The sequence below is a fragment of the Paenibacillus sp. KN14-4R genome, from assembly GCF_052180255.1.
GTDB lineage: Bacteria > Bacillota > Bacilli > Paenibacillales > NBRC-103111 > Paenibacillus_AM.
Window position 1 is genome coordinate 875,687 of sequence record NZ_CP197466.1, and the last position, 230,686, is coordinate 1,106,372.

Annotated in this window: 208 protein-coding genes, 18 tRNA genes, 2 rRNA genes, 1 pseudogene, 1 riboswitch and 1 other annotated feature (1 of these 231 only partly in view); of the genes and pseudogenes, 164 read left to right on the forward strand and 65 right to left on the reverse strand. The window is 42.5% G+C overall.

Annotation, left to right across the window (positions count from 1 at the left end; all coding sequences use genetic code 11):
* A protein-coding gene (locus ACSBOP_RS04205; RefSeq protein ID WP_442603218.1) for a glycosyltransferase crosses the window boundary here: on the reverse strand, window positions 1–713 show its 5' end (the start). The gene continues 1,921 nt to the left of window position 1, outside the view; the window shows 713 of its 2,634 coding nt (coding positions 1–713); it begins with the start codon at window positions 711–713; the stop codon falls past the left edge of the window.
* A gap of 207 nt (window positions 714–920) precedes the next feature.
* Between ACSBOP_RS04205 and ACSBOP_RS04210 the strand changes: the two genes are divergently transcribed.
* Window positions 921–1,403 (forward strand): hypothetical protein, encoded by a 483-nt coding sequence (locus tag ACSBOP_RS04210; RefSeq protein WP_442603219.1) that lies wholly within the window; start codon window positions 921–923, stop codon window positions 1,401–1,403.
* Window positions 1,404–1,423: 20 nt separating this feature from the next.
* Complete coding sequence (locus ACSBOP_RS04215; RefSeq protein WP_442603220.1) at window positions 1,424–1,633, forward strand: hypothetical protein; 210 nt, start codon at window positions 1,424–1,426, stop codon at window positions 1,631–1,633.
* 9 nt (window positions 1,634–1,642) lie between these two features.
* Here the strand turns inward: ACSBOP_RS04215 and ACSBOP_RS04220 are convergent, their stop codons facing one another.
* Complete coding sequence (locus tag ACSBOP_RS04220; RefSeq protein ID WP_442603221.1) at window positions 1,643–2,929, reverse strand: glycosyltransferase family 2 protein; 1,287 nt, start codon at window positions 2,927–2,929, stop codon at window positions 1,643–1,645.
* Window positions 2,930–2,963: 34 nt separating this feature from the next.
* On the opposite strand from ACSBOP_RS04220, the gene ACSBOP_RS04225 reads away from it, so the two are divergent.
* Entirely contained in the window at window positions 2,964–3,992 is a 1,029-nt protein-coding gene (locus ACSBOP_RS04225) for a glycosyltransferase (RefSeq protein ID WP_442603222.1), read from the forward strand.
* Here the strand turns inward: ACSBOP_RS04225 and ACSBOP_RS04230 are convergent.
* On the reverse strand, window positions 3,958–4,938 hold the full coding sequence (locus ACSBOP_RS04230) for a class I SAM-dependent methyltransferase (RefSeq protein ID WP_442603223.1): 981 nt from the start codon (window positions 4,936–4,938) through the stop codon (window positions 3,958–3,960). The genes ACSBOP_RS04225 and ACSBOP_RS04230 overlap by 35 nt on opposite strands.
* A gap of 225 nt (window positions 4,939–5,163) precedes the next feature.
* On the opposite strand from ACSBOP_RS04230, the gene deoC reads away from it, so the two are divergent.
* The 13 genes from deoC to ACSBOP_RS04295 all read left to right on the forward strand — a co-directional run bounded on the left by deoC (window position 5,164) and on the right by ACSBOP_RS04295 (window position 21,361).
* On the forward strand, window positions 5,164–5,841 hold the full coding sequence (deoC, locus tag ACSBOP_RS04235; RefSeq protein ID WP_442604369.1) for a deoxyribose-phosphate aldolase: 678 nt from the start codon (window positions 5,164–5,166) through the stop codon (window positions 5,839–5,841).
* Window positions 5,842–5,990: 149 nt separating this feature from the next.
* Entirely contained in the window at window positions 5,991–7,505 is a 1,515-nt protein-coding gene (locus ACSBOP_RS04240) for a spore germination protein (RefSeq protein WP_442603224.1), read from the forward strand.
* Between the two features lie 2 nt (window positions 7,506–7,507).
* Complete coding sequence (locus tag ACSBOP_RS04245; RefSeq protein WP_442603225.1) at window positions 7,508–8,599, forward strand: GerAB/ArcD/ProY family transporter; 1,092 nt, start codon at window positions 7,508–7,510, stop codon at window positions 8,597–8,599.
* On the forward strand, window positions 8,596–9,717 hold the full coding sequence (locus ACSBOP_RS04250; protein WP_442603226.1) for a Ger(x)C family spore germination protein: 1,122 nt from the start codon (window positions 8,596–8,598) through the stop codon (window positions 9,715–9,717). The genes ACSBOP_RS04245 and ACSBOP_RS04250 overlap by 4 nt, the downstream gene beginning before the upstream one ends.
* Before the next feature lie 137 nt (window positions 9,718–9,854).
* Window positions 9,855–11,234, forward strand: coding sequence for a Na+/H+ antiporter NhaC (nhaC, locus tag ACSBOP_RS04255; RefSeq protein WP_442603227.1), 1,380 nt, complete (start codon window positions 9,855–9,857; stop codon window positions 11,232–11,234).
* 77 nt (window positions 11,235–11,311) lie between these two features.
* Window positions 11,312–11,740, forward strand: a complete 429-nt coding sequence (locus ACSBOP_RS04260; protein ID WP_442603228.1) for a CBS domain-containing protein — start codon at window positions 11,312–11,314, stop codon at window positions 11,738–11,740.
* 3 nt (window positions 11,741–11,743) lie between these two features.
* Window positions 11,744–12,370 (forward strand): 3'-5' exonuclease, encoded by a 627-nt coding sequence (locus tag ACSBOP_RS04265; RefSeq protein WP_442604370.1) that lies wholly within the window; start codon window positions 11,744–11,746, stop codon window positions 12,368–12,370.
* Between the two features lie 160 nt (window positions 12,371–12,530).
* Complete coding sequence (locus ACSBOP_RS04270) at window positions 12,531–14,801, forward strand: bifunctional 2',3'-cyclic-nucleotide 2'-phosphodiesterase/3'-nucleotidase (RefSeq protein ID WP_442603229.1); 2,271 nt, start codon at window positions 12,531–12,533, stop codon at window positions 14,799–14,801.
* Between the two features lie 191 nt (window positions 14,802–14,992).
* On the forward strand, window positions 14,993–15,775 hold the full coding sequence (locus ACSBOP_RS04275) for an SDR family NAD(P)-dependent oxidoreductase (RefSeq protein ID WP_442603230.1): 783 nt from the start codon (window positions 14,993–14,995) through the stop codon (window positions 15,773–15,775).
* A 37-nt stretch (window positions 15,776–15,812) separates the two neighbouring features.
* Window positions 15,813–17,231 (forward strand): aminomethyl-transferring glycine dehydrogenase subunit GcvPA, encoded by a 1,419-nt coding sequence (gcvPA, locus tag ACSBOP_RS04280; protein WP_442603231.1) that lies wholly within the window; start codon window positions 15,813–15,815, stop codon window positions 17,229–17,231.
* The gene (gene gcvPB, locus ACSBOP_RS04285) at window positions 17,231–18,796 is read left to right on the forward strand and encodes an aminomethyl-transferring glycine dehydrogenase subunit GcvPB (protein WP_442603232.1); all 1,566 of its coding nucleotides are present in this window, start codon (window positions 17,231–17,233) and stop codon (window positions 18,794–18,796) included. Before gcvPA ends, gcvPB begins: the two co-directional genes overlap by 1 nt.
* 176 nt (window positions 18,797–18,972) lie before the next feature.
* Window positions 18,973–19,698, forward strand: coding sequence for an ABC transporter ATP-binding protein (locus tag ACSBOP_RS04290; protein ID WP_442603233.1), 726 nt, complete (start codon window positions 18,973–18,975; stop codon window positions 19,696–19,698).
* Window positions 19,691–21,361 (forward strand): putative ABC transporter permease subunit, encoded by a 1,671-nt coding sequence (locus tag ACSBOP_RS04295; RefSeq protein WP_442603234.1) that lies wholly within the window; start codon window positions 19,691–19,693, stop codon window positions 21,359–21,361. Before ACSBOP_RS04290 ends, ACSBOP_RS04295 begins: the two co-directional genes overlap by 8 nt.
* Window positions 21,362–21,435: 74 nt before the next feature.
* On the opposite strand, the gene ACSBOP_RS04300 is transcribed toward ACSBOP_RS04295, so the two are convergent.
* Window positions 21,436–22,110 carry a DNA alkylation repair protein gene (locus tag ACSBOP_RS04300; protein ID WP_442604371.1) on the reverse strand — a complete coding sequence of 225 codons (675 nt, stop codon included), beginning with the start codon at window positions 22,108–22,110 and terminating at the stop codon, window positions 21,436–21,438.
* A gap of 167 nt (window positions 22,111–22,277) precedes the next feature.
* On the opposite strand from ACSBOP_RS04300, the gene ACSBOP_RS04305 reads away from it, so the two are divergent.
* Genes ACSBOP_RS04305 through ACSBOP_RS04315 form a run of 3 tightly spaced genes read left to right on the forward strand, consistent with a single transcriptional unit; the run spans window position 22,278 to window position 25,509 of the window.
* Window positions 22,278–22,976, forward strand: coding sequence for a copper homeostasis protein CutC (locus ACSBOP_RS04305; protein ID WP_442603235.1), 699 nt, complete (start codon window positions 22,278–22,280; stop codon window positions 22,974–22,976).
* A gap of 27 nt (window positions 22,977–23,003) precedes the next feature.
* A complete protein-coding gene (locus ACSBOP_RS04310; protein ID WP_442603236.1) occupies window positions 23,004–24,824 on the forward strand; it encodes an ABC transporter ATP-binding protein in 1,821 nt (606 codons plus the stop codon).
* 22 nt (window positions 24,825–24,846) lie between these two features.
* Entirely contained in the window at window positions 24,847–25,509 is a 663-nt protein-coding gene (locus ACSBOP_RS04315) for an oxidoreductase (RefSeq protein ID WP_442603237.1), read from the forward strand.
* Window positions 25,510–25,516: 7 nt separating this feature from the next.
* Here ACSBOP_RS04315 and ACSBOP_RS04320 read toward each other — a convergent pair whose 3' ends face one another.
* Both ACSBOP_RS04320 and ACSBOP_RS04325 read right to left on the reverse strand, forming a co-directional pair.
* Window positions 25,517–26,248, reverse strand: coding sequence for a polysaccharide deacetylase family protein (locus ACSBOP_RS04320; RefSeq protein WP_442603238.1), 732 nt, complete (start codon window positions 26,246–26,248; stop codon window positions 25,517–25,519).
* Window positions 26,249–26,367: 119 nt separating this feature from the next.
* Window positions 26,368–26,682, reverse strand: a complete 315-nt coding sequence (locus ACSBOP_RS04325) for a dehydrogenase (RefSeq protein ID WP_442603239.1) — start codon at window positions 26,680–26,682, stop codon at window positions 26,368–26,370.
* Between the two features lie 162 nt (window positions 26,683–26,844).
* Here ACSBOP_RS04325 and ACSBOP_RS04330 point away from each other — a divergent pair, with 162 nt between their 5' ends.
* From ACSBOP_RS04330 to ACSBOP_RS04425, 20 genes are all read left to right on the forward strand, one after another.
* A complete protein-coding gene (locus ACSBOP_RS04330; RefSeq protein ID WP_442603240.1) occupies window positions 26,845–27,690 on the forward strand; it encodes a PRD domain-containing protein in 846 nt (281 codons plus the stop codon).
* A gap of 336 nt (window positions 27,691–28,026) precedes the next feature.
* On the forward strand, window positions 28,027–28,503 hold the full coding sequence (locus ACSBOP_RS04335; protein ID WP_442603241.1) for a PTS sugar transporter subunit IIA: 477 nt from the start codon (window positions 28,027–28,029) through the stop codon (window positions 28,501–28,503).
* A 65-nt stretch (window positions 28,504–28,568) separates the two neighbouring features.
* Window positions 28,569–30,017 carry an N-acetylglucosamine-specific PTS transporter subunit IIBC gene (nagE, locus tag ACSBOP_RS04340; protein ID WP_442603242.1) on the forward strand — a complete coding sequence of 483 codons (1,449 nt, stop codon included), beginning with the start codon at window positions 28,569–28,571 and terminating at the stop codon, window positions 30,015–30,017.
* A gap of 52 nt (window positions 30,018–30,069) precedes the next feature.
* Window positions 30,070–30,333 carry an HPr family phosphocarrier protein gene (locus ACSBOP_RS04345; protein ID WP_442603243.1) on the forward strand — a complete coding sequence of 88 codons (264 nt, stop codon included), beginning with the start codon at window positions 30,070–30,072 and terminating at the stop codon, window positions 30,331–30,333.
* A 22-nt stretch (window positions 30,334–30,355) separates the two neighbouring features.
* Window positions 30,356–32,095 (forward strand): phosphoenolpyruvate--protein phosphotransferase, encoded by a 1,740-nt coding sequence (gene ptsP / locus ACSBOP_RS04350; protein ID WP_442603244.1) that lies wholly within the window; start codon window positions 30,356–30,358, stop codon window positions 32,093–32,095.
* A 130-nt stretch (window positions 32,096–32,225) separates the two neighbouring features.
* Entirely contained in the window at window positions 32,226–32,825 is a 600-nt protein-coding gene (locus ACSBOP_RS04355; RefSeq protein ID WP_442603245.1) for a DedA family protein, read from the forward strand.
* A gap of 45 nt (window positions 32,826–32,870) precedes the next feature.
* Window positions 32,871–33,428 carry a thioredoxin family protein gene (locus ACSBOP_RS04360; RefSeq protein ID WP_442603246.1) on the forward strand — a complete coding sequence of 186 codons (558 nt, stop codon included), beginning with the start codon at window positions 32,871–32,873 and terminating at the stop codon, window positions 33,426–33,428.
* 21 nt (window positions 33,429–33,449) lie between these two features.
* Window positions 33,450–34,073 (forward strand): MBL fold metallo-hydrolase, encoded by a 624-nt coding sequence (locus ACSBOP_RS04365; protein ID WP_442603247.1) that lies wholly within the window; start codon window positions 33,450–33,452, stop codon window positions 34,071–34,073.
* Between the two features lie 195 nt (window positions 34,074–34,268).
* Complete coding sequence (locus tag ACSBOP_RS04370; RefSeq protein WP_442604563.1) at window positions 34,269–34,673, forward strand: hypothetical protein; 405 nt, start codon at window positions 34,269–34,271, stop codon at window positions 34,671–34,673.
* A 137-nt stretch (window positions 34,674–34,810) separates the two neighbouring features.
* Window positions 34,811–36,040, forward strand: a complete 1,230-nt coding sequence (locus ACSBOP_RS04375; protein ID WP_442604372.1) for a M24 family metallopeptidase — start codon at window positions 34,811–34,813, stop codon at window positions 36,038–36,040.
* A gap of 94 nt (window positions 36,041–36,134) precedes the next feature.
* On the forward strand, window positions 36,135–36,524 hold the full coding sequence (locus ACSBOP_RS04380; RefSeq protein WP_442603248.1) for an ATPase: 390 nt from the start codon (window positions 36,135–36,137) through the stop codon (window positions 36,522–36,524).
* A 172-nt stretch (window positions 36,525–36,696) separates the two neighbouring features.
* Entirely contained in the window at window positions 36,697–36,984 is a 288-nt protein-coding gene (gene gatC, locus ACSBOP_RS04385; protein ID WP_442603249.1) for an Asp-tRNA(Asn)/Glu-tRNA(Gln) amidotransferase subunit GatC, read from the forward strand.
* 30 nt (window positions 36,985–37,014) lie between these two features.
* Window positions 37,015–38,475 (forward strand): Asp-tRNA(Asn)/Glu-tRNA(Gln) amidotransferase subunit GatA, encoded by a 1,461-nt coding sequence (gatA, locus tag ACSBOP_RS04390; protein WP_442603250.1) that lies wholly within the window; start codon window positions 37,015–37,017, stop codon window positions 38,473–38,475.
* Between the two features lie 26 nt (window positions 38,476–38,501).
* On the forward strand, window positions 38,502–39,941 hold the full coding sequence (gene gatB / locus ACSBOP_RS04395) for an Asp-tRNA(Asn)/Glu-tRNA(Gln) amidotransferase subunit GatB (protein WP_442603251.1): 1,440 nt from the start codon (window positions 38,502–38,504) through the stop codon (window positions 39,939–39,941).
* A gap of 198 nt (window positions 39,942–40,139) precedes the next feature.
* A complete protein-coding gene (locus tag ACSBOP_RS04400) occupies window positions 40,140–40,745 on the forward strand; it encodes an RNA polymerase sigma factor (protein WP_442603252.1) in 606 nt (201 codons plus the stop codon).
* Window positions 40,693–41,025 (forward strand): hypothetical protein, encoded by a 333-nt coding sequence (locus tag ACSBOP_RS04405; protein ID WP_442603253.1) that lies wholly within the window; start codon window positions 40,693–40,695, stop codon window positions 41,023–41,025. Before ACSBOP_RS04400 ends, ACSBOP_RS04405 begins: the two co-directional genes overlap by 53 nt.
* A 26-nt stretch (window positions 41,026–41,051) precedes the next feature.
* On the forward strand, window positions 41,052–41,603 hold the full coding sequence (locus ACSBOP_RS04410; RefSeq protein ID WP_442603254.1) for a hypothetical protein: 552 nt from the start codon (window positions 41,052–41,054) through the stop codon (window positions 41,601–41,603).
* A gap of 15 nt (window positions 41,604–41,618) precedes the next feature.
* Entirely contained in the window at window positions 41,619–42,881 is a 1,263-nt protein-coding gene (locus tag ACSBOP_RS04415; RefSeq protein WP_442603255.1) for a DUF4097 family beta strand repeat-containing protein, read from the forward strand.
* A 91-nt stretch (window positions 42,882–42,972) separates the two neighbouring features.
* Window positions 42,973–43,416 (forward strand): peroxide-responsive transcriptional repressor PerR, encoded by a 444-nt coding sequence (gene perR / locus ACSBOP_RS04420; protein ID WP_442603256.1) that lies wholly within the window; start codon window positions 42,973–42,975, stop codon window positions 43,414–43,416.
* A gap of 137 nt (window positions 43,417–43,553) precedes the next feature.
* A complete protein-coding gene (locus ACSBOP_RS04425) occupies window positions 43,554–45,269 on the forward strand; it encodes a glycosyl hydrolase family 18 protein (protein ID WP_442604373.1) in 1,716 nt (571 codons plus the stop codon).
* An 89-nt stretch (window positions 45,270–45,358) separates the two neighbouring features.
* On the opposite strand, the gene ACSBOP_RS04430 is transcribed toward ACSBOP_RS04425, so the two are convergent.
* Window positions 45,359–45,727, reverse strand: a complete 369-nt coding sequence (locus ACSBOP_RS04430) for a DUF2614 family zinc ribbon-containing protein (protein ID WP_442603257.1) — start codon at window positions 45,725–45,727, stop codon at window positions 45,359–45,361.
* A 122-nt stretch (window positions 45,728–45,849) separates the two neighbouring features.
* Here ACSBOP_RS04430 and ACSBOP_RS04435 point away from each other — a divergent pair, with 122 nt between their 5' ends.
* The 20 genes from ACSBOP_RS04435 (at window position 45,850) to ACSBOP_RS04530 (ending at window position 53,588) form a co-directional block, all read left to right on the forward strand.
* Window positions 45,850–46,725, forward strand: a complete 876-nt coding sequence (locus tag ACSBOP_RS04435; RefSeq protein WP_442603258.1) for a nucleotidyltransferase-like protein — start codon at window positions 45,850–45,852, stop codon at window positions 46,723–46,725.
* A gap of 464 nt (window positions 46,726–47,189) precedes the next feature.
* Window positions 47,190–48,739 (forward strand): 16S ribosomal RNA (locus ACSBOP_RS04440).
* Window positions 48,740–48,991: 252 nt separating this feature from the next.
* Window positions 48,992–51,920, forward strand: a 23S ribosomal RNA gene (locus ACSBOP_RS04445).
* The 16S and 23S rRNA genes sit together here with 17 tRNA genes alongside, the layout of an rRNA operon.
* 67 nt (window positions 51,921–51,987) lie before the next feature.
* Window positions 51,988–52,063 (forward strand) — tRNA-Asn (locus tag ACSBOP_RS04450).
* A 3-nt stretch (window positions 52,064–52,066) separates the two neighbouring features.
* A tRNA-Ser gene (locus ACSBOP_RS04455) sits at window positions 52,067–52,158 on the forward strand.
* 24 nt (window positions 52,159–52,182) lie between these two features.
* Window positions 52,183–52,257: transfer RNA gene (locus ACSBOP_RS04460), tRNA-Glu, on the forward strand.
* Between the two features lie 7 nt (window positions 52,258–52,264).
* Window positions 52,265–52,340, forward strand: a tRNA-Val gene (locus ACSBOP_RS04465).
* 18 nt (window positions 52,341–52,358) lie between these two features.
* A tRNA-Met gene (locus ACSBOP_RS04470) sits at window positions 52,359–52,435 on the forward strand.
* 26 nt (window positions 52,436–52,461) lie between these two features.
* Window positions 52,462–52,538, forward strand: a tRNA-Asp gene (locus tag ACSBOP_RS04475).
* Between the two features lie 49 nt (window positions 52,539–52,587).
* Window positions 52,588–52,663 (forward strand) — tRNA-Phe (locus ACSBOP_RS04480).
* 13 nt (window positions 52,664–52,676) lie between these two features.
* Window positions 52,677–52,752 (forward strand) — tRNA-Thr (locus ACSBOP_RS04485).
* A 15-nt stretch (window positions 52,753–52,767) separates the two neighbouring features.
* Window positions 52,768–52,852, forward strand: a tRNA-Tyr gene (locus ACSBOP_RS04490).
* A 5-nt stretch (window positions 52,853–52,857) separates the two neighbouring features.
* Window positions 52,858–52,931, forward strand: a tRNA-Trp gene (locus ACSBOP_RS04495).
* Between the two features lie 23 nt (window positions 52,932–52,954).
* Window positions 52,955–53,030, forward strand: a tRNA-His gene (locus ACSBOP_RS04500).
* 17 nt (window positions 53,031–53,047) lie between these two features.
* Window positions 53,048–53,119 (forward strand) — tRNA-Gln (locus ACSBOP_RS04505).
* Window positions 53,120–53,128: 9 nt separating this feature from the next.
* Window positions 53,129–53,203 (forward strand) — tRNA-Gly (locus ACSBOP_RS04510).
* A 14-nt stretch (window positions 53,204–53,217) separates the two neighbouring features.
* Window positions 53,218–53,291, forward strand: a tRNA-Cys gene (locus ACSBOP_RS04515).
* A 16-nt stretch (window positions 53,292–53,307) separates the two neighbouring features.
* Window positions 53,308–53,396: transfer RNA gene (locus ACSBOP_RS04520), tRNA-Leu, on the forward strand.
* A 21-nt stretch (window positions 53,397–53,417) separates the two neighbouring features.
* Window positions 53,418–53,494: transfer RNA gene (locus tag ACSBOP_RS04525), tRNA-Arg, on the forward strand.
* A 14-nt stretch (window positions 53,495–53,508) separates the two neighbouring features.
* Window positions 53,509–53,588: transfer RNA gene (locus ACSBOP_RS04530), tRNA-Leu, on the forward strand.
* Between the two features lie 359 nt (window positions 53,589–53,947).
* Here ACSBOP_RS04530 and ACSBOP_RS04535 read toward each other — a convergent pair.
* The 3 genes from ACSBOP_RS04535 to ACSBOP_RS04545 all read right to left on the reverse strand — a co-directional run bounded on the left by ACSBOP_RS04535 (window position 53,948) and on the right by ACSBOP_RS04545 (window position 58,537).
* The gene (locus ACSBOP_RS04535; RefSeq protein ID WP_442603259.1) at window positions 53,948–55,426 is read right to left on the reverse strand and encodes an Lsa family ABC-F type ribosomal protection protein; all 1,479 of its coding nucleotides are present in this window, start codon (window positions 55,424–55,426) and stop codon (window positions 53,948–53,950) included.
* A gap of 463 nt (window positions 55,427–55,889) precedes the next feature.
* Window positions 55,890–57,974, reverse strand: a complete 2,085-nt coding sequence (locus ACSBOP_RS04540; protein WP_442603260.1) for a YhgE/Pip family protein — start codon at window positions 57,972–57,974, stop codon at window positions 55,890–55,892.
* A 110-nt stretch (window positions 57,975–58,084) separates the two neighbouring features.
* A complete protein-coding gene (locus ACSBOP_RS04545; RefSeq protein ID WP_442603261.1) occupies window positions 58,085–58,537 on the reverse strand; it encodes a DUF441 domain-containing protein in 453 nt (150 codons plus the stop codon).
* Between the two features lie 443 nt (window positions 58,538–58,980).
* Here ACSBOP_RS04545 and ACSBOP_RS04550 point away from each other — a divergent pair.
* From ACSBOP_RS04550 to ACSBOP_RS04570, 5 genes are all read left to right on the forward strand, one after another.
* Window positions 58,981–59,060 (forward strand) — tRNA-Leu (locus ACSBOP_RS04550).
* Between the two features lie 321 nt (window positions 59,061–59,381).
* A complete protein-coding gene (gene dcuS / locus ACSBOP_RS04555; protein WP_442603262.1) occupies window positions 59,382–60,986 on the forward strand; it encodes a DcuS/MalK family sensor histidine kinase in 1,605 nt (534 codons plus the stop codon).
* Between the two features lie 2 nt (window positions 60,987–60,988).
* Window positions 60,989–61,711, forward strand: coding sequence for a response regulator (locus ACSBOP_RS04560; protein ID WP_442603263.1), 723 nt, complete (start codon window positions 60,989–60,991; stop codon window positions 61,709–61,711).
* 183 nt (window positions 61,712–61,894) lie between these two features.
* Window positions 61,895–63,247, forward strand: coding sequence for a 2-hydroxycarboxylate transporter family protein (locus ACSBOP_RS04565; protein WP_442603264.1), 1,353 nt, complete (start codon window positions 61,895–61,897; stop codon window positions 63,245–63,247).
* Between the two features lie 345 nt (window positions 63,248–63,592).
* Window positions 63,593–64,744, forward strand: a complete 1,152-nt coding sequence (locus ACSBOP_RS04570) for an NAD(P)-dependent malic enzyme (RefSeq protein WP_442604374.1) — start codon at window positions 63,593–63,595, stop codon at window positions 64,742–64,744.
* Between the two features lie 105 nt (window positions 64,745–64,849).
* On the opposite strand, the gene ACSBOP_RS04575 is transcribed toward ACSBOP_RS04570, so the two are convergent.
* Window positions 64,850–65,644 (reverse strand): alpha/beta fold hydrolase, encoded by a 795-nt coding sequence (locus ACSBOP_RS04575; RefSeq protein ID WP_442603265.1) that lies wholly within the window; start codon window positions 65,642–65,644, stop codon window positions 64,850–64,852.
* A 177-nt stretch (window positions 65,645–65,821) separates the two neighbouring features.
* Between ACSBOP_RS04575 and ACSBOP_RS04580 the strand changes: the two genes are divergently transcribed.
* The gene (locus ACSBOP_RS04580) at window positions 65,822–67,183 is read left to right on the forward strand and encodes an MATE family efflux transporter (RefSeq protein ID WP_442604375.1); all 1,362 of its coding nucleotides are present in this window, start codon (window positions 65,822–65,824) and stop codon (window positions 67,181–67,183) included.
* Between the two features lie 74 nt (window positions 67,184–67,257).
* On the opposite strand, the gene ACSBOP_RS04585 is transcribed toward ACSBOP_RS04580, so the two are convergent.
* A complete protein-coding gene (locus ACSBOP_RS04585; protein WP_442603266.1) occupies window positions 67,258–68,022 on the reverse strand; it encodes a sulfite exporter TauE/SafE family protein in 765 nt (254 codons plus the stop codon).
* A 261-nt stretch (window positions 68,023–68,283) separates the two neighbouring features.
* On the opposite strand from ACSBOP_RS04585, the gene ACSBOP_RS04590 reads away from it, so the two are divergent.
* The 11 genes from ACSBOP_RS04590 (at window position 68,284) to ACSBOP_RS04640 (ending at window position 80,711) form a co-directional block, all read left to right on the forward strand.
* Window positions 68,284–70,689, forward strand: a complete 2,406-nt coding sequence (locus ACSBOP_RS04590; protein WP_442604376.1) for a heavy metal translocating P-type ATPase — start codon at window positions 68,284–68,286, stop codon at window positions 70,687–70,689.
* Between the two features lie 103 nt (window positions 70,690–70,792).
* Window positions 70,793–70,993 (forward strand): copper chaperone CopZ, encoded by a 201-nt coding sequence (gene copZ, locus ACSBOP_RS04595; protein ID WP_442603267.1) that lies wholly within the window; start codon window positions 70,793–70,795, stop codon window positions 70,991–70,993.
* Window positions 70,994–71,166: 173 nt separating this feature from the next.
* The gene (locus ACSBOP_RS04600; protein ID WP_442603268.1) at window positions 71,167–72,129 is read left to right on the forward strand and encodes an alpha/beta hydrolase; all 963 of its coding nucleotides are present in this window, start codon (window positions 71,167–71,169) and stop codon (window positions 72,127–72,129) included.
* 124 nt (window positions 72,130–72,253) lie between these two features.
* Window positions 72,254–73,258 (forward strand): GTP 3',8-cyclase MoaA, encoded by a 1,005-nt coding sequence (gene moaA / locus ACSBOP_RS04605; RefSeq protein WP_442603269.1) that lies wholly within the window; start codon window positions 72,254–72,256, stop codon window positions 73,256–73,258.
* A gap of 165 nt (window positions 73,259–73,423) precedes the next feature.
* The gene (gene liaF, locus ACSBOP_RS04610) at window positions 73,424–74,089 is read left to right on the forward strand and encodes a cell wall-active antibiotics response protein LiaF (RefSeq protein WP_442603270.1); all 666 of its coding nucleotides are present in this window, start codon (window positions 73,424–73,426) and stop codon (window positions 74,087–74,089) included.
* A 12-nt stretch (window positions 74,090–74,101) separates the two neighbouring features.
* A complete protein-coding gene (locus tag ACSBOP_RS04615; protein WP_442603271.1) occupies window positions 74,102–75,199 on the forward strand; it encodes a histidine kinase in 1,098 nt (365 codons plus the stop codon).
* Window positions 75,162–75,812 carry a response regulator gene (locus ACSBOP_RS04620; protein WP_442603272.1) on the forward strand — a complete coding sequence of 217 codons (651 nt, stop codon included), beginning with the start codon at window positions 75,162–75,164 and terminating at the stop codon, window positions 75,810–75,812. The genes ACSBOP_RS04615 and ACSBOP_RS04620 overlap by 38 nt, the downstream gene beginning before the upstream one ends.
* Before the next feature lie 181 nt (window positions 75,813–75,993).
* A complete protein-coding gene (gene zwf, locus ACSBOP_RS04625; protein ID WP_442603273.1) occupies window positions 75,994–77,481 on the forward strand; it encodes a glucose-6-phosphate dehydrogenase in 1,488 nt (495 codons plus the stop codon).
* Between the two features lie 27 nt (window positions 77,482–77,508).
* Window positions 77,509–78,135, forward strand: coding sequence for a cyclase family protein (locus ACSBOP_RS04630; protein WP_442603274.1), 627 nt, complete (start codon window positions 77,509–77,511; stop codon window positions 78,133–78,135).
* 17 nt (window positions 78,136–78,152) lie between these two features.
* Window positions 78,153–79,739, forward strand: a complete 1,587-nt coding sequence (locus ACSBOP_RS04635) for a peptide chain release factor 3 (protein WP_442603275.1) — start codon at window positions 78,153–78,155, stop codon at window positions 79,737–79,739.
* A 192-nt stretch (window positions 79,740–79,931) separates the two neighbouring features.
* Window positions 79,932–80,711, forward strand: coding sequence for a YheC/YheD family protein (locus tag ACSBOP_RS04640; protein ID WP_442603276.1), 780 nt, complete (start codon window positions 79,932–79,934; stop codon window positions 80,709–80,711).
* A gap of 71 nt (window positions 80,712–80,782) precedes the next feature.
* On the opposite strand, the gene sspI is transcribed toward ACSBOP_RS04640, so the two are convergent.
* Window positions 80,783–80,992: a small acid-soluble spore protein SspI gene (gene sspI / locus ACSBOP_RS04645; protein ID WP_442603277.1), complete on the reverse strand. Its 210-nt coding sequence runs from the start codon at window positions 80,990–80,992 to the stop codon at window positions 80,783–80,785.
* A gap of 188 nt (window positions 80,993–81,180) precedes the next feature.
* On the opposite strand from sspI, the gene ACSBOP_RS04650 reads away from it, so the two are divergent.
* From ACSBOP_RS04650 to ACSBOP_RS04665, 4 genes are all read left to right on the forward strand, one after another.
* A complete protein-coding gene (locus tag ACSBOP_RS04650; protein WP_442603278.1) occupies window positions 81,181–81,840 on the forward strand; it encodes a potassium channel family protein in 660 nt (219 codons plus the stop codon).
* Between the two features lie 2 nt (window positions 81,841–81,842).
* A complete protein-coding gene (locus ACSBOP_RS04655) occupies window positions 81,843–82,664 on the forward strand; it encodes a TrmH family RNA methyltransferase (RefSeq protein WP_442604377.1) in 822 nt (273 codons plus the stop codon).
* 320 nt (window positions 82,665–82,984) lie between these two features.
* A complete protein-coding gene (locus ACSBOP_RS04660; protein WP_442603279.1) occupies window positions 82,985–84,970 on the forward strand; it encodes a methyl-accepting chemotaxis protein in 1,986 nt (661 codons plus the stop codon).
* Between the two features lie 347 nt (window positions 84,971–85,317).
* Complete coding sequence (locus ACSBOP_RS04665; protein WP_442603280.1) at window positions 85,318–87,024, forward strand: copper amine oxidase N-terminal domain-containing protein; 1,707 nt, start codon at window positions 85,318–85,320, stop codon at window positions 87,022–87,024.
* Between the two features lie 256 nt (window positions 87,025–87,280).
* Here ACSBOP_RS04665 and ACSBOP_RS04670 read toward each other — a convergent pair whose 3' ends face one another.
* The gene (locus ACSBOP_RS04670; protein ID WP_442603281.1) at window positions 87,281–88,402 is read right to left on the reverse strand and encodes a hypothetical protein; all 1,122 of its coding nucleotides are present in this window, start codon (window positions 88,400–88,402) and stop codon (window positions 87,281–87,283) included.
* Window positions 88,403–88,730: 328 nt separating this feature from the next.
* Between ACSBOP_RS04670 and ACSBOP_RS04675 the strand changes: the two genes are divergently transcribed.
* Window positions 88,731–89,402, forward strand: coding sequence for a DUF899 domain-containing protein (locus tag ACSBOP_RS04675; protein ID WP_442603282.1), 672 nt, complete (start codon window positions 88,731–88,733; stop codon window positions 89,400–89,402).
* Between the two features lie 412 nt (window positions 89,403–89,814).
* Here ACSBOP_RS04675 and ACSBOP_RS04680 read toward each other — a convergent pair whose 3' ends face one another.
* The 5 genes from ACSBOP_RS04680 to ACSBOP_RS04700 all read right to left on the reverse strand — a co-directional run bounded on the left by ACSBOP_RS04680 (window position 89,815) and on the right by ACSBOP_RS04700 (window position 92,932).
* Window positions 89,815–90,351, reverse strand: coding sequence for an acyltransferase family protein (locus ACSBOP_RS04680; RefSeq protein ID WP_442603283.1), 537 nt, complete (start codon window positions 90,349–90,351; stop codon window positions 89,815–89,817).
* A 20-nt stretch (window positions 90,352–90,371) separates the two neighbouring features.
* On the reverse strand, window positions 90,372–90,737 hold the full coding sequence (locus ACSBOP_RS04685; RefSeq protein ID WP_442603284.1) for a GntR family transcriptional regulator: 366 nt from the start codon (window positions 90,735–90,737) through the stop codon (window positions 90,372–90,374).
* Entirely contained in the window at window positions 90,734–91,390 is a 657-nt protein-coding gene (locus ACSBOP_RS04690; protein ID WP_442603285.1) for an ABC-2 transporter permease, read from the reverse strand. Before ACSBOP_RS04690 ends, ACSBOP_RS04685 begins: the two co-directional genes overlap by 4 nt.
* On the reverse strand, window positions 91,383–92,237 hold the full coding sequence (locus ACSBOP_RS04695; RefSeq protein WP_442603286.1) for an ABC transporter ATP-binding protein: 855 nt from the start codon (window positions 92,235–92,237) through the stop codon (window positions 91,383–91,385). The genes ACSBOP_RS04690 and ACSBOP_RS04695 overlap by 8 nt, the downstream gene beginning before the upstream one ends.
* Before the next feature lie 218 nt (window positions 92,238–92,455).
* Entirely contained in the window at window positions 92,456–92,932 is a 477-nt protein-coding gene (locus ACSBOP_RS04700; protein ID WP_442603287.1) for a GNAT family N-acetyltransferase, read from the reverse strand.
* Between the two features lie 122 nt (window positions 92,933–93,054).
* Here ACSBOP_RS04700 and ACSBOP_RS04705 point away from each other — a divergent pair, with 122 nt between their 5' ends.
* The 7 genes from ACSBOP_RS04705 to ACSBOP_RS04735 all read left to right on the forward strand — a co-directional run bounded on the left by ACSBOP_RS04705 (window position 93,055) and on the right by ACSBOP_RS04735 (window position 100,779).
* On the forward strand, window positions 93,055–93,189 hold the full coding sequence (locus tag ACSBOP_RS04705) for a hypothetical protein (protein WP_442603288.1): 135 nt from the start codon (window positions 93,055–93,057) through the stop codon (window positions 93,187–93,189).
* Window positions 93,190–93,272: 83 nt separating this feature from the next.
* The gene (locus tag ACSBOP_RS04710; protein WP_442604378.1) at window positions 93,273–96,356 is read left to right on the forward strand and encodes a hybrid sensor histidine kinase/response regulator; all 3,084 of its coding nucleotides are present in this window, start codon (window positions 93,273–93,275) and stop codon (window positions 96,354–96,356) included.
* Between the two features lie 23 nt (window positions 96,357–96,379).
* Window positions 96,380–97,474: a response regulator gene (locus ACSBOP_RS04715; protein WP_442603289.1), complete on the forward strand. Its 1,095-nt coding sequence runs from the start codon at window positions 96,380–96,382 to the stop codon at window positions 97,472–97,474.
* Window positions 97,475–97,623: 149 nt separating this feature from the next.
* Window positions 97,624–98,517: an HD-GYP domain-containing protein gene (locus ACSBOP_RS04720; RefSeq protein WP_442603290.1), complete on the forward strand. Its 894-nt coding sequence runs from the start codon at window positions 97,624–97,626 to the stop codon at window positions 98,515–98,517.
* A 117-nt stretch (window positions 98,518–98,634) separates the two neighbouring features.
* Entirely contained in the window at window positions 98,635–99,411 is a 777-nt protein-coding gene (yunB, locus tag ACSBOP_RS04725; RefSeq protein WP_442603291.1) for a sporulation protein YunB, read from the forward strand.
* Window positions 99,412–99,510: 99 nt separating this feature from the next.
* On the forward strand, window positions 99,511–100,389 hold the full coding sequence (gene lipA, locus ACSBOP_RS04730; protein ID WP_442603292.1) for a lipoyl synthase: 879 nt from the start codon (window positions 99,511–99,513) through the stop codon (window positions 100,387–100,389).
* A 36-nt stretch (window positions 100,390–100,425) separates the two neighbouring features.
* A complete protein-coding gene (locus ACSBOP_RS04735; RefSeq protein ID WP_442603293.1) occupies window positions 100,426–100,779 on the forward strand; it encodes a YutD family protein in 354 nt (117 codons plus the stop codon).
* Between the two features lie 74 nt (window positions 100,780–100,853).
* Here the strand turns inward: ACSBOP_RS04735 and ACSBOP_RS04740 are convergent, their stop codons facing one another.
* Window positions 100,854–101,663 (reverse strand): NAD kinase, encoded by an 810-nt coding sequence (locus ACSBOP_RS04740; RefSeq protein WP_442603294.1) that lies wholly within the window; start codon window positions 101,661–101,663, stop codon window positions 100,854–100,856.
* 95 nt (window positions 101,664–101,758) lie between these two features.
* A complete protein-coding gene (gene ylbJ, locus ACSBOP_RS04745; RefSeq protein ID WP_442603295.1) occupies window positions 101,759–103,009 on the reverse strand; it encodes a sporulation integral membrane protein YlbJ in 1,251 nt (416 codons plus the stop codon).
* Between the two features lie 149 nt (window positions 103,010–103,158).
* On the opposite strand from ylbJ, the gene ACSBOP_RS04750 reads away from it, so the two are divergent.
* Both ACSBOP_RS04750 and ACSBOP_RS04755 read left to right on the forward strand, forming a co-directional pair.
* Window positions 103,159–103,545, forward strand: a complete 387-nt coding sequence (locus ACSBOP_RS04750) for a globin domain-containing protein (protein ID WP_442603296.1) — start codon at window positions 103,159–103,161, stop codon at window positions 103,543–103,545.
* A gap of 41 nt (window positions 103,546–103,586) precedes the next feature.
* Complete coding sequence (locus ACSBOP_RS04755; protein WP_442604379.1) at window positions 103,587–104,294, forward strand: DUF2225 domain-containing protein; 708 nt, start codon at window positions 103,587–103,589, stop codon at window positions 104,292–104,294.
* Window positions 104,295–104,375: 81 nt separating this feature from the next.
* On the opposite strand, the gene ACSBOP_RS04760 is transcribed toward ACSBOP_RS04755, so the two are convergent.
* Both ACSBOP_RS04760 and ACSBOP_RS04765 read right to left on the reverse strand, forming a co-directional pair.
* Complete coding sequence (locus ACSBOP_RS04760) at window positions 104,376–104,609, reverse strand: hypothetical protein (protein ID WP_442603297.1); 234 nt, start codon at window positions 104,607–104,609, stop codon at window positions 104,376–104,378.
* Entirely contained in the window at window positions 104,606–104,788 is a 183-nt protein-coding gene (locus ACSBOP_RS04765) for a YycC family protein (protein WP_442603298.1), read from the reverse strand. The genes ACSBOP_RS04760 and ACSBOP_RS04765 overlap by 4 nt, the downstream gene beginning before the upstream one ends.
* 153 nt (window positions 104,789–104,941) lie before the next feature.
* Here ACSBOP_RS04765 and ACSBOP_RS04770 point away from each other — a divergent pair, with 153 nt between their 5' ends.
* The gene (locus tag ACSBOP_RS04770) at window positions 104,942–106,732 is read left to right on the forward strand and encodes a M3 family oligoendopeptidase (RefSeq protein WP_442603299.1); all 1,791 of its coding nucleotides are present in this window, start codon (window positions 104,942–104,944) and stop codon (window positions 106,730–106,732) included.
* 81 nt (window positions 106,733–106,813) lie between these two features.
* Here ACSBOP_RS04770 and ACSBOP_RS04775 read toward each other — a convergent pair whose 3' ends face one another.
* Window positions 106,814–108,070 (reverse strand): methyl-accepting chemotaxis protein, encoded by a 1,257-nt coding sequence (locus ACSBOP_RS04775; protein WP_442603300.1) that lies wholly within the window; start codon window positions 108,068–108,070, stop codon window positions 106,814–106,816.
* 278 nt (window positions 108,071–108,348) lie between these two features.
* Between ACSBOP_RS04775 and ACSBOP_RS04780 the strand changes: the two genes are divergently transcribed.
* From ACSBOP_RS04780 to ilvD, 4 genes are all read left to right on the forward strand, one after another.
* Window positions 108,349–108,714 carry an O-methyltransferase gene (locus tag ACSBOP_RS04780; RefSeq protein ID WP_442603301.1) on the forward strand — a complete coding sequence of 122 codons (366 nt, stop codon included), beginning with the start codon at window positions 108,349–108,351 and terminating at the stop codon, window positions 108,712–108,714.
* Window positions 108,715–108,842: 128 nt separating this feature from the next.
* Complete coding sequence (locus ACSBOP_RS04785; protein ID WP_442603302.1) at window positions 108,843–109,337, forward strand: hypothetical protein; 495 nt, start codon at window positions 108,843–108,845, stop codon at window positions 109,335–109,337.
* 43 nt (window positions 109,338–109,380) lie between these two features.
* Window positions 109,381–110,016, forward strand: a complete 636-nt coding sequence (rnhA, locus tag ACSBOP_RS04790; RefSeq protein ID WP_442603303.1) for a ribonuclease H — start codon at window positions 109,381–109,383, stop codon at window positions 110,014–110,016.
* Between the two features lie 99 nt (window positions 110,017–110,115).
* Window positions 110,116–111,801, forward strand: coding sequence for a dihydroxy-acid dehydratase (ilvD, locus tag ACSBOP_RS04795; RefSeq protein ID WP_442603304.1), 1,686 nt, complete (start codon window positions 110,116–110,118; stop codon window positions 111,799–111,801).
* Between the two features lie 181 nt (window positions 111,802–111,982).
* On the opposite strand, the gene ACSBOP_RS04800 is transcribed toward ilvD, so the two are convergent.
* Window positions 111,983–112,933, reverse strand: a complete 951-nt coding sequence (locus ACSBOP_RS04800) for an aldose 1-epimerase (protein WP_442603305.1) — start codon at window positions 112,931–112,933, stop codon at window positions 111,983–111,985.
* Window positions 112,934–113,068: 135 nt separating this feature from the next.
* Window positions 113,069–113,317, forward strand: a binding site (T-box leader).
* Window positions 113,318–113,366: 49 nt separating this feature from the next.
* Here ACSBOP_RS04800 and trpS point away from each other — a divergent pair.
* Entirely contained in the window at window positions 113,367–114,347 is a 981-nt protein-coding gene (gene trpS / locus ACSBOP_RS04805) for a tryptophan--tRNA ligase (RefSeq protein WP_442603306.1), read from the forward strand.
* Here trpS and ACSBOP_RS04810 read toward each other — a convergent pair.
* A complete protein-coding gene (locus ACSBOP_RS04810; protein ID WP_442603307.1) occupies window positions 114,344–114,532 on the reverse strand; it encodes a DUF5325 family protein in 189 nt (62 codons plus the stop codon). The two genes, trpS and ACSBOP_RS04810, sit on opposite strands and share 4 nt — an antisense overlap.
* A 109-nt stretch (window positions 114,533–114,641) precedes the next feature.
* On the opposite strand from ACSBOP_RS04810, the gene ACSBOP_RS04815 reads away from it, so the two are divergent.
* On the forward strand, window positions 114,642–114,854 hold the full coding sequence (locus ACSBOP_RS04815; RefSeq protein WP_442603308.1) for a small, acid-soluble spore protein, alpha/beta type: 213 nt from the start codon (window positions 114,642–114,644) through the stop codon (window positions 114,852–114,854).
* Window positions 114,855–114,928: 74 nt separating this feature from the next.
* Here ACSBOP_RS04815 and ACSBOP_RS04820 read toward each other — a convergent pair whose 3' ends face one another.
* Window positions 114,929–115,912 (reverse strand): metal-dependent hydrolase, encoded by a 984-nt coding sequence (locus ACSBOP_RS04820; protein WP_442603309.1) that lies wholly within the window; start codon window positions 115,910–115,912, stop codon window positions 114,929–114,931.
* A 122-nt stretch (window positions 115,913–116,034) separates the two neighbouring features.
* Between ACSBOP_RS04820 and ACSBOP_RS04825 the strand changes: the two genes are divergently transcribed.
* The 3 genes from ACSBOP_RS04825 to ACSBOP_RS04835 all read left to right on the forward strand — a co-directional run bounded on the left by ACSBOP_RS04825 (window position 116,035) and on the right by ACSBOP_RS04835 (window position 118,010).
* Complete coding sequence (locus ACSBOP_RS04825) at window positions 116,035–116,328, forward strand: hypothetical protein (protein ID WP_442603310.1); 294 nt, start codon at window positions 116,035–116,037, stop codon at window positions 116,326–116,328.
* A 96-nt stretch (window positions 116,329–116,424) separates the two neighbouring features.
* Window positions 116,425–117,381 (forward strand): heme o synthase, encoded by a 957-nt coding sequence (cyoE, locus tag ACSBOP_RS04830; protein WP_442603311.1) that lies wholly within the window; start codon window positions 116,425–116,427, stop codon window positions 117,379–117,381.
* A 5-nt stretch (window positions 117,382–117,386) separates the two neighbouring features.
* Complete coding sequence (locus ACSBOP_RS04835) at window positions 117,387–118,010, forward strand: SCO family protein (protein WP_442603312.1); 624 nt, start codon at window positions 117,387–117,389, stop codon at window positions 118,008–118,010.
* Window positions 118,011–118,017: 7 nt separating this feature from the next.
* Here ACSBOP_RS04835 and ACSBOP_RS04840 read toward each other — a convergent pair whose 3' ends face one another.
* Both ACSBOP_RS04840 and ACSBOP_RS04845 read right to left on the reverse strand, forming a co-directional pair.
* On the reverse strand, window positions 118,018–118,365 hold the full coding sequence (locus ACSBOP_RS04840) for a toprim domain-containing protein (protein ID WP_442603313.1): 348 nt from the start codon (window positions 118,363–118,365) through the stop codon (window positions 118,018–118,020).
* A gap of 152 nt (window positions 118,366–118,517) precedes the next feature.
* On the reverse strand, window positions 118,518–119,657 hold the full coding sequence (locus tag ACSBOP_RS04845) for an MFS transporter (protein WP_442603314.1): 1,140 nt from the start codon (window positions 119,655–119,657) through the stop codon (window positions 118,518–118,520).
* Between the two features lie 93 nt (window positions 119,658–119,750).
* Between ACSBOP_RS04845 and ACSBOP_RS04850 the strand changes: the two genes are divergently transcribed.
* From ACSBOP_RS04850 to ACSBOP_RS04950, 21 genes are all read left to right on the forward strand, one after another.
* Window positions 119,751–119,915, forward strand: a complete 165-nt coding sequence (locus tag ACSBOP_RS04850; protein ID WP_442603315.1) for a hypothetical protein — start codon at window positions 119,751–119,753, stop codon at window positions 119,913–119,915.
* Window positions 119,916–119,955: 40 nt separating this feature from the next.
* Window positions 119,956–120,375 carry a hypothetical protein gene (locus ACSBOP_RS04855; RefSeq protein ID WP_442603316.1) on the forward strand — a complete coding sequence of 140 codons (420 nt, stop codon included), beginning with the start codon at window positions 119,956–119,958 and terminating at the stop codon, window positions 120,373–120,375.
* Between the two features lie 26 nt (window positions 120,376–120,401).
* Entirely contained in the window at window positions 120,402–121,529 is a 1,128-nt protein-coding gene (locus ACSBOP_RS04860; RefSeq protein WP_442603317.1) for a transglutaminase domain-containing protein, read from the forward strand.
* 111 nt (window positions 121,530–121,640) lie between these two features.
* On the forward strand, window positions 121,641–123,722 hold the full coding sequence (locus ACSBOP_RS04865; protein WP_442603318.1) for a peptidoglycan D,D-transpeptidase FtsI family protein: 2,082 nt from the start codon (window positions 121,641–121,643) through the stop codon (window positions 123,720–123,722).
* A gap of 301 nt (window positions 123,723–124,023) precedes the next feature.
* Window positions 124,024–125,898: an asparagine synthase (glutamine-hydrolyzing) gene (asnB, locus tag ACSBOP_RS04870; RefSeq protein ID WP_442603319.1), complete on the forward strand. Its 1,875-nt coding sequence runs from the start codon at window positions 124,024–124,026 to the stop codon at window positions 125,896–125,898.
* A gap of 22 nt (window positions 125,899–125,920) precedes the next feature.
* Entirely contained in the window at window positions 125,921–126,670 is a 750-nt protein-coding gene (locus ACSBOP_RS04875; protein ID WP_442603320.1) for a Cof-type HAD-IIB family hydrolase, read from the forward strand.
* 27 nt (window positions 126,671–126,697) lie between these two features.
* Window positions 126,698–127,174: a DUF456 domain-containing protein gene (locus tag ACSBOP_RS04880; RefSeq protein ID WP_442604380.1), complete on the forward strand. Its 477-nt coding sequence runs from the start codon at window positions 126,698–126,700 to the stop codon at window positions 127,172–127,174.
* Window positions 127,175–127,191: 17 nt separating this feature from the next.
* Window positions 127,192–128,886, forward strand: a complete 1,695-nt coding sequence (locus ACSBOP_RS04885) for a putative polysaccharide biosynthesis protein (protein WP_442603321.1) — start codon at window positions 127,192–127,194, stop codon at window positions 128,884–128,886.
* A gap of 159 nt (window positions 128,887–129,045) precedes the next feature.
* Complete coding sequence (locus ACSBOP_RS04890) at window positions 129,046–130,614, forward strand: copper amine oxidase N-terminal domain-containing protein (RefSeq protein ID WP_442603322.1); 1,569 nt, start codon at window positions 129,046–129,048, stop codon at window positions 130,612–130,614.
* Between the two features lie 33 nt (window positions 130,615–130,647).
* A complete protein-coding gene (locus ACSBOP_RS04895) occupies window positions 130,648–130,992 on the forward strand; it encodes a thioredoxin family protein (protein WP_442603323.1) in 345 nt (114 codons plus the stop codon).
* A gap of 168 nt (window positions 130,993–131,160) precedes the next feature.
* Complete coding sequence (locus ACSBOP_RS04900; RefSeq protein WP_442603324.1) at window positions 131,161–132,114, forward strand: COX15/CtaA family protein; 954 nt, start codon at window positions 131,161–131,163, stop codon at window positions 132,112–132,114.
* A 25-nt stretch (window positions 132,115–132,139) separates the two neighbouring features.
* Window positions 132,140–132,829, forward strand: coding sequence for a Cthe_2314 family HEPN domain-containing protein (locus ACSBOP_RS04905; protein WP_442603325.1), 690 nt, complete (start codon window positions 132,140–132,142; stop codon window positions 132,827–132,829).
* Between the two features lie 25 nt (window positions 132,830–132,854).
* Window positions 132,855–133,646 carry an SDR family oxidoreductase gene (locus tag ACSBOP_RS04910; RefSeq protein WP_442603326.1) on the forward strand — a complete coding sequence of 264 codons (792 nt, stop codon included), beginning with the start codon at window positions 132,855–132,857 and terminating at the stop codon, window positions 133,644–133,646.
* Window positions 133,647–133,668: 22 nt separating this feature from the next.
* Window positions 133,669–133,992: a YnfA family protein gene (locus ACSBOP_RS04915; protein ID WP_442603327.1), complete on the forward strand. Its 324-nt coding sequence runs from the start codon at window positions 133,669–133,671 to the stop codon at window positions 133,990–133,992.
* A gap of 30 nt (window positions 133,993–134,022) precedes the next feature.
* Entirely contained in the window at window positions 134,023–135,540 is a 1,518-nt protein-coding gene (locus ACSBOP_RS04920) for an FGGY-family carbohydrate kinase (RefSeq protein WP_442604381.1), read from the forward strand.
* A 210-nt stretch (window positions 135,541–135,750) separates the two neighbouring features.
* The gene (locus tag ACSBOP_RS04925; RefSeq protein WP_442603328.1) at window positions 135,751–136,620 is read left to right on the forward strand and encodes an FMN-binding protein; all 870 of its coding nucleotides are present in this window, start codon (window positions 135,751–135,753) and stop codon (window positions 136,618–136,620) included.
* Window positions 136,621–136,741: 121 nt separating this feature from the next.
* Window positions 136,742–138,589: an FAD-dependent oxidoreductase gene (locus ACSBOP_RS04930; protein ID WP_442603329.1), complete on the forward strand. Its 1,848-nt coding sequence runs from the start codon at window positions 136,742–136,744 to the stop codon at window positions 138,587–138,589.
* 97 nt (window positions 138,590–138,686) lie between these two features.
* Window positions 138,687–139,142 (forward strand): hypothetical protein, encoded by a 456-nt coding sequence (locus ACSBOP_RS04935; RefSeq protein ID WP_442603330.1) that lies wholly within the window; start codon window positions 138,687–138,689, stop codon window positions 139,140–139,142.
* Entirely contained in the window at window positions 139,129–140,109 is a 981-nt protein-coding gene (locus ACSBOP_RS04940; RefSeq protein WP_442603331.1) for a polyprenyl synthetase family protein, read from the forward strand. The genes ACSBOP_RS04935 and ACSBOP_RS04940 overlap by 14 nt, the downstream gene beginning before the upstream one ends.
* A 93-nt stretch (window positions 140,110–140,202) precedes the next feature.
* Complete coding sequence (locus ACSBOP_RS04945) at window positions 140,203–140,649, forward strand: hypothetical protein (RefSeq protein WP_442603332.1); 447 nt, start codon at window positions 140,203–140,205, stop codon at window positions 140,647–140,649.
* A 196-nt stretch (window positions 140,650–140,845) separates the two neighbouring features.
* On the forward strand, window positions 140,846–143,071 hold the full coding sequence (locus ACSBOP_RS04950) for a 5'-nucleotidase C-terminal domain-containing protein (RefSeq protein WP_442604382.1): 2,226 nt from the start codon (window positions 140,846–140,848) through the stop codon (window positions 143,069–143,071).
* Window positions 143,072–143,324: 253 nt separating this feature from the next.
* Here ACSBOP_RS04950 and ACSBOP_RS04955 read toward each other — a convergent pair whose 3' ends face one another.
* From ACSBOP_RS04955 to ACSBOP_RS04965, 3 genes are read right to left on the reverse strand one after another with little or no spacing between them, the layout of a single operon-like run.
* Complete coding sequence (locus ACSBOP_RS04955; protein ID WP_442603333.1) at window positions 143,325–144,278, reverse strand: NAD-dependent epimerase/dehydratase family protein; 954 nt, start codon at window positions 144,276–144,278, stop codon at window positions 143,325–143,327.
* 27 nt (window positions 144,279–144,305) lie between these two features.
* Entirely contained in the window at window positions 144,306–145,598 is a 1,293-nt protein-coding gene (locus tag ACSBOP_RS04960) for a UDP-glucose dehydrogenase family protein (protein WP_442603334.1), read from the reverse strand.
* Entirely contained in the window at window positions 145,595–146,578 is a 984-nt protein-coding gene (locus tag ACSBOP_RS04965; RefSeq protein WP_442603335.1) for a sugar phosphate nucleotidyltransferase, read from the reverse strand. The genes ACSBOP_RS04960 and ACSBOP_RS04965 overlap by 4 nt, the downstream gene beginning before the upstream one ends.
* Before the next feature lie 221 nt (window positions 146,579–146,799).
* Here ACSBOP_RS04965 and ACSBOP_RS04970 point away from each other — a divergent pair, with 221 nt between their 5' ends.
* Window positions 146,800–147,267 carry a hypothetical protein gene (locus tag ACSBOP_RS04970; protein ID WP_442603336.1) on the forward strand — a complete coding sequence of 156 codons (468 nt, stop codon included), beginning with the start codon at window positions 146,800–146,802 and terminating at the stop codon, window positions 147,265–147,267.
* Between the two features lie 93 nt (window positions 147,268–147,360).
* On the opposite strand, the gene ACSBOP_RS04975 is transcribed toward ACSBOP_RS04970, so the two are convergent.
* The 11 genes from ACSBOP_RS04975 to ACSBOP_RS05025 form a co-directional block, all read right to left on the reverse strand.
* Window positions 147,361–148,503: a glycosyltransferase family 4 protein gene (locus ACSBOP_RS04975; RefSeq protein ID WP_442603337.1), complete on the reverse strand. Its 1,143-nt coding sequence runs from the start codon at window positions 148,501–148,503 to the stop codon at window positions 147,361–147,363.
* A gap of 3 nt (window positions 148,504–148,506) precedes the next feature.
* A complete protein-coding gene (locus ACSBOP_RS04980) occupies window positions 148,507–150,234 on the reverse strand; it encodes a CotS family spore coat protein (protein ID WP_442603338.1) in 1,728 nt (575 codons plus the stop codon).
* 238 nt (window positions 150,235–150,472) lie between these two features.
* Window positions 150,473–151,348: a UbiA-like polyprenyltransferase gene (locus tag ACSBOP_RS04985; protein WP_442603339.1), complete on the reverse strand. Its 876-nt coding sequence runs from the start codon at window positions 151,346–151,348 to the stop codon at window positions 150,473–150,475.
* Window positions 151,335–152,738 (reverse strand): menaquinone biosynthesis decarboxylase, encoded by a 1,404-nt coding sequence (locus ACSBOP_RS04990; protein ID WP_442603340.1) that lies wholly within the window; start codon window positions 152,736–152,738, stop codon window positions 151,335–151,337. The genes ACSBOP_RS04985 and ACSBOP_RS04990 overlap by 14 nt, the downstream gene beginning before the upstream one ends.
* Window positions 152,728–153,999: an aspartate aminotransferase family protein gene (locus ACSBOP_RS04995; protein ID WP_442603341.1), complete on the reverse strand. Its 1,272-nt coding sequence runs from the start codon at window positions 153,997–153,999 to the stop codon at window positions 152,728–152,730. Before ACSBOP_RS04995 ends, ACSBOP_RS04990 begins: the two co-directional genes overlap by 11 nt.
* 16 nt (window positions 154,000–154,015) lie before the next feature.
* The gene (locus ACSBOP_RS05000; protein WP_442603342.1) at window positions 154,016–155,950 is read right to left on the reverse strand and encodes a peptidase U32 family protein; all 1,935 of its coding nucleotides are present in this window, start codon (window positions 155,948–155,950) and stop codon (window positions 154,016–154,018) included.
* Window positions 155,951–156,052: 102 nt separating this feature from the next.
* Window positions 156,053–156,844 carry an energy-coupling factor transporter transmembrane component T family protein gene (locus ACSBOP_RS05005; protein ID WP_442603343.1) on the reverse strand — a complete coding sequence of 264 codons (792 nt, stop codon included), beginning with the start codon at window positions 156,842–156,844 and terminating at the stop codon, window positions 156,053–156,055.
* On the reverse strand, window positions 156,829–157,713 hold the full coding sequence (locus tag ACSBOP_RS05010) for an ATP-binding cassette domain-containing protein (RefSeq protein WP_442603344.1): 885 nt from the start codon (window positions 157,711–157,713) through the stop codon (window positions 156,829–156,831). Before ACSBOP_RS05010 ends, ACSBOP_RS05005 begins: the two co-directional genes overlap by 16 nt.
* Complete coding sequence (locus ACSBOP_RS05015; RefSeq protein WP_442603345.1) at window positions 157,689–158,522, reverse strand: energy-coupling factor transporter ATPase; 834 nt, start codon at window positions 158,520–158,522, stop codon at window positions 157,689–157,691. Before ACSBOP_RS05015 ends, ACSBOP_RS05010 begins: the two co-directional genes overlap by 25 nt.
* 30 nt (window positions 158,523–158,552) lie before the next feature.
* Entirely contained in the window at window positions 158,553–159,101 is a 549-nt protein-coding gene (locus ACSBOP_RS05020; RefSeq protein ID WP_442603346.1) for a Gx transporter family protein, read from the reverse strand.
* Entirely contained in the window at window positions 159,085–159,480 is a 396-nt protein-coding gene (locus ACSBOP_RS05025; protein ID WP_442603347.1) for a NusG domain II-containing protein, read from the reverse strand. Before ACSBOP_RS05025 ends, ACSBOP_RS05020 begins: the two co-directional genes overlap by 17 nt.
* A 219-nt stretch (window positions 159,481–159,699) precedes the next feature.
* Here ACSBOP_RS05025 and ACSBOP_RS05030 point away from each other — a divergent pair, with 219 nt between their 5' ends.
* The gene (locus tag ACSBOP_RS05030; protein WP_442603348.1) at window positions 159,700–160,767 is read left to right on the forward strand and encodes an FAD:protein FMN transferase; all 1,068 of its coding nucleotides are present in this window, start codon (window positions 159,700–159,702) and stop codon (window positions 160,765–160,767) included.
* Window positions 160,768–160,823: 56 nt separating this feature from the next.
* Here the strand turns inward: ACSBOP_RS05030 and ACSBOP_RS05035 are convergent, their stop codons facing one another.
* A complete protein-coding gene (locus tag ACSBOP_RS05035) occupies window positions 160,824–161,072 on the reverse strand; it encodes a NifU family protein (protein WP_442603349.1) in 249 nt (82 codons plus the stop codon).
* 110 nt (window positions 161,073–161,182) lie between these two features.
* Here ACSBOP_RS05035 and ACSBOP_RS05040 point away from each other — a divergent pair, with 110 nt between their 5' ends.
* The gene (locus tag ACSBOP_RS05040; RefSeq protein ID WP_442603350.1) at window positions 161,183–161,434 is read left to right on the forward strand and encodes a YuzB family protein; all 252 of its coding nucleotides are present in this window, start codon (window positions 161,183–161,185) and stop codon (window positions 161,432–161,434) included.
* A gap of 12 nt (window positions 161,435–161,446) precedes the next feature.
* Here ACSBOP_RS05040 and ACSBOP_RS05045 read toward each other — a convergent pair whose 3' ends face one another.
* Together ACSBOP_RS05045 and mqnE are read right to left on the reverse strand one after the other, a co-directional pair.
* The gene (locus tag ACSBOP_RS05045; protein WP_442603351.1) at window positions 161,447–162,511 is read right to left on the reverse strand and encodes an NAD(P)/FAD-dependent oxidoreductase; all 1,065 of its coding nucleotides are present in this window, start codon (window positions 162,509–162,511) and stop codon (window positions 161,447–161,449) included.
* A 66-nt stretch (window positions 162,512–162,577) separates the two neighbouring features.
* Window positions 162,578–163,678: an aminofutalosine synthase MqnE gene (gene mqnE, locus ACSBOP_RS05050; RefSeq protein WP_442603352.1), complete on the reverse strand. Its 1,101-nt coding sequence runs from the start codon at window positions 163,676–163,678 to the stop codon at window positions 162,578–162,580.
* Between the two features lie 342 nt (window positions 163,679–164,020).
* On the opposite strand from mqnE, the gene ACSBOP_RS05055 reads away from it, so the two are divergent.
* From ACSBOP_RS05055 to sda, 3 genes are all read left to right on the forward strand, one after another.
* Window positions 164,021–164,140 (forward strand): aspartyl-phosphate phosphatase Spo0E family protein, encoded by a 120-nt coding sequence (locus ACSBOP_RS05055; protein ID WP_442604383.1) that lies wholly within the window; start codon window positions 164,021–164,023, stop codon window positions 164,138–164,140.
* 87 nt (window positions 164,141–164,227) lie between these two features.
* Entirely contained in the window at window positions 164,228–164,584 is a 357-nt protein-coding gene (locus ACSBOP_RS05060) for a HesB/IscA family protein (protein ID WP_442603353.1), read from the forward strand.
* 327 nt (window positions 164,585–164,911) lie between these two features.
* A complete protein-coding gene (sda, locus tag ACSBOP_RS05065; protein WP_442604384.1) occupies window positions 164,912–165,034 on the forward strand; it encodes a sporulation histidine kinase inhibitor Sda in 123 nt (40 codons plus the stop codon).
* On the opposite strand, the gene ACSBOP_RS05070 is transcribed toward sda, so the two are convergent.
* Window positions 165,008–165,259, reverse strand: a complete 252-nt coding sequence (locus ACSBOP_RS05070) for a hypothetical protein (RefSeq protein WP_442603354.1) — start codon at window positions 165,257–165,259, stop codon at window positions 165,008–165,010. The two genes, sda and ACSBOP_RS05070, sit on opposite strands and share 27 nt — an antisense overlap.
* Window positions 165,260–165,339: 80 nt before the next feature.
* The gene (locus ACSBOP_RS05075) at window positions 165,340–166,278 is read right to left on the reverse strand and encodes an NAD(P)/FAD-dependent oxidoreductase (protein WP_442604385.1); all 939 of its coding nucleotides are present in this window, start codon (window positions 166,276–166,278) and stop codon (window positions 165,340–165,342) included.
* A gap of 353 nt (window positions 166,279–166,631) precedes the next feature.
* On the opposite strand from ACSBOP_RS05075, the gene ACSBOP_RS05080 reads away from it, so the two are divergent.
* Window positions 166,632–167,825: an NAD(P)/FAD-dependent oxidoreductase gene (locus ACSBOP_RS05080; RefSeq protein WP_442603355.1), complete on the forward strand. Its 1,194-nt coding sequence runs from the start codon at window positions 166,632–166,634 to the stop codon at window positions 167,823–167,825.
* A gap of 2 nt (window positions 167,826–167,827) precedes the next feature.
* Window positions 167,828–168,103 carry a hypothetical protein gene (locus tag ACSBOP_RS05085; RefSeq protein ID WP_442603356.1) on the forward strand — a complete coding sequence of 92 codons (276 nt, stop codon included), beginning with the start codon at window positions 167,828–167,830 and terminating at the stop codon, window positions 168,101–168,103.
* Between the two features lie 79 nt (window positions 168,104–168,182).
* Here the strand turns inward: ACSBOP_RS05085 and hemQ are convergent, their stop codons facing one another.
* On the reverse strand, window positions 168,183–168,929 hold the full coding sequence (gene hemQ / locus ACSBOP_RS05090; protein ID WP_442603357.1) for a hydrogen peroxide-dependent heme synthase: 747 nt from the start codon (window positions 168,927–168,929) through the stop codon (window positions 168,183–168,185).
* Window positions 168,930–169,119: 190 nt separating this feature from the next.
* On the opposite strand from hemQ, the gene ACSBOP_RS05095 reads away from it, so the two are divergent.
* The 3 genes from ACSBOP_RS05095 to dnaI all read left to right on the forward strand — a co-directional run bounded on the left by ACSBOP_RS05095 (window position 169,120) and on the right by dnaI (window position 172,067).
* Window positions 169,120–169,398, forward strand: a complete 279-nt coding sequence (locus ACSBOP_RS05095; protein ID WP_442603358.1) for a YuiB family protein — start codon at window positions 169,120–169,122, stop codon at window positions 169,396–169,398.
* Window positions 169,399–169,547: 149 nt separating this feature from the next.
* A complete protein-coding gene (locus ACSBOP_RS05100; RefSeq protein ID WP_442603359.1) occupies window positions 169,548–171,089 on the forward strand; it encodes a helicase DnaB in 1,542 nt (513 codons plus the stop codon).
* A gap of 24 nt (window positions 171,090–171,113) precedes the next feature.
* Window positions 171,114–172,067, forward strand: coding sequence for a primosomal protein DnaI (dnaI, locus tag ACSBOP_RS05105; RefSeq protein WP_442603360.1), 954 nt, complete (start codon window positions 171,114–171,116; stop codon window positions 172,065–172,067).
* A gap of 60 nt (window positions 172,068–172,127) precedes the next feature.
* Here dnaI and ACSBOP_RS05110 read toward each other — a convergent pair whose 3' ends face one another.
* A complete protein-coding gene (locus tag ACSBOP_RS05110; protein WP_442603361.1) occupies window positions 172,128–172,274 on the reverse strand; it encodes a YqzM family protein in 147 nt (48 codons plus the stop codon).
* Window positions 172,275–172,514: 240 nt separating this feature from the next.
* On the opposite strand from ACSBOP_RS05110, the gene trxA reads away from it, so the two are divergent.
* The 5 genes from trxA (at window position 172,515) to ACSBOP_RS05135 (ending at window position 178,488) form a co-directional block, all read left to right on the forward strand.
* Window positions 172,515–172,826: a thioredoxin gene (gene trxA, locus ACSBOP_RS05115; RefSeq protein ID WP_442603362.1), complete on the forward strand. Its 312-nt coding sequence runs from the start codon at window positions 172,515–172,517 to the stop codon at window positions 172,824–172,826.
* Between the two features lie 156 nt (window positions 172,827–172,982).
* Window positions 172,983–174,827: an excinuclease ABC subunit UvrC gene (gene uvrC, locus ACSBOP_RS05120; RefSeq protein ID WP_442603363.1), complete on the forward strand. Its 1,845-nt coding sequence runs from the start codon at window positions 172,983–172,985 to the stop codon at window positions 174,825–174,827.
* Window positions 174,828–175,012: 185 nt separating this feature from the next.
* Window positions 175,013–175,158: riboswitch (cyclic di-AMP (ydaO/yuaA leader) on the forward strand.
* A 50-nt stretch (window positions 175,159–175,208) separates the two neighbouring features.
* A complete protein-coding gene (locus ACSBOP_RS05125) occupies window positions 175,209–176,564 on the forward strand; it encodes a TrkH family potassium uptake protein (RefSeq protein WP_442603364.1) in 1,356 nt (451 codons plus the stop codon).
* A gap of 38 nt (window positions 176,565–176,602) precedes the next feature.
* A complete protein-coding gene (locus ACSBOP_RS05130; RefSeq protein ID WP_442603365.1) occupies window positions 176,603–177,268 on the forward strand; it encodes a potassium channel family protein in 666 nt (221 codons plus the stop codon).
* Window positions 177,269–177,270: 2 nt separating this feature from the next.
* A complete protein-coding gene (locus tag ACSBOP_RS05135) occupies window positions 177,271–178,488 on the forward strand; it encodes a cation:proton antiporter (protein WP_442603366.1) in 1,218 nt (405 codons plus the stop codon).
* Between the two features lie 18 nt (window positions 178,489–178,506).
* Here ACSBOP_RS05135 and ACSBOP_RS05140 read toward each other — a convergent pair whose 3' ends face one another.
* Window positions 178,507–179,430: a LysR family transcriptional regulator gene (locus ACSBOP_RS05140; RefSeq protein WP_442603367.1), complete on the reverse strand. Its 924-nt coding sequence runs from the start codon at window positions 179,428–179,430 to the stop codon at window positions 178,507–178,509.
* 268 nt (window positions 179,431–179,698) lie between these two features.
* On the opposite strand from ACSBOP_RS05140, the gene ACSBOP_RS05145 reads away from it, so the two are divergent.
* The 3 genes from ACSBOP_RS05145 to sdhB are packed head-to-tail and all read left to right on the forward strand — an operon-like array spanning window position 179,699 to window position 182,893.
* Window positions 179,699–180,352 carry a succinate dehydrogenase cytochrome b558 subunit gene (locus ACSBOP_RS05145; protein WP_442603368.1) on the forward strand — a complete coding sequence of 218 codons (654 nt, stop codon included), beginning with the start codon at window positions 179,699–179,701 and terminating at the stop codon, window positions 180,350–180,352.
* A 16-nt stretch (window positions 180,353–180,368) separates the two neighbouring features.
* A complete protein-coding gene (sdhA, locus tag ACSBOP_RS05150; RefSeq protein ID WP_442603369.1) occupies window positions 180,369–182,129 on the forward strand; it encodes a succinate dehydrogenase flavoprotein subunit in 1,761 nt (586 codons plus the stop codon).
* Between the two features lie 2 nt (window positions 182,130–182,131).
* Complete coding sequence (gene sdhB, locus ACSBOP_RS05155; protein ID WP_442603370.1) at window positions 182,132–182,893, forward strand: succinate dehydrogenase iron-sulfur subunit; 762 nt, start codon at window positions 182,132–182,134, stop codon at window positions 182,891–182,893.
* Window positions 182,894–183,309: 416 nt separating this feature from the next.
* On the opposite strand, the gene ACSBOP_RS05160 is transcribed toward sdhB, so the two are convergent.
* Window positions 183,310–184,305, reverse strand: a complete 996-nt coding sequence (locus ACSBOP_RS05160) for a zinc-dependent alcohol dehydrogenase family protein (RefSeq protein ID WP_442604386.1) — start codon at window positions 184,303–184,305, stop codon at window positions 183,310–183,312.
* Window positions 184,306–184,436: 131 nt separating this feature from the next.
* On the opposite strand from ACSBOP_RS05160, the gene ACSBOP_RS05165 reads away from it, so the two are divergent.
* The 5 genes from ACSBOP_RS05165 (at window position 184,437) to ACSBOP_RS05185 (ending at window position 188,797) form a co-directional block, all read left to right on the forward strand.
* Window positions 184,437–185,975, forward strand: coding sequence for a hypothetical protein (locus ACSBOP_RS05165; RefSeq protein WP_442603371.1), 1,539 nt, complete (start codon window positions 184,437–184,439; stop codon window positions 185,973–185,975).
* A gap of 304 nt (window positions 185,976–186,279) precedes the next feature.
* Window positions 186,280–186,705: a DMT family transporter gene (locus tag ACSBOP_RS05170; RefSeq protein WP_442603372.1), complete on the forward strand. Its 426-nt coding sequence runs from the start codon at window positions 186,280–186,282 to the stop codon at window positions 186,703–186,705.
* A gap of 19 nt (window positions 186,706–186,724) precedes the next feature.
* The gene (locus ACSBOP_RS05175; RefSeq protein ID WP_442603373.1) at window positions 186,725–187,423 is read left to right on the forward strand and encodes a Crp/Fnr family transcriptional regulator; all 699 of its coding nucleotides are present in this window, start codon (window positions 186,725–186,727) and stop codon (window positions 187,421–187,423) included.
* A 43-nt stretch (window positions 187,424–187,466) separates the two neighbouring features.
* Complete coding sequence (locus tag ACSBOP_RS05180) at window positions 187,467–187,931, forward strand: DMT family transporter (RefSeq protein WP_442603374.1); 465 nt, start codon at window positions 187,467–187,469, stop codon at window positions 187,929–187,931.
* 104 nt (window positions 187,932–188,035) lie between these two features.
* Window positions 188,036–188,797, forward strand: coding sequence for a glycoside hydrolase family 25 protein (locus ACSBOP_RS05185; RefSeq protein WP_442603375.1), 762 nt, complete (start codon window positions 188,036–188,038; stop codon window positions 188,795–188,797).
* A 113-nt stretch (window positions 188,798–188,910) separates the two neighbouring features.
* Here the strand turns inward: ACSBOP_RS05185 and ACSBOP_RS05190 are convergent, their stop codons facing one another.
* From ACSBOP_RS05190 to ACSBOP_RS05205, 4 genes are all read right to left on the reverse strand, one after another.
* The gene (locus tag ACSBOP_RS05190; protein ID WP_442603376.1) at window positions 188,911–189,717 is read right to left on the reverse strand and encodes a histidinol-phosphatase; all 807 of its coding nucleotides are present in this window, start codon (window positions 189,715–189,717) and stop codon (window positions 188,911–188,913) included.
* Between the two features lie 44 nt (window positions 189,718–189,761).
* Window positions 189,762–190,670: a LysR family transcriptional regulator gene (locus ACSBOP_RS05195; protein WP_442603377.1), complete on the reverse strand. Its 909-nt coding sequence runs from the start codon at window positions 190,668–190,670 to the stop codon at window positions 189,762–189,764.
* A gap of 259 nt (window positions 190,671–190,929) precedes the next feature.
* Window positions 190,930–191,715, reverse strand: a complete 786-nt coding sequence (locus ACSBOP_RS05200) for a TIGR01457 family HAD-type hydrolase (protein WP_442603378.1) — start codon at window positions 191,713–191,715, stop codon at window positions 190,930–190,932.
* A 19-nt stretch (window positions 191,716–191,734) separates the two neighbouring features.
* Window positions 191,735–193,408, reverse strand: a complete 1,674-nt coding sequence (locus tag ACSBOP_RS05205; RefSeq protein WP_442603379.1) for a PAS domain-containing sensor histidine kinase — start codon at window positions 193,406–193,408, stop codon at window positions 191,735–191,737.
* A gap of 254 nt (window positions 193,409–193,662) precedes the next feature.
* Between ACSBOP_RS05205 and ACSBOP_RS05210 the strand changes: the two genes are divergently transcribed.
* From ACSBOP_RS05210 to ACSBOP_RS05230, 5 genes are all read left to right on the forward strand, one after another.
* Entirely contained in the window at window positions 193,663–194,121 is a 459-nt protein-coding gene (locus ACSBOP_RS05210; RefSeq protein WP_442603380.1) for a chemotaxis protein CheX, read from the forward strand.
* Between the two features lie 81 nt (window positions 194,122–194,202).
* Window positions 194,203–194,979 carry an SDR family NAD(P)-dependent oxidoreductase gene (locus tag ACSBOP_RS05215; RefSeq protein WP_442603381.1) on the forward strand — a complete coding sequence of 259 codons (777 nt, stop codon included), beginning with the start codon at window positions 194,203–194,205 and terminating at the stop codon, window positions 194,977–194,979.
* 61 nt (window positions 194,980–195,040) lie between these two features.
* Window positions 195,041–196,174 (forward strand): copper amine oxidase N-terminal domain-containing protein, encoded by a 1,134-nt coding sequence (locus tag ACSBOP_RS05220; protein ID WP_442603382.1) that lies wholly within the window; start codon window positions 195,041–195,043, stop codon window positions 196,172–196,174.
* A gap of 125 nt (window positions 196,175–196,299) precedes the next feature.
* Window positions 196,300–197,721, forward strand: a complete 1,422-nt coding sequence (locus ACSBOP_RS05225) for a DEAD/DEAH box helicase (protein WP_442603383.1) — start codon at window positions 196,300–196,302, stop codon at window positions 197,719–197,721.
* A 1-nt stretch (window position 197,722) separates the two neighbouring features.
* Entirely contained in the window at window positions 197,723–198,265 is a 543-nt protein-coding gene (locus tag ACSBOP_RS05230; protein ID WP_442603384.1) for a hypothetical protein, read from the forward strand.
* 63 nt (window positions 198,266–198,328) lie between these two features.
* Here the strand turns inward: ACSBOP_RS05230 and ACSBOP_RS05235 are convergent, their stop codons facing one another.
* Complete coding sequence (locus tag ACSBOP_RS05235) at window positions 198,329–201,238, reverse strand: MMPL family transporter (protein ID WP_442603385.1); 2,910 nt, start codon at window positions 201,236–201,238, stop codon at window positions 198,329–198,331.
* A 211-nt stretch (window positions 201,239–201,449) separates the two neighbouring features.
* Here ACSBOP_RS05235 and ACSBOP_RS05240 point away from each other — a divergent pair, with 211 nt between their 5' ends.
* Window positions 201,450–202,034 carry a TetR/AcrR family transcriptional regulator gene (locus ACSBOP_RS05240; protein WP_442603386.1) on the forward strand — a complete coding sequence of 195 codons (585 nt, stop codon included), beginning with the start codon at window positions 201,450–201,452 and terminating at the stop codon, window positions 202,032–202,034.
* A 103-nt stretch (window positions 202,035–202,137) separates the two neighbouring features.
* Here ACSBOP_RS05240 and ACSBOP_RS05245 read toward each other — a convergent pair whose 3' ends face one another.
* The 3 genes from ACSBOP_RS05245 to ACSBOP_RS05255 all read right to left on the reverse strand — a co-directional run bounded on the left by ACSBOP_RS05245 (window position 202,138) and on the right by ACSBOP_RS05255 (window position 206,211).
* A complete protein-coding gene (locus ACSBOP_RS05245; RefSeq protein WP_442603387.1) occupies window positions 202,138–203,943 on the reverse strand; it encodes an FAD-dependent oxidoreductase in 1,806 nt (601 codons plus the stop codon).
* Window positions 203,944–204,109: 166 nt separating this feature from the next.
* Complete coding sequence (locus tag ACSBOP_RS05250; RefSeq protein WP_442603388.1) at window positions 204,110–205,420, reverse strand: aminotransferase class I/II-fold pyridoxal phosphate-dependent enzyme; 1,311 nt, start codon at window positions 205,418–205,420, stop codon at window positions 204,110–204,112.
* 167 nt (window positions 205,421–205,587) lie between these two features.
* Window positions 205,588–206,211 (reverse strand): GNAT family N-acetyltransferase, encoded by a 624-nt coding sequence (locus ACSBOP_RS05255; RefSeq protein WP_442603389.1) that lies wholly within the window; start codon window positions 206,209–206,211, stop codon window positions 205,588–205,590.
* A gap of 163 nt (window positions 206,212–206,374) precedes the next feature.
* Here ACSBOP_RS05255 and pdxR point away from each other — a divergent pair, with 163 nt between their 5' ends.
* Entirely contained in the window at window positions 206,375–207,877 is a 1,503-nt protein-coding gene (gene pdxR / locus ACSBOP_RS05260; RefSeq protein WP_442603390.1) for a MocR-like pyridoxine biosynthesis transcription factor PdxR, read from the forward strand.
* 36 nt (window positions 207,878–207,913) lie between these two features.
* Window positions 207,914–208,396: a GAF domain-containing protein gene (locus ACSBOP_RS05265; protein ID WP_442603391.1), complete on the forward strand. Its 483-nt coding sequence runs from the start codon at window positions 207,914–207,916 to the stop codon at window positions 208,394–208,396.
* A gap of 95 nt (window positions 208,397–208,491) precedes the next feature.
* On the opposite strand, the gene ACSBOP_RS05270 is transcribed toward ACSBOP_RS05265, so the two are convergent.
* The gene (locus ACSBOP_RS05270) at window positions 208,492–209,751 is read right to left on the reverse strand and encodes an MFS transporter (RefSeq protein WP_442603392.1); all 1,260 of its coding nucleotides are present in this window, start codon (window positions 209,749–209,751) and stop codon (window positions 208,492–208,494) included.
* Window positions 209,752–209,777: 26 nt separating this feature from the next.
* A complete protein-coding gene (gene asd / locus ACSBOP_RS05275) occupies window positions 209,778–210,566 on the reverse strand; it encodes an archaetidylserine decarboxylase (protein WP_442603393.1) in 789 nt (262 codons plus the stop codon).
* Between the two features lie 121 nt (window positions 210,567–210,687).
* On the opposite strand from asd, the gene ACSBOP_RS05280 reads away from it, so the two are divergent.
* Both ACSBOP_RS05280 and ACSBOP_RS05285 read left to right on the forward strand, forming a co-directional pair.
* On the forward strand, window positions 210,688–210,984 hold the full coding sequence (locus ACSBOP_RS05280; RefSeq protein WP_442603394.1) for a transposase: 297 nt from the start codon (window positions 210,688–210,690) through the stop codon (window positions 210,982–210,984).
* 136 nt (window positions 210,985–211,120) lie between these two features.
* The gene (locus ACSBOP_RS05285) at window positions 211,121–218,176 is read left to right on the forward strand and encodes a WIAG-tail domain (RefSeq protein ID WP_442603395.1); all 7,056 of its coding nucleotides are present in this window, start codon (window positions 211,121–211,123) and stop codon (window positions 218,174–218,176) included.
* 139 nt (window positions 218,177–218,315) lie between these two features.
* Here ACSBOP_RS05285 and ACSBOP_RS05290 read toward each other — a convergent pair whose 3' ends face one another.
* Window positions 218,316–219,314, reverse strand: a complete 999-nt coding sequence (locus ACSBOP_RS05290) for a ketoacyl-ACP synthase III (protein WP_442603396.1) — start codon at window positions 219,312–219,314, stop codon at window positions 218,316–218,318.
* A 200-nt stretch (window positions 219,315–219,514) separates the two neighbouring features.
* Between ACSBOP_RS05290 and ACSBOP_RS05295 the strand changes: the two genes are divergently transcribed.
* The 9 genes and pseudogenes from ACSBOP_RS05295 to ACSBOP_RS05335 form a co-directional block, all read left to right on the forward strand.
* A complete protein-coding gene (locus tag ACSBOP_RS05295; RefSeq protein WP_442603397.1) occupies window positions 219,515–219,751 on the forward strand; it encodes a LuxR C-terminal-related transcriptional regulator in 237 nt (78 codons plus the stop codon).
* Between the two features lie 39 nt (window positions 219,752–219,790).
* Window positions 219,791–221,131 (forward strand): extracellular solute-binding protein, encoded by a 1,341-nt coding sequence (locus ACSBOP_RS05300; protein WP_442603398.1) that lies wholly within the window; start codon window positions 219,791–219,793, stop codon window positions 221,129–221,131.
* Window positions 221,132–221,228: 97 nt separating this feature from the next.
* The gene (locus tag ACSBOP_RS05305; RefSeq protein ID WP_442604387.1) at window positions 221,229–222,089 is read left to right on the forward strand and encodes a carbohydrate ABC transporter permease; all 861 of its coding nucleotides are present in this window, start codon (window positions 221,229–221,231) and stop codon (window positions 222,087–222,089) included.
* A gap of 47 nt (window positions 222,090–222,136) precedes the next feature.
* Window positions 222,137–223,000, forward strand: coding sequence for a carbohydrate ABC transporter permease (locus tag ACSBOP_RS05310; protein ID WP_442604388.1), 864 nt, complete (start codon window positions 222,137–222,139; stop codon window positions 222,998–223,000).
* A 53-nt stretch (window positions 223,001–223,053) separates the two neighbouring features.
* A complete protein-coding gene (locus ACSBOP_RS05315) occupies window positions 223,054–224,868 on the forward strand; it encodes a cache domain-containing sensor histidine kinase (RefSeq protein WP_442603399.1) in 1,815 nt (604 codons plus the stop codon).
* Window positions 224,865–226,028, forward strand: a complete 1,164-nt coding sequence (locus ACSBOP_RS05320) for a response regulator transcription factor (protein ID WP_442603400.1) — start codon at window positions 224,865–224,867, stop codon at window positions 226,026–226,028. The genes ACSBOP_RS05315 and ACSBOP_RS05320 overlap by 4 nt, the downstream gene beginning before the upstream one ends.
* A gap of 54 nt (window positions 226,029–226,082) precedes the next feature.
* A complete protein-coding gene (locus tag ACSBOP_RS05325; protein WP_442603401.1) occupies window positions 226,083–226,217 on the forward strand; it encodes a hypothetical protein in 135 nt (44 codons plus the stop codon).
* Window positions 226,214–227,752: a recombinase family protein gene (locus ACSBOP_RS05330; RefSeq protein ID WP_442603402.1), complete on the forward strand. Its 1,539-nt coding sequence runs from the start codon at window positions 226,214–226,216 to the stop codon at window positions 227,750–227,752. The genes ACSBOP_RS05325 and ACSBOP_RS05330 overlap by 4 nt, the downstream gene beginning before the upstream one ends.
* Window positions 227,753–227,762: 10 nt before the next feature.
* Window positions 227,763–227,855: pseudogene (locus tag ACSBOP_RS05335) on the forward strand (helix-turn-helix domain-containing protein); the annotation flags it as partial.
* 156 nt (window positions 227,856–228,011) lie between these two features.
* Here ACSBOP_RS05335 and ACSBOP_RS05340 read toward each other — a convergent pair.
* Entirely contained in the window at window positions 228,012–228,410 is a 399-nt protein-coding gene (locus ACSBOP_RS05340) for a DUF2871 domain-containing protein (protein ID WP_442603403.1), read from the reverse strand.
* Window positions 228,407–230,632 carry an MMPL family transporter gene (locus ACSBOP_RS05345; protein ID WP_442603404.1) on the reverse strand — a complete coding sequence of 742 codons (2,226 nt, stop codon included), beginning with the start codon at window positions 230,630–230,632 and terminating at the stop codon, window positions 228,407–228,409. The genes ACSBOP_RS05340 and ACSBOP_RS05345 overlap by 4 nt, the downstream gene beginning before the upstream one ends.
* Window positions 230,633–230,686: the final 54 nt, after the last annotated feature.

The window sequence follows — 230,686 nt, forward strand, 5'->3', positions numbered from 1 at the left end:
TCTGCGAGTGTATGGATTAAATCCATATCGAACCATTTTTCAATCGCTCCAAAATATCCAATGATCGGTTGCCCCTGCTCAATGAAGGACTGCAGCTCAGCAGGTGGAGTAGGCGAGTGCATACAAGTTTGGAAGTCTGGGACATGGACCCCATTTGGTAAATAGATCGCATCTGTACGCTTGGATACATAATCTCGTAAATGCTTAGCAGAGTAAGTCAAGATAGGGGCATGTTTAACCAATTCCTCATGTTTCAACCGCATTTGCTCGTCATAGAGAGAGAAGAACTCCAATTGATCTAACAAGTCATACCAAATGATTTTATGAGGCAATAAATCCGCCCAAGCGAGTTGGACCATCCAGCTAATCAACACAATGACAGACAGACTCCGTAGAGCAGGCAGTAAAAAAGCCTCCCCACCTTGGATGACGAACATATTATTTTCTATCTCACGAATAGAGAATGTTTCTTCAGCCGTATCACAAAAAAAACATAAGTATCCCCTTTGCGCTAATTCTTTTAAAAAATGCTGCGGTCGTTGTTGGGGCTCCCACCCGACAGCACCGGGATAGACGACAATGGCTTTATAGGATCGTTCCTTTAATAGCCGCAGGATGAATAAAGTTTCATTGTGCAATTTTCCATGGAACATCCGGCTGTAATATGTCTGACGAGCTGTATATTCTGATAAAAAGGTAGTGATTGACTCCAAGGTGTCTCCTCCTACATATCCGTCTGATGTATACAACATGTTTATGTATGAAGCGAATATTTGGTTGTATCCTTGCCCAACAGACTTGAGCCAATTTGTAATAGCGTTAGGCCGCTTCATCATCTTAAGTAAGACGAGTTACTCCTAGTTAAAGTCAGACATAATGTGTACTAGGTTATGCGAGGAAAGAAAGGGGGGAGAAGCTTGGTGGTAAAAGTAAAAATTAGAGCTTTTCACACGATTAGAAGTGTTCGTAAAAAGCCTTGTAAAAAAACCTGTAAAAAGCCAAATCGTGTACCGCTTGCAACGCAAATCAAACGACTGCGCTGTTTTGTAATGAAGACAACCAATACATTGTCCAAACGAATCAAAGCCCTATCCAAAACAGTAAGTTATTTGCTAGCTGCTACGGCTTCCTTGCAGAAAAAAGTGTATCAAATCGCCAAATCACAACTGGTTATGAAGAGGGAAATCGCACAAATTAACGGTCAGTTAAACACGTTATTAGCACCATCTAAAGCTGTACAATCCTTATTTGAAAGTCGGTACGGCACTTCGACGACTATTACAACGGGTGGAGGGACGGTATCAGGCACAGTAATTGCGACAGGAACCGATTTCGTACAAATACTGGAGCCAACCGGTGACATCGTCATTATTCCTTTTGCCAATATCACGTCGGTTATCTAATAACTTCGAACAGGAGGATTATGATGGACTTTGCTCAAATTTTATCTAGTTACAAGGGACATGTCGTTGAAGTATTTCAAACGAACACGTTTATGGAAGGTAAGCTCCTATCCGTAAACGAAGGGTATAGTGTTGTCCGAGTGTCGAATCCAAGTTATACGACACCCCCAGTGGATACAACTGTGCTGCATTCCAGTATTCAGTTTGTACGTGTGTTATCAGCAGTCTAGATTACGTCATTATTCTGACGAGCGATTTTTCTCGAGCTGTGTTCGCATCCAAGATGCCCAAGCAGGGTAATGTTCTTTATTGCGCTGACTGATACTTGTTCCTCTTAATCTACGATGGTACAACGACATATCGAGTGTGATGACGGGGTGGCTCATGGCAACCTTGATGAGCATTTGGATGTCTTCAAACAATCGCCCTTCAAAAGGGTCTGCACATGACCACCCGCCTAACTCTTTTATGACAGAGATTTGATACATGCGAGGGGCACGAGGCATAGCACGAATTAGTAAATCTTGAATAGTAAAAGGTGGATCAGGTTGAGACTCCTTAAGAATAAGCTGTCGATTACGCCTTTCATGCCAAAGTACATGATTTGCACAGATAACTCCAGCATGTGGGGTTTCTTGTGCTTGATTCGCAAGTTCCATTAGACAGTTGGGAGCAAGCCAATCATCTGCATCTAGCTCTAGCATCCATATGCCACGGGCCATGGAGAGGGCATAATTTAAACAGTATGCCTTTCCATGATTCGTTGAATTTCGGATAACATTTATGTGTGGATGAGATCGAACAGAAGCAAGTTTTTCCTCTGTATGGTCTGTTGAAGCATCATCGATAAGGAGTAATTCCCATCTTGTATAAGTCTGATTGAGCAGACTACGTATAGACCATAGAATGGTTGAGGCATCGTTATGCGTGCACATGACAACGGTAATAAGAGGTGTCAGCTGCGAGGATCTAGTCATGATCGGTTGATGAATAATGGGATTGATAAAGTTCCATTCTTCGATCGGCTTGCTCCAAGCTGGAAGAGGATGCAAGGCTTGTTCGCCATGTTCACTGCATACGATATGCCAGCTCCAATTGGGATCGATCTGATAAGCGGTATCAAGCAGCACGTATTGTTCGAATGGCAGCCAATCGAGGGAAGTAAACCCACAATGGATGCGATTGTCCATGAGAGCGGAGATTCGCCATAGGATTGGACCCCGAGGAATACCCTTTAAGGAATAATTCTTGACGACCACGCCTGCTGTATGAGGCGGTAGTAGGTTGATCCATAAGTGTATTTCATCTGCAAAATGGGCTGAGAGATTTTCGCCTTCTATCAGTGTTAAGCAAAAGTCGTCATTCTCGCTGATCTTCCGATAGGTATGAAGCGCTGTATTCATTTGCTCCGCAAAATTGGATTGGAGTTTAATAAGGATACAATCTGGCAGCCATTTACGAACTTGCAGTTCGGTTTGTGCGATTGAGGCAATTTGGTTTGGCATTTGCAGGATGAATACAAGCAAGATTCTTCCCTCCCAAAGGTCAGGTGATTGAAGCATGAGTATTATCATCTATCCGCCTACACTAGATTGGGCATGGATGAAACAGCGGCCTCAGCATTTAATGAGTGAGTTTGCTAGACAGGGTCACACGATCTATTACTGTAATTTAACGCAAAGCGAGCAAGAAATAGAAGAGATCGAGCCTCGACTCTATCTCGTCCATCATCATCAAAAATGGCTAGAAAAACATTTCCCTTTCATAATAAATAAATCCAATACAGATGTGGGCATATGGTGCACACTTCCGATGCAGGCTGCTTCCATTGAACGTCAATATCAATCAGACTGGGTCATTTATGATTGTGTGGATGAGGTACCACAGTGGCAACCTTTTGAACGGCAAATGGTCGCTATTTCTGCTGCAATCGTATGTACGTCCGAGCGGTTGTATCGGCGTCTTCGCCTTACCTACCCGGATAAAATAACCCATCTTATTCGGAATGCCTATGATTTGAAAATGAATGTACACCATCAAGCAGCTCCCCTGCCTCAAACCCCTTCTCTTCAGCAAATTGGATATGTAGGTGCATGGGCGCCTTGGCTTGATGAAGCTCTTATTAGAAAGCTTGCAGCGATCGATCAGGTTGAACTCGTCTTGATTGGTCCTGAGTTTGAGAGAAAATACATCGATTTACATCATCGAAGATCAAACATTCATTTTATGGGAATCAAGAGGCACGATGAATTAGCAAATCTCATGCGGCAATTCGCTGTCGGGATCATTCCTTTTCACTTAACGACCATTACCCTCGCTACAAATCCGGTAAAAGCCTATGAGTATTTAGCATCTGGGATGCCTGTCGTGACAACGAATTTACCAGAATGCAGATTGATGAAGCCGCATGTAGATGTGGCACAAAGTCATGAGGCATTTGTTCAGATGGTTAAGCATCGTTTGCAGCAGCCTGGTGATCGGGATGGAAGAAGGCAATTCGCACTTGAGAATACATGGCAGCAGCGAGGGGAGCAAGCTGCACAATTACTACGCGCTATCCGGTCAAAGCGTGAGCTTTTCTTACCGTGACGATAGCAAATCCACACCCTTGAAGAAGACTGTCAATAAAATGGTTCAACTTGGGGTTATGGGTTGGTGTGAGATTGGAAGTCGTTAAGATATTGCCGAATATTTCTCTTAAGTTATTGAGTAAGAATTGATTGATCCATCCAATGACCATATCAGCGGCAATTTGAGAGGAGAAGTTGTTGTGTTCCTCGAATGCCTCACAGAACGATTCTCCCCAAAATTTACTTTTTAGGATGTTGTCAATGTTGATCATCGGACGAATGGGCCAAGGATAGGCTTGTATAATTTCATAATAAGGTGTAAACCTCTCTAATATATCGTCCAGTGTCTCGACTCCGATATGTCCCTCCATATATACATATTTGCGCACAAGATCCTCCGGATTTTTTGGGTCACAATTCAAGTAGTCGATGTAGCCCATTTCAATGCCATGATATCCATGACCACCGGGCTTTGTAATTCGATTCATTTCATGAATGATTTGATCTTTATCTTTGAACTCAACATGTCCAAAAAAATCCATGGTATAAATAAAATCGAACAGGTTGTCATCATAAGGTAAGTTCGTCACAACATTATGGGCAAGCACATGGTCGTAACCATTTAATTTGGCAGTTTCAATGCAAGTGGCACTCATATCGACCCCATATAAGAGAATGTCAGGGAAAATGGACTTCAATCTAGCCCCAATTGTTCCTGACCCACAGCCTACTTCCAGTACTTTAACGGGCGCTTGAGGATTTACTTCTGCGATATAGGTCCGCAGGGCATCATGTAGGGAGGCAGACTTTTGATAAATGAGTGTATGCTGAACTGCCTTTGTCTCATTCGCGACAATTGCTCGAACGGGAATATAAGCAAATCGTTCCTCGTAATATTCCGAGGGGTTCAAATCAAAAAGTTCATAAGTCACATCTTTTTTAGAGATTGAAGAATCATGTTCCAATCAGCTCACCTCTTTGAATTTATATCCTCCAATGTATTCGCTATTTTTCATAAACGGAACTTGTCAATTTGTCATAGAAGTCGAAATGACAAATAAATTTTACATAATTTCAGTCGTCAGTTTACAAATGTTCATCTGATTGTTATAGTAGTTTTAGATGGTTGTGGAAATGCTTCAAATGAAGCTAATCTTGGTTATAAACTGTCCGAATTGGAGGAAAAGATGATGAATAAAGAACAAATTGCAAAGTTGATCGATCATACATTATTAAAAGCGGATGCTAGTAAATCTGCGATTGTTCAGTTAGCAGAAGAAGCAAAACAGTACCATTTTGCATCTGTGTGTGTGAATCCGGCTAATGTTGCAGCGGCTTACGAAGTATTGAAGGATACACCAGAAGTGAAGGTTTGTACGGTAATTGGTTTTCCGCTAGGGGCTTCTACTCCAGAAGCTAAAGCATTCGAGACGAAGGATGCGATTGAAAAAGGGGCAACTGAAGTGGATATGGTCATTAATATCGGTGCCTTAAAAGATAGACTGGACGAACTCGTTGAGCGAGACATTCGTGCGGTAGTCGATGCCGCTAAAGGCAAAGCGTTAACGAAAGTTATTATTGAAACTTGCTTATTAACAGATGAGGAGAAAGTTCGCGCATGTGAATTATCTGTAAAAGCTGGAGCTGATTTTGTAAAAACTTCAACAGGTTTCTCCACAGGAGGCGCTACAGCAGCTGACATTAAGTTGATGCGTCAAACTGTTGGACCGAATGTAGGTGTCAAAGCATCTGGAGGCGTTCGCAGCTTAGATGACGTGATGGCGATGGTTGAAGCGGGTGCAACGCGTATCGGAGCTAGTGCGGGTATTGCGATTGTGTCCGGTGGAGAGTCTAGCGCTTCGTACTAAACTTCAATTAATGATTTGCATATGAAGAGCTGTCCCTAGGTCGAACTTGACCTAAGGGCGGCTCTTTTTTGATTTCTAACCCTTTTATCGCATAATCAGGCAATTTCTGTCGAACAATAATAATCAATTATATGAAAAAAAGGGTGATTATGGTGTTACCTCCCACACAAGACAGCACATCAGGACAATCTGAATCGCTCTCTCCGCAACTGCAAAGCAACATTGATCATGTGAAAAGTATGTTCACTCTAATGCCGGATCTAATTGTGAAATATATTGGTGAGGGTGAGCACGCATATGCACTGGTCTACATTGATAGTTTGACGAATTTGAATGCACTCAATAATAACGTCATTCAGCCGCTGAATCAGGGATTAGAGAAAAAGAAAGAAAAAGATAATGAAAATGAGAAGCAATCTTTGCCTATAACCATTGGTGAGTCTCATCCTGTAACCAAGTGGTCTGAAATTGAAAATGCAATTCTTCTCGGAGACAGCATCCTCTTCGTGGCAGGAAGCAAACAAGCCTATGTACTCGGAACAAAAGGGTGGCCACAGCGGTCAATTGAGGATCCACAGCTTGAAGCTTCTTTAAAAGGGGCTCATCAAGGCTTTGTTGAGACAGCTAGTCAAAATATTGCACTGATCCGGCGCTATATCCCCGATCGACAATTGAAGATTCAAGAATTGACTGTTGGTGCAAGAAGTCAGACCAAGGTTTCCATTCTTTATTTGGAAGATGTAGCGAATCCTGAAATTTTGCAAGAAATTAAAGACAGAATTGAGAAAATTGAAATCGACGCAATTATTAACACGGGTGAACTTGCTGAATTTATTGAAGATAATTCTTTCTCACCATTTCCTCAATTGATACTGACGGAGCGTCCAGACAGTGCATCTTCTCACATTTTACAGGGTAGATATGTTGTGGTTGTAGATAAATCTCCGAGCGTGCTCGTGGGTCCTGTGTCATTCGTATCTTTTTTCCAAAGTGTAGACGATTATAGTATGCGTTGGTTAATTGCTTCATTTGTTCGTTTGCTGCGCTTTTTTGCATGTTTTGTGGGGCTGTTCCTACCCGCTTTGTATATCTCATTCATTAGTTATAATTTCGAGGTCATTCCCATCCAACTTATTTTATCGGTAGCTGAATCGAGAGAGCGGGTACCCTTTCACCCCTTCTTAGAGGCTTTTATCATGGAAATTACGCTGGAAATGTTGCGAGAAGCAGGCATACGTCTGCCTGCTCCGATTGGTCAAACAGTGGGGCTAGTTGGAGGCATTGTTATTGGGCAGACGGCTGTTCAGACGGGCATTGTTAGTAACATCATGGTCATAGTTGTTGCTTCTACAGCCATTGCTTCTTTTATTATCCCTAATTATGACATGGGGGCAGCGATTAGATTGCTGCGCTTTCCATTGATGATGCTCGCTTATATGTTCGGCATTGTAGGAATTGTGATAGGCGCCATGATTATCGTAGGTCATTTATGTACTTTAAAATCACTAGGTGCTTCTTACGGCAGTCCATTTGGACCCGTTCACTTCGGAGATTGGAAAGATACTCTATTACGATTACCACTGAAAATAATGCTGAAGCGTCCTAAAGGCACGCGGGCTATTCAGTTGATTCGACAGAAGAATAAGGAGTCGGAAGGAGAATAACTTTGAAAAAACTTCCAATTACGCACTTACAATTTATTTTTCTCATATATGGGATACAGATAGGTACGGGGATATTATCCCTTCCTCGCACGCTTGCTGAAATAGCTGGAACGTCTGGCTGGATATCCATTATTATCGGAGGGTTCATTAATATTGTTTTCAGTGTTGTAATCGTATTCGTGATGAAGAAATATCCAAATGACATACTTCCGGAAATATTCACTCGATTATTTGGAAAAGTAATGGGAAAAATACTCTTCATTCCGGTGATTGCACACTTCGCTTTTTTTAGTTGGACTATTCTGGTAGAAGCAGTTCTGTACATCAAAGTTTGGTTTTTACCCTCGACGGGAACTGCCTATGTGATGTTTCTTTTTGCAGTTCCTACTTATTTAATTGCTAGAAAAAATTTACAAGTACTCTCGAGATACACCCAAATTGTATTCTACTTGACCATATGGATGCCATTTATCCTACTTTTTCCATTGAAGGATAGCCATTTCATTAATTTGTTGCCGTTGCTTAAAGACGGTTGGACCCCCATTTTTAAAGCCGTTGAACCGACAGTGTACTCTTATATAGGATTTGAGATTACATATTTTGTGTATCCTCACTTGATACAAAAAGAAAAAGCCATACGTGGTGTCATTATTGGGAACACCTTGACTATGCTGACTTATTTATTTGTCACCGTTCTTTGTTTCGCATTTTTTAGTCCAGATGAAATAACAACTTATAACCAGCCCGTGCTGAATTTGCTGAAAGTGATTGAATTCCGGTTTTTAGAGCGCTTTGACATGATATTCCTATCCTTGTACTTATTTGTTGTATCAACGGCTTGGATTCCCTATACCTACCTTGTGAGTTTTGGAACGGCTCAACTATTCGGTAAGCGAGACCACAGCTTGTTTATTGGGCTCTTTTTAATCGCTGTAGTAATAATGGCAATGGTTACAAAGCCTTCTTGGATGCAAGAGGAAAAATGGAAAACTTTGGCTGGGTATAATGGGATTATAATTTGCTATTGCTTGCCCGTTTTTTTACTTATTTACATTACGGTGTATCAAAAAATTACCCGGAGGAACAGAAAATGAGAAAAGCGCTGTTTATACTTGTTATCATTTGCTTAACCTGTTTCGTTACAGGATGCAAGGATCAGAACATTATTGAGAATTTAACACTTTCTCTTGTGATCGGTATCGATCTTAATGAAAATAATGAACTTGTGTTTTCTCTATCCAGTCCTGTTTTTAATAAAGAAGCGAAAGACAAAGAAGAGCAGTATGAGGTTAAGACAACTAGCTTACGGAAGTCTAGGGAAAAGTTCGATATGCACGTTTTAGGAATAACAAATGGTGGGAAAGCTCAAGTTATTCTAATCGGCAAGCGGTTAGCACAACAACCGGAATGGTATACCCTTCTGGACGGATTTTTTCGAGATGCCAAAAATACGGTTACGTCCCGTTTGGTTTTGGTTGATGGTAGTGTAACAGATATTATGCATCTCGCACCGAAGGATAAGCCTCGATTGCCAATATATTTAACTAAAATGATTGATACCTCTATTTTAAGAAACGAGACCATAAAAACAACTCTTCAGGAGTTTCATCGCCAAACCTTAGATAAAGGAGTGACAGCGAGCATAACAGAGATCGGACTTAAAGAAAAAAGAATAGAAATTATTGGGGCTGCATTACTGGATGAGCAAAGTCATTATAAACTGGCCATTCAATCGGGTGACACGAAGCTGTTATACATGCTACAACACAAATTAAAGGGGAAGTTTCCTTTCACATTAGAATTACCTGACATCCCTTCCAAGGGCGAATTGATTCAGAAGAATGAGCTGAGCTTCGACACTCAGACTATTAGTGTAAAGACAGATGCTCGTTATGAAAATGATAAATTTCGCTTTGATGTTAACATCAAGATGGGAATTTCATTGACAGAACTTTATTTTCCACTCGATCTTAGAAAAAGTGGCTCGAAACTTGAAGCACAAATCGAAGAGGAACTGGACCGTCATTTTAAACGTTTCGTGCAAAAAATACAAAAAGCTCATATTGATCCAGTCGGATTCGGTACGTATGCAAGGGCTTATGCTAATCCGGAATGGTTGAAAGTTCAGGATCATTGGGGGGATGCATTCGCACGCGCTGAAGTACATGTAAAGACAAATGTCAAAATTCTAGGAATGGGTATTGTGAAGTAACATCCACAATTTGTGGTTTGACAGCCATAGACCTCTGTATTATATTTTGCTATTATACTTAACCGCACAAAAGCGTAGAAGCTTAAAAGTATAAAAGTGAAAATATGATTAGAAGAAGTTAAGGGGTCGAAAACATCATGTCTAAACAACCTAGTTTTAGTCAAAGTCTTTCTCTATTTATCGGTATGTTCCTGTTATTATTCGTTGCCATGTTCGTCATGAAATCGGAGCCGCATATTCCACTTCTTGCAGGTACAGCGATTGTTGCAACTTGTTTGCATCTATTTGGTTTTAGCTGGAACGAGCTAGAGGAAGCTATTTTAAAAGGAATTCGTACAGCCATCATGCCGATCATTATTCTCGGTTTAATTGGTGTATTGATCGCCGTATGGATGATGAGTGGGACCGTGCCTACGATTCTTTATGTGGGACTGGAATATATCAATCCGAATTACTTTGCGCTAAGTGCGCTTTTCATCACGATTATCGTCTCGATGTTTACAGGAAGTTCATTTACAACAGTGAGCACAGTTGGGGTTGCACTTATGGGGATGGCTTTAGCGATGGGCATTCATCCGTTCTTAGCTGCGGGTGCCATTGTATGTGGGGCATGTTTCGGTGATAAAATGTCGCCGCTATCCGATACGACGAACTTTGCCCCTGCGGTCGCGGGTGTACAGTTGTTTACCCATATTCAAAATTTGTTGTATACAACGATACCAGCTCTTACACTTACGATTGTTTTCTTTATTTTTGTACCGCAAATAAGCGGGACGTCGATGTCTTCAATTGTAGAGATGAAACAATCGCTTCAAGCTAGCTTCAATATTCACTGGCTGACGATCGCATCTCCTGCCGTAGTTCTTTACTGCTCGATTCGTCGGAAACCAATTATACCCACACTTGCGATTGGTATCGTAAGTGGGCTGCTCGTTGCCCTTTTTGTGCAAGGAGAAACTTCCGTCTCGACATGGTTCCAAGTGATGCAAAATGGGTACAAAGGTGAAGTTGCAAGCGATCTGGTCGCATCCATCGTGCATCGAGGTGGTTTACAATCGATGCTTTCTTCCATTTCTCTAATACTAATTGCTCTAGCACTTGGCGGGCTGCTGCAGCATTGCGGCGTTATTCGTGCTTTGTTCGACCGTATCGTTCAACCCTTACGTAATCCAAGCCATATCGTACTTGCAACAGGTACTTCATCCATTGCTGTTAATGCACTCACAGGTGAACAATACTTGTCGATTCTACTGCCTGGTCAAATGTTTAAAGACGAGTATACGCGACGCAATATCCCACTTCGCACTCTATCACGCACCCTGGAAGACTGCGGTACACTGATGAATCCGCTCATCCCCTGGGGAGTAAGCGGCGCCTTTTTTGCTGCAACATTAGGTGTGCCTGTCATCGACTATATTCCTTATGCGACATTTCTTTGGTTATCGCCTCTGATTACGTTCCTCTATGCGTATGTGCCGAAGTTAAAACGGCTTAGTCTGGGGGATGGGCAAATCTGATTTTCAGATTAGGAAATGTTATAATAGAAAAAGAGCATTTTAATTATTAGTTTGATGGATAGAGAGGTTCTTTTTCTATGAATATTGCATTCTTTTTATTACCTAAACTTGAAGTTGTCTGTATCACAATCCAATATACATTGCGTCAGACTTTAGAAAAAATGGAACATCACCGTTACACGGCAATCCCTGTGCTTGATGATACAGGGAAATATATAGGGACCATTACAGAGGGTGACCTATTATGGTTTTTCAAAAATCAGGAAGGCATGTCTCTTGAAAATGCACACCGACGCTCGATTAGTGAGGTTCCGATGCGACTTGATAATCGTGCTGTGCGGATTGATGCGAATATGGACGATTTGATTCGCCTTGCGAAAGTGCAGAACTTTGTTCCTGTTGTGGATGATTCAGATAATTTTATTGGAATTGTAAGAAGAAGTGACATTATTGATTACTGTGCAAGCAAAATCTTCGTGCTAGAGCATAGCTCGGAGGTTGGTTAATTGATGTTTACGAATTTGACGATTCTAGATTTTGAGACAACAGGACTTGATCCGCAAAAAGATAAAGTGATTGAGATTGCTGCTATCCGTGTGATGGACGGTAAAATTGTTAGCGAATTTAGTACCCTTGTGCAATACGAGGGTACGCTTTCTCCTAAGATTACGGAGATCACCGGCCTTACGGACGAAGATTTGCGGTACGGGATGGATGAAATGACAGCTTTTAAAATTTTGAACCGTTTTTTAGGCGATAATGTGATCGTAGCTCATAATGCTGCGTTCGATCTGAGTTTTCTTCATTTTACATTAAAAAGATTAGCAGGCCGCTCGTTTAACAATTCATTCCTCGATACATTAACCATTAGTCGGGATCGTACTTTTTACCCGTATACCCTTAGCGAAACTTGTAAAAGGTTTAGTATTCCACTTGAAGGTGCCCACCGCGCATTGAACGATGTACATGGATGCTGGAAGTTGCTAGAGACGTATTATAACGAAGGTCCAATTGATTCGTATCTGAATCAACTTGGGTATCTGCGTAAATATGGTCCACCGAAGTGGACGCCAGATTATGCGACAACTGTACCGCAGGAAAATGTATATGAAGATAGAAAAAAATCACAAGCTTAGCCTAAATTAGGTTTTATTCGGACAGGAATGTTGTCGTAATCACAAATATTTTTGTTTATTTGGTGACAATACGCAAGTTTCTGTCTATTCGTTGTTGACAGAACAGTATGATAGATTATAGTGAAGAGGTAAGAGTTTATATTCATTAGGAGGAATTACTTTGAAAAAGAAGTTTTCTTTAACGAAAGCGCTTGCCGCTACTGTATTATGTGCAACAATTGTACCAACAGCTGTTGTTGGAGCAGCAGATGCGAAAAACCCTGAACTTAAATTACGTATTATGGAAACGACAGATATTCATACGAACGTTTTGAACTATGACTACTACAAAGATAGCCTTACTGACGAGTTTGGTCTTGCTAAGACTGCATCTTTGATTAAGAAACACCGTGATGCTGCGAAGAACAGCTTGCTTTTTGATAACGGAGATCTTTTGCAAGGTAACCCACTTGGCGACGTAATGGCTAAGATTGATCCGCTTAAAGATGGTGAAGTTCACCCTGTATATAAAGCAATGAATTTGCTTAAATATGATGCAGGTAACGTTGGTAACCACGAGTTTAACTATGGTCTAGATTTCTTGAACCGCAGCTTGAAAGGTTCTAACTTCCCTTATGTGAATGCAAACGTATACATAGATGATAAAGACAACAACCCAGATAACGATAAGAACTATTTTAAGCCTTACCTAATTTTGGATCGTACATTTAAAGATGAGAATGGCCAAGATCAAAAGCTTAAAATTGGTGTAATCGGCTTCGTTCCTCCACAAATTACGAACTGGGATAAAGCTAGTCTGGATGGCAAAGTAATCGCAAAAGATATCATCGAGACAGCTAACAAATTTATTCCTAAGATGAAAGCTGAAGGCGCTGACTTGATCGTTGCGATCCCTCACTCCGGTTTCGGTTCTGTTGAAGCAACGGGTACTGACGAGAATGCAACTTATTTGTTAAGTAAAGTTCCTGGTATCGACACGATTCTATTCGGTCACTCCCACGTTGTATTCCCGGATGCTAAATTCGCTGGTCCTACAGGCGTAGACCTTGCTAAAGCTGGCGTTGATTTGAAAAAAGGTACAATCAATGGTATTCCTGCAGTTGAGCCAGGTTTCTGGGGCGATAACCTGGGTGTTATTGACTTAAACTTGCAAAAAGTAGACGGTAAATGGAAAGTGGTTGATTCCCAATCATCTGTAGTTCCAATTTACGACAAAGCGAACAAAAAAGCGTTAGTAGATGCAGATAAAGACATTGTTAACGCTGTAAAAGGCGAGCACGAAAAAACATTGAAGTATGTTCGTGGATCTGTAGGTAAATCGACTGCACCGATCAACAGCTACTTTGCACTTATTCAAGATGATCCATCTATTCAAATCGTAACGAATGCACAAAAATGGTATGTAGAGAAGAATATCAAAGGTACTGAGCTTGACGGCCTTCCAGTGCTTTCTGCTGGTGCGCCATTTAAAGCTGGCGGACGTAACGGCGTAAGCTACTACACAGATATTCCTAAAGGCGACCTAGCGGTTAAGAACATGGCTGATCTTTACGTATATCCAAATACACTTAATGCTGTTCTTGTAACAGGTGCTGACGTGAAGAACTGGTTGGAAAGATCTGCTGGTCAATTTAACCAAATCGATCCAAGCAAAACGGAAGAGCAACCATTGGTGAACGTAAACTTCCCAACTTACAACTTCGACGTACTTGATGGCGTAACATACAAATATGATCTAACTCAACCGTCCAAATATGATCTTAGCGGTAAAGTAGTTAACCCAGAAGCAAGCCGTGTTGTTGACTTGCAATTTAATGGTAAGGCAATTGATCCAGCACAAAAATTCATCATCGCTACGAACAACTACCGTGCAAGCGGTGGCGGTAACTTCCCAGGTGTAAACCAAGGTAAGTCGATTGTAATCAACTCACCAGATGAGAACCGTCAAATCGTAATTGATTACATCAGCGAAAATAAAACAATTGATCCAGCTGCAGATAACAACTGGGCACTTCTTCACAACTTTGGTAAAGCTAATGTAACTTTCGAAACTTCACCAAATGCGAAAGCTTTTGCTGACTCGTATAATTACATGAAATATGTAGATACAAACAAAGAATCCGGTTTTGCTAAATATGCAATTAAATTTGCTGATAACGTTGAACCAACAAAACCAGTTGAGCCTACAAAACCAGTTGAGCCGAAAACTCCAGAACCAACAAAACCGACAACACCAGAACCGACTACACCTACTCCATCAGAAAAGCCAGTACAAGCTGATGAAGTGTACGTTGTTAAAGCAGGAGATATTCTTTCCAGAATCGCAAAACAATATGGTCTTGACTGGCATGAACTTGCTGCTTATAACCAATTGAAGAACCCACATATGATCTACATCGGTCAAGAAATTAAAATTCCTGCTAAGAAATAATAGTTCTCTATTATTTCCTGTGTAATAAACGTGTAAGGACGTTGTTCCTTACACGTTTTTTTATTTTCATAAAACAAATTGACTATCAATTACGAACAAATTCACGTTATGAAACGCTTCCAAAATCGTTATAATGAGGGAAAATGGGATTATTGACTTTACACATAAGAGAAGGGAGCAACATACCAGACATGTCGAAGTATGATGCAATTTTACGTTTAGATGGAAAAGTAGCGATTGTTACAGGAGGAGCTTCAGGAATTGGATTCGCAACAGCGGAAATGTTAGCTGAGTTTGGCGCGAATGTGATGCTGATCGATATTAATCAAGAGCAGGGTGAAAAAGCAGCATTAGCCATTCGTGAACAAGGCGGACAAGCGCACTTTTACTCCTGCAACGTAACTTCCAATGACGATTGTAAAATGACGGTCAGCCGCATTGTTGAAGAACAAGGCCGTATCGATATTTTATTCAATAATGCAGGTGTTATCCGCAGAAAGACAGTTGTGGATCTCGAAGAGAAAGATTGGGATCTTGTCATGGATGTTTCACTGAAAGGTGCCTACCTTCTGTCCAAATATGCAATCCCACACATGGCAGAAGTGGGTGGTGGCAGTATCGTGAACACAGGATCGGGCTGGGGGCTTAAAGGCGGCGATCAAGCGGCAGCTTATTGTGCGGCTAAGGCAGGAATTGTGAACTTAACGAAGGCGATGGCAATTGACCATGGTGTGCAAAATATTCGTGTGAACTGTGTGTGCCCAGGAGATACAGATACACCGCTACTAAGAGATGAAGCAAAACAGCTTGGTAAAGAAGAAGGCTCTTTCTTAGTATCATCCGCAGTTGGTCGTCCACTTGAGCGTTTGGGTACGCCGAGAGACATCGCAAGCTCAGTATTATTCCTTGTAAGCGACATGTCGAGTTGGGTTACAGGCAGCGTGCTTGTCGTCGACGGCGGAGGCTTGGCTTAATATTTTTTTATAAAATGATTCGATTGAGGTGACTTGGATGGAAAAGAACAATAAATCGGCTGCGCATCCTTATATACCAAATACGATCCCAGAAGTGCAGCGCCAAATGCTAGATGAGATCGGTGTTGACCGAATTGAAGATTTGTTTGCTATTATTCCAGATGATATCAAGTTAAACCGGATGATGAATTTGCCTCCAGTATTAACGGAATATGAACTTCAGCGCGATGTGGAGAAATTGCTTAATAAAAATAAAAGTGCCAAGGAAAAGCTAAACTTCTTAGGTGCGGGCTGTTGGCAGCATTACGTACCTGCTGTTTGTGACGAGATCAACCAACGTTCGGAGTTCGTGACAGCCTATGCAGGTGAACCGTATGAAGATCATGGCCGTTTTCAAACCTTATTTGAATATCAAAGTCTAGTTGCTGAGCTTGTAGACATGGACGTTGTAAATGTTCCTACATTTGACTGGGCGCAAGCAGCTTCCACAGCGCTTCGAATGGCAGCAAGAATTACAGGACGCAAGAAAGTCTTGCTTCCAGCGACGATTGATCGGGATAAGTTGATGATTATCGCGAACTACATTACACCAGATTTATCTTATTCCCTCGTTGATTATAATAGCGAGACAGGGGAACTGGATGTAGAGGATTTGAAACAGAAGGTGGATGCAGAGACAGCAGCAGTTTATATCGAGAATCCTACGTTTCTTGGAATAATTGAATCACAGGGAGCGTTAATTGCCGATATCACTCATCTTGCAGGAGCACTCTTTGTGGTTGGTGTTGATCCGAGTTCTCTCGGTGTATTGAAACCACCTAGTCAGTACGGTGCAGATATCGTATGCGGCGATTTACAGCCACTAGGCATGCATATGAATTTCGGCGGTGGTCAAGCGGGTTTTATCGCAACGCATGACGAAGAGAGATTCGTTATGGAGTACCCGTCCCGTTTGTTTGGTATCGCACCAACTTCGGTTGAAGGGGAATACGGCTTTGGTGATGTAGCGTATGAACGAACTTCTTTTGCCCATCGTGAGACTGGAAAAGAGTCCGTAGGTACACAAACCGCATTGTGGGGTATTACGGCAGGAGTTTACTTAAGCCTAATGGGTCCGTACGGAATGCAAGAGCTTGGACAGACTATCATGCAGAAATCCCAATATGCAGCAGGCTTGCTTGGTCAAGTAGAAGGTGTGCAACTTAAATTCACTTCACCTTTCTTCAAAGAATTCATTGTTGATTTTACGAATACCGGCTTGAGCGTTGCAGCCATTCATGCAAAACTCTCCGAGCTAGGCATTCAAGGCGGCAAAGATTTATCGCAAGATTTCCCTGAGCTTGGACAATCTGCTTTGTATTGTGTAACCGAGATTCATACGCAAGAGGAATTAGATCAATTGGCCTCTACCATTAAAGGATGCTTAGCAGCATTGCAGGAAGGAGTGAGCGTGTAATGAAGCGGATACGTCGTGATCACAAAGTAAGAAACTTTCATCAAGCGAAGTGGGATGAACCGGTAATTTTTGAATTGCATAAAGCAGGTGAACGTGGGGTTCAGGTTCCACAAGCTGAGGCAGCCATCGCGACTGCAATTGGGGATGGTATATCTGCTATTCCAGATTCGATGAAACGCACTGTTCCACCTGCACTGCCGGAAATCGGTCAAGCAAAAGTACTTCGTCATTACTTGCGCTTATCTCAAGAGACATTAGGCTCAGACTTGAATGTAGAGATTGGCCAAGGAACCTGTACGATGAAATACATCCCTCGTATTAATGAGATGATGATTCGCACGCCGAAGCTGATGGAGCTGCACCCCTTGCAGAACGTACAAGATGTGCAAGGGATATTGGAAGTATTTTATCGTTTAGACCTTGCTATGCGTGAAATTTCGGGGATGGATCAATTTACGTTCCAACCGAGCAGCGGTACGCAGGCATTGCTTGCGATGGCATCCATCGTACGTGCTTATCACGATTCTAGAGGCGAAGGTGAGCAGCGTAATGAAATTATTACGACGATTTTCTCCCACCCTTCTCAGGCGGCTACGGCTGTTGTAAAAGGGTATAAGATCATTACCTTATATCCAGATAAAGATGGTTTCCCAGATGTTGAGGAGCTGAAGAAAGTTGTTTCCAATCGGACAGCTGGCTTCGTAGTTGCAAATCCTGAAGATACAGGCATTTATAACCCTAAAATTAAGCAATTCACCGACATCGTCCATGAAGCAGGTGGTATTTGCTATTATGATCAGGCGAATGCCAATGGTTTGCTTGGTGTTACACGTGCTAAAGAAGCAGGATTTGATATGTGTTTCTTCAATTTGCACAAGACATTCGCAGCACCTCATATGTGCGGTGGCCCTGCAACTGGGGCGCTGGGTGTCGTAAGTGATCTGATTCCGTTCATGCCAGGGCCGATTGTTGGCTTTGATGGGGAGAAGTATCATTTTACAAGTGAACATGCGCATGCTAACAACATTGGTAAAGTTCGCAGTTTCCATGGTGTAGCACAGACCGTACTTCGGGCGTATGCTTGGATTCGTGCACTTGGTGCTGAAGGTTTGCTGCAAGTTGCACAGACAGCCGTGCTGAACAACAATTATTTGTATCATAAAATAACACAGATCCGTGGCGCATCAGCACCGTATGTACAGGGCAATCGTCTAGAGCAGGTTCGCTACAGTTGGGAGCAGATGACGAAGGAGACAGGTGTTACGACAGAAGATGTGACGCGCAGAATGTGCGATTTTGGTCTTCATTACTGGACCAGTCATCATCCGTATGTCGTACCGCAGCCTTTTACATTGGAACCGACAGAATCTTATTCCAAAGAAGATTTGGATGAATATATTGCTGCATTGACGCAAATTTCGAAGGAAGCTTATGAGACGCCTGAAGTTGTGAAAAATGCGCCAACACGCAGTACCGTACACCGAATTGATGAGTCCAGCTTCGATCACCCCGATCAATGGTGTATTACATGGAGAGCCTATCTGAAAAAGACCACAGCAGAGTAGCTAAAACGGAGTCCCTTTATCTAACACTTAATGAGTTGGATAGGGGGCTCTTTTTCATGATTTGGATATGCCAAGCGTTTATTATAAATGAATATTATGAATAATTATTGTTTTCTTTGTATTATTGACACATTTGCTTGATTTTGCCATGATAATCTTAAAGGGAGATGAGAGAATTGATTGAACTTTCAAATGTATCAAAAACGTATGGTGGGATGGTTAAAGCTGTAGACAATCTCAACCTAAATATTTCTAAAGGGGAAATATTCGGCTTCTTAGGACCCAACGGCGCTGGTAAAACAACTACCATTAAGATGATTACTGGCATTGCCAGTCCTGATAGCGGCTCCATTACGATCAATGATGTCAATTTACAGCAAAATCCGCTGGAAGCGAAGAAACAGTTTGGCTATGTACCCGATAGCCCCGACGTATTCCTTCGTTTAAAAGGATTGGAATATTTAAATTTTATGGCAGATATGTACGATGTATCGAAGGAAGATCGTTCGCAGCGCATTAACATGCTGGCGAATCGTTTTGAGATGATGCATGCTTTATCCGACCCTATTCTCAGCTATTCGCATGGGATGCGACAAAAGATCGTGATTATGGGTGTACTTGTACATGATCCATCCGTTTGGATTTTGGATGAACCGTTAACGGGACTTGATCCGAAGTCATCTTATACGTTAAAAGAAATGATGCGTGAGCATGCAAACGCAGGTAAAACCGTATTTTTCTCAACACATGTGTTAGAAGTTGCCGAAAAGGTATGTGATCGCGTAGCGATTATTAATAAAGGGGTTATTCAATTCTGCGGAACGTTCAGAGAGATGCAAGATCATTTTAAATCGAATGAATCGCTTGAGAAAATATTCTTGGAGCTGACAGAAAATGAATAAAACCTTGCTTCTTGCCAAAATGCTGATGAAAAACGGGAATGGAAAATCCGGAAAATTGCGCAAAAGCAAAATGGGACTTTCTAAGAACGTTATCGTAACGATTTTAATGTGTCTTGCATTCTTACCTATCGTATTAGCGATTGGTGGCTTAGTTTCTGTCATCTATGAATCTTTAGCAGAGATTAATCAAGAAGGGGTAATTATTGGATTTGGGCTGTCAATTGTAAGTGCGGTTATATTTGTTTTCGGAATCTTCTATGTGATCAACGTCTTTTATTTCTCTCAAGATACAGATCACCTGCTTCCATTACCGTTAAAGCCGTCTCAAATTCTATCTGCCAAATTCATTGTTACTCTTATTTATGAATACTTAACGGAGCTTTTCTTGCTCATGCCTATTCTCGTTACCTTCGGGATAAAAAGCGGAGCGGGAGTTGCTTACTATCTTTATACCGTACTTATTTTTATTACCTTACCGATTCTGCCCCTCGTGTTAGCTTCCATTATCGCAATGGTTGTGATGCGTTTTAGCAGTATTGCGAAGAACAAAGACCGTTTCCGAATGATTGGCGGAATATTAGCTGTTTTCATAGGTTTTGGTGTCAATATATTTGTCCAGCGATATTCTCGTAATCATATGGACCCTGAGAAAATACAAGAGATGCTTGGGCAGAACAATTCACTGCTCAATACGATAACAAGTATTTTTCCAAGTGTGAAGTTAGGGACGAATGCATTACTTCATCATGGAGCATTAAGTGGTCTTGCCTATTTGGGCTTATCAGTGGGTCTCTCGGCTTTCGTCATCTTATTGTTTGTATGGCTGGGTGAGAAATTCTACTTCAAAGGTGTCATGGGGATATCTGAATCGACAGCGAAAAGACGTAAAGTCACCAATGAACAATTGGATAAAAGCACTGTACGTAATTCGGCTTTCAAGTCATTATTTTTAAAAGAAATCAGAACCTTGCTGCGTACACCGATTTTCTTTCTTAACTGCGTATTGATGTGCTTTCTATGGCCGTTATTTTTACTTATTCCGTTTCTAACTAACATGAATGGGATGTCAAATCTCGGTTCAGTAGGTGAGATGTTTAATAATGAGAATATGGGTGGAATCATTATGGCAGTTGGATTTGCTGCCTGCTTAGTCATATCGGCGGCTAACTCCATCACTTCGACATCCATCTCACGTGAGGGGACTAAGCTTTTCGTTATTCAGTATTTGCCAGTTCCTTATATGAAGTACATTATGGCTAAGGTATTTACAGGTGTGATGTTTACGATGGTTAGTGTCGTGCTCATCTTGATCATGGGAATTGCTTTGTTCCACATCCCATTACTCTCTGTACTTATGCTCCTGCTTCTGAGCATACCAAGTGTACTGTTTGGTAATATGGTGGGGATGTTAATCGATTTGAGATCTCCGAAACTCAATTGGGACAACGAACAGAAAGCCGTGAAACAAAATATGAACGCGATGCTTAGCATTCTTGCCAACCTTCTAGTCGCAGGAATAATTGTGGCCTGTGTTCTATTCCTAGATATTGAAATAGTTGCTACATGTATTGGACTTCTTGTATTATTCTCGATATTGAATTTCTTACTTTATCAATTGTTAAAGACGAAAGGCACGAAGTGGCTAGGTAAAGCTGGAAATTAAAAGTTATATTAAAAACCACCAAGCGATGTTTATGTATCGTTTGGTGGTTTTTGTAATTTTGATGTCAATGCAGGTTACTTCTTCTTCCGTGCATTTGTTTTATCCATATAACTTATAGCATCTGGTGTTTTACAAGCTGTATCCCCATGATCCACATGAACTTGTCCGATAGCACGTGCGACATCCTTGGCTTTTGTCTCTAGATGTTCATTACGTACACCGATCGCGATTAAGGCGATGTTCATCGCTTCGCGTGTGCGGTTTTTATGTTCATGGATGTGATTACGAATGATTTCAAGATACTGCTCGAATTGCGTATCGTCTATTTCTTGTTTGCTGAGCGCTAGACAGGCGAGTGTCTGCCAACCCGCACGACCGATCCACTCATCGTCGGATGCCGTCCACAGTTCCATTTTTGTTAGAGCAAAAGGGGTCTTGGCAACAACATGCTTAACGAATTCATCGATTAAACAGGAATACTGTGTATCTTGAATCCAGCTATCGACTTGCTCTGAAGTCATCAACTTCGGGTCTGCGATCATCGTGGCAAGTGTACGGGCATCTGTATTGCCTGTTGCCCATAGCTGCTCGGCAAGTGATTGATCAACTTTGATTGATTTTTTCAACTTATTTAAATTGGCAAAGCTGACGCCATACAAATTGTCTCCTGCCCCGTGTCGTTTAAATGTTTTACGATTTTGCTCTGTTCCAAGACTCTCTAAGGTGGATAATGCAGCTTGTAAGTCCAGAGTAAACACCTCCGCTATGGTCTTCAGACTTTTTGAACATGCTCTTATTGTAAATGATTGTAACGGAAAATGAAGGTTAACACAAAGCGTGACGTATCTTAGAAGGTTCACTATAATGTTTAGTAAGATGATGACAGAGTAAAAGACAGCTAAGGGTGTGGATAAATATGTTATTAGAAGTTATCGGGACGACGTTATCCGAGGTAAAAACCATTGCAGCAAATGGTGCGGATCGAATTGAATTAATTACAGGTATTGCAGAAGGTGGACTTACACCAAGCATTGGCTTGATTGAGGAAGCTGCACATGCAGTTTCGATTCCCATTCAGGTGATGGTACGACCACATAGTCGTTCTTTTTGCTACGATGCAGATGATCTAAGGGTGATGGAGAAGGATATTGCAGCCATTCGGAAACTTGGTCATATAGGAGTCGGCGTTGTAATAGGCACGTTAACAGCTGACGGAAATATTGATATCTACGCATTGGAACGACTATTAGACGCAGCTGGAGATATGGATGTAACTTTCCATCGTGCATTTGATAAAGTTATGGATCAAGAAGCGGCTTATGAGCAGTTATCCCAGTATCCACTAATCCATCGTATATTGACTTCAGGAGGTCAGGCGAATGTGCTGCATGCCGTACCTCGAATGAAACGTCTGGTCGATCTTAGCCGCGATTCTCATATTCAAATTTTGGCGGGTAGTGGTTTAAATATGGAATCGATTGAAGGGTTTGTTAAAGAAACAGGTGTTCAGCAAGTTCATTTTGGTTCAGGGGTGCGTGGAGCGAAAGGATCGCTTGATGAGATTTATGGTGAGAAAATACAGATTATCAAACGATGTTTAACAGATATACAATAAACCTGTTAGAGAGTATGAGGGAATCACATGAGGGATTTAGCAAGAGGAGGATTAAATGATCGTCTCGGTAATTCAAAGAAAGCAACGATAAAAGAAGTGTCCTTACGAAGAATTTGGTCATTATTTCAATCCTATAGCAGGATGTTGATCTTTATCTTGTTTCTGGCGTTAACCGCAGCTGTGATTGGGTTGCTCCCGCCGCTAGTGATGCAGCGCATTATAGATGAGGCGATACCAGATAAGAACATGACGGAGTTATTCTGGTGCGCGGTGCTTATGGTGACGATCCCAGTCATCAGTGGAATGCTCGGTGTATGGCAGAATCACCTGAATACGAAGGTAGCACAAGGTGTCATGAGGGATTTGCGCCAAGGCTTATTTCGTAATTTACAGCAGCAATCAATGAGCTTCTTTACAGGGGCTCGTTCAGGTGAAGTGGTTCAGCGAGTGACGGATGATGTGCAAGCCGTTCAGAACGTGATCACAAGTGTTGTTGTTTCTTCGATTACGCAGATTGTTATCGTCCTGACAACGATCGGCATCTTGTTCTGGATGGATTGGCGGCTCGCCGTTCTATCTATTATTGTGCTGCCGCTCTTTATGATTCCTGTACGTAAAGTCTCTTCAATGCGTAAAAAGCTTCGAAACGAAACTCAGAAAGTACGAGGAGACATGTCTTCGATGCTTGGAGAGATATTTGGTATATCTGGTGCTATGCTGACTCGTATTTTTGGTCGGGAAAAAAGTCAGGAGCTTGGCTTCGAGCAAATGAATACGAAGGTTATGGATATGGAGTTAAAACTGAATCTAATGGGACGCTGGTTCATGATGTTCCTTGGTGTGCTCGGTCCTCTTGGAACTGCAATAATCTACATTTATGGTGGTTATGCGGTGATTCATGGCACAATGTCCATCGGGGCGATTGTTGCTTTTACAGCTTACTTGACACGCTTATATCAACCATTTGGCACACTGCTAAATTTGCATGTGGAAGTAGCGACCTCATTAGGTGTATTTAAACGTATTTTCGAATATCTTGATATGAAACCTGAAGTAATAGAGAAGCCTCATGCGAAGGTGATTCCTTCTGTAGAGGGGCATATTACTTATGAGGATGTGAATTTTTCCTATCAACAGGGGACAGAGGTTCTACACCATATTTCGTTTACTGCAAAAGCAGGTGAGATGGTTGCCTTAGTGGGTCCTAGTGGAGCGGGGAAATCAACGTTAATTGGAATGATCGGCAGATTACATGATCCGACGCAAGGGACCATTTATGTAGATGGGTATCGGATCACCGATGTGACCCTGGATTCTCTGCGTCAGCAGATGGCTTATGTGACACAAGAGTCCTTCTTATTTCATGCTACACTTCGAGACAACATGTTATTCGCCAAAGAGGATGCAACCGAAGCTGAGATAGTAGATGCTTGTCGGAAAGCTTACATTCATGACTTTATTCAAGGGCTTCCTAGTGGCCTTGATACGATGGTTGGTGAGCGGGGGCATCGTTTATCGGGTGGGGAACGTCAACGAATTGCGATAGCAAGAGCGATATTGAAAAATCCCCGCATTTTAATTTTAGATGAAGCGACCTCACATTTGGATTCGGAATCCGAATCCTATGTTCAAGCTGCGCTGCAGGAATTAATGAAAGATCGAACAACCCTTGTCATCGCTCATCGCCTTTCAACGGTACTAGCAGCGGATCAAATTCTAGTCGTAGAAGATGGGCAAATTGTGGAGAGCGGCAGCCATCAAGATCTTTTGGAAGTTGATGGTTTATATGCAAGACTGTATCGTAAACAAGTATTTGGTGCTGCATCGGAGACGGATGCTTTTGCTTAATCAATGTTAATTGGGGGTAGTCATGGGGAAAACAGCATGGATCATCGGAGGTACAGGACTTGTTGGTCAGCAATTAGTGGATCAAGCATTAAGGCACGCACAATATGACCGTGTTGTTATGCTCGTTCGTAAACGCAAAGAGCTGGATCATCCGAAGCTGGAGCAGCAGGAGATTGATTTCGCAAAGCTTGCTGATTACGAATTCGCCATGCAAGGTGATGATGTATTCTGCTGTTTAGGCACAACTCAGAAAAAGGCAGGTTCACAACAAGCTTTTCGTTTAGTCGATCATGATTATCCCCTATATGTAGCACGGACTGCCAAGATGCAGGGGGCTCGAAGCTTTCTAATTATCACAGCAATGGGAGCTAGTGTACATTCATCTATTTTTTATTCAAGGGTAAAAGGTGAGTTGGAGCAGCATCTTAAAGAGCTAGGTTTAAATGCGCTTCATATTTTCCGTCCTTCCCTTCTAACTGGTAATCGAACGGAACATCGCAGCGGCGAAAAGTATGCGGCAAAGCTATTTCAAGTAATCAACTTTTTGCTAGTTGGCCCTCTGAGAAAATATCGGAGCATTGACGCTGCTGTTGTTGCAAGAGCTATGCTGCATACTGCCAATGAATCGGTAAGCGATGTATCGATTTACGGGTCTGATCAAATTGCAGAACTAGGGAAGGCATAAGGCTTGTCTAATTCCATGTATAAGTCATTAATTCTGATACTGTTACGATCTGATAGCCCCGGCTCTTAAGCTCGGGCAATATTTTCTTAAGTGCTTGAATCGTATTTGTTCCTCTTTTTTCTACATGGTCATGTAACAATACAATGTCACCATTGCGAGCATTGTTTAGCACCTTGTTCACGATATAATCAACACCAGGAGAACGCCAATCCAGTGTATCTTGATGCCAGGACCAAAGAACAATGTTATAACCATTTCTCCGGGCTGTATTCACGAGTGTTTCGTTATAATATCCACCAGGCGGACGGAATAAGGTTGGGCGAATATTCCCTATTTTCATAATGGCTTCTTGGGTTAGTAAGATTTCTTGCTCGATTTTGGTAGATGTCTGATTGCGGTTGAAATAAGGATGATAAAAAGTATGATTAGCGATTTCGTGACCCTCAGCTATTTCTCGTTTTAGGAGATCAGGGAACTTTTGCACCCGGTTACCAACAACAAAAAAAGTCGCCTTAGCTTCATATTCTTTTAGTAAATCAAGAATTTGTGGGGTCTGAAAAGGATCAGGTCCATCATCAAAGGTGAGTGCAATCACTTTGGAATTTGTACGTACTTCCCATAAGATATCCCCCCGCTTTTCATAATAAGCACGATCTTTGGGAGCATCCATGGCAAGAAGAGCAGGCATGGCAAACAACAACAAACAAGCAGCAAGTAATCGTATAAAATTTCGTTTCATCGGTAACTCCTTTACCCATTATGTATAGCGCTTAGTTTGCGTTCATTTCGGCTAAAATATTACAGGGAAGCTCGTATGTTCATAAGCCTTCCCCGTAGTTTCTACCTATTAGGATTGGATTAACCGCCAAAAGCGTCACGAAATTTTCGAGATAACAAGTTCACATCAACTTCCCAGATGGCCGCAATGTCATCTGCAAGGTGCTGATCCCACCAGTTTGCAAGTTCTCTGCGATTGGAGCCATGCTCCAGAATAAAAGGTAGATTTAACAAAACTTGCTTATAGTACAATTTCTCAGCTTCTTCTATCTTTTCTGGTGGAATATAACAATTGAGGCGTTTAACAGTACGATATAATTCTTTATTGCAAGCTCGGCGAATTTTTCGTAAATTAGGAGCTTGCGCCTTATGTTTTTCAGGATTTTTAGGTATCATTGCTCCTCGTCTCCCTTCTATCACATATTTATGCAGGCACGTGAAGATGAGCGACAGTTTAACAAAGAGCTAATAATATTTATAATTGACTCAGCTTAAACGAATATAATACAATAATTCTTCGTATGAGCAGATGACCTTTGGAAAAGGTGAGGTAGTCACATGAATGAATCGAGCGCTTACACAATTCAACGGGTAATAAGCAACAATGTCGTGCAAGTGCAAGGGGATCAACCTGGGCAAGAAATAATATTGACAGGAAAAGGACTTGGCTTTGGTGTGAAAACGGGTTTTGAGTTAGCCTCAAATGATCCGCGCATCGAAAAGAAGTACATGCTCGATGATCAGCAAGAAACGCATAAGTATCAAATGATGTTCGATCAGATCGATCAAGAAGTTTTAGATGTATCGCAAGACATCATTTCGATGATTGGCAAGGAGTTTAACAGTGATCTGAATGATCAAGTGTTTTTCGCACTCCCGAGTCATATTCAATTTGCACTTCATCGCTTAAAAAATGATATGGAAATTGCGAACCCATTTATTTTCGAAATTCAAGCTCTTCATCATAAAGAGTATGAGATTGCACAAAAAGCAGCTAATATGATCGCTCAGGCATTTGATATTGAAGTTCCTGAGTCAGAAGTTGGTTTCTTAGCCATGCATATTCAATCCGCGGTTTGCCATGTTTCCGTAGGTAATATCGTAAAGGATACACATTTAATTCTTGAATTGGTTGAAGCCATTGAACAAGCGAAAGGAATTCAGATTCCCCGAGACAGCATTGATTACATTCGACTCATCACCCATCTCAGGTTTACTATTGAGCGATTGAAGACAGGGAAGGTTTCCAAGAACCCTTTCATTGATCAATTAAAGGAGTCACTGCCAGAGGAATATGTACTTGCTAAAAAAGTATCCGTCATTCTAGGAGATCGATTGGAAACGCCTGTTCCTGAAGATGAAATCGGCTACATTGTCATGCATTTATACCGATTATTCCAGTAGTTTAATCATAAATCCAATTAATCCAGCGGGTCTCACTTTGTGCATAAAAATCAGTAAAAGGAATAAGTTAGTTCAAGGTGGTTAAGCTAACATCGACACATGTTATAGCCGCCAGGACAAACTAGTTCGTGTATCCCTAACGATACATAAATGCCAAAAGTGTTGACATGAGGGACTCGTTGGTTTATTATCAATTTGTATTATTTAGCGTGCAACTAGTTAAATCTAGGCATGAGCTAAGTGAGACAAGAGAGTCTTCTTACTTTCTTACTTCACAGCTCATGCCTTTTTTGTGTTCATTGGCATAGTAGCTGTACTACAAAGGAGCTGCTTACTATGTTTTTTAAGAAAAAGAAAGTCATCACAATTGCATCACCGGTAACAGGAACATCCGTACCCCTCACAGAAGTACCAGACCCAGCGTTTGCACAAGGGTTTATTGGTGATGGTGTTGCAGTAGAGCCTACTCAAGGCGTTCTTGTTTCTCCTTGTGACGGTGTTGTTGCGCATATGATTGATACGTATCATTCTGCGATCGTTGCGCACGAATCAGGGATAGAAGTATTAATGCACATCGGTGTAAACACAGTTAATCTAAAAGGGCAACACTTTAACCCATTAGTGAAAACAGGTGACACTGTTAAATTAGGACAACCATTAATCGAATTCGATATCAAAGCGATTAAACAAGCGGGTTACCCGGTTATTACACCTGTCATTATGGCAAATGCTGAAGTGGTAGACAAACTAACTTCTTCTACAGGAGCTGTAACAGCAGGTGAAGGGAAATTGCTTGAAATTCAAGTCAAATAAGATTTGATGATCTAGACAACATCTCAGATGACATCGCAGATAACAACTTGGAGGTTTTCTTAATTATGTTGGCGTTTTTACAAAAAATCGGTAAGTCCTTGATGCTACCTGTTGCCTCGCTTCCTGCTGCAGCGATCCTGCTTCGTTTTGGTAACATTGATTATGTCAAAGATTTTCATCTAGGCGCATTTGGCGAATGGATGAATCATTATATTGCACCTTTCCTAGATGCGGGTGGTTCCGCAATTTTCGATAACTTGCCGCTTATTTTTGCGATTGGGGTCGCAATCGGTTTAGCAGGCGATGCTGTTGCTGCACTTGCAGCAGTAATCGCACACTTAGTACTAATTAAGGTATTGTCCAAGCTTCCGGCGGTATTTAGCTATATTGGCGCTGACGTGAAACTGGACATGGGTGTACTTGGCGGTATTTTAGCGGGTGCGCTAGCTGCATTCCTTTACAACAAGTACCACAACATTAAAGTACCCGATTGGCTCGGATTCTTCGGTGGTAAGCGTTTTGTTCCAATCGTAACTTCGATTACCATGGTATTTGTAGCCCTTCTATTCGGTATGATTTGGGGACCGGTTCAAAATGGTCTTGATGTATTCGGGAGATGGGTTGTAGATTTAGGTGCAACGGGATCTGCAATTTTCGGAACAGCGAACCGTTTGCTTATTCCTTTCGGTTTACACCACGTAATCAACGCAATCGCTTGGTTCCAAATTGGTGATTTCACAGATACAGTGAAAAATGTAGTTGTTCATGGCGACTTGCATCGTTTCTTCGCTGGAGATAAAACAGCTGGCCTATTTATGACAGGATTCTTCCCGGTTATGATGTTCGGTCTTCCTGCTGCGGCGTTTGCCATTATTCATACTGCAAAGCCGGAAAAACGTAAAACAGTTGCATCCGCATTCATTGGTCTTGCGCTTGCTTCCTTCTTAACAGGTATTACAGAGCCAATTGAATTTGCATTCATGTTTGTGGCTCCAGTATTATTTTTTATTCATGCGATCTTAATGGGTATTTCTGGATTCATTATGACTAGCCTTGGTGTTAAACTTGGATTTGGTTTCTCAGCGGGTGCGATTGATTACCTGCTTAACTTCCCACTAGCAACTAAGCCATTGCTCTTAATTCCAGTTGGTCTCGTGTTTGCTGTGGTCTACTACTTCTTGTTCCGTTTCTTCATCGTGAAGCTTAACTTGAAGACGCCAGGTCGTGAAGACGATGAGGATGGTGAAGAGCAAGCAGGCGGTACAACAGGTAAATCTTCTTTACACGACAAAGCTGTCAAAGTGACTGAGCTTATTGGTGGTAAGGATAACATTGTTGGTTTAGATGCTTGTATTACTCGTCTACGTCTTGTACTTAAAGATGACAAGGTAGTAAACGAAGCTGAGCTGAAGAAATTGGGCGCAGCTGGCGTAATGAAACTTGGTTCTGGTGCAGTTCAGGTCATTTTCGGTACACAATCCGAAATGATTAAAGACGAAATGAAAAAACTGTAATTGGAACAACAACCCATTTATATATAAAATTTATTTGAGGAGTGGAAGAAACATGTTACAACAACAATTCACAATCCAAAACCCTACAGGAATTCACGCAAGACCAGCTGGTGCTATTTTGAAGAAAGCTAGCATCTACGCATGTAAAGTAGAATTAGAAAAAGCAGACGGTACTCGCGTAAGCGCAAAGAGCATGGTTGGTTTGCTTAAACTAGGTCTTAAACAAGGCGAGCAAGTTACAATAATCACAGATGGTGACGGCGAAGCAGAAGCACTTCAAGCTGTTGGTGAAGTTGTAGAGCACGTATTCGAATAGAATAAGCGGGGGAGATGAACTGATGAAATTACAAGGAATTGCAGCAGCTCCTGGTTTTTCAATCGGACCCGCATTTGTAATGCAGGATCAGAAGGTTGAAGTCGAACGTAAGAAATTGTTGCCTCACCAGACTCCAGCTGAAGTTCAGCGTTTTACACAAAAAGTAAATGAAGCCATTGAGCAATTGAAAGTCATTCAAGAGCAAACTCGTGAGAAAATAGGCGATGAGCAAGCTGAAATTTTTGAAACACACATTTTGGTGCTGCATGACGAAGAATTCGTAGGCCGTATTAAAGAAGTGATTGACCAAGAAACGATTAATGCAGAGGCGGCTCTTCATGATGTTACCATTGAGCTCGTGGAATTTTTTGAATCCATGGATAATGAGTATATGAAAGAACGCGCAGCTGACTTCCGTGACGTAAGCAAGCGTGTAATGGGTCTTCTCACTGGCGCAAAGCAAGCTTCGCTTAACGATTTTGAAGAGCCAGTTGTACTGATTGCTGATGACTTAACACCATCGGATACAGCGCAATTGGATCGTGATCGTGTAGCTGGTTTCGCAACGAACATTGGTGGTCGTACTTCTCACTCTGCGATCATGGCTCGTTCCATGGAAATTCCAGCTGTTGTTGGTCTTAAGAATGTGACATCCCAAGTGATATCCGGAGACTATGTGATCCTTGATGGTGTATCAGGAGAAGTATTCGTAAATCCAACGGAGGAGCAAATTGCTCTTTATCAAGAGAAGCAAGTGAAATTTGAAGAGCAAAAGGCGGAGTACAAGAAGTATTTGAACTCTGCCTCTAAAACTGCTGATGGACATCAAGTTGAGCTTGTAGCGAACATTGGTAACCCAGGTGATGCGCTTGGTGCACATCGTAATGGTGCTGAAGGTATCGGTTTATTCCGTACGGAATTCCTTTATATGGGTCGTTCAGACTTCCCTACCGAAGAAGAGCAGTTCAAAGCTTATAAAGAAGTGGCAGAAACTTTCGGTGGCGATCATCCAATTGTTATTCGTACGCTTGATATCGGCGGTGACAAGGAGCTTGATTACCTGGAGCTTCCAAAAGAAATGAACCCATTCTTAGGTTATAGAGCGATTCGCCTGTGTCTAGATGAAGTGGAAATGTTCAAGACACAGCTTCGTGCAATTGTACGTGCAAGTGCGTTTGGTAATGTGAAAATGATGTACCCGATGATTGCAACTATTCAAGAATTGCGTGCAGCGAATGCGATCTTAGCTGAAGTTCGTGCTGAATTTGATGAAAAAGGCATTGCGTACAACCCGAAAATGGAAGTCGGCATCATGATCGAAATTCCTGCAGCTGTACTTGTGTCCGATCAATTGGCGAAAGAAGTTGATTTTTTCAGTATCGGAACGAATGATCTTGTTCAATACACAATGGCAGCAGACCGTATGAATGAGAAAGTATCGCATCTGACACAACCGATGAATCCATCTGTACTTCGCCTTATCCGCATGGTGATTGACAATGCGCATAACGAAGGGAGATGGGTTGGTATGTGCGGCGAGATGGCTGGTAACTTAACGGCTATTCCAGTTCTACTTGGTCTTGGACTAGATGAGTTCTCCATGAGTGCAGGTTCTGTACTTCCTGCTCGCGTTCTGATGAGCAAGATTACACATGAACAATCGAAGCGAATTGCAGCTGAAGTTTTGAACATGGAAACGGCAGATGAAATTCAAGTCTATGTGCGTGAAACACTCCCTGTCATTGTTGAAATGAACGGATAATTGTTTTTAATATTATAAATCTAACTAAATGAATGGACGCCCGATGTTTTACAAAGGGCGTTCTTTTTGTTAGTTATGATGGAGTATGATAGAATAAATAGCATATTAAAGGTAGGAAAGTAGGAAAATCATGATCAGTGAAATCGTCTCGTCAATACTTTTGTTTTTGGAAGGGCTTGGATATTGGGGGGTAATGTTCGGTTTGATGATCGAGATTATCCCTAGTGAGATTATTCTTTCTTTTGCAGGATATTTGGTTTCAAATGGAAGCATCTCTTTTGTTGGTGCAGTCATTTTTGGAACGATTGGCGGGGTATTTGCGCAGTTGTTTATTTATTGGATTAGTCGTTATGGCGGAAGACCTATACTTGAAAAATACGGTAAATATATTTTTATTTCTAAGCATCATATCGATATGTCGGAGAAATGGTTCAACAAATATGGGACAGGTATGATCTTTACAGCTCGGTTTATCCCGATTGTGCGTCACGCTATCTCCATTCCAGCAGGGCTTGTTAAAATGCCACTTGCACGTTTTATTACACTTACGACGCTTGCTGTCATACCATGGACAATTCTTTTCGTCTATTTGGGCAAGACGCTCGGCAGCAATTGGGAGAACATTAATGAGATTGCTGCACCTTATGTTAAACCTATTCTCATTGCTGCAATTGGTTTAACTGCTTTATACTTCTTAGTTAAGATACTCATGCGTAAAAAGCGTGCGTGATGGTCGGCATCATATAAATCGAGTTCATTTTGGGAGGCAGGATCGATGAGTAATAATGTTTCAGCCAAAATTGGCAAGGGCATCTCGCCACAGCAATTTCAACAAAGCATGACGAAGAATCAAGCCCAATTTGCAGAGTGGTTCGATCGATTTGCATGGCAGACAGAAGAGGATAAGCAGTTTTTTGAGTCATTGAACAATCGTGACGACTTACGCTGCCTCATTATTGCTGCGGATTGGTGCGGTGATGTCGTACGTAATATTCCTGTCGTGTTCCAAGTGTTAGAAAACAGCGGAATGCCTGTTGAAGTGTTCATCAAAGAACAACATGAGGATCTGATGAAAGATTTTGAAGGCAAGGGGATTCCTGTTGTGATCTTTGCTGATACAGGTGGATTTGTACTTGGTAAATGGGGACCGCGTCCTGCTCATGTCCAAGCAATTATGACTGAGTTCAAGGCGAGTAACCCAGATCGTGAAGCGCCAGATTTTCAAGAGAAAATGGCAGCTGTCCGTTCCCAAATGGTTCAAGCTTATGGAGAAGATACCGGCTATCAATCAGTCGTCGTATCCGAATTAAGAGAGTTACTATCCTCTTTCTAAGAAATGAACAAGGAGAATTATATGATCAGAATCGATGCTTTTTCTCTCGGTCCATTAGGGACCAATGCGTATTTATTATCCACAGAAGACGGTAGTAGAGGGATTATTATTGATCCAGGAATGAACCCCAAGCCGCTTGTAAAGCGAATCAAAGACATGAAGATTGAAGCGATCTTGCTGACACATGCTCATTTTGATCACATCGGCGGGGTCGAAGAGATTCGTAAAGATAAAGGTTGTCCCGTGTATTTACATGCACTTGAGGCAGATTGGCTGATGAATCCACGTAAGAATGGATCTACCAGATGGCCTGAAGTAACGGGGCCAATTACGACAGAAGACGCGGAGTTCGATTTAGACGAAGGTCAAGTCCTGGATATGCTTGGTATTCAGCTTAAGGTTATGCATACCCCAGGTCATTCTCCTGGTAGTGTGTCCTTCTTATGGAATAACCACTTGTTTAGTGGAGATGTGTTGTTTAAGCTTTCAGTTGGAAGAGTGGATTTACCAGGAGGAGATGGTAATGATCTATTGGACTCCATTCACGGTAAATTATTCGAGCTTCCTGATGACGTGATCGTTTATCCAGGACACGGAGCGAAGACGACAATTGGATTTGAAAAAGTAAATAATCCGTATGTGTAACTTTCGGTGGAGAAGAAGTCAAGATTAAAAACCTTGACTTCTTTTTTTTGTCCAAGCTTTCAAATATGAGATATATGTCTAATTTCACCAAGGTAGGTGAATACCGTGTTCATGTGGGGGATGTTCCCATAGACTGTTGATGGAAGTACAGAGTTACCCCCTCATAATAACTACTTCAATAAGGAGGTGTTCGACATGGAAAAATACAACCCGATGCAAATGCCACATGTAACACAAATGCCAATGCCAATGCCGGCCGCACCAATGCCAATGCCAATGCCAATGCCAATGCCAGCCGCACCAATGCCAATGCCGATGCCAATGGCACCTAAGCCAGTTCATGTGACGGAAAAGAACTTTCTATTCATCGCTCCAACACAAGTGATGGAGAAACCAATGTGGGATGGCTGTCATCATAAGCCAGTTTATGTTAGTCCGGTAAATCAACAACCTCTAGTCCACCATTGTCACCACAAACCTATGCACATTCAATCTACTGGCTGCGGAAAGAAAGGTAAATGGTCGTCAACAGGTGAACTTCTTGTTTTATTCATTCTGCTCGTGATCATTGTTCGTGGATTTCATCATTGTTTTAAATAATAATGTAAAAATAAAAGCAGACATTCAAGCCTTCGTGGTTTGGATGTCTTTTTTTGTCTGATCAAATAAATGGATAATAAAAGTAATCCTATTGTATGATAAAAGTAGAGTATGTATTGAATAAAAAGGATGTGAATATGCAAGTGATCCAGCCTATTTATAAAGAACGTGAACAGCGTATGCAGGCTGTTATGAAGAGTAATGGTATTGATATATTTGTTGTCACGCAAAATATTGATTTGTATTATATGACGGGCTCTATGCAAAATGGATATTTGTTCGTCCCTGTCGAAGGAGACTCTATTTACATGGTACGCAGAAGCGTATTACGCGCACAGGAGGAATCCGCGACTGAAGTAGAAGCACTTGGATCCCTGCATACGCTGCAAGAGCGCCTTGCCGCTCGCTACCCGCAGGTGCGAGCGAAAGATATCGCCAGCGCTAATATCGCTGGCTCCCCGCTCGTGCTTGCCACGGAGCTGGATGTGCTTCCAGTTGCGACGTTCCGTCGTCTGGAAGCATCCATCCCTGGCGCGCAGTGGGTAGACGGCTCCCTGCTGATGCGGGAGCTGCGCATGATTAAATCGCCGGAGGAGATCGCGGCGATTCGAACTTCTGCCCGCGCCGTTGATGCGGCGCTGGAGGCGGCCCTGCGGCATGTCCGTCCCGGCATGCCGGAAGTGGAGCTGATGGCGTTTATCGAGCATCAGCTTCGGGTGAACGGGCATGCGGGTCTTATGCGCATGCGGGCGTACAATGCCGAGTTAGTCACCGGCATGGTAGCGGCAGGGTCGGCTGCTGCTGAGCCGACCTATTTTGACGGCCCCGGTGGGGGCCGTGGTCTGAGCGCTGCGTCGCCGCAAAGTTCTTCTCAACGGCCGATCGGTGCTGGAGAGCCAATTTTAATTGATTTGGGCTGCTGTATAGATGGTTATGTGATTGATCAAACACGGACTGCTGTTTTTGGTGAACTGGATGAAGATTTACAGCGTGCATACGAGGTTTCCGTAGCGATTCTTCATCAAGCTGAATCGAATCTCAAGCCCGGTATCAAATGTGAGCAGCTGTACTTAGATGCGCTGCAGCACGCTGCAGATGCAGGTCTTGCGGACCATTTTATGGGATATGGAGACAATCAGGTTAAGTTTTTGGGACATGGAATTGGACTTGAGATGGATGAACTACCTGTACTAGCTAAAGGGTTTTCTATTCCCTTAGAGCCCGGGATGGTTATCGCCATCGAACCGAAATTTACTTTCCCTGGTCGAGGCGTCGTCGGCATCGAAGACTCTTATTTAATCACGGAGGATGGATTTGAGAAACTATCAATTTCTCGAGATGGTGTGATGAAGCTACCCATTGATTAGAACAATTCTAGTAATGGAATAGACATGCCTTCTTATTTTTAGTACCATAGATAGATATTATAAACTGGTACTTAAGCATGGGGAGGGAACAATCATGCTGCAATTAGGAGAAAAAGTAGTTATTGTGGAGGACAGCATTGAGCAGAATTTGCCGATTGGTGAATATGCCTTTGTCATTGCCTATGACCGGAATCCGGATAATATATTTGACTATATGATTCGTATACCGAAGATAAATAAACATTTCTTTGTGCCTGCGAGCGATATCGAGCCAGAGGAAGTCTTGATACAGGAAGCTGTAGACCTCGTAGAACGAGAAGCACTCATTGACTATGCGCTTGCGACTCGGAATGAAGAACTCTTTTTCAAGCTTATGAATGGGGAAGAGGTTGATGAGGCTGAAGAAGTTGAGGTCGAGGAAAAGACAGAAACTCTAACTGCCGAAGATTTTATTAGACAAATTAATTTAAGAGCATGGATCTAATTATACAAGCAAGAGAGGGCTCGCTGCCGTAGGCAAGAGGTCCTCTTTTTCTATATAGCTAGAGGAATCTCACACATTGCGCATACATTGAGTTAGCGTAATTTCTAAGCTATAATATGAAAAGCTTTCAACAACATATTTGAAACGGTTGGCTGAAAAAGGGGTGTCTGTGATGAGTATTACATTAAAAGATGTTGAACATGTGGCCAAGCTGGCTCGTTTGGATTTAACGGATGAAGAGAAGGATCAATTTACCGAACAATTGAACGCGATTCTAAAATATGCGGAGCAATTAGGTCAATTAGATACGACGGGTGTTGTTCCAACCTCTCACGCAATGATTTTGAATAATGTAATGCGTGAAGATGAAGTTCGTCCATCTTTGCCAATTGAGAAAGTATTATTGAATGCGCCTGAGGAAGAAGAAGGGCAATTTAAAGTACCAGCGGTTCTTGAATAGAACTACATATGAGGAAGGAGGCGTATGACGATGTCATTATTTGAAAAGAAATTACAAGAGATTCATAATCTGCTGCACGCGCGTGAGTTAAGTACAACAGATTTGCTTAACCATGCCTATGATCGAATTGCGCAAGTAGAGCCTAAAGTGCAAGCTTTTATTAAATTAAATGAAGAAGATGCTCGTAAAACTGCGGCAAACCTCGATGAGCAACTAGCAAGTGGTATACAAGATCGTGGCTTGTTGTTTGGGTTACCCATCGGACTTAAAGATAATATTGTAACAGAAGGTTTAACTACAACTTGTGCGAGTCAATTTTTATCTAATTTTAATCCGGTTTATGATGCGACTGTCGTTCGTAAGTTGAAAGAAGCCGGCACTGTTACAGTAGGTAAACTAAATATGGATGAGTTTGCAATGGGGGGCTCCAATGAGAACTCTTCCTTCCATCCAACATATAATCCTTGGAATGTTGAGTATGTTCCTGGTGGTTCATCAGGCGGTTCGGCAGCATCCGTTGCTGCAGGAGAAGTCTATTTCTCATTAGGTTCTGATACGGGCGGCTCGATTCGTCAACCTGCTGCATATTGTGGGGTCGTTGGTCTAAAACCAACCTATGGTCTCGTTTCTCGTTTTGGGCTTGTTGCTTTCGCTTCATCACTGGATCAAATCGGACCTATTACGAAAAATGTTGAAGATTCGGCTTACTTACTTCAAGCGATTGCAGGACATGATCCAAGTGATTCGACTTCTGCAAAAGTGGATATTCCAGATTACATCGCTGCGCTTTCTGGGGATGTAAAAGGCTTGCGTATCGCAGTTCCTAAAGAGTACTTCGGAAGTGGGATTGATCCTCAAGTGAAAGAACGTGTGAAAGAAGCACTTCAAGTTCTTGAAGGTCTTGGTGCGATTTGTGAAGAGGTATCATTGCCTCACTCTGAGTATGCAGTTGCGACGTATTACTTGTTAGCTTCATCTGAAGCGTCATCTAACTTGGCTCGTTTTGATGGTGTTCGTTATGGTGTTCGTACAGATAATGCAGATAACCTGCTTGAGCTTTATCATAAGTCACGTAGTGAAGGCTTTGGCTCAGAAGTGAAGCGTCGGATTATGCTCGGAACGTATGCGCTATCTTCTGGCTACTATGATGCTTATTATTTGAAGGCACAGCAAGTTCGTACTTTAATTAAACAAGATTTTGAACAAGTGTTTGAAAAATATGATGTCATCATCGGACCTACTGCACCAACTACAGCGTTCCGTATCGGTGAACAAGTCAATAATCCATTAACGATGTATTTGAATGACATTCTTACAATTCCAGTTAACCTTGCGGGTGTTCCAGCGATCTCTGTACCTTGTGGATTAGCGGATGGTATGCCAGTTGGTTTGCAAATTATCGGAAAAGCATTGGATGAGTCCACTGTATTACGTGTTGCTCATGCCTTCGAACAACATACAGATCACCACAAGCAGCGTCCACAGCTGTAATTTTGTCAGGAAAGGAGCAATTATTAGTGACAACTAGCAAATATGAAACCGTTGTAGGTCTTGAAGTGCACGTCGAACTGCACACGCATTCCAAAATCTTTTGTGGCTGCTCGACTTCATTTGGAGCACCGCCTAATACTCATACATGTCCGATTTGCCTAGGTCATCCAGGTGTACTGCCTGTTTTGAATCATCAGGCATTAGAATTCGCGATGAAAGCGGCAATGGCGCTTAATTGTGAAATTGCGACAGAAACAAAGTTCGATCGTAAGAACTATTTTTACCCAGATTCACCTAAAGCCTATCAGATTTCCCAATACGATAAACCTGTCGGAGAAAATGGGTGGATCGATATTGAAGTTGATGGTAAAACAAAGCGGATTGGGATTACGAGATTACACTTGGAAGAAGACGCAGGTAAGCTTACGCACGTAGATGGTGGTTATGCTTCACTTGTTGACTTTAACCGTGTAGGTACACCACTTGTAGAGATCGTTTCTGAGCCAGACATTCGTACACCTGAAGAAGCTCGTGCTTACTTAGAGAAGCTTAAAGCGATCATGTTGTACTGCGAAGTTTCTGACGTGAAAATGGAAGAAGGATCTCTGCGTTGTGATGCGAACATCTCCATTCGTCCTTGGGGACAAGAAAAGTTCGGTACAAGAGCTGAACTGAAGAATATGAACTCCTTCCGCGGTGTGCAGCGTGGACTCGAATATGAAGAAATTCGTCAAGCAGATGTACTTGATAGTGGACAACAAGTTGTTCAAGAAACACGTCGCTGGGATGAAGCACAAGGAAAGACCATTTCCATGCGTTCGAAGGAAGAGTCCCACGATTATCGTTATTTCCCAGATCCGGACCTTGTGTCTATTCATATTGACGAAGCTTGGAAAGATCGTGTAAGAAATTCCATCCCTGAACTTCCAGATGCACGTAAGGTACGTTATAGTCAGGAGTTTGGTCTACCTGACTATGATGCCGAAGTTATTACGGCTTCCAAGAAAATGGCAGACTTCTTCGAAGAATCTCTCCAATATACAAAGGATGCAAAGCAAGTCTCCAATTGGATCATGGGAGATTTACTAGGTTACTTGAATGCAGGGAATTTGGAGCTTAAAGATGTCAGCATTACAGGTAAAGGCTTGGGCGAGATGATTAATCTCATCGACAGTGGAACCATTTCAACAAAGATTGCGAAGACTGTATTCAAGGAAATGCTTGAAACAGGTAAGGAACCAAAGCAAATTGTTGAGGAAAAGGGACTTGTTCAAATCAGCGATGAAGGTGCGATTAAAGAAATCGTGTTGGCTGTTATTGCAAACAACCCGAAATCAGTTGCTGATTATAAGTCGGGTAATGAACGAGCAGTTGGATTTATCGTTGGACAAGTGATGAAAGAAAGTAAAGGGAAAGCAAATCCAGGTATGGTGAATAAACTCATCGTTGAAGCCTTAAACAGCTAAAATAGTATGCTATCCAGAGAAAGAAGCGACATATCCTAGAATGTGTCGCTTTTTTATTTTGTATAGGGAGTTATTTGGGGGTGTTTTGGGATTACCGGCCAAAGTAAAATTGCTATTATTTTTTTTCGAATATTTGAAGGGGACGACGAATCATTTACGTCTAATAGGTATCAAACTAAATAAGAGGCGGGTGCTGCGATGCAAGAATTGACGGATGAACAGCTTATCCAATCAATCCGTCAAGGTCACATAGACGCGTATCGTGATTTGGTAGATCGGCACAAGGGACTGATTTTTAATTATATTTACCAAATGGTAGGCCAAAGAGAGACCGCGGAGGATTTGGCACAAGAAGTATTCATTAAAGTTTTTCGAAACCTAAGTCATTTTAGAGGCGATTCCAAATTCACGACATGGATTTTTCGACTGACAGTCAATGTGGTTACCGATTACAGAAGGTCTCAGAAGCGTAAGCCGTTACAAATTATGCTGGATAAAATCAAGGACTGGTGGCGCGATGACAGTCTTGGACCCGAAGGGATTATGATTAAACAAGAACAACAAGATGCTGTACACAGCTTGCTCGCTGAACTACCTGACAAATACCAGCACATTTTATTCTTGTATCACTTTAAGGAAATGTCCTATCAAGAAATAGCTGAAATAACGAATTTGCCAATCAAGACAGTAGAAACAAGGCTTTATCGTGGTAAGTCTCTTTTAAAGGAAAAATGGATGGAGGTGCATCCGCATGAACAACAAGCACACTTACGGCGACGAAATACTGCGTCAGAGTATAAATAAATACCTGGGTCCTCTAGATGTCATAGAGCCGTCCAGTGATTTTACAGATCAAGTAATGAAACAGGTGGTTATCGCCTCCTCGCAGCAGGAGAAAGGTTCTAACGAAGCACCCGGTGGTGTAATTCAATTGCGCAGAGAAATGATCCATGGCGCTATTGCGGCAGCAGCCACTTATATCTTCATCCAGACTGGTGTACTAAGTAAGCTGCTTGCACTTAATACAACTGTCCTTGAAGTTACACATTACATCGAGCGAATATCAGGTTATTTCACATTCTAATCTAACTAGAGGGGAGAATCATTCAAATGAATGAACATCCAAATTACAATGAACCGCCTTACCATCCAAATTATCATGGGTATCCACCCTATCCGTCATCTGTACCACGTAAGAAAAAATGGGCATCTGGGATGTTATCCTTCTTCATTCCAGGAACAGGTCACATGTATTTAGGCTTAATGCAGCGTGGCTTGATGTTTATGTTTTTTCTCGCATTTAGTATTTTTCTTGTCGTGACCTTAGCTTCATCGCATGATTCAAATCCAGGAATGATTTTTATCGCCTCTATACTAATTCCAATTACTTATTTCTACACCATATTCGATGCGCTTCAATATACAGATAAAGTAAATCATGCTACTGCTTTATATGGGGAACTTCCCAGTAACTTCGGTAAAGTGACTGGTAATAATACACTTGCATTTATCATCATTGCTGGAGGTTGTATGTTTTTCATGGCGAGCATGAAACCAACCTGGCTGTCGTCACTCGTACAAACATTGGGTACTTATGTAGGTGGGATTATTTTAATTGGTATCGGTGTGTTGATGGTTTTACTCAATATGCGCAAACGATAATTCTGGAGGAATTCGATGATAAAAGTTGGTCGTTATACTGCGGCATTTCTTCTTTTGGTGGTCGGCGGTTTATTGCTACTCGAGCAATTTACATCTATTTATACGCTGCCCATAATATTGGATTGGTGGCCAGTTCTTTTCATATTATTAGGTCTGGAATACATTTATTTTAGTTCAAAATATAAAAGCTCTGACCGTCAATTACGATTAGACTCGCTTGGGATATTGCTTTCTGTTTTGATATCCGTTGTGATTGTTGGCAGTGTACATGCATCATCTGCTATTGATTTTATTAAAGGTCTCAACATATCAACATTTTATGTAGATGACTCTGATGAGGAAGACGGAGTAAGCATACCCGTGATACAAGTTCAATCTAATGATAGTTCGAATATGAGCTCTAGTGCGAACGTGAATTCGAACTCGTTTGAACTTGAAAAAACGTATGTCCTTCTTTCTGCGGATACAAAAAATATCCAATTGAAGAATGTAAATGGCGGAGTGAATATTCACAGTGGCGATGTGCAGAGTATTGAAATCGTGACCCATGTAGTGGTTCCGCATGTAGGAGCAGCAGAAGCGAAAAGAATAGCAGAGGAATCACGTATTCACTATACGGCTGGAAAGGACATTCAAATTAGTGCAGAAGGTCAAACCTATTCGTCTTCGGGCATTAATAAGCAAAAAGCAATCATGAATCTTGAAGTTACTGTTCCAAAATCATTATCAAGTAATTATCAAATTGAGGTCATCAATGGCCAGGTTCGTGCAGAAGGTATTCCTGTTCAGCAAGTTCTGAGGACAACTGTTACGAATGGCTCAATCGAAATAACCAATATTGATGGAAGTGTAATTACACAGACGACCAATGGTGAAATCAAGCTGGACAATATCCGCGGTAATGCCCAAGCAATTACAACGACGGGTGTAGTAAAAGTCAGTAACATAAGCGGTGACCTTAAAGCAGAATCTACCGTTGGAGCAATAAATATTTCCGAGGCTGGCGGAGTTCTTCAGGCTCATACAACAACAGGGAAGATTTCGATTAAGTCTGGACAAATTAACGGTGCATGGGATATCGATAACTCGATAGGTTCCGTTAGTATTTCCTTGCCAGACAATGCCGATTTTAGAGTGGAGGGTAACATCACAGGCGGATTGAATTCTGATTTTCCTGACATACGTAAGAATGACGGACTTCAAGGGAAGAATGGCGCAGGTACACACGTGATCCGAATTAAAACAATTGGGCAAGTCTCAATAACAAAAAATATCTGAGTGTGCTAAGTTTCATTGACAACAATTCCTCTGCACCTTTACAATACAAGGTAAGATTTGATTCGAGTACGAGTCGCAGGGTGGTGAAAACATGTCTGAAAACCTGTCGGATGCATTAAGTAAACTGAAAAATAATGGAGTTCGGATGACGCCGCAACGGCATGCGATTTTATCGTTTTTGCTTCAGTCGATGAATCATCCAACTGCTGATGATATTTATAAAGCATTGGAAAAGAAATTTCCGAATATGAGTGTTGCTACTGTTTATAATAATTTGAAGGTGTTTATTGAAGCGGGGTTAGTTCGCGAATTGACGTATGGAGATAATTCATCTCGATTTGACGCGGATATGAGTGAACATTACCATGCAATGTGTGTCCAGTGTGGCAAAATTGTTGATTTCGAACATCCTCCATTATATAACGTTGAGCAAGCTGCAACTGAACAAACTAGCTTCCATGTAGAGGGACATCGTCTTGAAGTGTATGGAACTTGCAGTGAATGTGCCACAGCTTCCAAGCAATACTTGCATTAATTTATATTTATCCGCCATTTAATTCGTAACTGACCACAGGGTTCATTTTTAGTATAATAGACGTGTCTTCTTTCCGTATGAAATCGGAAGCGTAGATACGTCTTTTTTAATGATCTATAGGATGTAAAGGGTGTGTGATGATTATTAAGAAAAAAGGTTGTCTCTTTATACTGTTCCTCATTTTTTGTGTCATAGGCGCGATAGCGGCCGTATTCTTTTATTTCAACCGTGTTGTTCCAAATACGGAACATGTAGGGATTGAACATTATGGAAAAACGAAGCCCATCTTTTATAAAGGAGAGCTTTATGCAACGGATGCTACAGGCAACAAGGAAAGTTTGAAGCTCCCGCTTGATTTTATTCAAAAGCATATTGACCCATCGATCCTTTATGAAGATTCGAGTCAATCTGTGATTGTAACGACACAAGATAAAGTTGTTCGTTTACGCTCCAAAGGCTTAACTTCCACAATCAATGAGAAGCCGTATACATTGAAATTTCCAATTGATAAGCAAGGAAGTACAGTGAATGTACCAATTGATCCACTACAAGATTTGTATCATTTAGATATAAGAGAGAATGAAGAAACAGGAATTGTTGTTGTGAATCAAAGTGGGGATTCCCTTGCGTGGGGTTTAGTCATGTCGAAGGATAAAGAAATAACCACAGTACCTATGCGGACAGGCTCATCTGTCACTTATCCAATCATAGGCGATCTCGCGCTGCAAGAAGAAGTGATGATTTGGGGTGAAGAGAGCGGATGGTATAAGGTTCAACGTAAAAATGGGATGTTTGGATACATAGCGAAGGATTCGATTCAGTTTCAGCGGACTGAAGAAATCCCTAATAAAGTCCAGGTTAAACCATATATTCCCTGGAAACCGCTTGGCGGCAAAATTAACATGACATGGGAACACGTCACATCTAAAAATCCAGACACATCTAAATTACCAGCTATGCCAGGTTTAAATGTGATTTCGCCAACATGGTTTCATTTAGCTGATGTAAAAGGAAACTTAACGAATACAGCAGACGCTTCTTATGTGAAGTGGGCACATAGTAAAGGTTTGCAAGTTTGGGCATTATTCGATAATGGATTTGAACCGAAACAGACGACCCAGGCATTGTCGAGCTATGATACGCGTATGCACATGATTAAACAGCTGCTCTCCTTTGCACAGATGTATAAGCTGGAAGGAATTAATATTGATTTTGAGAATGTAGTTACAGCTGACAAGCAAAATCTTGTTCAATTTGTCCGCGAGTTTACACCTTTAGCCCATGAACAAGAACTCGTTGTATCGATTGATGTGACGCCAAAATCTCAATCTGAGATGTGGTCGCTTTTCTTAGATCGTAAAGCGTTAGCGCAAAGTGTGGATTATATGATGTTAATGGGATATGACGAGCATTGGGCGACAAGTCCTAAAGCGGGCTCTGTTGCTTCAATACCATGGGTGGAAAATGCAATAAAAAAACTCCTCGAAGAAGAGGAAGTTCCATCTGATAAACTTGTTCTTGGTGTACCTACCTACACTCGACTATGGACAGAAGAAACTGTGGATGGCAAGACAAAGGTATCTTCAAAAGCAATTTTTATGGAAAAAGCGCAAACTATTATCAAAGATAATAAGCTTACCCCAGTGTTCCAACCTGAAGTAGGTCAAAATTACGTGGAATATAAGGAAGGCGACAAACTGAATAAAATTTGGATCGAAGATGCGGAATCCATGAAACTGCGTACAGAGCTTGTGAAGAAATTCAATTTAGCAGGAATTGCTTCATGGAGACGCGGGTTTGAAACACAGGATATTTGGAAAGTTATTGAGGATAGTCTTACCAAGCGGCCTTAATTATTTCTTATTTGTTTATAAAATAGAACGAAGCATAAAAAGAAGGACTTTCGCTTAGGCGAAAGTCCTTCTTTTTAATACTACTAAAATTAGTTACTAGATGGTGTAGAAGTACCTGGGTCCAGATTAGGATCGAGTGTGAGGATCGTTTTACAAAACATACAACGATCTGTTTTACCTAGTAACTTGGTTTGCTTCCCGCATTCCGGACATTCAATGACCGTAGCTGATGTAGATAACATTCCTGCCCAGAAATAAACGCCCATACTGACCAACATACTGACCATACCGATAGCACCGAATATAATCGCAATGACTCGTCCAATTGTTCCCCAGTCAAATACAATCCCTGCAAGACCTACGATCATCATCATCATTCCACCCATAGTGAGTAGTAGTCCCCACAAGCGAAACTCATTAACTTTACTTGATTTCATTACTTTAGAAGTCTTTGCCATAACTCAAGATCACTACTTTCTCCACTTAATAATATTGTTAGCCGAATGAGCAGGAAACGAACACATGTATGTAGAATTACATCTTTTAAAAATGTGTTGCAACACTTATGGGGGCAATCATAATGCCGAAAAATTTCAATAATTGTTACGAGAAGTTCATACAGGACCAAAGCGTTCTTGGAGTAATTCGTGTTCCAGTAGAGGTGGAATATCCATCATCTACGAACAATATTGACCTGTTGTTGCTAATCTTAACATGCGATACTACGAAGCACAATTGTACTTTTTATTATATAAAAGGCAATATCCGTATACAAGAAAGATGGATTGAAACCGCATATATGAAGCAATGCACCATAGGTGGCAAGGATCCTAACCTTCTGCGGTGGGTACTAAGAGGAGAGATTGTGGTGGAACGAGATGCGCAGCTTGCAGGGCTACGTAACAATATTGTCAATTTTCCAGTGGAAATGAAGGATCGATTGTTACTCATTGAATTTGCTCAATTTTTAAGAAAATACCAGGAGAGCAGAGAATATGTGCTAGATGAGCAGGTGCTGGATGCTTACGCTTGTATTTTACAAGCCTTACACCATTGGGCAAGGATCGCTATTATTGAAGCGGGCTTTTATCCAGACAATATGATATGGCAGCAAATTCGAACGATTAATCCCGGTATATATAAACTTTTCGAAGAGCTGACAATGAGTAACGAGACATTAAAGCAGCGCGTTCAGCTCGTACTTCTTGCATGTGAATTTTCAGTTGTATCACGTATCTCTAACTGCTGTACATTGTTATTACGTATTTTAGATAGTCGCCCGGAACCATGGAGCTTAGAAGAATTGAAAATTTGCCTTGAGATTGAAGATATTCATTTGGAGCTTCCGATGTTATTGAACAAATTAATACGTAAATCATTAATTAAAGAAGTATTGGTTACGAACACGAGTGATATGAGTGAACTAACAATCATGTATACCATCGAATCAATGTGATTAGTGGGAACGATCTAGGAGCAGTCAGTCGACTGCTCTTTTATTATGGATTAGCCTTTTTTAAACACATCAATTTTCTGAAAATTACAATTCTAAAATAACTTTTGAATAGGTGTTGACTTACCAGCTTTGTCTATGTTAAATTAGATCTCGCCGCTAAAACGGCAGCATTCAAAACCTTATAACAAGTGAGGCCGAAACAGCCGAGTAAGAAATTGGAAATAAATAAACACTTGCAATAAACGGTGCGAATGTGGTATATTAAAGAAGTCGCCGCTAAAACGGCGCAAAGCTGAAAAGCGAGATTGTCCTTTGAAAACTGAACAACGAGTGAATGAATATAAAGAGATTGTAAAATCTCAAACAGTCGACGACAGTAGCGCTTTTAGCAAAGCGGTCGCGACAAAGCTAGTAAGTAAATTTTGAGCAATCAGCTCACCAGACATTTTCCTTTGGAAAAGTCTTTAATGGAGAGTTTGATCCTGGCTCAGGACGAACGCTGGCGGCGTGCCTAATACATGCAAGTCGAGCGGCTCAGCTTTCTTCGGAAAGCTCGGGTAGCGGCGGACGGGTGAGTAACACGTAGGCAACCTGCCTGTAAGATTGGGATAACTACCGGAAACGGTAGCTAAGACCAAATAAGTGGTCTTCTCGCATGAGAGGGTCAAGAAAAACGGGGTGACCTGTTGCTTACAGATGGGCCTGCGGCGCATTAGCTAGTTGGTGAGGTAATGGCTCACCAAGGCGACGATGCGTAGCCGACCTGAGAGGGTGAACGGCCACACTGGGACTGAGACACGGCCCAGACTCCTACGGGAGGCAGCAGTAGGGAATCTTCCGCAATGGACGAAAGTCTGACGGAGCAACGCCGCGTGAGTGATGAAGGTTTTCGGATCGTAAAGCTCTGTTGCCAGGGAAGAACGCTAAGGAGAGTAACTGCTCTTTAGGTGACGGTACCTGAGAAGAAAGCCCCGGCTAACTACGTGCCAGCAGCCGCGGTAATACGTAGGGGGCAAGCGTTGTCCGGAATTATTGGGCGTAAAGCGCGCGCAGGCGGTCTTTTAAGTCTGGTGTTTAAGGTTGGGGCTTAACCCCGATTCGCACTGGAAACTGGAAGACTTGAGTGTAGGAGAGGAAAGTGGAATTCCACGTGTAGCGGTGAAATGCGTAGAGATGTGGAGGAACACCAGTGGCGAAGGCGACTTTCTGGCCTATAACTGACGCTGAGGCGCGAAAGCGTGGGGAGCAAACAGGATTAGATACCCTGGTAGTCCACGCCGTAAACGATGAATGCTAGGTGTTAGGGGTTTCAATACCCTTGGTGCCGAAGTTAACACATTAAGCATTCCGCCTGGGGAGTACGGTCGCAAGACTGAAACTCAAAGGAATTGACGGGGACCCGCACAAGCAGTGGAGTATGTGGTTTAATTCGAAGCAACGCGAAGAACCTTACCAGGTCTTGACATCTGAATGCAAACTCTAGAGATAGAGTCCTTCTTCGGAACATTCAAGACAGGTGGTGCATGGTTGTCGTCAGCTCGTGTCGTGAGATGTTGGGTTAAGTCCCGCAACGAGCGCAACCCCTGATCTTAGTTGCCAGCATGTAATGGTGGGCACTCTAGGATGACTGCCGGTGACAAACCGGAGGAAGGTGGGGATGACGTCAAATCATCATGCCCCTTATGACCTGGGCTACACACGTACTACAATGGTCGGTACAACGGGAAGCGAAAGAGCGATCTGGAGCGAATCCTAAAAAGCCGATCTCAGTTCGGATTGCAGGCTGCAACTCGCCTGCATGAAGTCGGAATTGCTAGTAATCGCGGATCAGCATGCCGCGGTGAATACGTTCCCGGGTCTTGTACACACCGCCCGTCACACCACGAGAGTTTACAACACCCGAAGTCGGTGGGGTAACCCGCAAGGGAGCCAGCCGCCGAAGGTGGGGTAGATGATTGGGGTGAAGTCGTAACAAGGTAGCCGTATCGGAAGGTGCGGCTGGATCACCTCCTTTCTATGGAGAATCGTTTCCTGCAACGGAAACATTCAAATATATAATATTCATTCACTCGTGTTCAGTTTTGAAAGGCCAATAGCCTTTCGAAAACCTTGTTCCTTGAAAACTAGATAGCGAAACGAAGAAGTAAAGCATAGGACGATGTTATCCATGCAAATGGAAAATCATCGAACATCTAAAGCATTCTTATGTTTCATAAGAATTGCCTATTTAGTTGATCCGTAAGAAGACTTTGGTCTAATTACAATAAGATAAGCTAATAAGGGCGCACGGAGGATGCCTAGGCGCTAGGAGCCGAAGAAGGACGTGGCGAACGACGAAATGCCTCGGGGAGCCGTAAGCAGGCTTTGATCCGGGGATGTCCGAATGGGGGAACCCAGCTGTGGTAATGCACAGTTACCCTGCAGTGAATACATAGCTGCAGAGGAGGTATACCGAGGGAACTGAAACATCTAAGTACCTCGAGGAGAAGAAAACAAAAGTGATTCCGTCAGTAGCGGCGAGCGAACGCGGATTAGCCCAAACCAAAGAGCTTGCTCTTTGGGGTTGTAGGACGTCAACATGGAAATAGCTTGCTAGGCGAAGAGATCTGGAAAGGTCTGCGATAAAAGGTAACAGCCCTGTAGCCAAAAGTGAGCGAAATTCCTAGACGGATCCTGAGTACGGCGGGACACGTGAAACCCCGTCGGAATCTGGCAGGACCATCTGCCAAGGCTAAATACTCCCTAGCGACCGATAGTGAAGCAGTACCGTGAGGGAAAGGTGAAAAGCACCCCGGAAGGGGAGTGAAAAAGAACCTGAAACCGTGCGCTTACAAAAAGTCAGAGTCCGTTAAGGGATGATGGCGTGCCTTTTGTAGAATGAACCGGCGAGTTACGTTTGCATGCGAGGTTAAGGTGATAAGCCGGAGCCGCAGCGAAAGCGAGTCTGAATAGGGCGAATTTTAGTATGTAGACGTAGACCCGAAACCGTGTGATCTACCCCTGTCCAGGGTGAAGGTGCGGTAACACGCACTGGAGGCCCGAACCCACGCATGTTGAAAAATGCGGGGATGAGGTGGGGGTAGCGGAGAAATTCCAATCGAACTCGGAGATAGCTGGTTCTCCCCGAAATAGCTTTAGGGCTAGCCTTGGAAAGAGAGTAGTGGAGGTAAAGCACTGATTGGATGCGGGGCCCCCCAAGGGTTACCAAGTTCAGTCAAACTCTGAATGCCACATACTTATATCCAGGAGTCAGACAGTGAGTGCTAAGATCCATTGTCAAGAGGGAAACAGCCCAGATCATCAGCTAAGGTCCCCAAGTGTGTGTTAAGTGGGAAAGGATGTGGAGTTGCAAAGACAACCAGGATGTTGGCTTAGAAGCAGCCATCATTTAAAGAGTGCGTAATAGCTCACTGGTCGAGTGACTCTGCGCCGAAAATGTAACGGGGCTAAACACACCACCGAAGCTATGACAACAGATGAATTTCTGTTTGGGTAGGGGAGCGTTGTGTACAGCAGTGAAGGTTGATCGTGAGGACAGCTGGAGCGTACACAAGTGAGAATGCCGGTATGAGTAACGAAAAGACAAGTGAGAATCTTGTCCGCCGAAAACCTAAGGGTTCCTGAGGAAGGTTCGTCCGCTCAGGGTAAGTCGGGACCTAAGGCGAGGCCGAAAGGCGTAGTCGAATGGACAACAGGTTCAAATTCCTGTACCACCAAAAACCGTTATGAACGATGGAGTGACGCAGTAGGATAGTGACGTGAGCCGATGGATATGCTCGTCCAAGCAGTGAGGCTGATGTGTAGGCAAATCCGCACATCGATAAGGCTGGGCTGTGATGGGGAGGGAAACTTAAAGTACCGAAGGTCATGATTTCACACTGCCAAGAAAAGCTTCTAGTCAGGTCAAGGTGCCCGTACCGTAAACCGACACAGGTGGGTGAGAAGAGAATTCTAAGGCGCGCGGAAGAACTCTCGTTAAGGAACTCGGCAAAATGACCCCGTAACTTCGGGAGAAGGGGTACCCCGGTAGAGTGAATAGCTCGAGGGGGTCGCAGTGAAAAGGCCCAAGCGACTGTTTAGCAAAAACACAGGTCTATGCGAAGCCGTAAGGCGAAGTATATGGGCTGACGCCTGCCCGGTGCTGGAAGGTTAAGGGGAGTGGTTAGGGAGCAATCCCGAAGCTGTGAACCGAAGCCCCAGTAAACGGCGGCCGTAACTATAACGGTCCTAAGGTAGCGAAATTCCTTGTCAGGTAAATTCTGACCCGCACGAATGGCGTAACGACTTGGGCGCTGTCTCAACGAGAGATCCGGTGAAATTTTAATACCTGTGAAGATGCAGGTTACCCGCGACAAGACGGAAAGACCCCATGGAGCTTTACTGCAGCTTGATATTGAACTTTGGTACGATCTGTACAGGATAGGTGGGAGCCTTAGAAGCCTGAGCGCCAGCTTAGGTGGAGGCAACGTTGGGATACCACCCTGATCGTATCGGAGTTCTAACCTACTACCGTATAACCGGTAGAGGGACCGTGTCAGGTGGGCAGTTTGACTGGGGCGGTCGCCTCCTAAAGAGTAACGGAGGCGTCCCAAGGTTCCCTCAGAATGGTTGGAAATCATTCGAAGAGTGCAAAGGCATAAGGGAGCTTGACTGCGAGACCAACAAGTCGAGCAGGGACGAAAGTCGGGCTTAGTGATCCGGTGGTACCGCATGGAAGGGCCATCGCTCAACGGATAAAAGCTACCCTGGGGATAACAGGCTTATCTCCCCCAAGAGTCCACATCGACGGGGAGGTTTGGCACCTCGATGTCGGCTCATCGCATCCTGGGGCTGAAGTAGGTCCCAAGGGTTGGGCTGTTCGCCCATTAAAGCGGTACGCGAGCTGGGTTCAGAACGTCGTGAGACAGTTCGGTCCCTATCTGTCGTGGGCGTAGGAAATTTGAGAGGAGCTGTCCTTAGTACGAGAGGACCGGGATGGACGTACCGCTGGTGTACCAGTTGTTCCGCCAGGAGCACCGCTGGGTAGCTATGTACGGAGGGGATAAGCGCTGAAAGCATCTAAGCGCGAAGCCCCCCTCAAGATGAGATTTCCCAATTAGTAAGACCCCTTGTAGACGACGAGGTTGATAGGTTGGAGGTGGAAGCGCAGCAATGTGTGGAGCTGACCAATACTAATCGGTCGAGGGCTTATCTAAATACCATGATTTACCTTCGTTTTGCTACTAGTTTTCAGGGAATAAACCCTGTATAATAGTTAAGTATTCCCTGATAGCTCAGTTGGTAGAGCACACGACTGTTAATCGTGTTGTCACAGGTTCGAGCCCTGTTCGGGGAGCCATATGGAGAGGTGTCCGAGCTGGCCGAAGGAGCACGATTGGAAATCGTGTAGGCGTCACAAGCGTCTCGAGGGTTCGAATCCCTCTCTCTCCGCCAGATTATTTTCAATCAAGTTAGCAAGGCCCGTTGGTCAAGGGGTTAAGACACCTCCCTTTCACGGAGGTAACAGGGGTTCGAATCCCCTACGGGTCACCAACATTACGGAGGCTTAGCTCAGCTGGGAGAGCATCTGCCTTACAAGCAGAGGGTCAGCGGTTCGATCCCGTTAGCCTCCACCATTTATATTTCAATAATAACGCGGGGTGGAGCAGCTCGGTAGCTCGTCGGGCTCATAACCCGAAGGCCGCAGGTTCAAATCCTGCCCCCGCAACCAAATTCTCTTCATGAGAAACCTAATGTGGAGCTGTGGTGTAGAGGCCTAACATGCCTGCCTGTCACGCAGGAGACCGCGAGTTCGAATCTCGTCAGCTCCGCCATTTATCTTTCAAAATATGCATTAATTATGCATAATGGGCCTAAATGTGAGGCTCGGTAGCTCAGTCGGTAGAGCAGAGGACTGAAAATCCTCGTGTCGGCGGTTCGATTCCGTCCCGAGCCACCATTCTTAATAATATGCCGTTGTAGCTCAACTGGTAGAGCAACTGACTTGTAATCAGTAGGTTGGGGGTTCAAGTCCTCTCGACGGCACCATAGGTATTTTCTTCCGGAGGCTTAGTGAAGTGGCTAAACACGGCAGACTGTAAATCTGCTCTCTTCGAGTTCGGTGGTTCGAATCCATCAGCCTCCACCATTTATAGGGGCATAGTTTAAAGGTAGAACAAAGGTCTCCAAAACCTTTGGTGTGGGTTCAATTCCTGCTGCCCCTGCCAATTATTTTTCCTGAAATTTCGTGGCGGTCGTGGCGAAGTGGTTAACGCATCGGTTTGTGGATCCGACATTCGGGGGTTCAATTCCCCTCGTCCGCCCCATTTTTTCAAGACAATAGTGGGGATTAGCCAAGCGGTAAGGCAACGGACTTTGACTCCGTCATGCATAGGTTCAAATCCTATATCCCCAGTATATATATGCGGAAGTGGCTCAGGGGTAGAGCATCGCCTTGCCAAGGCGAGGGTCGCGGGTTCGAATCCCGTCTTCCGCTCCATTTCCAAAGATAGTGGCGCCATAGCCAAGTGGTAAGGCAGAGCTCTGCAAAAGCTTTACCCCCAGTTCGAGTCTGGGTGGCGCCTCCATAATCTTTATTAACTCGCCGGAGTGGCGGAATCGGCAGACGCACAGGACTTAAAATCCTGCGGTAGGTGACTACCGTACCAGTTCAAGTCTGGTCTTCGGCACCATTTATTAACAACACAGATTTTGCGCCCTTAGCTCAGCTGGATAGAGCGTTTGACTACGAATCAAAAGGCCGGGAGTTCGAATCTCTCAGGGCGCGCCATTATTTTTTGGCAAGCCGGTGTGGCGGAATTGGCAGACGCGCGCGACTCAAAATCGTGAGGGAAACCGTGGGGGTTCGAGTCCCTTCACCGGCATTACAGCAATAAGCCTTGATGATCATTTAATTCATGATCATCAAGGCTTATTTTTTTGTGTTAGATGGTAAGCTAGATGACCTATCCAATTGACTCAATTGAATGTAGAAGTTAATGAATGAGGTCGCTGCTTTTAAGCTTTTTTTAAACTTCGCTGTGAACTTATTAATACTTTTTTGAGTGCAACACCAAACAAAGTGCTTTACCAACATCATCGAAAATTGAAACCATCGTATACATAATAAGAGTGAATACCGTACTGTTAAATAATCCTTTATGGACGACATACGTGCCTAGAATGTAAATGTCACCTAAACATTTATTCCAACCTCCTGAGATAAAATAAGCATAAAATTACATTACAGATTCACAATTTTAGTGGCGATATTTTTACAAAATTCGCTGTCATGCTCAACAAAAATTATTGTCGGGGAATGTTCCAGCAATAATTCTTCGAGTTGGATACGGGAAATGACATCAATAAAGTTTAACGGTTCGTCCCATACATGGAGATGTGCTTTCTCGCATAAGCTCTTTGCGATTAATACCTTTTTCTTCTGTCCGCCGCTGAATGAAGACATATCTTTTTCAAATTGTATGCGCGAAATATCGAGTTTTCTTAAAATCGCTTTGAACAAACTCTCATCAATCTCGTTCTTGCTTGCAAAATCTGTTAAGTTACCTTGCAAATGAGAGGTGTCTTGTGAGACATATGAAATTTTTAGTTGACTACCTTTGCGAAACGTTCCTGTAAAAGGAATCTCCTCGCCAAGAATCAGCTTGAGAATACTTGATTTCCCTGAACCGTTTGGACCTGCAAGTATAATACGTTCTCCTTGTTCAATGGTAAAGGTTACGTCGTTGCATACTGTGTGTTCTACGTAATGAATTGAAACATTCTCTAATTCGACCATCAACTTTTTATTATAGGTAAGTTGAGTAATTTTCAAACTCTCCGCGCTTTCGATATTTTTCAAAAGTTTGGAACTTTCCTCAATTGAGGATTGCTGTCTCTGTTCAATCGATTTCGAGCGTTTCATCATTTTGGCGGCCTTGTGTCCGATATATCCTTTATCGACTTTTGAACCGGAGTTTCGAGTGCCGTTTTTTGTTTTTTCTACTTCGTGAGACCAGTTACTCGTTCTCTTTGAAGCTTCAGACAGCCGTTTAATATCTTTCCGTAGTTTGTCGTTTTCAGCTAACTCATAATTATCCTGTCTTTGTTTATTCTCCCACCAATCCGAGAAATTACCGTTTTGAACCTCAATATGAGTTTTGTTTATAGAAAGAATGTGATCTACACAGTTATCTAGAAATGCTCGATCGTGTGAAACCAAAATAAATCCTTTCTTTTTTTTGAGATAATCGCTAACCAGTTTCCGTGCGTGAATGTCCAAATGGTTAGTTGGCTCGTCGATAAGCAGAAAACTGTTTTCCTTCAAAAACAAGGTTGCTAATAATACTTTTGTTTGCTCCCCGTTTGACATGGTTTCAAACGGCCGATATAACACATCCTCTGACACCTTCAGCAAAGACAGTTCGCGTACGATCTGCCAATACTCGTAGTCAGGATAAATTTCGTCGATAACATCCAGGGTATTAAGTTCCTTGTGTTTAACTTGAAAAGGAAAGTATTCAAAACTGACATTTGCTGAGATGGTTCCACTGTAATCATATTTACCAAGTAGCAGATTCAGAAAGGTTGTTTTTCCTCGACCGTTTCTTCCAGTAAAACCTAATTTCCAATCTGTATCAATTTGAAAGCTAACGTTTTCGAAGATGTTGTCGTAACTACCCTCATAAGCAAAGGTTAGGTCAGACACATTGATTAAAGACATGGCAATTTCCTCCATCCAAAAAATAAAAAGCTACAAGAAAGTTACCTTTCTTGTAGCTCAAATAAACAATGTTAAAAGCTAACCCAAATAATGGGGTAGATAAAATGTTATTTTATTTGAGTGAAAAGAATAAGTAACTTTCTTGCTCTACAAAGAATAAAACAATTTTTTGTTTTACCTTTCGTAATTTAAGCAAGAAATTTTACATTATTCTCCTCAACTCCCGTTTCATATTTGACAGTATTCTAGCATATTTAATTTAACATTTCAACTTTTCAGTAAGAACTTCAGTTGGCACGAGCATTTACGGGGCTTGCGCAAAAAAACTTGATTTAACAAGGCTTTTCGCAGTTATTAGATTCCTCTTCTTGAACTTATCTTCTGCTATCTTCCGAATAGTATGCGCGACTCAAAATCGTGAGGGCAAAATAACCAATCCATTTAACTCAATTGAATGTAGAAGTTAATGTATGAGGTCGCTGCTTTTAAGCCTTTTTTTAAACTTCGCGGTGAACTTATTAATACTTTTCTTGAGTGCAACACCAAGCAAAATCATTAAACTACCATAGATGATAAGAATGATACAATTCTTTGCAACAACATCCCACAATATGCCTGCAGCTGCTTCGCGCATGATGTTAATAGCGTGAGTAAATGGCAAGAAGGGATAGATTGCTTGGAAAAATGGCGGCGTCACTTGAATGGGGAATGTTCCACCTGAACCGGAAATTTGCAATACCAACAAGACGATACAAAGTGCTTTACCTACATCACCGAAAATTGAAACCATCGTATAAATGATAAGTGTGAATACTGTACTGTTAAAAAGTGCAAATAAAATAAAGAATCCTTTATGGACGACATACGTTTCTAGAATATAAATGTCACCTAGCGTTACTACAAGGGCTTGTAATAGAGCAATCATTAGGAAAGTAAGGAACCGCCCAAAGAATATTTGATAGCTCTTATAATTAGCACTTGGTTGATGTACATCTACAGATAAAAGAGAAATGAGTAATAATGCACCGACCCATAACGAAAGGGTTGTAAAAAAAGGAGACATGCTGGAGCCATAGTTGGGCATTGGGAATATTTTATTTTCCTTTAAAAGGACAGGTTCGGCAAAAAAGTCACTTTGCTTCTTAATATCGTGCTTGAGCAGATCAATAATTTCTTTTATGTCTGCACTGTTTTCGAACTCACGAATTTTATTAGCAAGTTGATGTATTTTACGCTCGATATCAGGTAAGTCTTTTTGAACTTTTGCTAACTCATCTTTCCCTAAATCAATTCCTTTAGCGGCATCAGAAAGTAAGCTAGTGACATCTGGCAGACTCTTTTGTGCTTGTGCTAGGATATCTCCTACATCTTTAGCAATGGATTTGGATTTGTCGATTGCATTTTGAATGGCAGGCATGATTGTAGTATCAAAACCATCAATAACCCCACCTAAATCTTGTTTTAATTGCTTGGAAAGTTGGTTGACGTTGTTTATTAAGGCTTCTGTTGGCTTTTTACCTTGCTCAATTAATGAAATAATCTTTTGGATATTATTTTGTTGTTCATTAAATTTATTTTTAACACCGTTTAGTGAGTCTATCGCGCTTGCTAGTTTATTATTGCCTCCCATTGTTTGCAGACGATTTAAGAAGCCTACAATACCATCTACGGCTTTACCTGCGAGGCCGAGTCTTTCACTTATAGATTTTGCAGTAGGAATAGCTTTTTCCGGTTTAATATCACTGTTCATCAGTAATGAAGTGATGTCTTCCGTTGAAGATGCAATTTCCTGGAGCATGGTTAAATCTTGTTTGATACCAGGACCGGCTTTGACCAGTGCATCTTCGGCCTTATTTGAAAAGTTTAAGAAGTCAGATGACATCTCTTGCCCGTTTTTGGATAACCGTTCGATCGTAGGTAAATTATCTTGAATATTACTGACAAGACGTTGGGCTTTACCCGCATCTGTTAAGGCAAGGTTGATGATTTCTTTAATTTGTGGGAACTCACTTTCAAGCTTAAAAACGATTTGCTTTACTTTTTCAATGCTAGGGAGGTTTTGCTGAATATCGGCACCTAATTCATTAAATAGGGTGAAGATCGTAGTAGTTGCTGTTTTAACAAAATTTTTACTGATCTGTTCGGCAATGCCGGAAGCTCCTGTAGCCGTAATTTTAGGAGCAACCGCGTTGATTTTTTCATTTACACTATAGATGAGTTCAGGCTTAACGGGGTCATTAGTTAGGATAGTAGCTATTTTTTCGGAGAAATCAGGGGTAATGTCAATGCTTGCGTAATATTTGCCATGCTCGACACCTGACTGCGCCTCTGCTCGGTCTACGAACCTCCAACCCAGCAGATTATTTTCTTTTAAGGAATTAACAATTTCATTACCGATATTCACGTCTTTCCCTTGAATGGTTGTCCCTTTATCGTCGTTGACAATCGCAACAAGCAGCCCACTTGTACTTCCATAAGGGTCCCAAGAAGCTGCGATATTGAACCAAGCATATAAGGGAGCTAAAATAACGAGCCCGGAAATGATCACGAGTACGACCCAATTTTTCATTATACCATTAAGGTCATTTGTATAGATTTGGAGGATGGATCTCATATGTAAGCACCTTTTTAAAATTATGACTTACAGGTAGTATGAGTTTATTGCTTACCAATTATTAAGGACAGGATACCTGCCGCAATTAGAGGACCAACAGGAACACCACGGAAGAGTGCGACACCTAGTACTGTACCAATCAGCAATCCCGCGACAACGGTTGGCTGATTGCCCATGAGCAGTACGCCACGACCTCCTAAATAGGAGACAAGTACACCGATAATAATGGCAAGAATGGATTTCCAGTGGAAAAAAGATTGTATGATGGTTTGTAGAGATATTTTTCCACTTGCTAAAGGTGTCATGACGCCAATGGTTAAGATGATGATCCCGATCGTAATGCCATGTTTTTCGAGCCAAGGAAAAGCTTGCTGTAGATTGGTAATTCGAAGCAGAAGTAAAACGAGCATGGCAATAGTAACCGTAGCGTTGCTACTTATAATGCCAAGTCCGGCAAAGGCTAATAATATCAGTGCAGGCATGTCTATAGTTGTCATAAATAAAAACGCTCCTTCGGTTTGTCTTAGATATCAGTATGCACCAGAATAAAGTAGTTCCAACCCTTTCCTTCCTCATGATGCATAGGGATTAATGCTAATACAAAATTGAGGAAATATCAATGAAAGTGTAATTTCACCAAATTTGCGACATTTGCATGAAAAAGGGTAGATTTCCCTCTTTTTTGGGATTATATAGGGTGACAGTGGACTTAGTCTGTTCTATGATGAGAGAAGTTAAGGAATATGGTAAGAAAGAGGTGTATGGCAGATGGGGATGGTCTATTTTATTTCTTTCCTTTGTGTGGTTATAGTGGTGGGTATTACGTTCTATGTGACGAAAAAAGCTTACTCACGAAAGTGGGACCAAGAAGAGTAGAAATTTAATGCAATAAAATACTTGCTTTTTTATTGCGTACAAGGTATAATAATTTTTGTTGAAAGCCGGTGTGGCGGAATTGGCAGACGCGCGCGACTCAAAATCGTGAGGGAAACCGTGGGGGTTCGAGTCCCTTCACCGGCATAATTAGTAGAGAATGCGGCAATTTAAAGGGATTTGCTTTCAAGTTAGTTAGATGACTTGATAGCAGATCCCTTTTGCATTTTGAGTCAAAATGTTTTTCTTTTTCTGTATAGATATACAAAAGATCATTTTGATGGTATTTTGGAGTTCCGGCAGAATCAACGAAAGCGCTATATTTATGATGAACTTCATGTGAACTAATTCACATAAATATAATTAAATCTATAAGAGTGACCTAATCTTTACAGGGGTTTAGATTCATGCAATATGCTTATTCTATAACTGTCAGTTGTGTAAAAAAGAGTTTTGGGGTGAGGGAGTATGAAAATAGGGAGATTGACATTGAAACTGCGGACGACCATTACGTTGATGATCTGTGTCGTTGTTGTAATGGTGTTGTTAGTTGTTTATGTATTGTTCGGTATGAAAGTGACAGAAATGACGAAGGATGCTTTGCAAAACAAAGCTCTCTCAATCGCTCGTACTGTTTCACAAACATCATCTGTAATTGAAGAACTGGAGGGCCGGGGAGATCCAAATGCTGTTCAGCAATTTGCAAAGGATATTCTTACTATCAACGATGTACAGTTCGTGGTGGTGATTGATATGAACGGTATTCGTCATACCCATCCTGATCCGGCAAAGATCGGTCAACAGTTTATTGGCGGCGATGAAATCGTAGCTCTACACGGAAGTGAAAACGTATCCACAGCCAAAGGTTCACTAGGTGATTCAGTAAGAGCATTTTCACCGATTTATGGTGTAAACGGAGAACAGATTGGAGCTGTAGCGGTAGGCATTTCACTTGACAGCGTCCATACTGCGGTTAAACAGAATGAGTGGATTATTTATTTGGGAATTATACTTGGTGGTGTAATGGGGATAGCGGGAGCGGTTTTGCTAGCGAATAAAATTAAAAAAATGATGTTCGGTATGGAGCCTGAAGCCATTTCGAAACTGCTGGAAGAACGGAGTGCCATGCTCCAATACGCACGTGAAGGTATACTGGCCGTGGATAAAAATTTGAAAATTACACTGGTGAATACTGAAGCCAGGCGATTGATGGATCTTATTGGTGTAGATGCTGATCCTGTAAATCAGATGGTGGGTAATATTTTGCCGCAGCTGCGAATGGATAAGGTTTTGGAAACAGGTAAACCGCTGCAGGATATCGAGGTTGAGCAGAGTGGAGTCACGTTGTTGGCCAATGTAGTTCCAGTTAGAGTGGGCGAGAAAGTAGAAGGCGTAATCGCAAGCTTTCGTGACAAGACTGAAATATCTGTTCTTGTAGAAAGACTGAACGGTATTTCCATGTACGCCGATATACTGCGATCACAGACCCACGAATTTATGAATAAACTTCATGTCATTATAGGATTGACCCATATGCAACAATACGAACGATTGGAACAATATCTGGCAGGTACCATGCTTCATATTCACAATGAAGCTGATGCTGTAATCCAGTTAGTGAAAGATCCCGTTATGGCTGGATTTTTACTAGGTAAGCAAAGCCGTGGGCGTGAGGTGGGTGTTAAGATTGAACTGCTAGAGGAGGGTATACTACCTGAAGCCGCTGATCCGGACAATTCACGTGAACTAGTAACCATCGTTGGAAATCTGTTAGAAAACGCGCTGGAGGCCTCTCTAGGCAGCGCAAACAAAGTGATTGGCATTGGCTTCCTATACGAAGACCAAAAGCTGAGAATACGAGTCGTAGACAATGGAATAGGGTTACCTGAAATTAGAGCGGAGCAGTTGTATGAGCAGGGTTATTCTACAAAGGGTAAAGACCGTGGAATTGGTCTGTATTTGGTTAAGAAAAGCCTGGACAAACTGAGGGGATCTATTTACTTGGAGAGCCGCCCAGGACAAGGTACTGCATTTACTGTTCACTTACCATATGAAGCGAAGAGTGAGGAATAATAATGAATACATCTATAATTTCTGTACTTATCGTCGAAGATGATCCGATGGTTTCGGAAATGAATAAATTTTATTTAGAGCAGGTAGAGGGTTTCAAAGCCGAAGGTTGGGCTTCTTCCCCGGACGAAGCATTGAGTATGTTAGAGCAGGGAGTCTATGAACTGATTCTACTTGATATTTATATGAAAGAAAGCAATGGATTGGAGCTGCTATCCGAAATACGCCACAGAGGGATTAAGGTAGATGTCATTGTCATTTCGGCTGCAAGCGACAAAAAGAGTATTCAGGTGGCGTTGCAGAACGGGGCTGTGGATTATTTGATTAAACCTTTCGAATTCAGTCGGTTCCAAGCGGCATTAAGTAGATACAGAGAGCAAAATCGGCTGTTTCGTTATCAAGAATGCCTTAATCAATCTGAGCTCGATACGATTACACGTTTTCGTCAGGAACAGAGAGCGTCACAGGAATTGCCCAAAGGTTTCACAAGGCAGACGCTTCAAACGATCTGGAAAGTAATTGAGTCTGATGGGGCGGGATGGTTCTCGGCCGAGGACATATCTATGTTGTCCGGAATCTCACGAGTATCGGTTAGCAAATATTGTGCCGGTCTAGTGGAGATGGGCGTGCTCGAGATGGACTTGGCGTATGGAACAGTAGGGAGACCCGTTCAGAAATACCAGATTGCAGCTAATGGGAGGATGACGATATCCAAATATTTTGTATAAATCTGAATGTAGATTGCTGCTGCCATGATGGCAGCATTTTTTTATTTGAATAGAAAATTGAAGAAAAGAAGATAGCGCTTACTTTAAAAATTTACAAAATGTATTCAATATTTACGTAAAAACAAAAGCGCTTTCAAACCGTTTATAATGGGGGTGTAAACGATTTAAGGAGGTTAATAAGACATGGAAAATGTAATAAAGCCGTCAGTCGAATTAGGGGGAGAAGGGCAGCTGCCTAAAGAGAAACAAGGATTGTGGCAGCGACTCATGCAGCTTAAGGTAGGTGTCATTCCGTTACCGGTATACGTCGTATTAGCACTTATTATTTTTGCCGCCGCTGCTCTTGGTAAAGTACCAAACGATATGATCGGTGGGTTTGCTGTTATTATCATCATGGGTGTATTGCTCAGCGATTTAGGTTTCAAACTCCCGATTTTGAAAAACATTGGTGGCCCAGCTATTCTGTCGTTAATGATTCCTTCACTTCTGGTGTTCTGGAATGTGCTGAACCCTTCAGTTACTGATTCCGTTCACACATTAATGAAAACGTCTAACTTTCTATATCTCTATATTTCTATTCTAGTGGCGGGTAGCATCACTGGAATGAATCGCACCACTCTGATCAACGGTTTCATCCGTATTTTCATTCCGATGCTGCTTGGAACGTTAGCTGCTGTTGCAGTTGGCCTTGGAGTTGGGATGATGCTCGGCTACAGCGCACATCGTGTCTTGTTTTACATCATTGTGCCAATTATCTGTGGTGGTGTTGGTGAAGGCATTCTGCCGCTATCCATTGCATTCTCACAAATCCTTGGGGGCGAATCAGGTTATTATGTAGCACAAATGATTCCAGCTGCGGTGATTGGAAATGTATTTGCCATTATTGGCGCGGGGCTTCTTAAGAAAATGGCTGAGAAAAATCCATCCATTACTGGTAATGGCGTACTGGTTAAATCCAAAGATGGCACGAAGCTTGGCGGAAGTACCTATGATGCTGAAAAACCTGACTTTTTGCTCATGGGAGCGGGATTGTTGTTTGCCTGCGGATTATTTATCACTGGTCATCTATTGTCGCCTTATGTAGGTATTCCAGGACCGATTTTGATGATTTTTGCAGCAGCGTTACTTAAAGTGTTCAAGGTGTTGCCAGCGAAAATCGAGCAGGGTGCCTACCAATTGTACAAATTAGTTTCTGGTACATTGACTTGGCCGCTGATGGTTGGTCTAGGTATATTGTATATTCCACTGCAAGATGTAGCAGCTCTGATCTCTATTCCTTATATTCTGGTTTGTGCAAGCGTAATCGTAGCTATGATTGTTACAGGTTATTTTGTTGGCAAATGGGTCAGTATGTATCCTGTAGAAGCGGCGATTGTAACAGGGTGCCGCGGCGGTCTTGGCGGTACGGGCGACGTAGCCATTCTGTCAGCTTCCGGTCGGATGGAATTGATGCCTTTCGCTCAGATTTCTACACGGATTGGCGGTGCTCTCACAGTAGTCGCGGCTACACTGCTAATTGCAGTATGGGGTGGCTGATTGTTGGACAAGCGTTTAACAGAAACGGAAGCATGACAGCCAGTTCTATTCGTATAAGAATATTAAATGTTCACTAAGGAGGTTAGTGTTTTGAATAGTACAAGCGAACAATATGTCTTTACACTACGGATTCAGTATCGTCGTGACAGTGATTATATGGCAAATGTAGTGAATATCGTTGAAACCTACAAAGGAAAGACACATGTTGATATTAAGAACGAGGATTCCGAGATGTGCAGCGCGGATGTACAGATTATGCTAGATCAATCGGAAGATCGAAAGTGGATTGAAAAAGGTGTTAGCCAATTATCAGGAGGTGATATTGTGGAACTGTTAGAAGAAATTATGAATTTGCATAAAGGCGGCAAACTGGAAACAACATTAAAGAATCCGATTCTTTCCAAAGAGGATTTATCCAAAGTCTATACGCCAGGCGTGGCTAAAGTGTGCCAAGCAATTGCCCGGGATCAGAACCAGGCGTATGAGCTGACGACGAAAAAAAATACAGTGGCAGTCATTTCGGACGGGACTGCTGTATTGGGACTCGGCGACATTGGTCCCAAAGCAGCGATGCCGGTCATGGAAGGTAAGGCTGCACTATTCAAACAGTTCGCTGACGTGGATGCTGTACCGATCTGTCTCGATACGAAAGATACAGAGGAAATCATTTCAGTCGTCAAGGCACTTGCGCCGACCTTTGGTGGAATCAATCTGGAAGATATCTCTTCACCACGTTGCTTCGAGATTGAGAAAAGACTAAGAGATGAACTAGACATTCCAGTTTTCCATGATGATCAGCACGGAACTGCCATTGTCGTGTTAGCCGGTTTGCTGAACGCATTGAAGGTATGCGACAAAAATATAAAAGACGTCAAAATCGTCATAAACGGTTGTGGCGCTGCGGGTATCTCGATTTCCAAAATGCTTCTGCGAGCAGGGGCTGTTAATCTGATTGGGGTTGATCGTCAGGGTGCGATTAGCCGAAACATACAGTACGATCGGTCACACTGGAGTGATTTTGCTCAAATCACCAATCCAAATATGGAAAATGGAAAACTGCCAGATGTCATCAAAGGAGCAGATGTATTTATTGGTGTATCCGCGCCGAATATGCTGAAAGTAGAGGATCTTCAAAATATGGCGAAGGACCCGATTGTATTTGCTATGGCTAATCCAACGCCAGAAATTGATCCAACCATTGCGGCTCCGTATGTGAAAGTGATGGCGACTGGTCGTTCTGACTTCCCGAATCAAATTAATAATGTTTTATGTTTTCCTGGGATTTTCAGGGGTGCGCTGGATAGTGAGGCAACAGACATTAACGATGAGATGAAGCTTGCAGCGGCGGAAGCCATTTCTTCCGTTATTGATCCAGCAGATTTGAATGAAAAATACATTATTCCAGATGCTTTTGACACACGTGTGGTAGAACGAATCCGTAAAGCGGTTGCTGAGGCTGCTTATAAGAGCGGTGTAGCTCGCAAAAATTTGTTGTAGAGCATTAACTAGGACTCTTTTTTTCATAAAACGCTTTTAGTTCTTCTAAGGACGAGCTTACAGCCTGTAGGATCAATTGATCTTACAGGCTTTTTTAATGTATTTTTAAACGTGTGCTTTTCCAAGAAAATCAGATAATAGATTGTTAAAAGCATCGGGTTTTTCGACAGGGGTTAAGTGAGCTGTTTCTGCGATGAGGCGGTATTTAGCATTAGGGATTGAGTTAGCAAGCTGTTTGATCAGTTGTGGAGGAATGATTTTATCATGCTCACCGCCTATGACAATGGTAGGCACACGAATGGAAGCTAGCATACTGGTGCTATCTGGACGAAATGCCATTGCAAGCTGCGCATGCACTAGACCAAGCGGATCCATCTCTGTCATCCAATTTCCTACTTCATCAGCAAGGTGGGGTTGATCATGGAGGGTTGTGTCAGATAGCAATTTGCTAAGCATCGCCTGACGTGCTGCAATTGATCCATGTTCAAGAAGGTTTCGTGCAGCTTCCAAGCGACTTCGTTGACCATCTTTCGTATCTGCATCTGCTCGGGTATTAACTAATGCGATGGCTGAGATACGAGAAGGTGCTTTGCGTAGTAAGGCAAATAGGACATAACCACCCATTGAGAAGCCAGCGACTGTGACGCGATTGATACCAAGTTCATCAAGTAGAGTAATGATATCATCCGCATAATGATCGATCGTGATATTAGACGGGGTACCTTCGGATTGCCCCATTCCTCGTAAGTCAGGAACGATGACTCGGTGTGTGTGCCTGAAATATTCAATCTGTGCATCCCACATACGATGATCGAGCGGGTAGCCGTGAAGTAGAAGTAATGCAGGTCCTTGTCCTTTATCCGTAACATCAAGGGTTAACTTGTTTATTCTCACTTGCATGGTCTTCACTCCATTCGTTTGGTAATGTGAATAAAGCATGATCATAGGTTCATATCTAATCATATTCGCTAGGTGTCCAGATTTTCCTATGTCAACATGATTTTTAAGTACCCCTTAATTTGAAATTTATGATACAATAAACCATTGTGCCCAAATCCTATTGTAGAGGATGAGATGATGAAGCAAACTTACACATATAGTCAAAAGATACGTCAGTTTATTATGATATTATTTCCTATATTAATTACGCAAATATCATTATTTTTAATGTTATTCTTCGATACGGTGATGTCTGGTCAAGCAAGTCCAAGTGATTTAGCGGGTGTGGCAATTGGTTCTAGTATTTGGACACCAGTGAATACGGGTCTAACTGGTATTCTGATTGCGATTACACCGATTGTTGCCCAGCTCATTGGAGCTAAACGTCAAGATAAAGTGGCATTTGTAGTCTTTCAAGGGATGTATGTAGGACTCGTTATTGCAATCGTTGTTCTGATCTGTGGATGCTTTGTACTTGATCCTATACTCAATGTGATGCAGCTAGAAAGCAATGTTCGACAAATTGCACATGATTTTCTTATTGCACTTTCCATTGGTATCATACCACTGTTTATTTACACGGTATTGCGCAGTTTTATTGATGCACTTGGTCGTACTCGTGTGACGATGGTGATTACATTGACTTCATTACCGATTAACGTCGTTCTTAATTATATGTTGATCTATGGTAAAGGTGGCTTTCCGAAGCTTGGTGGCGTTGGAGCTGGTTATGCTTCTGCTGCTACACACTGGCTGATTCTGATTATTTTCTTATTCGTTGTAAGTCGGAATAAATCGTTTAAGCCATTCAACATTTTCGGGAAATGGCATAAAATTCATTGGGAAACATGGAAAGAGCAGCTTAAGCTTGGGATTCCGATCGGATTTTCGATCTTTTTTGAAACGAGTGTATTTGCCGGTGTTACAATCTTAATGAGTCAATTTAATACAAATACAATTGCTGCCCATCAAGCGGCGTTGAATTTCGCGTCATTGCTGTATATGGTGCCTTTGAGTATTGCAATGGCACTTACGATTACAATTGGTTTTGAGGCGGGAGCCCTTCGGAAAAAAGATGCCGCCCAGTACAGCATTATTGGTATTGTGTCAGCTGTCATGATGTCTGTCTTGTGTGGGGTACTGTTATTCTTCTTAAATGGAGGAATTGCAGGATTGTACAGCCAAGATCAAACGGTGATTGAGCTGACAAAAGTTTTCTTGTATTATGCGTTATTCTTCCAATTATTCGATGCGATTGCAGCACCCATTCAAGGAGCTCTTCGCGGCTACAAGGATGTAAACACGACTCTAATCGCTACGTTAGTTGCTTATTGGATTGTGGGGCTTCCTTTAGGTTATGTTCTTGCGAACTATACTTCTCTTGAGGCATATGGGTATTGGATTGGACTCATCTCGGGGATTGGAACAGGTGCCATTATTCTATCGATTCGTCTGATCAAAAAGCAGCGTCGTGTCATTTCAGATACAATAGCGATGTAATGAATAAAAAAAGTCATTTTCGCCGGAGCCTTCGCTCTTGTGAAAATGACTTTTTCAATTTTAATGGTACATTTTTAATGGAATACATCCCATAACTGCTTACCAATAAGTAATGCAGTCACTCCAATAAATAGCGGCTTCACATAAGCAGCTCCTTTACGAATCGCAAATCGGGATCCGACTAGAGCACCAACAATCATCGAAAGCCCGAGCGGTATGCCATAATAAAAATTAACAGAACCCATTAGGATAAATGTTATCAAGCTGCCAAGGTTACTTCCCAAATTCAGAACCTTGGAATTAGCGGAAGCCCCAATGAAATCAAAACCATACCAGAGAAATACGAACAGCAAGAAGGAACCTGTCCCTGGTCCAAAGAAACCATCGTAAAAACCAATGACGGAAGCAATGATGATAAGTAGGATTGCTTTACCGATTGTCATAGCTTTATAGGTCGTTTGGGCTCCCCAGTTCTTTTTAAATAAGGTATAAATGGTTACGATCACAAGCAGTGTAATGACAAGCGGCTTCAAGAAGCCCGATGGTATAAGGTGAATGACATAAGCTCCTCCAACTGAGCCTAAAAAGGATAGTGGAAAAAGCCATGCAACAAGCCGTATGTTTATTTTACCGGAAGATAAGAAAGACGCTGAACTTGTTAAGGAGGAAAGGGTGCCACCGAGCTTATTCGTCCCAAGGACCATATTAGGAGATAAACCTGTAAATAGTAAGGCTGGAACGGTTATTAATCCACCACCACCAACAACTGAATCTACAAATGCTGCTAAAAATCCAATTACAATTAAAAATAAGATCATATCTAGGCCGGGTATTTCCAAAGATGAAACCTCCTTATAAACCTAAGCTAGGTAACGCATAATAGCAATATGATACAGTTGTTTAGAATTGCTGGCAATATGACGGTTCTGATTAATAATAATATTTAAAATTTAGAGTTAATATTTAGGAAAAATAAATCTTGCATAGGGGTGGGGGGTATAGTATATTAAATAGAAGGTGATCTTTTTTTTGAAATTATATATACCCTATGGGGGTATGTTGAAGGGGAGATAAATGTGGCAAACCACTCACGGGCTCAAATGCAAACCACCCTACAAATTGCAGGTATGACTTGCGCTGCTTGTGCGAATCGGATAGAGAAGGGGTTAAACAAGATTGAAGGTGTATCTGGAGCAGCTGTCAATTTTGCCCTAGAGCAAGCTTCCGTAACGTTCGATCCTACCCTAACAAGTCGTACAGACCTGGAGCAGAAAATTAATTCACTCGGTTATGACACGGTAAAAGAGACAATTGATTTTCAAATCACAGGTATGACTTGTGCGGCATGTGCGACTCGCATTGAAAAAGGACTAAATAAGCTACCAGGTGTTGCGAAGGCTACTGTGAATCTTGCACTTGAAACGGCCCATGTAGAATATTTGCCGGGGGATGTAACTGTTAGCGATATGGTGAAGCAAGTTGATAAGCTGGGCTATAAGGCAGCTCCTAAGCAAGAGGTACAAGAAAGTGGAGATCGTAAAGCGAAAGAAATTAAAAAGCAAAAAATGAAGCTGCTCCTATCAGCTATTCTATCGTTTCCACTCCTATGGGCGATGGTGAGTCATTTTTCTTTTACTTCATTCATTTGGTTACCGGATTTGTTTATGAACCCCTGGTTCCAATTTGCATTAGCAACACCAGTGCAATTCATTATTGGTAGACAATTCTATGTGGGTGCATATAAGGCTTTACGTAACGGTAGTGCAAATATGGACGTACTCGTTGCACTAGGTACTTCTGCTGCATATTTCTACAGCCTTTACCTAACGATCCAATCCATAGCTCAAACCGGTCATCATATGGTTGAGCTGTATTATGAAACAAGTGCGGTTCTGATTACACTGATCCTGCTTGGTAAATTATTTGAATCTCTAGCAAAAGGTAGATCTTCTGAAGCAATCAAAACTTTAATGGGTCTGCAAGCAAAGACTGCACTTGTTATCCGTAAGGGTCAAGAAATAAGTGTTCCTGTTGAAGAAGTTGTTAAAGGTGATGTGATCATTGTAAAACCCGGTGAAAAAATTCCTGTCGACGGTATCGTAGTAGAAGGGGTATCTTCTGTTGATGAATCGATGTTAACTGGAGAAAGTCTCCCGGTAGAAAAGCATGCAGGAGATGCAGCAATTGGTGCAACGATTAACAAAAACGGTATTTTGAAAATAGAAGCCACTAAGGTGGGGAAAGAAACAGCATTAGCACAAATCATTAAGGTCGTTGAAGAAGCGCAAGGTTCAAAAGCACCCATTCAACGTGTAGTAGATAAAATTTCTGGTATTTTCGTTCCAATTGTTGTGGGTATTGCAGTCGTTACATTTTTAGTATGGTACTTCATTGTTGATGCAGGTAACTTCGCAAACAGCTTGGAAAAAGCAATTGCCGTTCTCGTTATCGCTTGTCCTTGTGCGCTTGGTCTTGCAACCCCAACTTCCATTATGGCTGGTTCAGGTCGTGCGGCAGAACTAGGGATCTTGTTTAAAGGTGGCGAGCATTTAGAAGCAACACATAAAATCGATGCGATTATTTTAGACAAAACAGGCACAGTTACAAAAGGTAAACCCGAGCTTACAGATGTTATTTTGAAAGGCAGCAACAATGAAAATGACTTCTTAAAATGGGTTGGAGCTGCTGAGCGTAATTCCGAGCATCCACTTGCTGAAGCAATTGTTACAGGGATTAAAGAAAAAGGCATTGAGCTTCCTGCTACCGAGGAATTTGAAGCGATTCCTGGGTACGGTATCCGTGCAGTTGTCGAAGGTAAAGAAGTGTTAGTGGGTACACGTAAATTGATGGCTAAGAATGATGTAGGCATTGAAGAAATTGTAAGTACGATGAACAGCCTTGAAGAGATGGGGAAAACAGCAATGCTTGTTGCAATTGATAAGCAGTATGCGGGCTTAGTAGCTGTTGCGGATACCATTAAAGAAACTTCAAAAGAAGCCGTTCAGCGGTTGAAAGATCTTGGCATTGAAGTCGTCATGATAACAGGCGACAACTCACGTACAGCAAAAGCAATTGGCGATCAAGCGGGAATTGATCACGTACTAGGTGAGGTATTACCAGAAGGTAAAGCTATTGAAGTGAAGAAGCTTCAAGAAGAAGGCAAGAAAGTTGCGATGGTGGGGGATGGTATTAACGATGCTCCAGCACTTGCTACAGCTGATATTGGTATGGCGATTGGCACAGGTACAGATGTTGCCATGGAAGCGGCAGATGTGACATTAATTCGCGGCGACTTAAACAGTATTCCTGATGCCATCTTTATGAGTAGAAAAACGATGGCTAATATTAAGCAAAACTTGTTCTGGGCACTTGCTTATAACGTGATTGGTATCCCGATTGCTGCAATTGGTTTCCTAGCGCCTTGGCTTGCTGGGGCTGCTATGGCACTTAGTTCGGTTTCCGTTGTGCTAAATGCACTCCGATTACAACGTGTAAAACTTAAGTAATTGGGAGGGAATCAGGCTGGTGAAGTAGGCATCCCATTGACCTTTATAGTCTAGGGGGGTATACTAAAAATATAAAATCTGACCATAAAAGGAGAAATGAACGATGAAAAATGTAACTTTACAAGTTGAAGGTATGTCTTGCAACCATTGTGTTAATGCCATTGAAGGTGCACTAAACGGAATTCATGCAAGCAGCAAAGTTGATTTGTCAGCTGGTACAGTAGCAGTTGAGTTTGACGAATCCAAACTATCATTGGAAGCAATTAAAGAAGCAATCGAAGATCAAGGCTACGATATCGTCTAAAAATTGTTGCTTGAAATGATAAAGACCCCATCGACAGAAATGTCGTTAGGGGTCTTGTATTTTATCTTTTGTAATCATTTCACAAGTTGCAGATTCTTGTAGAAATTTTTAGGCAAAGAGATTATAATGCGCTCATAGAATAAAATGAGAAGAATTTAAGGGGAGGTCTTCGATTGTCAGAAGCGCCAAATATGTTACCTAATAAGGTGCGCATACAGCAGCAAAGTAAACCTAAACGTCGCCGTCGATGGATTGGAATTAGTGCAATTATATTTGCGATGATTGTCATTCTTGGGGTAACCGGCATTTCCGGATTTGTGGGCTGGAATTTAACACATCCCGCTAAAGATCCAATTACCAATAAACCTGAAAAGTTACAGATGACGTATACCAATGTACAATTTAACAGCGCATACGATGACACACTGCTTCGGGGCTGGCTCATTCCTGCCGGTGATAATAAAGATCGGATCGTTATTTTCTCACATGGTTACAGAGGTAATCGATCTGGGGAGAAACCAGCTTTACCAACTGCACAAGCGCTTCAAAAGCAAGGGATTGCTTCACTTTTATTCGATTTCCGCAACTCGGGTGAATCGGAGGGAACGGTAACAAGCGTAGGTTTGTTTGAAAAATCAGATTTGATTGCCGCGGTCAATTATGCGAAGAGTCTCGGTTATACGAAGATCGGGCTTGTGGGGTATTCCATGGGTGCTGTCGTCTCGATTGATGCTGCGCCAGAAGTATCCGATGTTCAAGCGGTTATCGCGGATTCACCATTTGCAGATATGCGTCCCTATCTAGAAGATAACTTGCCTGTATGGAGCAATTTGCCTGCATTCCCTTTTACTCCACTTGTCATATGGGAAACATCCATGCTGACAGGTTTAGATCCTGATCAAGTACGACCAATTGAGTCGATTACGAAGCTTAAAGATAAACAAGTATTGCTCATACATACGACGAATGATGGTAAGATTCCAGCAAGTAATAGTGAGCAGTTAATGAAGGCTTCTGGAAGTCCGAACACTTCATTGTGGCTTGTTCCTGGTGATCGACACGTAGGAGCCTACAATGCGGTACCGGATGAATACTTAACCAAGGTTACTCAATTCTTCACGCAGAATTTGAAATAACGAATTCAAACCAAAACAGGCGCCTGAGCGATTACGCCGCTCATTGCCTGTTTTTTTATGAAAGGCATGATCCTATCATTTCGGCAAAGAGATATGACATAATGAAAAAAGAGGGGGGCTGCTTATGTCCGCAGGTTTAGTGGATTCATTCAATCGCATACATGATTATTTGAGAATCTCGGTCACAGACCGCTGTAATCTTCGTTGTGTGTACTGTATGCCGGAAGAAGGTATGGAGTTCGAACCAAGTGAGAAGTTACTGACTTTTGACGAAATTACTGAAGTTGTTCGTGTACTTGCAAATCATGGCGTCCGTAAACTTCGTCTTACTGGTGGAGAGCCGCTTGTTCGTAAAAATGTGGAGCAGTTAGTAGCGATGCTAGCTAATATTCCTGGCATAGAGGATATCGCTTTAACGACAAATGCGATTTATTTTGCAGCAAAGGCAGATCAGTTAAAGCAGGCAGGACTGACGAGAATCAACATTTCTTTAGATTCACTTCAAGCTGAGCGGTTTGCTATGATCACTCGGGGTGGGAATATTGAAAAAGTGCTGCAATCGATCGAAGCTGCTTATCGGGTTGGGTTATATCCGATTAAAATAAATGTTGTCTTGATGAAAGGTATTAACGATGATGAGATTATGGATTTCCTAAGGCTGACACTAGATCGTGATATTCAAGTTCGATTCATTGAATACATGCCAATTGGTCATGATGATCAAGGTTGGAAAAATAAATATGTTCCATTATCAACTGTGCTTGAAACATGTGAAGGGCAGGGCTATATGTTTGAAGAATCTGCTGAAGTGTATGGGAATGGTCCTTCACAGAACTATCGGATTAAAGGTGCACAAGGCTCTTTTGGGCTGATCCATCCAGTCAGTAATCATTTTTGTCAAACTTGCAATCGTCTTCGCCTCACTGCGGATGGGAATATTAAACCATGTCTATACTGGTCAGATGAATTTAATGTACGTCCTCATCTTGGAAATGAAGAGGATCTAATGAAACTCTTTTACCGTGCACTGGGTCAAAAACCAGAAACACACGAGATGGCTCTAAAGCTAACGAATTCTTCTCAGTCCCATACGCCGACTATTCGTCGAATGTCACAGATAGGTGGCTAATCATAACCGTTGTTATGATTATTTATGAAAGAATTGCGATTTGGATAAGCTTAGAATGGATCTGGCGAATGCCACGACTAAGGTCGGGGTTAATGTACCGTCCCAGGGCTATGTTCAGTTTAATAGGGATAGGATACAATAGTATAAACTAGGGGAGGTGGCAACATGGGAGATCAAGTGAAAAATAACCGCAATCGTAACACAGCACTTTTTCTAATTTGTGCAGGTGTTTTTCTCATACTTCAAAGACTGATTGGTTCTTTTCCCGTGGTTGCCATATTAATATTTTTATTAGGTTTTTATCAGCTTCGGACCTTAGGAAACCGTAAAGGGTTAATCTGGATTGCGATTGGATTGATGTTTCTGTTAGCCGAGCACTTGGCTGCTGTGATTTCAATCACGTTACTGTCACTTGCTTATTTTTATTATCAATCCAAGAAGGTCCAAAAGCAGGATTATCATATTCAAAAGCAAAATATCCTCGGTGGGCTTCGTTTAGGAGATGAGCCATGGGTGTTGCGTGATACCTCCATTTGGTTCATGTTTGGTGAAGTGCATATCGATTTGTCAATGGCGCTTATTGAGCAAAAAGAAACAACGATTTTACTTCAAGGTATGATTGGTGATATAGACATACGAATTCCAGAAGAACTTGGTGTATCCGTAGAAGCATTCAGCTTTCTAGGACCCATTGATGTTCATCAAGAACGTGAACATGGTATCATGAATCGCATTCATTGGCGTTCACCAAATTATGAAACGAGTAACCACAAGGTGAAACTTCTCATTTCATATATCGTAGGAGATGTAGATGTGAAAATATTAGGATAAGGGGGATGACTCATGCAAAGCTACAAAAAAAAGCTTACGAATATGATATGGCGGAGCATGGGGGAATCCATTGTCTTTAGCTTTATTATTGTCGGAGCGATCATGTACAGTTTGAATTACTTCGGATTGCTGGCAAGGGTTGAGGCTTGGACAAGCGATTTCTTCCTTCTGGTTGCAATTGAACTTGCTGTACCGATCATAACTGGCGGGGTCTATGGTTTTTGGTCTTCCAATCGTATTAGACACCGACTAGAGCCTATTATGGAGACGATGCAACTCTTGGAAAAGGGTAACTTTGCTCGAGCTACACTAAACTTAGGTGAAGATGAGATTGGCCGATTGGGTCAGCAATTAGATCGAGTTACGAAAAAGTGGGAAGAACAAGTGAATTCTTTGCAAAGATTATCGAATCATAATGCTCAATTGGCGGAGAAAGCGAAATTCTCTGCGGTTGTTGAAGAACGTCAACGGTTGGCTCGTGAGCTGCATGATGCAGTATCTCAGCAGTTGTTTGCCATTTCAATGACAGCTACAGCAGTCGGGCGAATTATGGACAAAGATTTTGAAAAAGCGAAGCGGCAAATTTTCTTAATTGAGGAAATGTCATCTGTTGCACAATCGGAAATGAGAGCACTCTTGATGCATCTGCGACCTGTACATCTGGAAGGTAAACGGTTATCTGTTGCATTAAGTGATTTACTACAGGAACTGCGTGCCAAAGGGGTTATGGATATAGAGTGGGAGGCAGACGAAGATATTGCTTTGCCAAAAGGTATCGAAGACCACCTATTTCGTATTGTACAAGAAGCGTTATCCAATTCACTTCGTCATGCTAAAGCAACGAAGCTTGAACTTAAGCTTTTACAGCGAATAGATGGGGTACGTCTTATGATTCGTGATGATGGAGTCGGATTTAATCTTAATGATTCCAAGAAGCAATCATCTTATGGACTTGCAACGATGAAGGAAAGAGTGAGTGAAATCGGTGGCTCAATCTCCATAGTTGCAGCACCTGAACAAGGGACTCGTATTGAGATACGTGTACCAATCATAGCGGAGGGAGCGATCGATAATGGAGGACTCAATCATCAAAGTACTGTTAGTGGATGACCATGAAATGGTACGAATCGGTCTAGCGGCTGTTCTGGGGACAGAGGAAGATATTGAGGTTGTCGGTGAAGCCAGTTCTGGTGAAGAAGGAATTACGATGGCAGAGGAATATAATCCAGACGTTGTCTTGATGGATCTAGTGATGGAAGGCGGCATTGATGGAATCGAAGCTACGCGTCGATTAATAGAACGCAACCCAGAGAGCAAGGTTATTGTACTTACAAGTTATTTGGATGATGAAAAAATGTACCCTGTGCTTGAAGCGGGTGCTATTTCATATTTACTTAAAACTTCACGCGCAGGTGAAATTACAGGAGCTATTCGAGCAGCAGCTAAGGGTCAATCCATTCTGGAGTCTCAAGTTGCATCCAAATTAATGAATCGCTTTAGACAACCCAAGCAAGTAGCTGCACCGCACGAAGACTTAACAGAACGTGAGATGGAAGTGCTGCGACTTATTGCGGCTGGTAAATCGAATCAAGAGGTTGCAGATGAGTTATTCATTGGCATTAAGACAGTTAAGTTCCATGTAACGAACGTATTGTCTAAGCTAGGAGTAGATGATCGTACACAAGCTGCTATTTATGCCTTTAAACAAGGCTTGGTGGAATAGAGAAAAGGAGATTTGAGACATGGTAAACTATGTTGTGTGGCTTGTTATAGCTGCAGTTTGCGTTGTCTTTTTGCGGTTTGTCGGGAAAAAATATCGTAAATAAGCATGGAGAAGTTGAATCCCTTGTCTAATTTCGGTATGCTATTCCTAATAAATTTTATACAGAAAGAATGATGAACTCATGATAGGCGCAGTATTTTTCATTTTTGGAGCAACGGGGGATCTTGCGAAAAGAAAGCTTTTTCCCGCAATTTACAGCATGTATCGCGAAGGCAAGTTGGGAGAGAACTTTGCAGTTGTAGGATTAGCTCGTCGTCCTCGTACGAATGAACAATTCCGTAAGGATGTGTGTGAGTCCATTAATCAATTTGCGCGCTACTCCATTGAGGAAGATGAGAGTTGTTCAAGCTTTGCTGAACATTTTCAATACATGTCTCTAGACATTAATAATGTAGATGGTTTTAAAGCTCTTAGAGGGCTGACTGAAGAATTAGATGAGAAATTCCAGACGGGGGGCAACCGTCTATTTTACCTTGCACTCGCACCTGAGCTTTTTGGTAATGTTGCGTTTAACCTTCGTGAAGGTGGATTGCTTGAGACTGAAGGCTGGCATCGTCTTGTTATTGAGAAGCCTTTCGGCTATGATTTGCCATCCGCACAAAAATTGAACACACAACTACGTCAAGTATTTGAGGAGCAAGACATTTATCGGATCGACCATTACTTGGGTAAAGAAATGGTTCAAAATATTGGAATCGTTCGTTTTGCAAATGCGTTCATTGAACCCCTCTGGAACAATCGACATATCTCTAACATTCAAATTACTTTAAGTGAAACTGTGGGTGTTGAAGAGCGTGGAGGTTACTATGACCATGCAGGGGCTTTGCGTGATATGGGACAAAATCATATGCTGCAAATGCTCGCTATGATGGCAATGGAACCGCCTAGCCGTCTTTTACCAGAAGATATCCGGGATGAGAAAGTGAAGGTGCTACGTTCACTTCGTGCTTTTACATCATCAGATGATGTACGAGCTAACGTGATTCGTGGACAATATGCAAACGGGGAGACAGAAGGTAAAGCGCTGTCGGCCTATCGTGAAGAGGATTCAGTTAACACGAATTCAACAACGGAGACCTATTTTGCTGCACGAGTATTCGTGGATAATTTCCGTTGGGCAGGTGTGCCATTTTTCGTACGTACGGGTAAACGACTACCTGCGAAGACGACTGAAATTGTGGTTGAATTCAAGAATGTTCCCGACAATGTGTATTTGACTGAAAAGCATGAACTGGAGCCGAACTTACTTGTGTTCCGTGTTCACCCCGTTGAAGGCATTCACTTGAAGATGAACGCGAAGCAACCAGGTGGTGAAGGCTCGGTTATTCCAATTACGATGGACTTTGCGCAAAGCAGCGTAGTGGGCATGAATACGCCAGAGGCTTATGAGCTGCTCCTTTATGATGCGTCACGCGGTGACTCTACGTATTTCACGCGTTGGGATGAAGTTGCGCATGCTTGGGAGTATGTCGATAAGATTGCTGCAGCATGGAAAGAGACGACAGAAGATTTGCAACTGTATCCAGCCGGCTCTTGGGGACCTGAGGGCGCGAATGAACTGCTTGAGAAGGATGGTTTCAAATGGTGGCCTGTTCACGGGCAAGAATAATTCTTCCTGGAAGGAATGGAGTTTCATATGAAAATATTTGATATATCGATGACAATTGAAGAAAGCATGCAAGTGTATAAAAATAAAGAAGAGAAAAAACCAGAAATTCGCAACATGGCAAATTTCTCAAACTCTAAAGTACATGAAACCCGTATTGCACTTGATGTTCACTGTGGTACACATCTAGACGCAGCCTTGCATATGATTGAAGGCGGAGAAACTATCGAAGCAATTCCACTGAATCAACTAGTGGGTACGGCACGTGTAGTTGATTTGACTCATATCGAAGAGGCGATCGAACGGGAACATTTAGAGTCATTTGCTCTGCAAGAAGGGGAATGGGTGCTTTTAAAAACTCGGAATTCATTATCCGAGGAATTTGATTTTAATTTTGTTTACCTAGCTGAAAGCGGTGCTCAGTATTTAATCGAGCGAGGACTACGTGGGGTAGGTACTGATGGACTTGGGATCGAACGAGCACAACCGGAATATCCAACACATCGCTCTTTATTGAAGAATAGAGTGCATATCGTAGAAGGACTTCGTCTAAAAGACGTTCCAGCAGGAACTTACTTTATGGTGATTGCACCACTTAAGCTTACAGGTATTGATGCTGCTCCTGCACGGGCATTTTTAGTTGAGCAGTTAAAATAGAAGGGATTCAATCGACAATGAGTGAACAAGAACAAAAAAAATTAATTACGGAAGTAAATAAACGCAGAACGTTTGCAATTATTTCCCACCCGGATGCTGGTAAAACGACACTTACCGAGAAGCTATTGCTATTCGGGGGTGCGATTCGTCTTGCGGGAACAGTAAAGGGACGTAAAGCTAGTAAATTTGCAACATCGGATTGGATGGAAATTGAGAAACAAAGAGGGATCTCTGTTACTTCTTCCGTGATGCAATTTGATTATCAAGGACATAAGATTAACATTCTGGATACACCGGGGCACCAAGATTTCTCTGAAGATACGTACCGTACATTAACTGCAGCGGATGCTGCGGTTATGTTAATTGACGTTGCCAAGGGTGTCGAGGCGCAGACGATTAAGTTGTTCCAAGTATGTCGCTTGCGCAATATCCCTATTTTTACCTTTATAAATAAATTAGACCGTGAAGGACGCGATCCATTCGAGCTGCTTGAAGAGCTAGAGAATGTGCTTGGTATTCGTTCTTATCCGATGAATTGGCCAATTGGGATGGGAAAAAGTCTCTGTGGGGTATACGATCGTCAGAAAACCCAATTAGAGTTGTTCCAAGGCGATGATCATAGCGAAATTGAAGTGCGTCCGGTAAGCGGCTATGATGACCCTCTCGTACGTCAGATTGCAGGGGAGCATTTGTATGAGCAGTTAAGCCAAGAGTTGGAACTGCTTGATGTTGCAGGGGATCCTTTTGACATGGATAAGGTTCTAAATGGTGAGTTAACTCCTGTATTCTTTGGTTCTGCGGTGAATAACTTTGGTGTGCAGACTTTCTTAGAAAATTTCCTTCAGCTTGCGCCGGCCCCACAGCCGCGTAATTCTTCAGAAGGTGCTATCGAACCTACGAAGCCAGCATTCTCAGGATATGTGTTTAAGATTCAAGCGAATATGAATCCAGCACACCGTGATCGTCTTGCCTTCTTGCGTATTGTATCTGGTAAGTTTGAGCGTGGTATGTCAGTGCGTCATGTTCGTGCAGGTAAAGATATTAAGCTTGCTCAACCGCAGCAATTCCTAGCGCAAGATCGCGATATCGTCGAAGAGGCATATGCAGGGGATATTATCGGTTTATTTGATCCCGGTATTTTCCGAATTGGAGATTCCTTATCTCAAGGGGAGAGCATCGTGTATGATGAATTGCCAACGTTCTCGCCGGAATTATTCTGTAAAGTAACTGTTAAAAATGCACTTAAACATAAACAGTACCAAAAAGGTATTGATCAATTGACTGAAGAAGGCACGATTCAGGTGTTTACCTCTGCGGGTGTATTTGATGAGACGATTCTTGGTGTTGTTGGCCAACTTCAATTCGAAGTATTCGAACATCGGATGCGCGGGGAGTATGGCGTTGACATTCAGTTACAGCGACTAAATTTCCAATTTGCACGTTGGATTGTGGCGGATCAGATTGATCCAAGCAAATTTAGAATCAACTCTCATCTTGTAAAAGATAAGAATGGTAACTTTGTTGCCTTATTCGAGAGTGAATATGCGCTTAGATCCGCGATTGATCGTAATCCAACCACACAATTTTTACCGAATGCTCCTTAAATAGAATAGGATATATCAAGCATCTCCGAGAAAATTCGGGGATGCTTTTTTAATATACAGCGCATGCATGCTGTGTATTGCCTATGCAAAACAAAAGAGCTCATCATACTATATTGTGTCGGTTCTAAGATAAACTCAACCGAACTTGCAGCGATTTATACAGCAAAGATCAAAAAGATGAGGTGAGCACGGTTGGGGAGATTTGTGCATAGCAAATGGAGAAAAACACAGACGCTTAAAAAGGATTCCGGAATTAATAATTATGTTCCGCAGACACTACCTTTGACCGAAATATCATTAAAAAAGATGTTACAGCAGCATCATATGGTGTATATTAAGCCTGTTGTAGGCATGCATGGCAGAGGCGTTATGCGAATTGATTGGGATTCAAAGGCAAGTAAAAAGGCATATAAGTATCAGTATATATATAAAGTAAAAACGTTCAATAATGTAGAAGATCTGTATCGATCGATAAAGCTAACCATTAAAAAAAGGCCTTATTTAGTGCAGAAAGGAATTTACCTACTTCGTTACAATTCACGACCATTTGATATTCGGGTCATGGTTCAGTTAAATAGGCAGCAAACTTGGGAAACGACAGCGATGATTGGTCGGGTGGCATCCCCAGGTAAAATTATTACGAACGTTCACGGCGGCGGCATGCTAAAGCCGGTTGAAACCTTATTACACGGCCATATGAATGTGATGAAGCAGAGTGCTTTTATTGCTAATTTGCGATTCCTAGGCCAACGTGTTGCACGGCAATTGCATAAACAGTATTCAGGAATTCGGAATATCGGTCTTGATATTGCTGTCGACCATGCGCTTAAACCATGGATCATCGAAGTGAATACGAGTCCTGATCCTTTCATTTTTCGGAAATTAAAAGATAAACGAATATTCCGTAAAGTAATTGGCCTTACACGAAAAAAAATGAGTGTGGTAAAAAAAGTGCGAAGGAAAATAAAATGAAATGAAATACCATAGACTTTCTTGTAATGATAAAGAAGGTCTATGGTATTTGTTTATTTCAAGCGAGGAATTTAGGTTTTCTTGAGTGCTTGCTGCAGAGCGGTAATAAGTTGATTTTTCAGAGATGGATCAATACTCTTCCACACATGTTCAAAGATAACGCCAAGACCAGGCAATACCTGTTCCTGTCCGCCGATGGAATCGTCAATGATTTCTTGAAGTTCAGCATCGGATTTATTACTGATTCGTTGGAAAATAGCGTGTCTTAAATCTAAGTTCATCGGTGATGTTCACTCCCAATCTAATCTAGATGTAACAATCACAGCTTATTATGCTTCAAAGAGGAATAAGACATGCTCGAGCCATTATTTTTAGGGGTAACATAAAATTATGTTATAATAGGGAATAATAAATTGTTGTAACTTATAATGTAGTTTTCATATAGGAAACTTGGAGGAGGAGGGTTTTCGTGAAAAGACAATACGCCATTATAGGACTTGGCCGATTTGGTTCGAGCGTCGCAAAAAACCTATCAAAAGCAGGGTTTGAAGTGCTTGCTATTGATTCCAGTGAATCGAAGGTTCAGGAGATTTCACCCTTTGTTACACATGCGCTGCAAGCCGAAAGTACAGACGAAGATGCACTACGTGCGATTGGTATTCGGAATTTTGATGTAGTTATTGTCGCGATCGGTGAGGATATTCAGTCATCGATTTTAACGACATTGATTTTAAAAGAAATGGGTGTCAAAGGTCTAGTTGTAAAAGCAGCGAATGAGCTGCATGGTAGCGTACTCCGAAAAATCGGTGCTGATAAAATCGTATTCCCGGAGCGGGATATGGGGCAGCGTGTTGCACATAGTTTGATTTCCTCAAACATTATCGATTACATAGAGCTGTCAGACAATTATAGCATTGTGGAAACACATCCCTCAGGCGTTATGGTGGGACAAACAATCCGTCAATTGGACGTTCGCGCGAAATATAAATGTAACGTTATTGCCCTGAAAAAAGGCGATAAGCTCATTATTCCACCGGCAGTAGATGAACCGTTAAAAGAAAATGACATCCTTGTGGTGCTTGGACATAATGAAGATATACAAAAATTTGAATTGGCATTTACGGAGTGAATATAGTGCATAGTGAAATTAGTTCTACACAAAATCCCCGCGTGAAACAGTGGGTACAGCTTTTGGATCGTAAAGGTCGTCAAAAGCAAGGTCAATACTTGATTGAAGGTACACATCTGATCGAAGAGGCACTTAAACATCAGGCACCTGTTCGAACCATTGTGTATGATTTGGATAAAGGACTGCCTCGTGAGCTTCGCGCACTAAGTGAAGGGCAAGTCGAGTGGGTTGGTGTCACTTCGGCAATTATGGAAAAATGCTCGGATACACAGACCCCTCAAGGTACATTTGCGGTTGTAGATAAAAGAGGAACCGATGCAGCTGATCTATTCGAGCATGAGAATGCATTGATTGTCGCACTAGATGGGGTTCAGGACCCCGGAAATTTAGGGACGATTATTCGAAGTGCGGATGCGGTTGGTGCGCATGCAGTTGTACTTGGACGTGGAACAGTGGATCTATACAATCCGAAAACGATCCGTTCGACGATGGGTTCCCTATTCCATTTGCCAATTATTGAAGGTGATCTGCAAGAGCTATTATTGGAGGCATCCAATCGTGGCGTACAGATTATTGGCAGCTCACTTCAAGCTGAGGCCAGCTACTACGAGCTTGATCTAACCCGTTCTAGCTGGATTGTACTCGGCAATGAGGGACAAGGTCTTTCATCAGAGGTCGAACAGCTGGTTACACAGCGGGCGATTATTCCGATGCATGGACAGGCGGAGTCGCTTAATGTTGCGATGGCTGGGACTGTTATGTTGTTTGAGGCTGCGAGGCAGAGGCAAGTTTCAAACAACAGTAATTCCTGTCAACGAACCTGAATATCTGTCTTTTACTCAAATTACTGTCCTCAACTCACCAAAGACTGGAAATTGGTCGATGCTAACCTCGATCAATCTCCAGTCTTTTTTCTCTGCTTTTTAAAGCCTTCTCAAGCCTTTCCTCGATTCTTTTCTCTGCCTTCAAGATCAGCAATGATTATCTCGGAATTGAAGGAAAAGCCTTGTGGGAGTAAGGCGGAGGGAATAAACAATCCAATAAATCCCAAATTGACTGTTTCTATTAGTTATAGTAGTATTATTTTCTGGAAAAATAGAGGGAAAATTATCCTCTTTAATTACATACTGAAGGAATGGTGTTTTTGGGAAAAATTAAACAGTTATTTAAATCAGGTCTTGCCGCTCGGATTTTAGTTCCAAGTGGTCTACTCACGGTCATTGTAATTGCAGTGATGACTTACTTGTCCTACCAGTATTCATCACAAGCAATGATCAATGCCCTTGATAATGAATCAGTTCAGAGAATGGAAGAACTACATGAGGTATTGAGTACTAATTTAGACAGATATCAGAATATAGCAGATGTCTTAGAAAAAAATATTCAAGAAAAAACTAACAATAGTGGAGTCGTCTCTACAATGGATAACTTGTTGGGATCCGATAAACATCTTATGTCTGTTTATTTCGGTCAGACGGATGGAAAATTCATTGCTAATAAAGGAACTAATACACCAGCTGATTATGACCCTAGAAAGAGACCTTTTTATCAAAGTGCGTCAGCATTAAAACCTGGTGAATATTACTGGTCTGATGTCTACAAAGATGCGTTTACTGGTCAAAAGATTATGACTCTTTCAAAACCAGTCTATGAAAATTCAAAATTATTAGGTGTTGTAGGTATAGACTTAGATCTTGGATTCATAGCAGATATAATTAAACAAGTTAAACTAGGTCAAACTGGCTTTGCCACTTTGCTTGATAGAAACGGTATATTTGTGTATCATCCAGACAATAATTTGATGGATAAAGATGCAAGTAATGAGAATTATTATTTACAAACTGTAGGTAAGAAATCTGGTATCGTACATTACGATGCAAATGGTAATGCTAAAACATTTGCATTTTCTAGGACTGATAGAACAGGTTGGGTTATTGCAGGTGATGTTATGGATAGTGATATAAAAGCTGTAGCATCTACCGTTGTAAAACCTCTCTTAATTGTTGCATTGTTTGCTATCATTATTGCAAGTATAGTTATGATTCCTATAATCTCTAGTGCAATAACTCCGCTTATTCTTTTGGTTAGAAAAATGAAGGAAGTAGAGCAGGGAGACCTAACAGTCAATTTAGATTTAAAAAGAAAAGATGAGATTGGTTTAGTGGCAAACACATTCAATAACATGGTTGAAAACCTTAAGGAAATAATTGGAAAACTTAAAGATACCTCGCAGAATGTTGCTTCTACAGCAGAGGAACTATCTGCTTCAGCGGAGGAGTCAGCTAAATCTCTAGAAGAAGTTTCATCATCTATACAACAAGTTAGTGCGAGCACTGAAAACCAGACATTTACAGTTGGTAACGTTCTGGATGATGCAGAGCAAATAAAATCTCATATCCAAGAAATACATGATAGAAATGTCAAAATACTTGCCATAATTAAGGATGCTAAACTGCAGACTGCAGAAGGTGCTGATATTGTAGCTGAACTAGTATCCCATATCGAACAAATAAAAACCATGTCAGAATTTATTCTACAATCAACGATGAACTTAGAAAGTAAATCATCTAATATTAATGATATTGTCGATATAATTAAAGGTATAGCGGATCAAACCAATCTTCTTTCCCTAAATGCAGGTATAGAGGCAGCTAGAGCTGGTGAACATGGTAGGGGATTCGCAGTGGTAGCAAACGAAGTTCGTAAGTTAGCAGAACAATCCAAGAATGCCACTAACGATATCAGTACGTTAATCAGTGAGATTCAAGATAATGTTAAACAAGTAGTAGTATCCGTAGAGAATGGAGCTGGAAAAATCTCTGATGGAGTTCGTAAAGGGAATGAAGTAGGATCTAAGTTCAGCGAAATAAAAAATCAAGTAGATACTATTGATCAGACGTTCCTCAGTAAATTGCCTATAATGGAAAAAATACACAATAGCGCTGGAGATATAGTTAAATCGCTTGAGAATACGAAGCGTCAGTCTGATGAAGTCGCAGCTGGAGCGGAAGAAATAGCAGCTGCAACTGAACAACAGTTGGCTTCTATGGAAGAAGTAAGTAGTGTATCTAATAGCCTTTCTAACATGGCAGATGAGCTGCAGGAAGCAATTACGAGATTCAAGATATAAGAAATCAAAGAGAAATGCTGTAGCCAATAAAGGTTACAGCCTTTTTCTTTTGAAACAACGGACTCTTTCCGTATCTCTACCATCACTTATGATACGGTTCTTCGTGCTAATTGAAACGGCAAGTTTTCCTGTCTGCCTTTTTGTGGGCCTACTGCACTACCAATTTAAAGAAAAACCACCAAACAAAAAACGAGCACAAAAAAATCAAAAGACCCCGCGAGGGATCTTTCAATAGAAAGCTTTGAACTTGGCAACATTCAGGTGTACAGAATGGTTGTACAATTGACTGCAATAAGCAATTGTGAAAAAATTGGTAAGATAACATCAACTTAGGAGGAAAGACCAACGTGAAAAAGTTTCACTGGTGTTCTGCATTTCTGATTATTCTCATTTTTACTTTACTCCCCTTTGGCAGCCTCGCTGCTGCCAGCGGTGAAAACTCTGAGACCATGGCGACCATCGACAGCCGCCCCATCTACTTTGACGTCGCTCCTCAACAGATTAACGGACGCGTGATGGTTCCGCTTCGCGCCATTTTTGAAAGCCTAGGCGCAGAGGTAGGCTGGGATAGCTCCACGCAGACGATCACAGGCAAAAAGGACGCCATTGCCATCACTCTTCGCCTAAATGACACCAAGGCAGAGGTCGGCGGCAAGACAGTCCCACTGGATGTGGCCGCAACCCAAATCGAAGGAAGAACCTTCGTCCCGGCTCGATTCGTTGCGGAGAGCTTCGGAGCTGACGTCAAATGGGACGATAGCCGCAAGCAGGTCATCATCACTACAGGAACCGCTGCTCCGGAAGGACACTACTACTTCATTTACAACAGCCAGAAGGTAACGGCTCAGGACTTGGCTTCGATCAAGCTGTTCGTCAACAAATTCAGACAGACCTATAATGTTCTGTTAGATGCCGGACAGTACAAGACAGCTGTAGATTTGTACGACGCTCTGAAAGCAGAACAGAAGAAGCTAGGCGGCAAGGTCGCCGGAATCCAAATCTTCGGACTTGCTGAAGACGTGCCATCGTTCACCTACACGCATAAGATGAAGCCTTCGAAGGGCAATTTCGAATGGAACGGCGTCGAGGAGGACAAGAACGAGAAGTCCGTGTCCGACTTTCCCTACTCCACCTTCAAAAACGACAGCAAGTACCTGAATGACGTCTCCGTCTACAACATCGTTCAGGAGAATCTTCCGATAAGCGTTATTCCGGAATGGCCCGTCTCTCGCCTGCCACTGACGAAAGGCGAAATCGCCAAGTACATTGACAACTACGACGCCTACCGCAAGCAGACCGAAGGGAAATCCGTTCCAACCGTCGCCCTTTCGGCCCCTGTCGAGTTTCAAAGAGGACTGGACACAGCTCAGGACGACATCGCATTCTTCATGAAATGTCTGAAAGAGGATAAGGAATTTGGTCTCTTCAAGAATACCGACCAGCGCATCTACTATAAGGAGTTGGCCGCGAGCTTGGCTAAGGAGAATAAGACCGGAATAATGGACCTTGTGGTGGGCAGCCGGGGTGACAGCGATGGGGCTTCCCTGAAAAAAGATAGTAAGGAGTACTTCTTAGACCGCAAAAGCGCGGCTAGCCTAAACTCCAACTATTATACGGCCTTCTTCTGGGGATTCACCGCCGCCAAGGGTCTTAGCGCGGACAGCATCGTCCACGACGGACTGGCTAAGGGTAAAATGATCAACCCTATCGCTCATACTGTCCCGGCGTTCAGCAGGGGAGTCAATAATTTCTTGTGGCTTCCGATCCCCACGCCGGAGGGTGAGACAGGAGACGACTGGAACGACTACGTCGCGGTGGACAAGGAGCATCTGGAGTGGGATAATCCGTTCTTCTTCGTCTACAAGTACTACGAGGCGATCGACGGCGGAAAGACCCGCCTACAGAGTTTCTTCGAGGCGAATGCCGCCTACGCGGCCCTGACCGTGGCCAACAAAAACACCTCGCGGTTCTTATTCGGATTTGACTACGTGTGGTCCTCGTTCGGCTTCGAGAACCTGTTCTCGCTGCATTACCTGGGCTTGGCCGACTACTAATAACAAGGTAGAAGAACTCTTGGAGAGCATCCAAGGGTTCTTCTTTTTCTAAGCACTGTCCGCCCTTTTTTGCGTTCCGCCTACCATCTTGAAAAAGCGAAAAAAGCGACAGTTGCGACTTTCCACTTTGGACACTATTGTCGCTTTTTTTTGGAGAAACGCTGAAATTTTGTGCAGGTAAACCGCTTCGCTGAATTGCCGCATTTGACGCTTCTGTCACTAAAACTAGCAAGTCATCGGAGAACTATTTTTGTAACTAAAGCCGCCAAAGATTGGCAATAGAATTAGCGGCAGAGGCGATATGTTCAGCAGCTAAGTCGTCGTCATGAATAACAATCGCAGGCGACGGATACAAACTTTCAAATTCAGTGTGGAGTATAAGCACGATTTGATTCGGCAGGCTAACTTGAGCACGCAGAATGTGATGCCAAAGTACAGTGAAAGAATCGGTTTCACCCAAATTGACGGCTTCGATGCCTTGAAGTTTTATCGGCGAAGTTCCATCGTAATACGTGATCTTGCTTGTTACAAGTGATGGAACCGATCTTTCTTTCTTGGTAGAGGGGATCTTTCTAGGGCGAATAAGTAGCTCCCACAAAACGATACAGAGAGAAGGAAGAAGGAAAGCTAGAACTGCCAGCCACTTGCTTGTGGTCAATAGCAAAGTTCCTAAAAAAAGTGCTGCCGATAGGGTAGCAAGCAGCCAGAAATATAACCCTTCCAACCGTTTCGAAGAACGCTTTTTGGCAAAATTCGAATTAGCAATCCATGTTTCTTCGATCTCCGACGTAGCCATTGGTTCATCTTTTTGCTGGTCTTCACCATTCCCTTCTCTCTTTGGTACATGCTCGCCTCCCAACAGGTACGGATTCATTTTATCGTCCCAGCGCTCAAATTCGTCTGGACGCCACCAAAAATGAAGGCAATGCTCAATCTGCTCCAAGTACTGAAGGGGGGCCTCATAGAGATGAAAATACTGCGATAGTTCCAAATGAACAACGGGAGATTGATGCGTTTGCACATGTGTAAATAAAGTTTCCAGCCATTTTAACATATAAGGACCAAGCATCGGGAAACGTGCCAATGTAACAGGCAAGCTCTGTCGCAATTGCGTTGCAGCCTCTCCCCATGGAATATGCCAATTTAATGCCTCCGCGAATGCTTCCCACTCGGGTAAATCCTCAAGCTCCTCATTTTTCAGATGGGGTTTAAGCTCATTCCACGTTGTTATAAGCTGCCCGCGATAACGTTGGTATTGCTCCTGACTGACGAGGCTGAACCACAAAAGTGCGAGAAAACTGTTCGTCTCAAAGGCAACATCTTCATATTGTCCATCTACTGCCTCCGCAGTAACACTTAAAAACGTCCGGTTTCCCATAATTCCCGACACTTCCTAACCGTCATAGAATGAAAGAAATGATGTTACTTTCGAGAGTCAAGAATAAACAAGATGCATCATGTCCCGTGAATATAATGTACGATTAGATTGCGAATCTTACTTAATTCAATATATCTTTCAATTTTTATTTGATTCCTTGCATGTAGGCCATTATCCAGTAAAATCCATTTTTTTGTTGACATGGCTGAAACATCACTGTACCATTGTCTTAAATTAAAGATAATGAAATCAGCTCAAAATTTCGCTGCCGCGGTCATACTAACTAGTAATGTTATCCAAAATTAATAATCGATTAGAGGAGGAAGAAATGACACCGAATCAAACAGCGCTTCCGTCAGTCGTTTCAGAAGACGAGTGGCGGATTGCTCGTGAAAAGCTGCTTATTAAAGAAAAAGAGCTCACCCGAACTTTGGACTCGCTCGCCGCAGAGCGTAGAAGACTTCCGATGGTCCGCTTCGACAAATTTTACACCTTCGAGGGTCCAAATGGCACAGCGGGCCTGCTTGATCTTTTTGAAGGACGCCGCCAGCTCATCGTCTACCACTTTATGATGGATCCGGGCTCCGACAACCGTTGTCGCGGCTGTTCATCCTTTGTCGACAACATCGGCCATCTCGCCCATCTGCACGCCCGTGATACCACCTTCATTCTTGTCTCCCCCGCGCCGCTGTCGCAGTTCGAGCCCTATAAGAAACGCATGGGCTGGAATGTGCCTTGGTTCTCTTCGAACGGCTACGATTTCAACTTAGACTGCGGTGTTGGCAAAGGATTTGGACTTAGTGTCTTCCTCCGCGATAATGACAGAATCTTTCGTACCTATTTTACAACGTCACGCGGCGTCGATAGACTCAGAGCCGATTTCAATTTCTTAGACCTTACGCCCTTTGGCCGTCAAGAAGACTGGGAAGACTCCCCTGAAGGGTGGCCACAAACCCCGCCGTACACGTGGTGGCGCCTACACGACGAATACGAAGAATAACAGAAAGCCTTCGGTCACGTTAATTGGAAAGGGGAACAGTTATGACAAAAACCTTGACAGATGACTGTCCACAACCTCATAAAACTTGCCGTCACTTATGATACGGTTCACCGTATCACTCGAACGACGAAATCGAAAGGCACCCTGTTGGGTGCCTTGATTGGTTTGTATGGACTCATATGGAACGTTGTTGTGAACATGATCATCGGAGTGACGATTCGATATCAAGACAAGAGATCCGGCCACCACTGCTGAAACTTCGGGCTGACCCGAATCAGTTCGTCAATCCGCTCCGTCTACCGGGAGCCGAAGCCGGCGCGGAAACGAGCCAATTGCCATCTCGCATGAACCTCCCAGCCTTCCCCGTTCAATCGAGTCCTATCATGATGTTTCATCTCCTTTATTCATAAATTTATTTTCTTCGCAGTCGCCTGGCGGCCTTCATGCCGAACAACACCCGTAGCACGCGGTTCCTACGAATCACAAAATGGTAAAGCAGCATAATTACAAGGCTTGCCGCCGCAAGCAGAAAGAGAAGCTTCGCCGGAACCGGCCGACGGAGAGCGTATATCAGATAACCGATCGTGACAATCACCGGTTGGTGCAGCACATAAATGGGCATCGACGCTTCCATGCCGAACGCCAGCGGAACGCCGAGGCGTAGCAGCCGTTCCTTCAGGAAGCCTTTCGAGTCCCGTTTCTGCAGCGAATAATACGCGCTGATCCCGGACACCGCAAAAAAGACCAGCATCATCCAATTCACGACAAGGTTCGTATAGGCGAAGATGAAGCCGTTATCCATCACATTGTTTTTGACATGCCAGGGCTGAGGATTGAAAAACATCGAGCAATGATACAAAACGACGACGAGCGTCATTGATATGCGGATCCAATCCAGATCCGTCTGCCGCGCGGAAGCGGATGATATCGCGGGTTGCCCAAGCCACATGACAGGAATAGCTCCTTTTTTCAATAAATCATCTTCAACAGCTCAATGACTTCATCCAAGGTAAGGCCGAAGGATTTGTAGTAGGAAGTGTCGCTTTCCATTTGCTTCAAAACCGTCTTATTGCGCATCAGCAGCATCTCCTCGGGTGAAAATTCGGCGACAAAGCATCCTTTGCCGGTTACGGTGTTGATCAAACCGCTTCGTTCAAGCTCTTCCCAAGCTTTCTTTACGGTGATGACGCTAACACGAAGCTCCAGGGCAGCCTGCCGAATGGGCGGTAAACAATAGCCGCCTTCTAACTCACCTTTCAGAATTTGGGCGCTGATTTGTTCGAAAAGCTGCTGATAAATTGGTTTCTCAGATGTGTTCGAGATTAATAAGTTCATAGGATTTCCACTTTTAGGAATCGCTTAACCCCAATCCGATAAGCTATCATGGTGAATGCAGCAAATATCACGATTCCTGCAATCAGAATGGATATTTGAAGCGTCGTATTATCAGCACCGCTACCATTGAAAATGTCTGACACATAAGAATTCTCGATTCCGACCCACTGTGCAACTCCGGCAAAAAGCATAGCAGCCGCTATAGATACAAGCTGCGCTGCACCATATTTATACGCCGTCTTGTAAAACATGGGTATCAAGATAATGTTATAGATCGCAAACATGACAAAGCATAAACCCCAGAAACCCATGTACGGCGCGAAGAAATGGTACGTCACATTCGGGTATAGGTGAATCGTGAACAAACCATAGATCATAGCGATCACAATATGCATTAATTCCAAGATAACAAAAACGGACACCCTTGCCTTCACTATGTCTTTCTTGGTTACAGGCATCATCGAGGTAAAGAGTAAATCGTTGGCGCCTCTAAATTGGGCGAACAAATTCGGTGCTGATACCCAGAAAAAATACATAACCACAATCATATACAGCCAACCCGGAATGAGCATTAAGGCGCCCATCAAAAAAGGAAATACAAAAAACAACGGATTTACGCCTAATTTCAAATCTTTTATCAATAAGTTATACATACATATCCTCCTTTTTCGCGAAATAAATCATGATTTCCTCGAGACTCGGTGTGGCTGCTTTCACATCGGAAGATGGATCTAAGTCTTTGGTATGGATCAATCCTGTAAAACCAAATGAATTCTTTTTGTAAGAAATCAATTGTTCTTTCACCTGGCTAAGCTGGCTTTCGCTACCACTCAGTAAACGATATGATTCCATAAATTCTTCTTTCTCTGCACTATTAATAATTTGCCCGTTTTCGATATAGGTAATAAAATCCGCGCATTTTTCCAAATCAGATGTAATGTGAGTAGAGAAAAGAATGCTGATTTCGCCATCAACGACGAGTTCTTGAAAAATATCCAACAGACCATCTCTTGCGACCGGATCAAGTCCGCTTGTCGGTTCATCAAGAATGAGTAGCTTCGCACCATGGGATAAAGCAATGGCCAAGCTGTACTTTACTTTCATTCCTGTCGACAATTCGGCGATTTTTTTGTTTTCATCCAATTTGAATCTTCTCAGATAGTTGTAATAGGTTTCATCATCCCAATTCTTGTAGAACTTCTTAATTACATCGGTCAACGTTTTCATCTTGCTTCGAGTATAAAATTCGAAGCCGCCGAATGCGTATCCGATTTCTTGCTTCAACTCGATTTCATGTTCGGCGATGTTCTTGCCCAAAATGCATACCTCGCCGCTATCAATGTGAATCATTTTCAAGATTGATTTTATCGTGGTTGTTTTTCCTGCACCATTGGCACCGATGAATCCCATAATATATCCCTTTTCCAGTTGAAACGATACGTCCTTTAACTCAAAATTCGGGTATTGCTTATTTATATTTCGAATGTCTAATGCCAGCATACCGTGCCTCCTCATCAAATTGTACATGTTGTGCATACACAATGTACCATGAGGGGTTTTATTAAGTCAACAAGTTTTTAAACTAAATTTTGGATATTCCTTTTCACCCTACTTGTGATACGGTTCTCCGCGCTGTCTATAACGGCAAGTTTTAGGGCCATCCCACAAAGGATGGCCCTTCTTTTGATCTTAACGTTCTTCAACTGATTGGAAGCAAATCAGAGGTGCAACACAGTTATTGACTCGTCGTTGAAAACTTCACCGTTGTCACGGAAGCCAAAGCTTTCATAAAGTTTTTTGGCAGCGATGTTTTCAGGTTTATAAGGAATCCAACAAAAATGTGCTGGCCCTGCTGGATAGGTACGAATAAATTCCAAAATCTTTTTCATAGCCTCCCGACCATAACCCCTGTTCTGGTATTGCTTATCAATCATCAGTCGCATGATGCAATAGTTGACTTCTGCGATAGATGGTTCATCATATCCAGTGATTCCATAAGCCAACATAACAAAACCGACCGGCTGCTCATCAGCGTAAATGACAAATGGAAATGGATGCCCCCCATTGGTTGCAAGAACATAACACGAAGCCACACTTGACAGATTGGACGCAACAAAGCGCCGTTGGTCTTCTGATACTTCCAAGTTAAACATGGCACGCCGGTTTTTCAGTGTGATCTTTCTGAGTGTAATCATATTGATCTTCTCCCATCATCCCTATTTACTGCGTTTGCGTCCGCATAAATAACATACAATTTATTCAAAAAAAGTAATAGACTTATGTTGGATTTTTTTTTATTTTCAGGAGGGATGTGGGAATGAGGATTTTTAAGACACACCATGACTTTGTCACCCTGCGCCGCACCGGTGCAATTCCGGTAACGCTCCTCGATCAAGTCGAGGGCTACTTTCAACAACTAAAGAACGAACTAGAGGATTCAGAAAAGGGATGATAGAATTTGATTTGAGAGATTCCTGAGAGTGAGGAATGATAACATATGGTTCAGGATTTGGGGAGGGGCAGGTTTTGAAGCGAATGAATTACCGTAGACTCGCAGGGATTATCGTTATATTTGTCATTACGATCGCGACCTACTCTGGTTTATATATGAAGACGATTCCAAGTTCTACGGCACCAATTGCTCATCAAGGCGTGCTTGATCTATCCAGTTGGAATTTCAAACAAGAGGGAACGGTTAGGTTAAATGGGGAATGGGAGTTTTATCGTGATGCCTTGTTAGAACCAACTGATTTTGATAAATCTTCTGCAAAAGCCAGCTTTATGTTGGTTCCGGGATCATGGGGAGGAAGTCACGAAAATGCAATGAGTAGGCGTGGTTATGCCACATACCGCTTGCATGTGTTACTTCCATCAAACATGGCAAGTACCGACTTCGGAATGAAAGTAACGAGCATCCGTATGTCGCACAGACTATTCGTCAATGGAGCGCTTCAAGGGGAAAGTGGTCGGCCTGCAACAGGGAGTGAGAATCACAAGCCGGGCAATACACCTTATATCACTTTTTTTCATACGAGTGACAAAACAGTCGAAATTGTAATTCAAACAGCCAACTATGTCTTCTTGGATGGAGGTGTGAATCCGATCCAATTCGGCTTATCTCGAGACATTAGTATGCAGGATAGTGTTAAGATTGCGGCCGATGTAGCGGGTATATTGATTCTCGGGATGTTTGGGGCGTATCACCTTAGCGTGTTCGTTTTACGAGGTAAAGAGAAAATGTATTTATATACGGGTCTTTACTTGTTAACACTGCTTATTAGCCAGCTTATTTATGGTGAAAAAATATTGCTGCGATTTATACCTGATATTCCGTTTGATATCGCTTACCGGATTCAGGATGGAGGGCTGCTGCTTAGTTCAATAGCATGTCTACTTTTTTTCTGCTCGCTCGATCCTCGCATCATGACAAAACGGGCACGAATCGCATGGATATCACCTATTGTTCTCTATCTGGTGGCTATGCTTGTACTTCCTTATCGCATATATACCGAACCCAAGTATTTATTTTTCATCTATATCGGCGTCATGTCTACTACCATTTTTGCGAGGATGATCTATCTCTCTGTTCGTAAACAGCAAGCTTCCGAGAGGAAAGAGTGGATGCTTTTTATCGGAGCAATTGTGTCACTAATGATCTTCCTCGCACAAGGCATGCTCTATTATATGAACTTGCAGCAGACGGACTTGTTGGGAAAGCTCGGTGCGATCTGTTTCATAACACTCGTCAATCTTCTTCTAGCGGTGCGATTTACGAATGCGTATGAGAAGTCAGAAAAGCTGGCGGAGCAGCTGCTTTTATCCAACCAATTAAAAGATGAGTTTCTAACACACACTTCTCACGAGATCAAGACACCTTTGCACGGGATTATGAATATGACGGCTCATTTGTTGGATGATAGGGAGCGAAATTTGACACCTGATCAGAAACAAAATTTATGGCTGGTTAACGATACCGCGATAAAGCTGTCTATGTTAATTCATGATCTAATCGATGTGACACGCCTTAAGCATGGAGAACTACGACTTTTGGAAATGGTTGTGGACGTTAGAGTCGTGACTCAAATTGTGTTTGATGTTCTTCATTTTGAATTAGTAGGGAAAAAGGTTATTTTGGACAATCAAGTCGATCCGAATATACGGGTTATTGCTGACGAAAATCGACTGAGACAGGTCATGTACAACTTGGTTCATAATTCGATTAAACACACGGAACGTGGGTTCATTCGTGTTTCTTCGAAAGTGGAGATGAATCAAGTTACGATTGTTGTACACGACACAGGTACAGGAATCCTTTCACAAAGTCATGAAATAATTTTCGAATATTTTGAACAGCACACACAGCCCCCTTCCTATAACGGGTATACGGGAATGGGAGTTGGGCTGTATATCAGCCGCAAGCTAATTGAGCGAATGCATGGAACCATTGACGTGGTGTGGTCTGAAGTTGGAGAAGGTACACGTATGGCGTTCACACTTCCACGTGCAGATACGTTTGACTTCTTAGGAGAAACTGCCGTTACCTTGGAGCAGCCGGGGCGTATGCCGATGATACAAGCTTCGCTGGATGTGCTGGATGAACAAGGCCCTACAATTCTGATCGTAGATGATGAAGCGTCAAATATCCATATTCTACATCAAATGTTAAGCCGACATCGCTACAATGTACTTACTGCATTTTCAGCTAGAGAAGCATTGTTGAAAATGAAACAATATCCAGATATCGACCTTGTTATTCTCGATGTAATGATGCCTGAAATGTCTGGTTTTGAACTTTGTCGTACGCTTAGGCAGCAGCACTCCATTTTGGATTTACCGATTCTGATTGCAACAGTCAAAGATACCAATCAGGATATCTCACTTGCCTTCAAGGTCGGTGCCAACGATTTTGTCACCAAGCCGTTTGACGTAGATACACTCATTGCTAGAATCCAGACGCTAATTGCAATGAAAAATTCGATCCAGGAAGCGCTTCGCAACGAGCAGGCGTTTCATCAAGCGCAGATCAAGCCGCATTTTCTATATAATGCGCTTAGCAGTGTCATTGCATTTTGTTATACAGATGGTGAAAAGGCAGCTCATTTGCTGTCTATGCTTAGTCAATACTTACGCTATATTTTGGATATGGATCGATCAACTTTGTTCGTGCCGCTTTATCAGGAGATGGAACTTATTGAAGCTTACGTTGAGATTGAGAAAGCAAGGTTCCGGGATCGATTCCAGTTTGTTTGTTCTATAGATGAAAGCTTGCAGCATCATGAAATTCCTTTTTTATGTATTCAGCCATTTGTGGAAAATGCGATTCGTCACGGTTTATTTGAGAAGGGTGGGCACGGTAAGGTTCATCTTACAATTGAACAAACCGATGATTTGTTCATCCGTGTGATTGTCGAAGATGATGGAGTAGGAATGCCACTAGAGGTGCTTCACTCATTGACGACGGGTGAGCGTAAAGTAGGGGGAATTGCCATTACGAATATTCGCAAGCGGTTGGAATCCTTGCCTGGAGCGGGTTTTGTTATTCATTCTGAAGCTGGCAAAGGGACGAAGGTTACGATTCAATTGCCGGTTATGGAGCAGCGAAGCGGAGAAATTACATAGATGATGAGAAAGGGGGGGCTCGAGTGTTTAACGCTGTAATTGTTGAAGACGAGGAGCTGATTTTAGATTTAATGAAGCATGTGATCGGTCATAGCAAGCACTACAACATTATAGGGGCTTTTACAGATCCTTATGAAGCTCTAGCAGCGTTGACGAAATTGAAGCCAGATGTTGTATTTTTAGATGTAGAAATGCCGAAGCTTAACGGACTTGAACTTGCAATGCAGTTAAATGATACGTTTGATGATGTCAAAATTATTTTTACAACAGCATACAAGCAATATGCGCTGGAAGCTTTTCAAGTATATGCGTTTGATTATATTCTGAAGCCCGTGACTCCTGCGGCTATCGAACGGGTGACGGGACGTTTAAATAAACAGATGAAACCAACTGAGCAATCTGCTCTGCCTCGGCGTAAAGCTACGGTCCGATGTTTGGGTGGGTTGGAGGTTCGAAGTGCAGAAGGGGAGCTTGTTCATTTCTCTACACGTAAGGCGGAGGAGCTGTTTGCCTATTTTTTGTGTCATCCATCCAAAGAAATTAGCAAATGGCAGTTGATGGATGTATTATGGCCGGATATCGATGAAGAAAGAGCTACCCCTAATCTTCACAATACGGTATATCGAGTTAAAAAAGTGCTCAAGGAGCATGAGCTTGGGATGGAATTATTGAAAATCAATGAGGGCTATATCCTTGAGCCAAGAGATCAGCAGTATGATGTACTTGCTTATCTGCAGGTGAATGATAATCAAGTCGATGTCGCACTTACTGAGGATTTATGTGCTTTGTATAAGGGGACGCTACTAGAAGGAAAAGATTATTATTGGAAACTGCCTCTTGAAGAGCTATTTAGCAAGAAGTTTCATTCGCTCATGCATAGGCTTATACAAGCAAATCTGGCTGAAAAAAATTGGGAGAAGGTGGAGTTAAAGCTAGATAATTTCCTGCGTTTATACCCCCTTCATGAAGAGATGAATCGAACTTTGATTGAGTTGTATTTGCAAATGGGTAGACGTGAACAAGCTGTGAAGCATTATAACAAGTTTGAACAGATATATCGCGATGAGCTAGGGCTTGAATTACCATGTGAAATTCAGCGTTTGGTAGCCATGGCATAGTATGTTGCTGTATACGAAAAGCAGGGGAACAATCCTCTGCTTTTTTTATGTCGGCATGATCTGACAGCTTGTGAGAACTTTGAGAGAAGTGTTTGGTAATATTTGCATTACAGGAATATTAATATTTGGATGGAAGGCTGGGATTGTTTATGAATAAGTTAATCAATCAAATCGACACTGAGAAATCGGTCTCTTTCTCACCTTCCTTGGATCAATGGATCGAACAGGCCACTAAGTACTCAGAGGATATGTTTGAACGAGTAAAGAGGAGACAGAAGCTGCCTCTTTTGGAGATCAAGCAAGAGCTGCTTCCACTTGTACAAGAAGCTGCGGAGGTCGAAGATATCTTTCAGTTGTTTGCATTAATCAGGGCTAAAGATGATTACATACATCAGCACAACATTGGAGTGGGTATACTTGCCACACGAATTGGAAAATGGATGGAAATAAGTGAGAAGGAATTAGCGTTGTTAAGCTTATCCGCAACGCTGCATGATATAGGAAAAGTGCGTATATCGGACGATATCCTTCTAAAGCCAACCAGATTGACGAACGAAGAGACTGCAGAGATGCGTAGGCATACGATTTATGGATATGAGCTGCTGAGAGGGACTATCGGACTTCATCAAAGAGTCGCACAAGTCGCTCTGCAGCACCATGAACGGGGTGATGGCGGTGGTTATCCACTTCACTTGAATAATTCGCAAATTGATCCATTTAGCCGGATTGTGGCTGTAGCTGATACTTTTCATGCTATGCTATCAGATCGACCTTATCATAAGGCACTACCATTCCAAGAGATCATTTATCAAATTCGCAATGGCGCTTTTGGGGCATTCGATCCACAGGTGACAGCGGTTTTTTTGAGAAAAATGATCGGGTGTTTGGTCGGTCGACCTGTAAAATTGTCTGATGATCGGGAAGGAGAGATTGTGTTTATTCATCCGCACGATGAGATGCATCCGCTCGTAAAAATCGGGAACGATTTTGTAGATTTAAGTGAACAACGTGATCTCTATATCAGAGAAGTGTTGATCGAATAGAAACGTTCGCATTCAAGCGCTGATCCTTGGGATCGACTGCCTGATCCATTCTTTTTCACCTTTCAAACGCATAGGCTTGTAGTATGTTCTGCACAAGCTTTCTTGGGGGGGATGAGCATGATCAAACGTAGATGGAGAAGCAGCCAGACGAGTAAAAAGAGTTTTCGTAAACGGAAGTGGCTGATCATTCTACTCATTCTTACACTAATAACGACACAGTCGGTTATTTATATTGAACGTAAAATGCAGCATCCGCTGATGAATTTGGCTCGAGTTAGATTGAAGCAAATTGCCACGCAGACCATAAATGCCGCAATCACGGATCGGATTTCACAAACTACAGATGCGGAGAAATTAATTGATTGGCGCTTGAACAAAGAAGATAAAGTCACTGGTTGGTCGCTCAACTATTCCGAATTGATGCGAATTACTTCGGATACGATTAAAATTGTACAACCGATTATGGATAAGCTCTCTAGTGTGCCGGAACATGTCCCACTCGGGCAAGCGATGGGAAGTACATTGATCGCCTCATTTGGACCGAATATTCCGGTTCGTTTGGAGCCTCAAGGAAACGTAAAAGTGAAACTGGACACGCGGTATCAAAATGCGGGTATTAATACAATATTAGTGGAAGTGTATATTCGGATTACTGCGGAGGTCACGATTATTATTCCATTTGATTCGGAACCAGAAATCGTAGATTCCGAAATACCGATTCTGTATTCGATGGTTGTCGGCGATGTTCCAATGTACTATTTTGACAATAAAGGAAATCCAACAGGTCAGAATAAAGAAGCGATGCCGCCAAATATTTCACTTCCCAACATGAATATATCCCCTTCAGCACCTCCTAAAAAAGATGGCGAGCATGAGACACAAAAGAATGGTTAATGGATTTAATTTGGAAGCTGTTTTGACACGGATATTTTTGTTATAATAGGTGGTATTGGGTTGCATTTATACAGATGACATACTTAGAGGTGAAGAGAAATGGCGACCAAGCAAATTGAAAGAAAGCCTGAATGGCTGAAAATTAAGCTAACGACAGGTGAAAATTTTAAAGAAATTAAAAATATGATGCGTGGCAAAACGTTGCATACGGTATGTGAGGAAGCAAAATGCCCGAATATCCATGAGTGTTGGGCGAACCGAACAGCAACATTCATGATTCTAGGCAGTATTTGTACACGTGCATGCCGGTTTTGCGCGGTAAATACAGGATTACCAACAGAGCTTGATTTAGACGAACCAGAACGTGTAGCAGAGGCAGCAGAGCAGATGAATTTGCGTCACTGCGTCATTACATCTGTTGCCAGAGATGACTTGCAAGATGGAGGCGCATCGATTTTTGCTGCATCGGTTCATGCTGTACGGGCGAAGCTGCCACTTTGTTCCGTGGAAGTGTTAATCCCTGACTTTATGGGAAATGAAGATGCATTACGCACAGTACTTGATGCAAAGCCTAATATTCTGAACCATAACGTGGAAACAGTAGAACGACTTTCGGATAAAGTTCGTGCAAAAGCGAAGTACAGCCGTACAATTGAGCTGCTCGCGCGTTCCAAAAAAATTGCACCTACAATCCGTACGAAGTCTTCGATTATGCTTGGAGTAGGCGAAACTTGGGATGAGATTTTGCAGACGATGGATGATCTTCGCAAGGTAGATTGCAATATTTTAACAATTGGTCAGTATTTGCAGCCAAGCGAGAAACATTTATATGTGGAAAAATATTATACGCCGGATGAATTTGCCTTGCTTAAGGTAGAAGGAATGAAGCGCGGATTTAGTCATGTTGAATCCGGTCCGTTAGTTCGCTCTTCCTATCATGCACATGATCAAGTGCAATCTGCAATCGCGAATCCTTGAGCGGCTCATAGGACACAAGGAGAGGTTGATGAACGCATGATTCAAGTCGGAGGCAAAGTGTATGAGATTGTCAAAGACCATAAGAATGGTTGGAATCTAGATGCTTTTCGTGACCGCTTTAGCGAGGTGCTAGAGAGGTACGATTATATTGTAGGAGACTGGGGATACAGTCAACTCAGGTTGCGTGGATTTTTTCGCGATACGCATCCGAAAGTGACGAAAGAGTCTTCCATTTCAAGCTTGCAGGATTATTTGAATGAATACTGCAATTTTGGGTGTGCTTATTTTATCGTGGAAAAAGTGAACGGCAACAAAGCACAGCAGAAGCAGCAGGATAACAGCCAACCACAGGATACTGCGACAAAAGATATAGAACCGAAACCCTCCTAATAATTAGAAAATAAAACCTCGGAGCAGCGCACCGCAAGTGCGAGATTCCGAGGTTTTTTAATTGAAACAGAAAGTTAATGAATATCGCTGCCGATGAAGGCTTCACGAACGCGGCTCCAGAACGGAAAGGGCCGGAAACGAGCGAAATTGACTTTAATATCAGCTGCGACACGGCAGCGAATGGAGATAACTTCAGAACGCTGCAAATATAAGTGATCGACTGAGAGTAACATATTTTGCTTTGACTGCGGGAAAATCTCGCAATAATGATGCTTCGGAAGTAGAATGGGTGATCCTAAGGTGCGGAAAAGGCGATTGTTAATCGATGCAATTTCAGCAATTTGAATGGCTTCAATGGATGGATGGACAATGGCTCCACCCAAGCTTTTATTGTAAGCGGTTGAGCCGGAAGGTGAGGATACACATATTCCGTCTCCGCGGAACGCTTCGAATGGTTCATCATTAATCCGTACTTCAGCAACTAACGTGATGTCTGTACTTTTCATTGTAAATTCGTTGAGGGCAAGGTGGGTTTCCACGCCATTTTTAGTCGTAATTTCGATCTCCACAACAGGATAATGGACGAGTCGGAGTCCGCCATCTTCAGACTTATGCATGAGGCTTACAAGTTCCTCAATCTTATCCGGCTTCCAATCAGCAAAAAAACCTAATTTCCCCGTATGTATACCCACAAATGAAATTTTATCTAATCCACCAATATACTTGTGGAAGGCTTGCAGCATCGTTCCATCTCCACCAATAGAAAGCACAATATCGGGGTCAGTCTCATCGTAAATCAAGCTATTTTGTTGTGCTAACTGCTTAAAATATTCGGTTAGTTCTAATGATCTTTCGTCATTCCGGTTTACGACAGCGTATTTCAACGAGGTTTCCTCCTAAGTAATGTGCGGTGCGTGATCTATGCTCAGTTATTAATGTAACCATCATAATCAATAACACGCCAGAACACAACGTTAGATCACACACGCCACCACTTCATACACAGATGTATCCCATAAAAGAACAGTATACAACCCAATACAGCCAAGATCATGATGCTGCTTGCAGGGAAAATATGCGCAATGGTTCGGGCAAGTGTGGGCACTTGCGTCCAACTGTCAGCCGTATCTGACGGAATGGGGGTTCTTCCTCCTTGTAAAGGCTGCCATAGAAGGAGTACTGCGATCGCGGCAATAATACCATGAATCATCCGAGCAAATAAGAAAGGCATATAGCGTAGATTCGTATTTGCGAGTAATGAGACGATTTGCGCGTGTACCGAAAGCCCCCCCCAAGATAGGATGAACGCAGCTGCAGCTACTTGGAATGACAGTGCAACTCCGACCGAACTACCAGCTTCCTTCGCACCCAAAGTCACTTCAAACAAGCCGCTCATCAAAGCCTCTGATAAAGTAGCAGGCAGGTGAATCCATGTCAGGAATGCAGCAAGTCCATTGTAAAAAAATTGCATGACTCCCCCTTGCGTAAGCATGGTCAGAACAACAGAGAAAAATACAACAAGTCCTCCAACAACGAACATCAAATTTAAGGAGCGCTGTACCGCGTCGCTGAGTAATGTACCGATTCTCCGACCATCTTTCATCCTAGCGGTATGCATCGCGTCAAAAGCTCGTGTCCAAATCGATTTTGTAGGAACAGATTTGTGAAGATCAACGTCACGATTAGCTTGAATCGAATGTGCTCCATGAAATCTCATGAGGATTCCAATGAGCATAGCTCCTCCATAATGGGCGATAGCTAATATTCCAGCAAGTCCCACATCGTGGAAAAAACCAACAGATACGGCTCCTATGAGGAAAATAGGATCTGAGCTCGTTGTCACCGCAACGAGACGTTCACCTTCTTCACGGTTAACAAGGCCTTGCTCCCAGAGCTGCGCCGTTAATTTAGCGCCAACAGGATAACCAGAAGCAAATCCCATCGCCATAATAAATCCCCCAATGCCAGGGACACGAAATACAGGACGCATCATCGGATCAAACAATGTACCGATAAAATGAACAATACCAAATCCAAGCAGCATCTCAGATATAACAAAGAAAGGGAATAATGCAGGGAACAGCACATCCCACCAAATAGATACACCTCGCAGCGCTGCCTGCACACCATTCTGAGCGTAGATGAGCAGCAGCAGAGTCACGAAGATTGCGATAGCACCAATGAGATAAACGGTAGTAAAGCTTTGGGTCTGCTGTGTTTGCTTCGTCATGCATGCACCTCCTCTTATTCATATATGAAGGAAAGTGGACATCCATTCCGTGTAATCGTCCTGTGGAATCATGACTTTTTATAAACGGCTATGGTAAAATTAATGAGAAGACAAGCTAATATAAGCCAAAACAACTGGAGTTGAATGACATGTCGGAGCAAGATCATAAAGAAACGATCTATGATTGGATTGGCGGAGCGGAAACATTACGCCGAATCGTAGAGACTTTTTACCCAAAAGTTCAAATTGATCCACTGCTTTCCCCGTTATTTCCTGAAGATATATTACCTGTTATGGAAAAACAATATTTATTCCTTACCCAATTTTTAGGTGGGCCCTCCCTATATTCCGACCAATACGGGCATCCCATGATGCGTGCTAGACACATGCCTTTTCCAATCACGAATGCACATGCACAGGCTTGGCTAAATTGTATGGAACAAGCCCTTGTTGAAGTTGGATTACCAAAGGATTTACGCGAGATCATGATACAGCGTTTATCTGCACCTGCCAATCATTTTGTAAATACAAATTAAATATCGATATAGATCAAAGAGGTGATGGTATGATTAACGAGATGGACATCGATCCCTTATATCAAATTAATGTACGCTGTCTACACTGTAAGCAAGCTTTTGAAACGTCACGCGTTCGTCCTAGCTTCAAGAAAGCTACACAGACAGATAGTGATTTCTGTGTGCACTATAAGAATCATAATCCTGATTTTTATGTGGTTCGGGTATGCCCGAATTGCGGATTTTCATTTACGGAGAATTTTAGTGATAAGCTGACTGAGGAACAGCAGGATCTATTTAAGGCAAAAGTTGCAAATAACTGGAGTCATCGCGATTTTGGCGGGGAACGGGATTGGGATACTGCTCTGCATACGTATAAGCTAGCACTTCTCTGTGCCCAGATTAAGTCAGAAAAAGAACGCGTTATTGCAGGATTACTTCACCACATTGCTTGGTTATATCGTTATAAAGGGAATAAGGAGGAAGAATTACGATTTCTCCAATATGCGCTCGATGCTTATATCGTGGTGTACGAGACTGAAGGGCTTGAGCTGAATAATGCCCGACTGATGTATTTGATGGGTGAAATCCATCGGAGATTAGGTCAATATGCAGATGCTGTAAAATGGTTTTCACGCATTATTAACGATAAACGGATTATGGATGCGGCGATGATTCAAAAAAGTCGTGAGCAATGGGTCGTTACTCGCGAAGATATGTTAGCTGCAAGACTGGAATTGCCTGAGGAAATGCAGAGCGAAGCCAAATAGACACAATAAACGCCTACCCTGTGTTTTCATCTGAAAACATAAGGTAGGCGTTATATTTTTTACAGTAAGGTGTAGAAATGATTACCCTCTTAGACGCTTATCTGTAAGCAGGTAATCCGCATCTACATCGATGATGGATAAGCTGTGATTGCAGCAAGGAAAGACGAGCAGACGCTTCTTCCCATCATGTATAGCTGGAAGTTCTGCTACCTTGAGTGGAAGCAGTACATTGCTAGCTTCGCAGTAAGGGCAGTTCATGACATAGACATCTTTACCAATTGTTTCATAAGGCCAGGTTTGAGAAAAAGGGATCACTGCGTATTGTCATCCTTTGGGCTAGATGCTTCTGCTGCTGTTTCGGCTTCCTCTTTAGCTAGTTCAACTAATTTCTCCACCAAAATATGGCGGGGCATGTGCATGATATGCTCAATAGGAACTTTCATCTTGGCAGCGAGTTTAATTGCGGTATCAGCAGATATTTGTAAAGGTTGCATAAGAACCTCCTCTTAAGAATTGATATTTATCATTAAAGCATATTTTGAGTGGATTTCCAACGCGCATATTTACAAATTGACCGACGGTAATGTTATGCTCATAATAGATACATAGTCTATTGTACTATTAATTCAGAAAATGAGGTGCAGATCATGAAACATCCGTTACCACAAAAATGGAATTTAGAGTCTATTTTCCCAGGTGGAAGTAAATCAGAGGTATTTGAAACCTTTTTAAGTCAATTAAAAGAAGAAATTACGGCATTTAAGCAAACGATTGAACAAGCTGTTGTGCCGCAGGATGCGAATCAAGTGGATGGACTTCGGAATTGGGTAGAGTCCTTACAATCTATTCAGAAGAAATTGCGTGAAGCTGGTGCATTTGCATCTTGTTTGTCTGCCGAAAATCAAAATGACAAGAAAGCAGTCCTGCTGGGTGGACAGATCAAGAGCTTGTCCGCACAGTTCGCTTCCACGCTTACATATTTGGATCAATTATTGTTAGGTATTCCTGATCAAGCATGGGAACTTATCGTGAAGCAAGAACCTTTTGCAGCCATCGCATTCCCTCTTACAGAGCGTCGTGAACGTGCAAAAGAGAAGCTTTCTCCAGAGCTAGAAGCATTAATCAATGACTTATCAATTGACGGCTACCATGGCTGGAGCGATGCCTACAATACGGCTGTAAGCAAATTCCGTATGACTGTTGAGCAGGGCGATAAAGAAGTGGAGCTATCCGCAGGGCAAGCCTATAACAAGCTGCATTCTCCGAATAATGAAGAGCGTACGGCTTTAATGCAAAAATGGGAGTCATCCTGGACAAATCTTGAAGACTACTGTGCGGACGCACTCAATCATCTTGCAGGCTTCCGTCTGAAAGTGTATGGAAAACGCGGTTGGACTTCTGTACATAAGGAACCGCTTGATATTAACCGTATGACGGATGCGACACTTAACGTTATGTGGGATGTTATCGATCGTAATAAAGATGTATTCGTTGAATACTTGAATCGCAAAGCGAAGCTTATGGGCCTTGAAAAGTTAGGCTGGGTAGATGTTGAAGCACCGCTAGCAGGCGGAGCGAAGGAAGTAACTTATGATGAAGGCGCGAAATTAATTGAGGAGAACTTCCGTAAATTCTCGCCTAAGATGGCGGAGTTTTCTGTTCATGCATTTGAAAATGCGTGGATTGAAGCAGAGGATCGCCCTGGTAAACGTCCAGGTGGTTTCTGTACGTCTTTACCTGTTAAAAAAGAAACACGTATTTTCATGACGTATAGCGGTACTTCCAATAACGTAGGAACTTTAGCTCATGAATTGGGTCATGGTTACCACCAGCATGTAATGAATGACATGCCTGTGATGGCACAGCGTTATGCTATGAATGTTGCAGAGACAGCTTCCACATTTGCAGAAATGATCATCTCGGATGCTCTTGTGAAGCAAGCAACTTCCAAAGAAGAGCGTATTGCACTATTGGAAGATAAAATCGGTCGTTCAATCGCGTTCTTTATGAACATTCATGCTCGTTTTATCTTCGAGACGAATTTCTATGCAGAACGTGAGAAGGGCTATGTGTCCGTGGAACGTTTGAATGAACTTATGGTGGATGCACAAAAAGTGGCATTTAAAGATTCCTTATCTTCTTACCACCCACATTTCTGGGCGGCGAAGCTTCACTTCTATTCCACGGGTGTTCCGTTCTACAACTTCCCGTATACATTCGGTTACTTGTTCTCTGCTGGCATTTACGCAAGAGCAGCCAAAGAAGGTATCGCGTTCGAAGATAAGTACGCAGCATTATTGCGTGACACGGGCTCCATGAACGTTGAAGACTTGGCTCAGAAGCATTTAGGTGTCGATCTAACAAAGCCAGAATTCTGGCAAAGTGCGGTTGATATGGCGATTGCAGACGTTCGTGAGTTCATGGAATTGACAGAGTAATAGTTGGTTAGTGTGAATAAAAAGAGCGCTTGGACGAATCGTCCGGCGCTCTTTTTGTCTATGAAGATCGTTTATTATAGCTTACAACTTAAAGATCTGAATTGTCTGCTGCAGCTTGGTTACCATTCGCGTCATCTCGGCGGATTGGTCAACAATCGTGCTAACCGCTGATATTTGTTCAGACATCGATGCGGATACTTGCTCAGTACCTGCTGCTGATTCCTCGGTTATGGCAGAGATGCTTTCCATCGTCGCAGAAATTTGCGTAGAACTTGCGAACATTTGATCACTTTCGCTCGCGAACTGTGCAATTTCTTTTGAAATAAATTCAACGGACGTTACGATATCAGAGAAAATATTCTCGGTATCTTGAATGAGTGCTGTCTGTTTATTTACGACATCTTCGTTAATCTGAATGTTATGTAAGGATTGCTTGATTCCTTTTTCGATCGATGTAACAAGACCGAATACTTCTTTTGTTAGCGAGGTGGACTCCTCTGCTAGCTTACGTACTTGCTGGGCGACAACTGCGAATCCTCGACCGTGCTCACCTGCACGTGCCGCCTCAATCGAAGCATTGAGTGAAAGTAAGTTGGTTTGCTCCGCAATGTCCGAAATGGATCTTGTAATTTTGGAAATGCCTGCTGCTTGTTCAGCAAGCAAGTGAATTGTTCTTGATACTTGTGTCGTTGTCTCCACGTTGCGCTTCATCCCCTCGCCTTGAAGGACCACTGCATTCTGCCCCTTTTCAACAAGTACGAGCATGTTAGAAGAACGTGAATTCATTTCTTTCGTTGAAGATGCGTAGCCAGACACCTTCGTTTCAATATCTTTCGTAGAAAGGGAAATGGTAGATACTTCTTCTGAAATTTGTCCAGCCCCAGAAGCAAGTTCCTGTGTGGATAATGTGACTTGTTCCATTAGATCTTTCAAATGCTCATTCTTCACGTAAATTTCGCGGCTAGAATCTGAAACGTGCTTCGTAATCGTACTTGTTTCTTTTAAAATGTCGCGAAGCTTATCTGTCATTTGGTTGAAAGACTTGGCCAGATCCCCAAGCGCATCATTTGATGTGACATCTGCTTTCTGTGAAAAGTCGCCTTTCGCAATCGACATTGCAACGCGAGACATGTCAGAAACTTGTTCAGTAAGCGTTTTCTCAAACCAGAGAACAAAAGGATAGCTTGCAGCTAAAAGTATAACTGGAATGATATAACCGAATACGGATGCATCGTTTAACAAGAGTAAAGTGATCATTAAGATAGAATAGATTCCAATAACACCGTACACACCGATCTGTAGCTTTTTCTTGAATGAAAAAGAAGAGAAGAAGCCCATTATCCAAGTCCCCTTTACGTATTAGTTCTCTTATAGAAGGAAAAACATTCCTTAGGAGGAATTATATCATCTCGATCTGACAAGGGTCTACAATTTTATACAATACATGGTCTGAAGACCTATTTATTTTAAAAAAGAAGTCGAAAACAAGAATCTAAAGTCGTGGAGATTTCGGGAACCTTTGTAAAAATATGTTGAAATAGCAAGAAAAGACCTATATAATGACAAAATACATAAGACTTTAGTCAGAATATTAGACCAATAAAGGAGGAGATTATTTGATATTGGAACAGCTGCCACTCGCACGCCAGGTGGAGATCGTATTTAGACAAGTGAGGGAAGAGCTGAGTTTATTATCATCTGGTAGCGTTTTCATTCAGATTCGCAACAATGTAATTGGCAAGTTTGGTGTTAGACATCTACCTATGGAAAGCAAGGGAGGCATTATAAGTCAGCAAGAAATGGGATTATCAGAATCACAGTTTATGTCTTTTAAAGAAATGGCAATTGATAGTCTGAAATACAAGAATAGCTGGACGCATGGGGAGATTTTATTTGATTTTACTGTGAAGAAATCAGTGTTGTTCGCCTCTGTTCAATTTGAATCGAATTATAATTTAGCAAGTCTTGCAAAAAGTGTGTAGGAGTACAGACATGACAAGGGGTGGCCATGAGGTCACCTCTTTTTTAAATCACACTTTTATTGGAGAAAATGGACCTATCGCTTATAATATAAGGAACTTGTCCAAGTCGCAGACGCACGGGGGATTCGATGTTTGAACTGAGAATAAAGCATTGGTCATGGAATCAAGAGCTGCAGATTATTGTAGCGGATGTGACTCTGAAGATGGATCACGAAATGATTGTGGATGAACCACTTTGCGTGGATGTGGGGATGCCTGCGCTTGTTCGCAGTGTACAGCAGGATTCAGAATTAAATCGGTTTGCGACCCCGGGTGAGTGGTGGCTCATGCCCTTTTTTGTATGTGGGTGTGGAGACCCAGCATGTCGTGGGTTTTCGTTCATCATTAAGCATCTAGAAGAGGATCAGATACGAATAACACATGTCGAAGAGAAGACAGATGGAAATTTTCGAGAATATGAGTCGTGTGAGGTCTCATTAGATGTTTATCGGCAATGTGTCTTAGAAGCTGCACACGCTTTTAACGCGTATGTAAGTTCACTGGGAGATGCTTATCAACCCCTGCTAGCGAATACAGCTGCGATTGTAAGAGAACTCATCGAACAGGCGGAAGACATAAGTTAACAGAACTAGTTCTAAGGTCATACATGAAAGAGGGTGTAGGAAATTGGCGAAAAGTAAATTTTATGTCGTATGGGTGGGTCATAAGCCAGGGATATACCGCACTTGGCCAGAGTGCCAGGCACAGGTGAACAACTATCCGCAGGCCAAATATAAATCGTATGAGTCAGAAAAAGAAGCACAAGAAGCGTTCACTCGTGGTTGGCAAAAATCGCTGAATTTCACTTCCGATAAAAAGAAGGAAGCCGCAGCCGCAGCTTTAGAAGAAGTTCCTGAAATTGACTACAACAGTATTTCCGTTGATGTTGGCTGTTCAGGTAATCCCGGTATTGTGGAGTATAAAGGGGTAGACACGCAAACCAGTGAAATCTTGTTCTACTACGGTCCGATAGCGAAGGGAACGAACAACCTAGGGGAGTTTCTAGCGATTGTACACGGACTAGCTTATCTCAAAGAGCGAGGCAGTAATAAGACAGTTTATACAGATTCACGTACGGCTCTTAGCTGGATCCGAAAAAAAGAAGTAGCAACGAATCTCGTACGTGACGAGTCTACCCAAGAGATTTGGTTCCTTGTGGATCGCGCACTAAAATGGCTCAGAACCAATGAATATACGAACCCTATCGTGAAGTGGGAAACGAAAAAATGGGGCGAAATTAAAGCAGACTTCGGGCGCAAGTAACCGAAGTCTTTATTCGTTTAAAGTAATGGGCAATAAGGCTCAAAATATGATATATTTAAATAATAGAATTTTTAGATTAGGAATGGGAGGAATCAACCAATGGCTAACAACAAAATGCGCAGCGATATGATTAAAAAAGGTTTCGATCGTGCTCCTCACCGCAGCTTACTACGTGCAGCAGGGGTAAAAGAAGAAGATTTTGGCAAACCGTTCATTGCTGTATGTAACTCTTATATTGATATTATTCCTGGTCATGTTCATTTGCAGGAATTCGGTAAACTAGTAAAGGAAGCAATTCGCGAAGCGGGTGGAGTTCCTTTTGAATTTAATACAATTGGTGTAGATGACGGAATTGCAATGGGGCATATCGGGATGCGTTACTCGCTGCCTAGCCGTGAAATTATTGCAGATTCCGTAGAAACTGTAGTCAATGCGCACTGGTTCGATGGTATGGTATGTATTCCGAACTGTGATAAAATCACGCCGGGTATGATCATGGGCGCACTGCGTGTAAACATTCCAACGATGCTCGTATCGGGTGGACCGATGAAAGCGGGTAAAACAAAAGACGGTCGTTCGATCTCACTTTCCTCTGTATTCGAAGGAGTAGGCGCACATCAAGCAGGAAAAATCGATGACAGTGCATTACTAGAACTTGAACAATATGGTTGTCCGACTTGCGGCTCATGTTCAGGCATGTTTACAGCGAACTCCATGAACTGCTTGGCAGAAGGTCTAGGGCTTGCACTTCCAGGAAACGGCACGATTCTTGCTGTATCTGAAGAGCGCAAAGCGTTCATCAAACGCTCAGCTCGACAATTAATTGAATTAATTGAAAAAGATATTAAACCACGTGATATCGTGACGATTGAAGCAATCGACAATGCGTTTGCACTTGACATGGCGATGGGTGGTTCGACGAATACAGTACTTCATACGCTAGCCATTGCACACGAAGCAGGCTTTGAATATCCGATCGAACGGATTAATGAGATTGCTGCTAGAGTACCGCATTTAGCGAAGATTGCACCGGCTTCTGACTACCACATTGAAGATGTTCACAATGCAGGCGGTGTTAGCGCAGTTATTAATGAACTTCTCAAAAAGCCGGGTGCTATGGACGGAAGTCGTATTACAGTTACGGGTAAAACGCTTCGTGAGAATGTAGCAGGTTGTGAAATTTTAGATACAGACGTTATTCATACACTGGATAATCCACATAGTGAACAAGGTGGTCTAGCTGTTCTATTCGGTAACTTGGCACCGGAGGGTTCCATCATCAAAGTTGGGGCAGTTGATGCTTCTGTTGGTGGTCGTCATGTTGGCCCAGCGATCTGCTTCGATTCTCAAGATGAGGCACTTTACGGTATCGCGAACGGGAAAGTGAAGGAAGGACATGTCGTTGTCATCCGATACGAAGGACCTAAAGGTGGTCCTGGTATGCCTGAGATGCTTGCCCCTACTTCCCAAATCGTAGGTATGGGTCTTGGAGCTAAGGTAGGATTAATTACAGATGGTCGTTTCTCCGGTGCATCGCGAGGCATCTCGATTGGTCACATTTCACCAGAAGCTGCTGAAGGTGGACCACTTGCTTTTGTTGAAGATGGTGACATCATTGATCTTGATTTGGTAAATCGCAAAATTGACCTTCAAGTGTCCGATGAGGAAATGGATCGTCGTCGTGCGAACTGGAAAGGTTTTGAACCGAAAATTAAAACAGGTTACCTTGCTCGATATTCTAAATTGGTAACGAACGCATCAACAGGTGGAATTTTGAAAATTTAATTTTAAAAAGAGGATCAACCCATTTGTCGGTTGATCCTCTTCTCGTATATAACTGAATCAATTTAATAATACCTTTAGCCGCTTTAATCAAGACTATATATAGATCCAAACGGTTCAATTGGTCTATATATAGTTTCAAATTTAAGGTTTAGATAAGTTATGAAATTGATTCAACTAAATGTTATTTATGTTCAATCTGAAGTAAAATATCAAGCTCAAGGGTTTGGCCTGGCTTCACACTTTGTACCCCTGTAACATCAGCAGGTAGATCAATATTCGGCGCGTTTGTTACCCAAGTATAAGGTTCAAGACAGATGAAATTGTCTGCTACACCTTTTGTATAAAGCACCCAATGCTTCATGAGATTGGATTCAGAGGAATAAGTGATCTTACACTGCTTATTCTCAAGGACAGCGACACAAGGGTGATCCCCTTTAAGGAAGACGGTGTCAAGATCAAATCCTTCAAGCGGCGCACCATGCGTGATCGATTCAAACTTATCTAGTGGCAAGATGTTCCCTGTTGGTAATAAATCAGAGCCTAGTTCCCACACGCCACTAAGCGGCACGGTCAAGTTCCACTCACTCGGGCTGTGATCAAGTAAGAACCAAGTATGTAGGCCATAGCCGAAAGGTGCGCTCAGATTGCTAAGGTTTGTAATTTTAAACTTGTGATTCAACTTTGAGCCAATCAATTCATACGTAATTTCCATCTCTGTATCATGTGGATATTGGGCCATCACTTCAGGGAAATCTGCCGTACGGAATGTAGAAGTAATGGAGATTATGCCATTTTCCTCACCCGCTGATTTCACAGTCCAAGGTAGGTTTTGCAAAATACCATGATTGTGCATATGATTTGGACGGTTCACAGCGAATTGATAAGGACGTCCATCAAATGTGAAGGCACCTCCATTAATGCGGTTTGGCGGCATGAGGACAGGTGTACCGAAATGAGCTGGATTTTTCATTAAGTCATGAGGAGCATCTGGAACACGTAGCACCTCACGGTTAAGCTTTTTATCCCAGATTCGGATTAAGTTATTATTAATAGATGGGCATAGACTTAAACTTAAATAGTCATTTTCCAAAATATACAGGGTTTCGCCTTGCCAATCTTGTTGTGAAATCATGCGTATCCTTCCTCTCTGTTTGGAAAAATAATTATTTCATTATTGTAGCAAACGAGATTAGGCTTGTCACATTGCAGTTACATGATAGGAGTGGTTGACTTTCTAAAGCACTGGCGTATAATATTATCCAATAGTTATGCAGCAATGAGAGGAATTAGTAATTCGTATATGAGATTTCAGAGAGCCGGTGGTTGGTGTGAATCGGCAGATCAGGCGAATGAATGGATCCTTGAGCTTGAAGTGGAACAGATGAGCGGGTGATGCTCATGTTCAGTACACGGAGCGGCAGCTCACCGTTATCGGAGCTTATGAAGGTCTTTTGTCACTTTTTTTATCAAGTGAAGAAGACGAATTAGGGTGGCACCACGGTCTCTCGTCCCTTTGCGGGGAGAGGCCTTTTTTTGTTGTATAAAAATTGTAGGGGGTTATCTGAATGGCAAATGTACTTTCAGGAATTCAATCAAGCGGACAATTAACAATTGGGAATTACATCGGGGCACTACGTAATTATACGAAGCTCCAGCATGAACATGACTGTTATTTTATGGTCGTAGATTTACATTCGGTCACATTGCCTCAAGATCCAGCAACATTAAGAGAGAACATCGAATCGGCGGTTGCATTATTTATTGCAGCGGGCATTGATACAAGTAAAGCGGCGGTGTTTTTGCAATCTCACGTACCTGCGCACGCTGAACTTGGCTGGTTGATGACGACACTCACGTATATGGGTGAACTTGAGCGTATGACACAATTTAAAGATAAATCAGCAGGCAAAGATTCCATTGGTGCGGGTCTGTTTACGTACCCATCTCTAATGGCGGCAGATATCCTGCTCTATAAAGCTACAATGGTTCCAGTAGGTGATGATCAGAAACAGCATTTGGAGCTTACGCGTGATCTGGCGAATCGCTTTAATAACCGTTTTGGTGAAACGTTCCCGATTCCTCAGCCTTACACGCCAGAAGTTGGTGCACGTATCATGTCACTAGATGATGCATCTAAAAAAATGAGCAAGAGCAGTACCAACCCTGCAAGCTTTATCTTAATGTTGGACGAACCAGCAGTTATTCGTAAAAAAATATCGCGTGCCGTAACAGATTCTGGCCGCGAAGTGAAATATGATCCGCAAAATAAACCTGAAGTTAGCAATCTCATGAGTATTTATTCCGAATGCTCGAATATGTCGATCGCGGATATTGAAGCGAAGTATGAAGGGCAAGGTTATGGGCCTTTCAAAAAGGATTTGGCAGAAGTCGTAGTTGCTTTACTTGAGCCGATCCAACAGCGTTATCGTGAAATCCGTGAGTCCGGTGAAATTGCAAAAATTTTACGTGAGGGTGCTGAGAAGGCATCTGCTACTGCAAATGCCACCCTACGTGAAGTAAAAGAGAAAATGGGCTTTATCGTCTAGGATTGGGCTTGTTCAGATTTACGTCTCATACGAGCTTTGTAGGCGAAGCTAAATCCAAGAAATCCAATTGTGGCGAGGATGGAAAGTACCATAAACCATGGTTCTCGTACTGCAATGAAATAGGCGATGGACGCGAGTAATAAAGTGCCGATAAATGCGAATAACAGAGCCATAGATTTTTTCAAAAATGTTCTCCTCCTTGTGTGTATATTATTTAATCTGCTTCACATACTATGTTTGCAAGCTTGCAAAATACATCAAAACAATCATGAGTTGAAAGGATGTTGATTTATTATGGCAGGTCGCAATACACTAATTGTACCACAGGCAAACAAAGCTCTTGATCAAATGAAGTATGAAGTTGCACAAGAACTGAACATTTCATTCCCTAAAGACGGGTACTACGGTAACATGACTTCCCGTGATACTGGTTCTATTGGTGGCGGAATCACAAAACGCTTGGTACAAATGGCTGAGCAATCTCTTTCCGGTGGTCAAGGACGCTAATCATTTTTGAATAACAGATATATAAGCTCAAGGGATAATCCCTTGAGCTTTCTTTTTATATCAGTGAGATAAGATTATCGAGGATCGGGGTGCAGCCTTTTCTCTAACTTCGAATCGCTCAACCAACCTACATAAGAACTAATGGTTTGGTACTCTTTGTCCATGAGCAGTACGGCAACAAAAGGGTATTGCTTTCGGTGACGATAGCGAACATCCGCCCAACGCACCTCATATCCCCAAGGATGGACGGTTAATTCGGATGAAGTGTATGATGAGAAATAGAGTAGCGCTTGTACATCTGGATGCTGCTTGGATACGTCTATAGCAGGATGTGAATCGGAGACCACATGCTCAATCCAGCGCAATGTGCCGCCTCGAAGCTCTCCAACTTTAAATGTTTCATCGGCTAGTAACTTCACAATGTTCCAATGAGCGGGATGAATCGTCGGTATGGCGATATAGCGTTCACCTTGTACAAATGAAGGGTCTTTAAGCGGTAATGCTTTCATGACTTCATAGTGAACGTACGTACGCCATATATAGTATAGCGCAAGAAGCGCGTAAAGTGTCGGAAAAATTAATCTAGGATCGAGCAAGTGAAAAGCCCATAGACCAATCGCGATGACGTGACTTGCAAAAATGAACAAGTCAAAGATGTGGATGATATTCCATGAAATCCACCTGCTGGATAATGGCCATAAGCCCTGTGTACCGTACGTGTTGAATAAATCCATGAACACGTGTAGGAACACAGCTATGCCTACCCAAAACAACATATGTCCCATCGGAATAGGACCGAAAAGGATTGTAAGTAATAAGGTGATCGAGCTTATCCAAAACGCCATTAAGGGTAAGGAATGAGAGACCCCGCGGTGATTGCGAATGTAGAAGGCGTTGCTTTTTGCACGAGTCAGAGTATCAAGATCAGGTGCTTGAGAACCAAGCACGGTGCCGATTAGAACGGCAGTCATTACAGTTGGATCAGATGCTACGACTGGATCGATATGAGCAAGCCCGGCAAGTCCAAATCCAACAACAAGATGGGTTCCTGTATCCAATGGAGTACCTCCTCATGTTGATAGTAGAGTTCTTAGGTGGATGCTTGGACAACAGATTGACTAGCTTAGTTTACCATGTTTATTGGTTTTCATTAATTTTCGAATGAGAGGAAGTCATGCAGATGAATAAAGTATGGATTGAATATCAAATTATGCCAGAATATCGAGAAGGTTACATGCACTTTATACAAAAACGACAAAAAGAATACAAGCAAATGGAACTTTTCGAGGGTACAGATCAAATGGGCTTATTCGTGGAGCAGTGGAATGAAATGGACTATGAGGCATACTTACAATTGAAAGCACGTAGGCGCAATATGGAAGATGAAGAATGGGCTGCATTAGCTGGCTTTATAAAAGGTGGAATACATAAAATAAATATTTGGCATTTCACCCAAATTAAATACAGTCAGTAATCGACAATATCATGACATCTCGTGCCATTTTATTGTCAAAAAGTATTTGCATTGATATGATTGGGGAATAGATTTTTTTTATAAGGGGGCTTACAGGTGGATAAGCAGTTAAGCTTTGATGAGACTGCAGCTATTTCACATCAATCTGAACATACCACAAATTCAGATGATGCTGTGAAAAGACGCGCAACAATCAAAGATTATTTTAGACTCATAAAACCAGGCATTATTTACTCCAATTCACTGGCGACTTTAGCTGGTTTCTGGATTGCTTCTGGCTGGAATATAAATTGGACCTTACTTTTGTTTACCATATTAGGTACGGCATTTGTGATGGCTTCAGGGACAGTAATCAACAACTATCTGGATCGTGATATGGATGCGAAGATGGAGCGCACGGCTAAACGTGCATTACCTAGTGGCTTAATGACACCTGGTTCTGTTATGGCGTTTGGTGTAATCCTCGGAATCATCGGTATTGCTATTCTTGCATTCGGTACGACACATGTGGCGGCTTTGTTAGGTGTTCTTGGATTCGTCCTTTATGTGGGACTCTATACCGCATGGTTTAAACGCACTTCCGTATGGAGCACATTTGTAGGGGCATTCTCTGGTGCAATGCCTCCTGTTATTGGATTCTGTGCAGTAGACACGACAGATGCAATCGGGGCTTTGATCTTGTATGCATTTCTGTTCTTGTGGCAGCCGCCGCATTTCTGGGCTCTGGGTATTCGTCGTAGAGAAGATTATGCAGCAGCAGGTTTTCCACTCCTTCCGGTCGTTAAAGGTATTCACGCAACGAAACTTGCTATGATGCGTTATGTTGTACTTTTAGTTCCTGTATCAATTTTATTATCTGTTTATGGATATGTGGGTAAGATCTATTTAATCGGAGCAACAGTACTTGGTCTTCTATGGGTATATCAATGTTTGACTGGATTTAAAGCAAAAGATGAGATCAAGTGGGCAAAAGGTAATTTTATATTTTCCATTAACTACCTAACTATTCTCTTATTGCTTATGATTATTGATACCGTACACAAGGGGAGCTAATTAACATGGCATCACTTTCAAAAAATTGGTTTAAAATCGCAATTGTTGTTATTTTAGTAGCCATCATCGGTTCTTTTGCATATAAGCTGTGGTTTAAGGATCAAACGGAAAGTACCTTTAAAGTGTTAGGTCAAGCTCCCAACTTTGAATTGCAAAGTACAGAAGACAAGCAAGTCAAGTTTTCAGATTACGAAGATAAAGTGAAGCTAGTGTATTTCTTTTTCGCATCGTGTCCGGATGTATGTCCGCCAACTACACAATATTTAAGCAAAGTGCAGCAAGCGCTAAAAGCGGATAAGTTGTTTGGTACGAAAGCGCATATGTTCTCCATTACGATGGACCCGGATAAAGATACATTACCTAAGCTGACAAAATATTCGCAAGGATATGGTGTAGATCCTACTGGCTGGTCTTTCCTTCGAGGAGATGAAGAAGGAACAAAGCAAATTGGAGAAAAGTTTGGGATAACGATCGTTCATGATAAGAAAAACGATACTTTCATCCATACGAATGTTATTCTGCTCGTGGATAAAAAAGGTCAAGTTCGCAAGTACTATGACCCAAATGATACAAAAATTACAGCAGAATCAATCGCTAAGGATGTAGCAGCGCTTGCAAAAGCGAAATAAAACGAATTTAAGCAGGATCTCGATCAGGGTACAAAATGTACGCTTCGAGGCCTGCTTTTTCTATTTGGGTGATGAGGTATTCATTAGGGGTTCCTTCAACACCAGCATAACCTTTACGGGTATACATGTGGATCGCATCAGGGAATATATCACGCAGAAGGGAACGGATCTTTTTGCCAGCTGCATCGTTATCCATAAAGAGAAACACCTCATCATGAAAACAGGTTTTGTGAAGTTGATTAAGCGTTTCGTTACCAGGTGTTCCATATGTACAATAAATAGCAACTTCTAAGTTAAGAAGACGTCGCAGTCTTGCACGGTCATTTTTGCCTTCTACAATTATTGCAATTGACATGTGACTGTGTGTCCACCTCGCTCATCAGAATGATTTCCTCATTAACAAAACCATAATTACCCGGGAAATGTCAAATCATGACGAAAAAGAGGCGAACTGTTTGTTGACCAGCTTGCCACTTTATTTAAATTATAAGGTGTTCACTTGACCCCTTATTTTAGAATCGGGATTAATTTGGATGTACGTTGGGGGAGTAAGGCTAGTGCCAGCGTGAGAATAAAGAAAGCAATAAAATAAGGTGAAATGTAATCGCGTAATTGACCTGCAAGGATAGGCCCGATGAATGACCCGATTGAATAGGCAATTGACAACATCGAGAATGAACGGCCATAACGATTACTAGGAGTTATTGAGGCAAGTAATGAGGCGATCGCAGGGAATATAATACCTTTCGCCATACCGATTAAGAATAAAGAAATATGAATCGATAGGAACCAATGTATCGCAATCCCAAAAAAAATGATCGCAAGTGATAAGGAACCGAATAATGTTCGAATATAAGGCGATACTCGATTAATAAATAGTAAGGATAGACTGACCAGTGCTCCGATTGAAATTAGAGTAAATAAGATACCCGATGTGACGACAGCGTCTTTTCCTGTATTCATAAGTGGAAGTTCGAAGAACAAAATTCCCTGCGAGCATGAAATGGCCAGTGGGATGAGGAAAAATAGCCAAGGGATTGGAATGCTCACATCCGTGTCATTACCTTGTTCTTTCATCTGTATAGGAGCAAATAAAGCAACACGTTGATCTTTGACACCAAAAATTGCGATTACCCCTGTCGCAATAAGAACCCACCCTAAGATTTCGAATGATCGGCTGAATCCAACCTGTGTGACCAGATAAGCACCTGCTGCAGGCGATACGACGGAAGCTAATGTATGCATGAGACCATTGCCTGCCATTAGTTTACTTTGATGGGTACGATCTTTAGCTAATTTAGCAAGTAGTGCAAGACAAGCAGGAGACAAGAAAGCGAGCACGAACCCCGATATCGAACGAATGAAAAGCAGTTCCCAGGGATCATCCACTTGTGATTGGAAAACAAGTACAATTCCTGCTACAATCAAGGAGCTAAAGATGAATATTTTACTACCAAATTTATCCACGCCATAACCTGCAATCAGATTCCCTGGTAGATGTGTAATTGCATATGTTCCCATGATATAACCGATGAACGAGGGAGCAGCGCCAATGGATAGAGCGAATGGGGAAAGAATCGGATATTGGGCATGTAAATCAAAAAAAGCGATAAACATGAACAAATAGAGCCAGAGCGTTGTTTTCATTCTTATCACCGCCTTTGCTTGTACATACTCTACATGGTTACGCGACTTGTCCTGCACATATACCACATTTACATAAAGAAAGGAGTGTAAGTGATGGATTACCTCTGGATTATGATGGCCTTATTAATCGTCATGTTTCTTATTCGAATGCGTCATGCGCGCCGTAAATCACGCATGAATTGGAACAAAGGGGAAGAAATACAACATAAATTAAAACAATTAAGGCAAAAAAGGGATGATGATAACGAAGGTGTATAGTATGATGATAGATGAATTGGGAAAATTGGGGGAGTGGAGTATGGATCAATGGATGTCATTTTTACAAGAACGATGGATATTGATATTAGCGGCAGTTATTGTATTGATTATTGTCGTTAGTATTGTAAAAACGATCATGAAATGGGTGATCGTATTTGCGATCATTGCAGGTGTTGTTATTTATGGCGTACAATATACCGATACGCTAAAGACGGTTGGAACAACTGTAGTCAACGAGATTAAGACACAAGCGATTAAAGCGCTTAGCGATGATATGAAAGATGCAAAATATGTGGTAAACAAAGATGGTTCTTTTGAAGTATCGACAAAGAACTTGAAGATGGAAGGTAAAGCTGGTTCCAATGAACTCCAGGTTACTTTTCTAGGACAAACTTTTAAAATGGAAGCAGATGCTGCTGTTAAAGCCTTAATTGAACAAGCGAAGGCTAACGCAAAATAATGAACACAAGAAAGGATTGATGAGCAATGGCACCATTTTTTAACGTGATCTCGCTGCTGCTTATTGCAATCCTTGTTTTTTCTGCCATACAAGGTGGGCGACGTGGCGCATCAGGATCTGTTCGTCATTTAATTTCCATGGTGAGTTCGGGACTGCTCTCAATTGTCGCAATCGTAGCTGCATGGTATATCGTACAAGGCGTTTCTCCTTGGTTTCATCAATGGCTGCTTAACAAGAATGTGCAAATCCCTGTGGGCGAAGTTGGAGTGTGGAAGCAAGTTTACTATACCTTTGTAACAGGTATTCGTGATTTTCCACTCTTTCGATTCTCGATACTATTCGTCATCGTGTATTTGATTTTGAAACAGATCTTGTTCTTTATCATCGGTCCTATATTTGAACGCTGGCAGCATATAGGTGGACGTCCGTCCCATTCATCGCCAACGGTAATTAGTGCAGTAGTTGGTGGTCTTGTTGGAACAGTCGGTGGCGCTGTACGAGGACTTATTGTCCTTGTTGTCTTGTTTATGTATGTAACTTTATTCCCGCAGACGCAGTTCGCAACGTATATCCAAAACTCAACATTGTATCAAAAAGGTGCGGAGCAAATCATCGAGCCTTTTACAGGTAAAATGCTTGCGGACAATCTACCTGTTATTACAAGAGCGATGGAGCAGGATTTCAAAGGGCTTCTGCAGCGGAAGTATGAAGTCTTAGATGCTAATATATCTTCTGATATTGTAAAAGCTGCTCAAGAAGTGGCAGCAAAAGGCAAGACAGACGAAGAAAAAGCGAAACTGCTCTATCAATGGATCGGCTCACGAGTCCAGTATGATTGGGATAAAGTGAAGCTGTATGAAGAGAAACAAATATGGAAAGAGCAGACGCCGGAAGATACATTTAATACTCGCAAAGGCGTATGCATCGATTATTCGAGATTGTATGCGGCAATGGCAAGAGTGGTAGGACTTGATGCGAAAGTCATTACAGGTCTTGGCTATGACGGCAAAGGCGGATATGGCGCTCATGCGTGGAACGAGGTTTATTTGAAAGATAGCAAGGCATGGATACCACTTGATTCAACTTGGGTGTCGTCTGGTGGGAATTGGTTTAATCCCCCTAACTTTGAAAAAACACACATACGAGATGCTTAGATACACGAGAGAGTTTTTTTCTGAGAAATGGAAAAAGCTCTTTTTTTTGATTGCCGAGATTATGTGTTAAAATAAAGGGCAAGAAGTCTGCTAGAAAGGAAAGGTTTAATTGTGAGAAAGCAAATTTTGCATCGTGATGATGATCCGCAAAAAAACGAAAAAACGAAAAAACGCCACTTTTCGTTTCGGATTAATTTATTTTTCTTCCTTACTTTTGTTTTGTTCTCTATCTTGATCGTTAAATTAGCGATTTTACAGTTCGTAGAAGGGAAGCAGCTAACTGCCGAAGCACAGCGAATTAATAATCGTGACACACAGATCGCTCCGATTCGTGGCAACATTTATGATAAGGATGCATATCCGGTTGCATATTCGGTATCTGTTCAATCTGTATTCTTCCGTATGGAGACGGGACTTCCTCAGAAGCCGAGAGATGAGTACATTCAACTTGCTTATAAACTGGAAGAAGTATTTAAGAAATATGGAAAAGAAGGATCTAAGAAACCATCTGCTGATGAAATTATTAAAACGATGGATGTTGGTTATGACATCAATAAACAACCGACAAAAGAACCTGGTCTTTATTATGTCGCACGCCGGATTAAAGAGGATTTATCGAAGGAAGAGATTGCCTATATCCTTGAGCATCGGGATGAATTCAAGTGGCTTGAAGTGAATGAGGAAAGCAGTCGTCGCTATGATACCAACCCGATTGCTGCACAGCTAGTTGGTTATATGCGACCGTACGATTCAGCTAATAAATTGTCACTGTATAAAGATTCAGATGAGAATCGGAAGAAATACCGCGATAAAGAATATGTTGGTTTTGATGGTTTGGAATACATGTATCAAAATGAACTTCGTGGCGAGAGCGGTATTAAGTCGTATCCTGTTAACCTCAAAGATACGATTGTAGGTTTACCAACGATTCAGAAGCCAGAAAAAGGCCACAACCTTTATCTAACTCTTCAAAAGGATGTTCAGCGAGCGACGCAGCAAGCAATTACTGATCAGATCAAAAGTATGCAGGCTTCAAGTGGTAATAAATACTCAAGTGCACCGAATGCAACAACCGGTTATGCGGTTGCGATCGAAGTGAAGACTGGTAAAGTTGCCGCGATGGCATCGATGCCTGACTACGATACGAATAAGTGGATTGGTGGTTTCAGCGACGAAGAATATCAAAAGTTTAAATCGGTTGTGAACAACGGGACGATTCGTGCCTCATATCCGAAACTACCGGATGCCCAGATTGCAAACAGATTAAATTCGATGGTCTATATGGGCTCTGTTATTAAGCCACTCTCCATTCTTGTTGGACTAAATGAAAAATTGTTCTCTCCTTATGAAAAGTACAATGATACAGGGAGATTTACCTGGGGTATTAAAGGAAGAGAAGCATCGATTAATAACTCTGACGGCGCTGCGCATGGATTAATTAATTCTTCTGATGCGATACGCTACTCATCCAATACATTCATGTCGGCGATGGTAGGAAATAAATTGCATGAGAAATATACAACGAAAGAGACGCCAACCAAAGCGATTGATACGTGGGATAGTTACTTGAATAAATTTGGTCTTGGAGTTTTAACGGGTTCAGGTTTACCGTTCGAATCCGCAGGCAGCAGTGAGTACAAGGATGCATCTCAAAATGAGCCTGTGCAATCCCGGATGATTCGTGCATCTTGGGGGCAAAATGAGAAGTATACAACGCTGCAGCTCGCACAATTTGCAGCAACGCTAGCTTCCAAAGGTAAGCGGATGAAGCCGCAGTTTGTCGAGAAAATTACGACATTTGATGGAGAACTCGTTCAAGGTTTTACACCTGAGGTCTTAAATGAAGAGAAATTCCCGAATGAATATTGGAAAGTAATTGAAGACGGTATGAAACAAGTAAGGGTGCAGGGTTTCGATGGCTTTCCATACTCATTCGCTTCGAAAACAGGTACATCCACACAAACTTTAAAAGGGCAAAACGTCGATAATGCCGTGTTTATCGCGTATGCTCCAGTTGAAAACCCGACCCTTGCAATTGCCGTTGTCGTACCTGAGGGTGGGTATGGTGCATGGAATGCGGCTCCAATTGCGCGTAAGATGTTCGATGCTTATGATCAACATGTCGGACTGACAGGTACACCTAAACCTGTTGCACCACCAAGTTCGACGCAAACACCGCCTCCTAACCGCTAGAATATTAATTTAATGAATCATAGAAAACAAGAGACTTTTTCCCGCAATCACCTTTGTTAGACAGGTGCATATACTGCGGGTAAAGGGTCTCTTTTTTTAACCAAAAAGTTGCATCGAGTAAACAATATGTCTTTTGGGCAAACGGAGGGATTAGGATGAAAAGGAGACGTCTCATCGCTTCACTTAAGCGTTTGATCATCACCATGATTTTTCTATAACATTTTTCGTTCTAGCCAAGGTGTGCTATACTTACGTATCAAGCATCAAGTTGTCAGTTACTTATACGGAGGTGTATTTCACCGTGTGCGGAATCACTGGTGTACTATATTTTGAAGATCGGGAACCTTCCCAACACATGTTACAAGCGATGACAGATGTGATTGAGCATCGCGGACCGAACGACAGCGGATTTTGGACAGAGAATCGGATTGGTCTAGGTTTTCGTCGGTTGTCGATTATTGATTTGGCAGCAGGTCATCAACCGCTGTGTAATGAAGATGAGTCTGTTTGGATTGTTTTTAATGGAGAGATTTACAATTATAAAAGCTTGCGCAGCATGCTGACGGATCGTGGGCATATTTTCCGTACTCATAGTGATACGGAAGTCATTGTTCATCTGTACGAGGAGTTTGGAGAAGAGTGCGTGAAGCACCTTCGCGGAATGTTTGGCTTCTGCATATGGGATCGCAATAAAAAGCAGCTTTTCGGTGCACGCGATCACTTTGGGATTAAACCATTCTACTACCACCTCTCGGGCCGTCAGTTTTTGTTTGGGTCAGAGATTAAGAGTTTGCTTCAAGCAGAAGGTATGAATCGCTTGATCCATACGGATAGCTTGCTTAATTACTTAACGTTCCAATACGTACCAGAGCCGAACACGATGTTCGAAGGTATTCAGAAGCTCCCACCAGGTCATTTTGTAAAAGTGACATACGATGGTGACATGACAATTGAACGTTATTGGGACCCGATGTTTGATCCCATTGATCGTCCTTTTGATGAGTATGTGGAACAAATTCGCGCAACACTTGAAGATTCAGTTAAGCACCATATGGTGAGTGATGTAGATCGTGGTTGCTTCTTGTCAAGCGGGATTGATTCAACGGCAATTGCCGCACAGATGAAACGTATCGAGCCCATTCGTACATTCTCTGTTGGTTTTGAAGGGGCTAATAATGAAACGATTATTGCTAGGCAGACAGCTGAAGCGCTTGGAACCGATCATTATGAGAGAATCATCTCGAAAGATGATTACTTTGCATCGCTGCCTAAAGCGATCTGGCATCAGGACGAGCCTGTAGCGGATCCATCGGCAATTGCGCTGTACCATGTTGCACAGCTTGCTCGTGAGCATGTAACGGTTACACTTTCTGGTGAAGGTGCGGACGAACTGTTCGGCGGCTATCGCATTTATAATGAGCCCTCATCGCTACGTCCATTAGAACGCTTGCCACTGCCACTGCGTCGAATGATTAACCGTATGGCACGCATGCTGCCAAGCAGTATGTATGGACGCAATTATATGCTTCGCGGTACGACGCCGCTTGAAGAACGCTTCTTGGGCAACGCGAAGATATTTACCGAATCCATGAAGTCTGAGGTTCTTCGACTGGATTCAGAAATGCTTCGTCATTACAAGAATCCACAACAGATTGCAAGTGAATATTATGCAAAAACAAAACATCAAGATCCGGTAACACGTATGCAGTACATCGATATGAATTTATGGATGCCAGGCGACATTCTCATGAAAGCTGATAAAATGACGATGGCACATTCACTAGAACTTCGCGTTCCGTTTTTGGACAAGGAGTTATTCGAAGTGGCACGTCGCATTCCAGCTAAATATCGAATCGCGGGTGGAACAACGAAATATATTTTCCGTAAAGCAATGGAAGGTATTATCCCTGATTTTATCTTGGATCGTCCTAAGCTTGGTTTCCCAGTACCGCTTCGTGATTGGATGAAAGACTCCACGGGCATCATGATTTTGGAACAAATTAAAGCAAGTGGCATTGAAGATTATATTAACATTCAAGCCGTAGAAGAGATGCTGCATAAGCATCGCAATGGTCAAGGCGACTATGCGCGCCGCATATGGACAATTTATATTTTTGCTTTATGGCATGTAACGTATATGGAAGATGTTCCGCAAAAAGCAGTTCTGACGCACTAGAATAGGGAGGTTTTTTACAACAATGTCAACCACTTATAAACTCGTTGCTCTGGATATGGATGGAACCGTTCTGAATGAAGAAAAGCATATTTCCGAAAGAAACCGCAAAGCGATTGCGGATGCAATTGAAGCCGGTGTGACGGTCATGTTCTCAACAGGACGTGGCGTGCAAAGTGCTAGGCCTTATATTGAAGATTTGGGCCTGAAGGCTCCAATCGTATCCGTGAATGGTAGTGAGGTGTGGAAATCGCCGGATGAATTGCATAAGCGTGTGCTTGTATCTGCGGATACAATTCACAAGCTGCATGCACTAGCACTTGAGTATGGCTCTTGGTATTGGGCTTATGCAGTTGAAGGTTTGTTCAATAAGGAAAAATGGCTCGAGAATATCGACGAACTGAATTGGCTGAAATTCGGTTTTTATGAGGAAGATGCAGAAAAGCTTGCTGAAATCCGTAGAACGGTTGAGTCATGGGACCTTTTTGAAATAACGAATTCGCACTTAAGCAATATTGAATTGAACCCTAAAGGGATTTCCAAAGGCAGCGGCATGATTGAAGTCTGCAAACTGCTCGGTATAACGATGGATCAAGTGATTGCGATGGGTGATTCCCAGAACGATCTAGCGATGATTCGCGCTGCAGGTCTTGGTGTTGCAATGGGCAATGCGCAAGATGAAGTAAAAGCTGCGGCTGATTTGGTCACAGTAACAAATGATGAAGATGGTGTAGCTGCGATTATTGAAGAGTATGTACTGGGTCGCACGCGCTAATTGATAATGTTGAGGTGAAACCTTGTGATGGACATATTAGGCTGGCTGCTTATTGTAGCATTGTTCATTATCGGCATGCTCGGGACGGTGTTTCCGATTTTGCCTGGCGTATTTGCTGTTTACGCTGCTTTTTTCGTCTACGGATGGTTTTTCAGCTTTGAACCTTTCGGTTTCTGGTTCTGGACGATTCAAACCTTGATTGTTGTCATTATATTCGTTGCAGATTATGCGGTTTCAGCGATGGGCGTAAAGAAATTTGGCGGATCGAAGGCATCTGTTATTGGTTCCACGATTGGTCTGATTATCGGACCTTTCGTGATTCCGGCTTTTGGTCTGATTCTGGGACCGTTTATTGGGGCGGTTATCGGAGAGCTCATCATTGGAATGAGCATGAAACAGGCAATTAAGTCTGGAGTGGGCTCTGTAATTGGGTTTTTCTCTAGTGTTGTTGTCAAAGTGATCTTACAGCTCGTCATGATTATCGTATTTATTATCTGGATTTAAGGAAGAAGGAAGTCGCTTTGTCCAAAGATTCACTTGTAAAAGGAACGATTATTTTAACCGTCGCTGCGCTTGTGGCACGGTTCCTTGGTGTTTTTCAACGTATACCACTTGTCTATCTATTAGGCGATGAGGGTATGGGATCTTACTCCATTGCGTTTAACTTATATTCGGTACTGCTTGTCATTGCAACGGCAGGTATTCCAAGTGCGCTGAGTAAAATGATCTCCGAGCGTACCGCACTTGGACGTTACGAAGAAGCAGATCGCATCTATCGTGCCTCTATTCTTTTTGCGATCGTTGCCGGGGTTGTTGCAGCGAGTGTGTTATTCGCGTTATCAGCATGGTTTGCGGCTGATGTATCGAAAGACCCGATGGCTGTACTGGCTACTCAAGCTGTAGCACCAGGATTGCTGCTATTCCCTGTAATCGCAGTGATGCGCGGGTACTTCCAGGGTCGTCAGCATATGATGCCAAATGGTGTGTCTCAAGTCGTTGAGCAGATCTTCCGTTTAGTTGTAGCGGTTGGTCTTGCTTATGCTTTACTTAGCATCTCGCATGAATGGGCGATTGCAGGTGCATCATTCGGTGGTGTAGCAGGTGGCGTGGCAGCACTTGGTGTCATGATATACTATACAGTCAAGCTTAAACGGAAAGACGCTAGAGAGGCCGTTACACCGAACTCAACACCATCTCCAGCAGGGGGGAAAAGTAGTAGCAACCGTACTTCTTCCAATACACCTGTTCTTACAGGTTATGGCAGTATATATGCGGCATTGCTCAAATTGTCCATTCCGATTGTCATATTCTCTATTACGGTTACGCTTGTATACAGTATTGATTCTTCCTCCGTAATTCCATTACTACAAGATAAGTTTACAACAGAAGGTGCTCGGGAGATTCTTGGTATATTAGGAGGACGAGCGCAGTCGTTAGCGGGAATTCCAATTATTCTAGCGATTGCACTGAGTCAGTCGGTTGTTCCTTTGATATCATCATCATTTTCACGCGGAGAGATGGATCATGTGAAGCATCATACCTCGCGTGTGCTGCAGCTTGCGATTTTAACAGGACTGCCAATGGTACTTTTGATCGTTCTGGCAGCAAGACCATTGGATGGATTTATTTTCGGTTATGAGAAAAGTGTGTACGGCTATGAGAATGCGCCTTATATTATCGGGCTGCTGACGATAAGTGCTATGTTCCAAATTATCATGCAGACTTCCGGGGCTGTATTGATGGGAATGGGACGAATGAAGCCGTTAATGCTAGCTGTATTAGTTGGAATCGGATCGAAGCTGGCATTGAACTACTTGCTTGCTCCATGGCTCGATATTTATGGCATTGTGATTGCTACAGGGGTTTGTTTTATCGTCATGTCTTGTATCAATATCAGTGTGCTGCGTCAATCTGTGGCATTTCGGATGTTTACCCGCAGCAAATGGATTGGACTTATTGTATCGACTCTTGTTATTTGTGCAGTTGGGATTGGGCTTGAGCAGCTTACACACACGTACATCCATCTGTTCTCCATGGATCGCTTGAACGAAGGTTTGAACGCTTGTATCGTAAGTGCGGTTGTGTTAGCGATGTATCCACTTATGTTAATGCTGACGAAAGTCGTCACAAAGGAAGATGTTCGTAATCTTCCAGGTCCTATACAAAAGATTATTGCACGTGTGGCAAGAATGGCAAAACGGGGTCAAGCCTCATAAAACATCAATCATAGCGAATGAACCAGAAGAGTAATTCTTCTGGTTTTTTTGTTTTCATAGAAATTTCATAATAATTTCAAAATAACGTGCGACTATTCGCAAACAAAAACGTATAAATTAGAGTATTGTTATTTTTATATTAAGTACATAAGGAGTGGTATGATGTTTTTAAAGAAATGGAAGGTATTGCTAAGCGCTAGTCTTGCAGCATTGCTGTTAGTGCTTACTGGCTGCGCAAGTTTCACAGGATTTGATACGAGTAAGGTCGTTGCGAATGCAATGAATGTGACATCTACAGAATCGAACCAGACAGTCTCCCTTGAAATTGTTCCGGGCGATGGTATGAAATTATTACCAGAAGATAAAGCCATGTATGATCTTATGAAATCTATTAAGCTATCATTCAACAATACGAAGCAGCAAGATGTAAATACAATGTCGACAACAGGAACGCTTCAAATTGGTACCCGTACAGTTCCGTTCAAACTTGCGATGAATACTAAAGAAATGACGATCATGATCGAGGGTGCGAAGAAACCAATCGTACTTCAAATGAATTCAGATGCATCACTAGCGTTATTGAATGCAAGTGGTCTAAAGCTTAATGATTTACAAGCGAAATACAAGGAAATGATGCAATCATTAGTTTCTTACTTCGTCAAGAGTGCACCAACACCAACTGATCTATCTGTTAAACCCTTAGCAGCGAAAATTAACGGCGAAAGTCTTAATCTAGTTAATCTTCACGTAGATATGAATGGTCCACAAATTATTGATTTCGCGAAGCAATTGTTAACGAACATTTCGAAAGATGAGAAAGGTCTTAAAGAGCTAATTAGCGGACTTTACGATGTTGTTATTCCAATTGTAAAAGAAGCGATGAAGAATGATCCGGATGCTGGCGAGCTTCCAAGTATGATGGATAATAAAGAACTTGCAGTAGCAGCTGCATACCAAGCTGTTTCAACAGAGCTTAAGAAAGCAGTAGAAAATTTTGATCAAGCAGCGCAAGACAAAACATTGACATCAGTATTGAGCAAAAACACAAGCATTAAATTTGACATCGCGGTAGATAGTGTATTTGCAATTCGCAAGTCAAACTTCGAGCTTAATATTACATTGCCTAAAGACGTTGCTATGGCTGGACCAAAAGCAATTAATCTTAAAGTAACGAATGAACAATGGAATGTAAATAAGCCTGTAAAGGCGGATACAATTGATACATCTGCAGGTGCGATTGTTGTAAATCCAGAAGGTCCAAATGCGTCCGAACCGATTTCTGCAAGTCAAATGCTAAAAAATCTCGATCCAAAATCAGATGCTTATAAGCTGCTTATGGACGATTTTAAAGTAACAAAGAAAAACATTAAATTGTTCATCTCAGATGAGTCAGACTTTGATGAGTATGATTATCCTAGACCTTATAAAGCAAATGGTAACACAACGATGGTACCTGCACGCTTTGTTGCGCAAAGTTTAGATGGTTTGGTAAAATGGGATGAATCGACGAACCAAATTACAATTACAGATGACTTGTCTGGAAAAGTGATAGTACTTACGATCAATTCCAACAATGCGCTTGTAAACGGTAAAGCAGTCGATATGGGATCAGCTGCTGTAATCAAAGAAGGTACTACATTCATTCCGCTGCGCTTTATCGCGGATCAAATGGGTGCAAAAGTAGCTTGGAATGAAGAAGCGCAGCTTGTTACGATTACTCGTGACTAATCGAGAATTAATCGAAAGATAGAGGGAATTCGGATGCAAAAAATATCTACAGAGCAGCGATTTCGTGAAGAAATAGCCAGCGATACACTTACGATTGCTGTCTTTAAAACGGTGTGGTGTAAGGATTGTCATTTTATTGATCTCTTTATGCCAGACGTTGTACAACATTATGCGAATCAAGTAAAGTTTATCGAACTTGACCGCGATGAGGTACTAGATTTGTGTGAAGAACTGCATATTCTAGGTATTCCAAGTTTTATTGCTTTCAAAAAAGGGCAAGAAGTTGTTCGTTTTGTAAGCAAATTGCGTAAAACACGTGATGAAATCGAGCAATTCGTGGACCGTGCAATTGCGGTAAGCGCTGCGCTTGGACAATAAGGAAAAGTGTGAAAAGGCATGCGCCCAGAATTGTTTCTGGAGCATGTCTTTTTGTATGTTTCTACATGTTTTTTGCCTTCAATCGTTTGTCACAATTGTGAATAGCAATAGATTCAGAATATCGCTATAATTAAGGGTGGAATTAATCGAGACAGGGCGTGTTTACTTTTGGAAAAACGTATAAAAACCTTATCTTTCCTTACAACACTTATGATGTTATTCGTATTAATTGGCGGTGCAGTCGTAACGAAAACCGGTTCGGGAAAAGCTTGCGGTGACACTTGGCCATTATGTAATGGAGAGTTCATTCCTGCTTTTACAATTTCGAGATTGATCGAGTATAGTCACCGTTACATTTCAGGCGCGGCAGGGATGCTGCTGCTTGTCACTACGATTCTGGTATGGATATATATCAAACGTAAAGATGCCAAGTGGTTCTCAGCTGGCGCTGGATTATTTACTGTTATACAAGCCTATTTAGGGGCAATGGCTGCACTTTCTACTCCGACTTCGATTGTGAAGGCGCTGCATTTTGGCATATCGCTTATTGCCTTTGCGTTTACGTTATTACTGTGGCTTGTGTTTACCAAATGGGGGCGCTATAACACAGAAGCTGCAGCTCAATCGCTGCGTAAAATGTCAGTTGGCTTTGCAGCAATGATTTGGGGAACACTAATTTTTACATATGTAGCGGTATATTTCGGCGCTTATGTGCGTCATACAGAATCATCTGGTGGATGTATGGGCTGGCCGCTTTGTAATGGTGAATGGATACCGAGCCTTGATGGGGCAACAGGTGTTATTTTCACTCATCGCTTGATCGCCCTTGCGTTATTCATCTATACGATTGTGCTTGTGATGATTGCTTCTACACGTTATCGTGAGATTAGCCAAGTACGCACAGGAACACGTTGGGCACTGGCTTTACTTGTGGCACAAATATTTAGCGGTGCTTCTGTCACATTCACGCTTACAAGTGATTGGTACCTCTTGACGGCTTTGATACATGCGATATTAATTGCTGGATTATTTGCGGTACTTAGTTATTTATGTGTACTTACAATTTACGCCCATTTTGCCCATAAGTCTTATTTATCTGAAAAGAATAACTTCCCTTCATAAATCAGCTTAACAAGGGGTGAGAGTGATGCTGCGGTTTTTATTTGGTGAATCTCCGAGAGAAGACAATCAAGAGCTGCAAGAAGTGTTTGAAGCGATTCGGTTGGCGCAGGACGGATTAGCAGAAGGCCGTACCAAGATTCATGTCGCCCCTGAGAAAATGCGTCTTTTGGAATTGTGGTGCTCGGGTTTTATTGATGGTGTCAATGAATTGGAGCAGAGTAGTTATTGCGCACAGCGATATGCACAATTAGTGACCAAGCCGTTGCTTGAAGACATGTCTGAGCAGGAACGTTACGATTATTATCGGTTTGTTTATTTTTATAAAAACGGTATTATTCGCGTGTTCTCGATCCTGGATAAGCTGGGTTATTTTATGAATGAAGCATTAGGTTTGCAAACAGAGAAAATGAAGATCAAGTACTCATTCTTTACAGTTCTTCGCAATATGTATCACAATCATCTGCATAAAACCTTGAATGAAGAACTTTATATGCTCAAAACAGACCACAAGACAACACTTGCGAAATTAAGAAAACAACGGAATATGGAAATTCATTATATAAATGTGGATATGATGGACGATTTGATTCAAGTGGATGATACAGAAGATCGGATTGTTATTGAGAATGTGAAACAAAATGCACAAGATTTGCATGCAGCTTATGAATTGGTATGTCGATCTTTATTAAAGGTATTTACTTATATCAAAAGTTAGCAATGAATAGCATGGAGGGGAGACCATGATGGAAAAACGTACAGTCGCACTCATAACAGGCAGCAGCTCAGGACTTGGCCGTACTACTGCAATGGCGTTAGCACATCAGGGCTATGATATTGCTGTCAATTACGTACATAGTGTAGATGAAGCGCAGCTCCTCGTAAGTCAAATCCAGCAGGTTGGTGTTCGTGCAGTCGCGATCCAAGGGGATGTAACAGTTATTGAGGATGTACAGCGGCTTATTAGTAGAGTTCAAAGCTCACTTGGTGGAATCGATATTCTTGTGAATAGCGCAGGACCCTTCGTGCGGGAACGCAGACTGTTTGCAGCGTATAGCCTTGAGGAAATGGATTATTTGGTCCGTGGGAATCTGTTAAGCGTTATGCAGTTAGATGCACTTGTTTTACCGCATATGCGTGAGAATGGTTGGGGACGTATTATTCATTTTGGGTTTGGACATGCAAGTGAAGCTAGAGGTTGGCCGCATCGAGCCGTATATGCAGCGGCTAAAGTCGGGCTTGTATCATTTACGAAGACACTTGCTGAAGAAGAAGCGGCAAATGGGATTACCGTTAATATGATAGCGCCAGGCGATATTCGAGGAGCGAACAAAGAGAAGACAATTGCTGAAGTGGAGCATGTCGTGGATGAGGAAACGCCGCGTGGTCGCCCGGGTACGGGGGAAGATGTAGCAAGAATGATATCATTCCTATGCTTGCCGCAGTCTGATTTTATTACGGGAAATGTGATTGATATTACAGGTGGGCTTGATCCAATTAAGACGATTCCTGTTCTCAAGAACAAGGTACATTAAGGGAAGAAGGACGTGTTGGTGATTGTTAGCCATTGTTTTATTTGTTGTTGCTGGTTTAGCTGAAATTGGTGGCGGTTATCTGGTCTGGTTGTGGCTCAGAGAATCAAAGCCTTTGTGGTATGGAATAGTCGGAAGCCTTATTCTAATTGCTTATGGTGTGATACCGACTCTACAAAAATTTCCTTCATTTGGCCGGGTGTACGCCGCTTATGGGGGAGTTTTTATTATCTTGGCCGTGTTGTGGGGTTGGCTTGTGGATAAGAAAACACCGGATTTATATGACTGGATTGGGGCAGTAGTCTGTCTTATAGGTGTTAGCATCATGTTATGGGCACCTCGGAATTAAGCATGGAAATGTGGAGAGGAGGCATTTGTGATGAAGTTTATGGGGATTGATGTAGGCACGACGAATATTAAAGCAGGATTGTTTATGGATAATGGGACTGTCATTCGGATCGCAAGCAGACCTACTCCAACTGAACAAACCGATCAGGGTCATTATTATTATAATCCTGAAAAACTGTGGCTTACCGTAGCGGCCGTTATCCAAGAAGCAGCTGAAGCCGCAAAGCCAAGTGAGATCGCAGGTATTGGTGTTACAAGTATGGCTGAAGCGGGCTTAGTGCTTGATGCGAGATCAGGCAAACCTCGTTCGTCTATCATTCCTTGGTTCGATACTCGGACAAAAGTACAAGCGGAATGGATTGGACGTGAGAGTGATCCCTTAGAACGTTTTACAAAGACAGGGCTGCGAGCAAGTTACAAGCAGGGGCTAGCCAAGCTGCTCTGGCTGCGTGAGCATGAACAAGTTGATTTTACAAATGCGAAATGGCTATCGATGTCTGACTACATCACTTATCGCTTAACAGGAAATATGGCGACTGATTATACATTAGCTGCACGTACATTTGCTTTTCGGATAGATACGAAATGCTGGGATGAGGATTGGATTCGTCATTTTGGGTTAGAACCGGAATTGTTCCCGGAGGTTGTGCCCGCAGGAACTTCGATTGGAACTGTGTTAACAAGTATGGCGGAGCAATTAGGATTAAGTCCATCCACGACAGTTGCGATTGGCGGCCACGATCACGTATGTGCGGCATTATCGGTCGGCGCGATTCAACCCGATATCGTGTTTGACTCGATGGGGACCGCAGAAACGTTAATTGGCGTATTACCGGATCGTCCACTTGGTAAAGCTGAATTCGATTCGGGACTTTCTTTTGGTTGTCATGTAGCTGGTGGTAAACGGAACTTCTGGATGGGCGGTATAAATGCATCTGGTGGATCGGTTGAATGGATACGATCTAAGCTTGGTGATGAAGAACTAACGTATGAACAAATGGCACAGCTGCTCGCTCGTACAAAGTCAGGACCTACAGGCATCTTGTACTATCCATACTTGTCTGGAAGCGGAGCGCCGCAGTCAGATCCCTCAGCGAAAGCCGCGTTGATTGGTCTTGCCAAGCAGCATGAGAAGGGCGATCTTATTAAGGCAGTTCTTGAAGGAATTGCATATGAGATGGAATCGATTCGACGCGTAGCTGAGGTTGTGTCAGCGAAAAGGATTAATCGTATAATTGCGGTCGGTGGTGGAACACGTAATTTACATTTGATGCAAGCCAAGGCAGATGTATCTGGATGTGCAATGGTCATTTCCAATGTATCGGAAGCGGGATTACTTGGTGCAGCAATGATTGGCGGAATGGGAGCAGGTATTTTTGCAAGTGCAGATGAAGCGGTTCAACATATTGAATCCGAACATGCTCGAATTGCACACCCTCGTATCATGGTAACAAGCCCGGATCGCCATCAAGGGTACCAACAAATTTACTTAAATGGGTATGTGATGCTACAGCAGCCGCTGCGTCAATTTTACCGTGAAACATTGTAATAAATTGGCATGGAAAAAAGAGGATTATTAAGTTGAAAAATTTGGCATGATGACAGGGAATAACCCTGAAGTCATGCTTTTTTCTTTACAAAATGCTGATGTATCAATGGGTTGGCGATCTATCAAATAAGTCTGTGATTTTTTTTACATGAGTCACTTGTGAAACATGTTACAATATCCTCAAACATAGAAGCGGGGGGAACATACACAATGAAAAAATTATCGACATTATTTGCTAGTGTATTAATTATCGGTTTGCTTGCAGGTTGTGGCGAAAGTGCTGATAAAGGTGCAGCTGCTTCACCATCTCCATCATCCCAAACTGCTGTTCAAGGTAAATACAAAGACGGCGCTTACTACGCTGAAGGTCAATATGATGAAAAAGGCTTGAAAGGCGCGATTGTACTACAGGTTAAAGGCGGTAAAATTACGGACGTCAACTGGACGGAAGTTGACAAAAAAGGAGGCCCTGATAAAAAAGAGCTTTCCAAAACGGGTAAATACGGCATGAAAGAAAAAGGAAAAGCTCAATCAGAATGGCATGTGCAAGCTGAGAAAGTTGAGAAGTTCTTAGTTGAGAAGCAAGATGTTGCTGCAATCGCTTTAAAAGATGACGAAGGTCACACAGATGCAGTATCTGGCGTATCGATCAAAGTTAAAGACTTCACAGCGCTTGCTGCAAAAGCTCTAGAAGCTGGCCCTGCTAAAACGGGTCCATACAAAGACGGTGCTTACCACGCTGAACAAGCAGCATTTACTGATGGCTGGAAGTACACAGTGGACATGACTGTATTAAATGGTAATATCGTTGCCGTTAACTGGAACGGTGTGAACAAAGATGGCGGCGACGATAAGAAAACTTTAGATAAAGCTGGCAAGTACGGCATGAAAGAAAAAGCTAAAGCGCAAGGCGAATGGTATGAGCAAGCTGAAAAAGCTGAGCAGTTCTTAATGGAAAAACAAGATCCAAAAGCAATTGCGCTTAAGGGTGATGGTAAAACAGATGCAATATCTGGTGTTTCCATTACCGTTAAAGATTTCTTTGAATTAGCGGCAGAAGCGTTGAAGAATGCGAAGTAATAAATAAATCTAGGTACATGATTTGAGTTACTACATTTCAAGCGCAAATACGAGAAAACCGTGTTTGCGCTTGAGGTTTTCTACAAGTCATTTCCTAAAAAAACCCAAGAGGTGAAAAATTGTGAAAAACATCATAGTATTAGGCGGAGGATATGGCGGTGTCCTTACAGCTAAGAAATTAGCTAAGAAATTTAAAAATGACACGGATTTCAAGATCACGCTTATTGATAGAAAACCTTACCACACACTGTTAACTGAGCTTCATGAGGTTGCAGCATGCCGGGTAGAGGAAGATTCCATTAAAATCGACTTGAAGAAAATTTTTGCAGGTCGCAAAGTGGATGTCGTTTTGGATGAAATTCAAAACATCGATTTTAAAGGAAACAAACTTCAATCTGATTCCAAAACTTACAACTATGACTACTTGGTTATCGGTACGGGATGTAAGCCATCTTTCTTCGGTATTCCAGGTGCTGAGGAGCATGCATTCTCACTTTGGTCGTTTGAAAATGCAGTTACTTTAAAACACCAAATCCGTAACATGTTTATGGAAGGAACCAAACAAACAGATCCCAAAGTTCGTGCAGAAATGCTTACCTTCGTGGTAGTTGGTGCTGGTTTTACAGGTATCGAGATGATTGGTGAACTTGGTGAATACAAAGAGCAGCTGTGCCAAGAGTTCTATGTAGACCCATCTGAAGTGCGACTGGTTGTTGCAGATATGGCGCCTAAAATCTTGCCGATCTTGCCAGACAAGTTGATTCAAAAAGCGCAAAAACGTCTAGACAAGCTTGGGATCGAAGTTATTACAGGTACACAAATTAGCGGTGTAACTGAAAACTCCGTCATTCTTGGAGATAAAGGCGCAATCAACTCCAGAACGGTTATATGGACTGCAGGTGTCGAGGGTTCCGATTTAGTTGGAAATCTTGATGTATCTCAGCAAGGCAGAAAACGTATCGTGACAAATGACAAGCTGCAAAGTATTGATCATAAAAACGTATTCGTTGTCGGAGATAACATTTTCTATATCCCTGAGGGTGAAGAAAGACCTGTCCCGCAAATGGTTGAGAATGCAGAACTTGCTGCACCGATCATTGCGAACAACATTCATGCAGACGCTCATAATTTAGCTAAAAAATCATACAAGCCTACCTTCCATGGAACGATGGTATGTATTGGTGGACGCTACGGTGTTGCTAACATCGGTACGGGTAAAAAAATGTTTATGTTCAGCGGATTCTTAGCAATGTTCTTTAAACATTTCATTAATTTGTTCTACTTGTTCCAGGTTGTTGGTTTTAACAAATGTTACTCGTACATGATGCATGAATTTTTCCACGCAAAAAACAACCGTACTTTCGTTGGCGGCTTGTTATCAAAACGTACACCGAACTTCTGGTTAGTTCCGCTTCGGATTTTTGTCGGTGCGATGTGGTTAACGGAAGGACTTAAGAAAATTGGCAAGGTTATGGACGATCCGAACAACATTTTCTTGATTCCAGCCAAAGTAGTTGATGGTGCTTCCGCAGCATCTCAAGCGGTAGAAGGTGCTGCAGGTGCAGCGCATGAAGCAGCAAATGCAGTTGCAGCGCTTCCGGTTCCAGATTTTATCGCAAGTATGGTTAAAGGTACGATGGATTTATTTTTCTACAATGCGGATGGTGGATTTACGGCACTCGCTACTATTTTCCAAACAGGTATGGTGGTCGGTGAAATCGTGTTCGGCTTGATGTTGATCGCAGGCTTGTTCACACCGCTTGCAGCGCTAGGAACGATTGCAATGGGTCTTATGATTTACACATCAGGTATGGCACCTTATGAAATGCTATGGTACATCTTCGCAGCTATCGCACTTATTGGCGGTTCTGGCAGCGTATTATCCCTAGACTACTATCTATTGCCACGCTTGAAGCGTATTTGGAAGAAGATTCCTCTTATCAAAAAATGGTACCTGTTCGCTGACTAATTCAGCTGACGATTTGAATAGACTTTGTTGATCGGAGAGGAGTAATGTGGGCGGTGATTAGCTGTACATTACTCCTTTCTATTCCTAGGGGGGAGACATGATGAAATCACTTAATAATCCGTTGGTTCAAGAAACTATTCAAATGCTGCAGCATGCTTTATCTCAAGAGGCACAAGTTACTTTAACCCCAGATTATCGTGCTGTTAACAATATGGCACAATTGATTGGATCGTACCAAATAGACTGCGCAGAACGAATGCATCTGCTTGGTTGTTTTATCCTGCTTCATATGTCTCTAAATAAACACCATGGATTAAATTTGACAGACGGGCAATTGACAAAACATATTTTGGACGGCGATTACTTGTGCAGTATGTATTATGATTTGGCGCTAAAATGGAGAAACTTTGACCTACTCACTTTTTTAGCTCCTGTACACAAGCAAATTCAGATATCCCGGGTTCAAGGGGACAAAAAAGAATACTTATTGTCTCAACGATTCCAACAATTTTTGACTAAAAGCTATGTGAGGGTGAACAATGAAGCTATCTGAAGCATTAAATATCGATATCACACGAATTGATAAAGAAATGCTTCGCATTGTGAAGCATGACCGCGATGTGCCAAGACAATCAATTATTCAAAAGAGTGTAGCGGATCTGGTTGCATCAGGTGGTAAACGAATTCGTCCTATGCTGGTTATTGTAGGCAGTCGATTTGGACAAGAAGCAAGTAAAGCGCAAGTACTGCAGTTAGCTGCTGCGGCAGAGCTGATTCATGTCGCTTCTCTTATCCATGATGATATCATTGATGAGTCGGATATGCGCAGAGGGCAGCAAGCCCTGCATAAAGCTACAGACGTGAATAAGGCCGTACATGTCGCTAATTACTTAATGGCGCGTGTTGTCGAACTATTAACGAAGTATGGTGAAGATGGGCAGCAATTCATTCAAGAGCTATCGGGTATTACGACAAGCAAGCTTTGCTTGGGGGAGTATCAACAACTTAACAATCAATATAACTATGACATTCCGATGGAAACATATTTAGATAAAAGCAACAATAAAACAGCTATTCTCATGGCAGCTTGTCTGCAAATTGGGGCACAAGCCGCTAAAGCCGATCCCAAGGTCGTGGAGCTTTTGTATGCTTTTGGTGAGAATTTAGGTATGGCTTTTCAAATTAAAGATGATGTCCTTGATTTTACGCAATCCTCTGCTCAATTAGGGAAACCAGCTGGAACAGACTTAATGAATGGGCAAGTAACATTGCCAGTATTATATGCCTTGCAAGATCCAGAGCTTGCCCCCCGCATTCGATCTATTCACGCGGATACAGCACCTGAGGAGACGCAGGATGTCATTAAAGCGATCCGTGAGAGTGGCGTGATGGAGAAGGTCATAGAGCGAAGTGACGTGTATATGGACAAAGCACGCGATATTATTACACAGCTCAATACTTATGAAGCGCATGAAGATTTAGCACATATTTGGCGATATTTTTCCGCGCGCGATCATTAAAAAGATGCTTAAACCTGAATTAGAGTTTAAAGCATCTTTTTCTGTTATAATTTTACATATAATGAGATTGGTATTTTATTGGGGTGAGCGGATTTGGACTTGGGTATTCGCCGTAGGAATTGGCTGCATCTTTGTATTTTCATTGTCGTAGTGGTATCACCTTTTTTCATTGTAAAAGGGTGTGCTGAATCGATTGTAGATCAAATGCAGGCAGATCATGTGGGTACGATTTTTTTGCCGAATCAATATGAAGTCAGTAAAGTGAGTGTTCATGCTCGAGTAATTAGTAGGAAAGGTGATGCAGGAAACAAGAAGATAACTTACATTCCAGATGATATTCAGGAAGTTGGATGGAATAATGATGTGGTCATTTATAAGCAAGTCATCAATCAAGCAACTAAGTACGGGGTGTTAAATACGGTAAATGGTGAAGTGGAAGAGCTGCCAGATCAGACTTCTCTTGAGCGGAAGCTTCAAGAACATCAAATTGTACTGAAAAAAGTTGAAGACCTCTTCCCCGAAACGAAAGGAATTCAATAAGTTTGGTAGTTTTCTTAATAGATTGTGAGTAAAAGGGTTGTTAATTTACCATCAATTGGTCTACAATAAAGATTCACAATAACTTAATATTCAATAGATTTACGGAACATTTCCAGAAAAATAGAATTAAAATGTGAATAACTGTAAGCGCATACTTAATCTACTGTATAAAGGAGACTTACTACAAATGAATCCGATGAAAACGATCCAAAAATGCTTCAGTCTAGGGTTAACCGTTACACTTGCTGCTGCTGTGTTTGCAGGTATTCCAGCTCCAGCTAAGGCTGCCGAGGCTGCTAAGAATGAGGATGTCAAAATCACGCTGCTCGGTACGTCCGATATTCACGGCCGCTTTATGCCTTGGGACTATGCACTTGACGGCGCGAATAAGAATGGAAGTTTAACGCAACTGTTCACCATTATTAAAAAAGTACGTGCCGAGAATCCGAACACGATTCTACTTGATGCAGGAGATAGCATTCAGGATAACTCTGCAGAGCTGTTTAATGATCAACCCAAATCCCCAATGATGGTTGCGATGACTGAAATGGGTTATGACGCTTGGGCATTAGGTAATCATGAGTTCAACTTTGGTCTGAACACACTTGAGAAGATCAGCAGTCAGTATAAAGGACCGATCCTCGCAGGTAACGTTTATAAAACGAATGGCGAACGGTTCTTACCAGCTTCGACTGTGATTGAACGCGCAGGTGTGAAAATTGGAATTATTGGTATGGATACGCCGATGACGGCTGAGTTTGAGAAAGGTACGGATCATGTCGATGGGATCGTGTTCAAAAATCCAGTCGATGAGACGAAGAAAGCCGTAAAAGAGTTGGATGGCAAAGTGGATGCAATGATCGGTCTCATGCACATGGGTCTGGAAAATGAGAACGGTAAACCGGGTACTGGCGTAGCCGACGTTGCCAATGCAAATCCAGAATTAACAGCTATTTTTGCCGGACACATGCACAAACTAGTTAAAAAAGAAGAAGTGAATGGTGTTCTGATTACAGAACCTGATAAATACGGTACGCATATTTCCCGCATCGACCTGACTTTCGCTAAAGAAGGCGGCAAGATGGTACTGAAAAACAAAACAGTTACGGCTTTGCCTGTTAAAGAGGCAGATGGTACAACTGCGGAGTCAGATACAGGACTAGAAGCTACGCTGAAGCCTTTCCACGAATTTGCTCGTGCAGATGCGAATATCGTTGTGGCTGAGCTTAAAGGAATGAACCTTGTTCCGAAAAACGAAATTGAAGGTATTCCAAGTGTACAAATTCAAGAAACACCATTGTCTGACTTTTTCAGCGAAGTGATGCTGCATTACAGTAAAGCCGACGTAGTGGCTCACCAAATCGATAATGACAAAGCGCGCCTAGACGTAGGTCCGATTAAGAAGAAAGACATTGCCTACAACTATCAATTCGCACTTGGCGAAATCACGAACTATAAAGTAACAGGTAAAGATCTAAAAGATTACATGGAATGGGCAGTTGGCTATTTCAACTCCACACGTCCTGGTGATGTAACCGTTAGTTTTGATAAGAAGCGTCGTGCTTCCAAATACAGCACGAATGATTTCTTCGGTGGCGTGAAATATGAGATTGACCTAACTAAGCCTTATGGCGATCGCATTACAAACCTGCGTAAAATGGATGGTACGTCCATTAAAGCTACAGATAACTTAACTCTAGGTATGAATGCTTACAGAATGGAAGCTCTTCAGGCAAAAGGCGGCGCGTTAGAAGGACGTAAGTTCGAACATCCGTGGTCATCTAAAGATGAAAGTGCTTTTGGTGAAACAGGCGGGACGATCCGTAACCGTGCAATTGCTTACCTGAAAGAAGTGAAGAACGGTGTATACGAGCCGAAAGTAATGGATAATTGGAAAATTATTGGTGTAGATACGAAAGCACCTGAGCGTGCAGATGTCGTTGAGTTGATCAACAAAGGTATCCTAAGTGTACCGAAAACAGATGACGGTAAATATACGAACATCGCGTCCATTAACATTACAGATGCAGTAACCAAAGAAGAAGTTACAGAACTCACACAAAAAGCGAAAGTAACTCTTAATCAATCTACTGATGTGAAAACAAAAGGCCAATTCTATCATGAATTAAACGCAGCACTAAAAGCAGCTCCACCTGTTGTTACCGAAGAAAAGAAACCAACAGAAGTAACGACACCTCCAGTTAAACCGGTTGAAGTAGAGAAGCCTGCAGCTGTGCAGCAAGCAACAGTTACTGCATATTCTCTCAATGTTCGTGCAGGAGCTTCATATGATGCTAAGATTTATGCAGCAGTTCCGCAAGGAACGGTGTTGGAAGTTCTAGGTTATGAAAAAGGTTGGGTGAAAGTTTCCTATCAAGGAAAACCTGCTTACGTCGGTCCTTCTCATGTAACGATTCAATAATAACCTAATAAAAAACATTCTATCCGAAGGATGAGTAATCCAAAGAGGCTATCCCCCTTTGGTGTTGCTTGTCCTCTTTTTTTTGACAAAGAAAACTCCCCTTCAAGTAACGGTATATTTATTAAACCTGTCTACTTAAAGATGAGCTGAACAATACGGTCATTATTTACGCGTCCGATCATGGCGATATGCTTGGCGAGGTCGAATTGCAAGATTTGGCGGGTACGATCGTGAATCTTGCCGGCTTGCGCCTTCACAAAAAAGGAGTTTTAAAGAGATCCATCATTTCCGCGTGAAGCCCGCTGCGTAAATCGGTTTTCGGTTGGTAGCCGAGAAGCCTTTGTGCCTTGGAAATATTTGCCCACGTGTGGCGCGGCTCACCAGAGGCTTTGCTCATAAATTGCCTATCTATTTTTTTTGCAAAAAGCTCCTCAAGAATGGCAATGCAATCAAGTACAGATGCACGTTCTTTGCCTCCAATATTGATCGTCTCGCCAATGATGTTCTCCGCATAGACTGCTGCTGCGATAGCCTCCACACAGTCTGCCACGTACGTAAAGTCCCGTGTTTGAAGTCCATCGCCATTTATCGGGATCGGCTTACCTTGCCTGATATGGCTGATAAACTTATGAAACGCCATATCAGGGCGCTGTCTCGGTCCGTAAACGGTGAAGAAGCGCAGAATTACGATCGGGATGCCAGCATGGTGCGCATACACGTTGCACAGCTGCTCGCCTGTTAACTTACTTACCCCATAGGGGGATAGCGGCTCAGTGGCAGCGGTTTCGTGTACTTGGTCCGTTTTCTCACCATAAACGGAAGATGTCGATGCATAAATGAATTTGGTGACGGGATGCTTGCTGCAGCCTTCTAGCAGACGTTGGGTGGCTTCGATGTTATGGGTGACGTAGGTTTTGAAATCCGCCCCCCAGCTCGAGCGTACACCTGGCATGCCAGCCAAGTGGAAGACGATATCAACACCAGGAAGAACCTCATCCCATGGAACCTGCAGCAAATTTTGATTGATGAAAGTGAATCGGTCTTGCGGGAGTAAGAAACGTAGGTTATATTCCCTTACTTTAACGGGAGTTGGAGACTGCTGAACAAACGCATCTAAGCCAATGACTTCGTGTCTGGGATCTTGAAGAAGCTTTTCACAAAGATGAGATCCGATAAACCCGGCAGCTCCTGTAACGAGTATTTTCATTCATAGAACCTCCAATCGTGTCACGGTTTATCTATTTCCAATGCCAAAATAATAATAGCCCAGCTCTTTCATTTTCTTACCATTTAGCATATTTCTTCCATCAAAAACAAAATAATCGTTCATGCTGGCCCGTAATTTAGCCCAATCCGCACCAATATAATCTTTCCATTCCGAACAGAGAAGGATGGCGTCACATTGCTGCAGCGTCATTTCAATGGTATCGAATTGTTGAATTTCTTCAGACAGAAGAGCTGCTGGGAGCGTGGCTACTGGATCATGTACCCTGAGATTTGCTTGCTTCGTTCGCAATTGTTGAATAATGGATATGGACGGGGCTTCTCTTAAATCATCCGTATCTGGTTTGAAGGAAATACCAAGAATGGCAACGGTCTTATGGCTAAATCCTCCCAACTTCTGCTCCCATATGTTCAAATAGTGTGAGGACTGCGTGTCATTGATGTGAATGACCTTTTCGAGAATACGAAGTTCAATCTTCTGCTCTTTCGCTGTGAATAAGAGTGCCTTACTGTCTTTCGGAAAGCAAGAACCGCCGTATCCTATCCCAGCCCTTAAGAAATGGGGGCCAATCCGGTGATCCATGCCCATTCCCGCAGTGACGTCGGAAACATTGACCTCCAGTGTTTCACATAGTCTTGATAATTCATTTACATAGGAAATTTTCGTAGCCAGGAAAGCGTTCGATGCATATTTAATCATTTCTGCTGTTCTAGGCGTGGTTATGAAAATGGGTGCTGTCAGTTTGGCATATAAGGATACGATGACATTTGCAGCTTGATCATTATCGCTTCCTATAATAATGCGATCTGGATTCAGTGAATCATAAAGCGCGCTGCCTTCACGTAGGAACTCAGGGTTGGAGACAACATCGAACGGATAGGGATGATCCTGTGATTCTTTGATCCAGTCGACAACTTTACGGTTTGTTTCTATAGGAACTGTGCTTTTCACAGTAATGATTTTATAGTCATCCATGTAGGTTCCGATACTTTTGGCTGCTCCGCGTACGGCTTGAAGATCAGCGCTTCCGTCTTTGTCAGAGGGGGTACCGACACATAGGAAAATGATTGAGTTTTCACGTATTGCTGTTTCGAGTGATGTGGTAAAGCTTATTTGCTGGGAGGCCAAATGCTTCGCTAATACGAGGTCCAGCCCTGGTTCATAGAATGACAGCTTGCCCTTGGACAATTCCTGTATTTTCATCGTATCCGTATCTAACCCTGTCACATTCCATCCTAATTCGGCGAATACTAATCCTGTCGTAACACCGACATAACCCATTCCCATGATTAAAATGTTCATTTTCGCTTGCCTCCGTCCTCTTGAACGAACATCGACTGTGGACTAATAATCGAGTTTGTCATCGGATAGTGGTGAGGATTCAGAATGGCGTACTCCAATATGATGCTGTTCTCTAATGTACAGCTTTCGAGTCTGACATTAGGTCCAATCGTCACATAAGGTCCAATCACACAATTAATTACTTCCGCACTAGGGTCAATACAAACAGGAGGGATTAACGTTGTTCCTTCGTAATCTGTACGATTTGTAAGTAATCCATCTTCTTCCATCAACTGCAGCATCCACATGTTCGCACCTAACCAGCCCTCCATCGTGCCGACATCTGAGAAATTTTTATCTGTCATTTGATAAGCCACTGAATAGTGTTGATGGATCAGCCATTGAATGGCATCCGTAATTTCGTATTCGCCTCTGGCGGAAGGACTAATCGCATGAACCGCTTTAAAAATACTAGGTGTAAACGCATAGCCCCCCAGAACCGCAAGATCAGACTTGGGCACGGAAGGCTTTTCTTCGAGTCCAATAATATGATCTCCATTCACTTCGGCAATGCCAAAATCTTTCGGATTGGTCACCTTTCTTAGAAGAATAGCTGCATCATGGTTATCATGTGTTATTGCGTGACATAAGCCATGCAAATCTTGCGTAATCAAATTATCTCCAAGAAGCAGCACGAAAGGTTCGTCATCTATGAAAGACTCGGCATATTTGACAGCATCTGAAATACCCAAAGGATTATTTTGGAATATATATATAATGTTCACACCCCATCTCTCACCAGACCCTACTTCCTCTATAAACATACTGTGGAGATTAGGCCGGATCACAATGCCGATCTCGTTGATGCCTAGTTCCACTAGTTTTTCGATTCCATAGTAAATAAGGGGTTTATTCGCGACTGGAAGCAGACCTTTAGGTTTTATATTGGAAAATGGTTGGAGTCTAGTACCTTTGCCTGCACAGAGAATTAATCCTTTCATTAGCTTTTACCTCCTTCGACATTATTAATTTATGATGAAAATTATGAAATGGAAGGGCGATTAACAGGGAAAATACGCTGATATGTAGTTGTTTTGTTGATATTCGCTGATCAGGACAAACATAATCCGCCAATCTACTCTATTAAAAGCCTAAGCAGGGGGTACGAAAAATCATAGTATACATGGAGACAATATATGTTTCTAAATTTAGGGTGAGAGGAATGGTTATTTTGCAAAATCTAGACAAATTGGTCGACTATTTAAAGGGGAATGAAGACGTTGAAAAGATTTCGTTGGAATATTTAAACGGAGACAAAAACAAAGTTAATTTGGCCGACATTAATGATCTCATGACAGACATTGATTGGGACCAAGTTGATGAAGTTGAGGTTGAGCTTCCAGACGGATCAAAATTGGAGTTTGGTGAAGTGGATGAAGAGGACGAAGTGGACGAAGAGAACGAAGAAGACGAAGAGAACGAAGAGGAAGAGGACTCAGTAGAAGAAGAGTCAGAAGAAGATGACGATGACAACGACGATGACGATGACGATGACAACGACGATGACAACGACGATGACGACGACGATAACAACGACGACGATGACGACGATGACGATGACGACGACGACGATAACAACGACGACGATGACGATGACGACGAAGACGAAGAAACAACCGAAGAAGTATAAGTAGAAACGGACGATCGCTTGCAAAGAAGGCTGTCTAGAAGTAGATCTATCTACTTCAGGACAGCCTTCTTTGCAAATAATGCATAGGTTTCACTATCTTTGTTCCCAGACAGAAAGGATTTCCTGGGCAACACGGTTCCATGTGAAATTGCTTTCTGCCAGTCTGCGGCCGTTAAGACCCATCTGACGTGCATGACCTAGGTCAGATAGCATCGTATTCAGCTTTTGTGCGTATTCCTTCGGGTCTTCCGGGTTATTAATGAGCAAGCCGTTATTTTTCATTACAATTTCTGGATTACCGCCTCTTGCTGTTGTGAGGAAAGGAAGACCAGCGGCCATGGCTTCGTAGTGTACTCTAGCTAAAGGTTCCTGCCAGATGGACGTACACACAAATACATCTCCTGCACAGAACCAACGGTGAACGTCCTGCGCCTGGACATAGCCGGTCGTAATGACCGGTATTGGTGATCGTTCAGCAAGCGCTCTAACATAAGCTACATAATCACTTACTGTGTTGTCGCTGAACCAAGAGCCACCTACAACGACAAGGACAGCATCCGAATGGATTAATCCTGACATTGCACGAACTAAAACATGAGGTCCTTTGTTGCGAGTCAGCCGCCCAACGAACAATATGACCTTTTTGGAGATGAGGTTGTATTCCGCTTTAAGGCTCTCACGGGCTCTGCGTACACTTTCTGACTCCATCCACGGAGCAAAGCGATCTAAATCAACACCGGAGTAAATCGGTTTAATTTTACCTGCTGCATGAGGATAGAACTCACAGATGGCATTTCCAATATAATTACTGATGGTAATAATACGCTCTGTTTGATCTATCACCGCATTTCCTTCGCTATGCTTAATCTTAAACGGATTGAACATATCGTTATGCATGCTCAAAATAATGCGAGATGTTGGCGCAACATTTCGAACAGGTAGGACCAGCAAGGGGCGGTTGAAAATATGAATAATATGATAGTATTCGGAATTACTTTCTAGGAATTGGAGGACTCCCGCAGCGTATTCTTCAAGTAAACCTTCTGATTTAACGCGCACATAACGAATACCATTTACAACTTCATCATTTGGTAAAGCAGGGTCCGTTCTTCCAAGAATGGTAATTCTGTGATGTTTATTTAACAGCGAGGCTACACCGTCAATATAGGTTTGGATAGCTCCCCCCCGAATGTTGGGAACAGGCAGCTTTTCTGTACAAATCATCAGAACGTTCACAAGTTACCAGCTTCCTTTCTCAGGCAGTCCTCTTACTTGATTGATTCTGCCTTTTTTCAACAATGGAGGTGCCACTTTCTTAGACCGTTGTGCTAGTTGTGGCTTTTTTCGAATAGGCTTTGCTACCTGTTTAATAGGCTTCGTTACATGTTTAATAGGTTTCTTAAGCCCTAGCTTTTTCTTCACTTGTTTCTTCTTTGGACGGAGTAAAGGCTTAACCTTTCTCTTAGCAGGCGACTTTCGGAAGCCCCCGATAATTTTGACACGTGATCCACTTTTCCATTTCGTTAGTTTCTTTTGTTTTTTTCGTTTTATATCGCGAACTTTTTTAACGATTTTGGTTTTTTTGGCTGTGCGCCGTTTAGGTAATGGTAGTGTAATTTTCTTTCGTCTGACTGTTGGAAGTTGGATCAGCGTAGGCCCAGAATCTGCTGCCATAGGCAATTGGAAAGCAGGCATTATCGGTATCGTAGGCGCAGGTGGGCTGGAAATAAACTCAGAGGGAACCGAAATACGGTCTGACGGAGGTGCATCAGAATAAATAGGAGTCCACAAGTCACCTGGAAGAACAACAGCTGGGCGCCAGATAATCTCAGGTTCGACTGTTTCCGTCGAGTAGTCACCCGCAGGGTAATTCATCTTATCCTTCTCTAGTTCAGATAAAGCCTGCCATTTGCTCGGCTCTGTTGTCAGGACTCTTTGAAGAATCGCCGCTAGATCTGTCTCAAGGAATTCTAGAGGGTTGAACACAATTTCTTTGACATGCTTGTAGAATTCGTTTGGAAAAGCCATATCAATCCACAAAATTTCAAAAGTTTCTTGATCAATTGGATTGGCTTGATGGTAAGCGTCAATCATGCCACGGATCCAGGTCAAGTCCCAGACCCCCATATCGTCCATCGTGCTTGTAATCAACTTGCGTAAATCACGAATCGGCAGATCGTAGGCAACGCCATCTAAATCGATGACCCAGATACCGCCAGGTCCCATCTGTCCATTCGACCAACCAAAATCCTGATGGGCAAGTCCCCAGTGGGCTTCACCTTTGGCAATCATACGAGGGTAAGGGGAGTTTTGGAAGCGTTGATAGATGTCGTTGGCCTGTCGCTTGAATTCATCAATGACAGCAAGTAAGCTTGCGCTTGCTGCTGTTTCCGAGTAGGCCAGGGCGAGATCTTCGAACCAGCCAATTTTGGCAATAATTTTTTCATAATATTTGCCCCAGCCGTAGATGCGCGAGGATTTCTCTGATCCGCGGGGTGGAACATAACCTTTGGAATTTTTATGGAATTCTCCCAAGCCAAAACACAGCTGTGAAGCTCCTTCCAGATCGATTTTCGATACTGGGACCAGGGGTTCGATCCAGTCTGTAACGATCCAAAGCTTTCCACCAGCTTCAATACTCAGATTGCCTTCCTTCGTCGGAATGAAGGATGGAACTCGGTAACCTAACTTGGACATGTATTCTTGAGCTCCTACACTGAAAAGACTTCTTCTGGGCCGCCTATGCAAACATTTTATACTGAGATTACCCTTGTCTGTGCCGATTTTCCAGATAGCTCCTCCTTTGTCGGGCTTGGAGGTAATCAAGAGCATTTCATAGACCTGCATGTCATAATGGGTCATGACCTCTCGTGCCAGCATTTCTAACTCGGGAGGAACATACTGTTCAGCCACGATTCCTGGGGATAAGACGTCATCGATCCAAGGAACGATTTGATATTTCTCCACCACCATCACTCCATAAATTATTTTAAAGTGAGTTGTACGATTCAAGCTCTTACAGATCATATAAACCAGAGTTGGTTTATCTATTTCTATGCATATGTCATTTGGCGAAAGGTTGATATGTACAAGAGTGGAACTTTGTAAAAAACGATTAGTCTTTCGTACATCTTTTTAAAGAACAAAAAAATGGATAGAGATTCAGATGTTTTCTGATAACTCTATCCATTCTCATTTTACCTGTTCAGGCATGAAACAGAAAATAATCGGTCATCGTACAAATCAGGATTACCATACTGATGACTTGATTCAATTTATAGGAAGCAAGCTTCATCATCTTCCGATTACTCGGTTTAATAACGCGGTGCTCCGTTAAGAGCAGGATAAGCGCAATACCAAGCCCCAGCAAGTAAATCCATCCCATATGTTGAATCCAGTAAAGGCTTAAGAGCAGCAGCATCATAATCAGATGCAAGCTTCTTGCGATGAATAGGGCATCCTCAAGTCCGAAGATGCTGGGGATTGACCAAAGGCCATTTTTTCGATCAAACTCAATGTCTTGGGTTGCATAGATGATGTCAAATCCTGCGATCCACAGCATGATAATTGTCCCTAAGATGAAGGGGGTAAATGCGAATTGTCCCGTTACAGCGAACCATGCGCCAACAGGTGCAGACGCGATTGTGAACCCTAAATACAGATGGCACAGCCATGTGAAACGCTTGGTATAGGAATAAGTGGAGATTAGGATAATGGCAATAGGTGATAGGGCGAAGCATAACGGATTAAGCATATACGCCGCGAATAGGAACAGGATGTAGTTCAAAATAATGAAGATCGCAACTTCTTTATCCTTAAGCAGCATACGAGGTAAGTGTCGATGTGCCGTTCTCGGATTTAATGCATCGAATTGTTTATCGACTAGACGGTTAAATGCATTAGCTCCATTCCTAGCGCCGATTAATGCGATAAGTGACCACAACATGACATACAGTGGCGGAATGCCGTGAGCAGCCCATACAATCGATATGATGGCAAAAGGAAGGGAGAATAAGGTGTGAGAGAACATCACCAATTCTCCGAACATTTTGGTCTTCTGATATATTCTACTTAAAACCATACTCAACCCATCTTTCATCTACTTTCTTTTTTATCTCATCCGACATGTCGATGTCATCTGGCCAATGCCGGGTATGCCCTTCACTAGCCCATTTCTTCGTTGCATCAATACCTAATCGGTGACCATAGAAAGCTGTGTTCGATGCATGATCGAGCGTATCAAGCGGTCCTTCCGAAATGACTAAGTCCCGCTTCGGATCGATATTGTTGAACACTTTCCACATCACTTTGGACACGTCATGCGGATTGACTTTCTCATCTACAATAATCAGCATCTTCGTAAACATCATGTGCTTTAATCCCCATAGGGCATACATCACCTTTTGGGCATGCTTCGGATAGGCCTTTTTTATGGAGATGATCGCGCAGTTATTGAATATACCTTCCAAAGGTAAATGGATGTCTACAATCTCAGGCAGGATGGTTTTCAAGATAGGAACCATGGTTCGTTCGGTCGCCTTGGCGATGTAGCAATTCTCTTGCGGAGGCTGACCTACAATCGTCGTTGGATAGACAGGATTAATCTTGCGTGTCACTTTCTCCACATGGAACACAGGATAAGGGTCGACCACTGAGTAATACCCGGTATGATTGGCAAATGGTCCTTCAAGTCGCATTTCATCCAACTCCACGTAACCTTCCAGAATAAACTCAGCATCCGAAGGTACTTCGATGTCGCTCGTTACACATTTGATCACTTCAATAGGCGATTTACGTAAATATCCGGCAAAAAGCATCTCATCAATCTGCTTAGGCAATGGCGCAGTCGCGGAATAGATGAGAGCAGGATCACCACCAAGTGCGATGGCCACCGGCATTCTTTGATGCCCAAGTTTCCGATATTTCTCGTAAGTCTCTCGTCCGTCCTTATGCCAATGCCAGTGAATGCCCGTCGTACTTTTATCATAAACTTGCAGGCGATACATCCCCACATTTTGCTGCCCGGTTTCTGGATCTTTGGTAATGACAAGTGGAAGTGTAATGGATCGGCCACCATCTTGCGGCCAGCAGTGCAGGATAGGCAGTGCATCAAGATTAGGATCTTCAACGACCTGCTGGCAAGGGGCAGATTGTATTTTTCTCGGTAAATAATCCTTGAGATCGTTTTGATCCCACAAGCGCATAAATGCCTGCATCACATCCGCTATATCATCCAGGCTCTCAATGCCAAGGGCAAGTCCCATTCGTTCATAAGAACCCATACTGTTAATGAGGACGGGATAGGGTGAATGTTTCACATTTGTAAAAAGAAGCGCTTTTCCGTATCGTTTAGACACACGATCCGTAATTTCGGTAATTTCGAGATGACTGTCTACTTCAACATCAATCGTATGAAGATGGCCCTGCTTATCCAAATCTTGAATAAAATGTTGTAAATCCTTATAGGCCATATAACGTTTCATCCAGCGCAGATAGCATGTTATTGATATCGGCTTCCGTTAGAACAAGCGGCGGTTGGAATGCGATAACGTTGCGATGAATGCCGTTTTTCCCGATGATGAAACCACGATCTTTCATCGTCTCCAAGATTTGATCGACAACAACCGCACCCTGTGCAGGATCATCTGCACACATCTCCATCCCGATCATCAGCCCAAGTCCTCGGACATCAGAGATGATACTGAACTTCTGTTTCATCTGAAGGAGTTGTTCTTTCATCTGTGTGCCCAAGCTTGCTGCACGATCAGCCAGATTCTCCTGCTCGATATAATCGAGAACAGCTAGTGCCGTAACCGAAGAAACAGGGTTGCCGCCGAATGTAGATGCAGATGGCTTTGTAAAGGACGCAGCAATCTGATCTGTTGAGGCGAAGCAGGAGATGGGAACACCATTACCAAGTGCTTTTGCCATTGTCATGATGTCAGGAACGACATCGAAATGTTCCATGGCGAACATCTTACCGGTCCGACCGAATCCAGTCTGAATTTCATCTGCGATAAGCAGGACATGATATTGGTTAAGCAATTTTTTTACCTCTAGGAAATACCAATCCACAGGAACAATAATTCCGCCATTGCCTTGAATAGGTTCAACGATCATCGCCGCGATTTGATCCCCTTTTTCCTCCAATACTTGCTTTAGCACTTCAAGTGAGTGGGTTGCGGCCTGTTCAGGTGTAAGCTTCTCATCATAAGGTCTTGGTATGAAAGATACACCAATGCTGTCCAAACTATTGTCAGCACGCCACATTGGAATGCCTGTAACGCCCATTGTAAGAAAAGTACGTCCGTGCAGCCCATTTTCTAGCGCGATAAATTCTTTCTTACCCGTATGAAGACGAGCGAGCAGCATGGCTCCTTCATTTGCCTCCGATCCACTATTGCAAAAGAATGTACGATTAAGCTTATCTGGCAAGACAGATGCCATTTTTTCGGATAAATCGACCATCGGCTGTGTCAAATAAATCGTCGTTGTGTGCTGTAATTGCTGGAGCTGCTTGATTGTTGCACTTGTTATTTGTGGATTACAGTGCCCACAAGCAACAACGGATACGCCTGCAAAAAAATCGACATATTGCTTATCATGTTCATCATACAAATACTGCATACTGCCGCGTACAAGCTGCGGCGGTTGTTTGTAAAAATGAGCCGTACACGGATAAAAGTAAGCCTTTCGTTTCGCAAGAATGCCATCGGGTCCGATGTAAGTCATAGGGTTCAGCTCCTTATTAAAACTGCAATGTCCCAAGCGTATAACCTGCATACACAGGCTTCATTTCTGCGAAAATACGTTCACTTTCATCAGGAACTGCTAGCGCCTGTTTATAAGCTTGAATAATGGTGCGGAGTTCATCCGTTTTATACGTACAGCCTTCAATACGGAAGTGGGATACACCCGCATGACTCATTTCTTTCAGAAGTGGCAAGTAGCACAATTCTTTCGCGAGTGTTAGATGGTTCTTACCGTGATGATCTCGGTATACGGGATTTTCTCCCTTGTCCGTAAGAAGAACTAAAAATTGATTGTCTACAAATTTATTATCTTCTTCCGCAATCGGTTGAAGGACATCCGAATTGTCATACAGGTCATGTTCAAGGTACATCGTAACAGGTGATCCGTGTACAACGACTTCAAGTGGAACTTCAGAATGTTCGATAAGGGCTTTGAAATTTACAATTGGCAATTCAAGTGACGCGACAAGGCGTTCAGCTCCGAATTCCTCATATTTTTTTGCTGCAAGATGATTGAAGATATTCAGGTTAAAGTCACCGATGAGTGTATAACCGTATTTCTTGAATTTGTACATGGCTCCGACATTGGTTACGAGCAAACCATCAAGATCCAGCTTATTATGGGATAGCAGTTGATCATATTGATCAAATTGCATTTCGTTCATCATTCTTGGCATACCCAAGTAAATTTTCGATTTCCCTTTCATCGTAGTAAGGGTCTCGATATCTTTTTTGGAAAATGGTAGATCAGGCATAAACACATCACCAGATAAGTAAATATGCTCAACACCTTCGACAATTGCCATCTTAGCTTGGTCCATGTTGTTTACACGCACGCACAGTTCACCTGGCTTGATGTCTGGATGTGTAGCAGTTTCGTCCCGCGTTGCAAATATTTCTTTGAGGCTGCTAATGCGTTCCTCAGAAATCTCACGCTCTTCGGTAGGTGTACTGAATACTTTTCCGGTACTGTAGAATTTCCCTGTCCCTTCATAACGACGGTTAATGTTAGAAAGACCTGGTTTACCGAAGGCATACGCCGTAGAGAAGTCGCGTTTACGGTTTTCGGATAATAGGGCACGATCTTGTCCACGATTAAAGCCAATTGGATCTTCGATATAACGATCAATCGCATCCCCATAGCTGTTAACCAGCATCGTTAGGAACTCTTTATCACGCATCCGTCCTTCGATTTTGAAAGAAGTAATATTGGCTTCGATAAGTTCAGGAATATGCTCATACATATACATGTCTTTGGCTGCCAGTGGATATTCGGTAGGGAAGACATAACCGTCTTTCTTAATGCGATACTCCCATCTACATGGTTTCAAGCATTTACCACGATTACTACTGAATCCGAACATCATGGAGCTTGTGAAGCAGTTTGCACCATTAACTGAGCACATATCGCCATGGACAAAGTATTCGATCTCCATTCCAGAAGTGGTTTGAAGCATCTTCACCGTCTGAAGATCAAGCTCACGGGAAGTCACAACGCGCGTCACGCCAAGTTCTTTTAGCGCCTCAATCATCTCTAAATTGTGCACGTTCATCATGACTGAAGCATGAATGTTAATGTTTAAATTCATTTCTTTTATAAGGGCAAATATGGCAAAGTCTTGTGAAATAATGGCATCAGGCTGTACGCGATCAAGGAATTGGAGGTAGGATCTTGCTTCTTCCAAATCACTTTCATTCAATAAGTTGTTAACTGTTATATAAACCTTTTTACCAAGGTCGTGTGCAATTTGAATCGCTTTCTCAATCTCTTCATAAGAGAAGTTATAGCCTTTACGCATCATACGCATATTGAGACTTGGTCCACCTAGATATACGGCATCACATTTTGTATGAATAACGGTTTCAAAAATGTCGAATGTGCCGACAGGAGCGAGGAGTTCAACTTCTTTTCCATTAAAATAACGTGCCAAGGTAGGTTCCTCCTTGTATATATCTCTATATTTTTTCTTACCTTGTATTAATTATAAATGAATAACTACTATTCAAATGTGAAAAATATCACAGACAAGAATTTAAAAGCAAATCACACCGATCATTGTCAGGATCATAAGGATAATAAATGCGGTATCTTGACGGTGCCAGGTTAACTTATAATAACTTGATCGTGGTACTCCTAATTGGAATCCTCGAGATTCCATGGAATTAAGCAGATCTTCTGCTCGCTTAAATGCACTGACCATGACAGGAACAAGCAGTACAATTGCCATTTTTCCTTTATCTTTCCAAGATAAATCTTTGATATCTGCACCACGTGAAGCCTGTGCTTTAACAATTTTTTGAGCTTCATCCAAGATCGTCGGAATAAAGCGAAGTGCAATGCTGATCATAAGTGCAATTTTTTGTGGAGAGACTCCGAGGATCTTAAATGGCTGAAGAATACCTTCTATTCCTTGTGTTAGCTTTGCAGGTGTAGTGGTAAACGTTAGAATAGCCGTAAAGGAAACGAATAAGATCATTCGACCTGCTGCAAGTAAACCTCGAGAGATACCTTCTGTGTATAGATGAATAAATCCCCAAGAGAAGACTAGTGACCCTTCGTTGAAGAAAAAGAACTGAAACAGCATCATGAAAATAATGAGCGGTGCAAGTGGCTTTACCCCTCTTGCAAACAGCTTGAGTGGAATCTTCGTGCTGGTCATAATGATCAACGAAAGCACTGCTATTATTAGCAAGGATGACCACGAGTTGATCAGAATGACGCTAATCGCGTAAAGCAGCATAGCCGTCATTTTGCATCGGGGATCCAGATGATGAACCCAAGAAGCTGTATCGATATATCTCCCGATTATTAATCTTTGCTGCATGCTGATGCTCCTTTGGCATGAACGACTTGGCTAATGTGCTCGGCAAGCTGCTCAGCAGAGTAATGATGGATAGGGCATGACAGGGAGAATTGTTCTTCGAATTGTTGCCAGAATCGAAGCGGCTTTGGCAATACAATATCCAGATGCTCGCCATGTTTGATCTGCTCATAGAGACCTTGCGTATCCCCTTGATAGGCGACTGTTCCTTCTTTCATCACGATCCATTCATCAGCATAATCCATAATCTCATCTGTACGATGGGTCACGATCATAATTGTTTTGTGATGTTCTTTGCATAGACGATAAAGCAATTCAATAAGCTCATCTCGACTTTTTGGATCAAGTGTGGCTGTAGGCTCATCTAGTAAGATCAGATCCGGATCCATGACAAGTATCGATGCAATTGCAACTTTACGCATCTGTCCACCGCTTAATTGCAGTGGGTTTCTTTGAAGTAAAGAGAGTGGAAGTCCCATAGTAAGTAAAGCCTTTTGTGCGAGTTCTTTTGCTTCATCTTCGGACGCCCCAAAATTTCGGGGACCAAATATCAATTCTTTCTCCACCGTATCTTCAAAAATTTGCTGTTCAGGAAATTGAAACACAAGACCTATACGTCTGCGAAGATCTCGAAATGACTTTAGTTTCTGCCCGGAGCGAATTTCATAATCCATAATTTGAATCGTTCCATCAGTTGGCAATAAGATGCCGTTACAATGCTGAAGCAAAGTTGATTTCCCTGATCCAGATGCCCCAATGATCCCGACGAATCGACCTTCATCAAGTGTTAAATTGACATCATCAAGCCCAAGAAACGTGTGAAGCGGGTCTGTTGAATAAGTATGTGTTACATGTTGGAATATAATTGCCATAGTGCGCTCACCAATTCTTTATCATTAGTTGGATTGCCGATTGAAATATTGCGTTTATGCAGTTCTTCCTTTAACTGATAGATGAAAGGAGGCTTTAATCGGCATTTTTGCATCAGATCTTGTCGGTTAAAAATATCTGCCGGAGCTGCATCTGCGATAATAGTGCCTCGCTCCATAGCAAGTACGCGATCAGATGCTGCGATCTCATCCATATCATGCGAAATTGAGATCAATGTATATTTTCCACTCCGATGCATTTCCTGCATGATGGCTATAACTTCACCCGTAGCCAGTTCATCAAGCATGGAAGTCGCCTCATCGAAAATAATGATTTTCGGTTCCATCGCCAAGATGGCAGCAATCGCTGCACGCTGCTTTTGTCCGCCAGATAATTGCCCAGGGTGCTTATCTAGCAGATGAGTTATTTTCATTTTAGAAGCGTATAATTGAAGCCTATCTTCCATTTCTGCTTTGGATAATGCTAAGTTTTCTAAACCGAATATCATGTCATCCCTTACGGTTTGTCCAATAAATTGATTATCAGGGTTTTGAAAAATAAAGCCGATCTGCTTTCGAATTTCATACTTGCTTTCTGCCACTAATTCGGTGCCACAAATGTGAATTTGTCCAGCATTTTTAAGTAAAAGAGCATTAAGCAGCTTCACAAGCGTAGATTTTCCGCTGCCGTTTGCCCCGACAATGGTTACCCATTGCCCTGCAGGAATACAGAGAGTCACATCTTGAATAAGGGGCTCTTCACCGCGGTAGGCGAATGAAACATGCTCCATTTGGATAATGGGTAGCTTCATGGATATCCCCTTTCTTGTTCTTGTAATTGATTATTCAGGTATGAATGTTTCGAATAGGGATAGCTTGGATAATGATGTGACCAAATACTTCACTGCGATTCCGACAAAAATACCCGTCGCAATACCCGTCAACATTAACGCTGGCAAATAGTAAAAGATCGCACTGCTCTTAAGAACGATCATCGCTGCCGCTAACTGCCCGAAATTGTGAGCAAGTCCGCCAACGATACTGATCCCGATTAGACTGAGCTGCTTACGTCCAATTTTCATTAACACGAACATGACAATGAAGCTAGCCATAGCGCCAAAGAAACTGAACATGAAACTGGAAAACGTACCGAATATGAAGGCAGTAAGCAGTGTTTTTAAGATGACAAGTGTTAGTGTGTCTTTACCGTTTAGGAAATATAAACAAGTCAGTACCATGATGTTAGCCAGACCGAGCTTGGCACCAGGTATCGAGAAATTAACTGGAATCATCGCTTCCACGATACTGAGGACAACTGCCACAGCGGCAAATATCGCTAGAATAATGACTTTTTTTAAAGCAGTTGAAGAATCGTTACTTGACGACGGCATCCAGATCATCTCCTTTGGTCTTACCGATGATTTCCACAAGAACCCGATTAGGAAGACAGACGATGGTTTGCCCAGGTTTGGTAATATGCCCGAAAGTAAAACAAACTTCATCTGGACAATCAGCTTCTGCCATTTCAATACCATGATCATGAATACGCAGCTTATTGTATCCACGGTCTGTTTTGACTTCAATGAACTGCTCTTCCTGAGTCAATTCAACGGTCTTAAATGGTTTACCATCCACAGATATTTTGGCAAAAGTATTCATGTTTTGTAGTTTTCCACTGTCATCTCCAGCAAAAAAACGGGGAACCATAAAAATCAGTGCACCAATTAGAACAACTGCGATGAGGATCATATCACCACGTTTAAGTTTCATATCCATTACCTCTACTTCTAGTTTTGTACAATCTAAATAATATGTGAAAAAATGTACATACTTAAAATCAATCATCATTATACACGAATTTAGTGTAACTCGCTATGAAGAAACCCATAGCCATTTTTGTAAAATACGTTTTGGCTGTGACATCCGTCATACTCTGTCTAAATAATGTTTGCTAAAATGACCCCAAATATGGAACGCTGGAGGACATCTATGGGTACTCAACTAAGAATCAAAAAATGGCTAATTATGTTCGTATGTGTATCTATGCTTCTCATTAGTGCATGCGGCACTAACAAGGGTGCGGCTGCAAGCGATAAGACGGATCAACCCCGTGTTGAATCGTACTTTATTTTTGATACATTAGTGACTTTAAAGGTATACAGCAAGAAAGTAACCGATCAGCATTTTGCAGAAATGCACGCGCTCATGAAAGATATTGATACTAAGCTAAATCGTGAGCATGAAGCGGGTGAGTTGTACAATGTGAATCATCAAGCGGGTAAAGAGGCCGTTCAAGTATCCAAAGATACATTTGATGTCGTAAAAAAAGCATACACTTACTCCGAACTGTCAAAAGGTAACTTTGACTTCGCCATTGGACCACTTGTTGACCTATGGCAGATTGGTAAAGAAGGTGCACATGTTCCAAAGAAAAGCGATATTGAGCATGCAGCTACCCTTGTCAACTATAAAGAAGTCATTTTAGATGAAGCCAATCACACCATCAAACTTACCAAAGAAGGCATGAGTATCGACCTTGGAGGTATTGGAAAAGGCTATGCAGCGGATAAGCTTGCCGAATATTTAAAAGATCATGGGATGGATAGTGCTATTATTGATTTGGGTGGAAATATTTATGCAGTTGGTTCCAAAGTCGGTGACCAACCATGGAATATTGGCATTCAAGATCCAAATGAAACGCGTGGGAACCAAATTGGAAAGATGAAAATTACAGACCAAACCGTAGTAACTTCGGGGGTTTATGAGCGCTTTTTCGTTGAAAATGGTGTACATTACCATCACATTTTAGATCCGCATACAGGCTATCCTGTGAAAAATAATATAAACAGTGTTACGATCGTGACAAAACACTCTACGGATGCAGATGCGTTATCGACAACTGCCTTTACTTTAGGAGTAGATGAGGGATTGAAATTAATGAATTCACTTGATGGGGTAGAAGCATTATTTATTACAACTGACAATAAAGTGTATGCAACTACGGGCATTAAGGATAAATTTGAACTTACAGATAAGACCTATCAATGGGCGAATTAAAAAAAGGAGTGCAATGCTGTTAACAGCTTGCACTCCATTTATATGTTGGTCAATCATTAGAATACTTGAACAACTTCGTGAATACCTTCTACTTCTTCAACCAATGCGCGCTCGATACCTGCTTTAAGCGTGATTGTCGAACTTGGGCAAGATCCACAAGCGCCCATAAGGCGAAGCTTTACAATACCGTCTTCTACATCTACTAGCTCAACATCACCGCCATCACGTTGCAAGAATGGGCGGAGCTTATCAAGAACCTCAAGAACTTCATCATATTGACTCACATTTTGTGTGTTTTCAGACATATTTTCCAACTCCCTTCTTACTCATTATTATATTACATCCAACTCCCAATTGAAAATATCTATTGTCCTGTGCGATACTTAATTATTATTTCCTTGAAGGTGGACAAGTTATGAGACCGATAATTGAATTTTGCGCATCCAACATGCACCACGGTACCGATAAAGTCATGAAGAAGTTGGAGGAAAATCCAGACTATGATGTCCTTGAATACGGTTGCCTTGGCAACTGTGGGGGCTGTTATTTAAGTCCCTATGCACTTGTAAACGGTGAAACCGTTGTTGCAGCCACAGCTGATGAATTATACGAAGAAATCTTACGTAAAATTAAAGAGATAGAAGAATGGGACAATTTATTTGAGTAATACTTGCTTGGATTAGCCAAAATGGTGTTTGGATTTCCATAGCACCCCATTTTTTAGAACACGAGGTACCATTCCAGTCATTACGGTACGTTTACCCATAATACCAAATCCAGTTTTCTTCCCTAGTGAACCAAGCACACCTTTTAGCTTAATCTGACCGACACGCGGCGTTTCGTTACGCCAGATGGCGCCCATAATATCTGCAATTTGTTTGCCCTGCGCTCCAGCTGCTTGACCACTCGGGGAGAAAGGCAGTGAGGCGCAATCCCCAACTACAAACACTTCTGTATACGCGGGTATTTGATGGTATTCATTAATCACTACCCGACCCTGCTTGTCTTTTGGAACTTGCAATGCTTCGACAATGGGACTTGGTTTAATCCCAGCTGTCCAAAGCGTCGTATCGGTTAGGATAATTTCATCCCCATTGTACAATTCACAACCTTCTAGACGCGATAGGGAGATGTGTGAGCGCATTTCGATATCGTGTTGGATCATCCAGCTGCGCACGAATTCTTGAAGTTTGCTCGGGAATGCTGACAGAATACTTGATCCGCGATCCAGTATGCGGATATTCAGATCAGGACGACTTTCACGAAGTTCAGCGGCAACCTCAACGCCACTTAATCCACCACCAACAATTGTCACTTGACCATAGGGGTTTACATCATTAATGTTCTGGTACGTTTTACGTGCTTGTGAGAAGGATTGAATCGAATTGGTGTATTGATCCGCACCGATAATCCCATGATAATTATCTGTACAACCTAGGCCAATCGTAAGCCAATCATAATCAAGCGGTTCTTTACCCGCGAATAATACTTGTTTGTTCTCCAGATCTACACCTGTTACTTCACCATAGCTCAGTATCAGCCTAGGATCATCAGGGAAAGGTGTGCGTAGACTCGTCTCTGCTACAGTGCCTGCAACTAGAGCATAATACTCGGTTTTGAGACCTTGAAATGGCATGCGATCTACGAGGACAATAACCGTATCATCAGGTAAATCTTTTTCCAGTAGTTGATGTGCAATTGCAAGTCCTCCATACCCTCCGCCGAGAATAACAAACTTCTTCATATGTCGTATCCTTCCCCAATCTGAATCTTGTTGGAAGTGTGTTCATAAGAACACACTCTGTATCTATTAGTAAGTTTTTACTTCGTTATAGAACGTATCGCGTTCAACTGGAATGCGATCAGCGCCTTTAATAAGCCAAATTAACTCATCTTTCGTCAGACCTTCAGGGGATGTCGCTCCTGCGGCATGAGAAATACGCTCCTCAACAATCGTACCGTGTACGTCAGAAGCTCCAAACGCTAGGGAAATTTGAGTAATCTTCGTTCCCATATTAATGAAATATGCTTTAATATGTTGAATGTTGTCAACCATTAAGCGCGAGATGGCAATCGTCTTTAGCTCGTCCCAAGCCGATACACGGCGTTTGATACTTGCATTAACGGATGCAGGTTGAACAGAGTTAGGAATAAATACAAGGAAGCCACCAGTCTCATCTTGAAGTTCACGAAGCTGCATCATATGTTCAATGCGTTCTTCCATTGTTTCAATTGATCCATAAAGCATGGTTGCATGCGTTTTCATGCCAAGGCTGTGAGCGACACGTTGCACTTCGAGCCATTGATCTGTTGTTGCTTTACCAACGCCCATTTTCTTGCGGTAACGTTCAGATAAGATTTCAGCGCCTCCACCAGTAAGTGTTCCAAGCCCTGCTTCAATCAAGGTTTCTAGCACTTCTTTGTAGCTCAAACCAGATATGCGAGAGAAGAATTCGATTTCAGCTGCAGTATGCGCCTTAATCTCCACATTTGGATACTGCTTTTTCAAACCACGAATACATTCCACATAGTAGTCAAACGACACATTCGGGTTATGTCCGCCTGTAATATGGAATTCTCTCATATTTGGGTGGTAGTGCTGATCGATGAATGGGAATATTTCTTCTGCTGTAAGGGTATAAGCCCCTTCTTCACCTTCATCACGGCGGAAATGGCAAAATGCGCAGTGTGCTTCACACACATTTGTGAAATAAAGGCTCATATTTTCAATGAAATACACTTTCTTTCCATTCATACGCAGGTTAACCATATTCGCTAATTGTCCAATCGTAAGTAAATCGTCAGATTGGTATAGGTATAAGCCGTCCTCTTTCGATAAGCGCTCTCCACGCTTAACTTTCTCTGAAATCTCAGTCATTCTTTGGTCAGGGCTGCTCAGGATTATACTCATCACTTAGCCTCCTTCATTTCGTTTATCAATCCATTATCCAATGGTTCAATCGTACTTAAATAATCCATCCTATTATAAACCTATCAATAAAGTGGGGCAATACAGAACTGTTGACATTTTCTATGTATGTTGTGAGCATATGACGTCAAATATTAGGGAAAATATATGAAAAAAGTGGATTTCTGGATTCCAATATGTCAGAATTTCCTGTATACTTTGACATTATGTAGGTTGGTACGGAGATCATATTTTGTGTAAAGGTGATGGAGAGTGCTGGGGATCATAGATAAGAAAGAGTTGCTTATTGATCTGAATAAACAAATCGAAAATATGCGAAGTCATATGGTATTGCTCGGAACCAAATATGATTTACTTCACCCAGAAGTTCAAATTTGTAGTAAAAGGTTAGATTGTTTATTGATGGAATACTATATCACTTCCTTACACCTGTACAAGGATTAATATGACGATTATCGTCCCTTGAGCCTCTTTTTAATTCAGGGTATACTGAAGGTAAGAAATAAAATGTGTGATAGGAGGGACTTACCCATGATTCAAATTAGCGTTGCTGCAGCCGATAAAATAAAAGAAATGTTAGCCGCTGAAGAATTGCCCAACTTGTTCTTACGTTTAGGCGTAACTGCAGGTGGATGCAGCGGTTTTTCTTATGGAATGGGATTTGACGATGCGCAAGTACCATCAGATAAAGAATTCGAATTGCATGGTTTAAAAGTAGTCGTAGACGAAGATAGCGCTAAATATTTGTACGGTGTTGAGATCGACTTTAAAGATGCAGGAATGGGCGGGGGCTTTACAATTGATAACCCGAATGCAGTTGCATCTTGTGGTTGTGGACAGTCCTTTAAGCATAAGGAAGAAGAAGGCGCACCTGAAAAGTGTGATTAAATAAGGTGAGACTAACCTTTTGAGTCCGTGTAGGTTTCCTGCACGATTCAAGAGGTTTTTTTATTTTCTTCAATAAAAAAACCTATTCAAGACAAGGTTTTAAATTATATTTTTTAATCATCAAAATAATTCACAGCTTGTGCATAATTCTTATCCACATAACCCCCAGTGGATTAACAAGGATTTAGACAATTATCAACAATTAATCAACAAAATATTCACAATATTCTGTGGATAAGCTCAGCTTGTTCTATTTTTTTGATCGTGATAGTATGATGATACTTTAAATGGAAAAAGGTGGTTAATTTGAGAATAATAAGTGACGAAATGCTTCTCAGTTCCTTTTATCAGGCTGTCGATTTACAGCTAGAGAACGAATTTATTGATCTTTTGTTGACCGAGATCAAGCGGCGTAGATTAAAACTAGTAAGAACGCACATACACAGATAATTGGAAGGTATGGTCACAAAGAGGACAACTCATCATGTGGACACAAGTGTGCTGCTGCAGATCAGCTAATCCATTGGTGAATGATAATACATCCATCGATCGATACGGAGCATAGGGTCCTAAATAATCGTTATATGGACCAAAGTCCTGAGCTTCAGCATGACAATGTGGGCAAGAAGCAGTGAGATTCTCTAGACCATTACATACTTCGCAAAAATAAGACAAAGGGTATTCCTCCTTGTAATCGATTTGATCGAACAAGGATAGAATACCCTTTTTTATTGGAAGCTATTTGTTACAATGAATTAGAACTTTAAATTGGAGCTGTGTCCTGGGGATAACTTCGCTTTTGGATCGATGTACACTTTAGCATTATTAATAGCGGTAGGTGCTTCACCAAATCCAACTGCAATGAGTTTCAATTTACCCGGATAAGTCGTGATATCTCCAGCTGCAAAAATACCTGGAATGCTTGTTTCCATACGTGAATCAACAACGATGGAGCCATTATCGATTTCAAGTCCCCACTCTGCAATCGGTCCAAGGGAAGATACAAAACCGAAGTTGACGATTACTGCATCCACATCAATTGTTACTTCTTCACCTGTTTTACAGTCAGCAAGCGTTACTTGTTCAATTTGATCAGCACCGTGGAGTTTCGTGATTTCTTTAGGTGTGACAACGTTCACTTTGGAATTCATCAAATTCTCAACACTATGTTCGTGTGCACGGAACTTGTCTCTGCGGTGAATGAGTGTAACTTGTTCAGCAATGGGTTCAAGCATAAGCGCCCAGTCAACAGCAGAGTCGCCGCCGCCGGAGATCAGTACTTTTTTACCTGCATAAGCATTTAGATCACTAATGAAATATTGCAAGTTTTTCTTTTCGTATTGTGGGGCTTCAGGAAGCTCAAGACGACGCGGTTCGAATGCGCCAACGCCTCCAGATATAATAATGGAGCGGCTATAGTGTACGCCTTTATCTGTTGTAACTTCAAATAAACGCTCTTCTTTTTTTGCAACAGAAACGACTTTCTCTTCTAGACATATTTGTAGATCTGGAAACAGCTTCATTTGCTCTTTTAGGTTATCGACCAAATTTTGAGCGGTCACCTTAGGGAAACCGGCAACATCATAAATATATTTTTCAGGATACAACGCTGCAAGCTGTCCGCCTAGCTGTGGCATACTCTCGATGATTCTTACTGAAGCTTGTCTCATTCCACCGTAGAACGCCGCGAACATACCAGCGGGTCCACCACCAATAATAATAATATCTACTAATTGATTGTCGTCGTTCTGAATGTCTGTCAATAGAAACACCTCCGAAGGGAATAGCACATCAATTATTCATTATAAATCTTAGTAGCAAGAAAATAAAATAGATTTTATTTAATATCAGAAAAAAGCCTTGATATTTATAAAAGGAAATTATATGATACACTTTGGACTTTATCTAATCGATGGAATAATTTACCTTTCCTCTTGATCTTTAAAATTGCTATGATAAATTGCATAATAAGAGTAAATAATTTTAAGTAACAATGTGTAAATTTTCACATAACAAAAAATACAACAAATTGGAGAAGTGGGAGAATATGAGCAGAATACCTAAGATCGTTATTTTAGGAGCAGGGTATGGCGGTGTCGTAACCGCATTGCGTTTACAAAAATCATTAAATTACAATGAAGCTGATGTAACATTGGTGAACAAACACGATTATCATTATATCACTACATCCCTGCATATCCCTGCTGCGGGCACTGGTAATCCAGATGATTCGCGCGTTAATATTACGAAGTTGATTGATGAATTCAAAATTGATTTTGTCAAATCAACGGTTACAAACATTAACTTGGAAGACAAAAAGATTACATTAGAAGATGGCACACTTTCCTATGACTATTTAGTTATTGGTCTTGGTGGCGAGCCTGAAACTTTTGGTATTCCAGGTTTGAAAGAAAACGCGATGAACATTCGCAGTATCAACTCCGTTCGTCATATTCGTGAGCATATTGAGTATCAATTCGCGAAATACAAGCGTGAGCCTGAACGTCCTGAGCTTTTGACAATTGTCGTGGGTGGTGCTGGCTTTACAGGTATCGAGTTCTTAGGTGAGCTTGCTGACCGTGTTCCAGAATTGTGCAAAGAATTTGACGTAGATCCAGGTCTAGTTCAAATTATCAACATTGAAGCTGCTCCAACTGCACTTCCTGGTTTTGATCCTGAACTTGTTGAATATGCAATGCGCGTTCTTGGTGATAAAGGTGTAACATTTAAAATTGCGACAGCCATTCAAGAATGTACAACTGAAGGTGTAACGATTGCTGGTGGCGAGTTCATTAAAGCTGGAACAGTCATTTGGACAGGCGGTATCCGTGGTAATCATCTACTTGATGAAGCTGGATTCGAAACCATGCGTGGACGTATTAAAGTTGATGAATTCCTACGTGCGCCAGGCCATGATAACATTTTCGTTCTTGGTGATTCATCACTCGTGATTAGCCCGGAAAATAGACCATATCCACCAACAGCACAAATTGCTTGCCAACAAGGTGTTGTATGTTCGCAAAACTTGATCGCATCTATCCGTGGTTCTGAGTTAAAAACATTTACATTCGTGAACAAAGGTGTTGTGGCATCTTTAGGTAAAGGCGAAGCAGTAGGTGTTGTTGGAACTCGTAAAATTAAAGGTAACATCGCTGCATTGATGAAGAAAGTGATCGATAACAGATACTTGTTCATTATTGGTGGATTGCCGCTCGTTATTAAGAAAGGTAAAATTCTCTAATTATGCGTCACTGTAGTGTGCAGGTTAGAGGTCTACTCACTCGAGACGAGCTGGATCGATACAATGCTTTGTTTGATGTTGGTCATTTTCTCGAATCGCAAAATCGATATGATCTTGTCGCTATCGTTCAAAAGGAAATCGACATACTTATTCTCCCAGCCATTGAACGCTTGAAGGATAAGGGACGTCAGCGTGATCGCGATACCGAAGAGTATTTAGCACGTAAAGCAGAAATGGAAGCGCAGCTTCGTGCCATCGCAGATGAAGATGACGACTAACTACACGTAATTGAGATAAGAAAAGTCTTACCAGAGGTGTATGCCGAAGGTAAGACTTTTTATGTTTTTGTTATAAAAATTAAACGTCTAGCAACTGCTCAAGTTTGGATTCATCTAGGCGGTTACCGACGTAGAAATCTCCGAACTCACCAAAGCGAGCACTGACTTCATCGAAGCGCATTTCATAGACAAGCTTCTTGAACTGAAGGGCATCGTCAGCGAACAATGTAACGCCCCATTCCCAATTATCGAATCCAACTGAGCCTGTAATAATTTGCTTCACTTTGCCTGCATAATTGCGACCAATCATACCGTGTGAACGCATGAATTTAGAACGGTCTGCCATGTCAAGCATGTACCAGTTGTCTTCACCATCACGACGCTTGTTCATCGGGTAGAAACAGATATGATTCGCTTGTGGCAAAGTCGGCTTCAAACGTGTCAAAATATCTGGATCTTGCATTGGATCAGTTCCTGGTTTAGCTAAGTAAGCACTAAGTTCTACGATTGAAACGTAAGAATACGTTGGTATCGTAAACTGTGCAAATAATGATTTATTAAAGCGTGTCTCCAGCGCATTAAGCTCTTCAAGAGTCTCGCGTAAGTGCATGAATACGAAGTCAGCCTTTTGTCCAACGATGCTGTAAAAGGCAGTGGAACCAAGCTTGTCATTCTCAACAGTACGGCAATCAGCTAGGAATGAAGTTAATTCATCCGCAGCAGCCTTACGTTCCTTTGGTGTTGCTGCATTCCAAGCAATCCAATCGATTAAACGAAAATCGTGCAGGGCGTACCATCCTTCTAACGTTTGGGCGGGTTCACTCATATGAAAAACCTCCTTGTTAATATATCTTTATTCCTATTTCAATTATTGACCTTTATCATTGTATCCAATTAATTGAAGGGTTACAATGAACGTGCTGTGACAAAACAATGTTCAAATAGTGTACACTTTACCTTGCAGGTGACGTGTTTTACAATAAAGAGTAGGTCTTTTATACGGGAGGTTTTTTCAAATGATTCAAACATTTATCGTGATCGTATTAATGTTTGTTTTGTTCTTCGGCCTAGGTTTTATCCTAAACATGTTGATCAAAACAACTTGGCTTCCAATGTATATGTTTATAGCTCTCATCATTGGTTTATTAATCTACCAGGGTTGGGGTGATTTTGCTGGACAAATCAGTAAGTATGGTGTTCCAGATTACCTAGCAACTTTTGGTGGTATCGCTGGTGCTTACTTAAGCGGACTAACGATTCGTTCGTTGCGCGTCAAAGGTTTCAAAATGTTCTAAGTAAGGCGGGATGCATGTCCAAAAACTCTGCTTCAAGCTCAGCTTCCAATAGGAAGCTTTTTTCTTTATCTTTCAAGATGATCATATGATAGAATAAAAAGAATAGATTGTTGAACGGCGAATAACACAGATCAAAGAGGAGGTGTGACATGAGGATTTCAAATATGCTGCAATTTACTGAAAAGCACCGGTTCTGTGTGTACCGAGATTTTGCAATGAGTCCCTTGCAGTTAAGGATGTTATCCAGTGCCTATCAGCCTATTATCGGTGGGCTGGCCACAGCTCTTTTTCATACCTTTTATGGACAAGTTCCAGCAGATAAAGCGGGCTACTCCGCGCTTGAGCAGCAGCGAAAGCTATTTCTTAATCTTGATTTAGAACAAGGTGAACGTGGACGTAAGAGCTTGATTGATTTAACTTCAAAGCTTGAAGCAGTTGGATTGCTGCAAACGTTGCGTAGATACGATCATCCGGATGAAGATCCTTTTTTCGAATATATATTAACACCACCCCTGTCTCCCTATGAGTTCTTCCATAGTGATCACCTTATGTTAGCCCTGCATGATAAAGTGGGTAAGCATCTCGTACTTGCTCTACGGGATGAATTACTGATGCCGAAGCTAGATCGAATTGGAAATGCCCCTGGCGAAGATTTATCGGTGTCTTTCTACGATTTATTCCGTCCAAGTCCACATGGCGTTGATATTGAACTCGAAAAAGCATTACAGGAAGCAGCGGCGACAAAGTCAATGGGAGACGCGTTACGCAGCTTTTCGAGTGATGTTGGGAATATTGATTATGCGGATATTATCGCATCGTTCCCTTTCTCCTCAGAGAATCGCGTATTTGTCGAGCAATTAAACCGACAGCCTGAGCAGATGGTATTAATTAATTTTGTCGCGTCCAAATATAATTTAGACATTGTCGATTTACGACGTTTATTGGATAAACAAGATATTTTCGATAAACAAGGCAATTTGCAAAAAGCGGTGCTGGAGGAAGAAGCCACCCTTCTTTATTTGCAAGGTGAGAAACGTAAGGATTCAGCTGTCATGCTGATGGGCAGAAAAGAAGACATGCAAGCTGCCTCTAATCATGCAGCCGAGCAAAGTGTTCCAATTGAGAAGCCGGTTTCACTCAGTCACTGTTTAGATGTTCCTGCCTTTCTCTTAGAGGAGTGCAATGATATTCAGCAGTATAACGTGTTCTTGCGCAACCAGCCTTATACAAAAGTATTAGAGACGTTCATTCCACAAGGGATAATTCCACCACAAATTCGAGAAACTTTCCTTCGTATTCATAAAGTGTATGGTATGGCGGATGAAGTCGTGAATGTCCTGATTCATTTTACGCATATTGATAATCGCTCATGGGAGAAATTTCGACTTGAGGATGTTGCATCTGATATGATTGGAAAAGGAGTTACAACATTCGAAGCTGCTGTCAGCTACGTCAAAGCACGCATTCGCACCCGTGAACTTGCTGTAGCAAAGGCAATGGAAGCGAAAGAGCGGGCAAATGCCAAGTCGAAGACAGGCGGTAGAGTAGGTAGAGGCGCCGCCGCTGCTAAGGTGCAAAAGCCTCGAATCCCGATTGCAACGGGAAGCAAACAAACACAGAAACCTACAGACGCAGAACTTGAAGCGATTCTAAGCAAGGCTCGGAAATTAGATGAAAAATACAAGGATTAAATGACGAAAGAGGGGGTGAGTGGATTGGAATCATTGTCGCAGATTTTGAAACAATTTGCCGAAGAACCGTTTATGAAAAGTGGCGAAGAGCGTGTCCAAAAAATTTTGCAAGATCCGCTAATCATCAAATTTCGTCAAAAACATCCTGAACTTGATGATCATACATTAAGAGTGAATATGAACCGTTTATATCAGTGTGTAAAAGAATATAAGAACTGCTCGAATTGTCCGGGACTTGATCGATGCCCGAATGATCTAACCGGCCATTATGCCGTTCTTACAGTCGAACATCAGGGAACTTACGCCTATATACATGAGACGAAAGCGGCTTGTAAGAAACAGCTTGCGCATGCGGCTGAGCTTACACTCCGATCTAGAATACGGACTTTTCATGTGGATGATAAAGCGATCTTGGAGAACCATTCATTCTCACAGATTGTCGAAAAAGATTTTGAACGCGCGAAAGCTGTGGATCAAATTCAAGATTATATCATTCAAACGACCGAGGAAGGCTTGCAGAAGAAAGGTTTATATCTATACGGCTCCTTTGGTACAGGGAAAACGTTCTTAATGTGCTATATGCTGCACAAGCTTGCAAAAGAAGGCCATACAGGAGCGATCGTGTACATGCCAGATTTTGCAGAAGATCTTAAAGGGATGTTCGGCGATGCGCAGGCACTTCGTGAAACAATCGAAGCGCTCAAAGATACAGATATTTTGATCTTTGATGATATCGGTGCGGAAAATTTGAATCCATGGCTTCGTGACCACGTGATAGGTGCGATTTTGAATTATCGAATGAATCGTAAACCGACTTTCTTCACTTCCAATTATGATTTAGACAGCTTGGAGAAGCATTTGTCGTTTACGAATAAAGATGGTGATGAAGAGCATAAAGGACAGCGGATTATGGATCGAATTCGACCATTTGTCGAAGCGGTTGAAGTATTGGGAGCGAATAAGCGCGGACAATCTTAGTGAATATTGCGAAAAAAGACCTCGCTGCAAGAAGCAGGAGGTCTCTTTTTATGTAGGAAATTAATCGATCATTAATTTAATTACTACACCTACAACAAAGATAAGGAAGAGAAAACCGAAAAATCCACCGAAACCTTTCATGAGATCCATAAAATCGTTACGCGGCTCTTCGTTAACATGCTGTTCGGGGTTCCTGATTTGGCTCATCGTAAATCCTCCTGACACGTACATTTTGCTTTAAGTATACTAATAGAAGCCAACTATTGTAAAGAAGAGGAAAGTGACAAAATTGCAAACGTCAATGAAGTAGCGCACATGACCATTTTTTTACGGGAGTTTGTTCGGTTGAAAACAAGTCTCTTTGTGGTATACTTTACATATTGACGGCAAAAAAGTCGTTATTACAAAAAAAGAATTATTTTTTTTATAATCAAGGAGGAGACATCCATGGCAATAGTAAATGTGACAGACCAAACGTTTAAAACAGAAGTTGAAAGTGAAGGCACTGTATTAGTTGACTTCTGGGCACCATGGTGCGGACCTTGTAAGATGATCGCTCCAATTTTGGATGAACTTTCACAAGAAGTAAGCAATAAAATTGCGAAAGTAAACGTGGATGATAATGCTGAATCCGCTGCTCGTTTTGGCGTAATGAGTATCCCAACTTTGATCGTATTCAAAGACGGTCAACCCGTTGATAAATTAGTTGGTTTGCAATCCAAAGACGCTCTTAAGAGTGTACTTGAGCGCCACGCATAATATATCGTCTATAGAATGATCTATACCGCCCTTTTCCTAAGTCTTTAGGAGAAGGGCTTTTTAATTGGAAGCTTTTTTCTATTATTTTAAGGAGTGAGAACTGACGTTTTTTCTGTTAAAATTAAATTAACATCGCTTGTAAGGGAGGGGACGCACATGCAAGAATCGAATAACGAGCCGCAGGATTTGCAGTATAAAGAAGCGATTCGACACAAGCTTTCACTGCTTCCTGATAAGCCAGGCTGTTATCTGATGAAGAACAGTGATGGCGCCATTATCTACGTGGGAAAAGCCAAAGTACTGAAAAATCGGGTGCGCTCCTATTTCACAGGTTCACATAGTGCGAAGACGCAACGACTTGTTGTTGATATCCGTGACTTTGAATACATCGTAACTTCCAGCAATATGGAAGCCCTTATTTTAGAATGCAATTTAATTAAACAGCATCAGCCACGCTACAATGTGCTGCTTAAAGATGACAAAACATTTCCTTATATCAAAATTACAGGGCATGAGCATCCACGTCTTGAAGTGACAAGACGAGTGCTTAAAGACAAAGGCAAGTACTTTGGTCCCTATCCGAATGCATTCGCTGCTCAGCAAACAAAGAAGCTGCTCGATCGATTATATCCACTTCGCAAATGCAGCACACTGCCTGATAAAGTATGCTTATATTATCACTTGGGTCAATGCCTGGCTCCTTGTGCTTATGAAGTCACTGCGGCGCAGAATGAGGCGCTGGTAAGTGAGATTACGCGTTTTCTTAATGGAGGATCGGATGCGGTGAAGCAGGATCTAACTGAGAAAATGCTTCAAGCTTCAGATGAGCTTCAGTTCGAGCGTGCGAAGGAGTATCGGGATCTAATCCAGAGCATCGATGCGGTCATGGAGAAGCAGAAAATCACGACATTGGATGCAACGGATCGGGATGTATTCGGTTATGTCGTAGATAAGGGCTGGATGAGCGTACAAATTCAATATATGCGTCAAGGAAAAATGATTGAGCGACATGTTTCGCTATTCCCGTTCTATGGGGATGCCTATGATGACTTTATTACGTATGTGACACAAGTTTATAGTGAGAACCCTGCACTGCCAAAAGAGATATTTTTACCGCAGCCATCTGATGAAGAAGAGGTGGACATCAAACAAGCCTTTGAAAGTTGGTTGAAAGTAAAAGTGATGTTCCCGCAGCGCGGTTTGAAGAAGCAGATGGTTGATATGGCAACGGATAATGCCAAAGTAGCCTTGGAAGAAAAATTCCGCATGTTGGAGCGGGATGAGAAACGTACGGTGAAAGCGGCAGCGAATCTCGGAGAATCTCTAGGTCTAGCGTCTGTGAATCGGATTGAGGCGTTTGATAATTCGAATATTGCGGGTACCAATGCGGTTTCGGCGATGGTCGTCTTTACCAATGGTAAACCGGATCGCAAAGAATATCGCAAATACAAAATTCGGACAGTCGAAGGTCCTGATGATTATGAATCCATGCGTGAAGTCATTCGCCGCAGGTACGAGCGGGTGCTAAAGGAAAACCTGACAATGCCTGACTTGATTATCGTTGATGGTGGTAAAGGGCATATGTCAGCAGCATCAGATGTACTTGAAAATGAGCTTGGACTCTACATTCCGGTCTGTGGGTTGAAAAAAGATGATAAGCACAAAACGTCAGAGCTGCTTATCGGTAACCCTCCCGAAGTCGTTCCTTTGCCGCGCGATTCGCAGGAATTTTATTTGCTGCACCGGATTCAAGATGAAGTGCATCGATTTGCGATTACATTCCATCGCGAAGTGAGATCGAAATCGATGATTGCATCGCAATTAGATACCATTCCAGGTATTGGCGAGAAGCGAAGAAAAGCATTGCTTCAGCACTTTGGTTCCCTGAAAAAAATCAAGGAAGCATCGCCTGAAGATTTTAAAGCTGCAGGTATTGGTGAGAAGTTAGCGCAAGAAATTTTACAGTCATTAAATGCAAAAGAGGAAGCGCAGGAAAATTAAGCGCTTCCTTTTTTTGGTTGATGACTCGTTTTCTCATAATACTTAGAAAAGCAGGGAAAATAGAAGATAATGAAGGAAAAGCAGGGTTCTAGAACATGCTATCCCCTCGTAAGATCGGAATTTTGCCTGATTTCAGTCAAAAATGGCATTGTGAACTAATTAACGAGGATATATAATTCAAATCAATTGAATAAAAGCCGAATTTCTTATCGAAAACGGGGGAACCATTTAAAGGGGTGAATTTCACTGTGTAATCAAGTTTTCACAGTGGATAGGGCGGAACTGACGCCCGAATCCGACAGCTAACTTCGTAGGCTTTGTGTCAGTTATCATTATGATGACACTATTGAAAGGTGTCTTTTTTTATGCTTAGGGGGATGTATGAAGAAGAAAAAATCAGGGCTAGCGAGATTATCACCGCCGCAAATATTATCTCTGGGTTTTGCAATGATTATCCTGATTGGAGCGAGTCTTCTGTCACTGCCATTTGCATCGGCAAGCGGGGAGTCGATCTCGTTCATTAATGCGCTATTTACAGCCACTTCCGCTACATGTGTGACAGGTCTTGTTGTTGTCGATACAGGATCAGATTTCACCATGTTTGGACAGATTGTCATTATTACGCTTATTCAAATTGGCGGATTAGGATTTATGACCTTTGCAACGCTTTATGCCTTTATGCTGCGTAAACGGATTTCTTTGAAAGAACGTTTATTGTTACAAGAGGCGCTTAACCAAGGTTCGATGGAAGGGATTGTAAGATTGATTCGGCGAGTTCTCATCTATTCGCTTACAATCGAAGGAATTGCGGCTGTTATTTTTACCATTCGTTGGTCATTTGATTTAGGGTTTAAAAAAGGACTCTATTTTGGAATCTTCCATGCGATTTCATTTTTTAATAATGCGGGATTTGACTTGTTCGGCTCCGTTTATGGTAAATTCAGCTCACTAACGACTTATGCCAGTGATTTTGTAACGAATTTTGTAGCTATGGCGCTTATTGTGCTCGGTGGTATCGGATTTTTCGTTATGGCAGATGTGCTTGATTACAAAAGAACTAAGCGACTTACATTGCATACAAAAGTGGTGTTAAGTTCAACAGCTGGACTCATTATCGTCGGAGCAATCGTGATTTTCATGTTTGAGTTTACGAATGCCCGCACGCTAGGATCGCTGGATTGGTTTGGTAAGGTGTTAGCTTCCTTCTTCCAATCCGTATCACCACGTACGGCAGGGGCTAATACAGTAGACATTGGTGCTATGCGTCAAGCTTCTCAATTTTTTATGATCATCTTAATGTTCATTGGTGCTTCACCGGGTTCGACAGGTGGGGGGATCAAGACCACAACTTTCATGGTCATGGTCGGTGCTGTTATTGCAATGATCCGCGGTAAAGAAGATATCGTATTATTCCGTTATCGCCTTGCAAAGGATCGTATTCTTAAAGCGATTACGCTTACAATCATTGCTTTAGCTCTCGTTATTTTTGTTTCGATGATATTATCAACAACCGAAGATCACTCTTTTATCATGATCCTGTTTGAAGTGACATCAGCGTTTGGTACGGTTGGATTGACGATGGGTCTGACGCAGGATTTAACGACTATTGGTAAAGTATTAATTTTGCTCATGATGTTCATTGGGCGATTAGGTCCACTAACGCTTGCCATTGCACTCGGTCCAAAAGCAGAAAAAGAACTTTATCGATATCCGGAGGGCAAGGTTACGATCGGTTAATTTTTTATTTCTTTTATGAAGATAGGAGCGCACATGATATGGAAAAACAATATGCAGTTATCGGGCTAGGACGCTTTGGTTCGTCGTTATCCAAGGAGTTAATGCGATTAGGCTATGAGGTACTTGGAATCGACCGCAATGAGGAAAGAGCAGACGATATGAATGAATTCCTCACCCATACCGTTGTAGCGGATTGTACAGACGAGGATGTGCTGCGCTCATTAGGGATTCGTAACTTTGACTGTGTAGTCGTTGCAATCGGAAATGACATTCAAGCAAGCATAATGACGGCTATCGTACTAAAGGACTTCGGTGTCAAAATGGTCGTTGCTAAAGCGATGACTGAGCTTCATGGTAAAGTGCTTCAAAAAATTGGTGTTGACCGGGTTATTTATCCGGAGCGGGATATGGGCATTCGAGTCGCGCATCAACTTGCATCTCCAAACTTACTCGATTACATCGAACTGTCTAAAGACTACACCATTGCAGAATTATCCGTGCCAAAACGACTATGTGGATATTCATTAAGTGATATTAATCCACGAGGTAAATATGGGTGCTCCGTTGTTGCTATTAATAAAAAGCAAAATGAGCAAGTTATTATCGCACCAAGTGCACAAGATGTGCTTGAAGAAGGTGATCTAATGGTCATTATCGGTGTTAACGAAAATATTGAGCGTTTAGAGCAAGAGATGGTTAATTAACAATGAATGAACTCATCCATCATGTTCTCTTTTTACTCGTCTTCATATGTGGGATCGGATTGATATTTGGAAAATTGGCGGGCTGGCTTCGACTGCCGGATGTCGCTCTTTTTCTAATTGCAGGTATGATTGTGGGGCAGGGGATGCATCTTGTTAGTGAACAAAGTGCTTCCTTTACGAACCAGTTCATTCTCGTTCTTGGATCCGTACTTATTTTGTTCGATGGTGGACGAAATATTAAACTGTCAGGTTTGAAAAAAGTATGGGTCACCGTTGCTATGCTTAGTGTACCAGGTGTATTAGTCACTTGTGGCGTCGTAGCGGTTGCTGCGCATTATTTGCTTGGATTGCCATGGATAATCGCCTTGCTGCTGGGTACGGTTATTTGTTCCACAGACCCTGCGACGTTAATTCCTGTATTTAAACAAGTGAAGATTCGGACAAAGGTACGCGAGACCGTTGAGAGTGAATCCGCGTTTAACGATGCGACAGGCTCGATACTAACGTTCTCGGTTCTAGCGATCATTATGGGGACTAGTGAGGTTACGGTTGCCTCAGGGGTTATGCAGTTTGTTAAAACAGCTTTCGGTGGACTTCTTGTTGGTGGAGGAATCGGATTTCTAGTCTCCTATCTAACAGCACATATGAAGTATGGTTTTCTTCGTGAATATGCGACGGTAGCGATGTTTGTAACAGCGCTGGGTAGTTATTTGTTAGGTGAGACACTAGGTGTGAGTGGATTTATGGCTACATTTACAGCAGGTCTGATTTGGGGAAATAGTGAAACCTTTGGTTTGCGGATGAAGGAGAAACTAACGGAAATGGGCCATTTCTCTGAGAATTTAACATTTATTATGCGGATGTTGATTTTTGTTCTGCTCGGCTCACAGGTAAACTTCAGTGTCATATTTGCTCACTTGTGGCCGAGCATTGGAGTCATCCTCGTGTTTATGTTTATTGCACGTCCCCTTACCGTACTCGTGTCCGCCTGGCCTGATCGTAAGGCGAAGTGGACATGGAAGGAACTATTATTTATAAGCTGGGTACGGGAGACTGGTGTTATTCCTGCTGCATTATCTGGTATGGTAACAGGTCTCGGTGTTCCAAATGCGGATATTATTGCTTCTGTGACGTTCCTTGCCGTCTTATTTACGATTCTACTTCAAGCTAGCAGTACAGGTTATGTTGCGAAACGATTAGGAGTTGCAATCGACGATTAACACGCATATCTGTATGGATTATTTTTTCTTTGCTGGTTTCATAGATTGACTTTGCGTCTCATAAAAAGTCTTGGCATATTGTATAAATGGATGAACGGCTTTCTGATCATACGCTTCTTTCGTATAGATGAGTGAAGTCGTTCTTTTTGTTTGCAAAAGTTCTGGTAAATGCCGAACAACAAGTCCGTTATTTTCTGCAAGGAGAGAGCGGACATACGACTGCGGCAGCAGAGTTGCTGTATAGCAGGAGGGCACTAGTCTGATAATCGCTTCGAATGAGTCGATTTCCATTTTAATATCGGGATGGATACCATATTGTTGAAAAAGTTCATCGGTTAGTACACGATACCACGTGCCGCGTGAAAATAGGATCATGGATAGTCCATCTAGATGCTTAATTGTAAGATCGGGTTGGTGGACATAACTATGACCAGGTGGCAGTACAAGACAAAGGTGATCGTCAAATAATGGTTCACATACAATTCCTGTTGCATTAATGGACGAAGCGATAAGTCCAATATCGACTTTCTTCTCTTTTACCATCGTGACAACCTCATGTGTTTTACCTGTCAACGCTTTAATATCGGTTTGCGGACGTGCATCTAAATAGGAAGCAAGAAGTTGTGGGAGAGTCGACTGAAGTGTTGTTAGTGATGCACCAACGGTTAATGTTACATGTTTGTCTTCTTCTTTAAATTGTTGCAATTGACGCATAAGCTTCACTTGCATGGCATGTAATTCTTTTGCATGTTCGTAACAAATTTCACCTGCTCGTGTGAGTTCCAGACGTTTGCCCCTTCGTGTAAAAAGTTCAACGCCAAGTGTTTCCTCTAGCTTCATGATTTGCCTAGACAGCGCTGGTTGCGAGAGATTGAGATTCCGAGAAGCTTGATTTAGGGAAGAGTGTTCAACAATACTGGCAAAAGAACGCCATCGCTCCATGGTTTTCGCATCCTTTTCTATTGAAAATGTCACCTTATGCAAAAAAGGTATAAATGATTATAAAAAAACGGCACTTCCATTATAAGCTATCAAGCAGTAACATGTATATGTCATCGAAAATTCAAACTTATATGTGATTAATCCAAGGAAGCGCATTCAAATGGATTGACGCCTTTTGGGGCGGGGGTTACAATGAAGCGTAGTTTGTCTAAAATTGACGAAAGTCCAATGACAATGGGGAATTTTAAAGAGGAGGGAATTGTTACAGATGGCAAGAAACTCGTATTTATTTCGAAAGGTGCATTCATTGCTTGGTGTGATACCAGTTGGTTTCTTTTTACTTGAGCATTTGCTGACTAACTTCAGTGCGACGAAAGGTCACGCTGAATTTGTGAAGCAAATCGATTGGCTGAACTCTTTACCACTGGTGCTATTATTAGAAATTTTCGGTATTTGGTTACCACTGCTTTATCATGCTGTATATGGTTTGTATGTGGCGTACACAGCGAAAAACAATGTTACGAATTATGGGTATTTCCGTAACCATATGTTTTTGTGGCAACGTGTTACAGGGGTACTTACATTCCTGTTCGTTGCATGGCATTTCTTCGAAACACGGTTCCAAGTTGCGATTGGAAACACAGGTCACGGTGAGCTAGGAACGGCGATGCATGATATCGTGAACAATCCGCTCTACTTCTGGATCTATGTAATTGGCGTACTTGCTGCGTCTTTCCACTTCTGTAATGGTATGTGGTCGTTCCTTGTATCATGGGGGATTACAATTGGACCTCGTGCACAGAAGGTTTCAACTGTAATTTGGTTAGTCGTATTCCTTGCAATGGCGACTATGTTCATTTTATCTTTAACAGCATTCCAAGGATCAGAATTCCAACAGCTTCCAGTAGGGGCAAAAGGATAAGGGAGGGTGAACGAAAATGGCAAAATCTAATGTTATTGTTGTAGGTGGCGGTTTAGCAGGACTTATGGCAACGATCAAAGCAGCTGAGGCCGGGGTTCACGTGGAACTTTTCTCTTTGGTTCCTGTTAAACGTTCTCACTCTGTTTGTGCACAAGGCGGCATTAATGGAGCGGTAAATACAAAAGGGGAAGGCGATTCTCCTTGGGAGCACTTTGATGATACGGTATATGGTGGAGACTTCTTAGCGAACCAACCACCTGTTAAAGCAATGTGCGAAGCAGCACCTGGTATTATTCACTTGATGGACCGTATGGGTGTAATGTTCAGTCGTACACCAGAAGGTTTACTTGATTTCCGTCGTTTCGGGGGTACACAGTATCACCGTACAGCATTTGCAGGAGCTACAACAGGTCAACAGCTCTTGTACGCACTGGATGAGCAAGTACGTCGTTGGGAAACAGAAGGTCTTGTAACGAAGCATGAGCACTGGGAATTCCTAGGTTCTGTGTTGGATGATGACGGCGTATGTCGAGGTATCTCTGCACAAGACTTGCGTACGATGCAAGTGCATACGTTCCGTTCTGACGCAGTTATTTTGGCGACAGGCGGTCCTGGTATTATTTTTGGTAAAACAACTAACTCTGTTATTAACACAGGCACAGCAGCTTCTGCTGTATATCAACAAGGTGTTCATTATGCGAATGGCGAGTTCATTCAAATTCACCCTACAGCGATTCCAGGGGACGACAAGCTACGTCTAATGTCTGAATCAGCTCGTGGTGAAGGTGGACGTATTTGGACATATAAAGACGGTAAGCCTTGGTATTTCTTAGAAGAGAAATATCCGGCGTACGGTAACCTTGTTCCGCGAGACATTGCAACTCGTGAGATTTTCTCTGTCTGTGTGGATCAGAAGCTTGGTATCAACGGTGAAAACATGGTATACCTGGATCTATCACACAAAGATCCAAAAGAGCTCGATGTGAAACTTGGTGGAATTATCGAAATCTACGAAAAGTTCATGGGCGACGATCCGCGTAAGATCCCAATGAAGATCTTCCCTGCGGTTCACTATTCCATGGGCGGTATGTGGGTGGATTACAACCAAATGACGAATATTCCGGGCTTATTCGCTTGCGGCGAGTGTGACTACCAATATCACGGTGCAAACCGTCTTGGTGCGAACTCCTTGTTATCCGCAATTTATGGCGGTATGGTTACAGGTCCGAAAGCGATTGAATACATTAAAGGCTTGTCCAAACATGTGGATGATATCTCCTCTTCCGTTTTCGATAAAGAACAGAAGAAACAAGAAGATAAATATACGCGCATTATGAAAATGGACGGCAATGAGAATGCATACGGCTTGCACCGTGAGCTTGGCGACTTAATGAACACGAACATGACTGTTGTTCGTTTCAATAACAAACTTGAGCAAACGATTGCTACGATTAAAGACCTGAAAGAGCGTTATGGCCGTATTAACATTAACGACACTGCAGGCTGGAATAACCAAGGTGCAGCATTCACACGTCAATTGTGGAACATGTTAGAGCTTTCCGAAGCAATGACACTCGGTGCATTACTTCGTAATGAAAGCCGCGGGGCTCACTACAAGCCAGAATTCCCTGAGCGTGATGATGAGAACTTCTTGAAAACAACAAAAGCAGCTTGGACACCTGAAGGACCACAAATTTCTTATGAGGAAGTTGATGTATCTTTAATCAAGCCTCGTAAACGTGATTATAGTGCAGATAAGAAAAAGGGGGCTAACTAATCATGGCAGAAGTAACTGCGAGTAAAACCGTTAAGTTTGTAGTCACTCGTCAAGATGGTCCCGATGCAAAATCATATACAGAGGAATTTGAAGTTCCTTATCGTCCGAATATGAACGTGATCTCCGCTTTGATGGAGGTTCAACGGAATCCAGTGACGACGGAAGGAAAGAAAACTGCTCCAGTATGTTGGGAATCCAACTGTCTAGAAGAAGTATGTGGTGCTTGTTCCATGGTGATCAATGGTAAGCCGCGTCAAGCTTGTTCCGCTCTTATTGATAAGCTTGAACAACCGATTCGCATTGCTCCAATGTCGACATTCCCAGTTGTGCGCGACCTTGTAATCGATCGCGATCGTATGTTTAACGCTTTGAAGAAAGTGAAAGCATGGATTCCAATTGATGGTACGTATGATTTAGGTCCTGGACCACGTATGGCAGAGTCGAAGCGTCAATGGGCTTACGAGCTAGCAAAATGTATGACTTGCGGCGTGTGTTTGGAAGCATGTCCGAACGTGAATGATAAGAACTCCTTTATCGGACCATCTGCCATTTCGCAAGTACGTTTGTTCAACGTTCACCCTACTGGGGAAATGAACAAAGAAGAGCGTTTAGATGCATTGATGGAAGATGGCGGTATTGAGGGCTGTGGTAACTCGCAGAACTGTGTACGCTCTTGTCCGAAAGGTATTCCGCTTACAACTTCTATTGCTGCGATGAATGCTGATACAACAAAGCATTTGTTCAAGAAGTGGTTGGGCATGTAGGAGGGTTTTGAGCGCGTCTGGTACACCCGTACACTGTACACTGTACACCGCTGCACAGACCAAACATTCCTCCAATCGCTGTTGTTCGCGAGTTTCTTTCATTGGATTAGAAGGTGGGAACTCGCTCACAAAGGCGACCACTTCGTTTTTCCGGAATTGTTTGGTCTGCTCCGCTCGGAGGAATGATTCACTCAAAACTGATAGAGATAGGAATAGCCATTGTGCGCCCCGTTGGGCGGCACAATGGCTGTTTTTTTGGTGCAGATGTTCAAGAGTCACACCGCTATGCACACCAAACATTCCTGTTGCTTGCGAGTTTCTTGATTCGATTAGAAAGTAGAAACTCGCTCACAGAGGCGACCGCTTCGTTTTTCCGGAATGTTCGGTCTGCTCCGCTCGGGCGCAAGGAGCTTGTCTTATAGGTCGTTCACCAATACGACCTTCCCGATCGCTTCGCCGGATTCGAGCAAAGTATGGGCTTCTGCCACTTGGCTGAAGCCAAATTGGCGGGAGTCGAGCAGCGGCCGCAGATGTCCGCTGTCGGCGATGTTGGCAAGCTGTGTGAGTGCTTGCCCAATGGTTTCTATGCGCTCTCCGGTTAGGAGAGGGAGAATTGTGAACACGACGTGGAGCGTCAAGCCTTTGGCGTGAAGCGGCGATAAGTCGTGGGTGGAACGGGCAGCGATCGCGATGACGCTGCCGCCGGGTGCGGCTGCCTCGAACGACGCGTCGAGGCAGGATTTGCCGACGGTGTCGAAGACAACGTCGAAGCCCTTGCCGTCCGTGTAATCACGGACGTAGTCGCGTACCGCGTATTCGCGGTACGAAATAGCCGCCCGCGCGCCAAGCTGGCGGGCAAGGTCTTGCTTCGCCGCCGTGGAGGCGGTCGCGTACACGTCAGCGCCCGCCCATGCGGCGAGCTGAATTGCGACGTGCCCGACACCGCCGGCGGCGCCATGCACGAGCACGCGCTGGCCGGGCTGCAGCGCGGCGCGTTCGATTAGGCCGTTCCATGCGGTAACGGCCACACAAGGCAACGCTGCCGATTCCGCCATCGTCAGCGCTCTTGGCTTACGCGCGATACACCGCGCATCGGCGATCATATATTCGCCGAGTGCACCGCCGAAGCCTCTCACTCCTCCTGCGAAGCCGTATACTTCATCTCCTGAGGTGAAGGAAGTAACCCCTTCACCAACTTCTACAATAACACCAGCGACATCCCCGTGCAGCAGCGCAGGTAGTTCTGGAGCCAATTGCGGCATAAGTCCGCAGCGAATTCTCGCGTCAATGGGATTCACAGAAGTAGCTGCAACTTGGATAAGCACATGCCCAATAGGAACGTTCGGGCGAGCGATCTCTTGTAGAGTAAACCCGCTGGGACCACCATATTCAGTTAGCATCATGGCTTTCATCATAAGGCTCATCTCATTTCACTCCTTGGTTAATAATGATGGAATTATACGACAAATTTGTTGAAGATGGAAATGAATCCGTGTAACTTTCAGAACACAGATGCGTCTGTATAGATAAGGAAAAATATTACATGTGGGAAGAGTGTGATTGTTTAATGCGTGTGAGAATATGGACGGGTGGAGTACTTGTATGCTGTATGGCCTTCGTCATGTTAATTGTCAATTGGAATAGTGATAAGCAAGCCTTACTAATACCCCAGGTTACACCTATTGAAGAGTCGAAGACGATTGATACAGAAGGAACAAGTGATCAACAAAGCTTCGTAGCTTCTGTTCGGGAAGAAGCATTTGATTATAACCAGATTTCAGCCGATGAGGGTGTTAACATTCGATTAGATTCTGATCCGATGCTTCTTGGGAATTATGTATCTACACTGATTCCAAAGCGCGATGAGACGATTACCTTCTTTTTCAAAGAGCCTATGAATCGTTCCTCAGTTGAGCAAGCGCTTCTAACCAAAAATAGCAAGGATGACTCCCGATTCTATCCACAGCTACTCATGCATTGGTCTAGTGATCGTCAGCTGCATGTGAAGGCATTGATTGTGCAGACCAAGGCTGAACTTTATCACAGCTTTAATCTGATTACGTTTGGGGCTCTGACACAAAAAGGAGTGAAACTGACAAGCGGATCTTTTACAGGGACGATAGGTGAGTTGAATCAATTGTGGAAGGTATCCTCAGATGGAAGTCAGAAAAAGCAGCTGACTTCATTTCAAGTTCCTTATTGGATTGAAGCTTTGGGTCAGAGTGATACGACCTTCCTATTAATACGTTCGCTTGGATACTGTCAGTGTGATAGAGAAAGTGCTAAATTTACGACTGTCTATGATGCAGCCAATCAGACACAGACGGCGTATCCTGTTGATATCCAAATTGTTCAATCTTATCGTGGAAGCGGATCATTTGTCGCAGATCGTCGTGGATTTTTCTATGAACTTTCTTCAAAGAATGCCATTGATTTTCCCAAGCGCGAATCGGCTGTGACCTTTAATCTTCCGTATTATATTCATGGGGCAAGCTTCTCTAAAGACGGACGAAGCCTGATTTTACTTACAGGTAAAGAAGATCAAACGCATGATTTTACGATGCGAATCGTACCTCTTGATCCTAAACAAGGCCAAGAAACTGTTATACAGACGAAATTGCAAGGAAAGTTGCATGAAAACGAAGCGAACGGGCATATTTTACCTCTAACATTTAATGATGACGGGAAAAAAGTGTATTTTACATTACGTGGTGAAAACGGGATTGAAGTTCGCTATGTCTATGATTGGAAAAAAGGCAGTGTTGAATCTTGGAATCCACCTATTGACCCGATGAATTGGGCAGGATTTCAAACCTCAAGTGATGGACGTTTTCGCATATATGCTAATGGTGGCCTATACGACGGGGATCTACCATTGAAAAATTCCTTTATTGGGTGGCATGAGGGGTTTTGGATTCCGAACACACATGAGTTTGTAGCCAATAATTTATCTAAGATCAATGCCGAGACTTTGATCGTTATCCCGAATGAGAAGGTAAAATTACCTACAGAATCTATGCTGCTTAAAGTGTCCAAAGATGCAAAATGGTACTACATGTCTACCTCAGGTCAAATCAAGTGATAAAGGCACATTTTTTGTTACACAAATGAAATATTCCTGTTATGGTTCCATAATGTTAATCGGATAATATAATAAACAAGACCCCCTTTTTAATATAAACAATTCAGGACCTGGCCCCGTTGGCTCAGGTCTCCTTTTTTTGTTACAGATATTTCGCCACAAAAAAGCTCGATTTTCCTATCTTGGGAGAATCGAGTTTTCTTTTGTATGTACGGATATGAACAATCGAGGACATATGTCCTTTCTGAAATACTCCATTTATTATTTAATAATTGAGAAATCAAAAATAAGGAGCGGCGGAACAATGAGAGGAAGTTTATTTGCTTTCTTAGGTGGGTTTTTTATTACTTTGCAAGGGGTAGCTAATTCTCGAATTAGTCAAGATATTGGTTCTTGGCAAACGGCGGCCATTACCCAGTTCACGGGGTTCATTGCTGCTTTACTGATCTTAATGTTCGTTCGAGATCGAAGTTTGCAAAAGTTGAAGCAAGTGAAACGATTGTATTTGATCGGTGGCTCTTTTGGGGCAGTCATTATTTTTAGCAATATCACAGCTATTCATCATATCGGTGTTACGCTTACCGTTTCTGTTGTACTGATTGCGCAGCTGAGTTTGACCTTTTTAATTGATAGTAACGGATGGTTTGGTGTCGTCAAGCAAAAGATGGGGCTGCCACAGTTTATTGGTCTCGGGATGATGATAGCTGGTGTGGTAATATTAAAGTTTTAATTGGAGGTGAAGCCTTGTCATGAGAGAAATGAAAGATCTCGAACAAGTTAGATATTATTTGCAAACCCATCAAATTGAATCGATATTCAATGAACCACTGATACCTCATTTGTCGCTGTATTGCTTTGAACAGGGGGAATTCATTTGTTCACAAGGTGAATCTTCCGAGATGTTGTATTTACTTGTTCAAGGGAAGATCAAAATTCATACGACTTCTGCTGAAGGCAAGACGCTGATTCTTTCCTTTAAAACGCCACTTGATGCGGTCGGGGATATTGAATATGTTCAGGGGATTGAAACGATCAATACGGTTGAAGCTGTTTCGTCCGTCTATATGATTGGTGTTCATCATCGGATGTTGAAAAAATATGTGAAGGATCATTCCCCATTTTTAGAATTTTTATTAGAAATCATTTCGCGGAAATTTTATATGAAATCCAAATCCATGAGCTTCAATTTGATGTATCCGGTGGAGGTCAGGCTTGCTAGTTATTTATTGTCTGTCATCTTTGATGATAACGAAATGCTGCCAAGCGGGAGATTAAACATATCTCATCTAACGGATATCGCTAACTTAATTGGAACCAGTTATCGCCATTTGAATCGGGTCATTCATAAATTTTATACGGATGGATTAATTGAGCGTAAAAAAGGATTTATCCTTATTCAGGATCGGGAAGGATTAATGTCCTTGGCTAATCATAATATTTACGAATAAATAGATTCGTTTTTCAAGACTTACACATGGGAGTGAATTCTTTATGATGTTTGGACTCATATTGGCATTTATTGCAGGCTCGCTGGTCAGTCTCCAGAATATCTTTAATAGTAAGGTGAATGAGCACACGGGATCCTGGACAACGACTACATTAGTATTAGGATTGGGATTCCTGGCCTCCTTGACGATTGGGTTATGTATGGAAGGGGAGCAATTATTCAGTGTGCCCAATATGAAGATTTGGTATTGGTTCAGTGGTTTAATCGGAGTCGGAGTAGTAACCTGTTTGGTGCGGGGGATTAAGCTGCTTGGTCCAACCTTTGCGATCTCAATTGCTCTGACAGCACAGCTCGGGTTCGCTTTATTGTGGGATTCTTTAGGCTGGTTTGGTATCGAACAGGTTCCTTTTACCCTTAAGCAGTTGGTAGGCGTGCTAGTGATTGTGAGTGGAATCAATTTCTTCAAATGGAGTGGAGGACGTAGATACCGGATTTTAAAAACGGGGTAACGGGTCACCCTGTTTTTTCGTTCACACTTAAATTTCGTTGGAATCCCATGCATGTCTTACTCTCGCTGCATATCATGTAGAAAAGCTTTAAGGGAGGAACTGCCGTGCAAGCAAGGGATAAGAGCCATGCAAGAGGAATCGACGTCTCCCACTATCAGGGTAAAATTGACTGGGCACAAGTACGCGCTTCAGGCATATCTTTTGCATTCATTAAAGCAACAGAAGGTACCACATATGTAGATAGCATGCTTTCGACTTATTTAGCAGGGGCAAGAAATGCTGGGGTTTTGGTTGGTGTTTATCATTTTTGTAGAGCAGGAACAGCTGCTGATGCAGAAAAGGAAGCTGATTTCTTCATAAATACGGTGAACCAGCAGGGCGGGATTGCTAATTTAGATCTTCCACCTGTACTCGATATCGAGACTACGAATGGCGCGACCCATTTAACGATATCATGTCAGGTTTGGTTAAATAAAGTTCAAGCTGCTTGTAGTGTAGAACCACTTCTGTACACGTATCCTTATTTTGCAACATCCTATTTAGATGCTTCACTTGGCAATATTCCACTATGGTATGCCAATTATGGGGTTAATCAGCCAGTGGATGTCGCAGGTTGGACGAGGTGGAGGTTTCTTCAATATAGTGATAGTGGCACAGTACCTGGTATATCAGGGCCTGTAGACATGAATGAATTTGATGGAAGCGAGGAAGAGCTTATGGGATATCAGATGAGTGTAGCAGATGCAAATAAAGTGATTGCCTTTTTATCAGCTGCCTATAATGCAACTTCGATTGCAGCGGCACAAGATGAATTTCACCGGTTGGCGAACGAGCTGCGCAAAGCTTCGGGTCAGCCAGAGCAATAATGACTATGTCATAAAACCATTCTGTGAATAAAAAGTTATCCCCAGTCAACTGGGTTTAAGACCATTTGGCTGGGGATTTTATTTGTCATATCCAGTTGGACCTGCAGGTATTCTTATAAAGACCTGGCAACACGTTTTTTTGCTTTGAAATATACCCATTCTTTAAAGCCGATCTCTTTGAGCCGACTGCGGACAAGCTCCCATTCGTCACCTACGCGAGAAGGAAGGTGCGCATCCGATCCAAAAGTGATATCAACTCCATAATGCAGCGCCATCTCTAGCATCTCATCTGAAGGATACCAACCGCCAACATCTTTGGTTTTACCAGATGTATTGACCTCGATTGCAAGCTTATTCGCTCCAATGATTTTCAGTGTCTCTTCCACAATAGGAGTCTGAATATCAGAGAAAGCAGGGTAATAAGCTTTCATCGCATCAATGTGTCCTAGAATTTGAAATAACCCGCACTGTGCAGATTGCTGGATGAGGTTGTAATACGCTTCCTTATGCTGCCTTTGTTCATCTTCATTCAGACGCTTCCAGCGATTGCGATTGAAGATGCTAACTCCCCCAGAACGATGAACCGATCCAATGATATAGTCAAAGGGATACTTTTCGTACACATTTCGATACGCTTCTAAATGTTCTGAGAAATAATCCGATTCAACGCCTAGAAGCACATCAATTCGCCCTGCATACTCTTCTTTAAGCCGCAACACTTCTTCAACATAGCGAGGGAATTCTGTTTTTGCCATTGCAATTTCTGGATAAGCTTGATCTTCTTTTTCCCCATAATAAGGAGAATGATCCGAAATGCCAATTACATCCAAGCCCTCTCGCAACCCTGCTTCAATATATTGCCTAATATCTCCTTTAGCATGACCACAACGTTCATGATGGGTGTGTATATCAAATTTCACTTTTAACCCCTCCTCTAACATCATTGTGCACCGTTTTAATTCGATTATTCTGAGCTCAGAAAATGAGTTTCCGACATTCCTTTTAAATCTCTTAAAAATTGCTGCATTGCAGAACTTAAGTAACGTCCTGCTTTGTAAACTACGCCGACCGGGTGAGCGATATCAAGCTCATCGACTTTAATAATACTAAGTTTACCACTTGCATTACGTAAGTCATTTACTGCTGACAATTTTGAAATTATCGAGACCCCTAAGTTGAGTTCTACCATTCGTTTTACTTCTTCTGAGGAGGACAATTCCATGACGACATTTGGAATAATATCATAAGCTTTAAAAATTTCATCGACAAACTTTCGAGCGGCTGTATCTGTGGTTAGCATAATGAAAGGTAAGGTGCGAAGCTTCTCAATGGATACTTCCTTTAGTTCCGATAGCGGGTGATCTACTGAAACAATAAGCTCAAAGGTGTCGTAGTACAGAACAGCTGCTTCGTAGGCTGGATTTTTATCAGATAAGTAAGCAATGCCAATGTCAATGACGCCGTTTTCAACCGCGGTCATGATTTGGGAAGAAGTCATGGAGTGGATGGTCGTCTTGATCATCGGATATTCTTCTTGAAAATAGGATAGAACCCGTGGAAGGATTTGCATGGCAATCGATGCTGTTGTCCCGATATGAATATGTCCTTGTGGGATTTGGCTCATATCAGCAAGCCGTTGCTTCAGTTCTCCGACGGTTAGTAATATTTTCTCCGCATGCTCAAGAAAACATTTCCCACTGTCTGTTAGCGTCACAGGTTGGTTGCGATCAACGAGTAAGGTGCGGAACTCATCTTCTAAGCTCTTAATCTGAGCGGAAACGGCTGGCTGTGTCAGATTTAGAAGTTCTCCCGCTTTACGGAAACTCATTGTTTTGGAAATCGTGACAAGTGTTTCTAATTGGTTTATGTTCATGTGCAACCCTCCCTGGTCGCTCATCTTCGGCAATATGAAGGTAGAGGTTTTATAGATGAAATTTATCAAAAACAATAAAGTAGTAATAAAATGTTATTACTCTCCCATTATAAGATAATGTTGAACTGCATAGCAATGAATGGTGTGAAAAAAATGATTCTTTGTGAGGAGATTCGAAGAGATGGAAGAATGAAAAAAAGCAGGGTTCCCGCTTGGGAAGCTCTGCTTTATTAAATAGCTTGATTTGCGGATGAATCGACTAACGTTGAGTGGTCACCTGCTCATATACTTCTTCCAGGCTAGCACAGACGAGGTCAGGCTGCACGCCTGCACGTTCCGCTTGTTCACGCCAATTGCTCTCGGTCGCAATGCCTGTGAGCACTAGAGCCGTGCGGCAGCCTACAGCCGCGCCGCCAGCAATATCGGTGATACAGTTGTCACCGATCACCCATGTGTGGTTCGCAGCCGCACCAAGCCTGCTCATTGCATATCGCATAATGATAGGGGATGGCTTGCCTATGACGACCGGCTGCCTGCCTGTCGCTTTTTCGATGGACGCGGCGATGGTGCCTGCGCCTGGCCAGAGCTTACCATCTGCTGGCAGTAGATGGTCGGGGTTCGTTAGTACGAACCGTGCACCTGATTGAATGTGAGCGGTGGCAGCCGCTAGTTTGGCATAGTTGAACGAGCGGTCAATACCTTGCACGACGACATCAGGTGATTCTTCTACGATTTCGTAGTAGCTTTCTTGCAGGGCAGTTCGAATCCCTTCTTCTCCAATCACGTATACACGCTTTCCCAGCTGCTCTTCTTGTAAGTATTGGACAGTCGCTTGAGCAGAGGTGAAAATTTGTTCGGGTTCAACCCTAATGCCGAACTTGGCTAAGTGCGATGATACAGCTTCAGGCGTTTTTGAAGAGTTGTTCGTAACAAGCTGGAATGGATGACCTTGTTCACTTAACTTAGCAATAAACTGATCTGCACCGGGTATGGGTTCATTTCCTTTATATAACGTCCCGTCTAAATCAATGATAAATGCTTGCATGTTCTTTCCCTCATTCCCCTTATGAATTTCTTGATGTCATTGTAGCTTGCGCAACGGGTAAATAAATTTCAACATTCGTACCCACCTGCAGCATACTCGTTATGATCATATTACCACTATGGGCTTCAATAATCTTATAGGAAACCATCAGTCCAAGACCAGTACCCTTTTCCTTCGTTGAATAAAAAGGCTCTCCGAGCTGAGGCAAGCGTTCAGGTGCAATCCCACAACCATTATCCTGTACACGTACGACTAATTGCTGCTGTTCAGCATTCGAATATCCAGCTTGAATACGAAGCGTCCCTCCAGAAGGCATGGCTTCCAGAGCATTTTTCATAATATTGATGAACACTTGTTTTAATTGATTCTCATCACATGAGATAGGTGATAAGTCCGCATCGATCTCTGTTATAACCTCAATCCCATTGAGTAATGCTTGCAGTTGAAGCAGTTCAATTGTCGTTTCTAATATATGGCTTAAAGATCGTGCCGCGAAATAAGTGGTCTGCGGTTTGGCAACGAGTAAAAATTCATTCACAATGAACTCGATTCGTTGTAATTCTTTTTCCATTATACTCATGTAATTTTGTTCTTTTGGACTATTGGGCGGCAGCAGTTTTAGAAACCCTTTTAATGCTGTAAGTGGATTTCGAATCTCATGAGCTACACCCGCCGCAAGTTGGCCAACTGCGGATAGTTTGTCCGATTTACGTAGCAATTCATCGGTTTTGATCTGTTCGGTGACGTCTTTGAAAGTGACAACGCTCCCAATATGGCAGCCTTCTTCCGTGATAATGGGTGAGACCATGTATTCGGTAGGAAAAGAAGTGCCATCTTTTCTCCAAAATAGTGCTTCCTTTACCATCCTTACTTGACCATCTTGCAAGGAATGATAAATCGCGGATTGATGAAATGGAATAGTTGTGCCGCACTCTTTTGTCTCAAACAGAATATGGCCGGCAATCTGATGTACGGTTTCTTCAGATGTCCAACCAGTCAGACCTTCGGCCGTATGATTCCAAAAGCTGATATTGGCGTCTTTATCTATACTAATAATGCCGTCTGTTACGGAATTCAACAGCAGTTGATAGTAGCGATGAAGTCTTTCGATCTGCTTCTTGTGCTGTCTAATTTCAGTTAGATCTTTAATAATGATGAAGAGGCCTTCTGTTTTTTTGGAAACGATGATTGGAACGAGGGTCACGCTTGTTTCTATTGGGTTCCCTAATTTATGTCGGAGGGTGAGGTCGAAATGGTAAGGTACACCTTTTAAAGTGTTGTAAAAATAATCTTTTACCATCGGTAAGTCATCGATGTTGTTCAATAAATTGAAAGGAGAGTTGAGCGTTTCTTCTTGGGTATAACCACACATCTGCTCAAATTGCTTGTTTGATTGAATCACATTACCAAGTGGGTCGACAGACATAATCGAATCAACATGAAAATCAAATAAAGAGCGGTAACGCTGTTCGTTTACTGTTACACGACGGAGCACATATAACGTAATACAAGCGTTTAACCCAATTAGAAAAATAATAAAAGCTATTTCTCGAAAATGGGATTGGTCAAAAACAGTGTCATTAGTAAAAATGAGAAGGTGTGTGAGTAAGCTAAGAGTTGCAACTGTGCTGATATAGAGTAGAACTGTTACGAGAAACGACCAATTTCGCATTCGTTTGTTTGTTCCGAACATAGCGATGCAATGCTCCTTTGTACGATTAATTTCCATATTTTATAAGATTTCAATAATCCAAGTGTATCAGGATTAAGTCTGGATGGATACAAAAAAATGAATGAAAATACGAGATTTTTAGTGCTTTTTTACTAATTATCGACTTAAAAAGGTACAGATTTTTGTGAAATTATGCGACTTTTCGTATACGAGGCGACATTATTCGTTTATAATGTGAGGAAATGAAACAAATGAATGTTGAGGAGATCATATAGATGAAAGCAGAGTATATTAATCCTTTCTTAGAATCTGCAAGATTTGTCCTCGAGCAGGTTGCTAATGTTCGTCCAACCACTGGTCAACACACGATTAAGGATATTAAGTTGTCCGACAAATACATTTGGATACAAATCGGGATGACAGGGCACATGCAAGGCGATATTGTATTCGGTTTAGCAGAATCTGCTGCACTTAAGGTTGTATCCGCTATGATGGGCGGTTTCGTGCTGGATGAGATGAATGATATTGGACATAGTGCTATCTCTGAACTTAGTAATATGATTTCAGGAAATGCGTCAACCTTATTGTTTAATCAAGGCGTAAAAGTGGATATTACACCTCCTGTACTTATTGCGGAGAACCATTCTCACACTTTTTATGGGAAGCAAGCATTGGCGGTTCCGCTGATTATGGACGGTATTGGTGAGCTAGATATTCAAGTTTTAATTTCATAAATGGAAGATGAAGTAGATGATCGTGAGAGACGGCTGATAAGGAGTCGTCTATTTTTATTTGATAAAGAAGGATGTGGCGGGATGCAAATTCGAGATCGAGTTATTGTGATCACAGGAGCTTCAAGTGGAATTGGAGCTGAAATGGCTGTACAAATTGCCGCCAAAGGTGGGATTCCCGTTCTGATCGGGCGCTCAGAACAGAAATTGAATGAAGTTATTGCGGGGATCAAAGGGGAACACAGCACTTATGTGATGGATGTCAGTGACGGGGCAGCAGTTGAGCATACGATGAATCAGATTATCGAGCGTTATGGTCGGGTAGATATACTGATTAACAATGCAGGGTTTGGCGTCTTCTCTTCATTTCTGGAAGCCCCCGTTGAAGAATTTGAAGCGATGATGGATGTAAATTATATGGGTATCATTCGGTGCACGAAAGCGATTTTACCACAAATGATAGAACGTCACTCCGGGCATATCGTAAATATTGCCTCGATTGCTGGGAAGATCGGAACCGCAAAGTCAACTGGATATTCAGCATCCAAGCATGCCGTACTTGGACTTACAAATGCACTGCGTCAGGAACTCGCAGGGACTGGAATTAAGGTGACCGCGATTAACCCGGGACCCATTGCGACACCATTTTTTGAAAAAGCTGATCCGACCGGCAACTATGTAAAAGGGATTGCAGGTTTCATGTTACAACCAGCTCAAGTGGCACAAGTTGTTATTCGCTCTATTGAAAAAGAGCAGGATGAGCGAAATTTGCCACGTCTATTTGCTGTCGGGGCAAAATTTGCCCAATTATTCCCTCGGACGTTTAACCGTGTGTCGGTCAAATTTTTAAATAAAAAATAATACTGAACCAACACTAAGACGTATGCTAATATAGGTGTAAAATATATGGGAATGAGGGCCGATGATGAAGAGAATGTCGCTTATCACACTGCTGGTTGCTGTATGCTGGATGTTAGTTGCACCAGGGATATCTATGGTTCAGGCACAAGATGCTGACATTATAGAATGGGATAAACCGAAGACTGCAATTTACAATCGTCTGAGTGCACCTATGCTAATGTACAAGAATGAGCTGTTTGAAGGCGGGTATAGCTTGAAGCTAAATGGAACTGCGCCAAATGAAGTGGATGCGGATTTCGCCGTGTCTCAAGCTGGGGAGCTAGGTGCCAGAGGGATTGCTAAAATGAAGGAATCTTTGGAGGACGCATCGTCGTTCGTTGCTCTTAAGGAAACAATGATCCAGATCGAACTTGGAGCTGTGTACATGATCGCTTTGCACAATCATACGTTTGCTAAAATTCGTGTGGATAAGTTGACATCATCGGCTATCGAATTTACATATGTACTGCAGAAAAATCCTGCCGCGGGCAATTTGGAATTGCCGGATAATCACATTTTACAGCGGAACATGCCGGAAGGGCAGATCACAATTAAGGTAGGGGCCAAAGACGTCGATTATGGTTGGGATGTCTATCGTTCAGATAACGGACAAGATTTTGCAATGATCAATGATACCCGCTTATCTAAACCAAGTTTTGATGATGAAACAGCGAGATTGGGGCATATTTATCAATATTATTTTGAAGTATTCGACCGTAATGATGAGATGATCGGAAAATCGGACCGTATTGAGGTGACAGTAACAGCACCTGTGAAGCCTAAGACTGAGATTAAGATGCAGATTAATCACAATGCGGCCTCAATTAACGATAAAGTCGTTGAGTTAGAAGTTCCACCAATGATTCTAGATACGCGGACACTTGTACCGTTTCGTTTCTTGGGAGAAGCTTGGGGAGCAACGATTGAATGGGATGAAGAAGACCAGATGATCACATATAAATTAGATGGCAACGTTATCGAACTGTGGATTGGGAAAAATGTTGCACTCGTTAATGGTAAAGAAGAGAAGCTTGACGTTCCACCAATGGTGTATAACAATCGGACGCTTATCCCGGTACGTTTTGTAGCAGAAAGTTTGAAGCAGCGAGTAAAGTATGTAAAAGAAACGAATGAGGTTATCATTCGGAAGTGGTAAGCTGTGTGTAATGAACCTGGCGATTCAAGTATCGTCAGGTTTTATTATGCGGATGTAATTTGTACAACAGGCACTAGTCGCTTATAATATAAGGCAAAACAGACGAGAGAAATGAGGCACTAACATTGGCGAATAGCAAGACATTTGAAGAACTCGGAATATCAGATAATTGGGTTCAAGCCCTTCAACAATTGGATATTACAACACCAACACGGATTCAAGAGGAAGCATTCCCAGCGATTCTAGCTGGAAAAGATATTATTGCACAATCCCAGACAGGTACAGGTAAGACATTGGCTTATGTCCTGCCTATTTTACAAAATATTGATACGTCATCAAAAAATGTACAATCTATTATCCTTGTACCAACACGTGAGCTTGGTATGCAAGTGGTGCGCGTCATTGAGCAGTTATCACAGAAAAGTGAAAGCGGTATTCGTGCACTGGGTCTGATTGGTGGAGCAGCATTATCCAGACAAGTAGATCGTCTGAAGCAGAATCCGCATATTGTTGTGGGAACGCCAGGTCGTATTCTTGAACTCCTTAACATGCGCAAATTAAGTGTGCATCACGTACGTACAGCTGTTATTGATGAAGTGGATCAAGTCTTTATGCTAGGATCTGCGCATGATGTAGATAAAATTTTGAAGAAAATGATGCGTTCGCGTCAGCTGCTATTTTTCTCCGCAACGATTACTGATGACGTTCATCGCGTTGCAGAAAACCAGCTAACAGATCCTGTGAATATCGCGATTAATCCGAGTCAGCGCACTTCGGAAACAATTGAGCACGTGTATTTCGTTAGTGATGAACGTAATAAAATGGATACACTACGTCGTCTTGTTCATGCTTATAAACCGAAATCAGCGATTGTTTTTATTAATGCGGCTTCTGATGTAGACGATATTTTATCGAAAATGAAATATCTCGGTTTATCTGTTGAATCTTTACATGGTGAAGCGGGTAAAAATGAACGTGCACAAGTGATGCAGAATTTTAGAAGTGGCAAGTTCAAGCTGCTGCTTGCAACAGATGTCGCGGCAAGAGGGCTTGATATTGAAGGCGTAACGCACATTTTCCACTTCGACCCTGCACCTAATGCAGAGTATTATTTGCACCGTGTGGGTCGTACAGGTCGTATGGGCAGACAAGGAACAGCGGTTTCGATCGTTACGCCGCCAGAAGTATGGATTCTAGATAAGCTTGGTAAGCAGCTTGGTATTCAAATAGAACCAAAAGAAATGTATGAAGGGAAAGCTGTTGCACCAGGTACAGGTGCTAAGTTACGATCTGCAGGACGCAGTGCGTCCGAGAGGGCTTCCCAAGCCGTTTCAACAGCGTCTGCAACAGCAGTAGCTAAGAAAGTCCCGGCTAGCCAATCTTCAGGTAAAGTGCCAAGCATTAGTACGGGTGAGAATAAGCCTAAAGCTGCTGTAAGCCAAATAGCACCTGTTGCTAAAAAGAAGAACAAAAATGAAGAAGCGCGTGCACGTAAAAATAAAGGGGCACCAAAGTGGCTAAAAGCGAAGGACAAAGAAAATAACTAATATGAAAAAAATAATGATTGCATTCGTTATTTTAATTGTTGTTCTTATACTGGCAGTCGTAGGGGTAGTCTGGTATGTGAAGCCTACTCAGGAGCTGACTTTGGATTTCAAGCCGTTTGTTATCCAAGATAAAATAAAAGAAGTCGTTCAATCCCGTAAAATGGAAGTCAGATTAACTGAACAAGAGATTAATGATCTGCTAAAACAGCAGCTTCAGAACTATAAACAGTTACCTCATGACTTGCGTCTTACCGGAGCGAATTTTGACTTACAAGGGCAACAGCTCGTAATGGATGCGAACGTGATATGGAAGGATCAGATACCTACTACACTCACACTTACTTTTGATGTGAACTGGCAAAATGGTTCGATTGTGATTCAGCATACAGGAACCAAACTTAAGCAGTGGGACATATCAAAAAGCTGGCTATCTTTGCAGCCTATTACGATACCTATTGCAGATCACCTACCCCAAGTGATAGCTGTAAAAGATGTTATTTTTGAAGAAGATGAAATTGTGTTTAAATTGAAGCTAGCGTTGTAGTGCATATTCGAAAATAAAGGGTGAGCAGTAGACGATGGTCTTCTGCTCACCCTTTTTATGTCATTAACCTTCTATTTCGACTGGTGCTACAGATGTGTCTTCCGTACTCGATTTTTTGCGGAAAGGCCACCAATTCGCTTCCCCGAATATAGCGGTTAAGGAAGGGATCATCAGTCCCATCACAATTGTCGTATAAATGATTAGCCCAATTACAATGCCTGCCCCTAGCTGAAGTAATGTTGTAACGCCAGCAGGCATAAGTGCGGCGAATGTGCCTGACATGATGACAGCTGCTGACATGATGACCCCACCTGTAGATTTCATGGCTTTCAGGAGCGCGGGAATTACTTCACCAGGACGATACTGCTCTTTGAAGCGGGCCATGAGGAAGATGTTGTAGTCGACGCCTAATGCGACAATGATGACGAACAAGAAGAAGGAAACCGTCCAAGAAAGCCCTTGGTAACCTAACAGGTGAACGAAAATAAATTCTAGGATTCCCATCGTGACAAAATAGTTAAATAGTAAAGATGCAAGTAAGTATAACGGCATAAGTAAGGAACGAAGTTGCAGAGCAAGTACGATGTAGATCCCTGCGATCATAAGGGCTCCAGTTTTCAAGAAATCCGACCCTGAAATGCCCTTGAGCTCATGATACTGAGCAGTTGTTCCCGCAATCTTTATTTCAGCATTTTGAATCGCTGAACCTTTTAAGCTTTGTGTAACTGTATCATGTAGGACATCAATTGTATCCATCGCTTCCTTTGAATATGGATTGATGGAAAGGACGACATCGAGCTTAGCAATTTTTCCATCTTTGGACATATACATATCCAGTGCTTTACTTAAATCGTTGGATTCTTCTAATAGATCTTTAGGCATATACCAACCTACAATCTGGTTAGTGCTATTATCTGCTATGCCTTGTTGCGCATTTACGACTTGTTTAATGCCATCAGAAATTTTTGTTAGACCTGTAGTCCCCTCGCCAAGGCCACTTGAGAATTGACCAAGACCATTCTTAAGCTCACCTACGCCTGTTGCCACTTGCGTTTGGCCAGCAGCAAGCTGCCCAAGTCCGTCTGCGATTTTCTTCGTAGGTCCAGTAAGCTGAGATAGTCCTTGTGTAAGACTTTTCAATCCATTGGATGTCTGGGATAATCCGCCGGTTACACCCTGATTTTTAGCGACTAAAGCTTGATAGCTAGGATCGTTTACAAGTTCAGGGAATGATTTCACAAGATTATTTAAATCAGCATTCATGGATTGCGAAGTTTGCTCCAACTGTACAGCTGCTCCTGAAAGCTGCTGGGCGCCCTCATTCGATTGAGTTATGCCTCCTGCAATTTGAGATAAACCCCCTTGTGTTGTTTTGAGATTGTCTGCAATTTGATTGGCCCCTTGCAGCAGCTTGTCGAGGTCACCTGTTTTGCTATCGATTTCAGTCTGTGCTTTGTGTAATCCATCCCCAATATGATTAACCCCAGTTCCGATCTCAGTTAAGGCTTGATTGGTTTTGGAGAGTTGGTTAGGAACCGTTAATTCAATAATCTGCTTACCAAGTGGACGCGCTGCAGATCGTACCTCACGGACATTCGTGAGTTTACTTGCATCAGCACTCGCTCTCTCTAGAGCAGCCAAGGCTTCAGGTGAGCGCATGGATGTATGAGAAGATATAGCGATTGTTACAGGTAACACTTCGCCGGAAGAAAATTTCTCTTCGACTTTACGGAAACCTTTGACAGCTGATGCACTCTGATCCATTTCATCCAAATCATCAAAAGAGCGACTTCCTTGATATAACATAATAAATGGCGATAGAACAATTAAGCAGACGAGCAGTACAACACCTGATCGCTTGACGGCTAGGTTACCCATGACCCCCCAAAGTTTAGAGTCATGATGCTTCTCTTGGCCTGGTTTCACACGAATCGGCCAGAAAAGTTTAGGTCCGAAAATAAGCATAATCGCAGGGGTTAATGTAACAGCGGCCAGCAGGGTAACGGCCATTCCGATGGCGACACCAGCAGCAGATTGGTATAAGCCGAATTTAGCAAAACCGATAAGGAAAAAAGCAATAAAGACGGTGCTGCCTGCAAACATGACGGTTTTACCGACGGTTTTGATCGTATTAATCAAAGCCTCTACACGATCAGTCGTATGTGTTAATTCCTCACGGAATCGGTGAATAAGTAAGATGCAGTAATCCGTACCCGCTCCGAATAAGACAGCAATCAGGAATGTCTCCGTAAAAGATGAGACGGGAAGTCCCCAATAGGTAAATGCTGCGATGAGGCCACGACTCAAAATCACAGATATCCCAATTGTGACCAGCGGTACAAGTGGTGCGATGGGTGATCGAAATACGATGAGGAGAATGACGATAACAAGGATTACGGTTAAGAGTTCACTCCTGGCAAGGCCTGCCTCAGTAGAATGATTATAGTCGAGGAAAATTGGAGCAGATCCGGTAAATTCCACTGTTGCACCTTGTGGTGTATCTGTAAAAGCTTCTTTGACAAGTTTCACAGAATCTCCTGTACTTGCAACTTGAACCTCCTTCGGAAACTCGACAATGATCATTTCGGTCGATTTGTCCTTGGAAAGAAATTTCTCTGCAATGGCAGGATCTGCTGAGGCTGATAATACCCCTGCTATCCCAAGTGAAGCTTGATTGTTTGTTAATGTACTGACTTTGTTTTGTAACCAAGTTCGATCACTGTCTGTAAGCCCACCTTCTCGATTTAAGACGACAACAGCATTAGATTTGGACTTGTGGTCAGGAACCATTTGTTCCAGAATTTGATGGGCTTGAACAGACTCAGCATCCTTCGGAACGAACTTCCATTCGGTAGCTCGAACAATTTGCTTTAAGTCCGGAAAGACGAGCACGGATGCAGCTGCGATCATGATCCATACTGCTACGATTAACCATTTGAATTTCGCTAAATTTCTTAACCAAGCATCAATCACATTGTTTACCTCCACTTTATTTTTGATTAGTCATTTATTCGGGATGATCTATTTATAATAAAAAAATGACTGAAGGTCAAGAGTTTTTTTGACTCGTGGTCATTATATAAAAGAATATGTCTCTAGTTTTTGAACTATGAGTCATTTTATATTGTAAGCATCCTAACTTTCATCTATAATTGTCCTAATTCAAGAATGACAGGAGAAGCTCATGAAACGTGAAGAAAAGAAGCGTATTACTCGTGAAAAAATCATACAAACAGCGATGAATTTATTTGCGGAGCAGGGTTACGAGGAGACGACGGTTCATCAAATCACAGAGCAGGCAGGAGTGGCAAAAGGTACTTTTTTTAACTACTTCGCTTGCAAAGAAGATATTTTTTGCGATATTCAGATTATGTTTGCGGTTGAAGAGGTTCGAATTATCAAAGATAAACCAGGGCCTTTAATTCCGCATTTTCGCAATCTCATTATGTCTATCGATCATCAAATTAGGCTGAGTCGCCCACTAGTGCTCGCCGTCTGTCAAGGGAATCTAAAGAATGTGAATTCCATTCAAAATCTAGTCGAACAGATCGAGGAGCTGAAAGAAGCTCTTACTGAGGTGGCTGCAGTTGGCCAAGAACGCGGAGAGTTTATCATATCCATGCCGCCTGACATGATTGCAGAACTGGCCATTCAAACTTTTCTTGGCGCTAGATTACTGTGGAGTATCGGACGTGGCGATGAGGACATGAGTGGACATATGGCAGTTACTTTCGAACTGTTCTTTAGATCCATAGCTCTGCATCCGTAATATGTCGGTAAGTTGTTTGGTAGAATTGAAAAAGGGCAACCTTATAAGGTCTTAAATGACCTTAGGGTTGCCCTTTTGTATGCTTCAAATCTTCAATTTGAATTTATTTATGATCACTTTTAGACGGCTTTGTCTTCTCATCGTGAGATGGAGAGGCGGTCGGAGTGTGAGTTGGAGAAGGGCTTGGTGTTGCTGCTTTTTTGGCAGGTGCATGTTTACTAACATAACTCGGGAATAAAATTGTGCCATCATTGAGTTTCGTAATTTCGTCATCCGTCCATCCTGCAAGTTTATTCTCGCCTTTGATGCCGGTGAGCTTAATTTGGTATCGGCTCGCTAAGTATTGATGAAGCTGAGTCATATCCTGTTCTTTCAGTTCTTTAAGCTTTTTCTTGCCTTTGATTTGACCGAGCATGACACCAATGGATTCAGCTGCAATAGACGTGTTAGGTTGGATTCGAGCAGAACCATAGGCAATCGCAGAGGAACCTACATTTTTCCCAGCTGTAATGACATTATCATAGTTAGGGAGTAGGAAGCTGCGCAGCGGCATGCCGTATTTATCAGGACGCCCCATTTCAATGCCGCCTTTAACGTCTGTCACTCCCTGGAGATCTAGCGGATAGCCGGCAATACTGACGTTATCCCAGAACATGTGACCACCTAACATATCGGATGGCTGCAAGACATAGTCGGTTTCATAATGATTGTATTCTCGGATGTAAGGATAACTTGGCTGCTCACCTAATTCGGCATTTTCCCAACCAACCAACGTTTTACGGAAATGCTCTAAGATGAGTGCTGTTTCTTTATGACCTAGATCAACAGCGGTTGCAATCGAATCTGGTTTGGAAGGATCGATATTGTACACGAGAAGGGCGTTAATAATGACATCGCCATCTCGTTGGTGAAGGGCATTAAGACCCCGTAAGCGCACACGCTCATTGCTAGGTTTATAGCTGTCTGTAATTTTACTAAGATCAATTGCGAACGTTTCGTTCACATAGCCGGAGCCGTATTTAGCTAGACGCTCTTCTTTAGTGAGTGCATTAAAGCTTGCATTAAATTTGCTCCAATTGACATTTTTAAATTTCATCATCATACCTGAGCTCATGTATTCCACTTGTTTAAGTGCATACAATTTTTCGAGTCCAGGTAATCGTTTGGTCTTTAATTGACTAAGGAGTGCTGCATAATCCGTGTTATCGACCCAGTAGTTGGCCGAGATTTTTTGAGCGCCATGTTCTTTTGACTTATAAGTAAGATCCGTAATATGTAATTGTCCGTCGCTTGAAGTTGATGTCGCGATATCGGTAATTTGGACATTGGATTCAACTGGAATGGAACCGCGAAGTTTATCGACATATTGCTCGAATTCACGTAATTTTCGAATTTTTCCTTGTTTGAATCCGTCGAATAGACCTTTAACTCGACCTTGCAGCAAGCTTTTTTGTGCGCCGTCGCGAGCTTCATCCAAGAATAGCATTTGACCTTGAAGAAGCTGTCCACCAAATGCATCACGGGGATCAATAATTTTCACGGATAATCCTTCATCTGCTGCAGCACGTGCTAAATATAGTCCTTCAATTTCACTGCCAATCATCACGATATCGTATTTATCGGTGCTGTTAGTTGTTTGATCCGTTGGTGAAGGGGGAGCAGTAGAAGTAGAATCTTTGCTGGCACCCGGTTGTGGCGTGGAGTCAGCAGATTTATTGGCTTCGTGACTTGTTTTTTCGACCGAGCCCTTCTCATTTTGTCCATCTTTACTTGAAGATTCTGTTGATGGTGAAGTAGTTGATCCACGATCGGGTAATGCTGCCCAGACAATGCTTCCTACAGCGGCTATACATGCTAGGCTGAGCAGTACGAGTAAGGATATTTTTTTGATATGATGTGGAATTTGCATGCGCGAGACTCCTTTTGATCCATTAATAGAATTAGAATAGCATGGCAAATGTGGATTTCATATGTATTTTTTGTAAAATTCCAATATTTCAGTAGAAAAAAAGCACTCCAACGTCTTCAAGACGCGAGAGTGCTTCTTTCGCTTACTTGTATATCTTGGAAAAATATTAATGGGTAGCTTTAACGGTTTCTAAATCTTGTACACCTTGATAGATGAGATTGAACAGTTCTTCAATGTTTTCTTCTTCAATACAGGAGAATGCAACACGAAGGTCTGTTTCACCCAAAGCGATTGTTCCGATTCCGTATTGTTGTAACAAGTGGGTACGCAGCGTCTCGGCATCGATCGTTTTGAGTTTGAGGCACATGAAGTATCCGGAGTTGAATGGATAGTAGTCCCATGCACTGTCAAATTTGCCTGTGTCGAGCAAATGCTTCACGCGATTCGCACGGCCTTTCATGATCTCGAATTTCTCTTGCTTTTGAGCAGCAAATTCAGGAGATTTAAGGGCATGTAGTACGAATGTTTGGGTAGGGTGTGGACCGGATGAGATTGTCGCACGAATGATACCCATTGTTTTTTGCTCAAGTGCGCTAAGCAAGGCTTCACTTTTGCCTGCATATGTAATGAAACCAACGCGGAAGCCCCATACATATTCTTCTTTTGTTGCGCCGTCAACTTTGATCGCAAGTACGCGAGGGTGAAGATCAGCTAGTTGTCCAAACAAAGACTCTTGCAAGGAATCCTCAAAGAAAAGTCCAAAGTATGCATCATCGGTTACCACGACAACGTTAATGCCTGCATCTGCACCAGCTTTAATTGCTGCCACGATTTCTTGACCTTCAGCTGGATTTGGCGTATAACCTGTTGGGTTATTCGGGAAGTTGAGCACGACAAATGCTTTGCCTTTATCTTGTTGAGCTAAGATTGCGTGCTTCAAGCCCTCTGCATTGAATGTACCTTGCTCATTATATAAAGGATAATTGACAATTTCAGCTCCACGACGAATACCGAAAGTTAATTCGTAATTTTCCCAATTCTTATCCGGGATAATGACTGCATCACCGGCATCAGCAAACAAGTCAGCTGCAACGCTAAGTCCATGCGTCAAGGCATTTGTTACGAGTGGGTTACCAAAAAGCTTGCCTTGCAAGGATGGATTTTCCTCAACCATTTTCGCTCTCCATGCGGCACGCAGTTCAGGTTTCCCTGCTGGTGGAGCGTATTCGTAAATGTCCTTAGGCGCATAGGAGGATAGTGTGTCTTGAATGACTTTAAGATGCATCGGTTGGCCATTTTCAATCGCAATACCGATGGTTGCATTGAATTTAGTAGCTTTTGCTTTCGCTTCTGCTGACTGGCTTAGAATGCCTTCTTTCGGGAAGTAAATCAATTTACCTAGATCGGAAAGCATTTCGTACACATGTGGGTTTTCGCGTTTCAATGTTTCGTTAAGCGTCTGGGCAAGCTCATTCATTCGATTCATCCTCCATGGTTACAACACATTTTTGTGCCATCATTATATCATTTCCGGATAGACTAGTCACCGTTAGAAATGACTATGAATGGAAGAAAATTGCTAATTGTATGGGAAGTTTTGTATTCTGTCATGGAAAATATCTGAATAGACGATTTAATTCCGTATTAGAATGAAGTGCGTTCTAAAAAATGCTCTAATTTGGCTTTAACAGACGGCCATTCTTCTGCAATAATGCTGAACATTACCGTATCACGTACAAAGCCGTTGGGTTGGATCAAATGTTTACGCAGTGTCCCTTCGTAAGAAGCACCAATACGTTTGATGGCTGTTAATGAGCGATTGTTGCGAGCATCCGCTTTGAATTGCACGCGTACAAGCCCCCATTCCTCAAAGCAATGACTCAGTAACAAATATTTGCATTCCGTGTTGACTCTTGTGCGCCAAACTTTTGGGTTGTACCATGTCCAGCCGATTTCAGTAGAACGGTTATCCGGGGATAGGGTATGGAAACGAGTGCTTCCAACAATCTCTTCATGCTGTTTGTCCCAGACGACAAAAGGCATAGAGATGCTATTGTCGCGTTCTTTCAAAGCCGTTGCTACGTAACGCTCTGCATCAGCCATTTGTTGAAAATAAGCGCTATAGGGCAGCACTGAAAGTTCAGGATGATGATTCGCATGAAAAAGTGGCTCAATATGTTCCTCTTGCATGGGAGAAAGTCGTACCCGATGGCCCTCTAAAGTTAGGGGATTAAGCGTGCTCATGCTTAATTTCAAGTCTGTATTCATTGTCGTTGCACCTCAATTTTTATTTGGTTTTGTAATCATTTTAGTGGGAAAGTGGTTTAATCAAAAGATCCAATTTAGAATAATTTGAATATACCAATTAAAGAAGAACGTGTTAGGATAGAAAAGGAGAATTGTGAGTGAATAAGAACGGGGGAGATCATGGATGGATTTTCATCTTCCGTATTTACTTTATTTGGATAAATATACGAATAAAACGACCGCACTCTATTACGCACTTCGTGATCGAATTGTGGGGGGCGAGCTAATCTTTGGGTCGAAGCTGCCTTCATCTCGTGAGCTTGCGGGAATGTATGATCTCGCAAGGGGAACCGTTAATCAGGTGTATGAGACGCTGATTGCTGAAGGATATCTACGCGGAGAGCTTGGGCGTGGGACGTTCGTTGCTTATTCGGATCGAGCTGGAGAGCATATGGATCAGATAGAACGACATCCGTACAAGCGAAGTGAAATCAAGTTGTCATCATGGGGAGAACGGATTGCAGATCGATTTGCTGAGTCCTATTGGGAAAAAACAGCGAGTGGGGAAAGAGAGAAACTGTCTATCAAGTGGTCATTCAAACAGTCACTGCCAGATTTAAGTTATTTCCCGATTGCGGAGTGGAATCGCTGTGTACATGAGCAAGTACGTGTAATGACACAGCAGCATGAAAAGTCCGCTTATCTTGCAGCAGGCAGTCTAGAGCTTCGCGAAGCGATTGCACTTCATTTGCAGCGGGCAAGGGGGATTGATGCGAAGCCGGAACAGGTCGTGATTGTGAATGGATCCATGCAAGCGATCGCGCTGCTGGTGCAGCTGCTTGTGAATCCAGGTGATGGGGTTGTGATTGAGAGCCCGGGCTACAGCCCGGTCGCCCGCGCGGCGCAGGCTGCGGGCGGTAATGTGCTGCTTGCGCCTGTGGACGCAAGCGGGATTATTCCGCAGCCGTGGCAAGCCCGGCTGCTGCATGTTACACCGAGCCGCCAGTTCCCAACTGGCTCGGTGCTGTCCTTGGAGCGGCGGCAGGCGCTCCTGCGGTGGGCGGCGGAGCGCGATGCTGTCATCGTCGAAGACGATTATGACAGCGAGTTCCGCCACCGCGGGCGGCCGCTTGAGCCGCTCAAGCGGCTTGATGCCGATGGACGCGTCGTCTACATCGGCACGTTTTCGCTGACGATGCTGCGGACGCTGCGCATCGCCTATGCGGTGCTGCCGGAAGGACTTACGGCAGCTTTTGCCGCCGCGAAGCGCTTGTACGAGCCGATCCCGACAGGGCTCGTGATGCAGCGAGCGCTCGCTGCGTTTATGCGCAGCGGTGCCTATGAGCGTCATCTGCGCCGAATGAAGCGTGTATATGCGCGTAAATATGAATTTTTCATCGCGCTTTTGCAAAGCAAACTGGCCCACCTGTTCGATTGGGTCGAATGCGATGCGGGTTTGCATATTTTCGGGTGGTGGAAACATAGCCATGCTTCCTATAAATCTTTCAAACAAGTTTGCCGAGAAGCAGGTCTGGAATGGACCGAAGTAGCGGAACGGTACCTGACTCCTGAAGGCCGAATTGGCGCTAGCTTCAGTTTCTCTCATTTTACAATGAGTGAGCTTGAGGAAGTGGTTGATATGATGGAGCGTCAAACTGGCTCGACAACTGCTCTTCAACACTTATAATAGAACTAACAGTAGATTCCAAATGGAGGTCCCAATATGTTCCAACACCAAGCCTATGAAGGCAACAAGCAAGAACGGTATGAGCTGGTTATCAAGCAATTACGTGCATTAATTGACGGTGAACCTAACCGCATTGCTAATTTAGCTAATGCTTCAGCACTTTTAAATCAATTTTTGCATGACATTAATTGGGTTGGTTTTTATTTGATGGATGAACAGAATCAACTAGCACTTGGTCCATTTCAAGGGCAGCCGGCATGCACGCGTATCCCTCTCGGACGAGGTGTTTGCGGCACGTCTGCCCAGAATCGTGAAACATTACGTGTAGCCGATGTGCATCAATTCCCAGGTCACATTGCCTGTGATGCTGCTTCCCAATCTGAAATTGTGATCCCACTTATTGTGGGTGACGAAGTGATTGGTGTGTTGGATATTGATGCACCGATTGTGAATCGATTCGATGAAATCGATCAAGAAATGCTGGAGAAGTTCACGGCTGTTCTCGTACAATCCTTCTAGTGGTCTCTTTTGTACAACTCCACTGATCATTTATCCCCTTAAAATAAAACTAAAAAAGCCCTGCAGATTTCTCTACAGGGCTTAATCTTCTTCGTTTATTCTCCCTGCGCTTCTTCTGTCCAGGAAACAAGCTTACGGTCAGATGGCAGTAAGAAAGTCAACACACCGAGAAGCGGTAGATAACCTGCAAGCTTCATGATTGGCGCAATGGTGAAGGTTTCAATCATATCACCAATCGCCAGGGCCCCAACACCGCCAAGACCGAAAGCAAGGCCTGTGACGAGACCCGAGACCATGCCGATTTTGCCAGGAACAAGTGCTTGTGCATAAATCACGGTTACGGAGAAGCTGGACATCATTATAATGCCATTTAAGGCAAGCAGGACAAGCAACAGAGGTCCATCTACATACGGGATCGCAATACTAAGCGGTGCAGCGCCGAGCATCGAGAAGAAGATGACGTTTCTTTTACCAAAAACATCTGCTAGCGGTCCGCCAATAAATGTTCCAACTGCTCCTGCCACAAGATAGACGAATAAGTACATTTGAGCGTCTTCTATCAAGACACCAAAAGTTTCATTGAGGTAAAAGGCGTAATAGGTCGAGATTGCAGCGCCATACCATGAACGGAATAGAACAAGGAATAAGAGCAGGACCATAGCAAATGTAATCGCCTTTTTTCGCTGTGGACTGATCGAGCGTTTAATCGTTGATTTCTTTCTAACCTGACTTGATTGCAGCACACCACGGTACCACTTGGCGACGTATAATTGAACGAAAATTCCGATAGCAGCAATCCCAGTGAACCAGATCGCGCCGAATTGTCCAAGCGGCAGCAAGATCCATTTCGTAATGATCGGTCCCATTGCAGAACCCGTATTCCCACCAACTTGGAAAATGGACTGCGCCATCCCTTTACGTCCACCTGCTGCTAAATGTGACACCCTCGAGCCTTCCGGATGGAAGGCAGCTGAGCCAAGTCCAATAAAAATAACCGCAAATAAGATCAAGACGTAGCTTGGTGCGAAGGCTAGCAGCACGATCCCGATGAGGGAGGATACCATTCCAAGAGGCAGCAAGCCGGGGAAAGGCCTTTTATCTGTAAAAATACCTACGACCGGCTGCATGATGGATGCAGTTAATTGGAAAATAAAAAAAATAAACCCAACTTGTCGGTAAGACAAGTCGAGCTCCGATTTCAGAATCGGAAACATAGCAGGGATGACAGATTGCATCATATCATTGCACAAATGAACAATGGATACAGCAAACAAGATTCTAAAGGTAGTAGAACTCGCTATTTGAGATGGAGCACTTGTTTTACTTGCTATTCCATGATTCGTCCCTGTTTGCATGCAGCAGCTCCTCTTTCTATGAAAATCTAAGCTTCTGTAAGAACCCCTAGTTTTTCACCCATCTTTACTTTGCTTCCCACTTGTAAATCTTCACGTGGAGTGAAGATATCATTTTCCAATAATAAAACAACCGTAGAACCAAACTCAAAGTAAGCCAGATCATCGCCTGCTTGCATTTGTGTGCGTAGGTCTTTGGAGTATTGAATCGAAGCGACATTGAGTGCCCCAACTTTAATAACGGCAACTTCACCTTGCTCACAGTTCATAATTGTAATCAGACGTTCATTACGGCTAAGTACTTTACGCATATGGCGCAATCCAAAATCGTTCACTGGATAAACTCTACCAGGCACGTGTTCTTTTTCAAGAATTGTACCTGTAACTGGTGAGTGAATACGGTGATAGTCCGTTGGTGATAAATACAAAACAAAATAAAAGCCATTCTCATAATTGATCCGGCGTGGCGAATGATTGAGTAAATCATCAACTGTGTAATCCTGTCCTTTTACGTTCAAAATAAGACCTTCTTCAATCGGCCCCATTCCCGTAATGAGTGAATCAACAGGTGAAATTAAAGCATTAGTTTCATTATTCAATGGGCGCAACCCCGGTTTAAGTTTACGAGTAAAGAAGTCATTCAACGATTGATAATCGTGGAGTTCCTTCTCAGCATCTTCAATCGATATTCCATAGGTTTTGGCAAAACGGGGAATAAGTGTACGGCTCACCTTGGATTTGGCGAACGCTCCTGTTAGTTGTGAAACCCATTTCCTAGATGAAAGTTCCGTTAATAGCCGAAAAACCGGTTTTGACATGTGATCTTGCTCCATTTCTTTTGCATAATATTTTTATCTTGCCACAGAAAAGTTATTAAATCAATCCAGACGCATGGATTTCACACTTTTGCGCACCCTACTTATGGAGGTGTGGTTGATCATGGTAATTGCTATTTCACTAGGGGCACTTATCGTACCCTTTATCATGCAGATGACTGCTCGGCGTTACCGCTTTTGTAGGCAATTGTACGCATGGCTAGGCTTCTTGTTCTTGTGGTTGGTCAGTATTATCGCGGCTAATGGTGTGTATGAAGTTGTGCGTGATCAGACGGTTTTTATGACAAATATCCATGGACTGTTTCTGAATCCGTGGTTTTTAATCAGCAGCGCTTATACAGGAATGTATGCGTTATATCTTTGCATGGACCAGCTGTTTGAAAATAGGAAAAGCGCCTAACTCCCTTTATTGCATTTTATTGCGGTAAGTGGAGTTTTTTTGTGTGCAAAATGGCATGGATAAGCATATTTGATAAACCAGAGACTGGGTGAATGCATATGTTACAGGAGACTAGGATGTCAGAGAGGAGATATCTATGAAAAAGTGGAAAAGCCGCTCTAGCGGTAAATCATCATCTCAAGTAAACAAATACAGTGCATCCACCAATGAGCTGAAGTGGCTGGATGATGACACGAACAAAGCGAAAGAAAAGGATCGGCAAAATATTCAATACATCGCGAAAGTGCTGGATATAGAGAGCGATATATTCCCAGAATCCAACGTCCCTCAACCAATCGATGGGCAAGAGCCGACTCATGCAGGAGATGGTCGTGCTGTCGTCCCATCATCTGCCGCTTTACCACCCGTGTTTCCATCCGCACCTGCAGCTAACCAGGTGTACACACCACCGCAAGCTTCGCATTCAACATCCGTACCACCCTTAGAATCCGTACAATCGCCATCACCGCAGGTTGTTTCTGAATCAGCAACGAAGGTTCCGGGGCAGGAAGTATCTGGGAAGGTCACCTATAAGAAAGTAGGAAAATCAACCCGTAGCTCTGCACCGAAAAGCGTTGTCTCTTCTTCGGTCACACAGGAGGTTGTTGAAGAAGGAGTACGCAAACCAGAGGGGGGGACTTCTTCAGAGCTTGTGCTTCAACAGCGGAAAACGGGGAAAGTTACACAGGCTGTCGTCTACACAGATGATATCGTGGAATCAGCTGTTACGAATGAGAAAATTGCTTCTCGAGCCATTGATGAATCGAAGATCAAGCCGCAAAGTGTAGGAACCAAATCACTTAAAGACTATTCAGTAGATCAATCCAAATTAGCAAGTGGTGCTGTCACCCGAGATAAAATTGCTATAGGGGCTGTTGATCAGGAGCATCTTGCATTTCATGCGATAACAGGAGATAAAATTCAAGATCGAACCATTTCTGGTGAGAAGCTAATCGATTCTTCGATTACTTCAAATAAGTTGGCTGATGGTGCCATTGATGCGACGAAGCTTGCCTATCGTTCTATTCAGGCTGTTCATCTTGCTGAATTTTCTATTTCTTCTGAGCTAATTGAAGATCAAGCGATTACCCCTGATAAAATCAAGAGCGGTTCGATTCAATCACGTCATCTCGTGAATCAAGTGATCGATACGGCGAAATTGGCAGATAACGCGATTACGAACGAAAAGCTTCGGGATAGCTCGGTCACAAGAGAAAAGCTCGCACCTAAAAGTGTAGCTTCGGAACATATTCATCATCGCAGCATTACACATCAGCATTTAGGTTTAGGGATTGTGCAAGCCAGTAATATCGCGCTTGATCAAATACATGCTGAACATATCGCAGAGGGAAGCATTCAGTCCTACCATTTGGAAGATGAAATTATCACTTCTGAAAAATTAGGGAAATTCATTATAGGCTCAACACATATTGAATCAGGTGCAATTCTTGAAGAACATATTCCAGAAGGTGTCATCAATGAAGGTCACTTGCAGAATTATACCATCACCTCACGCAAAATCAGCCGGGGGGCTGTTACAGAAGATGTGCTCGCGAATAACGCAGTTACAACAAGGAAAATTGCGGACGAATCTGTAACTGCTGAGAAAATCGTTCAAGAATCTATTGATACGGATCATTTGGCACGTTCAGCAGTAACAAAAGATAAGATTGCTGCTGAAGCGATTCATTCTGCACATGTTTCCACAGGTGCAATTGGTTCCGCACATATTCAGACCAAAGCTATTTCGACAACGATGCTGCAAGATGGATCAGTCACAAGCACGAAGCTGCAACAAGGTTCGATTCAAAATCATCATCTAAGTGACAGTGTCATTGTAACCAATCATTTATCTGCCCATGCCGTAACGACTTCGAAGCTTGCTCCAGAATCCGTGTCAACAGATAAGCTAACCGATGTCTCGATAACGACAGTGAAAATTAGCGATGCTGCTGTGACTTCTGAGAAGCTTGCTGCACAATCCGTCCAACAAACACATATTGCAATCGGCGCCGTAGATTCAGAACAAATCGCTGAGCGAGCCGTTAAGGCAGATAAAATCGCATTGCAAACCATCCAAACGGATCACTTAGCAGATGGAATTATTCAATCCGATAAAATTGCGGATGAAGCGATTCAGTGTATTCATATTGCAGAAAAATCAATCCAAAGTATACACCTTGATCATCACATCGTACTTACTGAGCATCTTGCACCGTCTTCTGTGACTGAAAGCCATCTTGCAGGGCAAGCAATAACCGGCGAGAAAATTGCGGATAGCACGATTACGAGTTCGAAGCTTGCAATCGACTCGATTAGTGGTCAGCATTTACAAGCCAAATCAGTAGAGGGTTTTCACATTAAAGATCGTTCCATATCGCAAGAGCATTTGCAGCGTGGGATATTTACGATTGAACAGCTGATGGATCAAAGTATTGACGGAGATAAGCTCAAGATCGGCTCATTAGGTGCTGAACATATTCGGGATGAATCGATTACGGAATGCAAGCTCGGATATGGATCAGTCGGTACAGCTCAGCTTCAAGCAGGGGCTGTATTATCAGCGATTATTGCAGATGGTGCAGTAAATCGTGAGAAGTTGAGCGATGGAGCTGTCACGAGCGAAAAGCTGGCTAAAGAAACTGTCAATGCGCTTCACATTGTGCCGAACTCCATACAGTCGCAGCATATGCAGCGTTCATCCGTGCAACGTGCACATATCGCTTCGGAGTCTGTGACTAGCGATAAGATTGCAACAGGTGCCATACAATCCCAGCATATTGCTGAACGTACCATCTCTGCTGTGCATGTAGGCAAACGGGCCATTGGTACGATGCATTTGGAAGAAGAGTCGATTACAGGGGATAAGCTGCAAATTGGTTCGGTGCATACTGAAAAGCTAGCAGATGCAAGTGTTTCAACAGGTAAACTATCTGACGAAGCTGTTACCTTTGATAAGCTAGCTCGTGAAAGCGTAGATGGCAGTAAAGTTAGACCGACTTCCATTACGAACGACCATTTAGTAGATGGCGCAGTTAACAGTGCGAAACTGAGTACGAATTCGGTTTTAGATCGGCACATAGCTGACCATGCCATCACAGCTCGCAAAGTTGCACCAGGAGCCATTCAAAGTGAGAATATATCGCACCAATCCATTAGGGCGGAGCACCTGCGCGAAGGTATCGTTCATACGGATCATATTGCGGATGGTGCGGTAACAGCGGAAAAGCTAAATGAGGGTACAATTACAGCTCGACATTTGCTTGTGCAGTCTGTCCATGCAGAGCATCTCAATGTAGGCATTGTATGTGAAGAACACTTAGCAGATAAATCCATCACTTCAGCAAAGCTTGCGCCTAAAGCAGTACGTGCTCTTCATTTAGCGGATCGCTCGATTGTGACGGAACACTTAACCGATGCGCTTATCAAAGAGAAGCATATCAGTGATGGATCGGTCACTGGACTTAAACTGGCGGGGAATGCAGTTCATGCGATTCATCTTTCTGAACGTGCAGTATTGGGAGCGTCCATTGCACCAGGTGCTGTTGAAAGTCAACATTTAAATGTAGACGCCGTTGGAGAGACGAACTTAGCAGAGGGAGCTGTAACTTCAACCAAAATTGGGGATGGTGCAGTTGTTGGAAAGCATTTGGCAAGTGGGGTAATCGGAACAAGAGAATTGGGATATGCTGCTGTTACATTCGATAAATTGGCAGAGGATAGTGTGGATGGCTCTAAGATTCAGCACGGTGCTATCGCATCTGAGCATTTAACCGAAGGTGCTGTTACACGTTATAAAATTGCAACGGGTGCTGTGACTGACTCCCATTTAGCAGAGGAATCGGTTACGTCTGATAAAATTGCACCACTATCTGTCGAAGCTTCGCATCTTGCTAAAGGTATTATTGATGCTACGCATTTAAGTGCTGGATTGATTCATGAAGAGCACTTGGGTATACATTCGATTTCCGGTAATAAGTTGCAGGATGGTTCGATTTCTTCGCAAAAGCTTGCGTCAGGAAGTATTGATACAAGTAAGCTTGCGAGTGATAGCGTGACTTATGAGAAGCTGGCTCCACTGAGTGTCGATGGCAGTAAGCTGCGCTCACAGTCTATCTTGACCGGGCATATTGCTGCAGAAGCCATCACATCGGCGCAACTTGCACCAGAATCTATTGAAGAAGCGCATCTCATGGACGGCAGTGTTACGGCAGGAAAGCTGGGATCAAGCGTTGTTCACGGTAAACATTTAGCACCAAATGTAATCGATGCGACCCATCTGACTCCGGAGATCGTTAGTGAAGGTCACTTGTGCGATGAATCGGTGACAGAGATGAAGCTAAGAAACGATAGTGTCACAAGCGGAAAGCTAGCTAGTGGTAGTGTAAGCAGTGCAAAGTTGCAAGATGAATCGGTCACTTATGAGAAATTGGCCATAGGCAGTGTCGATGGTGTGAAACTAAGAAGAGGTTCCATTACGATGCTGCACTTGGTAGATGGAGCTGTAACTTCGGATAAAATTGCTGATAATGCAATTAGAAACGCACAGTTAATGGATGCAAGCGTCACTTCATCGAAAATAGCAGCCGGAGCTATTACACGAGAACATTTGGCTGATGGTAGTGTGATTGGCGAACACCTCTCAATGGCTATTATTACACAACAACATCTAACACCAGGCGCAATCCAGCTTGAGCACCTGGGCGAAGGTGTGATTACTGGCGAAAAGTTGGCAGATGGAATTGTAACTGCCGATAAGCTTGCTGTTAATAGCATTCGCGAGCATCATTTGGGACCTGAGTCTGTTACATGCGATAAGTTGGCTGATGATAGCGTAGACGGTGACAAATTGGTCGCATTTAGCGTGAGTGAAGATCACTTAATGGACTCGGCAGTAACGAGTGACAAGATCGCTTCCTTTGCAGTGACAGTTGCTCATTTAGCCGATGGGAGTGTTACGCAAGATAAGCTTGCAATGGGTGCTGTAAATGCAGAACACATTTGTGAAAATACGATTGTGAGTGAACATTTAACATTAGGTCTTATACGTTCGGAGCACCTCAGTGAAGACGCGATCTCCGGTGAGAAATTAATGAATGATACAATCACAGGTGATAAATTGCAGGATCGTACCATCTCAGGTATAAAATTAATGCCAGGCAGTGTAGATATTGTCAGTATCGCGGAAGAAAGTATCGATGCAACGAAACTGCAGAACAAAGCTGTTTCTACGATCCATCTGGAAGATGGAGCAGTGACGAGTTCCAAACTTGCAGACGCTTCTATTTATAATGAGCACCTTGTAAATGGATCTGTGACCCATGAGAAGTTGGCTATTCGATCTGTAACAGGTGAAAATTTGGTGGAAGGATCGATTCTGAGGGAGCATTTATCCCCTGAATCCATTCGTGAAATTCACTTAAGTGAGGCTATTATTCGAAGCTCCCATATTACAGATGCGGCCGTGACTGCAACGAAGCTTAGTCCTAACAGTGTATCTGCATTTGCTTTAGTGGATGGAGCTGTAACAAAAACAAAAATCGCAGATCGCAGTGTGGATAGTGCGAAGATTACTCTTTTTGCAATTACAACCGATCATGTCGTTGATCAAGCGATTACGGCTGATAAGCTAGGACCACAAGCTGTACTCGAGAATCATTTGAGTGAGAACATTATCAGTTCGAATCATCTGAACTTGCAAATTGTGGAAGGTCGCCATGTTGCGATGGAAGCTATTGGAGCCGAGCACTTGGCTGAGGGTATTATCTCGGAGCGGCATTTAACACCAGGTCTATTGCGAGAAGAGCATTTTTCAATAGGGACAATTGCAGGAGATAAGATCAAAGATGATTCGATTACTGGTGATAAAATTTCAGCTTTGAGCATCACAACCGAGAAAATCGCTGATGGTTCAGTAACAGCTGTTAAGCTTGCACCGGGCTCTATTGATGGCGCCAAGCTTGCCGCATCTAGTGTAGGCGCATCTCACTTGGAATCAGGCAGCGTCTCAAGAGAGAAGTTAGCGACTGGAGCTATTATCGAAGCGCATTTGGTAGATCGTTCTGTCACTCGTGATAAAATTGCTGCGGGTTCAATATGTGCGGATCACATCATCGTGAATTCAATTGAAAGCGACCATTTAACAGTGCAAGCGGTACGTGAGGAACATCTGACTAGTAATTCGATTACAGCTGAGAAACTTCAAGATGGATCTGTTCTAAACTCGAAGTTGGCAGACGCAAGTGTCACAACAAGTAAACTGAGTGTGAATTCGGTTACTTTTGAACATTTGACAGATGATAGTGTAGATGGCGCTAAAATTCGGAAACATTCCATTTCAACAAGTCACCTCTTATCAGAAGCAGTGACAGGTGATAAAATTGCCGCTCAATCCATCATTACGGAACATTTAACTGATGGCATTGTGACACAAGCAAAGTTAGCTGAGCAATCTGTTAAAAGCATGCACTTGGTAGATCATGCAGTGACATTCAACCATCATGCACCAGCAAGTATTGGACAGCACCATCTGTGTGAGGACATCATTGCAAATGAACATATCCAAGATTTTGCAATCACATCGAACAAAGTAACAGTCGGAGCAATCTCAACAATTAAGCTTGCAGACGAAGCAGTCACGAATGAAAAATTAGCGATTCAAAGTGTGGATGGTTCGAAGCTGAAGCGTCACTGCGTGACGACTGATCATCTCGCTGATGGCGCAGTAAAGCCTTCAAAATTAGCACTTGGTTCCATTCATGAATCTCATTTGCAGGATGCAGCTGTTTCTTCAATGAAAATAGCAGAAGGTGCTATACACGCCAATCATCTGGCAGCGGGTTCGATCTCGGAAGAGAAGCTTACATTCCGTCCAGTGTACACCTCGACTTCCAAACCTGTCGTGGTGCAGCAATTTGGACTTCAAACTTATCAAATGAATGTGCAGGATGAAATCTTTGATGTCGCTATTGAATTTGATGAGCCATTCGTCGACACGATGTATTCTCTCGTTGCGATGACCAATCATCAAGCGTGTTATGCAGTAGCCAAATCCAAAACATGCAACAGTGCTGTCATCTCGATTGTTCGCGCTAAATTCTCCACTGATCTGAATGGACTTATGAACTGGATTGCTATTGGTTCCAAGGCTTAATTTATATGGATGAAGACAAAATTACTGACAGCTCAGGCATATCCGAATAAAAGGCGTTCTAATCATGCAGGAAAACCGTGGCTGCTGCATCCTTTCAAAAGGAAGTAGAGCTACGGTTTTTGTTTGAACACGTGTTAAATTATCCCCAGCGTACGAGCAAGCCACAATGTGTTAATCCGCCACCAAATCCATATAAAAGCAGCAGATCACCTGGTTTTACTTGTCCTGACTTGACCCCAAGATCTAAGGCAAGCGGAATAGAGGCTGCAGAAGTATTCCCGAAGTAATCTAAGGAAATAAGTGTTTTCTCACGTGAAATCCCAGTTCGTTCATTCATGGCTTCAATAATTCGAAGATTGGCACTATGCGGAATAAACCAATCAATATCATCGATAGAGACTCCAGCTGCTTCAGTAAGTTCTTTAATGCCCTGTGGAATTTGTGTGACTGCAAATCGATACACTTCACGACCATTCTGGACTAGTTTACTGTTGCCCTCAAGCGATTGACCATTTAGCGTGTCAGCGAGACCTGTGCGATACACATGAATGCCGCCAGTACCGTCTGTTCCAAGCCTTGATCCGAGAAAAGCTTTCGGCTCAGGTTTACTTTCAATGATTACGGCGCCTGCTCCATCTCCGAATAAGATACAAGTTGAGCGATCCGTGTAATCGGTAATCTTGGACATGGTATCTGCAGCAACGACTAGAATTTTACGATGAGCCCCTCCAGCAATTAAGCCGTTGGCAAGATGGATAGCATATGGAAAACCAGCACATGTCGCATTAAGATCAAGCGCACCTGTATGTGGAATATTGAAATGAGCTTGCAGTTGGCAGGCTACAGATGGGAAAGGTAAATCAGGAGTGTGAGTAGCAACCAGAATCAGATCGACATTGCTTAGATCAGTTTGAAAAGCTGCAATCATGTGCTCAACTGCCGCAATCGCAAGATGCGAAGTAAATTCATCTTCTCTAGCAATCCGACGCTCATGCATGCCGGTACGCTTTACAATCCATTCATCATTCGTATCAACAAGCTGCTCCAAATCGGCATTTGTGAGCTTGCGCTCGGGTACATAACTTCCAATTGCAGTAATATGTGCATGTGATAAGCTCTCGGATGTATGGTAAGTCATTTTATCACTCCTTGTTATTAGTTGGTATTAGTATCTGGTACTAATTTCAATATATACGGACTTGGGATCGAAGTCAATTGTCAATAACAGCCCATTTTTAACTGAATCCGACACCATTACGAATAGCCCTTCATAAAATAACTTTGACTGTATCCCTTACCCTTGTAACTACAACAATCCGGGCAAGGAGGGGTGACACATTGAAGGGCAGCGAACACAAGAATAAATTTCTGTTAACAAACCGTGAACGTGAAGTCTTTGAGTTGCTAGTACAAGATAAAACAACCAAGGATATCGCGCAGCAGCTATTCATCTCTGAAAAGACTGTGCGCAATCACATCTCCAATGTGGTGGGGTATGAAACACATAACTCCTTAAAAAAACAACCCTTAATCTTTAGTTTGTGCATTGTTGATGCGCGTGATATACATACATAATAAAAGTGTAAAAGATATATTTGACGAGGGGGAAATGCAATGAAGAAAGTATTAACGATACTTTTAGCTTCGTCCTTAACGTTAGGACTTGCTGCATGCGGAAGTTCTAATGGTGCTAAAGAGAGTACTGCACCAAGCGTAAATCCAGCCACAGAAAAACCGGCAACGGAGAAACCGGCTGAGAAGAACGTAACCCTTACATTCCAGAATATTTATCCAGATGCAACAGCTCCTAATCATAAAATTATGAAGAAGATTGTAGGGGATTACGAAGCATCGCATAAGAACATTAAGATCGAACTTGATTCCTTAAACACGGATCAGCAGAAGATCAAGCTGAAAACACAAGCTGCCTCTGATGGAGTGCCGGATATTACGATTGTAAATCCAGCTGCACAAATGAAGCCTTTTGTTGATGGCGGTGTGCTTGCTCCACTTAATGACATGTTAGGTGATGGTTTGAAAGAAAGCTTTCAAACAGGTATTTTAGATTATTATTCTTTTAACAATAATGTGTATGCGCTTCCAGATGGTAATAACATCGCGGTTGTTTACTACAATAAGGAACTGTTTAGTCAAGCGGGTGTAGAGGTACCGAAGACTTATGAAGAGCTGGTTGAAGTTTCGAAGAAACTGAAAGCCAAAGGAATTACGCCCATTTCAGTCGGCGAGAAAGATACATGGACAGGTTCATTTTTATTCATGAACATCGTACTTCGTACGAACAACGGTCCGAACTTCTTGAAAGATATATTGGAAAAAAAGAAGACATTCAATGATCCTGCATTCGTTGAAGCGGTCCAGAAATTAGAAGATCTTGTTCAAGTGAAAGGGTTCCAAGATGGTGCAACTTCCGTTGATCAGAACGCAGCTGCGAATTTGTTTAAGTCAGGAAAAGCAGCGATGCACTTTATCGGAACTTGGGAAACAGGAGCCATGGACGCTTCTCCTATCAAAGATAAAATCGGCGTGTTCAAATTCCCAACTGTAGGTGGAAAAGGAGATCCTGATCAATTCATGCTTGCACCAGGAAGCGCATTTGCGATTTCCGCGAAGAGCAAGCATTTAAAAGAAACCAAAGAATTTCTCACTTATTTCATGAAAAATTACCCGAAAGTATCGTTTGACATGAAAAATGCAGTAGGTATTGCCCAGAAAGTGGATGGAGATTTCAAAGCTGCGGGCTACTCGCCACTTGCGATGGAAGTACTTGGACTGTTCAAAGGCGTAAAAGGTGGAGACCTAGCGTTTGACAATACAATGAACCCTGCAATTGCTCAAACACATCTAACAAGTATCCAGCGCGTGTTCGTTGAACAAATCAAGCCTGAAAATGTAGCAAAAGAACATCAAGCTTCATTTGATGCCAATAATAAATAGAAGCCATCAAGAGGGTGTTTATGACACCCTCTTTCAGTCAAGAAAAGGGGGGGAGAGTCGGGTGAATGGAGCTCTAAGGGTATCTAAATTAACGATCATGTGTTTTGTGCTGCCTTGTCTTGTTTTTTACATCGCATTTGTTTTTGCACCGATCCTCGTGTCCTTTTATTATTCATTAGTGGAATGGAGCGGTATGGGTTTACCAAAGTTTATCGGTTTGCAAAATTTTATCGAAATGTTCACAGCAGACCCGATTTTTTGGCCATCCGTTTACAGAACTCTTATTTTTGCGATCTTTTCTGTGCTTGAAATTCCATTTGCACTGTTATTAGCGATTATTATTAGTCGTTATGTAAGACGACCCAATTTTTTAGTTTCCAGTTATTTTATTCCGGTTATATTATCAGTTGTTGTCGTTGGACAGCTGTGGAGTACCATCTATAACCCTGCATCACTTGGGGGGATGCTCAATAAGGTACTAATCAGTGTGGGCCTGGAAAGCTGGACACATTCGTGGCTAGCTGATCCGCAGGTTGCGATGTACGCCATCTATTTTGTTGCCTTATGGCAGTACTTGGGTTACCACACCTTAATTCAGTTCACAGGGGTTCAGAACATTCCAAAAGAAATTTATGAAGCCGCACGAATTGACGGAGCAGAAGGATTCACTGCAGATCGTTACATAACCATTCCACTTGCCATGCCTGTTATAAAAATGTCCGTAGTACTTGCTGTGATTGGATCATTAAAGGCGTTTGATATGATTATGGTTATGACAGCTGGAGGACCTGCGCATGCGACGGATGTCATATCCACGCATATGTATAATGTTTCATTTCTTTCTTTGAAGTACGGTTATGGCAGTGCACTTTCCACATTTTTAGTGATTGAATGTTTGGTGGCAACTGTGCTGCTCAATCGGTTGTTCAAACGCTCTGAAGATCAAATATCTAAGTAGAATGGGGGCTGTAAAAGGTGAATCCCAGACCAGTAAATGCATCTGTAATGGCAGCCAAACCTACAGTTTCTAATCCAGTTCATCGCAAATTTTCTGTCAAAAAAATAATCATATGGACGATTCTTTCGATTCTATTCGTCACCCAAGTATATCCTTTGTTATGGTTGCTTTTGTATTCTCTGAAGACGAATCAGGAAATATTGGATGGGCAATTCTTTGCGTTGCCAAACTTGATTCAGTGGAGCAACTTTAAGGATGCCTATGTTTCTGGGAATTATCTGAAGTATTTATTTAACAGCATACTTGTAACGGGGTTTACGATGTTGTTTACCATTTTTTTTAGCACAATGGCAGCGTACGCGATCGCTAGATTTCGTTTTCGATTAAGTGGTGTAGTGATGCTTGTGTTCATGGTTGGGATTATGATTCCGATCCAATCGACACTGCTGCCACTTATGATCATTTTTAAAAATATAGATATATTAAATACGTATTTAGCACTCATTATCCCGTATATTGCTTTTTCGATTCCACTTTCAATTTTTATTCTTACTGGTTTTATGAAAGGTATTCCACATGAGATCGAGGAATCAGCGATCGTAGATGGTGCTTCTATTTTTAGGCTGTTTCGAAGTGTCATTCTACCGATTACAGTCCCTCCTGTTGTGACAGTATGTATCCTGACGTTTATCTCGGTGTGGAATGAGTATATTATGGCAGCGACTTTCATCTCTTCCGAGAAGTATAAGACACTTCCATTTGGTGTTTACAGTTTCTTTAGTCAATATTCGACGAATTATAGTGCGATTGGCGCTTATCTGGTACTTGGCGCATTGCCGGTGCTTGTGGTGTATTTTACACTGTCTGAGAAGATTACATCAGGTATGGTGGCAGGGGCTGTCAAAGGGTAAATTTCGTGATAGAATCAAGGCAACATGTACGATTTTGGGGGGGGCCGCAGAACATGAAACTTTTTCGTTCCAATGCGATTAGTGTTTCGGTGTTTAAGTGGTTCCTTCTTTATAATTTTGTACTATTGTCCGTGATTACATTTGCATATTACAAGAAAACAACGGATCAAATTAATACAGGAATTGCTGAAATCTCACAAAAAAATGTGATGCAGGCAGCCGATCATTTTGGTCTTCTGATGAAGGGTTATGACAGTGTATCCAAATCGATTATCGGAAATTTAGATATTCAGCGATTATTGTCTCACGAGGAGCCCAATCCAGCTGTGCAGGCGATTAATGGACTGACTTTACAGAATATTCTGGGTTCTATCTATTACAGCCGAGATGACATTATCGGGCTTTATATCATTACGAATAACGAAAAGGTATACAGCTATGGCAGCTATACACATGCGATTGATGAAAAATATGCGTCAACCAATTGGTACAAAGATGTAAAGAAATCCTCAGGCCAAATGACTTGGCTTGGATTGCAAAAAAAATCGTTGATCGACATGATACATACGGAACCTGTATTCTCGTTCGGACGAACGCTGTATAACATTTATGAGAATAAGCCAATTGGGATCGTTCTGATCGAGACTGAGCCTCGTGGTGTAATGAATACAATTGATAACCTTCATCTCAAGTACCAAGGGGAAGCTTATGTCCTATCTGAAAATGATCAATTATTAGCCTACTCGGGATTCCTTGAAAAAAAGCCACCGAATTTGATTGATATTCCTCCGTTTACAGAGGATGAACATACAAAATTATTGAATACCGGCGGTATACTGGCCGTTGTCGAGAAGCAAACTCCATTAAATTGGAAAATAGTCAGCTTAACGCCAAATTCAAATGTGAATATTGAGCTCGACAAAAACAAGCGATTTATTGCGCTTGTACTGGGTATTATGGTTATGATTTCGATTGGAATATCCATTTTCTTTTCTCGTGTAATTACATCACCCATTAAAAAAATGGTTCATGAAATGAAGCAGGTTGAGCGAGGGAAGTTTAATATTTTGCAGGAAGTAAAGTCGTTTGATGAAATCAATTATTTAATTGCTTCCTTCAATCGCATGGTCAGCCGGATTGATCAATTGATAGAACGTGTGCGATTTGCTTCGATTAGCGAAAAGAACGCTCAGCTTCATGCTCTTCAGTCACAGGTTAACCCCCACTTTCTATATAACACATTAGACATGATTTACTGGATGCTGGACGAGAAAGAGAACGAGCAATTAGGGAATATTATTTTATCCTTGTCCAAAATGTTTCGTTACAGCAGTGATTGGGAGCATTCAGATGTGACATTGCACGACGAACTGGAACAAATTAGCCATTATTTGACGATTCTACAGGCGCGAGCGGATGGTCGTCTATCCGTTCAGATGGATGTACCTGAGCAATGGCGAGCAATTCGGTTACCGAAAATGAGTTTACAGCCGATTATTGAGAATGCCATTATTCATGGGCTTACAAAGAAAGAGGGTTCTGGATCATTATCTCTTGGGATTGAGAAAGTTGACGATAGACTGGAAATTCATATTCAGGATAATGGTGTAGGTATTCCTCTAGAGAAGTTAGCAGCGATACATGCGATGCTGCAGCGAATTGCACAGAAAGAACCGATTTCCATGGACTTAGAGCAACAAATTGAACCTCTTGTAGAACAGGGAATTGGAATATTGAATGTACATAGAAGGTTAGTCATGAAGTTCGGACCGCATTACGGTATTCGTATGGAGAGTGTAGAAAACGTAGGGACAAGGGTTTCCATCTTCATTCCACTGAATACTTCGAACAAAGGGGGCGTCGTATGAATATTCTCGTTGTAGACGACGAAAAAGTGATTAGAGAAGGAGTTAAGCGAACGATACGGCATGCATTTCCCCATATTCAGCTATCGACGGCAGGTTCGGCTGAGGAAGCATTGGCTATTTTACGAACGCAGCAAATTCAAGTCGTGTTCTTGGATATTATGATGCCAGGCATGTCAGGACTTGAGCTAATGAGTGCGCTGCGAAAGACAAATCCAACGATCAAATGGATCGTAATCTCGGCATACTCCGATTTTACATTCGCGCAAGAAGCACTTCGTCTGGGGGCGATGGACTATATTCTAAAGCCGATCGGCAAAGAGAAGTTGAAGGAAGTCATCTCAGCCATTGAATTTGAAATGGATGCTAGTAAAATCACCACCTCAGATCTCGGTATACTTGAAATGAACCTCAAATATTTAAGAGAAGCCGTCTTTCAACGCTGGATTCATGGTCTTGATATCGGCCGATACGACATCTCGAAGTTGCAAGAGATGTATCCACGCTTTCACCTCATCTTCGTGCGATTGGAGTCGAAGGTGCAAGAGTTGAATGTGAAGCATTTTATAATTGAAAATGTGCTTACGGAGCTTGTGGAAACAAGGGGACATGGTTTTGTTGCAAGTTTTGATCGACACAGTTTGTTAGGTGTCGTTTCTATGAATGAGGGAACCACGATTCATCGATTTGAAGAGGAAATTCGGGAGCACTTGGGGCGGTATTTGAAAGTTCCATATGAATTGCTGACCAGTCATTTGCTTGAAGAGTTTGAAGTGATTCCAGTAGAGGTTCGTAAATTCCAGCAAGGGGGAACATCTTCGGCAAGTTACCTTAGGATGGGTAAGAATGAGGATACGATCGACATTGCCGTTCAATATATTAAGAACAATTTTCGTGAAAATTTATCGCTTGAAAAGGTTGCTTCTGTTGTGTATTTGAACCCGATCTACTTCAGCCAACTGTTCAAGCAAAAGACGGGCATCGGTTACAAAGATTACGTTATCCAACTTCGTCTAGAACAGGCCAAGCGCCTGCTTGCTAACCCGAACTTGAAAATTACAGATGTCGCAGGGCAAATTGGTTACCAAGACATTCGCCACTTTACCCAAGTATTTCGCAAAAAGTACCAAATCACTCCATCCCAATTCCGCAATATGTTGTAAGAGCGTTATGGGACATTCAGGTGTCATCATACATATGTGGTGAGGTGATGCCTGATGGAGAAACGTCCATTGCAGCTTGTACTTAGGCCAAGTAATCAAGGAAGGGATAGAGAACGACTTTTAAGTGAAATGATTCACGAAGTAATTCGTGCAGCGCTAAGCCATGATGAACGCGATAAGAAACCATGAATCACATCGCAGCCATCTATGTTCGTGTCTCCACGACAAAGGATTCCCAGAAAGATAGCCCTGAGCATCAGCGAGGGATATGCAAAGAGAAAGCACGAGCCCTCGGGCTAGAGGTTGGATATACGTATGAGGACCGGGATACGGGGACCTCGATTGTGGCACGTCCAGAAATTCAGAAATTGGTGCGTGATGCACAGAATAGGCTGTTCCAAATTATTATTTTTGCATCATTATCTCGGTTTTCAAGGGATACGTTAGATTCTTTGAGTTTAAAAAGAAAATTGGCAGACGCACTCGGCATACGTGTCATCTCAATTGAAGAAGGCTATGATTCATTCCTTGATAATGACGAGTTGAAGTTTCAAATCATATCCGCAGTGAACCAGAAGTTAAGCGAGCAAATTTCGCTTTCATCCAAACGAGGTATAAGACAGTCCGCACGAAGTGGTAATTTTACAGGATCTATTCCTCCCTATGGCTATCAGAAAGTAATGAAGGATAGGAAGAAGACGTTGATTCCAGATCCAGATACGGCACATGTGGTACGGCTTATTTATAGCTTGTATATCGATCGGAAAATAGGTGAAAAAGCGATTGTTACCTTTTTGAATGAAAGACATATTCCGGCTTATAAAGGCGGTGCTTGGGGACTTACGAGTGTGCAGAAAATATTGACGAATGAAGTGTACGCGGGGCAGAATGTATTTTCTAAATATGAGATAGAAAAAATTTATCATAACCTAGATGATGTGTCTGATCGTGGAAAAAAACAAGTGCGGCGTAATCCGGACAAGTGGGAACGGAGCGCAGAAAGAACACATGAAGCCATTGTAGATGAGACTACTTTCTTGGCAGCTCAACAGGTGAGATTGCAGCGCGGAGGAGGTACAAGGGGGGGGATCCGTAATAAGGTGAATGTGTTCGCAGGCTTTATCTTCTGTACACATTGCGGTGGAGCGATGGTGAGCATGAAGAGCGGTAGTTATCGCTACTTAATCTGTTCTAGACGGAGGCGACAAGGTGAAAGAGGATGTGTGAACAACTTTTGGCTACCTTATGAAGCTTTTCGTGACCAAGTGTTGGAGGTTGTAAGTTCGCGACTAAGAGCACTTGTTGATCCAAAATCCTTTGTCGAAATGAATGCGAAACAAGTTACAAGTGTTCGAAATGATCCTGAGATGGAGATAAGAAAAGTACAAAGAAAGTTAGAGGTTGTCCGAAAAACGTTGTATGGCATGAGGAAGTTATATTTGAATGGGCAGGTAGATGAGGAGCAGTATGCCTATGAGAAACAGCAATATGAGGCAGATATTGAAGCATGCCAGTTCAGGCTTATTCAGCTCCAACAACAGAACGAACAACAGATCAACCCAGATGCCTGTTATGCGATTGCGGAGACTGCTGTGGAAGAATGGATAAACTTAAAGTTTCGAGCTGATTTTGAACGATTGCGTGCGGCTATACAGAGATTGATCGATAAGATTGAAGTACCCCATACTGGGCAGATTGTGATTACAACCATTCTTGCTGACTAGATGGTTTTCAAACCCCATCTCCAATGTCATGCAAAAGCTCAACGTCAAAGGACGTTCGCAGGCTGTTGTAGAGTTAATTCGACTTGGGGAGTTAACGATTTGACCAACTGCACAACTTCGATTAACCTTCATTGCCAGATCCCGCTAAAGGGGCCCGGCAAGAGGGTTTTTTGATGTTTGGGGGATCGTGCACGAACATGTATTATCAAGTTGCAAATAAAAAAGACTGTTGAAGTAAATCAACAGTCTGAATGACAATTTAGTCCTTAATCACCTTTTTCAAATAAATGAGCAGCCATACAAGTCCAGCACCCATAATGGCGTGACTTAATCCTGCCATATGAGGCAACCCCTTGAAGTCTGATCCATTTACTTGAAAAATTCCTCTAGCAATTAACGTGCCGATCGTCCCTAACAATCCAATGTTATACACGATAAACCAAGCTTTGAAGCCTTTGCGCTGATGGATTTGGAACACTTTGGCGAGTACCAAGACGATGAGGAAGAACATGAATCCGAGCACGAGAATGTGCGTGTGTGCGACTCCTAGCACCGTTTGCCCTGTAAATCCTTCGCCCTTTGTAAATTCTCTGTAAAAGATACCGGATAGCAAGCCAAGCACCAAATACGTAAAAGCAGCATAGTACAATTTTTTCATAAATGTTCACTCCTTGAATGATTATGGGTTTGATTCGGATTGCTTTTGTTCATGAGTGTCATAATCCCTGGAAGCAGAATGCCTCTAACAAGGAATGTATCGATTAGAATCCCAAGTGCCATGGTCAGACCGAATAGGAAAAGCTCCTGCAAAGGCTGGGTAATGAGCACGCAGAATGTGGCGGCAAGGATTATCCCTGCTGATGAAATTACACCACCTGTAAAGCCAACTCCACGCTCAACAGCCTCCTTCCAACTGTGCAGGCGTGCTTCTTCTTTAATTCTCGAAACAAGCATGATGTTATAATCGACCCCTAATGCAACCATGAATACAAAGGTGTACACAGGCAAGCGATAACTGATGGAATCATATCCAAGGATGTTGTGGAAGATCATCCAACCAATCCCCAGTGTCGCTGCATAGGACAATAGAATCGTAGCAATCATATAGATTGGCATTAGGATCGAGCGAGTCTGGAATGCCAGCATAATCGTAATAAAGACGGTTACGAGCGAAAACAGCAAGATGGTATCTCGTGTGTTCATCGCTTTGACATCAAGTTGTTCTGCGGTTTGTCCGGCAAAATGCAACTCATAATTCGCTGCTCCAAGACCGCTGCTTGTTAATAAAGTATTGGACTGATCCCGTAATTGGCTTACAAGATTGAGAGCAGCTTGATCGTAAGGATTGTCTTGCAAAGTGATCTTGAACTTAACAGCTTGCTTCGTGTCCGATAAGAAATTCTTAGGCAGTGGTGCCGAAGGATCTGCTAATACAGCTTGCAAGTCAGGCGAGATCGATGCGATACCGCTTCGCTTTTTCAATTCAGCCATGAGGGAATTCATGCTTTTGATGAACGTTTCATCAGCTCGAATATCTTTATTGGACTTCAAAATAACCGTGACGGGTGCCAGCTCACCTTTTGGATAACGCTGCTCCAAGATATCGAATCCTTGACGGGAAGAAATATGGTCAGGGAATGATTTCATTAAGTTAAAGGAGAAATTCATCGTCGTAATATTGAGTGCTGAACCGATTAAGAGTACGAGTAAAATACATACCGATACAACAGGACGTTTCGTAACACCTTTACCGACTTTACTCCAGAAGCCTTTTGGCTTGGTAATGCCAGTGTCAGTCGTCACTTTCGGAATAAACGGCCAGAATGCTTTGCGACCGAGCAAAGTGAAGATACTTGGGATGAGCGTTAGACCTGCAAGCAGGATGACTACAATTGCAACCGAGAACACCGGTGCAAAATGGTTGTAAGGCTTAAAGATTGTAACGAACAAAGTGAGCATTGCGACAAGCACGGTACCACCACTGAATACAAGGGGCTCCGCCAGGTGTGTCATTGTCGACTTCATTGCATCGTTTTTGGAACTGGAGCGTTTAAGCTCTTCTTTGTAGCGGGAAATAATGAATAAGCAATAATCAGTTAAGACCGCAAACAGCATAACCATCATGATCGAGCTTGCGGAGCTGTCGACGACAAACCAGCCGTTTTTCGCAGCAAATCCGAGTATTCGATCGACAACCTGATAGACGATACCAGCTAATAATAACGGAATAATCGCCAAAAGGGGTGAGCGATAAATCACAACAAGAATAATAAGAATAAGCACCACAGTTGCGATCATCAGTACGAAATCAGCATTTTTGAAAAGTGTTTTCGTATCTGAAGAGATGCCTGCAGGTCCTGTAATTTCGAATTGCACACCATCAAGCTTCGCTTGTTTGACGTGATCACGGATCGCTTGCAGGGCGTTATAGACTTGATCAGTTGAACTATCTTTCGTAAGGGCAATGTTCAAAAGCAAAGTTGTTTTATCCTGAGAGAACATGCTGTCTTGTACTTGTGGCGGTAATTGGTGAAAAGGAAGTGAACTTGCAACATCAGCAGGCTTTTGATCAGATGCCAGCCATTGACTCATGCTAAGGATGCCTTGGCGATCCTCACTCGTAAGTCCTCCCTCACGATGAAACACAAGTAGCGCGGGAAGCCCATCCTTCGATGGAAATTGTTCGTTTACTAACTGCTGTGCAATTGCAGAGGACGTATCTTCGTGAATACTGCCTTCTTTACTGCTTTGCGCATAGGGCTTTGAACCAGGTGCGAGTACACTTAAGAGTACAATCCCAATGAGCCAGATGGTCAATACGACTTTGGCGCCTTTGGAACTGCTTGTGTACGCAGCCAGTTTTTTGAATGGATTTCGCATAGAATGCAACTCCTGTCCTAAAGGTTCTTGCAACTTTATCTTAGGACAGAAGTA

What these genes read in the sequence shown, in the direction of transcription:
- ACSBOP_RS04825 (WP_442603310.1), top strand. Translation starts at nt 116,035, where the DNA reads ATGAATAAAGTATGGATTGAATATCAAATTATGCCAGAATATCGAGAA.
- ACSBOP_RS05100 (WP_442603359.1), top strand. Translation starts at nt 169,548, where the DNA reads ATGAGGATTTCAAATATGCTGCAATTTACTGAAAAGCACCGGTTCTGT.
- ACSBOP_RS04365 (WP_442603247.1), top strand. Translation starts at nt 33,450, where the DNA reads ATGATCAGAATCGATGCTTTTTCTCTCGGTCCATTAGGGACCAATGCG.
- ACSBOP_RS04690 (WP_442603285.1), bottom strand. Translation starts at nt 91,390, where the DNA reads ATGTATAACTTATTGATAAAAGATTTGAAATTAGGCGTAAATCCGTTG.
- ACSBOP_RS04565 (WP_442603264.1), top strand. Translation starts at nt 61,895, where the DNA reads ATGGAAAATGTAATAAAGCCGTCAGTCGAATTAGGGGGAGAAGGGCAG.
- ACSBOP_RS05095 (WP_442603358.1), top strand. Translation starts at nt 169,120, where the DNA reads ATGATTCAAACATTTATCGTGATCGTATTAATGTTTGTTTTGTTCTTC.
- ACSBOP_RS05330 (WP_442603402.1), top strand. Translation starts at nt 226,214, where the DNA reads ATGAATCACATCGCAGCCATCTATGTTCGTGTCTCCACGACAAAGGAT.
- ACSBOP_RS04225 (WP_442603222.1), top strand. Translation starts at nt 2,964, where the DNA reads ATGAGTATTATCATCTATCCGCCTACACTAGATTGGGCATGGATGAAA.
- uvrC (WP_442603363.1), top strand. Translation starts at nt 172,983, where the DNA reads ATGCAAGAATCGAATAACGAGCCGCAGGATTTGCAGTATAAAGAAGCG.
- perR (WP_442603256.1), top strand. Translation starts at nt 42,973, where the DNA reads ATGTCTGAAAACCTGTCGGATGCATTAAGTAAACTGAAAAATAATGGA.
- ACSBOP_RS04580 (WP_442604375.1), top strand. Translation starts at nt 65,822, where the DNA reads ATGAAGCAAACTTACACATATAGTCAAAAGATACGTCAGTTTATTATG.
- ACSBOP_RS05345 (WP_442603404.1), bottom strand. Translation starts at nt 230,632, where the DNA reads ATGCGAAATCCATTCAAAAAACTGGCTGCGTACACAAGCAGTTCCAAA.
- nagE (WP_442603242.1), top strand. Translation starts at nt 28,569, where the DNA reads ATGTTGGCGTTTTTACAAAAAATCGGTAAGTCCTTGATGCTACCTGTT.
- ACSBOP_RS05125 (WP_442603364.1), top strand. Translation starts at nt 175,209, where the DNA reads ATGAAGAAGAAAAAATCAGGGCTAGCGAGATTATCACCGCCGCAAATA.
- ACSBOP_RS04845 (WP_442603314.1), bottom strand. Translation starts at nt 119,657, where the DNA reads ATGAAAACAACGCTCTGGCTCTATTTGTTCATGTTTATCGCTTTTTTT.
- ACSBOP_RS04570 (WP_442604374.1), top strand. Translation starts at nt 63,593, where the DNA reads ATGAATTTGCATAAAGGCGGCAAACTGGAAACAACATTAAAGAATCCG.
- ACSBOP_RS05305 (WP_442604387.1), top strand. Translation starts at nt 221,229, where the DNA reads ATGTGTTTTGTGCTGCCTTGTCTTGTTTTTTACATCGCATTTGTTTTT.
- ACSBOP_RS05020 (WP_442603346.1), bottom strand. Translation starts at nt 159,101, where the DNA reads ATGCCGTCGTCAAGTAACGATTCTTCAACTGCTTTAAAAAAAGTCATT.
- ACSBOP_RS04405 (WP_442603253.1), top strand. Translation starts at nt 40,693, where the DNA reads ATGAACAACAAGCACACTTACGGCGACGAAATACTGCGTCAGAGTATA.
- sdhA (WP_442603369.1), top strand. Translation starts at nt 180,369, where the DNA reads ATGGCAAAATCTAATGTTATTGTTGTAGGTGGCGGTTTAGCAGGACTT.
- zwf (WP_442603273.1), top strand. Translation starts at nt 75,994, where the DNA reads ATGATAGGCGCAGTATTTTTCATTTTTGGAGCAACGGGGGATCTTGCG.
- ACSBOP_RS04840 (WP_442603313.1), bottom strand. Translation starts at nt 118,365, where the DNA reads ATGTCAATTGCAATAATTGTAGAAGGCAAAAATGACCGTGCAAGACTG.
- ACSBOP_RS04910 (WP_442603326.1), top strand. Translation starts at nt 132,855, where the DNA reads ATGATGGAAAAACGTACAGTCGCACTCATAACAGGCAGCAGCTCAGGA.
- asd (WP_442603393.1), bottom strand. Translation starts at nt 210,566, where the DNA reads ATGTCAAAACCGGTTTTTCGGCTATTAACGGAACTTTCATCTAGGAAA.
- ACSBOP_RS04680 (WP_442603283.1), bottom strand. Translation starts at nt 90,351, where the DNA reads ATGTGGCTTGGGCAACCCGCGATATCATCCGCTTCCGCGCGGCAGACG.
- ACSBOP_RS04670 (WP_442603281.1), bottom strand. Translation starts at nt 88,402, where the DNA reads ATGGGAAACCGGACGTTTTTAAGTGTTACTGCGGAGGCAGTAGATGGA.
- ACSBOP_RS05035 (WP_442603349.1), bottom strand. Translation starts at nt 161,072, where the DNA reads ATGTCTGAAAACACACAAAATGTGAGTCAATATGATGAAGTTCTTGAG.
- lipA (WP_442603292.1), top strand. Translation starts at nt 99,511, where the DNA reads ATGGCGACCAAGCAAATTGAAAGAAAGCCTGAATGGCTGAAAATTAAG.
- ACSBOP_RS05060 (WP_442603353.1), top strand. Translation starts at nt 164,228, where the DNA reads ATGATTCAAATTAGCGTTGCTGCAGCCGATAAAATAAAAGAAATGTTA.
- ACSBOP_RS05130 (WP_442603365.1), top strand. Translation starts at nt 176,603, where the DNA reads ATGGAAAAACAATATGCAGTTATCGGGCTAGGACGCTTTGGTTCGTCG.
- ACSBOP_RS04535 (WP_442603259.1), bottom strand. Translation starts at nt 55,426, where the DNA reads ATGTCTTTAATCAATGTGTCTGACCTAACCTTTGCTTATGAGGGTAGT.
- ACSBOP_RS04575 (WP_442603265.1), bottom strand. Translation starts at nt 65,644, where the DNA reads ATGCAAGTGAGAATAAACAAGTTAACCCTTGATGTTACGGATAAAGGA.
- hemQ (WP_442603357.1), bottom strand. Translation starts at nt 168,929, where the DNA reads ATGAGTGAACCCGCCCAAACGTTAGAAGGATGGTACGCCCTGCACGAT.
- ACSBOP_RS04620 (WP_442603272.1), top strand. Translation starts at nt 75,162, where the DNA reads ATGGAGGACTCAATCATCAAAGTACTGTTAGTGGATGACCATGAAATG.
- ACSBOP_RS04920 (WP_442604381.1), top strand. Translation starts at nt 134,023, where the DNA reads ATGAAGTTTATGGGGATTGATGTAGGCACGACGAATATTAAAGCAGGA.
- ACSBOP_RS05245 (WP_442603387.1), bottom strand. Translation starts at nt 203,943, where the DNA reads ATGCAAATTCCACATCATATCAAAAAAATATCCTTACTCGTACTGCTC.
- sspI (WP_442603277.1), bottom strand. Translation starts at nt 80,992, where the DNA reads ATGAACTTAGATTTAAGACACGCTATTTTCCAACGAATCAGTAATAAA.
- ACSBOP_RS04995 (WP_442603341.1), bottom strand. Translation starts at nt 153,999, where the DNA reads ATGACTTACATCGGACCCGATGGCATTCTTGCGAAACGAAAGGCTTAC.
- ACSBOP_RS04615 (WP_442603271.1), top strand. Translation starts at nt 74,102, where the DNA reads ATGCAAAGCTACAAAAAAAAGCTTACGAATATGATATGGCGGAGCATG.
- ACSBOP_RS04940 (WP_442603331.1), top strand. Translation starts at nt 139,129, where the DNA reads ATGAAGCTATCTGAAGCATTAAATATCGATATCACACGAATTGATAAA.
- ACSBOP_RS04700 (WP_442603287.1), bottom strand. Translation starts at nt 92,932, where the DNA reads ATGATTACACTCAGAAAGATCACACTGAAAAACCGGCGTGCCATGTTT.
- ACSBOP_RS04435 (WP_442603258.1), top strand. Translation starts at nt 45,850, where the DNA reads ATGCCGAAAAATTTCAATAATTGTTACGAGAAGTTCATACAGGACCAA.
- ACSBOP_RS04260 (WP_442603228.1), top strand. Translation starts at nt 11,312, where the DNA reads ATGAATATTGCATTCTTTTTATTACCTAAACTTGAAGTTGTCTGTATC.
- ACSBOP_RS04635 (WP_442603275.1), top strand. Translation starts at nt 78,153, where the DNA reads ATGAGTGAACAAGAACAAAAAAAATTAATTACGGAAGTAAATAAACGC.
- ACSBOP_RS05040 (WP_442603350.1), top strand. Translation starts at nt 161,183, where the DNA reads ATGAGACCGATAATTGAATTTTGCGCATCCAACATGCACCACGGTACC.
- ACSBOP_RS05265 (WP_442603391.1), top strand. Translation starts at nt 207,914, where the DNA reads ATGTTCCAACACCAAGCCTATGAAGGCAACAAGCAAGAACGGTATGAG.
- ACSBOP_RS04560 (WP_442603263.1), top strand. Translation starts at nt 60,989, where the DNA reads ATGAATACATCTATAATTTCTGTACTTATCGTCGAAGATGATCCGATG.
- ACSBOP_RS04400 (WP_442603252.1), top strand. Translation starts at nt 40,140, where the DNA reads ATGCAAGAATTGACGGATGAACAGCTTATCCAATCAATCCGTCAAGGT.
- ACSBOP_RS05075 (WP_442604385.1), bottom strand. Translation starts at nt 166,278, where the DNA reads ATGTTCGCGGCGTTCTACGGTGGAATGAGACAAGCTTCAGTAAGAATC.
- ACSBOP_RS04320 (WP_442603238.1), bottom strand. Translation starts at nt 26,248, where the DNA reads ATGAAACGAAATTTTATACGATTACTTGCTGCTTGTTTGTTGTTGTTT.
- ACSBOP_RS04375 (WP_442604372.1), top strand. Translation starts at nt 34,811, where the DNA reads ATGCAAGTGATCCAGCCTATTTATAAAGAACGTGAACAGCGTATGCAG.
- ACSBOP_RS04705 (WP_442603288.1), top strand. Translation starts at nt 93,055, where the DNA reads ATGAGGATTTTTAAGACACACCATGACTTTGTCACCCTGCGCCGCACC.
- ACSBOP_RS05250 (WP_442603388.1), bottom strand. Translation starts at nt 205,420, where the DNA reads ATGAATGAGCTTGCCCAGACGCTTAACGAAACATTGAAACGCGAAAAC.
- ACSBOP_RS04410 (WP_442603254.1), top strand. Translation starts at nt 41,052, where the DNA reads ATGAATGAACATCCAAATTACAATGAACCGCCTTACCATCCAAATTAT.
- ACSBOP_RS04325 (WP_442603239.1), bottom strand. Translation starts at nt 26,682, where the DNA reads ATGATACCTAAAAATCCTGAAAAACATAAGGCGCAAGCTCCTAATTTA.
- ACSBOP_RS05140 (WP_442603367.1), bottom strand. Translation starts at nt 179,430, where the DNA reads ATGGAGCGATGGCGTTCTTTTGCCAGTATTGTTGAACACTCTTCCCTA.
- ACSBOP_RS04545 (WP_442603261.1), bottom strand. Translation starts at nt 58,537, where the DNA reads ATGACAACTATAGACATGCCTGCACTGATATTATTAGCCTTTGCCGGA.
- ACSBOP_RS04750 (WP_442603296.1), top strand. Translation starts at nt 103,159, where the DNA reads ATGTCGGAGCAAGATCATAAAGAAACGATCTATGATTGGATTGGCGGA.
- gcvPB (WP_442603232.1), top strand. Translation starts at nt 17,231, where the DNA reads ATGAAGCGGATACGTCGTGATCACAAAGTAAGAAACTTTCATCAAGCG.
- sdhB (WP_442603370.1), top strand. Translation starts at nt 182,132, where the DNA reads ATGGCAGAAGTAACTGCGAGTAAAACCGTTAAGTTTGTAGTCACTCGT.
- ACSBOP_RS04305 (WP_442603235.1), top strand. Translation starts at nt 22,278, where the DNA reads ATGTTATTAGAAGTTATCGGGACGACGTTATCCGAGGTAAAAACCATT.
- ACSBOP_RS05025 (WP_442603347.1), bottom strand. Translation starts at nt 159,480, where the DNA reads ATGAAACTTAAACGTGGTGATATGATCCTCATCGCAGTTGTTCTAATT.
- ACSBOP_RS04215 (WP_442603220.1), top strand. Translation starts at nt 1,424, where the DNA reads ATGATGGACTTTGCTCAAATTTTATCTAGTTACAAGGGACATGTCGTT.
- ACSBOP_RS05280 (WP_442603394.1), top strand. Translation starts at nt 210,688, where the DNA reads ATGGTAATTGCTATTTCACTAGGGGCACTTATCGTACCCTTTATCATG.
- ACSBOP_RS05175 (WP_442603373.1), top strand. Translation starts at nt 186,725, where the DNA reads ATGAGAGAAATGAAAGATCTCGAACAAGTTAGATATTATTTGCAAACC.
- ACSBOP_RS05055 (WP_442604383.1), top strand. Translation starts at nt 164,021, where the DNA reads ATGGTATTGCTCGGAACCAAATATGATTTACTTCACCCAGAAGTTCAA.
- ACSBOP_RS05045 (WP_442603351.1), bottom strand. Translation starts at nt 162,511, where the DNA reads ATGAAGAAGTTTGTTATTCTCGGCGGAGGGTATGGAGGACTTGCAATT.
- gcvPA (WP_442603231.1), top strand. Translation starts at nt 15,813, where the DNA reads ATGGAAAAGAACAATAAATCGGCTGCGCATCCTTATATACCAAATACG.
- ACSBOP_RS04295 (WP_442603234.1), top strand. Translation starts at nt 19,691, where the DNA reads ATGAATAAAACCTTGCTTCTTGCCAAAATGCTGATGAAAAACGGGAAT.
- ACSBOP_RS04970 (WP_442603336.1), top strand. Translation starts at nt 146,800, where the DNA reads ATGGTTATTTTGCAAAATCTAGACAAATTGGTCGACTATTTAAAGGGG.
- ACSBOP_RS05005 (WP_442603343.1), bottom strand. Translation starts at nt 156,844, where the DNA reads ATGCAGCAAAGATTAATAATCGGGAGATATATCGATACAGCTTCTTGG.
- ACSBOP_RS05180 (WP_442603374.1), top strand. Translation starts at nt 187,467, where the DNA reads ATGATGTTTGGACTCATATTGGCATTTATTGCAGGCTCGCTGGTCAGT.
- ACSBOP_RS04965 (WP_442603335.1), bottom strand. Translation starts at nt 146,578, where the DNA reads ATGAAAGGATTAATTCTCTGTGCAGGCAAAGGTACTAGACTCCAACCA.
- copZ (WP_442603267.1), top strand. Translation starts at nt 70,793, where the DNA reads ATGAAAAATGTAACTTTACAAGTTGAAGGTATGTCTTGCAACCATTGT.
- ACSBOP_RS04880 (WP_442604380.1), top strand. Translation starts at nt 126,698, where the DNA reads ATGGACATATTAGGCTGGCTGCTTATTGTAGCATTGTTCATTATCGGC.
- ACSBOP_RS05160 (WP_442604386.1), bottom strand. Translation starts at nt 184,305, where the DNA reads ATGAAAGCCATGATGCTAACTGAATATGGTGGTCCCAGCGGGTTTACT.
- ACSBOP_RS04590 (WP_442604376.1), top strand. Translation starts at nt 68,284, where the DNA reads ATGCAAACCACCCTACAAATTGCAGGTATGACTTGCGCTGCTTGTGCG.
- ACSBOP_RS05010 (WP_442603344.1), bottom strand. Translation starts at nt 157,713, where the DNA reads ATGGCAATTATATTCCAACATGTAACACATACTTATTCAACAGACCCG.
- ACSBOP_RS04685 (WP_442603284.1), bottom strand. Translation starts at nt 90,737, where the DNA reads ATGAACTTATTAATCTCGAACACATCTGAGAAACCAATTTATCAGCAG.
- ACSBOP_RS04935 (WP_442603330.1), top strand. Translation starts at nt 138,687, where the DNA reads ATGATGAAATCACTTAATAATCCGTTGGTTCAAGAAACTATTCAAATG.
- ACSBOP_RS04710 (WP_442604378.1), top strand. Translation starts at nt 93,273, where the DNA reads ATGAATTACCGTAGACTCGCAGGGATTATCGTTATATTTGTCATTACG.
- ACSBOP_RS04875 (WP_442603320.1), top strand. Translation starts at nt 125,921, where the DNA reads ATGTCAACCACTTATAAACTCGTTGCTCTGGATATGGATGGAACCGTT.
- ACSBOP_RS04985 (WP_442603339.1), bottom strand. Translation starts at nt 151,348, where the DNA reads ATGGTTTTAAGTAGAATATATCAGAAGACCAAAATGTTCGGAGAATTG.
- ACSBOP_RS04960 (WP_442603334.1), bottom strand. Translation starts at nt 145,598, where the DNA reads ATGAACATTTTAATCATGGGAATGGGTTATGTCGGTGTTACGACAGGA.
- trpS (WP_442603306.1), top strand. Translation starts at nt 113,367, where the DNA reads ATGGCAAATGTACTTTCAGGAATTCAATCAAGCGGACAATTAACAATT.
- ACSBOP_RS05290 (WP_442603396.1), bottom strand. Translation starts at nt 219,314, where the DNA reads ATGACTTACCATACATCCGAGAGCTTATCACATGCACATATTACTGCA.
- ACSBOP_RS04335 (WP_442603241.1), top strand. Translation starts at nt 28,027, where the DNA reads ATGTTTTTTAAGAAAAAGAAAGTCATCACAATTGCATCACCGGTAACA.
- gatA (WP_442603250.1), top strand. Translation starts at nt 37,015, where the DNA reads ATGTCATTATTTGAAAAGAAATTACAAGAGATTCATAATCTGCTGCAC.
- ACSBOP_RS05135 (WP_442603366.1), top strand. Translation starts at nt 177,271, where the DNA reads ATGAATGAACTCATCCATCATGTTCTCTTTTTACTCGTCTTCATATGT.
- ACSBOP_RS05310 (WP_442604388.1), top strand. Translation starts at nt 222,137, where the DNA reads ATGGCAGCCAAACCTACAGTTTCTAATCCAGTTCATCGCAAATTTTCT.
- moaA (WP_442603269.1), top strand. Translation starts at nt 72,254, where the DNA reads ATGTCCGCAGGTTTAGTGGATTCATTCAATCGCATACATGATTATTTG.
- ACSBOP_RS05315 (WP_442603399.1), top strand. Translation starts at nt 223,054, where the DNA reads ATGAAACTTTTTCGTTCCAATGCGATTAGTGTTTCGGTGTTTAAGTGG.
- ACSBOP_RS04415 (WP_442603255.1), top strand. Translation starts at nt 41,619, where the DNA reads ATGATAAAAGTTGGTCGTTATACTGCGGCATTTCTTCTTTTGGTGGTC.
- ACSBOP_RS04380 (WP_442603248.1), top strand. Translation starts at nt 36,135, where the DNA reads ATGCTGCAATTAGGAGAAAAAGTAGTTATTGTGGAGGACAGCATTGAG.
- trxA (WP_442603362.1), top strand. Translation starts at nt 172,515, where the DNA reads ATGGCAATAGTAAATGTGACAGACCAAACGTTTAAAACAGAAGTTGAA.
- ACSBOP_RS04240 (WP_442603224.1), top strand. Translation starts at nt 5,991, where the DNA reads ATGGTGTTACCTCCCACACAAGACAGCACATCAGGACAATCTGAATCG.
- ACSBOP_RS04250 (WP_442603226.1), top strand. Translation starts at nt 8,596, where the DNA reads ATGAGAAAAGCGCTGTTTATACTTGTTATCATTTGCTTAACCTGTTTC.
- ACSBOP_RS05015 (WP_442603345.1), bottom strand. Translation starts at nt 158,522, where the DNA reads ATGAAGCTACCCATTATCCAAATGGAGCATGTTTCATTCGCCTACCGC.
- ACSBOP_RS05220 (WP_442603382.1), top strand. Translation starts at nt 195,041, where the DNA reads ATGATGAAGAGAATGTCGCTTATCACACTGCTGGTTGCTGTATGCTGG.
- ACSBOP_RS04430 (WP_442603257.1), bottom strand. Translation starts at nt 45,727, where the DNA reads ATGGCAAAGACTTCTAAAGTAATGAAATCAAGTAAAGTTAATGAGTTT.
- ACSBOP_RS04360 (WP_442603246.1), top strand. Translation starts at nt 32,871, where the DNA reads ATGAGTAATAATGTTTCAGCCAAAATTGGCAAGGGCATCTCGCCACAG.
- ACSBOP_RS04330 (WP_442603240.1), top strand. Translation starts at nt 26,845, where the DNA reads ATGAATGAATCGAGCGCTTACACAATTCAACGGGTAATAAGCAACAAT.
- ylbJ (WP_442603295.1), bottom strand. Translation starts at nt 103,009, where the DNA reads ATGACGAAGCAAACACAGCAGACCCAAAGCTTTACTACCGTTTATCTC.
- ACSBOP_RS05340 (WP_442603403.1), bottom strand. Translation starts at nt 228,410, where the DNA reads ATGAAAAAATTGTACTATGCTGCTTTTACGTATTTGGTGCTTGGCTTG.
- ACSBOP_RS05205 (WP_442603379.1), bottom strand. Translation starts at nt 193,408, where the DNA reads ATGTTCGGAACAAACAAACGAATGCGAAATTGGTCGTTTCTCGTAACA.
- ACSBOP_RS05285 (WP_442603395.1), top strand. Translation starts at nt 211,121, where the DNA reads ATGAAAAAGTGGAAAAGCCGCTCTAGCGGTAAATCATCATCTCAAGTA.
- ACSBOP_RS04310 (WP_442603236.1), top strand. Translation starts at nt 23,004, where the DNA reads ATGAGGGATTTAGCAAGAGGAGGATTAAATGATCGTCTCGGTAATTCA.
- ACSBOP_RS05240 (WP_442603386.1), top strand. Translation starts at nt 201,450, where the DNA reads ATGAAACGTGAAGAAAAGAAGCGTATTACTCGTGAAAAAATCATACAA.
- ACSBOP_RS05270 (WP_442603392.1), bottom strand. Translation starts at nt 209,751, where the DNA reads ATGCAAACAGGGACGAATCATGGAATAGCAAGTAAAACAAGTGCTCCA.
- ACSBOP_RS04950 (WP_442604382.1), top strand. Translation starts at nt 140,846, where the DNA reads ATGAAAACGATCCAAAAATGCTTCAGTCTAGGGTTAACCGTTACACTT.
- ACSBOP_RS04895 (WP_442603323.1), top strand. Translation starts at nt 130,648, where the DNA reads ATGCAAAAAATATCTACAGAGCAGCGATTTCGTGAAGAAATAGCCAGC.
- ACSBOP_RS04345 (WP_442603243.1), top strand. Translation starts at nt 30,070, where the DNA reads ATGTTACAACAACAATTCACAATCCAAAACCCTACAGGAATTCACGCA.
- ACSBOP_RS05170 (WP_442603372.1), top strand. Translation starts at nt 186,280, where the DNA reads ATGAGAGGAAGTTTATTTGCTTTCTTAGGTGGGTTTTTTATTACTTTG.
- dcuS (WP_442603262.1), top strand. Translation starts at nt 59,382, where the DNA reads ATGAAAATAGGGAGATTGACATTGAAACTGCGGACGACCATTACGTTG.
- ACSBOP_RS04315 (WP_442603237.1), top strand. Translation starts at nt 24,847, where the DNA reads ATGGGGAAAACAGCATGGATCATCGGAGGTACAGGACTTGTTGGTCAG.
- ACSBOP_RS05145 (WP_442603368.1), top strand. Translation starts at nt 179,699, where the DNA reads ATGGCAAGAAACTCGTATTTATTTCGAAAGGTGCATTCATTGCTTGGT.
- ACSBOP_RS05085 (WP_442603356.1), top strand. Translation starts at nt 167,828, where the DNA reads ATGCGTCACTGTAGTGTGCAGGTTAGAGGTCTACTCACTCGAGACGAG.
- ACSBOP_RS05030 (WP_442603348.1), top strand. Translation starts at nt 159,700, where the DNA reads ATGGGTACTCAACTAAGAATCAAAAAATGGCTAATTATGTTCGTATGT.
- ACSBOP_RS04800 (WP_442603305.1), bottom strand. Translation starts at nt 112,933, where the DNA reads ATGATTTCACAACAAGATTGGCAAGGCGAAACCCTGTATATTTTGGAA.
- ACSBOP_RS05210 (WP_442603380.1), top strand. Translation starts at nt 193,663, where the DNA reads ATGAAAGCAGAGTATATTAATCCTTTCTTAGAATCTGCAAGATTTGTC.
- ACSBOP_RS04695 (WP_442603286.1), bottom strand. Translation starts at nt 92,237, where the DNA reads ATGCTGGCATTAGACATTCGAAATATAAATAAGCAATACCCGAATTTT.
- pdxR (WP_442603390.1), top strand. Translation starts at nt 206,375, where the DNA reads ATGGATTTTCATCTTCCGTATTTACTTTATTTGGATAAATATACGAAT.
- ACSBOP_RS04905 (WP_442603325.1), top strand. Translation starts at nt 132,140, where the DNA reads ATGCTGCGGTTTTTATTTGGTGAATCTCCGAGAGAAGACAATCAAGAG.
- ACSBOP_RS05195 (WP_442603377.1), bottom strand. Translation starts at nt 190,670, where the DNA reads ATGAACATAAACCAATTAGAAACACTTGTCACGATTTCCAAAACAATG.
- liaF (WP_442603270.1), top strand. Translation starts at nt 73,424, where the DNA reads ATGGGAGATCAAGTGAAAAATAACCGCAATCGTAACACAGCACTTTTT.
- ACSBOP_RS04275 (WP_442603230.1), top strand. Translation starts at nt 14,993, where the DNA reads ATGTCGAAGTATGATGCAATTTTACGTTTAGATGGAAAAGTAGCGATT.
- ACSBOP_RS04370 (WP_442604563.1), top strand. Translation starts at nt 34,269, where the DNA reads ATGGAAAAATACAACCCGATGCAAATGCCACATGTAACACAAATGCCA.
- ACSBOP_RS04775 (WP_442603300.1), bottom strand. Translation starts at nt 108,070, where the DNA reads ATGGGCTTCTTCTCTTCTTTTTCATTCAAGAAAAAGCTACAGATCGGT.
- ACSBOP_RS05110 (WP_442603361.1), bottom strand. Translation starts at nt 172,274, where the DNA reads ATGAGCCAAATCAGGAACCCCGAACAGCATGTTAACGAAGAGCCGCGT.
- ACSBOP_RS04815 (WP_442603308.1), top strand. Translation starts at nt 114,642, where the DNA reads ATGGCAGGTCGCAATACACTAATTGTACCACAGGCAAACAAAGCTCTT.
- ACSBOP_RS04675 (WP_442603282.1), top strand. Translation starts at nt 88,731, where the DNA reads ATGACACCGAATCAAACAGCGCTTCCGTCAGTCGTTTCAGAAGACGAG.
- ACSBOP_RS04860 (WP_442603317.1), top strand. Translation starts at nt 120,402, where the DNA reads ATGGCACCATTTTTTAACGTGATCTCGCTGCTGCTTATTGCAATCCTT.
- ACSBOP_RS04355 (WP_442603245.1), top strand. Translation starts at nt 32,226, where the DNA reads ATGATCAGTGAAATCGTCTCGTCAATACTTTTGTTTTTGGAAGGGCTT.
- ACSBOP_RS04835 (WP_442603312.1), top strand. Translation starts at nt 117,387, where the DNA reads ATGGCATCACTTTCAAAAAATTGGTTTAAAATCGCAATTGTTGTTATT.
- ACSBOP_RS05300 (WP_442603398.1), top strand. Translation starts at nt 219,791, where the DNA reads ATGAAGAAAGTATTAACGATACTTTTAGCTTCGTCCTTAACGTTAGGA.
- ACSBOP_RS05320 (WP_442603400.1), top strand. Translation starts at nt 224,865, where the DNA reads ATGAATATTCTCGTTGTAGACGACGAAAAAGTGATTAGAGAAGGAGTT.
- ACSBOP_RS05200 (WP_442603378.1), bottom strand. Translation starts at nt 191,715, where the DNA reads ATGCAAGCATTTATCATTGATTTAGACGGGACGTTATATAAAGGAAAT.
- gatC (WP_442603249.1), top strand. Translation starts at nt 36,697, where the DNA reads ATGAGTATTACATTAAAAGATGTTGAACATGTGGCCAAGCTGGCTCGT.
- ACSBOP_RS04630 (WP_442603274.1), top strand. Translation starts at nt 77,509, where the DNA reads ATGAAAATATTTGATATATCGATGACAATTGAAGAAAGCATGCAAGTG.
- ACSBOP_RS05255 (WP_442603389.1), bottom strand. Translation starts at nt 206,211, where the DNA reads ATGAATACAGACTTGAAATTAAGCATGAGCACGCTTAATCCCCTAACT.
- sda (WP_442604384.1), top strand. Translation starts at nt 164,912, where the DNA reads ATGCTTCTCAGTTCCTTTTATCAGGCTGTCGATTTACAGCTAGAGAAC.
- ACSBOP_RS04890 (WP_442603322.1), top strand. Translation starts at nt 129,046, where the DNA reads ATGATGTTTTTAAAGAAATGGAAGGTATTGCTAAGCGCTAGTCTTGCA.
- ACSBOP_RS04735 (WP_442603293.1), top strand. Translation starts at nt 100,426, where the DNA reads ATGATTCAAGTCGGAGGCAAAGTGTATGAGATTGTCAAAGACCATAAG.
- nhaC (WP_442603227.1), top strand. Translation starts at nt 9,855, where the DNA reads ATGTCTAAACAACCTAGTTTTAGTCAAAGTCTTTCTCTATTTATCGGT.
- ACSBOP_RS05325 (WP_442603401.1), top strand. Translation starts at nt 226,083, where the DNA reads ATGGAGAAACGTCCATTGCAGCTTGTACTTAGGCCAAGTAATCAAGGA.
- ACSBOP_RS04425 (WP_442604373.1), top strand. Translation starts at nt 43,554, where the DNA reads ATGATTATTAAGAAAAAAGGTTGTCTCTTTATACTGTTCCTCATTTTT.
- deoC (WP_442604369.1), top strand. Translation starts at nt 5,164, where the DNA reads ATGAATAAAGAACAAATTGCAAAGTTGATCGATCATACATTATTAAAA.
- ACSBOP_RS04955 (WP_442603333.1), bottom strand. Translation starts at nt 144,278, where the DNA reads ATGAAAATACTCGTTACAGGAGCTGCCGGGTTTATCGGATCTCATCTT.
- ACSBOP_RS05215 (WP_442603381.1), top strand. Translation starts at nt 194,203, where the DNA reads ATGCAAATTCGAGATCGAGTTATTGTGATCACAGGAGCTTCAAGTGGA.
- ACSBOP_RS04855 (WP_442603316.1), top strand. Translation starts at nt 119,956, where the DNA reads ATGGATCAATGGATGTCATTTTTACAAGAACGATGGATATTGATATTA.
- ACSBOP_RS04925 (WP_442603328.1), top strand. Translation starts at nt 135,751, where the DNA reads ATGAAAAAATTATCGACATTATTTGCTAGTGTATTAATTATCGGTTTG.
- ACSBOP_RS04765 (WP_442603298.1), bottom strand. Translation starts at nt 104,788, where the DNA reads ATGCAACCTTTACAAATATCTGCTGATACCGCAATTAAACTCGCTGCC.
- ACSBOP_RS05080 (WP_442603355.1), top strand. Translation starts at nt 166,632, where the DNA reads ATGAGCAGAATACCTAAGATCGTTATTTTAGGAGCAGGGTATGGCGGT.
- yunB (WP_442603291.1), top strand. Translation starts at nt 98,635, where the DNA reads ATGATCAAACGTAGATGGAGAAGCAGCCAGACGAGTAAAAAGAGTTTT.
- ACSBOP_RS04755 (WP_442604379.1), top strand. Translation starts at nt 103,587, where the DNA reads ATGGACATCGATCCCTTATATCAAATTAATGTACGCTGTCTACACTGT.
- ACSBOP_RS04770 (WP_442603299.1), top strand. Translation starts at nt 104,942, where the DNA reads ATGAAACATCCGTTACCACAAAAATGGAATTTAGAGTCTATTTTCCCA.
- ACSBOP_RS05230 (WP_442603384.1), top strand. Translation starts at nt 197,723, where the DNA reads ATGAAAAAAATAATGATTGCATTCGTTATTTTAATTGTTGTTCTTATA.
- mqnE (WP_442603352.1), bottom strand. Translation starts at nt 163,678, where the DNA reads ATGAGTATAATCCTGAGCAGCCCTGACCAAAGAATGACTGAGATTTCA.
- ACSBOP_RS05165 (WP_442603371.1), top strand. Translation starts at nt 184,437, where the DNA reads ATGTGGGAAGAGTGTGATTGTTTAATGCGTGTGAGAATATGGACGGGT.
- ptsP (WP_442603244.1), top strand. Translation starts at nt 30,356, where the DNA reads ATGAAATTACAAGGAATTGCAGCAGCTCCTGGTTTTTCAATCGGACCC.
- ilvD (WP_442603304.1), top strand. Translation starts at nt 110,116, where the DNA reads ATGGCTAACAACAAAATGCGCAGCGATATGATTAAAAAAGGTTTCGAT.
- ACSBOP_RS04850 (WP_442603315.1), top strand. Translation starts at nt 119,751, where the DNA reads ATGGATTACCTCTGGATTATGATGGCCTTATTAATCGTCATGTTTCTT.
- ACSBOP_RS04990 (WP_442603340.1), bottom strand. Translation starts at nt 152,738, where the DNA reads ATGGCCTATAAGGATTTACAACATTTTATTCAAGATTTGGATAAGCAG.
- ACSBOP_RS04785 (WP_442603302.1), top strand. Translation starts at nt 108,843, where the DNA reads ATGTTTGAACTGAGAATAAAGCATTGGTCATGGAATCAAGAGCTGCAG.
- ACSBOP_RS04720 (WP_442603290.1), top strand. Translation starts at nt 97,624, where the DNA reads ATGAATAAGTTAATCAATCAAATCGACACTGAGAAATCGGTCTCTTTC.
- ACSBOP_RS04265 (WP_442604370.1), top strand. Translation starts at nt 11,744, where the DNA reads ATGTTTACGAATTTGACGATTCTAGATTTTGAGACAACAGGACTTGAT.